Annotated in this window: 204 protein-coding genes, 1 pseudogene and 1 riboswitch (2 of these 206 cut by a window edge); of the genes and pseudogenes, 89 read left to right on the top strand and 116 right to left on the bottom strand. The window is 71.0% G+C overall.

Annotated features, from left to right (window positions below):
- The 3 genes from ACGFNV_RS20040 to ACGFNV_RS20050 all read right to left on the bottom strand — a co-directional run.
- Window positions 1-1,048 carry the 5' portion of a hypothetical protein gene (locus ACGFNV_RS20040; RefSeq protein WP_393624189.1) on the bottom strand. 389 nt of this gene lie to the left of the window's left edge, so 1,048 of the gene's 1,437 nt are visible here — the first part of the coding sequence; its start codon is at window positions 1,046-1,048; the stop codon falls past the left edge of the window.
- 207 nt (window positions 1,049-1,255) lie between these two features.
- Complete coding sequence (locus ACGFNV_RS20045; protein ID WP_393624191.1) at window positions 1,256-2,383, bottom strand: alpha/beta hydrolase; 1,128 nt, start codon at window positions 2,381-2,383, stop codon at window positions 1,256-1,258.
- Window positions 2,384-2,608: 225 nt separating this feature from the next.
- Complete coding sequence (locus tag ACGFNV_RS20050; protein ID WP_393624193.1) at window positions 2,609-3,310, bottom strand: class II aldolase/adducin family protein; 702 nt, start codon at window positions 3,308-3,310, stop codon at window positions 2,609-2,611.
- Between the two features lie 180 nt (window positions 3,311-3,490).
- Between ACGFNV_RS20050 and ACGFNV_RS20055 the strand changes: the two genes are divergently transcribed.
- From ACGFNV_RS20055 to cobI, 10 genes are all read left to right on the top strand, one after another.
- Entirely contained in the window at window positions 3,491-4,240 is a 750-nt protein-coding gene (locus tag ACGFNV_RS20055; RefSeq protein WP_393624195.1) for a lysozyme, read from the top strand.
- A gap of 143 nt (window positions 4,241-4,383) precedes the next feature.
- Window positions 4,384-5,619 (top strand): anion permease, encoded by a 1,236-nt coding sequence (locus ACGFNV_RS20060; RefSeq protein WP_393624197.1) that lies wholly within the window; start codon window positions 4,384-4,386, stop codon window positions 5,617-5,619.
- A 34-nt stretch (window positions 5,620-5,653) separates the two neighbouring features.
- Window positions 5,654-5,875, top strand: a complete 222-nt coding sequence (locus ACGFNV_RS20065; protein WP_393624199.1) for a hypothetical protein — start codon at window positions 5,654-5,656, stop codon at window positions 5,873-5,875.
- A 181-nt stretch (window positions 5,876-6,056) separates the two neighbouring features.
- Window positions 6,057-6,130: riboswitch (cobalamin riboswitch) on the top strand.
- A 129-nt stretch (window positions 6,131-6,259) separates the two neighbouring features.
- Window positions 6,260-7,201 (top strand): cobalamin biosynthesis protein, encoded by a 942-nt coding sequence (locus ACGFNV_RS20070; protein WP_393624200.1) that lies wholly within the window; start codon window positions 6,260-6,262, stop codon window positions 7,199-7,201.
- On the top strand, window positions 7,198-8,730 hold the full coding sequence (locus ACGFNV_RS20075) for a cobyric acid synthase (RefSeq protein ID WP_393624202.1): 1,533 nt from the start codon (window positions 7,198-7,200) through the stop codon (window positions 8,728-8,730). Before ACGFNV_RS20070 ends, ACGFNV_RS20075 begins: the two co-directional genes overlap by 4 nt.
- The gene (cobN, locus tag ACGFNV_RS20080) at window positions 8,727-12,380 is read left to right on the top strand and encodes a cobaltochelatase subunit CobN (protein ID WP_393624203.1); all 3,654 of its coding nucleotides are present in this window, start codon (window positions 8,727-8,729) and stop codon (window positions 12,378-12,380) included. Before ACGFNV_RS20075 ends, cobN begins: the two co-directional genes overlap by 4 nt.
- 169 nt (window positions 12,381-12,549) lie before the next feature.
- Complete coding sequence (locus ACGFNV_RS20085; RefSeq protein WP_393624205.1) at window positions 12,550-14,538, top strand: putative cobaltochelatase; 1,989 nt, start codon at window positions 12,550-12,552, stop codon at window positions 14,536-14,538.
- Complete coding sequence (cobO, locus tag ACGFNV_RS20090) at window positions 14,538-15,146, top strand: cob(I)yrinic acid a,c-diamide adenosyltransferase (RefSeq protein ID WP_393624207.1); 609 nt, start codon at window positions 14,538-14,540, stop codon at window positions 15,144-15,146. The genes ACGFNV_RS20085 and cobO overlap by 1 nt, the downstream gene beginning before the upstream one ends.
- Window positions 15,140-16,522 carry a cobyrinate a,c-diamide synthase gene (locus ACGFNV_RS20095; RefSeq protein WP_393624208.1) on the top strand — a complete coding sequence of 461 codons (1,383 nt, stop codon included), beginning with the start codon at window positions 15,140-15,142 and terminating at the stop codon, window positions 16,520-16,522. Before cobO ends, ACGFNV_RS20095 begins: the two co-directional genes overlap by 7 nt.
- Entirely contained in the window at window positions 16,519-17,250 is a 732-nt protein-coding gene (gene cobI / locus ACGFNV_RS20100) for a precorrin-2 C(20)-methyltransferase (RefSeq protein WP_393624209.1), read from the top strand. The genes ACGFNV_RS20095 and cobI overlap by 4 nt, the downstream gene beginning before the upstream one ends.
- A gap of 20 nt (window positions 17,251-17,270) precedes the next feature.
- Here cobI and ACGFNV_RS20105 read toward each other — a convergent pair whose 3' ends face one another.
- Window positions 17,271-17,999, bottom strand: coding sequence for a ZIP family metal transporter (locus ACGFNV_RS20105; protein ID WP_393624211.1), 729 nt, complete (start codon window positions 17,997-17,999; stop codon window positions 17,271-17,273).
- A gap of 102 nt (window positions 18,000-18,101) precedes the next feature.
- On the opposite strand from ACGFNV_RS20105, the gene cobM reads away from it, so the two are divergent.
- The 6 genes from cobM to cobC are packed head-to-tail and all read left to right on the top strand — an operon-like array spanning window position 18,102 to window position 24,449.
- Window positions 18,102-18,920 carry a precorrin-4 C(11)-methyltransferase gene (gene cobM / locus ACGFNV_RS20110; RefSeq protein WP_393624213.1) on the top strand — a complete coding sequence of 273 codons (819 nt, stop codon included), beginning with the start codon at window positions 18,102-18,104 and terminating at the stop codon, window positions 18,918-18,920.
- A complete protein-coding gene (cbiE, locus tag ACGFNV_RS20115) occupies window positions 18,917-20,167 on the top strand; it encodes a precorrin-6y C5,15-methyltransferase (decarboxylating) subunit CbiE (RefSeq protein ID WP_393624214.1) in 1,251 nt (416 codons plus the stop codon). The genes cobM and cbiE overlap by 4 nt, the downstream gene beginning before the upstream one ends.
- Window positions 20,164-21,855, top strand: a complete 1,692-nt coding sequence (gene cobJ / locus ACGFNV_RS20120) for a precorrin-3B C(17)-methyltransferase (RefSeq protein ID WP_393624216.1) — start codon at window positions 20,164-20,166, stop codon at window positions 21,853-21,855. The genes cbiE and cobJ overlap by 4 nt, the downstream gene beginning before the upstream one ends.
- Before the next feature lie 20 nt (window positions 21,856-21,875).
- The gene (locus ACGFNV_RS20125) at window positions 21,876-22,463 is read left to right on the top strand and encodes a precorrin-8X methylmutase (protein WP_393624714.1); all 588 of its coding nucleotides are present in this window, start codon (window positions 21,876-21,878) and stop codon (window positions 22,461-22,463) included.
- Window positions 22,460-23,398, top strand: a complete 939-nt coding sequence (locus ACGFNV_RS20130) for a sirohydrochlorin chelatase (protein WP_393624218.1) — start codon at window positions 22,460-22,462, stop codon at window positions 23,396-23,398. The genes ACGFNV_RS20125 and ACGFNV_RS20130 overlap by 4 nt, the downstream gene beginning before the upstream one ends.
- Window positions 23,388-24,449 carry an Rv2231c family pyridoxal phosphate-dependent protein CobC gene (gene cobC, locus ACGFNV_RS20135; protein WP_393624219.1) on the top strand — a complete coding sequence of 354 codons (1,062 nt, stop codon included), beginning with the start codon at window positions 23,388-23,390 and terminating at the stop codon, window positions 24,447-24,449. Before ACGFNV_RS20130 ends, cobC begins: the two co-directional genes overlap by 11 nt.
- A 12-nt stretch (window positions 24,450-24,461) precedes the next feature.
- Here the strand turns inward: cobC and ACGFNV_RS20140 are convergent, their stop codons facing one another.
- The 9 genes from ACGFNV_RS20140 to ACGFNV_RS20180 form a co-directional block, all read right to left on the bottom strand.
- A complete protein-coding gene (locus tag ACGFNV_RS20140) occupies window positions 24,462-26,351 on the bottom strand; it encodes a DUF2264 domain-containing protein (RefSeq protein WP_393624221.1) in 1,890 nt (629 codons plus the stop codon).
- A gap of 97 nt (window positions 26,352-26,448) precedes the next feature.
- Complete coding sequence (locus tag ACGFNV_RS20145; protein ID WP_393624223.1) at window positions 26,449-27,498, bottom strand: LacI family DNA-binding transcriptional regulator; 1,050 nt, start codon at window positions 27,496-27,498, stop codon at window positions 26,449-26,451.
- Between the two features lie 64 nt (window positions 27,499-27,562).
- Entirely contained in the window at window positions 27,563-29,212 is a 1,650-nt protein-coding gene (locus tag ACGFNV_RS20150) for an extracellular solute-binding protein (protein ID WP_393624225.1), read from the bottom strand.
- Window positions 29,213-29,250: 38 nt separating this feature from the next.
- Entirely contained in the window at window positions 29,251-30,138 is an 888-nt protein-coding gene (locus ACGFNV_RS20155) for a carbohydrate ABC transporter permease (RefSeq protein ID WP_393624227.1), read from the bottom strand.
- Window positions 30,135-30,989 carry an ABC transporter permease gene (locus tag ACGFNV_RS20160; RefSeq protein WP_393624715.1) on the bottom strand — a complete coding sequence of 285 codons (855 nt, stop codon included), beginning with the start codon at window positions 30,987-30,989 and terminating at the stop codon, window positions 30,135-30,137. The genes ACGFNV_RS20155 and ACGFNV_RS20160 overlap by 4 nt, the downstream gene beginning before the upstream one ends.
- Window positions 30,990-31,240: 251 nt before the next feature.
- Window positions 31,241-32,332, bottom strand: a complete 1,092-nt coding sequence (locus ACGFNV_RS20165; RefSeq protein ID WP_393624229.1) for an amidohydrolase family protein — start codon at window positions 32,330-32,332, stop codon at window positions 31,241-31,243.
- A 174-nt stretch (window positions 32,333-32,506) separates the two neighbouring features.
- On the bottom strand, window positions 32,507-33,301 hold the full coding sequence (locus ACGFNV_RS20170) for an amino acid ABC transporter ATP-binding protein (RefSeq protein WP_393624231.1): 795 nt from the start codon (window positions 33,299-33,301) through the stop codon (window positions 32,507-32,509).
- Window positions 33,298-34,131: an amino acid ABC transporter permease gene (locus tag ACGFNV_RS20175; RefSeq protein WP_393624233.1), complete on the bottom strand. Its 834-nt coding sequence runs from the start codon at window positions 34,129-34,131 to the stop codon at window positions 33,298-33,300. Before ACGFNV_RS20175 ends, ACGFNV_RS20170 begins: the two co-directional genes overlap by 4 nt.
- Window positions 34,132-34,134: 3 nt before the next feature.
- Window positions 34,135-34,998 (bottom strand): transporter substrate-binding domain-containing protein, encoded by an 864-nt coding sequence (locus tag ACGFNV_RS20180; RefSeq protein ID WP_393624235.1) that lies wholly within the window; start codon window positions 34,996-34,998, stop codon window positions 34,135-34,137.
- 173 nt (window positions 34,999-35,171) lie between these two features.
- On the opposite strand from ACGFNV_RS20180, the gene ACGFNV_RS20185 reads away from it, so the two are divergent.
- From ACGFNV_RS20185 to thpD, 6 genes are all read left to right on the top strand, one after another.
- Complete coding sequence (locus tag ACGFNV_RS20185; protein WP_393624236.1) at window positions 35,172-36,269, top strand: pyridoxal-phosphate-dependent aminotransferase family protein; 1,098 nt, start codon at window positions 35,172-35,174, stop codon at window positions 36,267-36,269.
- Window positions 36,270-36,326: 57 nt separating this feature from the next.
- Window positions 36,327-36,854 (top strand): DinB family protein, encoded by a 528-nt coding sequence (locus tag ACGFNV_RS20190; RefSeq protein WP_393624237.1) that lies wholly within the window; start codon window positions 36,327-36,329, stop codon window positions 36,852-36,854.
- Between the two features lie 305 nt (window positions 36,855-37,159).
- Window positions 37,160-37,672: a diaminobutyrate acetyltransferase gene (gene ectA / locus ACGFNV_RS20195; RefSeq protein WP_393624239.1), complete on the top strand. Its 513-nt coding sequence runs from the start codon at window positions 37,160-37,162 to the stop codon at window positions 37,670-37,672.
- A gap of 32 nt (window positions 37,673-37,704) precedes the next feature.
- Window positions 37,705-38,976 carry a diaminobutyrate--2-oxoglutarate transaminase gene (gene ectB, locus ACGFNV_RS20200; RefSeq protein WP_393624241.1) on the top strand — a complete coding sequence of 424 codons (1,272 nt, stop codon included), beginning with the start codon at window positions 37,705-37,707 and terminating at the stop codon, window positions 38,974-38,976.
- A gap of 19 nt (window positions 38,977-38,995) precedes the next feature.
- The gene (locus ACGFNV_RS20205; protein WP_393624243.1) at window positions 38,996-39,400 is read left to right on the top strand and encodes an ectoine synthase; all 405 of its coding nucleotides are present in this window, start codon (window positions 38,996-38,998) and stop codon (window positions 39,398-39,400) included.
- Between the two features lie 6 nt (window positions 39,401-39,406).
- Window positions 39,407-40,300: an ectoine hydroxylase gene (gene thpD / locus ACGFNV_RS20210; RefSeq protein WP_393624244.1), complete on the top strand. Its 894-nt coding sequence runs from the start codon at window positions 39,407-39,409 to the stop codon at window positions 40,298-40,300.
- Between the two features lie 150 nt (window positions 40,301-40,450).
- On the opposite strand, the gene ACGFNV_RS20215 is transcribed toward thpD, so the two are convergent.
- From ACGFNV_RS20215 to ACGFNV_RS20225, 3 genes are all read right to left on the bottom strand, one after another.
- Entirely contained in the window at window positions 40,451-41,503 is a 1,053-nt protein-coding gene (locus ACGFNV_RS20215) for an aminotransferase class V-fold PLP-dependent enzyme (RefSeq protein ID WP_393624246.1), read from the bottom strand.
- A 102-nt stretch (window positions 41,504-41,605) separates the two neighbouring features.
- Entirely contained in the window at window positions 41,606-42,325 is a 720-nt protein-coding gene (locus tag ACGFNV_RS20220; RefSeq protein WP_393624247.1) for a DsbA family oxidoreductase, read from the bottom strand.
- A 100-nt stretch (window positions 42,326-42,425) separates the two neighbouring features.
- Window positions 42,426-42,929, bottom strand: a complete 504-nt coding sequence (locus tag ACGFNV_RS20225) for a GNAT family N-acetyltransferase (protein WP_393624248.1) — start codon at window positions 42,927-42,929, stop codon at window positions 42,426-42,428.
- 116 nt (window positions 42,930-43,045) lie between these two features.
- Between ACGFNV_RS20225 and ACGFNV_RS20230 the strand changes: the two genes are divergently transcribed.
- Window positions 43,046-44,413, top strand: coding sequence for an MFS transporter (locus ACGFNV_RS20230; RefSeq protein ID WP_393624716.1), 1,368 nt, complete (start codon window positions 43,046-43,048; stop codon window positions 44,411-44,413).
- Here ACGFNV_RS20230 and ACGFNV_RS20235 read toward each other — a convergent pair.
- A complete protein-coding gene (locus tag ACGFNV_RS20235) occupies window positions 44,352-44,960 on the bottom strand; it encodes a DUF1349 domain-containing protein (protein ID WP_393624250.1) in 609 nt (202 codons plus the stop codon). The two genes, ACGFNV_RS20230 and ACGFNV_RS20235, sit on opposite strands and share 62 nt — an antisense overlap.
- 110 nt (window positions 44,961-45,070) lie before the next feature.
- A complete protein-coding gene (locus ACGFNV_RS20240; protein WP_393624251.1) occupies window positions 45,071-46,600 on the bottom strand; it encodes an aldehyde dehydrogenase (NADP(+)) in 1,530 nt (509 codons plus the stop codon).
- 135 nt (window positions 46,601-46,735) lie between these two features.
- Between ACGFNV_RS20240 and ACGFNV_RS20245 the strand changes: the two genes are divergently transcribed.
- From ACGFNV_RS20245 to ACGFNV_RS20255, 3 genes are all read left to right on the top strand, one after another.
- Complete coding sequence (locus ACGFNV_RS20245) at window positions 46,736-47,509, top strand: IclR family transcriptional regulator (protein WP_133930477.1); 774 nt, start codon at window positions 46,736-46,738, stop codon at window positions 47,507-47,509.
- Between the two features lie 3 nt (window positions 47,510-47,512).
- Window positions 47,513-47,983: a GNAT family N-acetyltransferase gene (locus ACGFNV_RS20250; protein ID WP_393624253.1), complete on the top strand. Its 471-nt coding sequence runs from the start codon at window positions 47,513-47,515 to the stop codon at window positions 47,981-47,983.
- Between the two features lie 112 nt (window positions 47,984-48,095).
- Entirely contained in the window at window positions 48,096-49,544 is a 1,449-nt protein-coding gene (locus ACGFNV_RS20255) for a peptidoglycan D,D-transpeptidase FtsI family protein (RefSeq protein ID WP_393624717.1), read from the top strand.
- Window positions 49,545-49,601: 57 nt separating this feature from the next.
- Here the strand turns inward: ACGFNV_RS20255 and ACGFNV_RS20260 are convergent, their stop codons facing one another.
- Complete coding sequence (locus tag ACGFNV_RS20260) at window positions 49,602-51,053, bottom strand: NCS2 family permease (protein WP_393624255.1); 1,452 nt, start codon at window positions 51,051-51,053, stop codon at window positions 49,602-49,604.
- Between the two features lie 269 nt (window positions 51,054-51,322).
- Between ACGFNV_RS20260 and ACGFNV_RS20265 the strand changes: the two genes are divergently transcribed.
- The 3 genes from ACGFNV_RS20265 to ACGFNV_RS20275 all read left to right on the top strand — a co-directional run bounded on the left by ACGFNV_RS20265 (window position 51,323) and on the right by ACGFNV_RS20275 (window position 53,662).
- Window positions 51,323-51,889, top strand: a complete 567-nt coding sequence (locus ACGFNV_RS20265) for a SigE family RNA polymerase sigma factor (protein WP_133930480.1) — start codon at window positions 51,323-51,325, stop codon at window positions 51,887-51,889.
- Entirely contained in the window at window positions 51,886-52,746 is an 861-nt protein-coding gene (locus ACGFNV_RS20270) for a hypothetical protein (RefSeq protein WP_393624257.1), read from the top strand. The genes ACGFNV_RS20265 and ACGFNV_RS20270 overlap by 4 nt, the downstream gene beginning before the upstream one ends.
- A gap of 85 nt (window positions 52,747-52,831) precedes the next feature.
- A complete protein-coding gene (locus ACGFNV_RS20275) occupies window positions 52,832-53,662 on the top strand; it encodes a pectate lyase (RefSeq protein WP_393624258.1) in 831 nt (276 codons plus the stop codon).
- A 26-nt stretch (window positions 53,663-53,688) separates the two neighbouring features.
- Here the strand turns inward: ACGFNV_RS20275 and ACGFNV_RS20280 are convergent, their stop codons facing one another.
- The 3 genes from ACGFNV_RS20280 to ACGFNV_RS20290 are packed head-to-tail and all read right to left on the bottom strand — an operon-like array spanning window position 53,689 to window position 56,556.
- Window positions 53,689-54,393, bottom strand: coding sequence for a DNA alkylation repair protein (locus ACGFNV_RS20280; protein ID WP_393624260.1), 705 nt, complete (start codon window positions 54,391-54,393; stop codon window positions 53,689-53,691).
- Window positions 54,394-54,430: 37 nt separating this feature from the next.
- Window positions 54,431-55,540 (bottom strand): FAD-dependent oxidoreductase, encoded by a 1,110-nt coding sequence (locus ACGFNV_RS20285; protein WP_393624718.1) that lies wholly within the window; start codon window positions 55,538-55,540, stop codon window positions 54,431-54,433.
- A gap of 44 nt (window positions 55,541-55,584) precedes the next feature.
- On the bottom strand, window positions 55,585-56,556 hold the full coding sequence (locus tag ACGFNV_RS20290; RefSeq protein WP_393624262.1) for a Clp protease N-terminal domain-containing protein: 972 nt from the start codon (window positions 56,554-56,556) through the stop codon (window positions 55,585-55,587).
- Between the two features lie 68 nt (window positions 56,557-56,624).
- On the opposite strand from ACGFNV_RS20290, the gene ACGFNV_RS20295 reads away from it, so the two are divergent.
- A complete protein-coding gene (locus ACGFNV_RS20295) occupies window positions 56,625-56,984 on the top strand; it encodes an excisionase (protein ID WP_393624263.1) in 360 nt (119 codons plus the stop codon).
- Between the two features lie 223 nt (window positions 56,985-57,207).
- Here ACGFNV_RS20295 and ACGFNV_RS20300 read toward each other — a convergent pair whose 3' ends face one another.
- The gene (locus ACGFNV_RS20300; protein WP_393624265.1) at window positions 57,208-58,362 is read right to left on the bottom strand and encodes a right-handed parallel beta-helix repeat-containing protein; all 1,155 of its coding nucleotides are present in this window, start codon (window positions 58,360-58,362) and stop codon (window positions 57,208-57,210) included.
- Between the two features lie 200 nt (window positions 58,363-58,562).
- Here ACGFNV_RS20300 and ACGFNV_RS20305 point away from each other — a divergent pair, with 200 nt between their 5' ends.
- Window positions 58,563-60,761 (top strand): family 43 glycosylhydrolase, encoded by a 2,199-nt coding sequence (locus ACGFNV_RS20305; RefSeq protein WP_393624267.1) that lies wholly within the window; start codon window positions 58,563-58,565, stop codon window positions 60,759-60,761.
- Here the strand turns inward: ACGFNV_RS20305 and ACGFNV_RS20310 are convergent.
- The 20 genes and pseudogenes from ACGFNV_RS20310 to ACGFNV_RS20405 form a co-directional block, all read right to left on the bottom strand.
- Window positions 60,758-61,555 (bottom strand): HAD family acid phosphatase, encoded by a 798-nt coding sequence (locus ACGFNV_RS20310; protein WP_393624269.1) that lies wholly within the window; start codon window positions 61,553-61,555, stop codon window positions 60,758-60,760. The two genes, ACGFNV_RS20305 and ACGFNV_RS20310, sit on opposite strands and share 4 nt — an antisense overlap.
- A gap of 79 nt (window positions 61,556-61,634) precedes the next feature.
- Window positions 61,635-62,750: a chondroitinase-B domain-containing protein gene (locus ACGFNV_RS20315; RefSeq protein ID WP_393624271.1), complete on the bottom strand. Its 1,116-nt coding sequence runs from the start codon at window positions 62,748-62,750 to the stop codon at window positions 61,635-61,637.
- Window positions 62,751-62,788: 38 nt separating this feature from the next.
- Window positions 62,789-63,946, bottom strand: a complete 1,158-nt coding sequence (locus ACGFNV_RS20320) for a dienelactone hydrolase family protein (RefSeq protein ID WP_393624272.1) — start codon at window positions 63,944-63,946, stop codon at window positions 62,789-62,791.
- Complete coding sequence (locus ACGFNV_RS20325) at window positions 63,933-64,970, bottom strand: pectinesterase family protein (RefSeq protein ID WP_393624719.1); 1,038 nt, start codon at window positions 64,968-64,970, stop codon at window positions 63,933-63,935. The genes ACGFNV_RS20320 and ACGFNV_RS20325 overlap by 14 nt, the downstream gene beginning before the upstream one ends.
- A 5-nt stretch (window positions 64,971-64,975) precedes the next feature.
- Entirely contained in the window at window positions 64,976-66,100 is a 1,125-nt protein-coding gene (locus ACGFNV_RS20330) for a pectinesterase family protein (protein ID WP_393624274.1), read from the bottom strand.
- A gap of 87 nt (window positions 66,101-66,187) precedes the next feature.
- Window positions 66,188-67,507 carry a polysaccharide lyase family 1 protein gene (locus tag ACGFNV_RS20335; protein WP_393624276.1) on the bottom strand — a complete coding sequence of 440 codons (1,320 nt, stop codon included), beginning with the start codon at window positions 67,505-67,507 and terminating at the stop codon, window positions 66,188-66,190.
- Between the two features lie 33 nt (window positions 67,508-67,540).
- Entirely contained in the window at window positions 67,541-68,338 is a 798-nt protein-coding gene (locus tag ACGFNV_RS20340) for a rhamnogalacturonan acetylesterase (protein WP_393624277.1), read from the bottom strand.
- A gap of 134 nt (window positions 68,339-68,472) precedes the next feature.
- The gene (locus tag ACGFNV_RS20345) at window positions 68,473-69,822 is read right to left on the bottom strand and encodes an ABC transporter substrate-binding protein (protein ID WP_393624278.1); all 1,350 of its coding nucleotides are present in this window, start codon (window positions 69,820-69,822) and stop codon (window positions 68,473-68,475) included.
- A gap of 49 nt (window positions 69,823-69,871) precedes the next feature.
- Window positions 69,872-71,869: a pectinesterase family protein gene (locus ACGFNV_RS20350; protein WP_393624280.1), complete on the bottom strand. Its 1,998-nt coding sequence runs from the start codon at window positions 71,867-71,869 to the stop codon at window positions 69,872-69,874.
- Window positions 71,870-71,910: 41 nt separating this feature from the next.
- Entirely contained in the window at window positions 71,911-73,419 is a 1,509-nt protein-coding gene (locus tag ACGFNV_RS20355; RefSeq protein ID WP_393624281.1) for a family 43 glycosylhydrolase, read from the bottom strand.
- On the bottom strand, window positions 73,416-74,261 hold the full coding sequence (locus ACGFNV_RS20360; RefSeq protein WP_393624283.1) for a PmoA family protein: 846 nt from the start codon (window positions 74,259-74,261) through the stop codon (window positions 73,416-73,418). Before ACGFNV_RS20360 ends, ACGFNV_RS20355 begins: the two co-directional genes overlap by 4 nt.
- Entirely contained in the window at window positions 74,261-75,424 is a 1,164-nt protein-coding gene (locus tag ACGFNV_RS20365) for a Gfo/Idh/MocA family protein (protein ID WP_393624285.1), read from the bottom strand. Before ACGFNV_RS20365 ends, ACGFNV_RS20360 begins: the two co-directional genes overlap by 1 nt.
- Window positions 75,421-76,713, bottom strand: coding sequence for a polysaccharide lyase family 1 protein (locus tag ACGFNV_RS20370; protein ID WP_393624287.1), 1,293 nt, complete (start codon window positions 76,711-76,713; stop codon window positions 75,421-75,423). Before ACGFNV_RS20370 ends, ACGFNV_RS20365 begins: the two co-directional genes overlap by 4 nt.
- Complete coding sequence (locus ACGFNV_RS20375) at window positions 76,710-77,606, bottom strand: carbohydrate ABC transporter permease (RefSeq protein ID WP_393624289.1); 897 nt, start codon at window positions 77,604-77,606, stop codon at window positions 76,710-76,712. The genes ACGFNV_RS20370 and ACGFNV_RS20375 overlap by 4 nt, the downstream gene beginning before the upstream one ends.
- Window positions 77,603-78,538 carry a carbohydrate ABC transporter permease gene (locus tag ACGFNV_RS20380; RefSeq protein WP_133930499.1) on the bottom strand — a complete coding sequence of 312 codons (936 nt, stop codon included), beginning with the start codon at window positions 78,536-78,538 and terminating at the stop codon, window positions 77,603-77,605. Before ACGFNV_RS20380 ends, ACGFNV_RS20375 begins: the two co-directional genes overlap by 4 nt.
- Window positions 78,539-78,642: 104 nt before the next feature.
- Window positions 78,643-80,382, bottom strand: a complete 1,740-nt coding sequence (araD, locus tag ACGFNV_RS20385; protein ID WP_393624291.1) for an L-arabinonate dehydratase — start codon at window positions 80,380-80,382, stop codon at window positions 78,643-78,645.
- A complete protein-coding gene (locus ACGFNV_RS20390) occupies window positions 80,379-81,290 on the bottom strand; it encodes a dihydrodipicolinate synthase family protein (RefSeq protein WP_393624293.1) in 912 nt (303 codons plus the stop codon). The genes araD and ACGFNV_RS20390 overlap by 4 nt, the downstream gene beginning before the upstream one ends.
- A complete protein-coding gene (locus ACGFNV_RS20395) occupies window positions 81,287-81,952 on the bottom strand; it encodes a GntR family transcriptional regulator (protein WP_133930502.1) in 666 nt (221 codons plus the stop codon). The genes ACGFNV_RS20390 and ACGFNV_RS20395 overlap by 4 nt, the downstream gene beginning before the upstream one ends.
- Before the next feature lie 160 nt (window positions 81,953-82,112).
- A pseudogene (locus ACGFNV_RS20400) lies at window positions 82,113-82,908 on the bottom strand (MBL fold metallo-hydrolase); the annotation flags it as partial.
- 160 nt (window positions 82,909-83,068) lie between these two features.
- Window positions 83,069-83,665, bottom strand: a complete 597-nt coding sequence (locus ACGFNV_RS20405; RefSeq protein WP_393624295.1) for a TIGR03086 family metal-binding protein — start codon at window positions 83,663-83,665, stop codon at window positions 83,069-83,071.
- 157 nt (window positions 83,666-83,822) lie between these two features.
- Between ACGFNV_RS20405 and ACGFNV_RS20410 the strand changes: the two genes are divergently transcribed.
- The gene (locus tag ACGFNV_RS20410) at window positions 83,823-85,046 is read left to right on the top strand and encodes an MFS transporter (protein ID WP_393624296.1); all 1,224 of its coding nucleotides are present in this window, start codon (window positions 83,823-83,825) and stop codon (window positions 85,044-85,046) included.
- Here ACGFNV_RS20410 and ACGFNV_RS20415 read toward each other — a convergent pair.
- Together ACGFNV_RS20415 and ACGFNV_RS20420 are read right to left on the bottom strand one after the other, a co-directional pair.
- Window positions 84,983-86,146, bottom strand: coding sequence for a hypothetical protein (locus tag ACGFNV_RS20415; RefSeq protein WP_393624298.1), 1,164 nt, complete (start codon window positions 86,144-86,146; stop codon window positions 84,983-84,985). The two genes, ACGFNV_RS20410 and ACGFNV_RS20415, sit on opposite strands and share 64 nt — an antisense overlap.
- A 19-nt stretch (window positions 86,147-86,165) precedes the next feature.
- Window positions 86,166-87,107, bottom strand: a complete 942-nt coding sequence (locus ACGFNV_RS20420) for a 5-dehydro-4-deoxyglucarate dehydratase (RefSeq protein WP_393624299.1) — start codon at window positions 87,105-87,107, stop codon at window positions 86,166-86,168.
- A 226-nt stretch (window positions 87,108-87,333) separates the two neighbouring features.
- Between ACGFNV_RS20420 and ACGFNV_RS20425 the strand changes: the two genes are divergently transcribed.
- The 8 genes from ACGFNV_RS20425 to ACGFNV_RS20460 all read left to right on the top strand — a co-directional run bounded on the left by ACGFNV_RS20425 (window position 87,334) and on the right by ACGFNV_RS20460 (window position 94,910).
- Window positions 87,334-88,143: an NAD-dependent epimerase/dehydratase family protein gene (locus ACGFNV_RS20425; protein WP_393624301.1), complete on the top strand. Its 810-nt coding sequence runs from the start codon at window positions 87,334-87,336 to the stop codon at window positions 88,141-88,143.
- 266 nt (window positions 88,144-88,409) lie between these two features.
- Window positions 88,410-89,180: a DeoR/GlpR family DNA-binding transcription regulator gene (locus tag ACGFNV_RS20430; protein WP_393624303.1), complete on the top strand. Its 771-nt coding sequence runs from the start codon at window positions 88,410-88,412 to the stop codon at window positions 89,178-89,180.
- A 77-nt stretch (window positions 89,181-89,257) separates the two neighbouring features.
- Window positions 89,258-90,631 carry an ABC transporter substrate-binding protein gene (locus ACGFNV_RS20435; protein ID WP_393624305.1) on the top strand — a complete coding sequence of 458 codons (1,374 nt, stop codon included), beginning with the start codon at window positions 89,258-89,260 and terminating at the stop codon, window positions 90,629-90,631.
- Entirely contained in the window at window positions 90,628-91,566 is a 939-nt protein-coding gene (locus ACGFNV_RS20440; RefSeq protein WP_393624307.1) for a carbohydrate ABC transporter permease, read from the top strand. Before ACGFNV_RS20435 ends, ACGFNV_RS20440 begins: the two co-directional genes overlap by 4 nt.
- Window positions 91,563-92,387, top strand: a complete 825-nt coding sequence (locus ACGFNV_RS20445; protein ID WP_393624308.1) for a carbohydrate ABC transporter permease — start codon at window positions 91,563-91,565, stop codon at window positions 92,385-92,387. Before ACGFNV_RS20440 ends, ACGFNV_RS20445 begins: the two co-directional genes overlap by 4 nt.
- On the top strand, window positions 92,384-93,373 hold the full coding sequence (locus tag ACGFNV_RS20450) for a zinc-dependent alcohol dehydrogenase family protein (RefSeq protein WP_393624310.1): 990 nt from the start codon (window positions 92,384-92,386) through the stop codon (window positions 93,371-93,373). Before ACGFNV_RS20445 ends, ACGFNV_RS20450 begins: the two co-directional genes overlap by 4 nt.
- A 55-nt stretch (window positions 93,374-93,428) precedes the next feature.
- On the top strand, window positions 93,429-93,656 hold the full coding sequence (locus ACGFNV_RS20455) for a hypothetical protein (protein WP_133930512.1): 228 nt from the start codon (window positions 93,429-93,431) through the stop codon (window positions 93,654-93,656).
- A gap of 63 nt (window positions 93,657-93,719) precedes the next feature.
- A complete protein-coding gene (locus ACGFNV_RS20460) occupies window positions 93,720-94,910 on the top strand; it encodes a TerD family protein (protein WP_393624720.1) in 1,191 nt (396 codons plus the stop codon).
- Between the two features lie 55 nt (window positions 94,911-94,965).
- On the opposite strand, the gene ACGFNV_RS20465 is transcribed toward ACGFNV_RS20460, so the two are convergent.
- A complete protein-coding gene (locus ACGFNV_RS20465) occupies window positions 94,966-95,550 on the bottom strand; it encodes a TetR/AcrR family transcriptional regulator (RefSeq protein WP_393624312.1) in 585 nt (194 codons plus the stop codon).
- A 47-nt stretch (window positions 95,551-95,597) separates the two neighbouring features.
- Here ACGFNV_RS20465 and ACGFNV_RS20470 point away from each other — a divergent pair, with 47 nt between their 5' ends.
- A complete protein-coding gene (locus tag ACGFNV_RS20470; RefSeq protein WP_393624314.1) occupies window positions 95,598-96,026 on the top strand; it encodes a nuclear transport factor 2 family protein in 429 nt (142 codons plus the stop codon).
- Here ACGFNV_RS20470 and ACGFNV_RS20475 read toward each other — a convergent pair.
- The 5 genes from ACGFNV_RS20475 to ACGFNV_RS20495 form a co-directional block, all read right to left on the bottom strand.
- Window positions 95,972-97,024: a 1-aminocyclopropane-1-carboxylate deaminase gene (locus ACGFNV_RS20475; RefSeq protein ID WP_393624316.1), complete on the bottom strand. Its 1,053-nt coding sequence runs from the start codon at window positions 97,022-97,024 to the stop codon at window positions 95,972-95,974. The two genes, ACGFNV_RS20470 and ACGFNV_RS20475, sit on opposite strands and share 55 nt — an antisense overlap.
- A gap of 17 nt (window positions 97,025-97,041) precedes the next feature.
- Window positions 97,042-97,689, bottom strand: a complete 648-nt coding sequence (locus ACGFNV_RS20480) for a GntR family transcriptional regulator (protein ID WP_393624317.1) — start codon at window positions 97,687-97,689, stop codon at window positions 97,042-97,044.
- Between the two features lie 82 nt (window positions 97,690-97,771).
- A complete protein-coding gene (locus ACGFNV_RS20485; protein ID WP_393624319.1) occupies window positions 97,772-99,355 on the bottom strand; it encodes a TROVE domain-containing protein in 1,584 nt (527 codons plus the stop codon).
- Window positions 99,356-99,706: 351 nt separating this feature from the next.
- The gene (locus tag ACGFNV_RS20490; protein WP_393624320.1) at window positions 99,707-101,152 is read right to left on the bottom strand and encodes an alkaline phosphatase PhoX; all 1,446 of its coding nucleotides are present in this window, start codon (window positions 101,150-101,152) and stop codon (window positions 99,707-99,709) included.
- Between the two features lie 362 nt (window positions 101,153-101,514).
- The gene (locus tag ACGFNV_RS20495; RefSeq protein WP_393624322.1) at window positions 101,515-102,990 is read right to left on the bottom strand and encodes a hypothetical protein; all 1,476 of its coding nucleotides are present in this window, start codon (window positions 102,988-102,990) and stop codon (window positions 101,515-101,517) included.
- Window positions 102,991-103,299: 309 nt separating this feature from the next.
- Between ACGFNV_RS20495 and ACGFNV_RS20500 the strand changes: the two genes are divergently transcribed.
- Complete coding sequence (locus ACGFNV_RS20500; protein WP_393624324.1) at window positions 103,300-105,126, top strand: endonuclease/exonuclease/phosphatase family protein; 1,827 nt, start codon at window positions 103,300-103,302, stop codon at window positions 105,124-105,126.
- A gap of 114 nt (window positions 105,127-105,240) precedes the next feature.
- Here the strand turns inward: ACGFNV_RS20500 and ACGFNV_RS20505 are convergent, their stop codons facing one another.
- Genes ACGFNV_RS20505 through ACGFNV_RS20520 form a run of 4 tightly spaced genes read right to left on the bottom strand, consistent with a single transcriptional unit; the run spans window position 105,241 to window position 107,089 of the window.
- A complete protein-coding gene (locus ACGFNV_RS20505) occupies window positions 105,241-105,789 on the bottom strand; it encodes a DUF3618 domain-containing protein (protein WP_393624325.1) in 549 nt (182 codons plus the stop codon).
- Window positions 105,786-106,205 (bottom strand): phage holin family protein, encoded by a 420-nt coding sequence (locus ACGFNV_RS20510; RefSeq protein ID WP_393624326.1) that lies wholly within the window; start codon window positions 106,203-106,205, stop codon window positions 105,786-105,788. Before ACGFNV_RS20510 ends, ACGFNV_RS20505 begins: the two co-directional genes overlap by 4 nt.
- 57 nt (window positions 106,206-106,262) lie before the next feature.
- Entirely contained in the window at window positions 106,263-106,958 is a 696-nt protein-coding gene (locus tag ACGFNV_RS20515) for a hypothetical protein (protein ID WP_393624327.1), read from the bottom strand.
- A complete protein-coding gene (locus ACGFNV_RS20520; protein ID WP_393624329.1) occupies window positions 106,955-107,089 on the bottom strand; it encodes a hypothetical protein in 135 nt (44 codons plus the stop codon). Before ACGFNV_RS20520 ends, ACGFNV_RS20515 begins: the two co-directional genes overlap by 4 nt.
- Before the next feature lie 169 nt (window positions 107,090-107,258).
- On the opposite strand from ACGFNV_RS20520, the gene dapA reads away from it, so the two are divergent.
- On the top strand, window positions 107,259-108,161 hold the full coding sequence (dapA, locus tag ACGFNV_RS20525; protein ID WP_393624331.1) for a 4-hydroxy-tetrahydrodipicolinate synthase: 903 nt from the start codon (window positions 107,259-107,261) through the stop codon (window positions 108,159-108,161).
- Window positions 108,162-108,230: 69 nt separating this feature from the next.
- Entirely contained in the window at window positions 108,231-108,731 is a 501-nt protein-coding gene (locus ACGFNV_RS20530; protein ID WP_393624332.1) for a hypothetical protein, read from the top strand.
- A gap of 64 nt (window positions 108,732-108,795) precedes the next feature.
- Here ACGFNV_RS20530 and dapD read toward each other — a convergent pair whose 3' ends face one another.
- Window positions 108,796-109,785: a 2,3,4,5-tetrahydropyridine-2,6-dicarboxylate N-succinyltransferase gene (gene dapD / locus ACGFNV_RS20535; protein WP_393624334.1), complete on the bottom strand. Its 990-nt coding sequence runs from the start codon at window positions 109,783-109,785 to the stop codon at window positions 108,796-108,798.
- A gap of 184 nt (window positions 109,786-109,969) precedes the next feature.
- Between dapD and ACGFNV_RS20540 the strand changes: the two genes are divergently transcribed.
- A complete protein-coding gene (locus tag ACGFNV_RS20540; RefSeq protein WP_393624336.1) occupies window positions 109,970-110,866 on the top strand; it encodes a winged helix-turn-helix transcriptional regulator in 897 nt (298 codons plus the stop codon).
- Window positions 110,867-111,032: 166 nt separating this feature from the next.
- Window positions 111,033-111,872, top strand: a complete 840-nt coding sequence (locus tag ACGFNV_RS20545) for an AbfB domain-containing protein (protein ID WP_393624338.1) — start codon at window positions 111,033-111,035, stop codon at window positions 111,870-111,872.
- 113 nt (window positions 111,873-111,985) lie between these two features.
- Here the strand turns inward: ACGFNV_RS20545 and ACGFNV_RS20550 are convergent, their stop codons facing one another.
- From ACGFNV_RS20550 to ACGFNV_RS20585, 8 genes are read right to left on the bottom strand one after another with little or no spacing between them, the layout of a single operon-like run.
- Window positions 111,986-112,318 carry a metal-sulfur cluster assembly factor gene (locus tag ACGFNV_RS20550; protein ID WP_009187969.1) on the bottom strand — a complete coding sequence of 111 codons (333 nt, stop codon included), beginning with the start codon at window positions 112,316-112,318 and terminating at the stop codon, window positions 111,986-111,988.
- Window positions 112,315-112,782, bottom strand: a complete 468-nt coding sequence (gene sufU, locus ACGFNV_RS20555; protein WP_393624339.1) for a Fe-S cluster assembly sulfur transfer protein SufU — start codon at window positions 112,780-112,782, stop codon at window positions 112,315-112,317. The genes ACGFNV_RS20550 and sufU overlap by 4 nt, the downstream gene beginning before the upstream one ends.
- A 21-nt stretch (window positions 112,783-112,803) precedes the next feature.
- The gene (locus tag ACGFNV_RS20560; protein ID WP_393624341.1) at window positions 112,804-114,075 is read right to left on the bottom strand and encodes a cysteine desulfurase; all 1,272 of its coding nucleotides are present in this window, start codon (window positions 114,073-114,075) and stop codon (window positions 112,804-112,806) included.
- Window positions 114,072-114,836: a Fe-S cluster assembly ATPase SufC gene (gene sufC / locus ACGFNV_RS20565; RefSeq protein ID WP_393624342.1), complete on the bottom strand. Its 765-nt coding sequence runs from the start codon at window positions 114,834-114,836 to the stop codon at window positions 114,072-114,074. Before sufC ends, ACGFNV_RS20560 begins: the two co-directional genes overlap by 4 nt.
- Before the next feature lie 7 nt (window positions 114,837-114,843).
- A complete protein-coding gene (locus tag ACGFNV_RS20570; RefSeq protein WP_133930531.1) occupies window positions 114,844-115,161 on the bottom strand; it encodes a bifunctional 3-phenylpropionate/cinnamic acid dioxygenase ferredoxin subunit in 318 nt (105 codons plus the stop codon).
- Complete coding sequence (gene sufD / locus ACGFNV_RS20575; protein ID WP_393624721.1) at window positions 115,158-116,342, bottom strand: Fe-S cluster assembly protein SufD; 1,185 nt, start codon at window positions 116,340-116,342, stop codon at window positions 115,158-115,160. The genes ACGFNV_RS20570 and sufD overlap by 4 nt, the downstream gene beginning before the upstream one ends.
- Window positions 116,343-116,402: 60 nt before the next feature.
- Complete coding sequence (gene sufB, locus ACGFNV_RS20580) at window positions 116,403-117,824, bottom strand: Fe-S cluster assembly protein SufB (RefSeq protein WP_133930532.1); 1,422 nt, start codon at window positions 117,822-117,824, stop codon at window positions 116,403-116,405.
- Window positions 117,821-118,564 (bottom strand): helix-turn-helix transcriptional regulator, encoded by a 744-nt coding sequence (locus ACGFNV_RS20585; protein WP_393624345.1) that lies wholly within the window; start codon window positions 118,562-118,564, stop codon window positions 117,821-117,823. Before ACGFNV_RS20585 ends, sufB begins: the two co-directional genes overlap by 4 nt.
- A 162-nt stretch (window positions 118,565-118,726) precedes the next feature.
- Here ACGFNV_RS20585 and ACGFNV_RS20590 point away from each other — a divergent pair, with 162 nt between their 5' ends.
- The 4 genes from ACGFNV_RS20590 to ACGFNV_RS20605 are packed head-to-tail and all read left to right on the top strand — an operon-like array spanning window position 118,727 to window position 122,333.
- The gene (locus ACGFNV_RS20590; protein WP_393624346.1) at window positions 118,727-119,542 is read left to right on the top strand and encodes an aminoglycoside N(3)-acetyltransferase; all 816 of its coding nucleotides are present in this window, start codon (window positions 118,727-118,729) and stop codon (window positions 119,540-119,542) included.
- 31 nt (window positions 119,543-119,573) lie between these two features.
- Window positions 119,574-120,497 (top strand): ABC transporter ATP-binding protein, encoded by a 924-nt coding sequence (locus ACGFNV_RS20595; RefSeq protein ID WP_393624348.1) that lies wholly within the window; start codon window positions 119,574-119,576, stop codon window positions 120,495-120,497.
- 50 nt (window positions 120,498-120,547) lie between these two features.
- Window positions 120,548-121,264 (top strand): ABC transporter permease, encoded by a 717-nt coding sequence (locus ACGFNV_RS20600; RefSeq protein WP_393624722.1) that lies wholly within the window; start codon window positions 120,548-120,550, stop codon window positions 121,262-121,264.
- A gap of 55 nt (window positions 121,265-121,319) precedes the next feature.
- On the top strand, window positions 121,320-122,333 hold the full coding sequence (locus tag ACGFNV_RS20605) for a heme A synthase (protein WP_393624350.1): 1,014 nt from the start codon (window positions 121,320-121,322) through the stop codon (window positions 122,331-122,333).
- A 1-nt stretch (window position 122,334) separates the two neighbouring features.
- Here ACGFNV_RS20605 and ACGFNV_RS20610 read toward each other — a convergent pair whose 3' ends face one another.
- The 4 genes from ACGFNV_RS20610 to ACGFNV_RS20625 all read right to left on the bottom strand — a co-directional run bounded on the left by ACGFNV_RS20610 (window position 122,335) and on the right by ACGFNV_RS20625 (window position 125,748).
- Entirely contained in the window at window positions 122,335-123,075 is a 741-nt protein-coding gene (locus ACGFNV_RS20610; RefSeq protein ID WP_393624352.1) for a nucleotidyltransferase domain-containing protein, read from the bottom strand.
- A gap of 18 nt (window positions 123,076-123,093) precedes the next feature.
- The gene (locus ACGFNV_RS20615) at window positions 123,094-124,200 is read right to left on the bottom strand and encodes an amidohydrolase family protein (RefSeq protein WP_393624353.1); all 1,107 of its coding nucleotides are present in this window, start codon (window positions 124,198-124,200) and stop codon (window positions 123,094-123,096) included.
- Window positions 124,201-124,373: 173 nt separating this feature from the next.
- Window positions 124,374-124,703 carry a hypothetical protein gene (locus ACGFNV_RS20620; RefSeq protein WP_393624354.1) on the bottom strand — a complete coding sequence of 110 codons (330 nt, stop codon included), beginning with the start codon at window positions 124,701-124,703 and terminating at the stop codon, window positions 124,374-124,376.
- 91 nt (window positions 124,704-124,794) lie between these two features.
- Entirely contained in the window at window positions 124,795-125,748 is a 954-nt protein-coding gene (locus ACGFNV_RS20625; RefSeq protein ID WP_393624356.1) for a heme o synthase, read from the bottom strand.
- Between the two features lie 387 nt (window positions 125,749-126,135).
- Between ACGFNV_RS20625 and tkt the strand changes: the two genes are divergently transcribed.
- Genes tkt through pgl form a run of 5 tightly spaced genes read left to right on the top strand, consistent with a single transcriptional unit; the run spans window position 126,136 to window position 132,795 of the window.
- Complete coding sequence (tkt, locus tag ACGFNV_RS20630; RefSeq protein ID WP_393624358.1) at window positions 126,136-128,223, top strand: transketolase; 2,088 nt, start codon at window positions 126,136-126,138, stop codon at window positions 128,221-128,223.
- Between the two features lie 34 nt (window positions 128,224-128,257).
- Window positions 128,258-129,376: a transaldolase gene (gene tal, locus ACGFNV_RS20635; protein ID WP_393624359.1), complete on the top strand. Its 1,119-nt coding sequence runs from the start codon at window positions 128,258-128,260 to the stop codon at window positions 129,374-129,376.
- 1 nt (window position 129,377) lies between these two features.
- Window positions 129,378-130,904 carry a glucose-6-phosphate dehydrogenase gene (zwf, locus tag ACGFNV_RS20640; protein WP_393624723.1) on the top strand — a complete coding sequence of 509 codons (1,527 nt, stop codon included), beginning with the start codon at window positions 129,378-129,380 and terminating at the stop codon, window positions 130,902-130,904.
- The gene (gene opcA, locus ACGFNV_RS20645) at window positions 130,901-132,016 is read left to right on the top strand and encodes a glucose-6-phosphate dehydrogenase assembly protein OpcA (protein ID WP_393624361.1); all 1,116 of its coding nucleotides are present in this window, start codon (window positions 130,901-130,903) and stop codon (window positions 132,014-132,016) included. The genes zwf and opcA overlap by 4 nt, the downstream gene beginning before the upstream one ends.
- The gene (gene pgl, locus ACGFNV_RS20650) at window positions 132,013-132,795 is read left to right on the top strand and encodes a 6-phosphogluconolactonase (RefSeq protein WP_393624363.1); all 783 of its coding nucleotides are present in this window, start codon (window positions 132,013-132,015) and stop codon (window positions 132,793-132,795) included. Before opcA ends, pgl begins: the two co-directional genes overlap by 4 nt.
- Before the next feature lie 52 nt (window positions 132,796-132,847).
- Here pgl and ACGFNV_RS20655 read toward each other — a convergent pair whose 3' ends face one another.
- The 5 genes from ACGFNV_RS20655 to ACGFNV_RS20675 all read right to left on the bottom strand — a co-directional run bounded on the left by ACGFNV_RS20655 (window position 132,848) and on the right by ACGFNV_RS20675 (window position 139,434).
- Window positions 132,848-133,687 carry a carbohydrate ABC transporter permease gene (locus ACGFNV_RS20655; protein WP_393624364.1) on the bottom strand — a complete coding sequence of 280 codons (840 nt, stop codon included), beginning with the start codon at window positions 133,685-133,687 and terminating at the stop codon, window positions 132,848-132,850.
- Window positions 133,688-133,698: 11 nt separating this feature from the next.
- Window positions 133,699-135,057, bottom strand: a complete 1,359-nt coding sequence (locus ACGFNV_RS20660; protein ID WP_393624365.1) for an ABC transporter permease subunit — start codon at window positions 135,055-135,057, stop codon at window positions 133,699-133,701.
- 2 nt (window positions 135,058-135,059) lie between these two features.
- Window positions 135,060-136,388 carry an ABC transporter substrate-binding protein gene (locus ACGFNV_RS20665; RefSeq protein ID WP_393624367.1) on the bottom strand — a complete coding sequence of 443 codons (1,329 nt, stop codon included), beginning with the start codon at window positions 136,386-136,388 and terminating at the stop codon, window positions 135,060-135,062.
- 39 nt (window positions 136,389-136,427) lie between these two features.
- The gene (locus tag ACGFNV_RS20670) at window positions 136,428-138,062 is read right to left on the bottom strand and encodes a glycoside hydrolase family 13 protein (RefSeq protein WP_393624369.1); all 1,635 of its coding nucleotides are present in this window, start codon (window positions 138,060-138,062) and stop codon (window positions 136,428-136,430) included.
- 100 nt (window positions 138,063-138,162) lie between these two features.
- Window positions 138,163-139,434: an ABC transporter substrate-binding protein gene (locus tag ACGFNV_RS20675; protein WP_393624371.1), complete on the bottom strand. Its 1,272-nt coding sequence runs from the start codon at window positions 139,432-139,434 to the stop codon at window positions 138,163-138,165.
- 297 nt (window positions 139,435-139,731) lie between these two features.
- Here ACGFNV_RS20675 and ACGFNV_RS20680 point away from each other — a divergent pair, with 297 nt between their 5' ends.
- From ACGFNV_RS20680 to ACGFNV_RS20690, 3 genes are read left to right on the top strand one after another with little or no spacing between them, the layout of a single operon-like run.
- Window positions 139,732-140,247 (top strand): PadR family transcriptional regulator, encoded by a 516-nt coding sequence (locus tag ACGFNV_RS20680; RefSeq protein WP_393624372.1) that lies wholly within the window; start codon window positions 139,732-139,734, stop codon window positions 140,245-140,247.
- A 19-nt stretch (window positions 140,248-140,266) separates the two neighbouring features.
- A complete protein-coding gene (locus ACGFNV_RS20685) occupies window positions 140,267-141,016 on the top strand; it encodes an ABC transporter ATP-binding protein (protein WP_393624374.1) in 750 nt (249 codons plus the stop codon).
- A 38-nt stretch (window positions 141,017-141,054) separates the two neighbouring features.
- Window positions 141,055-143,337, top strand: coding sequence for an FtsX-like permease family protein (locus tag ACGFNV_RS20690; RefSeq protein WP_393624376.1), 2,283 nt, complete (start codon window positions 141,055-141,057; stop codon window positions 143,335-143,337).
- A gap of 37 nt (window positions 143,338-143,374) precedes the next feature.
- Here the strand turns inward: ACGFNV_RS20690 and pgi are convergent, their stop codons facing one another.
- The 12 genes from pgi to uvrC all read right to left on the bottom strand — a co-directional run bounded on the left by pgi (window position 143,375) and on the right by uvrC (window position 158,973).
- Window positions 143,375-145,027, bottom strand: a complete 1,653-nt coding sequence (gene pgi / locus ACGFNV_RS20695) for a glucose-6-phosphate isomerase (protein WP_393624378.1) — start codon at window positions 145,025-145,027, stop codon at window positions 143,375-143,377.
- Window positions 145,028-145,099: 72 nt separating this feature from the next.
- Window positions 145,100-146,368 (bottom strand): MFS transporter, encoded by a 1,269-nt coding sequence (locus ACGFNV_RS20700; RefSeq protein ID WP_393624380.1) that lies wholly within the window; start codon window positions 146,366-146,368, stop codon window positions 145,100-145,102.
- 121 nt (window positions 146,369-146,489) lie between these two features.
- Window positions 146,490-146,825: an RNA polymerase-binding protein RbpA gene (locus ACGFNV_RS20705; protein WP_078947476.1), complete on the bottom strand. Its 336-nt coding sequence runs from the start codon at window positions 146,823-146,825 to the stop codon at window positions 146,490-146,492.
- A gap of 210 nt (window positions 146,826-147,035) precedes the next feature.
- Window positions 147,036-147,272: a preprotein translocase subunit SecG gene (secG, locus tag ACGFNV_RS20710; RefSeq protein ID WP_393624382.1), complete on the bottom strand. Its 237-nt coding sequence runs from the start codon at window positions 147,270-147,272 to the stop codon at window positions 147,036-147,038.
- A gap of 107 nt (window positions 147,273-147,379) precedes the next feature.
- Window positions 147,380-148,156 (bottom strand): triose-phosphate isomerase, encoded by a 777-nt coding sequence (tpiA, locus tag ACGFNV_RS20715; RefSeq protein WP_393624384.1) that lies wholly within the window; start codon window positions 148,154-148,156, stop codon window positions 147,380-147,382.
- Between the two features lie 2 nt (window positions 148,157-148,158).
- The gene (locus ACGFNV_RS20720) at window positions 148,159-149,370 is read right to left on the bottom strand and encodes a phosphoglycerate kinase (RefSeq protein WP_393624386.1); all 1,212 of its coding nucleotides are present in this window, start codon (window positions 149,368-149,370) and stop codon (window positions 148,159-148,161) included.
- A gap of 133 nt (window positions 149,371-149,503) precedes the next feature.
- Window positions 149,504-150,514 carry a type I glyceraldehyde-3-phosphate dehydrogenase gene (gene gap / locus ACGFNV_RS20725; RefSeq protein WP_057618359.1) on the bottom strand — a complete coding sequence of 337 codons (1,011 nt, stop codon included), beginning with the start codon at window positions 150,512-150,514 and terminating at the stop codon, window positions 149,504-149,506.
- A gap of 223 nt (window positions 150,515-150,737) precedes the next feature.
- Window positions 150,738-153,692 (bottom strand): M14 family zinc carboxypeptidase, encoded by a 2,955-nt coding sequence (locus ACGFNV_RS20730; protein WP_393624389.1) that lies wholly within the window; start codon window positions 153,690-153,692, stop codon window positions 150,738-150,740.
- Between the two features lie 151 nt (window positions 153,693-153,843).
- Window positions 153,844-154,833, bottom strand: coding sequence for a DNA-binding protein WhiA (gene whiA, locus ACGFNV_RS20735; RefSeq protein ID WP_133930559.1), 990 nt, complete (start codon window positions 154,831-154,833; stop codon window positions 153,844-153,846).
- Entirely contained in the window at window positions 154,824-155,891 is a 1,068-nt protein-coding gene (gene yvcK, locus ACGFNV_RS20740; RefSeq protein ID WP_393624391.1) for a uridine diphosphate-N-acetylglucosamine-binding protein YvcK, read from the bottom strand. The genes whiA and yvcK overlap by 10 nt, the downstream gene beginning before the upstream one ends.
- On the bottom strand, window positions 155,888-156,904 hold the full coding sequence (rapZ, locus tag ACGFNV_RS20745) for an RNase adapter RapZ (protein ID WP_393624393.1): 1,017 nt from the start codon (window positions 156,902-156,904) through the stop codon (window positions 155,888-155,890). Before rapZ ends, yvcK begins: the two co-directional genes overlap by 4 nt.
- Window positions 156,901-158,973 (bottom strand): excinuclease ABC subunit UvrC, encoded by a 2,073-nt coding sequence (gene uvrC / locus ACGFNV_RS20750; protein WP_393624395.1) that lies wholly within the window; start codon window positions 158,971-158,973, stop codon window positions 156,901-156,903. The genes rapZ and uvrC overlap by 4 nt, the downstream gene beginning before the upstream one ends.
- 242 nt (window positions 158,974-159,215) lie before the next feature.
- Here uvrC and ACGFNV_RS20755 point away from each other — a divergent pair, with 242 nt between their 5' ends.
- The 3 genes from ACGFNV_RS20755 (at window position 159,216) to ACGFNV_RS20765 (ending at window position 162,245) form a co-directional block, all read left to right on the top strand.
- Window positions 159,216-160,163: a hypothetical protein gene (locus tag ACGFNV_RS20755; protein ID WP_393624397.1), complete on the top strand. Its 948-nt coding sequence runs from the start codon at window positions 159,216-159,218 to the stop codon at window positions 160,161-160,163.
- A 106-nt stretch (window positions 160,164-160,269) separates the two neighbouring features.
- Complete coding sequence (locus tag ACGFNV_RS20760; protein WP_393624399.1) at window positions 160,270-161,337, top strand: LacI family DNA-binding transcriptional regulator; 1,068 nt, start codon at window positions 160,270-160,272, stop codon at window positions 161,335-161,337.
- Window positions 161,334-162,245 carry a carbohydrate kinase gene (locus ACGFNV_RS20765; RefSeq protein WP_393624401.1) on the top strand — a complete coding sequence of 304 codons (912 nt, stop codon included), beginning with the start codon at window positions 161,334-161,336 and terminating at the stop codon, window positions 162,243-162,245. The genes ACGFNV_RS20760 and ACGFNV_RS20765 overlap by 4 nt, the downstream gene beginning before the upstream one ends.
- Window positions 162,246-162,356: 111 nt before the next feature.
- Here ACGFNV_RS20765 and uvrA read toward each other — a convergent pair whose 3' ends face one another.
- The gene (uvrA, locus tag ACGFNV_RS20770) at window positions 162,357-165,392 is read right to left on the bottom strand and encodes an excinuclease ABC subunit UvrA (protein ID WP_393624403.1); all 3,036 of its coding nucleotides are present in this window, start codon (window positions 165,390-165,392) and stop codon (window positions 162,357-162,359) included.
- A gap of 223 nt (window positions 165,393-165,615) precedes the next feature.
- Between uvrA and ACGFNV_RS20775 the strand changes: the two genes are divergently transcribed.
- The 5 genes from ACGFNV_RS20775 (at window position 165,616) to ACGFNV_RS20795 (ending at window position 169,840) form a co-directional block, all read left to right on the top strand.
- Window positions 165,616-166,302 carry a maleylpyruvate isomerase family mycothiol-dependent enzyme gene (locus ACGFNV_RS20775; protein ID WP_393624405.1) on the top strand — a complete coding sequence of 229 codons (687 nt, stop codon included), beginning with the start codon at window positions 165,616-165,618 and terminating at the stop codon, window positions 166,300-166,302.
- Between the two features lie 10 nt (window positions 166,303-166,312).
- Window positions 166,313-166,969: an MBL fold metallo-hydrolase gene (locus ACGFNV_RS20780; protein WP_393624407.1), complete on the top strand. Its 657-nt coding sequence runs from the start codon at window positions 166,313-166,315 to the stop codon at window positions 166,967-166,969.
- A 302-nt stretch (window positions 166,970-167,271) separates the two neighbouring features.
- The gene (locus ACGFNV_RS20785; protein ID WP_393624409.1) at window positions 167,272-168,156 is read left to right on the top strand and encodes an ABC transporter substrate-binding protein; all 885 of its coding nucleotides are present in this window, start codon (window positions 167,272-167,274) and stop codon (window positions 168,154-168,156) included.
- On the top strand, window positions 168,153-169,091 hold the full coding sequence (locus tag ACGFNV_RS20790; protein ID WP_393624411.1) for an amino acid ABC transporter permease: 939 nt from the start codon (window positions 168,153-168,155) through the stop codon (window positions 169,089-169,091). Before ACGFNV_RS20785 ends, ACGFNV_RS20790 begins: the two co-directional genes overlap by 4 nt.
- On the top strand, window positions 169,088-169,840 hold the full coding sequence (locus tag ACGFNV_RS20795; protein ID WP_393624413.1) for an amino acid ABC transporter ATP-binding protein: 753 nt from the start codon (window positions 169,088-169,090) through the stop codon (window positions 169,838-169,840). The genes ACGFNV_RS20790 and ACGFNV_RS20795 overlap by 4 nt, the downstream gene beginning before the upstream one ends.
- A 25-nt stretch (window positions 169,841-169,865) precedes the next feature.
- Here the strand turns inward: ACGFNV_RS20795 and aroQ are convergent, their stop codons facing one another.
- The gene (gene aroQ / locus ACGFNV_RS20800) at window positions 169,866-170,339 is read right to left on the bottom strand and encodes a type II 3-dehydroquinate dehydratase (protein WP_393624415.1); all 474 of its coding nucleotides are present in this window, start codon (window positions 170,337-170,339) and stop codon (window positions 169,866-169,868) included.
- Window positions 170,340-170,424: 85 nt separating this feature from the next.
- On the opposite strand from aroQ, the gene ACGFNV_RS20805 reads away from it, so the two are divergent.
- Together ACGFNV_RS20805 and ACGFNV_RS20810 are read left to right on the top strand one after the other, a co-directional pair.
- On the top strand, window positions 170,425-171,471 hold the full coding sequence (locus ACGFNV_RS20805; RefSeq protein WP_393624417.1) for a S66 peptidase family protein: 1,047 nt from the start codon (window positions 170,425-170,427) through the stop codon (window positions 171,469-171,471).
- A gap of 111 nt (window positions 171,472-171,582) precedes the next feature.
- Complete coding sequence (locus ACGFNV_RS20810) at window positions 171,583-172,854, top strand: MFS transporter (RefSeq protein WP_393624419.1); 1,272 nt, start codon at window positions 171,583-171,585, stop codon at window positions 172,852-172,854.
- Between the two features lie 89 nt (window positions 172,855-172,943).
- On the opposite strand, the gene ACGFNV_RS20815 is transcribed toward ACGFNV_RS20810, so the two are convergent.
- The 5 genes from ACGFNV_RS20815 to ACGFNV_RS20835 all read right to left on the bottom strand — a co-directional run bounded on the left by ACGFNV_RS20815 (window position 172,944) and on the right by ACGFNV_RS20835 (window position 180,144).
- Window positions 172,944-173,945, bottom strand: coding sequence for a TerC/Alx family metal homeostasis membrane protein (locus tag ACGFNV_RS20815; RefSeq protein ID WP_393624421.1), 1,002 nt, complete (start codon window positions 173,943-173,945; stop codon window positions 172,944-172,946).
- Between the two features lie 289 nt (window positions 173,946-174,234).
- The gene (locus ACGFNV_RS20820) at window positions 174,235-176,304 is read right to left on the bottom strand and encodes a TerD family protein (protein ID WP_393624423.1); all 2,070 of its coding nucleotides are present in this window, start codon (window positions 176,302-176,304) and stop codon (window positions 174,235-174,237) included.
- Window positions 176,305-176,357: 53 nt separating this feature from the next.
- A complete protein-coding gene (locus ACGFNV_RS20825) occupies window positions 176,358-176,936 on the bottom strand; it encodes a TerD family protein (RefSeq protein WP_393624425.1) in 579 nt (192 codons plus the stop codon).
- A gap of 156 nt (window positions 176,937-177,092) precedes the next feature.
- The gene (uvrB, locus tag ACGFNV_RS20830) at window positions 177,093-179,237 is read right to left on the bottom strand and encodes an excinuclease ABC subunit UvrB (protein WP_393624427.1); all 2,145 of its coding nucleotides are present in this window, start codon (window positions 179,235-179,237) and stop codon (window positions 177,093-177,095) included.
- 40 nt (window positions 179,238-179,277) lie between these two features.
- Window positions 179,278-180,144 carry an MHYT domain-containing protein gene (locus tag ACGFNV_RS20835; protein WP_393624429.1) on the bottom strand — a complete coding sequence of 289 codons (867 nt, stop codon included), beginning with the start codon at window positions 180,142-180,144 and terminating at the stop codon, window positions 179,278-179,280.
- 280 nt (window positions 180,145-180,424) lie between these two features.
- On the opposite strand from ACGFNV_RS20835, the gene ACGFNV_RS20840 reads away from it, so the two are divergent.
- The 4 genes from ACGFNV_RS20840 (at window position 180,425) to ACGFNV_RS20855 (ending at window position 183,901) form a co-directional block, all read left to right on the top strand.
- Complete coding sequence (locus ACGFNV_RS20840; protein ID WP_393624431.1) at window positions 180,425-181,300, top strand: glycerophosphodiester phosphodiesterase; 876 nt, start codon at window positions 180,425-180,427, stop codon at window positions 181,298-181,300.
- Between the two features lie 101 nt (window positions 181,301-181,401).
- The gene (locus ACGFNV_RS20845) at window positions 181,402-181,956 is read left to right on the top strand and encodes a methylated-DNA--[protein]-cysteine S-methyltransferase (protein WP_393624433.1); all 555 of its coding nucleotides are present in this window, start codon (window positions 181,402-181,404) and stop codon (window positions 181,954-181,956) included.
- A gap of 128 nt (window positions 181,957-182,084) precedes the next feature.
- Complete coding sequence (locus ACGFNV_RS20850; RefSeq protein ID WP_393624724.1) at window positions 182,085-182,990, top strand: pseudouridine-5'-phosphate glycosidase; 906 nt, start codon at window positions 182,085-182,087, stop codon at window positions 182,988-182,990.
- Entirely contained in the window at window positions 182,987-183,901 is a 915-nt protein-coding gene (locus ACGFNV_RS20855) for a carbohydrate kinase family protein (protein WP_393624435.1), read from the top strand. The genes ACGFNV_RS20850 and ACGFNV_RS20855 overlap by 4 nt, the downstream gene beginning before the upstream one ends.
- A gap of 130 nt (window positions 183,902-184,031) precedes the next feature.
- Here the strand turns inward: ACGFNV_RS20855 and ACGFNV_RS20860 are convergent, their stop codons facing one another.
- Window positions 184,032-184,823, bottom strand: coding sequence for a methyltransferase (locus ACGFNV_RS20860; protein ID WP_393624436.1), 792 nt, complete (start codon window positions 184,821-184,823; stop codon window positions 184,032-184,034).
- A gap of 217 nt (window positions 184,824-185,040) precedes the next feature.
- Between ACGFNV_RS20860 and ACGFNV_RS20865 the strand changes: the two genes are divergently transcribed.
- On the top strand, window positions 185,041-186,168 hold the full coding sequence (locus ACGFNV_RS20865; protein WP_393624438.1) for a magnesium and cobalt transport protein CorA: 1,128 nt from the start codon (window positions 185,041-185,043) through the stop codon (window positions 186,166-186,168).
- 22 nt (window positions 186,169-186,190) lie between these two features.
- Here the strand turns inward: ACGFNV_RS20865 and ACGFNV_RS20870 are convergent, their stop codons facing one another.
- The gene (locus tag ACGFNV_RS20870) at window positions 186,191-186,619 is read right to left on the bottom strand and encodes a CBS domain-containing protein (protein WP_393624440.1); all 429 of its coding nucleotides are present in this window, start codon (window positions 186,617-186,619) and stop codon (window positions 186,191-186,193) included.
- Between the two features lie 352 nt (window positions 186,620-186,971).
- Window positions 186,972-187,631, bottom strand: coding sequence for a uridine kinase (locus tag ACGFNV_RS20875; RefSeq protein WP_393624442.1), 660 nt, complete (start codon window positions 187,629-187,631; stop codon window positions 186,972-186,974).
- 66 nt (window positions 187,632-187,697) lie between these two features.
- On the opposite strand from ACGFNV_RS20875, the gene ACGFNV_RS20880 reads away from it, so the two are divergent.
- The 3 genes from ACGFNV_RS20880 to ACGFNV_RS20890 all read left to right on the top strand — a co-directional run bounded on the left by ACGFNV_RS20880 (window position 187,698) and on the right by ACGFNV_RS20890 (window position 190,702).
- The gene (locus ACGFNV_RS20880) at window positions 187,698-188,399 is read left to right on the top strand and encodes a DUF2293 domain-containing protein (RefSeq protein WP_393624443.1); all 702 of its coding nucleotides are present in this window, start codon (window positions 187,698-187,700) and stop codon (window positions 188,397-188,399) included.
- A 172-nt stretch (window positions 188,400-188,571) separates the two neighbouring features.
- Window positions 188,572-189,051: a DUF1772 domain-containing protein gene (locus ACGFNV_RS20885; RefSeq protein ID WP_393624444.1), complete on the top strand. Its 480-nt coding sequence runs from the start codon at window positions 188,572-188,574 to the stop codon at window positions 189,049-189,051.
- A gap of 163 nt (window positions 189,052-189,214) precedes the next feature.
- Window positions 189,215-190,702: a glutamate synthase subunit beta gene (locus ACGFNV_RS20890; protein WP_393624445.1), complete on the top strand. Its 1,488-nt coding sequence runs from the start codon at window positions 189,215-189,217 to the stop codon at window positions 190,700-190,702.
- Between the two features lie 21 nt (window positions 190,703-190,723).
- Here the strand turns inward: ACGFNV_RS20890 and ACGFNV_RS20895 are convergent, their stop codons facing one another.
- Window positions 190,724-191,197, bottom strand: a complete 474-nt coding sequence (locus ACGFNV_RS20895; protein ID WP_393624446.1) for a carboxymuconolactone decarboxylase family protein — start codon at window positions 191,195-191,197, stop codon at window positions 190,724-190,726.
- 46 nt (window positions 191,198-191,243) lie between these two features.
- Here ACGFNV_RS20895 and ACGFNV_RS20900 point away from each other — a divergent pair, with 46 nt between their 5' ends.
- The gene (locus ACGFNV_RS20900; protein WP_393624447.1) at window positions 191,244-192,653 is read left to right on the top strand and encodes a PLP-dependent aminotransferase family protein; all 1,410 of its coding nucleotides are present in this window, start codon (window positions 191,244-191,246) and stop codon (window positions 192,651-192,653) included.
- A gap of 40 nt (window positions 192,654-192,693) precedes the next feature.
- Here ACGFNV_RS20900 and ACGFNV_RS20905 read toward each other — a convergent pair whose 3' ends face one another.
- From ACGFNV_RS20905 to ACGFNV_RS20915, 3 genes are all read right to left on the bottom strand, one after another.
- The gene (locus ACGFNV_RS20905; protein WP_393624448.1) at window positions 192,694-193,506 is read right to left on the bottom strand and encodes an SAM-dependent methyltransferase; all 813 of its coding nucleotides are present in this window, start codon (window positions 193,504-193,506) and stop codon (window positions 192,694-192,696) included.
- 78 nt (window positions 193,507-193,584) lie between these two features.
- A complete protein-coding gene (locus ACGFNV_RS20910) occupies window positions 193,585-193,839 on the bottom strand; it encodes a DUF397 domain-containing protein (RefSeq protein WP_133930593.1) in 255 nt (84 codons plus the stop codon).
- Window positions 193,840-194,700, bottom strand: coding sequence for a helix-turn-helix transcriptional regulator (locus ACGFNV_RS20915; protein WP_393624449.1), 861 nt, complete (start codon window positions 194,698-194,700; stop codon window positions 193,840-193,842).
- Between the two features lie 269 nt (window positions 194,701-194,969).
- On the opposite strand from ACGFNV_RS20915, the gene ACGFNV_RS20920 reads away from it, so the two are divergent.
- The 3 genes from ACGFNV_RS20920 (at window position 194,970) to ACGFNV_RS20930 (ending at window position 198,268) form a co-directional block, all read left to right on the top strand.
- Entirely contained in the window at window positions 194,970-195,698 is a 729-nt protein-coding gene (locus ACGFNV_RS20920) for an ATP-binding protein (RefSeq protein WP_393624450.1), read from the top strand.
- A 32-nt stretch (window positions 195,699-195,730) separates the two neighbouring features.
- Window positions 195,731-196,132, top strand: coding sequence for a hypothetical protein (locus tag ACGFNV_RS20925; protein ID WP_393624451.1), 402 nt, complete (start codon window positions 195,731-195,733; stop codon window positions 196,130-196,132).
- Window positions 196,133-196,384: 252 nt separating this feature from the next.
- A complete protein-coding gene (locus ACGFNV_RS20930) occupies window positions 196,385-198,268 on the top strand; it encodes an ABC transporter ATP-binding protein (protein ID WP_393624725.1) in 1,884 nt (627 codons plus the stop codon).
- A gap of 6 nt (window positions 198,269-198,274) precedes the next feature.
- On the opposite strand, the gene ACGFNV_RS20935 is transcribed toward ACGFNV_RS20930, so the two are convergent.
- The 3 genes from ACGFNV_RS20935 to ACGFNV_RS20945 form a co-directional block, all read right to left on the bottom strand.
- A complete protein-coding gene (locus tag ACGFNV_RS20935; RefSeq protein ID WP_393624452.1) occupies window positions 198,275-198,457 on the bottom strand; it encodes a hypothetical protein in 183 nt (60 codons plus the stop codon).
- A 216-nt stretch (window positions 198,458-198,673) separates the two neighbouring features.
- Window positions 198,674-200,554, bottom strand: coding sequence for an FUSC family protein (locus tag ACGFNV_RS20940; RefSeq protein WP_393624453.1), 1,881 nt, complete (start codon window positions 200,552-200,554; stop codon window positions 198,674-198,676).
- A 169-nt stretch (window positions 200,555-200,723) separates the two neighbouring features.
- On the bottom strand, window positions 200,724-201,101 hold the full coding sequence (locus tag ACGFNV_RS20945; protein ID WP_393624454.1) for a hypothetical protein: 378 nt from the start codon (window positions 201,099-201,101) through the stop codon (window positions 200,724-200,726).
- A 196-nt stretch (window positions 201,102-201,297) separates the two neighbouring features.
- Here ACGFNV_RS20945 and ACGFNV_RS20950 point away from each other — a divergent pair, with 196 nt between their 5' ends.
- Window positions 201,298-201,708 (top strand): RidA family protein, encoded by a 411-nt coding sequence (locus tag ACGFNV_RS20950; RefSeq protein ID WP_393624455.1) that lies wholly within the window; start codon window positions 201,298-201,300, stop codon window positions 201,706-201,708.
- Window positions 201,708-202,178, top strand: coding sequence for a GNAT family N-acetyltransferase (locus ACGFNV_RS20955; RefSeq protein WP_393624456.1), 471 nt, complete (start codon window positions 201,708-201,710; stop codon window positions 202,176-202,178). Before ACGFNV_RS20950 ends, ACGFNV_RS20955 begins: the two co-directional genes overlap by 1 nt.
- Before the next feature lie 93 nt (window positions 202,179-202,271).
- Here ACGFNV_RS20955 and ACGFNV_RS20960 read toward each other — a convergent pair whose 3' ends face one another.
- Both ACGFNV_RS20960 and ACGFNV_RS20965 read right to left on the bottom strand, forming a co-directional pair.
- On the bottom strand, window positions 202,272-202,982 hold the full coding sequence (locus ACGFNV_RS20960) for an aspartate/glutamate racemase family protein (protein WP_393624726.1): 711 nt from the start codon (window positions 202,980-202,982) through the stop codon (window positions 202,272-202,274).
- 5 nt (window positions 202,983-202,987) lie between these two features.
- The gene (locus ACGFNV_RS20965; protein ID WP_393624457.1) at window positions 202,988-204,469 is read right to left on the bottom strand and encodes an NCS1 family nucleobase:cation symporter-1; all 1,482 of its coding nucleotides are present in this window, start codon (window positions 204,467-204,469) and stop codon (window positions 202,988-202,990) included.
- Window positions 204,470-204,635: 166 nt separating this feature from the next.
- On the opposite strand from ACGFNV_RS20965, the gene ACGFNV_RS20970 reads away from it, so the two are divergent.
- Window positions 204,636-205,301: a GntR family transcriptional regulator gene (locus tag ACGFNV_RS20970; RefSeq protein WP_393624458.1), complete on the top strand. Its 666-nt coding sequence runs from the start codon at window positions 204,636-204,638 to the stop codon at window positions 205,299-205,301.
- A 70-nt stretch (window positions 205,302-205,371) separates the two neighbouring features.
- Here ACGFNV_RS20970 and ACGFNV_RS20975 read toward each other — a convergent pair whose 3' ends face one another.
- A complete protein-coding gene (locus ACGFNV_RS20975; protein WP_393624459.1) occupies window positions 205,372-206,124 on the bottom strand; it encodes a uracil-DNA glycosylase in 753 nt (250 codons plus the stop codon).
- 144 nt (window positions 206,125-206,268) lie between these two features.
- Here ACGFNV_RS20975 and ACGFNV_RS20980 point away from each other — a divergent pair, with 144 nt between their 5' ends.
- Window positions 206,269-206,829 carry an RNA-binding S4 domain-containing protein gene (locus ACGFNV_RS20980; protein WP_393624460.1) on the top strand — a complete coding sequence of 187 codons (561 nt, stop codon included), beginning with the start codon at window positions 206,269-206,271 and terminating at the stop codon, window positions 206,827-206,829.
- A 480-nt stretch (window positions 206,830-207,309) separates the two neighbouring features.
- Here ACGFNV_RS20980 and ACGFNV_RS20985 read toward each other — a convergent pair whose 3' ends face one another.
- Window positions 207,310-207,993, bottom strand: coding sequence for a class I SAM-dependent methyltransferase (locus ACGFNV_RS20985; RefSeq protein WP_393624461.1), 684 nt, complete (start codon window positions 207,991-207,993; stop codon window positions 207,310-207,312).
- An 86-nt stretch (window positions 207,994-208,079) separates the two neighbouring features.
- Window positions 208,080-208,976 carry an acyltransferase domain-containing protein gene (locus tag ACGFNV_RS20990; protein WP_393624462.1) on the bottom strand — a complete coding sequence of 299 codons (897 nt, stop codon included), beginning with the start codon at window positions 208,974-208,976 and terminating at the stop codon, window positions 208,080-208,082.
- 76 nt (window positions 208,977-209,052) lie between these two features.
- Here ACGFNV_RS20990 and ACGFNV_RS20995 point away from each other — a divergent pair, with 76 nt between their 5' ends.
- On the top strand, window positions 209,053-209,319 hold the full coding sequence (locus ACGFNV_RS20995; RefSeq protein WP_393624463.1) for a DUF6343 family protein: 267 nt from the start codon (window positions 209,053-209,055) through the stop codon (window positions 209,317-209,319).
- Window positions 209,320-209,530: 211 nt separating this feature from the next.
- Here ACGFNV_RS20995 and ACGFNV_RS21000 read toward each other — a convergent pair whose 3' ends face one another.
- From ACGFNV_RS21000 to rpsA, 4 genes are all read right to left on the bottom strand, one after another.
- On the bottom strand, window positions 209,531-209,911 hold the full coding sequence (locus ACGFNV_RS21000) for a tetratricopeptide repeat protein (RefSeq protein WP_393624464.1): 381 nt from the start codon (window positions 209,909-209,911) through the stop codon (window positions 209,531-209,533).
- A gap of 63 nt (window positions 209,912-209,974) precedes the next feature.
- Window positions 209,975-210,583: a dephospho-CoA kinase gene (coaE, locus tag ACGFNV_RS21005; protein ID WP_393624465.1), complete on the bottom strand. Its 609-nt coding sequence runs from the start codon at window positions 210,581-210,583 to the stop codon at window positions 209,975-209,977.
- Between the two features lie 54 nt (window positions 210,584-210,637).
- Complete coding sequence (locus tag ACGFNV_RS21010; RefSeq protein WP_133930611.1) at window positions 210,638-211,576, bottom strand: PAC2 family protein; 939 nt, start codon at window positions 211,574-211,576, stop codon at window positions 210,638-210,640.
- Window positions 211,577-211,837: 261 nt separating this feature from the next.
- Window positions 211,838-213,340 carry a 30S ribosomal protein S1 gene (gene rpsA, locus ACGFNV_RS21015; RefSeq protein WP_393624466.1) on the bottom strand — a complete coding sequence of 501 codons (1,503 nt, stop codon included), beginning with the start codon at window positions 213,338-213,340 and terminating at the stop codon, window positions 211,838-211,840.
- Window positions 213,341-213,703: 363 nt separating this feature from the next.
- On the opposite strand from rpsA, the gene ACGFNV_RS21020 reads away from it, so the two are divergent.
- Window positions 213,704-214,516: a class I SAM-dependent methyltransferase gene (locus tag ACGFNV_RS21020; RefSeq protein ID WP_393624727.1), complete on the top strand. Its 813-nt coding sequence runs from the start codon at window positions 213,704-213,706 to the stop codon at window positions 214,514-214,516.
- Between the two features lie 54 nt (window positions 214,517-214,570).
- Window positions 214,571-217,111 (top strand): ATP-dependent helicase HrpB, encoded by a 2,541-nt coding sequence (gene hrpB / locus ACGFNV_RS21025; protein WP_393624467.1) that lies wholly within the window; start codon window positions 214,571-214,573, stop codon window positions 217,109-217,111.
- On the opposite strand, the gene ACGFNV_RS21030 is transcribed toward hrpB, so the two are convergent.
- From ACGFNV_RS21030 to ACGFNV_RS21040, 3 genes are all read right to left on the bottom strand, one after another.
- Window positions 217,101-218,093, bottom strand: coding sequence for a DUF3068 domain-containing protein (locus ACGFNV_RS21030; protein ID WP_393624468.1), 993 nt, complete (start codon window positions 218,091-218,093; stop codon window positions 217,101-217,103). The genes hrpB and ACGFNV_RS21030 overlap by 11 nt on opposite strands.
- Window positions 218,094-218,118: 25 nt before the next feature.
- Window positions 218,119-218,253, bottom strand: a complete 135-nt coding sequence (locus ACGFNV_RS21035; protein ID WP_133930616.1) for an SPW_0924 family protein — start codon at window positions 218,251-218,253, stop codon at window positions 218,119-218,121.
- A 155-nt stretch (window positions 218,254-218,408) separates the two neighbouring features.
- On the bottom strand, window positions 218,409-220,211 hold the full coding sequence (locus ACGFNV_RS21040) for a lytic murein transglycosylase (RefSeq protein WP_393624469.1): 1,803 nt from the start codon (window positions 220,209-220,211) through the stop codon (window positions 218,409-218,411).
- A 341-nt stretch (window positions 220,212-220,552) separates the two neighbouring features.
- Here ACGFNV_RS21040 and ACGFNV_RS21045 point away from each other — a divergent pair, with 341 nt between their 5' ends.
- Complete coding sequence (locus tag ACGFNV_RS21045; RefSeq protein ID WP_393624470.1) at window positions 220,553-221,413, top strand: DUF4184 family protein; 861 nt, start codon at window positions 220,553-220,555, stop codon at window positions 221,411-221,413.
- Here ACGFNV_RS21045 and ACGFNV_RS21050 read toward each other — a convergent pair.
- Together ACGFNV_RS21050 and polA are read right to left on the bottom strand one after the other, a co-directional pair.
- A complete protein-coding gene (locus ACGFNV_RS21050) occupies window positions 221,379-221,720 on the bottom strand; it encodes a hypothetical protein (protein ID WP_393624471.1) in 342 nt (113 codons plus the stop codon). The genes ACGFNV_RS21045 and ACGFNV_RS21050 overlap by 35 nt on opposite strands.
- Before the next feature lie 349 nt (window positions 221,721-222,069).
- Window positions 222,070-224,796, bottom strand: a complete 2,727-nt coding sequence (gene polA / locus ACGFNV_RS21055) for a DNA polymerase I (protein ID WP_393624472.1) — start codon at window positions 224,794-224,796, stop codon at window positions 222,070-222,072.
- 229 nt (window positions 224,797-225,025) lie between these two features.
- On the opposite strand from polA, the gene ACGFNV_RS21060 reads away from it, so the two are divergent.
- Window positions 225,026-226,189, top strand: partial view of an FdhF/YdeP family oxidoreductase gene (locus ACGFNV_RS21060; RefSeq protein WP_393624473.1) — the 5' portion only. 1,116 nt of this gene lie beyond the right edge of the window; 1,164 of the gene's 2,280 nt are visible here — the first part of the coding sequence; its start codon is at window positions 225,026-225,028; its stop codon lies beyond the right edge, outside the window.

Raw genomic sequence — 226,189 nt, forward strand, 5'->3', positions numbered from 1 at the left:
CCTCGAAGGCGAGGCCGCGCAGCAGGGCGTCCTCGCCGCGGGCGGCGACCAGCAGCTCGGTGACGGCGTTGCCGACGGGGCGGGCGGCGAGCCAGGCGCGGTACTCGGCGCGGGCCGCGTTGGGGCGCAGTTGGGCGCAGCCGCGCAGCATGTCCTCGGCGGCCTGCTCGATGTTCCCGGCGGGGCTCTGCGCGGCCACGCAGATCTGCTCCAGTTTCACCCAGACCGCCCAGCTGCCGAGCGGCGTGAGGGTGGCCTGTCCGTCGCCGTAGGTGAGCGCGCCGACGGAACCGAGGGCCCGCAGGGCCCAGTCGAGGAGGGGGGCGAGCTCGGTGTCCTCGGCGGGGTGCGCGGGATGGGGCTGGGCCGCGGGCTCGGCCGCGGCGAGCGACACCGGCTGGCGCTGCGGGCCGTAGGGGATCTCGCAGCGTTCGGTGCGCAGTTCGGTGACGCGCTGCTGGAGGAGGTCCAGGAGTTGCGGCACCGGGACGGGACCGGCGGAGAGCTGGAGGAAGGAGAGCACCTGCGGCATCGCCGAGACGACCTCGGCGACGGCGGCGGGCTCCTCGTCCTCGGGCTCGGGACAGGCGAGCGACCAGGCGTCGAAGAGGGCGACCCAGCCGCGCAGTACGGCGCTGTCGTCGCGGTCCCAGGCGCGCAGCCGCCAGCCGGGGCGGGCGCTGTCGCCGTGCACCTCGACGAGGCCGGCCAGGCGGGCCGTGTCCCAGTCGGCGCGGACCTGATCGGCGGTCAGGCCGAGTTCGCGGGCCGCCTGTTCGGCGGTCGCGTCGGCGAGGGTGGCCTTGCCGTCGACGGTGGCGCCGTCGCGGCCGGGGCCGAGCGAGCCGTCGGCCCAGCGGGCGACGCGGGCCGCGGCGGCCAGTCCGGAGCGAGCCATTCTGGCCAGCTCCGCGGGGGCCGGTGTGCCCTCCGGAGGGCGGGGTGCGGGGCGGTGCGGGCGCCGCTGGTTCACGGCTCTGGGGGCGGCGGCCAGGGGTCGCGGGCGGACGAGTCGAAGCCTGGAGTCGCGCGGGATACGGGACGTCACGGGTGCAGTCTTCCGGTTGACGGTCCGAAAACCCAAACGGAATGTCACGGGGGGCGACGGGGATGGCCAACGCACGGGGTCCCGCGGGGGGCTCGGGGCCGAGATCAGGCCAGTCGTCCGGCCTTAAACGGAATGAGGACGACCGGTGTGGAACCGGGGCCCGGGGGACGGCGCCGCGATCAGAGGCAGGGAGTCACATCAAGGGAGTCACATCAACGGGGTGAGAAAGCGGCGCAGGGCCTCCTCGTAGCCCTGGGGGTCGGCGTTCCACATGGCGCTGTGGGGGGCCTGGGGGACCGTGTGGAGGGCCACCAGGCCGGGGCGGCGGGCGGCGAGGCGGCGGGAGGTGGTCCAGGGGGCGATCGTGTCGTCGGGGCCGTGGACGATCAGGGTCGGCACCCGGAGCCGGTCGGGGTCGGCGGCCTCGGCGACGCGACGGCCGTCGAGACCGGTGCGGCCCTGCGCGGCCCGAACGGCCAGCGGGAGCAGCGCGCCCGGTGTCCGGCGGGCGGCGGCGAGCGCCCGTACCGTGGTCTCCCAGTCGAGGACCGGGGAGTCCAGCACCAGCCCCGAGACCCGTTCGCGCAGTCCGGAGTGCGCGGCGGCGCGCAGCGCCATGGTGGCGCCGGTGGACCAGCCGTACAGGACGACGCGCTCGGCGCCGTATCGCACCGCGTACCGGATCGCCGCGTCCACGTCGCGCCACTCGGTCTCGCCGAAGTGGTGCAGGCCGTCCGGCGAGCGGGGCGCGCCGAGGTCGCCGCGGTAGGCAAGGGCGAGCACCGACAGGCGGTGGCGGTGCAGGAACTCCATGACGTTCATCGTCTGTTCCCGGGTGGTGCCCAGGCCGTGCACCGCGATCACCCACGTGTCGCGGGCGCCGGGCACGAACCAGGCCGGCAGTGCGCCGAGCTCGCCGGGGACGTCGATGTCGGCGTGGTCCAGGCCGAGTGCGGTGCTCGGGTTGCCGACGTGGACGTTGGGGGTGAACCACACCGCGTCGCCGGGGTGGAGGGTGCCGTGGGTGACGCGTTCCAGGCGGCGTACGACGGTGTCGGCGGTGTGCGGGGTGCTGTCCAGGACGGCGCCGACGACCGCGTGGGAGCCGTCGCCGGCGAGGCCGTAGGTGCCGGGGCGCTGGGAGGCCAGGGCGCGGGTGAGGGTGATGCGGCCCGCGGCCGTGCCGTGCACGGTGAGCCGGGGCTCCGTGGGCAGCGGCCTGCCCGGGGTCGGACGGAGCGCCGCGTCGCTCGCAAACCGGCCGACGGCGACGCTGGCCGCACCGGCTGCCAGGACTGCGGTGACGGCGGCGGCCGTCGCTTTGACAGTACGCACGGCTCCAGTGTCCCGGCGCGCCCCGTCACCGGCCAGCGGTACGGCGGTACGGAGTGACGCGAGGGCTGGCGCGAGAGGTGGCGCGGGGCGCGACAGCGGACGCGCTGCGGGGACTGCCCCGGAGAGGCGACGGCGCACGGCGACGAGAAGGCTCACCCCATTGCGGTACCCCGGCAGGCGCCGACCAGGCTCGCTCGGTCGCCCGTCACCCGTCACCCCTTCCCGTCACCCCCGCTGCCCGTACCCCCTGAGCCGCTCCCCCGCCGCCGCCAGCTGTTCCTCCGACAGCAGGCTCGGGCTCAGGCCGGGTACCGACGACGCCGTGAGCCACACGCGGCACATCCACTCGAGCTGGGCCGTGCGGTCGTAGGCCTGGTCGAGGGTGGCGCCGTAGGTGATCGTCCCGTGGTTCTGGAGGAGGCAGCCGGAGCGGTCGGCCAGGGCGACGCGTACGTTCTCGGCCAACTCGTCGGTGCCGTAGGTCGCGTAGGGGGCGACGCGGACGGGGCCGCCGAGGGCGCCGACCATGTAGTGGACGGACGGGAGTTCGGTCACGAGCGTGGAGACCGCGGTGGCGTGCACGGCGTGGGTGTGGACGACGGCGCGGGCGTCGGTCGTGCGGTACACCGCGAGGTGCATGGGCAGTTCGCTGGTCGGCACCAGCGTGCCGAGCACCTGCCGCCCGTCGAGGTCGACGCCGGTCATGTCGTCCGGAGTCAGCCGGTCGTACGGCACGCCCGAGGGTGTCACCAGGACGGTGTCGCCGACGCGGACCGACACGTTGCCGGAGGTTCCGACGACCAGGCCGTCGGCGACGGTCCGCCGGGCGGTGGCGACGAGCGCCTCCCAGGCCGTCGCCTCCTCCACGCGCCCTCGCGCATCGCGTACATCCCGTTCACCCCGTTGGTCCCTCGACTGCTCGGCCATGCGGCGATCTTGCCAGGGGCAGGCCCCGGCGCGCCTCGGAGCGGGCACTTCAGGCCGGAAGCCACACCTCCGGCAGAGCACATGTCGATATAAACCGCTTTCCCTATGACTTGGCCGGAAGTTGGCTGCTTTTCACTGACCCTCACATACTCTTCGGGGGATTTGTCTGGGGGGGAAACCATGACTCGTGACCGCACAGCGTCCCGCCGTCGCGTCCGCGTGTTCGCGGCGCACGTGACGGCCCTCGCCATCGGGTGCACCGCACTCGTCGAGATACCGGCATCGGCGGTGACCCTGCCGAAGGGGCACGACGTCTCCGCCCACCAGAGGAACGTGGACTGGCAGCGGGCGAAGGCCCAGGGCGCCCGGTTCGTCTACATCAAGGCGACCGAGTCCACGGGCTACCGCAACCCGCGCTTCGACCAGCAGTACAACGGCTCGCGCGAGGCGGGCCTGATGCGTGGCGCGTACCACTTCGCACTGCCGGACAAGTCGTCGGGCAGGGCGCAGGCGGCGCACTTCGTACACAACGGCGGCGGCTGGACCGCGGACGGCTGGACGCTGCCGCCCGCGCTCGACGTCGAGTACAACCCCTACGACAAGAGGCACAAGTGCTACGGCCTGAGCAAGGCGGGCATGGTCGGCTGGATCGCGTCGTTCAGCGCCGAGGTGAAGCGGCTCACCGGCCGGCGTCCGGTGATCTACACGACCACCCACTGGTGGAACACCTGCACCGGCGGCAGCAGCGCCTTCGCCGCCGACCACGCCCTGTGGATCGCCCGCTACGGCTCGGCCGACGCCGGGGCGCTGCCCGCCGGCTGGTCGTTCTGGACGTTCTGGCAGTACGACAACGGCGGCAGTCTCCCGGGCGACCAGAACGTCTTCAACGGCTCGGGGAGCGACCTGCGGGAGTTCGCCCGCGGCTCATGAGCGGAGGGCGCGCGGGCCGTCGTTCCGGAACGGAGCGGCGACCTTCCGTTTGCGACACTTCGACGCCCGCCCCAGTTCATCTTCCGTTCACTCAGGTTACTTACGGTCGTCCAGCCAATGACTTCGAACGATTGCCTGGGTAAATGGAAAGCTTCTCGCTGATCCTCGCGATTGTGGTGGTAACCGCACTCGCGTTCGATTTTACGAACGGTTTCCACGACACCGCCAACGCGATGGCCACAACCATCTCCACCGGTGCGCTCAAGCCCAAGGTCGCGGTGGCCATGTCCGCCGTGCTCAACCTTGTCGGCGCCTTTCTCTCAGTGGAGGTCGCGAACACGATCTCCAAGGGTCTCGTCGACGAGACCGGCATCCGTCCCGAGGTCATCTTCGCCGCCCTGGTCGGCGCGATCCTCTGGAACCTGCTGACCTGGCTGGTGGGCCTGCCCTCCAGCTCCTCGCACGCCCTGATGGGCGGTCTGATCGGCGCCACCATCGCCTCGGCGGGTGTGGGCGCGGTCCACGGTGACGCGCTCGTCACCAAGGTCCTGATCCCGGCGGTCGCGGCCCCGATCGTCGCGGGCGTCGCCGCGATGCTCGCCACCCGGCTGTCCTACACCCTCGGCAAGAAGGCCGACGGCAAGGCCGCCGAGAAGGGCTACCGCGCGGGCCAGATCGCCTCCGCCGGCCTGGTCTCCCTCGCGCACGGCACGAACGACGCCCAGAAGACGATGGGCATCATCACCCTCGCCCTGGTCGCCGGCGGCGCCGTCGCCCCCGACTCCGACCCGCCCCTGTGGGTCATCCTCTCCGCGGGCCTCGCCATCGCGCTCGGCACCTACCTCGGTGGCTGGCGCATCATCCGCACGATGGGCAAGGGCCTGACCGACCTTCAGCCGCAGCAGGGCTTCGCCGCCCAGACCAGCGCGGCGACGGTCATCCTGGCCTCCTCCCACCTCGGCTTCTCCCTCTCCACCACCCACTCGGTCTCCGGCTCGGTGATGGGCGCGGGCCTCGGCCGCAAGGGCGGAGTGGTCCGCTGGTCGACCGCCACCCGCATGTTCGTCGCCTGGGGCCTCACGCTCCCGGCCGCGGCCCTGGTCGGCGCGCTCGCTGAGTACGTGACCGGCTTCGGCGACTGGGGCACGGCCGTCGTCGCCGTCTTCCTCATCGCCTCCAGCGCCGCGATCTGGAAGATCTCGCGCCGCGAGGTCGTCGACCACAGCAACGTCAACGACTCCGAGGAGCCGCCCGGCGTGGTGACCACCGCGATCGCCGTGGTGAGCCCGCCGCCCGCGGGCACGGTCGCCGAGGACCTGTCGGCGACGATCCCGGCCCCCGCGGCCGAGTCCGCCCCGCCGGCCACCACCACCGTCTGAGCCGCACCGCGCCAGGCACGAAGGAAGAGACAGCATGAAGATCGACTGGGCGGCTCTCGGCTCCGTCTTCGGGGTCAGCCTCGTGGTCACCGTGGCCCTCGTGGCCCTGTTCACCCTCGGCATCACCGGCCTCTCCCGGCGCGAACGGGCCGCGGCCCAGGGCGGCTCCGCCGCTCTCGCGGTCACCGGCGCGTACGTGTGCTTCGCGGCGTGCGCGGCGGCGGTGGCGTACGGGATCTCCCTGATCGTCGCCTGACCGGCGGCACTTGGGCACCACGTGGGGTGCGGGACGGTTCGCCGTCCCGCACCCCACGCGTGTGTGACGCCCTCGACGGCTCGCGTGTGGGGTTCTGCACACTCTCCCGTCGCAGGTCAACAGCAAGTTGACGGCCGTTCCGGGGCCGTGGTGGACTGCCGGAGCCATGTACGGCGGCAGGAGAGGAAGCCGGTGAGAATCCGGCGCGGTCCCGCCACTGTCACCGGGGTAGGAACCCCCGGGAGCCAGGAACTCTCACCGCCGGTCTCGTCGAACCAGGGCGCGGACACCCTGAGTGAGGACATATCGCCATGCTCGGCTGCCGATCGAGGTCCAGCACCAGGTCATTGCCCGACCCCCACGACCCCACGGCCGGCTGAGCCGATGGGTGCCGATCGCGTCTTCGCGTACGGCGCCGCCGCCGGCCTCCTCGGCGACCTGCTCCTCGGCGATCCCCGTCGCGGACACCCGGTCGCCGCGTTCGGGCGGGCCGCGGGTGCCGTCGAGCGGGTGCTGTGGCGCGACCACCGCGGGTGGGGGGCGCTGCACACCGCGGTGTGCGTGGGCGGGGTGGCTGCTCTGGGGGCCATGGCCGAGAAGGCTGTACGGCGCTCCCCGGCCGGCTCCGTCGTCCTCACCGCCTGCGCCACCTGGGCCGTGGTCGGTGGGACCACCCTCGGCCGGGAGGCACGGGCCGTCGGGCGCGCCCTCGAAGCGGGGGACATCGAGGGGGCGAGGGCGCGGCTGCCGCATCTGTGCGGGCGGGATCCGCAGGCGCTCGACGCCGACGGGATCGCGCGGGCCGTCGTGGAGTCCGTCGCCGAGAACACCTCCGACGCCGTCGTGGGCGCCCTGGTGTGGGGTGCCGTGGGCGGGGTCCCGGGGCTGCTCGCGTTCCGGGCCGTCAACACGCTGGACGCGATGGTGGGTCACAAGTCCGCCCGGTACCGGCGGTTCGGGTGGGCCTCCGCCCGGCTCGACGACCTCGCCGGGTGGCCGGGGGCGCGGCTGACCGCCGTACTCGCCGCCGCGGCCGGGGACGACCCGCGGGGCGCCGTACGGGCCTGGCGGGAGGACGCGGACAAGCACCCGAGCCCCAACGCCGGGCCCGTCGAGGCCTCCTTCGCGGGGGCGCTCGGGGTGCGGCTGGGCGGAACACTGTCGTACGGGGGCAGGGTCGAACACCGGCCCGTGCTCAACGGAGAAGGACGCGCGGTCGCCACGGGCGACATCGAGCGGGCCGCACGGCTCTCCCGGCGCGTAGGTCTGCTCGCGCTCGGCGTGTGCGTCGCCGGACGGCTGATCGCAAAGGGGCACAGGTCATGAGCGGGGGTCTCCTCGTCGCCGGCACCACCTCCGACGCCGGTAAGAGTGTCGTCACCGCCGGGATCTGCCGGTGGCTGGTGCGCCAGGGCGTCAAGGTCGCGCCGTTCAAGGCGCAGAACATGTCGTTGAACTCGTTCGTGACACGGGAGGGTGCCGAGATCGGGCGGGCGCAGGCCATGCAGGCGCAGGCCTGTCGGGTCGAGCCGACCGCGCTCATGAACCCGGTGCTGCTCAAGCCCGGCGGGGAGCAGAGCAGTCAGGTCGTGCTGCTCGGGAAGCCCGTGGGCGAGCTGAGCGCGCGGGGCTACCACGGTGGGCGGCAGCAGAAGCTGCTCGGGACGGTGCTGGACTGTCTCGCCGAGTTGCGGGGCACGTATGACGCGGTGATCTGTGAGGGGGCCGGGAGTCCCGCCGAGATCAATCTGCGGCGGACGGACATCGTCAACATGGGGATCGCCCGCAACGCCGGGCTCCCCGTGCTCGTCGTCGGCGACATCGACCGCGGCGGTGTCTTCGCCTCCTTCTTCGGCACCGTCGCCCTGCTGTCGCCCGAGGACCAGGAGTGCGTCGCCGGGTTCCTGGTCAACAAGTTCCGCGGTGACGTCTCCCTGCTCGAACCCGGGCTCGACATGCTGCACGGGCTCACCGGGCGGCACACGTACGGGGTTCTCCCGTTCCGGCACGGGCTCGGCATCGACGAGGAGGACGGGCTGAGGGTCTCTTTGCGGGGGACGGTGCGGGAGTCGAACACCGCGCCGCCCGTCGGCGAGGACGTGCTGCGCGTCGCCGTCTGCGCGATCCCCCTGATGTCCAACTTCACCGACGTGGACGCCCTCGCCGCCGAGCCGGGTGTCGTCGTGCGGTTCGTGGACCGGCCGGAGGAGCTGGCCGACGCCGACCTCGTCGTGATTCCGGGGACCCGTGGGACCGTACGGGCGCTGGAGTGGCTGCGGGAGCGGGGGCTCGCGGAGGCCATCCGGCGCAGGGCCGCGGAACAGCGGCCCGTCCTCGGCGTCTGCGGCGGCTTCCAGATCCTCGGCGAGCACATCGAGGACGAGGTCGAGAGCCGGCGCGGGCACGTCGACGGGCTCGGAGTCCTGCCCGTGCGGGTGCGGTTCGCCCGCGAGAAGACCCTCACCCGGCCGGTGGGGGAAGCCCTCGGCGAGCGGGTCGAGGGGTACGAGATCCATCACGGGGTCGCCGAGATCGGCGCAGGAGAGGCGTTCATCCGTGATGACAGAGGACACAGCCTGGACGGCTGCCGGGTCGGTCAGACCTGGGGCACGCACTGGCACGGTTCGCTGGAGTCGGACGGGTTCCGGCGGGCCTTCCTGCGCGAGGTGGCGGCCGCCGCGGGCCGCCGTTTCGTGCCGGCCCCCGACACCTCGTTCGCCGCGCTGCGCGAGGAGCAGCTCGACCGGCTCGGCGACCTGATCGAACAGCACGCGGACACGGACGCGCTGTGGCGACTCATCGAGTCCGGCGCGCCGCAAGGACTGCCTTTCATTCCACCGGGAGCGCCCGCATGAGCACAGTGTTGTTGTTGTCGACCGCCGACACGGACCTCCTGGCGGCCCGGGCCGCCTCGGGGGCCTCGTACCGGATCGGCAATCCGACGCGGGTGGATGCCGCGGAGGAACTCCCGGGCCTCATCGAGGGTTCGGACATCGCCGTCGTGCGGCTGTTGGGCGGCAAGCGGGCCTGGGAGGACGGGCTCGCGGCCCTGAAGGCGTCCGGCATCCCGACCGTCCTCCTCGGCGGGGAGGCGGTTCCCGACGCGGAGTTGATGTCCGAGTCGTCGGTGCCCGCCGGTGTCGTGGCGGAGGCGCTCAGGTATCTCGTCGAGGGCGGGCCCGCCAACCTGACCGAGCTGGCGCGCTTCCTGTCCGACACCGTGCTGCTGACGGGCGAGGGGTTCGTCGAGCCGCAGAAGATGCCCGAGTACGGCGTCCACGGGGACCGCGTGTTCCAGGACGGCCGGCCGACCGTGGGCGTGCTGTTCTACCGGGCGCACGAACTCAGCGGCAACACCGCCTTCGTGGACACCCTCTGCGACGCGATCGAGGCACGGGGCGCCAACGCCCTTCCGGTGTACTGCGGTTCGCTGCGCGGCGCCGACGCCGGGCTGTACGAGATCCTCGGCCGGGCCGACGCCCTCGTCGCCACCGTCCTCGCGGCCGGCGGCACCCACGCCTCGCAGGCCTCGGCCGGCGGCGACGAGGAGTCCTGGGACATCGGGGCGCTCGCCGAACTGAACATCCCGGTGCTGCAAGGGCTCTGCCTCACCTCCTCGCACGCCACCTGGGACGAGTCCGACGCCGCCCTCTCCCCCATGGACGCGGCGATGCAGGTCGCGATCCCGGAGTTCGACGGGCGCCTGATCACCGTGCCGTTCTCCTTCAAGGAGCAGGGCCCCGACGACGTCCCCGTCTACGCCGCCGACCCCGAGCGGGCCGGGCGGGTCGCCGGGATCGCCGTACGGCACGCGCAGTTGAGGCACAAGGCGAACGCGGAGAAGAAGCTCGCGCTCGTGTTCACCGCCTACCCGACCAAGCACTCGCGCGTCGGCAACGCGGTCGGGCTCGACACCCCGGCATCGGCCGTGCGGGTGCTGGACGCGCTGCGGGACGCCGGGTACGTCGTCGAAGGGCACCCCGACAACGGTGACGAGCTGATCCACCGGCTCATCAACGCCGGTGGTCACGACGTGGAGTGGCTCACCGAGGAACAGCTCGCCGCCGCCCCCGCGCGGGTGCCGCTCGCCGACTACCGCGCCTGGTTCGACAAGCTCGACCCGGAGCTCAGGGACGGGATGCTGGAGGCCTGGGGCGAGCCGCCGGGCAACCTGTACGTCGACGGCGACGACATCGTGCTCGCCTCCCTCCAGTTCGGGAACGTCGTCGTGATGATCCAGCCGCCCCGCGGCTTCGGCGAGAACCCGATCGCGATCTACCACGACCCCGACATGCCGCCGTCGCACCACTACATGGCGGCCTACCGCTGGCTGGAGAACAGTTTCGGCGCCGACGCGATCGTCCACATGGGCAAGCACGGCACCATGGAGTGGCTGCCGGGCAAGGGGCTCGGACTGAGTGGCGGATGCGCGCCGGACGCGGTCCTCGGCGACCTCCCGCTGATCTACCCCTTCATCGTCAACGACCCCGGTGAGGGCACCCAGGCCAAGCGGCGCGGGCACGCCACGGTCGTCGACCACCTGGTGCCGCCGATGGCACGCGCCGACACCTACGGCGACCTGGCCAAGCTGGAGCAGCTGCTCGACGAGTACGCGCTCGTCTCCGACCTGGACCCGACCAAGGCACCGGCGGTACGGGCCCAGATCTGGACGCTGGTGAAGGCGGCCGAGCTCCACCACGACCTGCATGTGGACGAGCAGCCCGGCGACGACGACTTCGACGAGTTCGTCATGCACATCGACGGCTATCTGTGCGAGATCAAGGACGTGCAGATCCGCGACGGGCTGCACATCCTCGGCGGTGGTCCGGTCGGTGAGCCGCGCGTCAACCTGGTGCTGGCCGTGCTGCGGGCCTCGCAGGTGTGGGGCGGGCAGGCGAACGCGCTGCCGGGTCTGCGGGCGTCGCTGGCCGAGCACTTCGGGCTGGTCGAGAAGGAGCTGCTGGCCGAGCCGGGCGCGCCGGCGAAGGTGCCGGTGGAGCTGACGGACCTGGTGGAGGGCCCCTCCCGTACGGCGGCCGATGCGATCGACCTCCTTGAGCAGCTGTGCCGGCGGATCGCGGAGGGGATGGAGTCCCGGGCCTGGGACGTGGCGGCCGCTCCGGCCCTCGTCCGTGAGGTGCTCGGCACCGAACTCCGTGACGCGGTCGCGGTGGTGGAGTTCGCCTGCACCGAGGTCGTACCCCGGCTGGAGAGGACCACCGACGAGATCGGTCACATCCTGCGCGCCCTCGACGGCGGTTACGTCCCGGCGGGTCCGTCCGGTTCGCCGACGCGCGGACTGGTCAACGTGCTGCCGACCGGCCGGAACTTCTACTCGGTCGACCCCAAGGCCATCCCGTCGAGGCTGAGCTGGGAGGTCGGCCAGTCGCTCGCGGACTCGCTGGTGCAGCGCTACCTCCAGGACACGGGCGAGTACCCGAAGTCCGTCGGTCTGACGGTCTGGGGTACGTCCGCCATGCGCACCCAGGGCGACGACATCGCGGAGATCCTGGCGCTGCTGGGCTGCCGTCCGGTGTGGGACGACGCGTCGAGGCGGGTGACCGGCTTCGAGATCGTTCCGCCGGCCGAGCTGGGCCGGCCGCGCATCGACGTGACGGTCCGTATCTCCGGGTTCTTCCGGGACGCGTTCCCGCACGTCGTCGGACTGATCGACGACGCGGTGCGGGCGGTCGCCGAGCTGGACGAGCCCGCCGACCTCAACTTCGTGAAGGCCCACGCCGACGAGGACACCGCCGAGCACGGCGACCGGCGCCGGGCCACGGCCCGCGTGTTCGGCTCCAAGCCGGGCGCGTACGGCGCCGGTCTGCTGCCGCTGATCGACGCCCGCAACTGGCGCTCCGACGCGGACCTCGCCGAGGTGTACGCGGTGTGGGGCGGTTACGCCTACGGGCGCGGGCTCGACGGGCGGGCCGCGCGGGGCGACATGGAGACGGCGTTCAAGCGGATCGCCGTGGCCGCGAAGAACGTCGACACCCGTGAGCACGACCTCGTCGACGCCGACGACTACTTCCAGTACCACGGCGGCATGGTGGCCATGGTGCGCCATCTGACGGGCGCCAGCCCCGAGGCCTACGTGGGCGATTCGGCCACCCCGGACCAGGTCAAGACGCGGACACTGGGCGAGGAGACCCACCGCGTCTTCCGCGCCCGCGTGGTCAACCCGCGCTGGATGGCGGCGATGCGGCGGCACGGCTACAAGGGTGCCTTCGAGATGGCGGCGACCGTCGACTACCTCTTCGGCTACGACGCCACGGCGGGCGTGGTCGACGACTGGATGTACGAGAAGCTGGCCGGCGAATACGTCTTCGCCCCGGAGAACCGGGAGTTCATGCAGCGTTCGAACCCGTGGGCCCTTAGGGGCATCACCGAGCGCCTGCTGGAAGCGGCAGACCGCGGGCTGTGGGCGGAGCCGGACCAGGAGACCCTGGACCGACTCCGGGCGACCTACCTCGAACTTGAGGGAGACCTGGAGGGGAACGAATGATCCCCTCCGTCACCCCCGCGACGGCGGGGAGCACTGGATGTACGAGCGACTCAGCGCAGAGTACGTCGGACCACCCCCGCCTCGGCGGGGACCAGGCTTCGACCGTGACAGCTGAACGGTCGCAGCGCCTGCACCTGCGACAGGAAGAACCCGAAGGAGTGATCGCCGCGTGAGTACCCCCTTCCCGTTCACAGCCGTCGTAGGGCAGGACGACCTGCGGCTCGCGCTGCTGCTGAACGCCGTCTCTCCCGCCGTGGGCGGTGTGCTGGTCCGAGGGGAGAAGGGCACCGCGAAGAGCACGGCCGTGCGGGCGTTGTCCGCGCTGCTGCCCGAGGTTCCGGTCGTCCCCGGGTGCCGTTTCTCCTGTGACCCGGCCAAGCCGGACCCCGCGTGCCCGGACGGGCCGCACGAGGCCGGCGGCGGGATCGAGCGGCCGGCCCGGATGGTCGAGCTGCCCGTCGGTGCCTCCGAGGACCGGCTGGTCGGCGCGCTGGACATCGAGCGGGCGCTGGCGGAGGGCGTGAAGGCGTTCGAGCCGGGGCTCCTCGCCGACGCGCACCGCGGGATCCTGTACGTCGACGAGGTCAACCTGCTCCACGACCACCTCGTCGACCTGCTGCTGGACGCGGCCGCGATGGGCGCCTCGTACGTCGAACGTGAGGGTGTCTCCGTACGGCACGCCGCCCGTTTCCTGCTCGTCGGCACCATGAACCCCGAAGAGGGCGAACTGCGGCCGCAGTTGCTGGACCGGTTCGGGCTGACCGTGGAGGTGGCCGCCTCGCGGGAGCCCGACCAGCGGGTGGAGGTCGTGCGGCGGAGGCTCGCCTACGACGACGACCCCACCGGGTTCGCGGCGAAGTGGGCCGACGAGGAGGCCGCCGTACGGGCGCGGATCGTGGCCGCGCGGGAGCTGTTGCCGTCGGTGCGGCTGGGCGACGGGGCGCTGCGGCAGATCGCGGCGACCTGCGCGGCCTTCGAGGTGGACGGCATGCGTGCCGACATCGTGATGGCGCGTACGGCGACCGCGCTGGCCGCCTGGGCCGGGCGGACCGAGGTGCTCGCGGAGGACGTACGGCAGGCGGCGCTGCTCGCGCTGCCGCACCGCAGGCGGCGGAATCCCTTCGATGCTCCGGGGCTCGACGAGGACAAGCTGGACGAGACGCTGGAGGAGTTCGGGGAGCCGGAGGACGACGATCCCGGGCCCGACGGGCCCGGTGGGGGCGGCGGGCAGCCGCCGCAGGACGGCTCCGACAGCCCGCAGGGCGGTGACACGGGCGCGCGGCCCGAGGCCGGTGAGGGGGGCGAACCGCAGCCGTCGGGGGCTGCCGAGCAGTCCGCCGTACGCGCCTCCGAGCCCTTCCGTACGAAGGCGCTGAGCGTGCCCGGCATCGGTGAGGGTGCCGCCGGGCGGCGTTCGCGGGCGCGGACCGAGCACGGGCGGACGACCGGTGCGCGGCGGCCCCGGGGGACGCTCACCAAACTGCATCTGGCGGCGACCGTGCAGGCGGCCGCGCCGCACCAGCGGGCGCGGGGCCGGTCGGGGCCGGGGCTCGTCGTGCGCCGGGACGATCTGCGGCAGGCGACCCGGGAGGGGCGTGAGGGCAACCTCGTGCTGTTCGTGGTGGACGCCTCCGGCTCGATGGCGGCGCGGCAGCGGATGAGCGCCGTCAAGGGCGCCGTGCTGTCGCTGCTGCTCGACGCCTACCAGCGGCGGGACAAGGTGGGGCTGGTGACCTTCCGGGGGTCGGCCGCCGATGTGGCGTTGCCGCCGACGTCCTCCGTGGACGCGGCGGCGGCCCGGCTGGAGACGCTGCCGACCGGCGGGCGGACACCGCTCGCGGCCGGGCTGCTCAAGGCGCACGACGTGCTGCGCGTGGAGCGGCTGCGGGATCCCGCGCGGCGGCCGCTGGTCGTCGTCGTGACGGACGGGCGGGCCACGGGCGGGCCCGAGCCGGTCGCGCTGGCTTCACGGGCGGCTCGGCTGTTCGCCGCCGAGGGGGTCGCCTCCGTGGTCGTGGACTGCGAGTCCGGGCCCGTGCGGCTGGGGCTGGCCGGGCAGCTGGCCGGTGAGCTGGGCGGTACGGCGGTGACGCTGGACGAGTTGCGGGCGGACTCGATCGCCGGGTTGGTCAAGGACGTACAGAGGAGGGCCGCGTAATGCCGCAGGGGCAGCCGAGTGTGGTGCCGGACGACGGACTGACGACGCGGCAGCGGCGTAATCGGCCGCTGGTCGTCGTGCACACGGGCATCGGCAAGGGCAAGTCCACCGCCGCCTTCGGGCTCGCGCTGCGCGCCTGGAACCAGGGGTGGCCCATCGGGGTGTTCCAGTTCGTCAAGTCGGCGAAGTGGAAGGTCGGCGAGGAGAACGCGCTGCGGGTGCTGGGGGCGTCCGGGGAGGGCGGCTCCGTCGACTGGCACAAGATGGGCGAGGGCTGGTCCTGGGTGCAGCGGGATCTTCAGGGGGACAACCTCAGCAACGAGGAGAAGGCCCGCGAGGGCTGGGAGCAGGTCAAGCGGGACCTGGCCGCCGAGACGTACAAGCTCTACGTCCTCGACGAGTTCGCCTACCCCATGCACTGGGGGTGGGTCGACACCGATGAGGTGATCGACGTCCTGCGGAACCGGCCCGGCACCCAGCACGTGGTGATCACCGGGCGGAACGCGCCCGAGAAGCTCGTCGACTTCGCCGACCTCGTGACCGACATGTCCAAGGTCAAGCACCCCATGGACGTCGGGCAGAAGGGACAGAGGGGCATCGAGTGGTGACCTCTTCCGTCCCACGGCTGGTCATCGCCGCGCCCTCCTCGGGCAGCGGCAAGACCACCGTTGCCACGGGGCTGATGGCCGCGTTCGCCGCGCGGGGGCTCGCCGTGTCCCCGCACAAGGTCGGGCCGGACTACATCGACCCCGGGTATCACGCGCTCGCCACCGGGCGCGTGGGGCGGAACCTCGACGCGTATCTGTGCGGGCCGGAGTTGATCGCTCCGCTGTTCCTGCACGGGGCGCGGGGGTGCGACCTCGCGATCGTCGAGGGTGTCATGGGGATGTACGACGGGGCCGCCGGGGAGGGTGAACTGGCGTCCACCGCTCATGTCGCGAAGCTGCTGCGGGCGCCGGTGGTGCTGGTCGTCGACGCGTCGTCGCAGTCGCGGTCCGTCGCGGCGCTGGTGCACGGGTTCGCCTCGTGGGATCCGGAGGTGCGGGTCGGGGGCGTGATCCTGAACAAGGTCGCCTCGGACCGGCACGAGTCGTTGTTGCGGGAGGCGTTGGAGTCTTCCGGGGTGCCGGTGCTGGGTGCGTTGCGGCGGGCCGGGCAGGTGTCCACGCCCTCTCGGCATCTCGGGCTGGTTCCTGTTGCCGAACGGCAGGGTGCGGCGGTCGACTCCGTCGAGGCCATGGCTGCGCAGGTGGCCGAAGGGTGTGACCTGGGGGCGTTGGAAGCGCTGGCCCGTGCTGCCGGTGCCCTCCCAGGGGGCTCTGCCCCCTGGACCCCCGACTTGCCCACCCACGACCACCCGTCTCGGTCGGCCGAGAAGCACAGGCCCGTGGTGGCCCTCGCCGGCGGGGAGGCGTTCACCTTCTCCTATGCCGAGCACACAGAACTCCTGACCGCTGCCGGTGCCGAGGTGGTCACCTTTGATCCACTTCGGGACGAACAACTCCCGGAGCACACCGCCGGCCTGGTCATTGGCGGCGGTTTCCCCGAGGTGTACGCCGCTGAGCTGTCCGCCAACGAGCCGTTGCGGAAGGCCGTCGCCGCGCTCGCGGAGTCCGGGGCGCCGGTCGCGGCCGAATGTGCCGGGCTGTTGTATCTGTGCCGGGAGCTGGACGGGCGGCCGATGTGCGGGGTGCTGGACGCGACCGCGCGGATGTCGGAGCGGCTGACCCTGGGCTACCGGGACGCCGTCGCCGTGAGCGACAGTGTGCTGGCCGTCGCCGGGACGCGCCTGCGGGGGCACGAGTTTCACCGGACCGTCGTCGAGCCGGGGGCGGGGGCGGCGCCCGCGTGGGGTGTGCGTGCCCCCGAGCGGCGGGTCGAAGGCTTCGTACAACAAGGTGTGCACGCGAGTTATCTGCACACGCACTGGGCGTCCGAGCCCGGTGTGGCCCGTCGGTTCGTGGAGAGGTGCCGGACGTCATGAGCAGCAGGCTGATCGGAGTGGGGGTCGGGCCGGGCGATCCGGAGCTGGTGACCGTGAAGGGGGTCAACGCGCTGCGGGCCGCCGAGGTGGTCGTGGTACCCGTGATGGACACGGGCGAACGGGGGCGGGCCGAGGCGACGGTCCTGCACTACGTGCCCGAGGAGAAGGTCGTCCGGGTCGTGTTCGCGTTGAACGAGCGGACGGACCGGGGGCGTCGGGAGGCCGCCTGGGACGCGGCGGGCGAGCGGGTCGCGGGGCTGCTGCGGGAGCACCGGGCGGTCGCCTTCGCCACGATCGGCGACCCGAACGTGTACTCGACGTTCACGTATCTCGCGCAGACCATCGCGGAGCTGGTGCCCGGCGTGGTCGTCGAGACCGTGCCCGGGATCACCGCCATGCAGGATCTGGCGGCGCGGTCGGGTGCCGTCCTCACCGAGGGCACCGAGCCGTTGACGCTGGTGCCGGTGACCGCGGGGTCCGCGGTGCTGAAGGACGCGCTGGCGGGGCCCGGGACGGTCGTCGCGTACAAGTTCGGGCGGCAGGCGGGCGAGGTCGCGGAGGCGTTGCGGGAGACCGGGCGGCTCGGGGACGCCGTGTGGGGGTCGGCCCTCGGGCTCACCGACGAGTCGATCCGGCCTGCCGCCGACCTCGACGGGGCTCCCCTGCCGTATCTGTCGACGCTGATCGCGCCCGCGCGGCGCGACGGCGGGCGGGGCGGCAAGCTGTGAGTACCGCCCCGGCGGGCCGGTCACCCGGCCAGGCCCACCACCAGCCAGATGAAGGCGACGCCCGCGACCGTGCACAGCAGGGTCGAACGGGCGGGGTGTTCGTGGTGGGCCTCGGGAAGGATCTCGGCGGCGGCGAGGTAGAGGAGCGCGCCGCCGAAGAGGCCGAGGTAGCCGCCGAGCAGCGGCTCGGGGATGGTGAAGAACAGGGTGGAGGCCGCGCCCAGGATGGGGGCGGCGGCGTCCGCGGCGAGCATGCCGAGGGCCTTGCGGCGGGCGTTCCCGTACAGGCTGGTGATGGTGTACGTGTTGAAGCCGTCCGCGAAGTCGTGGGCGATCACCGCGAGCGCCACGGCGGCGCCCATGCCGCCGCCGACCTGGAACGCGGCTCCGATCGCCACCCCGTCCATCGCGCTGTGCCCGACCATCGCCGCGGCGGCCGTCAGGCCCACCTCGGGGGTGCGGTGGGTGTGCTCGGCGGCGCCGTGCGCGGCCGAGCGTGCGGCCAGCAGGCGTTCCACCAGGTGGGCCAGGAGGAAGCCGCCGACGAACAGCAGCAGCGCGGCCGGAACGCCGAACACCTCGTGCCCGGCCGCCTCCAGGGCCTCCGGCAGCAGGTCCAGGCCGACCACGCCCAGCATCAGGCCGCCGGCCAGGCCCAGCACGAGGTGACGGCGGTCCGTCACTCGCTGTGCCGTCCAGCCACCGGCCAACGTCATCAGGAACGCGCCGAGCGCGACGAGGACCGCCATGTGCTCTTGCTATCCGATCAACCCGCGCTGACGCACCCACGGTCGTAGCGGCCGTATTCGCAGGACTTTGCTCGTAGGACTTGTAGGAGAGGACAGATTCTCATGGCCGATGCCCCCACCGGCAAGGTGACCTTCGTCGGTGCCGGCCCCGGCGCCGCCGATCTGCTGACGTTCCGGGCCGCGCGTGCCATCGCCGACGCCGACGTGGTGATCTGGGCGGCGAGCCTGGTCCAGGCGGAGGTCCTCGAGCACGCGCGCGAGGGCGCGGAGATCCTCGACTCGGCGACCATGTCGTTGGAGGACGTCGTCGCCGTGTACGAGCGGGCGTTCGCCGAGGGGCTCAGGGTCGCCCGGATCCACTCCGGGGACCCCGCGCTGTGGGGCGGCACGCAGGAGCAGGTCGACCGGTGCGCGGAGATCGGCATCGAGACGGAGATCGTGCCGGGTGTCTCGTCGTTCTCGGCCGTCGCCGCGCTCGCGCAGCGCGAGCTGACCATCCCGGAGGTCGCCCAGTCCGTGGTCCTGACCCGGCTCGGCGGCGGCAAGACGCCGATGCCGCCGGGCGAGGAGGTGCGGGAGTTCGCCAAGCACGGCACGACCATGGCGATCTTCCTGTCGGCGGCCCGCAGCGGCCAGCTGGTGCGGGAGCTGCTGGAGGGCGGCTACCCGACGTCCACGCCGGTCGTGGTCGCCTACCAGGCGACCTGGCCGGAGGAGCTGGTCGCGCGGTGCACGATCGGCACGCTGGAGGAGACGGTCAAGGAGCACAAGCTCTGGAAGCACACGCTGTTCCTGGTCGGCCCGGCCCTGGACGCGCACGGCACCCGCTCGCACCTCTACCACCCCGGTCACTTCCACGGTTTCCGCAAGGCCGACCCGCAGGCCCGCAGGGCGCTGCGCGAGCGCGGGGCGAGCACGTGATCACGGTCGTCGGTACGGGCACCGGCGCGCCGGTGCCCGAGGACGCCGAGGACGTGCTGGCAGGGGCCGAGCTGGTCGTGGGCGGGCGACGGCACCTGGAGGCCGTACGGCTGCCGGAGGCCGCCGAGCGGATCGTCCTCGGGCCGCTCGCCCCCGCGCTCGACGCCATCGAGGAGTACGTCGTCAAGGAGCGGCCGGTCGTCGTGCTGGCCTCCGGGGACCCCGGGTTCTTCGGGATCGTGCGGGCGCTGGCCGAGCGGTTCGGGGCCCGGCGCCTGGCGGTGCGGCCGGGCGCGTCCTCGGTGGCCACAGCGTTCGCGCGACTCGGGCTGACCTGGGACGACGCCGTCGTGGTCAGCGCGCACGGGCGGGATCCGCGGACGGCCGTCAACGCCTGCCGGGCGCATCCGAAGGTCGCCGTGCTGACGGGGCCCGGCGCCGGGCCGGCCGAGCTGGGCGCCGCGCTCGCGCGCACCGCGCCCGGGCGGGTCCTCGTCGTCGCGTCCGCGTTGGGCGATCCCTCGGCCGAACGCGTGGAGCGGGTCTCCCCCGCCGAGGCCGCGGCGCGCGACTGGGGTACGGCGGTGAGTGTCGTGCTGTGCCTGGACGAGGCGCGGTCGGTCGGTCCCGTACGGACGCTCGCGGGACCGGGTGAACGGCCCGCCGGGTGGGCCCTGGACGAGTCCGCCTTCGCGCACCGCGACTCGATGATCACCAAGTTCGAGGTGCGGGCCCTGGCCCTGGCCCGGCTCGGACCGCGCCCCGGCGATCTGGTCTGGGACGTGGGCTCCGGCTCGGGTTCCGTGGCCGTGGAGTGCGCGCGGCTCGGCGCCGCCGTGAGCGCGGTGGAGAAGGCCGGGGACGGTGTCGAGCGGATCCGGGCGAACGCCGACGCGCACGGCGTCGACGTGCACGTGGTGCGGGGCGTGGCGCCGGACACGCTGAGCGAACTCGACGACCCGGACGCCGTGTTCGTCGGGGGCGGCGGGCGTGAGCTGCCCGACATCGTCGGCGCGTGCGCGCACCGGGCCCGGCGGACCGTCGTCGTCGCCCTGGCCGCGCTGGACCGGGTGCCGGCGGTGCGTTCGGCGCTCACCGGTGCCGGGTTCGACTGCGACGGGGTGCTGTTGCAGTCGTCGCGGCTCGCGCCGCTGCCGGGGGATGTGACCCGGCTGGCGGCCACCAATCCCGTCTTTCTGTTGTGGGGCGTCAGAAGCCCCGTCCTCGGAGAAGGAGTTGCACAGTGATCGGCCTGATTTCCGCCACCGCGGCGGGGGCGGCGGCACGCGACCGGCTGGCCGCTGCCTGGCCGGAGCGGACGCGCGTGTACGACGGGCCCGTGGGGGACGCCGTACGGGCCGCGTTCGCGGAGTGCGAGCAGGTGGTGTGCTTCCTCGCCACGGGGGCGGTCGTACGGCTGATCGCGCCGCTGTTGGGGGACAAGGCGTCCGACCCAGGTGTGGTGTGCGTCGACGAGGGCGGGCGGTACGCCGTGTCGCTGGTCGGCGGGCACGGGGGCGGGGCGAACGAGCTCGCGCGTGAGGTCGGGGAGGCGCTGGGTGCCGAGCCGGTGGTGACCACGGCCACGGATGCGGTGGGGATGTCGGGTCTGGACACCCTCGGCCTCCCCGCGGAGGGTGACGTGGCCGGCGTGACCCGAGCCCTGTTGGACGGGGAGCCGGTCGCGCTGGACGCCGAGGTGCCGTGGCCGCTGCCACCTGTGCCGTTCTCGGCGGAGGGGGCCGCCCGCGTGCGGCTGACCGATCGGGCCGTGGAGTCCCTTCCCGGCGAGGTGCTGCTGCGCCCGCCCTCCCTCGTCGTCGGTGTCGGCGCCTCCAAGGGCGCCCCGGTCGACGAAGTCCTCGAGTTGGTCCGCGGCGCCCTGCGGGACGCGGGGCTGTCTCCGCGTAGCGTCGGCGAACTCGCCACCGTGGACGCCAAGGCCGAGGAACCCGGCATCGTGGAAGCGGCCGCGCGGCTCGGGGTGCCCCTCGTGACCTACCCGGCCGAGGAGTTGGCCGCGATCGAGGTCCCCCATCCCTCCGACGCTCCGCTCGCCGCCGTCGGGACGGCGTCCGTCGCCGAGGCCGCCGCCCTCGTGCGCGGGGGCGAACTCCTCGTACCCAAGCGCAAGTCGACGCGGGAGGACGGGCGGCCCGCGATGGCGACCTGTGCCGTCGCACGGCGGCCCGCGCGGGGACGGCTCGCGGTCGTCGGGCTGGGGCCCGGCGCCCGGGACCTGCTGACGCCGCGCGCGAAGGCGGAGCTGCGGCGGGCGTCGGTGCTCGTCGGGCTCGACCAGTACGTGGACCAGATCCGCGATCTGCTGCGGCCCGGTACCCGGATCCTGGAGTCGGGGCTCGGGGCGGAGGAGGAGCGGGCGCGGACCGCTGTGGCCGAGGCGCGCAAGGGGCAGGCGGTCGCCCTCATCGGCAGCGGCGACGCCGGCGTGTACGCGATGGCCTCGCCCGCGCTCGCCGAGGCGTCCGACGACATCGACGTGGTCGGGGTGCCCGGTGTCACCGCCGCGCTCGCGGCGGCCGCGATCCTCGGTGCGCCGCTCGGGCACGACCATGTGTCGATCAGCCTGTCCGACCTGCACACCCCGTGGGAGGTCATCGAGCGGCGGGTGCGGGCGGCGGCCGAGGCGGACATCGTGGTCACGTTCTACAACCCCCGTTCCCGGGGCCGGGACTGGCAGCTGCCGAAGGCGCTCGCGATCCTCGCCGAGCACCGGGAGCCGACGACGCCGGTCGGTGTCGTACGCAACGCCTCACGCCCGGACGGGACCGCCCGGGTGACCACCCTCACGGACCTGGACCCGGCGACGGTCGACATGATGACCGTCGTGACCGTGGGCAACACGGCGACCCGGGACGTCGCGGGGCGCATGGTGACGCCGCGCGGCTACCGCTGGCAGGAGGCTGCATCATGAGCGACTCCGTCGCGGGGCGAGTGAACCGCGTCGTCCATCCGATCGAGGAGGAGTCCTACCGGCGGCTGCGCGCCCGCCTGGACACCTCGCACTTCCCGCCGCTGACCCGGGCGGTGGTGGAGCGGGTCATCCACTCGGCCGCCGACCTCGGCTACGCCACGGATCTCGTCATGGACGAGGGCGAGCTGGAGAAGGCACACGCGGCCCTGCACGGGGGCGCGCCCGTCGTCGTGGACGTGGAGATGGTCGGGGCCGGCATCACCCGGCGTGAGACCGTCTGCCGACTCGGGGACGCCGTGGCCGGGCCGGGGCTGACCCGGTCGGCGCACGCGATCCGGCTCGCGTACGAGCAGGTCGGCCCGGGGGCCCTCTGGGTGATCGGCAACGCCCCCACCGCGCTGGAGGAGTTGCTGACGCTGGACGCCTCCCCCGCGCTCGTCATCGGTCTGCCCGTCGGCTTCGTCGGAGCGACCGAGTCCAAGGCCGCGTTGCGCGAGAGCGGGCTGCCCGCCGTGAGCAACGTGTCCGAGAAGGGCGGTTCGGCCGTGGCCGCGGCCGCGCTGAACGCCCTGCTGTACCACCCCTTTTCCGCTGAGGAGCAACCGTGACCACCCCGCCGCCCGCCCTGCTCATCGCCGGCCACGGCACCCGGGACGACGCCGGAGCCGAGGCGTTCCGCGACTTCGTACGGGAGCTGGGTCGCCGCCACCCCGAACTGCCCGTCGCGGGCGGCTTCATCGAGCTGTCCCCGCCGCCGCTGGGCGAGGCGGTGACCGAGCTGGTGGAGCGGGGGGTACGCCGTTTCGCCGCCGTTCCGCTGATGCTGGTGGCCGCCGGGCACGCCAAGGGGGACATCCCGGCGGCGCTGGCCCGCGAGAAGGAGCGGCACCCCGGGATCACGTACACGTACGGGCGTCCGCTGGGCCCGCACCCGGCGCTGCTGAGCGTCCTCGAGCGGCGCCTGGACGAGGCCCTCGGGTCCTCCGGGCGCACGCCCGGCGACCGCTCGGACGTGACCGTGCTGCTCGTCGGCCGCGGCTCCACCGACCCGGACGCCAACGCCGAGGTGTTCAAGGCGGCGCGGCTGCTGTGGGAGGGGCGCGGGTACGCGGCTGTGGAGACGGCGTTCGTCTCGCTGGCGGCGCCGGACGTGCCGAGCGGACTCGACCGGTGCGTGCGCCTGGGCGCACGACGGATCGTCGTCCTGCCGTACTTCCTGTTCACGGGCATCCTGCCGGACCGGGTGCGGCACCAGACGGAGGGCTGGGCGGCCGCCCACCCGGAGGTCGAGGTGCGGTCGGCGGACGTCATCGGACCCGAGCCGGAGCTGCTGGACCTGGTGATGGAGCGGTACGAGGAGGCCGTGAAGGGCGATCTGCGGATGAACTGCGACTCGTGCGTCTACCGCATCGCGCTGCCGGGGTTCGAGGACAAGGTGGGGCTGCCGCAGCAGCCGCACTTCCACCCGGACGACGACGGACACGACCACGGTCACGGGCATCACCACCATCACGGAGGGCACGCGCACTCCCATGCACACTGACGGGCACGATCTGCGCCACCACGGGGACGCCGAGGTCCGTGACGACGGCTCGGCGCTGGTCGACCTCGCCGTGAACGTCCGCGCGGACACCCCACCGGAGTGGCTGCGCGCGCACATCGCCGGATCGCTGTCGGCTCTCGCGGCCTACCCGGACGGGCGGGCCGCGCGGGCCGCGGTGGCGGCGCGGCACGGGCTGCCGGTGGGGCACGTGCTGCTGACGGCGGGCGCGGCGGAGGCGTTCGTGCTGGTGGCGCGGGCGCTGAAGGTGCGCCGCCCCGTCGTGGTGCACCCGCAGTTCACGGAGCCGGAGGCGGCGCTGTGGGACGCGGGCCACTCCGTCGACCGGGTGGTGCTGCGCGAGGAGGACGGCTTCCGCCTCGACCCCTCGGCCGTGCCCGAGGACGCCGACCTGGTGGTGATCGGCAACCCGACGAACCCGACGTCGGTGCTGCACCCGGCCGCCGCCATCACCGAACTCGCCCGCCCCGGGCGGACGTTGGTCGTCGACGAGGCGTTCATGGACGCCGTACCGGGTGAGCGGGAGGCGCTGGCCGGGCGGACGGACGTACCCGGGCTGGTCGTCCTGCGCAGCCTCACGAAGACGTGGGGCCTGGCCGGGCTGCGCATCGGTTACGTCCTGGCTGCCCCGGAGACGATCGCGGAACTGGAGCGGGCCCAGCCGCTGTGGCCGGTGTCCACGCCGGCGCTGGCCGCGGCGGAGGCGTGCGTCTCCCCGCGGGCCCTGGCCGAGGCGGCCCACGCGGCCCATCGCATCGCCGCGGACCGGGCCCACCTCGTCGCCGGGCTCACCGAGTTCGCGTCGGACGGCGTCCGGGTGGCCGAGCCCGCCGAGGGCCCCTTCGTCCTCGTACGTCTCCCCCGGGCCCCCGCCGTCCGCCGTCACCTGCGCGACCTCGGCTACGCGGTCCGGCGCGGGGACACCTTCCCGGGCCTGGACGAGGAGTGGCTGCGGCTCGCGGTCCGGGACCGCCAGACGGTGAACGGCTTCCTGCAGGCACTGGACCGCGCGATCACGCTGGCGTCGGACTGAGCGGGCGCGGGGTCAGGACGGTGGCGGCACGGTCTCCGTCGAGGCGTCCGGGAAGCGGATCGTCACCGTTCCGTCGGGCGCGACCCGCGCGCTCGCACCCGTCCACCGGGCGTGCGGATCGGCGCTGAGCAGTACGAGAGTGACCAACAGGCTCGCCCCGTCAGATCGTTGGAGGACGGGGGTCGCCGAGCAGCGGCCGACGGCGTTGACGTCGACGTCCTGGACGACCGTGCCCTCGGTGTCCCCCCAGCCGTAGAGGCCGACGAGTGCGCTGGTCAGACCGTCCGCACGGCGGGCGACGGCCAGCGCGGGACCGGTCTCCCCCATCGGCGCCACCGTGTCGTCGGCGACGGCCCAGCCGCCCTCCCGCACGGGTGTGCCGAGCGGCGCGTCGAGGCGGTGGACCCGCACTTCCCACGGCCCGTGCACCACGCTCACGGTCTCGACGCGGTGCCCCTCACCGGTGTCGCCCGACACCCGTGCCCGGTGCCAGGAGGCGGCCTGGCGGCCCTGGGTGCCCAGGGGGTGGATACGGCCGCGTGGGGAAGGGGTGCCGTCGGGGGCGAGCAGCGCGATGTGGTTGTCGGGACCCGTGGCCGACGGCGGAGTCTCGGGAGCGGTGGCGCTGGAGTAGGCGAGGCGGGCGTAGTGGGGGCTGTCGTCGGCCGTGGCGGGCGCGGGCGGAAGCCGGTCGCTGCCGTGGTTGACGAGCCGTACGATCCCGTCGGCGGCGGTCGAGTGCAGCAGCCAGCCGGGGGCGGGCAGCGCGAGGGTGGTGTCGGCCGTGTCCACGGGTGCCGCCTCCTCCGGTGCCGTCCACACGGGGTGCTCGGCGGGCAGCAGCAGACCGAGGAACGCCTTGCTCGCCCAGTACGGGGAGGCGGGCCCGGAGTAGCGCTGGGTGACGGGCAGGAAGGGCCGGTACCAGCCGAGGCTGAGCAGTCCCCGCTCGTCGGGCGCACCACGCTCCGCGAAGTGCTTCAGCGCTCCCGAGGCGAGGCGCCGGGTACGGCCCGGGGGTAAGGGGGTGGCGTCGGCGAGGGCGCCGGCCCACAGCGGGGCGGTGGTCGCGAACCGGTACGTGAGGGAGCGGCCCTGATGGACCGGGGCACCGTCGGAGCCGAAGAAGAACTGGTGCGCGGTGAGGAACTCGCTCAGTCTCACCCGGTGCCGGGCCACCGTGCCGGCGTCCGCGCGCGGGCCCGCGATCCGCGCCCACAGCACCGGATACAGATGCAGCGCCCAGGCGTTGTAGTAGTCGAACTTCTTGCCGTCACCGTCGGTGTACCAGCCCCCGCCCCGATACCAGTCGTCGAGCCGGGCCAGCCCCGCGTCGATCTCGGCGCGGCTGTGCGGTGCGCCGACGGAGGCCAGGAACTCCTCCGCGATGACCTGGAACAGCCGCCAGTTGGAGTCGTTGACGTCGGCACCGACGAACCCGCCCAGCCAGTCGGCGACCCGCGCCCGGACGGTGTCGTCGAGGTGGTCCCACAGCCAGGGGCGCGACTCGTGCAGAGCGACGGCGACGGACGCCGCCTCGACCATCGGCTGGGCGCGGTCGGTGACCGGCGGCCAGTGTTCGGGATGATGCGGATCGGTACCGGCTGCGAGACCGGCTGCGTACCGCTCGATGAGGGCGGGTCCGAGGCGCCCGTTCGAACCGGCGATACGGAAAGCAGCGAGGAGAAAGGACCGCGCGAAGCCCTCCAGCCCGTCGGACCAGGGCCCGGAGTGGCTGGGCGGACCGGGAAGCCGGTACTGAGCGAAACCGGGCGTGGCGTACGGCAACAGTCCGTCGAGGAGACGATCTGCAACCGCTTCCCAGTGAGCGCGGGTCCACCCGGTGAGGGGCGAGAGAAGAAAGTCGGGCTCGGGGAGCTGCGTCAAGGGCGGCGCGGTCATACGGGGGTGAGACCTCCGTGAGTTGTAGTCAGAGGGAAGGGCAACGCAGTTCAGGGGCGCGGGGAACTGCGCGACCAGCCACGAACAACCCGCACTCTCACGACGGCAGCCTGGGGGCAGCCACACTTCTGCGTACAACGATGTGAGTGCCGAGCAGATGGCGTGTACCGGCTGCCCCCTCCGGATCCCGCAGAGCGATCCGTACAGCCGCACGCCCCAGTTCCTCCGCAGGCGTACGAACAGTGGTCAGCGGCGGATCGAAGTCCTCCGCGAGCGGAATATCGTTGTACCCAACAACAGAAATGTCCCGAGGAACCCGCAACCCCGCCTCCGCAATCGCGCGGAGCGCCCCCGCGGCGACCATGTCGTCCCCGGCGAACACCGCCGTGAACTCCCGTGTCTCCGTCAGGAGTTCACTCATAGCCCGCAGGCCCGCCGCACGGCCGAGGCCGCAGTCGATGACCCGCGCGGCCGCCGGAGGCAGCCCATGCTCGGCCAGCGCCCCCCGGTACCCGGCGACGCGCGCGTCCAGGGCGGTGTTGCCGGGCAGTCCGCCGAGGAAGACGATCCGGCGATGGCCCGCCGACAACAGATGGGCGGTGATGGCCCGGGCCCCGGCCTCATTGTCGAACTCGACGACCAGCGCGGGTATGTCGGGGCCCGGCGCCGGCCGCCCGCACAGCACCAGCCGCGCGCCCGAGGCGTCCAGGGCCTGCGCGTAGTGGGCCACGCGCGAGCGGTACGCGTCGTCCTCGACGACCCCGCCGACCAGGATGACGAGCCGTGCCCCCTCCTCCCGCATGAGCTGGACGAACTCCATCTCGCGCTGCGGATCCCCGCCCGTCGCGCCGACCACACACAGCCAGCCCCGGTCGGCGGCCTCCGCCTCCACGCCCTCGGCGACCTGCGCGTAGAAGGGGCTGGTGACCTGGCGGACGACGACGGCGGCCATCTTCCGGCCGCCCCCCACCAGTGCGCGCGCGTGCGCGTTGGCGACGTAGTCGAGGTCACGGGCGGCGCGCAGGACACGGGCCCGGGTCGCGGTGGGCACTGGATGGTTGCCGCTGAGCGCCCGCGACGCCGTGGCCATCGACACGCCCGCCCGCTCGGCGACCTCGCGGATCGTGACCCGTCCCTTGCCTGTCATGCCGTTCCCCATCCCCCGCGTGTCCTGCTCCACCAGCCGCGGATCCCGCTCCACCGGCGGAGCGTCACGTGTTGGCCGCGAAGTCCTTCGCGAACTCCGCCGCCATTCTGTCGCCGCCCCGCGCGCGCCACTTCTTCACCGCCCCGTCCCACTCCGACAGCGCCAGCCGCCCGGCCACGATCCCGGTGACGGTGTCGTCGAGCATCGCCTTGAGCGTGGTGCCCTGGGCGTTCTTCGTGCGGGACTGCAGGCCGTAGGAGGCGTTGCGGATGGCGCGCGGCACCACTTGCCGCTGCCAGGCGTGCAGGGCCCGTACGGCGTCGGGCATGCCCGGCACGAACAGCACCTGGGGGCCTTCGGCGAGGTACTTCAGCGGCAGGTTCGTGTTGTTCTCGACTTCGCCCAGTTCGGTGGGCTGCGGTGAGCCGTCCTTGGCGCGGGTGAAGTGGGTGCCCTCGACGCCGTAGTGGACGAGTTCCCACTCCTGGCTGCCGAAGGGGGCGGCGAGGTAGTCCAGGACGCGCAGCAGGAGCTGGATGCGTTCCTTCTTCGCCTTCTTCAGCACGGTGTAGCCGAAGGAGCGGCGGGCGGCGACGATACCGCCGGGCTCGCCGTCGACGCTGTACGGCAGTGCCGCCGCCGGGGTCAGTTTGCCGCGGGACTCCCGGTACTTGGGGAGGTAGGCGCCGAAGCCGTCCTGCATGGAGGCGACCGTGCCGTTGTAATAGAGCGTGGTCAGGTCGATCTGGGAGATGGACGTGGCGTCGGGGTGGTAGCAGCCGTTCTTGCGGAGTGCGGCCTGGAAGGCGATCGCCGCCTTGAAGCGTTCGTCGGCCCAGCCGGGCCGGAAGGTGCCGTCGTCGGTGACGGCCCACTCCTGGGGTGCGTTGTGGGCGGCGGAGTGCACGGCGTTGCCGAAGAGGGAGCCGTTGGCGGCGCCGAGCGCGTACCGCCTGCCTCCGGTGGCCCGCTGGGCGACGGCGGCGAAGTCGTCGGCGGTCCAGCCTTCCTTCATGCCGGCGTCGGTGAACATGCCCTGGTTGAGCCAGAGGGTGGAGCCGGGCAGCGGGCGCTCCAGCGGGATGCCGTAGATGCGGCCGCCGATGCGGCCCATGTCCTTCCAGGCGTGGGTGGGGATGTTGGCCAGGTTGGGGTGGTCGGCGATCGCCTCTCCGGAGAGGTACGGCGTGAGGTCCTCGGCCCGCCGCTGCACGAACTCGGCCTCGCGGGGCAGGACGAAGCCGGAGAAGAGGTTGATGATGTCGGGGAGGGCGTCGGGGTCGGCGGCCATGACGGTCGCCATCTTCTTCTGGTAGTCGGCCTGGGAGACGATCGTGTACTCGATCTTCACGCCGAGGGCCTTCTCGACGGCGGCCCAGAACCGGTTCGCGGAGGCGGGCTTGGGCGGGGTGCCGAAGGAGACCGTCATGACCTTGATGGTGGAGCCGTCGCCGGGCGTGCGGGAGACGGACTTCACCAGGTCGGCGGGGTAGGCGGTGTAGCCGGCCTGGACGCCGGCGTCGGTGGGGGCGAGGTCGGGCCGGGGGCCCTTGGCGGGCTTGTACGCGGGCCAGGGGGCGAGTTTCTTGCCCGCGTTGGAGACGTCGCTGTCGCCGGACCCGGTGGAGCAGGCGGTCAGCAGGGCGGGGACGGTCAGGACGGTGCCACCTGCGGCCACGGAGCGCAGCAGGGTGCGTCGGGACATACCGGTCATGAGCGAACGACCTTTCTGAGCACGGCTCTTGACGAAAGTCAGCTCTTGATGGCGCCGGTGAGCACGCCCTTGGTGAAGTACCTCTGCAGGAACGGGTAGACGAGCAGGATCGGCACGGTGGCGATGACCAGCACCGCCATCTGCACGGTCTGCGGGGCGGTGACGGTGCCCTCGCCGGTGGTGGCGTCGGTGAGGCCGGAGCCGGCCACGACGTAGGTGCGCAGGACCTGTTGGAGGGGCCAGTGGTCGCTCTCCAGGTAGAGCGAGGCGTAGAACCAGGAGTTCCAGTACGCCACCGCGTAGAACAGGCCGACGACGGCGAGCGCGGCCTTGGACAGGGGCAGGACGACCGAGACCAGCACCCGCCAGTCCCCCGCCCCGTCAAGGCGCGCGGCCTCATAGAGCTCTTCAGGGATGCCCTGGAAGAAGCCGCGCAGGACGACGAGGTTGAAGACGTTCACGAGGACGGGCAGGACGAGCGAGGCGTAGCTGTCCAGCAGGCCCAGCTCCTTGACCAGCAGGAAGCTGGGGATCATGCCGGGCGGGAACAGGAACGTGAACAGGACGAGCAGCAGCACGGGCCTGCCGCCGAGGACGCCGGGGCGGGAGAGGGCGTAGGCGAGGGTGACGGTGCAGGCGAGGCTGAGCAGGGTGCCGACGACGGTGACGCCCGCGCTGACGCCGAGGGCGTGGGTGACGATGCCGCCGTCGAGGATGTCGCGGTACGCCTTCAGCGACGGCTCGGTCGGCCACAGCACCCAGCCGCCGTTGTCGACGACCTCTTCGGTGGAGGCGAGCGAGGTCGAGACGATGACGAGGAACGGCACGCAGACCAGGAGGACGACGGCGGCGAGGGCGATCGCCTTGCCGGCCTGTGTGAGGGGCTTCGGCTTCTCCATCCAGCCCGGGCGGACCTGGGTGCTCACTTGTAGACCCCCTGTTCGCCGAGGCGGTGGGCGACCTTGTTGGCGGCGTAGACGAGGAGGGCGCCGACGACGCCCTTGAACAGGCCCGCGGCGGCCGCGAAGCCGTAGTCGCCGCCGACGATGCCCTGGTAGTAGACGAAGGTGTCGATGATCTCGGCGGCCTCGGGTCCGACGGCGTCGCGCTGGAGCAGCATCTGCTCGAAGCCGACGGAGAGGATGTCGCCGAGCCGCATGATCAGCAGCAGGACGATCACCGGGCGGATGGCGGGCAGGGTGACGTGCCAGAAGCGCCGCCAGGGGCCCGCTCCGTCGAGGGCGGCGGCCTCGTACTGCTGCTCGTCGACCTGGGACAGCGCGGCGAGGAAGATGATCGTGCCCCAGCCGGCGTCCTTCCAGATGACCTGGGCGACGACGAGCGGCCGGAAGGCGTCGGGGTTGCCGATGAGGTCGACGGTGTGCAGTCCCATGCCGTCGAGCGAGGAGTTGAGCAGCCCGGTGTCGCCGAGCACCTGCTGGAAGAGGGCGACGACGATCACCCACGAGATGAAGTGCGGCAGGTACGCCACCGACTGCACGAAGCGGCGCACCGAGCTCCAGGTGAGGCTGTGCAGCAGCAGGGCGAGGCCGAGCGGCACGGGGAAGTAGAAGACGAGCTGGAGGATCGCGATCCAGAGGGTGTTGAGGACCGCGGACCAGAACTCCCCGTCCTCGAACATGCGCTGGAAGTTGCCCAGGCCGACCCAGGGGCTGCCCCAGATGCCGTCGAAGGGCACGTACTCCTTGAACGCGATGACGTTGCCGACCAGTGCGCCGTAGTGGAACAGCAGGAAGTAGGCGAGGCCGGGCAGCATGAGCAGCAGAAGGGCGGGGCTTTGAAAGCGTTTTCGCGCCGGAGGCACGGCGTTCTTGCCGCGCCGGGCGCCGCCCACCCCTTTCTCACCTGTGTGTTCCCGTAAGTCAACGGCCACGGGTCCCCCTCACGCCTCGGAGTCGAGTGAGAGGAAGTTAAAACGCTTTCATTGGACGGTCAACAGCCCTGACACGGAACGGGCGTTGGTCGCTTCTCGAAAGTTTTCGGAGGCTGCTCGGTCGTCCGGTCGCTCTAGTCGACGACCCGTCCGTCGAGCACCACCCGGCGCGGCGACGCCAGCACCCGTACGTCCGTGCGGGGATCGGTCCCGTAGACGACGAGGTCCGCCGCCGCCCCCTCCTCCAGGCCAGGCCGGCCGAGCCATCCGCGGGCCGCCCAGGTGGTTGCCGCGAGGGCGTCGACCGGGGGGATGCCGGCCGTGACCAGTTCGGCGACCTCGGCGGCGACCAGGCCGTGGGGCAGGCTGCCGCCCGCGTCCGTGCCGACGTACACCGGGATGCCGGCGTCGTAGGCGTTGCGGACGGTGTCGTAGCGGCGTTCGTGCAGGCGCCGCATGTGGGCGGACCAGCGGGGGTACTTCGACTCGCCGCCGTCGGCGAGCGAGGGGAAGGTGGCGATGTTGACCAGGGTCGGCACGATCGCCACGCCATGCTCCGCGAAGAGCGGGATCAGGTCGTCCGTGAGTCCGGTGGCGTGCTCGACGCAGTCGATGCCCGACTCGACGAGGTCCCTCAGTGAGTTCTCGGCGAAGCAGTGGGCGGTGACGCGGGCGCCGAGGCGGTGGGCCTCCGCGATCGCCGCCTCGACCGCGGCCCGCGGCCAGCAGGGCGACAGGTCGCCCACCTCGCGGTCGATCCAGTCGCCGACCAGCTTGACCCAGCCGTCGCCCCGGCGGGCCTCCTGGGCGACGTACGCCACCAGGTCGTCCGGTTCGATCTCGTGGGCGTAGCCGCGGATGTAGCGGCGGGTGCGGGCGATGTGGCGGCCCGCCCGGATGATCTTCGGCAGGTCCTCGCGGTCGTCGATCCAGCGGGTGTCGGAGGGTGAGCCCGCGTCGCGGATCAGCAGGGTGCCGGCCTCGCGGTCGGTCAGCGCCTGCTTCTCCGCCACGTCCATGTCGACCGGTCCGTGCGCACCGAGCCCCACATGGCAGTGGGCGTCGACGAGGCCGGGCAGCGCCCAGCCCTCGACGGTCCGGACGTCACGGGCGCCGACGGGACGGTCGTAGGAGATCCGGCCGTCGACGACCCACAGCTCGTCCCGGACATCGTCGGGGCCGACCAGCACCCGGCCCTTCACGTGCAGCACCGCGCGATCGCTCATGTACCGCACCCTAAGGGCTGTCCCGTAATCCCTGGCGGGCGTGCGACGACAGCTACGGCACCTCGCCGCGTTGTCGGAACGTCCGCATACATCCAGTATGCGGACGTCCCTCCGCCTTGCGATGCACCGCATCTGACGCCGCACGCTGATCCACCAGAGATTACGGGACAGCCCTTAGTCAGTCGTCTTGCCCGCCTGCTGCGAGGTCTCCTCCTCCACGTCCGCCATCGCGGGGTCGAGGAGGCGGGAGAGGAAGTGGCGGGTGCGGTCGTGGGTGGGGGTGCCGATGACCTGAGCGGGGGTGCCGTCCTCGACGATCACGCCGTCGTCCATGAAGACGACCCGGTCGGCGACCTCGCGGGCGAAGGTCATCTCGTGGGTCACCACCATCATGGTCATGCCCTCGTTCGCCAGCATGCGCATGACCGCCAGTACGTCGCCCACGAGCTCCGGGTCGAGTGCGGAGGTCGGCTCGTCGAACAGCATCACCTCGGGGCCCATGGCGAGGGCGCGGGCGATCGCGACGCGCTGCTGCTGGCCGCCGGAGAGGGAGGAGGGGTAGGCGTTCGCCTTCTCGGACAGCCCCACCCGCTCCAGGTTCTCCGCCGCCACCTTCGCGGCCTGCGCCTTGTCCCGCCTGAGCACCCGGCGCTGCGGCAGGGTCAGGTTCTCGGTCACCGTGAGGTGCGGGAAGAGGTTGAACTGCTGGAAGACCATGCCGATACGGCGGCGGGCCGCGTCGATGTCGACGTCGGGGTCGGTCAGTTCGGTGCCGCCCACGAAGACCTGGCCCTTGGTGGGCTCCTCCAGGAGGTTCACGCAGCGCAGCAGCGTCGACTTGCCCGACCCGGAGGGGCCGATGACACAGACGACCTCGCCCTGGCCGATCTCCAGGTCGATGCCCCGCAGCACCTCGTTGTCGCCGAACGACTTGTGCAGTCCGCGTACGTCGATCTCGGGTCGGCTCATTTCACGGCCTCCTGGGCCTTGGCCTCCATACGGCGTACGACGAAGCCGAGGGGGATGGTCACCAGCAGGTAGCACAGGCCGGCGACGAGGATGGGCGTGGAGTTGGCGGTCGTGCTGGCCAGGTCACGGCCGAACTTGGACAGCTCTCGCTCCTCCAGGGTCACGCCGAGCAGCAGGACCAGGGAGGAGTCCTTGAAGAGCATGATGAGTTCGTTGGTGAGCGGCGGAAGGATGATCCGGAACGCCTGCGGGATGATGATCGAGAGCATCGCGCGGGCGGGCGAGAAGCCCAGCGAACGCGCCGCCTCCATCTGTCCCTTGGGCACCGCCTGGATGCCGGCCCGGAACGTCTCCGCCATGTAGGCGGCTCCGATCAGGCCTAGTCCGAGGGCGGCTTTGCCGTAGGTGCCGCCGACGATCTCCGTGCCGGGGAAGGCCAGCGGTACGGCCACGCCGATGAAGACGAAGATCAGCAGGGCGGGCAGACCGCGGAAGATCTCGATGTAGATCCCCGCGATCCAGCGGTACGGGCCGACCGACGACAGCCGCATCAGCGCGATGACCAGGCCGAGGACCAGACCGAGCAGGAAGCCGGTCACCGTGTACAGCACGGTGTTCTTCAGCGCCAGCGTGATGACGTCGGGGAACATCCGCCCGGCGATGTCGGCCTGCGCGAACTGGTTCTGCAGCCGTCCCCAGTCCGCCGATACCGCGAAGGCGATCACGGCGGCGACGAAGACGACGTACTGCACGCCGCGCGAGACGCTCCGCTTCTGCCGACGGGTCAGGCCCTTCTTGCGGGGCTCACGTCGTACGTCCGTGTCGGTCATGGGTCAGGACGCGGAGGGCGAGGCGGACGGGGAGGCGACGGAGGCGTCGTACGGGCCGATCCACTTCTCGTACAGCTTCTTGTAGGTGCCGTCGGCCTTGGCGTCGGCGAGCGCCTTGTTGATGGCGGCGACCAGCTTGGAGTTGCCCTTCTTCACCGTGAAGCCGTACTGCTCACCGGTGTTGAGGTTGTCGACGACCTTGTAGGCGTCCGCGTTGGCCTTGTCCTTGAGCCAGCCCTGGACGACCGGGTAGTCGATGATGACCGCCTTGACCTGGCCGGTGCGCAGGCCGTTGAGGACGGCGTCGGAGGACTCGAAGGAGACCGGGTCGAAGCCCTTGCTCTTGGCGTAGTCCTCGCCGGTGGTCTGCGCCTGGGCGCCGAGCTTGACCTTCTTGGACTTGACGTCGGCGAGGGAGTTCACGCCGCTCTTCTTGTCGACGAGGACGGCCTGCGTGGCGTCGAAGTACGGGTCGGAGAAGTCGACGTTCTTCTTGCGCTCCTCGGTGATGGTCATGCCGGCCGCGGCGAGGTCGCACTCGCCGGAGTTGAGGAAGGCGCCCGTCTTGAAGTTCTCGAAGGGGGTGTCGAGGATCGCCTGCTTCACGCCGAGGTCCTTGGCGACCAGGTCGATGAGGGAGACGTCGAAGCCCTGCACCTTGCCGTCGATCTCCGACTGGAACGGCGGGTACGGCAGGTGCGTGCAGGTGGTGAGCTTCCCGGCCTTGACCACCTCGACCCCGCCCGCGGCGGTCTTCGATCCGCTGCCGCCGTCGTCGGTGGACGTACAGGCGGCCACGAGCATGAGCCCCGCCGTCGCGGTGGTGGCGGCCAGGACACGGGTGCGACGGCCGAGGAGCGTGTTCACGACGGGCCTTCCTGTGGGTGACTGAGGGTTCCGATTATAAGGAGAAGTTTGAGTGTCTCAAACCAAACCGATGGTTGTGGAGTCGCCTGACCTACGAAGTCGCCGCTCCGGGGGTCAGGTGCATGCCGGTTACCCTCGTCACCTCTACCCCGTCAGTTGAAGAGAGCACCACCGTGACGCACCCGTTCCTGGACCTGACCCCGCTGAGCGCCGCCCGCTTCGCCTCGATCGAGGACCGGGTGGCGCGGCTGCTCGACACCCGGCAGGACGTCGTGATCATGCAGGGCGAGGCCCTGCTCCCGCTGGAGGGCGCGATCCGGGGCACGGCCGGCCCCGGCACGACGGCCCTGAACGTCATCACCGGCCCGTACGGGCAGACCTTCGGCGACTGGCTGCGGGACTGCGGTGCGACGGTGATCGACCTGGCGGTGCCGTTCCACACGGCCGTCACCGCCGAGCAGATCCGGGAGGCCTTCGCCGAGCACCCCGGCATCGACTTCGTGTCGCTGGTGCACGCGGAGGCGGCGACCGGCAACACCAACCCGGTCGCGGAGATCGGTGAGGTGGTGCGGGAGCACGGCGCGCTGTTCTACCTGGACGCGGTCGCCTCCGTCGGGGCCGAGCCGGTGCTGCCGGACGCGTGGGGCGTGGACCTGTGCGTGATAGGCGCGCAGAAGGCGATGGGCGGTCCGGCGGGTGTGTCGGCGGTGTCGGTGAGCGAGCGGGCCTGGGCGCGGATGGCGGCGAACCCGAAGGCGCCGCGCCGCTCGTACCTCTCCCTCCTGGACTGGAAGCAGCGCTGGATCGACGGCGGCCGCACGGCCCTGCCGCACGCGCCGGCCCAGCTGGAGATGCTGGGGCTGGAGGCGTGCGTCGAGCGGATCGAGGCGGCCGGCCTGGACGCGGTGATGGCCCGGCACGCGCGCGCCGCGGCGGGCACGCGAGCGGGGGCGGTGGCCCTGGGCGGACTCGAACCGTACGTGCACGAGGCGCGGGACGCGGCCCCCGTCGCCACCACGCTGCGCACCCCGTCGGGGGTCGTGGCCTCGGAGCTGGTGGCCCGGGCCCTGGAGGCCGACCCGGCACTGCCGCTGGCCGCGGGCGGGGGTGCCCTGGCCCAGGAGATGATCCGCGTCAACCACTACGGCCCGGACGCGACACCGGGTGCGGTACGCAGCTGCCTGGCGGCGCTGGGCGGGGCACTCGCCGGCAAGGGACTGGTGGTGGACCTGGGCGCGGCACTCGGGGCGGTCGAGGACGCGTGGCGGTGAGGTCCGCCCGCAGCTGAACCCGGCACCGCTGTCAGTGGGTCCTGGGATGCTCGCCCCATGCCCACCGAGACTCCCGGAACCCTCCCCGACGGCCGCCCCATCCCCCTGATGACCGGCGACGAGCGCCCCATGCTCGAGAGCTGGCTCGACTTCCATCGCGCCACGCTGGAGCTCAAGTGCCGTGGGCTGGACGACGCCCAGGTCCGGCTGGCGTCCGCCGAACCATCGGGGCTGACGCTGCTCGGGCTGGTGCAGCACCTCGCCGAGGTCGAGCGGAACTGGTTCCAGCGGGCGTTCGCCGGGCTGGACGTACCGCCGTTGTTCGAGGAGGAGACCGGGTACGCGCTCGCGCCCGGGCGGGGGCTCGACGAGGCGCTGGCGGTCTGGCGGCGGGAGGTCGCGCGGGGGCGGGAGCTGTGTGCCGGGCGGTCGCTGGAGGACTCCGGGCGGATCGCCGACGGCCCGATGGCCGGTCTCGAGGTCAGTCTGCGCTGGGTGCTCATTCATCTGATCGAGGAGTACGCCCGGCACAACGGTCACGCGGACATCCTTCGAGAACGCATCGACGGAGTTACCGGAGCCTAAATAGAAAGTAATTCTGGAATTCTTTACAGGGGTAGCTTCCCGTATTCTTCTGCCCGCTTTCCCTGTACCTAAACGCAAAGATTCTGCGAACGCCGAGTGGGGCGTTTCGGGCAGATTCCGTGAGGGTTGCACTCCTGTGACGCGTTCCACAGGTGAGGCATTTTGTGCCTTTTGGTGCGAACAAACTCGGGCATACTCCACATTCCCGTGCGCACGCTCCCGCACGCGCGATAACACATGAACCCTCCGCACGTAACCCCGAACGGCAATGCAATTTTGAATTTCCCTGGGTAAATTCAATTTGCATGACTGCCGCACCAGCAGACCTACTCATAGACCACCCGACGGTGGCCGACGGGGCCGCGCTCTGGCGGATTGCCAAGGAGTCCGGTTCTCTCGACCTGAACTCCTCCTACAGCTATCTGCTGTGGTGTCGCGACTTCGCCGGTACGTCGGTGGTGGCCCGCGGGGCCGACGGCGAGCCCGTCGGCTTCCTCACCGGCTACCTGCGTCCGGAGCGTCCCGGGACCCTCCTCGTGTGGCAGGTCGCCGTCGACGCCGCGCAGCGGGGGCGGGGGCTAGCCGCCCGACTGCTCGACGGGGTGACCGCGCGCGTCATGGCCGAACACGGTGTGACGTCCGTCGAAACGACGATCACGCCGGGCAACACCGCCTCCGAGCGCCTGTTCACGTCGTTCGCCGCCCGGCACGGCGCCGTCGTCGAGCGGACGGTCCTGTTCGACCGGGAGCAGTTCCCGGACGGCCCGCACGATCCCGAAGTCCTGTACCAGATCGGCCCGTTGGCCCCCACCAGTTGACAGCCGCCCGTCGCATTGAGGAGCGATTCGCCGTGACCATCACCCAGCCCGACCTCAGCGTCTTCGAAACCGTGGAGTCCGAGGTGCGCAGCTACTGCCGCGGCTGGCCCACCGTCTTCGACCGTGCCAGCGGCAGCCGCATGTACGACGAGGACGGCCACACCTACCTCGACTTCTTCGCCGGCGCCGGATCACTCAACTACGGCCACAACAACCCCGTGCTGAAACGGGCGTTGGTCGACTACCTGCTGCGGGACGGGGTCACCCACGGCCTGGACATGTCGACCGTGGCCAAGCGGTCGTTCCTGCAGACCTTCCAGGACCTCGTGCTGCGGCCGCGCGACCTGCCGTACAAGGTCATGTTCCCGGGTCCGACCGGCACCAACGCCGTGGAGGCCGCGCTGAAGCTGGCGCGGAAGGTGAAGGGCCGCGAGGCCATCGTGTCGTTCACCAACGCCTTCCACGGCATGTCGCTGGGCTCGCTGGCCGTCACCGGCAACGCCTTCAAGCGCGCCGGCGCGGGCATCCCGCTCGTGCACGGCACCCCGATGCCGTTCGACAACTACTTCGACGGCACGGTGGAGGACTTCCTCTGGTTCGAGCGGCTCCTGGAGGACCAGGGCTCGGGCCTGAACAAGCCCGCCGCCGTGATCGTCGAGACCGTGCAGGGCGAGGGCGGCATCAACGTCGCGCGCCCGGAGTGGCTGCGTGCGCTGTCCGAGCTGTGCGAGCGCCAGGACATGCTGCTGATCGTCGACGACATCCAGATGGGCTGCGGTCGTACGGGCGCCTTCTTCTCCTTCGAGGAGGCGGGGATCGTGCCCGACATCGTCACCGTGTCCAAGTCCATCAGCGGCTACGGACTGCCCATGTCGCTGTGCCTGTTCAAGCCCGAGCTGGACGTCTGGGAGCCGGGCGAGCACAACGGCACCTTCCGCGGCAACAACCCGGCGTTCGTCACCGCCACCGCCGCCCTGGAGACGTACTGGGCCGACGGCTCCGCCATGGAGAAGCAGACGCAGGCGCGCGGTGAGCAGGTCGAGCAGGGGCTCATCTCGATCACCGAGGAGAACCTGGCCGACGTCAAGGAGTACCGCGGCCGCGGCCTGGTCTGGGGCATGGAGTTCCACGACAAGGACCGCGCGGGGCGCGTCGCCAAGCGCGCCTTCGAGCTCGGGCTCCTGGTCGAGACCTCGGGTCCGGAGAGCGAGGTCCTCAAGCTGCTCCCGGCCCTGACCATCACGCCCGAGGAGCTGGACGAGGGCATGCGCGTCCTCGCCCGCGCCGTACGGGAAACCCACTAACGAGGAGGCATCGCACCCCGTGATCGTCCGTTCGTTCAAGGACATCGAAGGAACCGACCGGCATGTGAGGTCGGCGTCCGGCACCTGGGAGAGCAAACGCATCGTGCTCGCCAAGGAGAGGGTCGGCTTCTCGCTGCACGAGACGGTTCTGTACGCCGGGACCGAGACATCCATGTGGTACGCCAACCACATCGAGGCCGTCGTCTGTGTCGAGGGCGAGGCCGAGCTGACCGACCACGAGACCGGGCAGGCGCACACCATCACGCCCGGCACCATGTACCTCCTCGACGGGCACGAGCGGCACACGCTGCGCATCAAGGAGGACTTCCGCTGCATCTGCGTGTTCAACCCGCCCGTGACCGGACGGGAGGACCACGACGAGAACGGCGTCTACCCGCTGCTCACCGAACCCGAGGAGGTGTGAAGGATCATGACCACGACCATCGCCACTGATCTGTACCCCAGCCGCGGAGCCACCGAGGTGTCCGTGCCCCGGCAGGACCCGGTCGTCTGGGGCGCGCCGGGCACGCCCGGTCCGATCGCCGCCGGTGACCTGGAGGCGTACGAGCGGGACGGCTTCCTCGCCGTCGAGCAGCTCATCACGGACGACGAGGTCGCCGTCTACCGGGACGAGCTGAACCGGCTGGTCGCCGATCCGGAGATCCGCGCCGACGAGCGGTCGATCATCGAGCCGAAGTCCAAGGAGATCCGCTCGGTCTTCGAGGTCCACAAGATCAGCCAGCTGTTCGCCCAGCTGGTGCGCGACGAGCGGGTCGTCGGACGGGCCCGGCAGATCCTCGGCTCGGACGTGTACGTCCACCAGTCGCGGATCAACGTCAAGCCCGGCTTCGGCGCCTCCGGCTTCTACTGGCACTCGGACTTCGAGACCTGGCACGCCGAGGACGGCCTGCCGAACATGCGCACGGTGTCCGTCTCGATCGCGCTGACCGAGAACTACGACACCAACGGCGGGCTGATGATCATGCCCGGCTCGCACCGGACCTTCCTCGGGTGCGCGGGTGAGACGCCGAAGGACAACTACAAGAAGTCGCTGCAGATGCAGGACGCCGGTACGCCGTCGGACGAGGCGCTGACCAAGATGGCGTCCGAGTACGGCATCAGGCTCTTCACGGGCAGGGCCGGTTCGGCGACCTGGTTCGACTGCAACGCCATGCACGGGTCGGGCGACAACATCACCCCGTTCCCGCGCAGCAACGTCTTCATCGTGTTCAACAGCGTGGAGAACGAGGCCGTGGAGCCGTTCTCGGCTCCCGTACGGCGGCCGGAGTTCATCGGGGCGCGGGATTTCACTCCGGTGAAGTGAGCGAACTCGGCCGGGGGTCCGGGGGTTGCCCCCCCCCGGGAGACACAGTATCGGGGCGCGGGACTTCACTCCGGTGAAGTGACCCTGAGCTGACCCCGGGGTGCGGGCGGTGTCACCGGAAGGCCGGTGACACCGCCCGCTTCCGTGTGTTCAGCCCGCCAGCACGTCCAGCAGCCGGTCCACGTCCGCGGCCGTGTTGTACAGGTGGAAGGCCGCGCGCAGGTTGCCCGCGCGGTTGGAGACCTGGATGCCGGCCTCGCCCAACTCCGGCTGCCGCTGGCCGAGTCCGGGCACGGAGACGATCGCCGAACCGGGGGCGGGCACGGGCTCGTGGCCGAGCGTGGCGAGTCCCGCCCGGAAGCGGTCGGCGAGGGAGACGTCGTGGGCGCGCACGGCGTCCACGCCGAGCTCCTCGATCAGATCGAGGGAGCGACGCAGTCCCGAGAAGGTGAACAGGGCGTGGGTGAGGTCGAACCGCCGTGCGGAGTGGGCGAGTTCGGCCACGGGCCCGTAGCAGCTGTCCCAGGGCCGCTCGGCGGCGACCCACCCGGCGAGCACGGGCGTCAGCCCGCCGAAGTCCTCCGGGACCACCAGGAAGGCCGCGCCGTGCGGGCCCATCAGCCACTTGAAGGAGACGGACGCGGTGTAGTCGTAGGCGTCGGCGTCCATCGGCAGCCAGCCGGCGGCCTGGGAGAAGTCGACGTAGGTGCGCGCCCCGTGCGCCCGCGCCGCCTCGCGCAGGGCGGGCAGGTCGGCGATCCGGCCGTCCGCGGACTGGGCGGCACTGACCGCGACGAGTGCCGTGCCGGGGCGGACGGACTCGGCGATCCGCTCCAGCGGCACCGTGCGGACCTTGAGGTCGCCGCGGACGTGGAACGGGTTCAGTACGGAGGTGAAGTCGTCCTCCGCCGTGAGGACTTCGGCGCCCGCGGGCAGCGAGGTGGCGATGACGCCCGTGTGCGCGGCGACGGACGCGCCGACCGCCACCCGGGTGGCCGGGACGCCGGCGAGCCGGGCGTACGCGGCCCGGCAGGCCTCCACGTCCTCGAACAGCTCGGTCAGCGGCCTGCCCTCGGCCCGCAGCAGCGCCGCCTCGTGCAGGGCGGTGACGGTGCGGGCCGGGAGCAGGCCGTTGCTCGCGGTGTTGAGGTAGGTGTTCTTCGGGGCGAACTCGGCGCGGACGAGGGTCTCGAAGGTCTCCATGGGTCCACTGTGGGCCCCGGAGACCTGTTGGTCCATTGCAAATTTCTGCGCAATTCCCCCAACGAACGCTTATGGATCCGCCCCGACCTGCGCCTTTCCGGCTCAGCCCTGCTGCGGCACCGCGCATCCGTCCGGGCCGCACGCCTCGGCGCCGCCCTCGTCGAGCAGCTTCAGCGGCGAGCGTTCGCCCCAGGCCTGGGTGAGTGCCTGGGCGAAGACCTCGGCGGGCTGTGCGCCGGAGACGCCGTACTTGCGGTCGAGGACGAAGAACGGCACGCCGTTCGCGCCGAGCTCGGCCGCCTCGCGCTCGTCGGCGCGGACCTCGTCGGCGTAGGCGTCCGGGTCGGCGAGGACCTTGCGGACGGCCTCGGCGTCCAGACCGGCCTCGACCGCCAGCTCCACGAGCCGCTCGTCGCCCTCGGTGAACAGCGACCGCTCCTCGGCGAAGTTCGCGCGGTACAGGATCTGGATCAGTTCGTCCTGCCGCCCCTGTTCCTTGGCGAGGTGCAGCAGGCGGTGCATGTCGAAGGTGTTGCCGTGGTCGCGGTCCCGGGTGCGGTAGTCGAGGCCCTCGGCGGCGGCCTGCGCGCCCAGGTTGTCCTCACCGGCCTGGGCCTGCGCCTCGCTCATCCCGTACTTCCTGGTGAGCATGGTGATCACGGGCTGGACGTCACCCTTGGCGCGGCCCGGGTCCAGCTCGAAGGAGCGGTGCACCACCTCGACGTCGTCGCGGTGCGGGAAGGCCTCGAGCGCCTTCTCGAAGCGGGCCTTGCCCACGTAGCACCAGGGACAGGCGATGTCGCTCCAGATCTCGACGCGCATGGTGTCGGCTCTCTCCAGGGTCGTGCGGGGTGCGGAGACTCCCTCCGCCGGGTGCATGAACGTTCAAGCAGCCGCTTTCATTCCCGGTTCACTCCCCGGTTCATTCCCCGGTGACCCGGTAGCGCAGGTAGAGGTGGTGGTCTCCTTCCGCGGGCGGGTTCTCCGGGTCCGGCTCCCACCCCAGGCGGGTGTAGAACGCCTGGGCCCGCCGGTTGTCGACGTGCACGTCGAGGACGGCGTTCCGCCGGCCGTCGGCCTGCCACTGCTCCACGCAGGCCGCGTGCAGGGCCGTACCGATGCCGCCGCGCCAGTGGTCGGGGTCGACGTGGAACTGGAACAGTTTGACCGTGTCCGCGGGGGCGCCCTCGGGGGTGCGGAACGAGGCGAGCCCGACGATCCGGCTCCGCTCGACGACGCAGAGCACATGGCCGTCGGGCCGTGCCACGGCCGCGCGCCAGCCCGCGACCCAGTCGATGCCGTCGTCGGGGAGGCCGTCCGGGTAGTACGTCGCCCGGGCCCGCGCGTGCAGCGCGGCGACGGCCTCCGCCTCGGCGGGCAGGGCGCTGCGGATCACTCGGCTTCCGGTCACTCGCTCATTGATCATGCAACGGATGACGCGACCCGGGCCGCCCCCGGTTCCGGCGATACGGTGGAGGGAGGGCCGCCGATGTTCCCCGGCATGGAGGCACGACCACGGATCCCCTCACGCGGAACACACAACTGGCCGACGGGAGACGCCGGCCGGGATCCTCCCCCGCTCTCACCCTCACCGCCGCCCTCCTGGGCTTCGCCCTGATCACCCTTGACGCCTCCGTGGTGAACGTGGCACTGCCGTCGATCGGCTCGGCGCTGGGTGGCGGGATATCGGGCCTGCAGTGGGTGGTGGACGCGTACACCCTCGCCTTCGCGTCCCTGATGCTCTCCACCGGCGCCTTCTCGGACCGGGCCAGGGCCAGCCGCGCCTACGCGATCGGCATCGCGCTCTTCACGCTCGCCTCGGCGGCCTGCGGCCTCGCACCGAACCTGCCGGCCCTGATCGCGGCCCGCACCGTGCAGGGGCTCGCGGCGGCCGTCGTCCTCCCGGCGTCACTGGCGCTGGTGCGGCAGGCGTACCCGGATCCGGCCCGCCGGGCCCGGGCGACGGCCGTGTGGACGGCGGGCGGTTCGGTGGCGGTGGCCCTGGGGCCGGTGGCGGGCGGTGCGCTCACGACGGCCTGGGACTGGCGGGGCGTCTTCTTCATCAACCTGCCCCTGGGCGCCGTGGCCCTCGCCCTGCTGCTGCGCGCGCCCCGCTCCGAGCGCCGCCCGGCGCCCCTGGACCTGCCCGGCCAGGCGACGGCCGCGCTGGCTCTCACCGCGCTGGCCTTCGCGGTGATCGAGCGCGGCCCCGCGGGCTGGGCCACCGCCGTCGTGGCCGCTGTCGCGGGGGCCGCGTTCCTGCGTATCGAGGCGCGGCAGCCGAACCCGGTGGTCCCGCTGGAGTTGTTCCGCAGCCGGGAGGTGACCGCGTCGGTCGCGGCGGGCGCCGCGTGCAGCGTGGCCTTCTACGGCGTGGTGTTCGTCTTCTCGCTCTTCTTCCAGCAGGTACAGGGCCGCTCCGCCCTGCACACCGGGCTGGTCTTCCTGCCGATGACGGCGCTGATCGGAGTGACCAACGTGCTGTCGGGCAAGCTGGCCGGCCGCCACGGCCCGCGCCTGCCGATGCTCCTCGGTCAGGGCCTCGCCGCCGCGGGCCTGCTCGCCCTGCTCCACGTCGACGCCGACACGTCCCCCGCCGTGGTGGCCGCGCTGTTCGTCCCGCTGGCGCTGGGCTGCGGCCTGACCGTGCCGCCGCTGACCGCCTTGATGATGGACGCGGTGCCCGGTGAGCGCGCCGGCCTGGCGGCCGGCGTCCTCAACGCGGCGCGCCAAGTGGCCGGCGGCCTGGCCATCGCCGTCTTCGGGGCGCTGGTCTCCGGCACCTTCGTCACGGGCATGCGCGTGTGTCTGGCCACCGCCGCCACCCTGTTCGGGGTGACCTGGTTTCTCAGCTTCCGTCTCTCAGGTCGCGCGGCCAGTTCGGCCGGAACTCGATGTGGTCGTAGGTGACCACACACCCCGCCCCCATCGGCGACTGCGCCATGAAGCCCACCAGCGCCGCCCCCGTCTCCTTCTCGTCGCCCAGCGTGAACAGCCGGACGAAGGTCCACTTCTCCCCGTCCCGCGAGGCGTGGAACGCGAAGGCCCGCCCGGTCCGACTGACTCGCAGCCAGACCGAACTCCCCTCCACGGTGAAGGAGTTGGCGTCGTCGGAGTGCCCCCGGGTGACCACCGTGCACACCGTCGGCACATCCGGCGAGTACTCCAAGCAGAACTTCGCCCAGGCCCGCTCCCCGACATGCACGTACAGCACCCCGGCGTCGAACGCCGCACCGAACCCCACGGTCACCCGCGCGATCAGCTGGAAGTCCCCTTCGGGCGCCCCCAGCAGCCGCGGCGCGTCGGAGGCGGGATCCAGCCCCTCCCCGGTGGGCGGCACAAAACGATCCTGCCGGGCCCCTGCCCACCCGCTGAGCACCCCGTCCTCATAGGACCAGTTGCCGTCGGGCCCGTAAGTACGCAGAGGGAAAGGCAGTTCGGAAAGTTCGAAGTCCATTGCCTCATCGTCTCAGGTTCGGTGTACGGACTCAGGGGCGCGGGGAACTGCGCGATCAGCCACAGACAACCCGCAGCCCGCAGCCCGCAATCCACCGCACCCCTATGGCGCTACCGCTCCAGACGCCCGTTGAACCGACGAGGCAGCCCCAGCGGGTTCTCGTCCCGCAGCTCCTGCGGAAGCAGCGCCTCAGGCGCCCCCTGATAAGCAACCGGCCGCAGCCACCGCTCGATAGCCGTCCCACCCACGGACGTGGACGTGGACGTCGTCGCCGGGTACGGCCCCCCGTGGTGCTGGGCCGGCGCCACAGCAACACCTGTCGGCCACCCGTTCACGAGTACGCGCCCAGCGAGCGGCGTCAGCTCCGCGAGGATCTCGGCTCCACGCCCCTTCCCCGCCGCCTCGTCGGCGGACAGATGCACCGTCGCGGTGAGGTTGCCGGGAAGCCGGTCCAGCACGCTCTTGGCCTGGGCCTCGTCGTCGTAGCGAACGACGACGGTGACAGGACCGAAGCACTCCTCGAGCAGCAGATCGTGCTCACCCGCAGTCGCCAGCTTCTCCGCCGGAACCGTGAGGAACCCCGCGCTGACCGTGTGCTCGCCGCCCGAACCCGGCGTCACCGGCGTCTCGACGTCGGAGAGCTCCGCTCGCTCGGCGACCCCGGCGACGAAGTTGTCCCGCATCCGGTGATCGAGGAGGACCCCCGCGTCGGTGTCGCTGACGGCGTCCGTCAGCGACTTGACCAGTCCGTCACCGGCCTCGCCCGAGGGCACGAGCACGAGCCCGGGCTTCACGCAGAACTGGCCGACGCCCAGCGTCATCGAGCCGGCGAGCCCCTGGCCGATCGCCTCCGCACGCTCGGCCGCAGCCGCCTCGGTGACGACGACGGGGTTGAGGGAGCCGAGCTCACCGTGGAACGGGATCGGCACCGGACGCGCGGCCGCCGCGTCGAACAGCGCCCGGCCACCGCGTACCGAACCGGTGAAGCCCGCCGCGGCGATCAGCGGGTGCTTGATGAGCTCGATGCCCGCCTCGAAGCCGTGCACGAGGCCGACGACGCCCGCGGGGATGTCGTGTGCGGCGGCGGCGCGGCGCAGGACGCTGGCGACCAGCTCGGACAGGGCCGGGTGGTCGGGGTGGGCCTTGACGACGACCGGGTTGCCGGCCGCCAGAGCGCTCGCGGTGTCACCGCCGGCGACGGAGAAGGCGAAGGGGAAGTTGGACGCCGAGTAGACGGCGACGACACCCAGCGGCACCTTGTAGCGGCGCAGGTCCGGGATGGGCGGGGTGGCGGTGTCGTCGGGGTGGTTGATGACGACGTCGAGGAAGGCGCCCTCGTCGACGATGTCGGCGAAGGCCCGCAGCTGGAAGCAGGTGCGGGCGAGCTCGCCGTTCAGGCGGACCGGGCCGAGCGCGGTCTCGGCGTCGGCGACCTCGACGAGGTGCTCCTTGGAGGCCTCGAGCTCGGCCGCCGCGCCGCGCAGGAAGGCGGCGCGGACGGTGCGGTCGGCGAGCGCCCCGCGCGTGTCGTGCGCGGCGCGGACGGTGGCGTCCACCTCCTGGGCTGTGGCCTCCACCGCAACCTGTTCACGCTGCTTCCCGGTACGGGGGTCGACACTCCAGACTGGTGCTGCTGCCACCGCGGGTCCCTCCACATGTAATGCCGCAGTACTACTTACGTCACCACCAGGGTCGTTCGATATACTGAACGCCGTCTCTGATGATGAATGATGTGCTCGGAGACTATTTCCCGTCGAACGAAGGGGTCAAGGGCGATGTCGGCAGGCGAGACGGGGGGCGGAGCGCAGGTCAAGTCCGCGGTGCGGACGGTTGAGCTGCTCGAATACTTCGCCGGCCGCCCCGGTATGCACTCCCTCGCGGCGGTCCAGGAGGCCGTCGGGTATCCCAAGTCCAGCCTCTACATGCTACTGCGCACGCTCGTGGAGCTGGGCTGGGTGGAGACCGACGCGACGGGCACCCGGTACGGCATCGGCGTACGGGCCCTGCTCGTGGGCACCTCGTACATCGACGGGGACGAGGTGGTCGCGGCGGCCCGCCCGACGCTGGACCGGCTGTCGGACGACACGACGGAGACGATCCACCTGGCCCGGCTGGACGGCACGAACGTCGTCTACCTCGCCACCCGCCAGTCCCAGCACTACCTGCGCCCCTTCACCCGTGTGGGCCGCCGGCTGCCCGCGCACTCGACCTCGCTGGGCAAGGCGCTGCTGAGCACCTACTCCGACGAGCAGGTCCGCAAGATGCTGCCGGAGACGCTGCCGGCCCTCACCGAGCACACCATCACGGACCGGGAGAAGCTCATCGAGGAGCTGCGCCAGGTGCGGGACCAGGGTTTCGCCGTGGACCGCGAGGAGAACACGTTGGGCCTGCGCTGCTTCGGGGTGGCGATTCCGTACCGCACTCCGGCCCGTGACGCGATCAGCTGCTCGGTGCCGGTGGCGAGACTCACGCCCGCCCATGAGCAGATGGTGAAGGACGCGCTGTTCGACGCGCGTGACCGGCTGACGTTGGCGACCCGGAGGCTGTGAACGGTGCAGGTGGTACTGCGAGAGGTCCACGACAGCGACCTGCCGGTGTTCTTCCGGCAGTTGAACGACCCGGAGGCCGCCCGGATGGCGGCCTTCACCGTCGAGGATCCCACCGACTGGGACGCCTTCGACGCCCTCTGGAAACGCATCCGCTCCTCCGGCGACGTCGCGCGGACCGTCCTGGCGGACGGTGACGTGGTCGGCAGCGCGGCCGTGTACGGGGAGCCGGGCGAGCGCGAGGTCACGTACTGGGTCGACCGCGCCTACTGGGGCCGCGGTGTCGCGACAGCCGCCCTGCGCGGCCTCCTCGCCGAAGCCCCCGACCGTCCCCTCTACGCCCGCACCGCCGCCGACAACGAGGGCTCCCTGCGCGTCCTGCAGAAGTGCGGCTTCCGCGTCAGCGCGACCGCCCGGGGCTTCGCCAACGCCCGCGGCGAGGAGATCGACGAGGTCGTGCTGACGCTGGAGCGGTGAGGCGCTCGCCGCCAGTTCCCCACCGTCCCCCTGGCGGGTTTCATGAACGCAGGATGAGAAATCCGGCCGCATGGGAACGATCCACTCCACGTCGAACGTCTTTATGACCGGGATGAACAAGACGATCAGGCGGGCGTCCGTCTTCGCGCTGCTCCTCGTGTTCGCGCTGCTGGTCAGGGCCACATGGGTGCAGTTCTACGACGGCACGGCTCTCGCAGACGACAAGGACAACCGGCGCAACGCGATCGAGACGTACGCGGAGCCGCTCGGGAACATCATCGTGGCCGGCAAGGCCGTCACCGGCTCGACCCGGTCGGGGAGCAGCGACCTCGCGTACAAACGCACGTACACGAACGGCGCGTTGTACGCGGCGGTGACCGGCTACGCCTCCCAGGCCTACGCGCCGACCCAGTTGGAGGGCATCTACGCCGACCTCCTCAACGGCACGGACACGCGCCTGAAGACCGTGATGGACACGGTCACCAACAAGCGGGCCGACCCGGGCAACGTCATCACGACGATCGACCCGGACGTGCAGAAGGCGGCGTACAACGCGCTCGGTGACAAGAAGGGCGCGGCCGTCGCCGTCGACCCGAAGACCGGCAGGATCCTCGCGGTGGTGTCCACGCCGTCGTACGACCCGTCGTCGCTGACCGACGCCAACACCGCCGGCAAGGCGTGGACGAAGCTCACCAAGGACCCCGAGAAGCCGCTGACCAACCGGGCGTTGCGGCAGCCGCTGCCGCCGGGCTCGACGTTCAAGCTGGTCGTGGCGGCGGCCGCGCTGGAGGACGGGCTGTACTCGTCGGTGGACGAGAAGACGAAGAGCCCCGACCCGTACCCGCTGCCGGGCTCCACCAACGACCTGGGCAACGAGAACCCCAACGCCCCCTGCGCCAACGCCTCCATCCGCACCGCCCTGCAGTACTCGTGCAACAACGTCTTCGGCAAGATGGCCGTCGACCTGGGGCAGGACAAGGTGAGGGCGATGGCCGACAAGTTCGGCTTCAACGACGACGCCCAGGACGTACCGGTGCGCGCCTACACGAGCCTGTACCCCTCGGACATGGACGGCGCGCAGACGGCCCTCAGCGGCATCGGCCAGTTCGACGTCACGGCGACCCCGCTCCAGATGGCGATGGTGTCGGCGGCGATAGCCAACGGCGGCAAGCTGGTCTCGCCGCACATGGTGTCCCAGATCACCGACGGCGGTGGTGACGTCCTGAAGGACTACGACGACGACACCACCACGAAGGAGATCGTCAGCTCCTCGACCGCCGAGCAGCTGGAGTCGGCGATGCAGACGGTCGTCGAGAAGGGCACCGGCACCAACGCGAAGATCTCCGGGGCGACGGTCGGCGGCAAGACCGGTACGGCCCAGCACGGCGAGAACAACAGCCAGACGCCGTACGCGTGGTTCACGTCGTATGCGAAGGCCGGCGACAAGGAGGTCGCCGTGGCGGTGATCGTGGAGCAGTCCAACGCGGCGCGCTCCGAGGTCAGCGGCAACGGCCTCGCCGCCCCGGTCGCGAAGGCGACGATGGAGGCGGCGCTCAAGTAACGCGGCGCGCGAGCAGCCACGGGTGAGGGGACGGTCCGAACGGGCCGTCCCCTCATTTCACTTGACGCCGAGAATCTGCTCGATCGGGTCGATCGCGAAGTACACCAGGAACAGTGCCGACGCCCCCCACAGCAGCCAGTGGACCTCCTTCGCCCTGCCGAGGACCGTCTTGATCACGACGTAGGCGAGGAAGCCCGCGCCGATGCCGTTGGTGATCGAGTAGGTGAACGGCATCACGGCGATGGTGAGGAACGCCGGGATGGCGATCTCGTACTTGTCCCAGTCGATGCTCTTGACCTGGGTCATCATCAGGAAGCCGACGGCGACGAGCGCGGGGGCCGCGGCCTGGAGCGGGACGATGGTGAGCAGCGGGGTGAGGAACAGGGCGAGGGCGAAGAGGCCGCCGGTGACCAGGTTGGAGAAGCCGGTGCGTGAGCCCTCGCCGACACCGGCCGCGGACTCGATGTAGGAGGTCGCGGAGGAGGCGGAGGACGCCCCGCCGGCGACCGCGGCGGCGCCGTCGATGAGCAGCACACGGCCCAGGTTGGGCACCTGGCCCTTCTCGTCCAGCAGGCCCGCCTCCGCGCTGATGCCGACGACGGTGCCCATGGTGTCGAAGAAGTCGGACAGGATCAGCGTGAAGATCAGCAGCACGACGGTGATGGCGCTGGTCTCGCTGAAGGCGCCGAACAGGCTGAAGTGGCCGATGAGTCCGAAGTCGGGGGCGTCGACGACCTTGTCGGGCCAGGCCGGGGTGGTCAGGCCCCAGGTCTTGATGTCGGCGATGGAGTTGATGACGATCGCCACGACCGTCATCGTCACGATGCTGATGAGGATGGCGCCCTTCACCTTGCGGGCGAGCAGCCCGATGGTCAGCAGCACACCGAGGCAGAACACCAGGATCGGCCACCCGGCGAGGGTGCCGGTACCGCCGAGCTGCACCGGCACCGTGGTGTTGGCCGCGTCGGGGATACGGCTGACGAAACCGGCGTCGACGAAGCCGATGAAGGCGATGAACAGGCCGATGCCGACGCTGATCGCCTGCTTCAGCGGCTGCGGGATGGCGTGCATGACGGCCTCGCGCAGACCGGTCACCACCAGCACACAGATCAGCAGACCCTCGACGACGATGAGGCCCATCGCGTCGTCCCAGCTCATCAGGGGGGCGATCTGGAAGGCGACGACGGCGTTCAGTCCGAGGCCCGCCGCCAGCGCCAGGGGCAGGTTGCCGCCGACGCCCATGATGATCGTCATCACAGCGGCCACCAGAGCGGTCGCGGTGGTGAGTTGGACGGCGTCGAGCTGGTGGCCGAACTTGTCCTTGGCGCTGCCCAGGATGATGGGATTCAGGACAAGGATGTAGGCCATCGTGAAGAACGTGGCGAAGCCGCCGCGTATCTCCCGGCCGAAGGTGGACCCCCGCTCGGAGATCTTGAAGAACCGGTCGACGCTGTTCACCGCCGGTGGCGAAGCACTCGACCGGTCGGCCACCTTCTGCGTTTCGGACATGGACGGACGCTCCTCGCTGCCTGCTCTAACGGTGTGCGGATGCTGGCTGGATTGTTCCCTCGTTGAACCCGTTCCAGGTTTTCGCCGTGTTACGGAATCGGGTTCGGGCGACCATACGGCGTTCGAAGCCCCGTACGAACCCGGTGAACGATCACTGCTACGCTTCCCGATCTCGTCCCGGCCCCTCCCCGGGACGTCCTCATGTCATTCACATGACACGCACAGGCACCCCGCGAGGTGCCGGAAGTCGCACCGAGAAGAGGTCACCCGTGGGCACAGTCGTCGACGACGCCGCCTCCGTGGAATTCCATGCCTTCTTCGAACGCCACTACGCCGAACTGTCCCGTCTCGCCCACCTGTTGACCGGCGAGTCCGACGCCGCCGACGATCTGGCGGCGGACGCCCTGCTGGCCCTGTGGAACCGCTGGGACCGGGTGCGCGCGGCCGACCATCCGGTGGCGTACGCGCGTGGCGTCGTCGCCAACCTGGCCCGCACCCGCATCCGCAGCGCCGTGCGCGAGCGCCGCCGGATCGCCCTGTTCTGGTCGCAGCGCGAGGAGAAGACCGAGAACCCGGATGTCGCGGGCGTGGTGGACGTCCAGTCGGCGCTGCGTAGACTCCCGTTCCGCAAACGGGCCTGTGTGGTGCTGCGACATGCCTTCGACCTCTCGGAGAAGGACACCGCTCTCGCCCTGGGGATCTCGGTCGGTACGGTGAAGAGCCAGACCTCCAAGGGAATGGCCGAGCTGCAGAAGCTGCTCGGTACGGACAGAGCTCCGCAGAGAGTGCACGCGGCGATGGCGCGCACCGGTGAGGCCGGAGGAAGGGACCGATGACGATGCAGCGGGACGTGCACGACGAGCTGCGCGCCCGGCTGCACGAGGCGGCCGGGTCCCATGAGCCGGACCGCGCGCGCATCCTGGCCAGGATCGAGCGCGGCATGACCGGACAGGACCGGCGCGACCACCGGGCGACGCGGCCGGCGGCGCTGGGCTGGGCGCGCATCGTGGGCGCGACGGCCGCGGTGGCGGGCATGCTGGCCGTCGGCGGGTACGCGGTGGCGTCGGCGGTGAGGGGCGAGCCCCCGCAGCAGCAGACGGTGCAGGCCTCGCCGACACCGGTGCGCTCACCCGAGGCGACCAGCCGCCCGCCCGCCTCCCCGTCCCCGAAGCCGAGTTCCGGTGGCCGGCCGGACGCCGAGAAGCCGAGCCCGAAGCCGTCCCACACCCCCGAGTCCAGGCCTTCGGCCTCCGCGCCCGCCCTGCCGCCGTCGGACGGGGTCGAGGACGGCCCACTGTGGTCGGACGGCTCGGTGGACCCGCACAGCAACGACTTCTGGGCACAGAGCAACATCACCCTCAAAGCTTCCGAGGAACTCACCGCGCTCACCGTGCGGTTGAAGGTCGCCCAGACCGGCGGGGTTACGTCGGCGGGCGCCTGGCGCTCCCTGCCGGAGGACGACTTCACGCTGACGGTGGGCGAGAAGGACGGCTTCCTCGTCTACACCTGGGTGCTCAAGGGGGGCCGTACGGTCCAGAAGGGCGAGTGGGTGTTCGCGGGGCAGTACAGCCACGACCGGGGCGGCCGGGACGCGCGCAAGGACAGCTACGGGATCACCGCCACCGCGAACGGCGAACAGCGCGCGGTGGGCGGCGACTTCGCGGCGCAGGGCGACGACGACGGCGACTCCTGAAGAAGTTCCGGAGACGGGGCAACCCTTTCCTCACCGGCGGCGACCAGAAGGCGCAAGAGTCACCCCGCACTTGAGGAAATGGTTCATGACTGCTCCTGCACCACGCCGCGTCCGGCACCGTCGCAATGTCACCAAGCGGCGTGCGCTGATCGCGGGCTCCGCCGCTCTCGGCATCACCGGCGCGGCGATCGTCACCACGACGATGCTCACGTCGGCCGGCGCCGCGTCCGCCTGGCCGACAGCCTCCGGCAGCAAGTCCGTCTCCTCGACGATCAAGGTCTCCGGCACCTACGACGGCAAGCTCAAGAAGTTCTCCGGCGCGGGCGAACTGGGCGGCAGCGGCCAGGAGGAGGGCCAGGACCCGATCTTCGAGCTGGCCGACGGCGCGGTCCTGAAGAACGTGATCATCGGCACGCCCGGCGCGGACGGCGTCCACTGCAAGGGCTCCTGCACCCTCCAGAACGTGTGGTGGCTGGACGTCGGCGAGGACGCCGCCACCTTCAAGGGCAAGTCCTCCTCCGCCGTCTACAAGGTCGTCGGGGGCGGCGCCAAGAACGGTGCCGACAAGGTCCTCCAGTTCAACGGCGCCGGCAAACTCGTCGTCACCGGCTTCCGCGTGGAGAACTCCGGCAAGCTGGTCCGCTCCTGCGGCAACTGCAAGACCCAGCACCAGCGCACCATCGTCCTGAGCGACATCGACGTCGTCGCCCCTCTCAAGGCCATCGCCGGCGTCAACTCCAACTTCGGCGACACCGCCACCCTGTCCAAGATCCGCATCCAGGGCGACCCCAAGAAGAAGACCAAGACCTGCGTCCGCTTCAAGGGCAACAACACCGGCAAGGAGCCGACGGAGCTGGGCGTGGGCGCGGACGGGAAGACCTGCAAGTTCTCGTCGTCCGACATCACGTACAAGTAGGCGAGTCGCGGTCGCTGTTGCGGCCGCTACCGCCCCTTCACGAAGCGCGCGCGATCGCCCGGCGCCAGCCGCTCGGTCGCGTGGCGGACCGTGATCCGCGGCAGCTCGGCGAGATGCTGGTCGAGGAAGCGCACCAGCAGTGGCCCGTCCCTGCGGCCGATCTCCCGCAGCATCCAGCCGAGCGCCTTGTGGATCAGCGGCTCCGGATCCTGACGCAGGGTCAGGACGAGGCGAAGCGTCGGCTGGAACCGGCCCTCGCGGATCAGGGCCAGCGTGGAGACCACCGCGATCCTGCGGTCCCACAGCCACGTCGAAGCAGCCAGCCCGTCCAGTACGTCCAGGAGGCGCGGGGGATCGTCCAGAAGCCACGGCCCGAGAACGACATACGCCGAGCCGTCCACCAGATCCCAGTTGTCGACACATTCCGTGCGCGCCAGATAGAAGTCGACCAGCGCCTCGCGGTCCGCGCCGCGCGTCGCGCGTACCTGTTCGGCCAGGACCAGGAGTCCGGCGAACCGCTCCTCATGAACCCGGCTGTGCAGCAGCACGTCCACGTCGTCCAACGTCAGCGTCCGGTGCACCCGTGCGAGCTTGCGCAGCACCGGCACACGCACGCCGAGCAGGTGGTCGTCGGCGGCGGGAGTGAGCACCCGAACCTGCTGGACCCGGACATCCGGCTCCGCAAGCTCGCGTATCCGGGACCGTAATGCGTCGAGTGGAACGATCGCCATGCCTGCGGACGCTAGCGCAGCCGCGACGACGTGGTGTTCAGCCGGGTCGGAAGAACGCGAGCATTTTCTGGGCGGCGTCGGGCGACTCCAGGACGTCCTGGACGTACGCTGACTGCCGAGCGGCAGCGCTGGTGCGTTCGAACATCTCGCGTTCGTACTCTTTGACGGCGGCAGGGAAGTCGTCCGGGTGCGTGGCCAGCGCGAGGCCGAGCAGGGCGCCGTCGAGCAGCGCCATGTTGGCGCCCTGCCCCACCGGCGGCATCAGGTGCGCGGCATCGCCGAGCAGCGTGACGCCCGGCCTCGACGGCCAGTTCAGGCCGACCGGGAGCGTGGTGATCGACCGGGGCAGGACCGTGTCGTCGCAGGCCGCGATCAGTGCGGTGAACCGTGAGTCCCAGCCGGTGAACAGCTCGATCAGCCGCGACCGGGCGGCGGCCGGGTCGCCGAACGGGATCCCACTCGTCGCGAACCAGTCCTCCGCGGTGTTGTAGAAGCTGAGGTAGACGCGTACGCGGCCGTCGCCGTTGCGCTGCGCCGACAGGGACTGCCCGTCGCCGAGCACCCAGTAGTTGCCGCGCCCGACCATCGCCGCGAGGTCCGGGCGGGTGCGGTCGATGTCGGGAATGCCGAGCTCGACGACGTTCTGGCCGGTGTGCGCCGGTCGGGCGTCGGTGAGCAGCGCGCGGACCCGGGAGTCCGCGCCGTCGGCGCCGACCAGCAGGTCGTACGGCGCACTGCTGCCGTCGGCGAAGTGCAGCAGGCCGTCGCGGGCGGACTGGAACGTGTGCCCCCAGCGCACCGTGTGTTCGGGGAGGGAGTCCAGCAGCAGGGTGCGCAGATCGGCACGGTCGGCCTCGGGTCGCTCCATCGGGGCGTCGTCGGGCGTGTCCTCCTGGAGCAGCAGGGTGCCGTCCGGCTGGAGAAGGCGCAGGTCCTGTCCTGCGCGACGGGCGATCGCATGGAACTGGTCGAGCAGGCCGGCCTCGCGCATCGCCCGCTGTCCGGTCGTGGAGTGCAGATCAAGCATGCCGCCCTGACCGCGTGCGTCGCGCGACGATTCACGTTCGTACACGACGGCGTCGATGCCGTTCCTGTGCAGCACACGGGCGAGGAGCAGGCCGCCCAAGCCGGCTCCCACGATGGCGATGCCACCGTCGGCGGGGCCCCGAACGCGATCGGGGGTCGACGGGTTCACCGGCGGAGCCGGGGCGCGAGGACCGTGCGCACGGTCTTGGCCACCTTGCTCGCGGCGGATCCGTCCTCTTCTTCGGGTTCCGGTTCCAGGAGGCGCTGGATCTGCAGCAGCAGTTGGTGGGTCGACCGCCAGAGCGGCAGGAACATGCCGGCGACCGGCCCGACGCCCTGGATCGGGCCGCCGGACAGCTCGGTGACCTTCTTGGCGATCGTGACCGTTGCCGGGTCCCGCAGGATCAGGTGCACCTCGTCGTCGACCAGCCGGATCTCCATCTTGCGCGCGGCGGCTTCCTCCGGGTTCGCGTCCGTGGTCGTCTCCGGATCCAGTTCGTCGATCTTGGCGGCGACCGCGTCCGGGTCGACCCCGAGTTCGCGCAGCACCCTGGCCGCCATGCTGTTCTCCGCCCGCAGCATCGCCTCGAGCAGGTGATGGCTGCCGACCGGTGCGCCACCGGCCAGCGCGCCTGCCGCGGCCACGGTGTCCTCGGTGGCGGGTGTACCCGCTGGCCAAGGGCCGGCCGTGACGTCCTGCGATCCCTCCACCGACGCCAACACCGCGGCACGGATCTTGCTGATCGGGCGGATCCGCTCGGCGAGCACCTTCGCTCCGGTGCCCTCGCCTTCCCTGACCAGGGCGAGCAGGATGTGTTCCGTGCCGATGTAGGTGTGGTGCAGCTGCTGGGCCTCGCGCAGGGCAAGGTCCAGTGTCTTCTTCGCGCGCGGCGCGAACGGGATGTGGCCGCTCAGCTCCTCCGTGCCGGGCGGGACCACCGCGGCGACATCGGCCTGCGCCGCCTCCTTGTCGTACCCGAGCTGGTGCAGAACCTTCGCCGCCTCGCTGTCCGGCACGTCGAGCAACCCCAACAGGATGTGCTCCGTGCCGATGTGGCCGTGCTTGAGCAACCTCGCCTGCTCCTGGGCCGCGACGACCACCCGGCGGGCTTTCCCTGTGAACCTCTCAAACGTCATGGTTCTATGGTCCCAACCCTGTCAATACACTGTTACTGACAGGGTCACCATGCTGATGGGAGGGTGCGATGGAGACACCGTCGAACTGGGAGGACCGGCTCGCGCGCTGGCAGAACGAGCTGGAGTTGTTCGAGCGACTGGACGACAGCCCCTGGGTCACGCTGGCCAAGGCGGAAGCCGAGACCGGCGTTTCCCGCTCGGCCCTGCGCTCCTGGTACCGCAACGGCGAGATCCAGTCCCGGCTGGTGGACGGCCCGAACGGGCCGCAGCGCCTGGTCCAGCTGGAAGCGGTGGTCCAGCGCGCCGCCGTGTCACCGCGCATTCAGCGCCGGGCGGAACGAGAAGTCAGCCTGGAAGCCCAGGTCACCCTGCTACGACACCGGGTGGACCAGCTCGAGTTGCGGCTCGCCGCGCTGGAACGGAAGTGACCGGCGCGAGGTCCCACCACACGCGACACCGTCGACGAGTTCGCGCCTCGGGAACAACCATCCCTTCACTTTTGGCGTCTCTTCCCGTACATGGAAGACACACCTTCTCCACAGACCTGCCGGCCTGAGCCCCCCTCGGCCGGCAGCAGCCGACCTGAGCCCCCCTCGGTCGGCGCCAGAACGCCCCGCCGGTGACGACCGGCGGGGCGTTCCATCCGCACCGTCACTTCATCGGCGACCCGGTGCTCGTGGACCCCGTCGTCAAGAACACGGTGGCCGGCAAGGAGCCGTCGGCCTTGCGCGCCCCGTACGCGCTCGTCGCGTCCGTCGAGGTGAAGGGGGGCGTGCTCACTCCGGCGTCCCAGTTGTTCGCGGCGGACACCGTCGAGCGGCCCAGCTTCGACAGTCCCCCCTTGTTGCTCACCGCGAGGTTGCGAGCCAGTCGGGCCTTCCCCGTGGCGAAGTAGAAGCCCGCCCGGGCGTTGGCGTACGCGGTGTTCCGGTTCAGGGCGACCGCACCGGTGTTGGAGTTCTCGGTGAAGCCGTTCAGCGTGTTGTCCCAGGCCGCGTTGTTGTTGACGATGTGAGCGACGGCCACCCCTCCCCCGCCCAGCTTGAACCCGTTGCCGTTGCCCTCGAACGCGGAGTCGCCCCAGCGGTTCCTGCCGTTGCCGAAGGCCCAGGTGTGCTCGATGGTGACCGGGGAGGAGAACTGCCAGAGGTCGAGGCCGTCGTCGGAGTTGTTGTACAGCCTGGCCCCGGTCACCTTGTTGCCGGTCCCCGAGCCGAACTTGACGGCGATCCCGTCCGCGTTCTGACCGTGCCCGGCGGGGTCGTAGTTGCCGTGGCTGTCGAGGTTCTGGACGAGGTTGTCGACCGTGTTGTCGCCGCGCAGGGTGAAGCCGGAGTCGCCGTTGTTCGCCGTGACCAGGTTCTTGAAGATCCCGCCGGTGGAGGAGGTGACGACGAAACCCTGGGCCGGTGAGTTCTGGAAGGTGAGGTTCTGGACGGTCCAGAAACTGCCGTAGATACCGGTGAGCCAGGAGCCGGCGGCCAGCTTGGAGCCGTCGATCCTCACCTTCTCGCCGCCGTGCGCCTGGAGGGTGATGCGCTGGGAACTGGTGCCGCTGGCGGTCGACTTGAGGGTGGCCGTCGGATAGTACGTACCGCCGCGCACCTGGATGACGGTGCCCGCGGTGGCGTTGCGCACGGCCGCCTCCAGCTGTGCGGTGCTGGACACGGTGACCGTCGTCGTGGCGGCCTGGGCACCGCTGTTCGACAGGCCGAGGTAGACGCCGCCCGCCCCGGAGGAGAGGGCCACCGCCGCGGCGATGGAGAGCGTGCGCGTCCTGCGGTGGCGTCCGGTGCTCTGACGCACAGGGCGATCCTTTCCTAGGGGGAAGCTACGCGCTCCAGTCGCCGCCGTGGCCGGATGAGTTGCCGTCCCGCCCGAAAACCCTCGAAACTTTCGCCGCCCGTCGCCCCACCCCTACCTGTTGACGTGCTGTTTCCCGCTCGTAAAACTCCGAAGGCGCCCCACCGTCCAACAGAATCCCCCACACTCCGACAGGATTGCCCATGCGCCCGAGAGTCGTGCTCGTCGCCTGCCTCGCCCTCCTGCTCACCCTGTTCACCGCCCCACCCGGCACCGCGCACTCAGGAGCCCCACCCGTGAACCACCCCAAGTACGCCGGCTACCTCTTCGCCTACTTCACCGGCGAGGGCACGGCCGACGGCGAGCAGATCCGCTATGCGCTGAGCCGCGGCAACGACCCCCTGCACTGGCGTGAGCTGAACGCCGGCAAGCCGGTCCTGACCTCGACCATCGGGGAGAAGGGGCTGCGCGACCCCTTCGTGATCCGCTCACCCGAGGGCGACAAGTTCTACCTGATCGCCACCGACCTGAGGATGTACCAGAACAGCAGCGGCAGCTGGGACCAGGTGCAGCGGCACGGCAGCAAGTCGATCATGGTGTGGGAGTCCACCGACCTGGTCCACTGGACCGACCAGCGCCTGGTGAAGGTCTCCCCCGACAGCGCGGGCAACACCTGGGCGCCGGAGGCCTACTGGGACGACTCCCTCGGCCAGTACGTCGTCTTCTGGGCGTCGAAGCTGTACGCCGACGACGACCCCGACCACACCGGCTCGACGTACAACAAGATGCTGTACGCGACCACGAAGGACTTCCGCACCTTCAGCGCGCCGAAGGTCTGGGACGACCCGGGCTACTCGGTGATCGACTCCACGGTCGTGAAGTACAAGAACACCTACTACCGCTACACCAAGGACGAGCGCGACCCCACCTCCAGCTCGCCCTGCTCGAAGTTCATCACGGCGGAGAAGTCGACGTCCCTGACCTCCACGAAGTACGACTTCGTCGCGGACTGCGTCGGCAAGGGCGCGATGGACCGCGGTGAGGGTCCGACGGTCTTCAAGTCGAACACCGAGAAGAAGTGGTACCTGTTCATCGACGAGTACGGCGGCCGGGGCTACGTCCCCTTCGAGACCACCGACCTCGACGCGGGCAAGTGGACCCCGTCGACGAACTACCAGCTTCCGGCCAGCCCCCGGCACGGCACCGTTCTCCCGGTGACGCAGGAGGAGTACGACAGGCTGCTGGCCGCGTACCCCGCCGCCTCCACGTCGGTCATGGACGCGACGGTGAAGGACCAGAAGGGGTACGCGATCGTCACCGAGAGCGCCTCGAAGGTCGTGCTGCCCATGCGGCCCGACGCAGACCTCCGGCACCTCGCCCCGAAGCTCTGGCTCGGTGAGGGCGCGAAGGTGAGCCCCGAGTCGGGTACGCGCCGCGACTTCCGCAAGCCGCAGACGTACACCGTGACGGCCTCGGACGGCACCAAGCGTGCCTGGACGGTCGAGGCGGTGCACACCCGCAGCCCGATCCTGCCCGGCCTCAACGCCGACCCCGACGTGCACTACCTGAACGGCGAGTACTGGATCTACCCGACGACGGACGGCTTCCAGGGCTGGAGCGGCACACGGTTCAAGGCGTACTCGTCGAAGGACCTGGTCCACTGGAAGGACCACGGCGTCATCCTCGACCTGGGCCCCGACGTGGGCTGGGCCGACAAGAACGCCTGGGCCCCGGCGATCGCCGAGCGCGACGGCAAGTACTACTTCTACTTCTGCGCCGAGCAGCAGATCGGCGTGGCGGTGGCGGACTCTCCCGCCGGCCCGTTCAAGGACGCGCTGGGCAAGCCCTTGGTCGCGAAGGGCGGTTCACTCCAGGGGCAGATGATCGACCCGGCCGTCTTCACGGACGACGACGGCCAGGCGTACCTCTACTGGGGCAACGGGCACGGTTACGTGGTCCCGCTGAACGACGACATGGTGTCGTACGACGCGTCGAAGGTGAAGGACATCACCCCGGACAACTTCCGCGAGGGCTCCTTCGTGATCAAGCGAAACGGCACGTACTACTTCATGTGGTCCGAGGACGACACCCGCAGCGAGAACTACCACGTGGCCTATGCGACGGGACCGTCCCCGCTCGGCCCGTGGACCAAGCGGGGGACGATCCTGTCGAAGCGCCCCGAGTACGGCATCCTCGCCACCGGCCACCACTCCGTGGTGAACACGCCCGGCACGGACGACTGGTACATCGTCTACCACCGGTTCGCCCTGAACGGCCCCGGCCTGCCGGGCGGCGACGGCATGCACCGGGAGACGACGATCGACCGCATGGAGTTCGCGGCCGACGGCACGATCAAGCCGGTCGTACCCACACTGGAAGGCATCAGGCCCGTCAGGAACTAGCTGACGAAGTACGTCGGGTTCGGCAGCTTGTACGTCCGGTCGGCGTGGCCGCCGTCCAGGTCGGAGTACTGGTCGCCGAAGTTGGCGATGATCTCGTACCCGAGGTCGTCCTCGATGTGCGCCCGGGTGCCGGACTTGTACTGCACCGTCGTGCAGGTCCAGGCACCCGGCGTGGCGCACGCGCTCAGGTAGGACGGCGGGTTCGCCTTGTCCTTCAGGAACACGTGGTCGGCGTCGAGGTTCACATCGGCGCCGACCTTCTTCAGGTTCGCGACGGCGGCGGAGCGCTGCGCCTCACTGAGGCCCGAGTTGTAGAAGACCTCGACGCCCTTCTTCTCGGCGTACCGCACCAGCTCGGGGCTGCCGAAGACGGCCGGGCGGTCGGCCCGGTTCACGTAGGCCGCCCAGCTGTCGGCGTTGTAGGTGTAGTTGTAGCGCTTCTCGTAGTCGAGGCTGAGCAGCAGTGTGTCGTCGATGTCGAAGACGACCGCGGGCTTCTCGTGCCGGTGGCGGGCCTTGCGGGCCGCCTGGTCGATGTACTTGCGGGCGCCGGCGTCGAGGCGCGCCAGGTCCTTGGCGTACGGGCTGTCCGGGGACGCCTGGTAGACGCCGTTCGCGTCGGCCGTGGTGCCGTAGTAGGTGTCGATGTCCTTCACCAGGAGCCCGACGTTGTACGGCTCGTGGGTGGAGTTGGCCGTGGACTGGCCGGCCGTGGCGGCGCCGGCACCGTAGAGGCCGGCACCGGCGACGGCACACGCTGCGGCGATCGCCGCGATACGCAGTGACTTATGCATGACAGTTTTCTACGCGCGTCACCCTCGCAGGCGCGAGACCCGTCGGGCAAAAAACGGGTCAAGCGCCCCGGGAGACGTCTCAGTTCATCGTCGCACCGATGGTCGTGCTGCCCGTGGTCAGGAACGTGGTGGCGGGCAGCGCACCACTCGACTGGCGGTTGTTGTACGTGCTGGAGGCGTCCGTCGACCGGAAGGCGGGCGTGCTGACGCCGGAGTCCCAGTTGTTGCCGGACGAGACCACCGAGGACCCCTTGTTGACCTGGCCGCCGCTGTTGCTCACGGCGAGGTTCTTGCCGAGGCGGGCGGCGCCGGTGGCGAAGTAGTAACCCCACTTGGCGTTGGCGTAGGCGGTGGTGCGGTTGATGACGATGGCGCCCTTGTTGGAGTTCTCGGTGAAGCCGTTGCCCGCGTTGTCCCAGGCGGCCGAGTTGTTGATGACGTGCGCGACGACCTCGCCGTCACCGCCCAGCTTGTAGCCGTTGCCGTCGCCCGCGAACGCGGAGTCGCCCCAGCGGTTCTTGCCGTTGCCCATGGACCAGGTGTGCTCGATGGTCACCGGCGACGAGAAGGACCAGAAGTCGAGGCCGTCGTCGGAGTTGTTGTAGAGGCGGGCGCCGGTGACCAGGTTGCCGGTGCCCGACCCGAACTTGATGGCGAGGCCGTCGGCGTTCTCGCCGTGGTTGGCGGGGTCGTAGTGGCCGTAGGAGTCGAGGTTGCGGACGGTGTTGTTGACCGTCCCGTCCCCGGTGAGGGTGAAGCCGGAGTCGCCGCCGTTGATGGTCTTGATGTTGTTCCAGTTGGTGCCGGTGCAGGACTGGCAGACGACGGCGCTGTCCGGGGAGTTCTGGAAGGTGATGTTGGAGACGTTCCAGTAGTCGGCGGTCAGCTTGAAGATCCAGTCGCCGTCGGGGAGGCTCCCGCCGTCGATCTTCACGGTCTCCGAGCCGTACGCGGCGAGCGTGATCGGGCTGGACGAGGTGCCGTTCTTCGTCGACTGGAGGGTGGCCGTCGGGTAGTAGGTGCCGCCGCGCACCTGGATGACCGTGCCCGCTGTGGCGTTCTTGATGGCGTTGGACAGGTCGGTGGTGTTGCTGACGACCACGGTCGCGGCCTGCGCCTGGGTGGGGAGCACGGCGAGGCCGGCGCCGGCGGTGACGACGGCGAGAGCGGTGAGGGAACTCCTGATGCGGCTCATGAGGTGGGGATCCTCTCGTCATTCTGGTGGGGGACGGTTCACAGGACCGAGTCGAGCCAGGCGAAGACCTCGTCCTGCATGCGGTCCGTGAAGACATGGCCGAGCCCCGGCCAGATCTCGGTACGGAGCCGCTCCTCGGCGTGGCGGGAGCGCCAGACGGCGCGCATCTTGGCGTAGGCCGCCCGGACGCCCTCGGCGGGGAACAGCGGATCCTGCTCGCCGTCGAGGAACAGCATCGGCCTGGGTGCGGCGATGCTCGCCACGTCGGGGAAGTCGAGGAACCGGGGAAGCCCCGGGTGGAGCATGTAGTACGACGACTGCCCGCGCAGGGTGTTGTTGCCGGGAACCATCATTTCCTTCAGGCCGGTCATCCAGCAGACGGCGGCCGCGGCGGCGAGGTCGTCGCTGAGCGCGGCGGTCTGCCAGGCGCGGAAGGCGCCCATGGAGAACCCGAGGGCCGCGACCCGCCGCCGGTCGACGCGGTCGAGCCGGGCCAGGAACCCGGCGGCCCGGACGTCCTCGCGGGCCATCAGCCCGGCCAGGGAGGACCCGAGGTTGAAGAAGTTGCTCGCGAGAGCCTGCTGCTGGTCGTAGGAGAGCGGCCCCCGGTCGCCCCAGCCCAGGGCGTCCACGGCGAGGACCACATACCCGCGCCTGGCCAGCTCGTCGCCGACGAACCGCCCGCTGAAGTACTTCTCCGCCCAGCCCTGCGCGGAGGCGAGCCGGACGTCGTCGTACCAGGGCCGGACCAGCTTCTCCTTGCCGATGTCGAACCGGGCGCCGTGGTCGTGCAGGAGCAGCACGGCCGGGAAGGGGCCGGTGCCGTGCGGGGTGAGCAGAGCGGCACGGACGCGTTCGTACCGGGTGAGGGAGAGGGTGACCAACTCCCGCGTGCAGCCGTCCCCTTCGGAACGCGCGCCGAACTCGGGGGCGTACGGGGGGCGGTCGTCCCGCTCGACGACGAGCAGTTCCTCGACCTTGGCGCGGGCGGCCCGGCGCCAGGCACGGAAGTCGCGGATCGGGGAGCGTCCCCAGGCGAGCGGGAAGTCCAGCTCGGCCTTCAGGGCGGGGTGGAAGTCGGGCAGCGGCCCGTCGACGACCCCCGCCTCCGCCCCGCTCACCGCTCCCCCGGTGAACAGCGCGGCCCCGGCTCCGACGACGAACGCCCGCCGCCCCACCGGGTCACGGGCACTCATACGGCCTCCAGTCCCGCAGGTACGTCCGCCGGGTGTGCGTGGCGGCCTCCCGGGCCGTCAGCTGCGGCCGGTTCTCCGGCACGGAGACCACCGCGCCGGGCCCGGAGTTGGCGTACTCCCGGAAGCGCATGGTCTGCCACGGATAGGCGTCCCGCATGTTGGTGTACGGGGTCACCGCGTCGATGCCCGGGCCGAGCCAGGTGTCCCGCACGACCAGCGAGGGCCAGGCGGTGGTCTCGTACGACGGCACCCAGGGCCGGGCGATCTTGTACGCGGCGTCCTCGGCGCCCGAGGTCACGCGTCCGCGCAGGGCCAGGAAGCCGTATGGGTTGGCGCGGGCCGTGGCGGGGGCGAAGACCATGCCCTTGGGCGTGAAGGTCACGTCCCGTTGCAGGGTGTGGAAGTGGCAGGCGTCGAACACGGCCGTCGCCCGGCCGAAGACGAAGTCGACGTCGCCCTCGATGTAACAGTGGCGGTAGTACTGCCGGTCGAAGGCGTCCAGCGCGGTCGTGTCCGCGAACAGGGTGTCCTGGTGGGCCAGCAGCCGCACGTTCTCGAACCGCGACCGGTCCCCCGTCACGTACGCGGCGACCGCCTGCGTCCCCGTGATGTCGGGGTGGTCGGCGCGCAGCCAGTCGTTGGCCAGCGTCAGATCGCGGACGGTCAGCCCGGGCGCCGCCGAGGTGAAGGTGGCGGAGCCGGCCGTGCCGTAGGTGCCGGAGCCGTCGGGCTTCGGGGTGCCGTTGGCGTTGTCGAAGACGATGACGGCGGCGCGCGGGTCGCGACTGGCACCGCGCACCGTCAGCTCGCCCGCCTCCGCGGGGACTTTGACGACCTCGCGGTACGTCCCCGGGTGCACGACGATCGTCCGGCCCGGGCCGGTCACCGCGTCCACCGCCGCCTGGACGGAGTCGCCAGGGCGGACGTGCAGGACACGGCGTCCGTGCGCGAGGGCCGGCGAGGCCCCGACAGCCGTCAGACCGCCGGCGGCGGCGAGGCCGGTCAGGAGGGTGCGTCTGCTCAGCACGGTCAGCACTCCTTCCACGGGGCCCAGTCACCGAGGTAGGCCGTGCGTGTCGCCGACTCGGCCTGCTCCCGGGTGAGTTGGGGCCTGTTCTCGGGGACGGTGATCTCCGCGCCCGGACCGGAGTTGCGGTACTCGGCGAACCGCATCGACTGCCAGGGGAAGGAGTTCGACATGTTGGTGTAGGGCGCGACCGCGTCGATGCCGGGGCCCAGGTGCGTGTCGCGGACGGTGAGCGAGGGACGGGCGGTGGTGTCGGAGCTGGGCACCCAGGGGCGGGCCAGCTTGTAGAAGGCGTCGGGGGCTTCGCTGGACACACGGCTCCTGGTCACGAGGTGGCCGAGCGGGTTGGCGCCCGCCGTGGAGGGCGCGAAGACGAAGCCGTACGGGGCGGATGCGAGGTCGGCGCGGTTCAGGGTGCGGAAGTGGCACTGCTCGAAGACCGCGGTGGCCCGCCCGAACACGAAGTCGACGTCGCCCTCGACGTAGCAGTGGGAGAAGTACTGCCGGGCGAACACGGCCAGGGACATGGAGTCGGCGTACAGGGTGTCCTGGTGACCGAGGAAGCGGCAGTGGTGGAAGGCGGAGCGGTCGCCCTGGGCCTTGATGGCGACGGCCTGGGTGCCGGTGATGTCGGGGTGGTCGGCGCGCAGCCAGTCGTTGGCGAAGGTGATCCAGCGGGCGGTGAAGCCGTCGGCCTGCACGGTGGTGGTGGCCGACCCGGTGGTGCCGTAGGTGCCACCGCCGGGCTTGGGGGTGCCGGCCGCGTTGTCGTACACGATCACGACGTCACGGGGGTTCTCGGAGGCGCCGATCCAGGTCGCCTCGGTGCGGGTGGCGTCGACGGCGACGGTCTCCCGGTAGGTGCCGGGGGCGATGACCAGCGTCCAGCCGCTGCCGCTGGTGGCGGCCACGGCGTCGCGGACGGAGGTGTGGTCGCCCCGGCCGTGCGGATCGGCGTACAGCGTCTTGGCGCTCAGGCGGGCGGCCGGTGAACCGTACCGGCCGAACGGGCGCCGCCGGCCGGCGGCTCGCGCGGGGGCCGACGCGAGGGCGAGCGCGGCGCCCGCCCCGGCGCTCGCGGCGAGGAATCCCCTGCGGGAGAGGGGACGGGGAAGGTGCGAGGACATGCGGCTGTTCCTTCGCGGTGCGGCTCGGGTGATGACAGGGGCCGGGGCGGTGCGGATCGGCAGCGCCCCGGCCTGGTGGGCGGAGCGTCAGCGCAGTCGGCCGGCGCCCGCGTTGCAGTCGACGATGCCGGGGACGGCCTTGACCGGGTCGACCTTGGTGCGCAGGGTCGGTGTCCAGCCCGCGCCGGACTCGAGGGTCTCGGCGGGGATCTCGGCGTTGTGCACGGCGATCAGGTCGACGGGCTTGCCGTTGACCTGGTTGTCGGCGGCGGTGACCGGCGAGACGTTCCACCGCTTGAGCACCTTGGCCGCGCTGACCCCGGCCGGCAGCGTGAACGCGTTGTGCTCGGCGACCAGCTGGGACTCCTTGCCGATGCCGAAGCTGTAGGCGTAGGAGGAGTCGGCGACGAAGTGGTTGTTGTAGGAGTCGACCTGCCCGAACCGCACGCGTGGGGCGCGCTCCACCAGCTTGGAGAACAGGTTGTGGTGGAAGGTCACCTTGAGCTTGCCCCGGTCGCCCGCCGCGGTGGACTCGCTGTCGCTGTTGCCGATGAGGATCGTCTTGTCGTGCTCGGTGAAGACGTTCCAGGAGGCGGTGACGTAGTTCGAGCCGCGGACGACGTCCAGCTCGCCGTCGTGCTGCTGGTAGAGCATGCCGAAGTAGGTGGGGGCCGCGCCGTCGGGGTGGCTGCCGTCGGTGAACGTGTTGTGGTCCAGCCACACATGGGTGGAGCCGTAGACGACGGCCGTGTCGTACTCGGAGTTCCAGTTGCCCTTGCTGCCGTCGGTGGGGTCCCACTGGGGGAAGCAGTCGACGGGGCTCTCGAAGGCGAGGTTGCGGACGATGACGTTGTCCACGGCCCTGATCTGGAGGCTGGCGCCCTTGAAGCCGGCGCTCTTGCCGACCCCGATGATCGTGGTGTTGGCGGGGATGTTCGCCTTGATCTGCTTGTCCTGGTTGGCGGCGGAGACGCGGCGCAGCCCCTCCGGACTGTCGTCGGGTTCGGCGCTCAGGTCGGTGTCGAGGCCCCACGTCTCCGGCGCGTACTTCGCCAGGTAGGCGTCGAAGTCGTACCCGGGCGCGGCGAGGGCGTCACACCCCTCCGACACCGCGTCGATGGTGCCCTTCACCTTGATGATCTTCGGCGTGCTGCCCCCGGCGGCGAGCGCGGCCTTGAACTCGGCCCAGGTGGTGACGGTGTAGACGTGTGCGGCGTCGGCGGCGGAACCACCGGTGGTGCCGGTGCCGTACGAGGCCCATCCGTCATTGGCCGGAAGGGCCTGGCGGGCCGGGTCACTCGAACCGGCCTGGGCGGTGGTAGCGGTCAGGGACAGCGCGAGCGCGGTGCAGCCGACGATCGCGGCCGCTCTAACTGTGACATGCCCATGCCATTTCTGTGCGTTCATGATGCGGCTCTCCTTTTTCCAGGTCAGGGGGTGTTACTCGGTGGCCTCCGGCCAGGTGATCCACGACTCGGGAATCTCCTCGTCCACGCGACACACGTCACGCGGCCCGAGCACCCGCGTCCGCAGCAACTCCCGCACCACGAGCCGCGCCACGGCGATCGCCCCCGGCGGGTTGAAGTGCGTGTTGTCCTGCTCGGTCGCCGTCCAGTTGAAGTACGTCTTCGTCGCCTCGACACCCAGCTCCTGCCAGAGCGCGAGCGACAACGCCTGCACATCCAGCAGCGCCACGCCCTCCTCCGCGGCGAGCGCCCGCATCGCCGCGGGATACTCCCCGTGACTGGGCAGCGCCTTCCCGTCGGCGTCGAACCTCCGGCGCTCGACGGGGGTGGCGAGCACCGGCCGCGCACCGCGAGCCCGGGCCCCGTCGACGTACATCCGCAGATAGTCCTGGTACGTCGTCCACGGCTCGGTGTACCGGGCGGGATCGGTGGTCTTCTCGTCGTTGTGCGCGAACTGGATGAGGAGGAGGTCCCCCGGCTTGATCTCGCCGAGGATGGCATCGAGCCGCCCCTCATCCACGAAACTCTTCGAACTCCGCCCGTTCACCGCATGATTGGCCACGGGCCGATCCCTGTGCAGAAAGAACGGGAGCGCCATTCCCCACCCGGTCTCGGGCGCGGCGTCGGCGTATTTCTGGGCGGCGGTGGAATCACCGGCGATGTAGATGGTTCTCTCCCGGCGGGGCTTGGCGTGTGCGGTACCGCCGGCCGCAACACCGAGAGGAACAGCGGCAAGGGCAGCGGCGGCAACCTGCCTACGGGTAAGGGACACGCGGGTGCACCTTTCAAGCAGAGGGCAAGAATGCAGGGGCGCGGGGCTGTATCGATTTGCGGCTCCGCCGCGTGTGCGCGACAAGCCAGGGACGGCCCGCAGCCCGAAAACCACAGGCCGCCCCACGCAGGGAATCAGCCCTTCTTCTGCTGCTTCCACTCCTCCTGCGCCTTGTTCAACTGCTCAGCCATCGTGTCCAGAAAATCCTTCGCACTCATCTTCCCGAGCAGCACCTTCTGGAAGTTCGGCTCGTTGTCCGCCTTGGAAATCGTGTTCCAGTCAGGCAGGTAGTACGGCAGCTGAACGATGGTCGTCGACCCATCGGTCAGCGCCGCCGCAGCCAGCTTCGTCGGCTCCGCCTTGCTCACCCACGCGTCCTTCGCCGCCTCGTTGTTCGACGGCACCTGCCCCGCCGACTCGTTGAACTTCGAGTTCTCCGCCTTGGAGGTCGCGAACTCGATGAACTTCCACGCGGCTTCCTTGTTCTTGGAGCTCTTGAACAGCCCGAGCCCATCGACAGGGTTGGACACCTGAACCCGCTTACCGGCGGAGCCGACCGGCTGCGGAATTCCGCGGAACTTGTCGACGCCCAGCGCCTTCACATGGTCCTGGTACGACCCCAGGTTGTGGTTCAGCATTCCGATCTTGCCGGAGTCCCACTGCGCGACCATCTTGGTGAAGTCGTTGTTGAGGTCGGCGGCCGGGGTGACCTTCTTGTACAGGGCGGCGTACTTCTCCAGCGCCGCCACGTTCTTCGGGTCGTTCACGGTGGTCTTCTCACCGCTCGCGTCCCAGAAGGAGGTGATCCCCGACTGCCCGTACATGGCGTCCAGCGCCTGGGCGATGGAGCCGGCACCGCCACGGATGGTGTAGCCGAACTCGTTCTTCTTGGCGTTGGTGAGCTTCTCAGCCGCGGCGTAGAACTTGTCCCACGTCGTCGGCTCGTCCAGCTTCGCCGCCTTGAACAGGTCCGTGCGGTAGTAGAGGACGCCGTTGTTGGCGGAGGTGGGGATGGAGTACAGCGCGTCGCCGCCGCCCGCGGACTTCAGCGACTCGACCATCGCCTCGTTGAGCTTGCCCTTGAGCGAGGACTTGCCGAGGCGGTCGTCCAGGGGCTCCAACGCGTTCTGGGCGGCGAACCCGGCGGCCATCGCCGCGCCGACACCACCGACGTCCGGCAGACCGCCGCCCTGGATGGCGGTGTCGACCTTGGACTGGTACTCGGTGGAGGCGATCCCGGTGTATTCGACCTTGATGTCCGGGTTCGCCTTCTCGAAGTCGGCGATGACCTGCTTCCAGATGTCGGTGCGGACACCGCCGTTGTTGTCCCAGAAGACGATCTTGCCCTTGCCGCTGCCCTCGGACCCCTTGTCGCCGCCGGAGCCGCTGCCGTCGTCACCGCAGGCGGTGGCGGTCAGGGCGAGGACGGAGCCCAGGGCGACGGCCGTGGCCGCGCGCCTGCTTCTGCGGATGCTGCTCTTCATTGGTCGGCTCTTTCTTCTGGATCAAACGGAGATATGAAGTTGTGGGGGGTCAGTGGCGGGCGTAGGGCGCCCAGTTGTCGTTGCCCTTGAGGTACGCGGCGACGGTGTGCGTCCTCGCGTCCCCGTCGCTCATCTGCGGCCGGTCCGGGGTGATGTCCGCCCCCGGCCCGTGGTTCCGGTACTCCGTGAACCGCGCGTCCTTCCACGAGAACCCGCTCATGTCGGTCCACGGCGAGGACTTGACCGCGGCGGGCAGCTCGGTGTCCCGGATCAACACCTGGGCCACGGCCGCCGGTTCCCCGCCCGGGTGCCAGGGCCGCCCCAGATGGAAGGTCCCGGCCGGCGCGTCGCTCACGATCTTCGAGCGGGTGATCAGGAACCCGTACGGGTTGCCCGTCCAGGTCGAAGCGGCCGTGATGTAGCCGTTGTTGGTGGTGGATCCCCGGCTGAGCGCCCTGATCACGGACCGCTCGATCACGGTCGTCGCCCGCCCGTAGACGAAGTCGACGTCACCCTCGATGTACGAGTCCCGGACGTAGACCCGGCTGATCACGTCCAGCTTGGGGCTGTCGGTCATCAGGGTGTCCTGGTTGCCCAGGAACGCGGTGTCCTCGAAGACGATCCGGTCGCCGGTCGTCTTCATCGCCAGCGCCTGCTCGCCGTTCAGCTCGACCGCGGCCTCGTCGAAGTCGTTGCTGAAGGTGAGGTTGCGGGCGGTGACGTCGTTCGCGGCGATCCGCACCGTGGCGCTCCCGGTCGAACCACCCTGGGCCGCCGGTGTGTCGTAGACGATGACGGTGTCGGAGCGGTCGTGTCCAGTCCCCTGAAGCAGGATCTTCGGCTTGGTCGCCGGGACGAACACCTTCTCCCGGTAGGTGCCCGGCGCGACCGCGATCGTCACCGGCACGTCGTTGCCGACCGGCACGGCGTCGACGGCCGCCTGTACGGTCGGGTAGGCGCCCGGAACGTCGAGGGTCACGCCGATCCGGCGCTGCGGCCCGGAGAACTTCTTCACCAGTGCGGGGACGGCGGCCGCGGGATCCAGCCGGTAGGCGTAGAACTCCCGCGGATCGAAGGCCGTACCCCATGCGTCGGTCCGACCGCTGGTGTTCCGCAGGATCGACCCGCGCTGCACCAACTCCGCGGTGGCGTCGGCCTGGTAGGGGTGCTGGACCCCGTCGTAGTAGCTGTTCTCGATGACCATCCTGGTGCGGCCCCGCGACCAGTTCCCGTACGTCCACACCGGATCGCCGTCGGCCACCTGTGCCGAGAGGTAGTTGTTGTAGAGGTGGGCATAGGCGCAGTTGTCCGCCGAGGGGTTGCGCTGCTTGGTGCCGGTGAACCAGTTGTGGTCGATGGTGATCTGCGTCTGGACATTGGTGGTCCAGCCGATCCCGAACGCCTTGTTGTGGTCGCTGAACTGGTTGTAGGAGACGGTGATGTACTGGCTGTCCTTGCGGATGTCGAGCAGGCCGTCGCCCATGTGCGTGAAGCGGTTGTGGTCGATCCAGACGTGGTCGACGGTGTCCATCTGGATGGCGTCGAAGTCGGTGGTCTTGCCGTCCCAGTCGCCCTCGACGTAGGAGTCGCGGATCGTCAGGTTGCGGATGATGACGTTGTGCGTGCCGGGGTTGAGGTGCAGTTCGCCGTGGACGATCTCACCCGTGTCGCCGACGCCGATGATCGTCTTGTTGGAGGCGACGACGATGTCCGAGCCGAAGGGCTCGACGGCGACCGACCCCGCCACCCGGATGACGTACGGCTCCTCGGCGGCCGCGTACCTCGCCAGCGCGGCCTGGTCGGTGACCGTGACGACCTTGCCGCCGGCCCCGCCCGTGGTGCCCCCGGCGAGCGAGGCGAAGCCGTGGGCCCGGTCGGTCCAGCGGGAGGCCGTGGGGGCGGACGCCGCGGCGGATGCGGGGGCGGGGGAGGCTGCGGCGGCCCTCGCCTCTCCGATCGCGCCCAGTCCCAGGGCGGCGACCAGGCCCGCGATCGCGGCCAGGGCGAAGCCCGGTCTGGGTAAGCGCTTGCTATGGAAGTGCGTCATTGCGGCTCCCAACAGGCGTGACAGGGGTACGGAAGAGGTGGTTACAAGTCGGTGATCCGGAACTGCGTGAACGAGGCGGCGCCCGCGTGCCCCGCCCCGACGGGCGCGAGGGCGAAGAGGCCGAGCAGGGCACCGACCCAGCGCCAGGGGGTGGCGGCGAAGACGGGACCCGACGGGCTCGGGCCGTCGCCCAGGTCGTAGAAGAAGCGGCAGCGTGCTCCGGCGCCGATCTCGATGCGCAGCCGGACCCGTCCCCCGGGCGCGAGTCGTGGATGGGCGGCGTCGCGTTCCTTGTCGGCGACCGACTCGGCGAACCGGTGCACGAGGTGGACCGTGCCGTCGGTTCCGCGCTGGAGCCCGATCCAGCCGAACGCGTCCCCGAGGACCGCGAGCCCGGCCCGCGCCCCGGGCTCCTCGCTGTGCAGGCGCAGGTCCACCTCGACGGCGGACGGGGTGCCGGGCAAGCGCTGGGTCAGGACGTTCGGCAGTTTGCGCAGGTCGTGGGCGTCCACCGAGCGGACGCAGGTGAGCCGCAGGCCGTCGCCGGAGTGCTGGGTGGCCCAGCCGTCCTGCGGGTTGGCCGTCCACTGCCACTGCCGTCCGAACCGTCCGCCGGGGAAGTCGTCGTCGGTGGCGGGCGCCGCGTACGGCTGCGGCGGGAGATCGGGCCGCCTGTGCACGGCCACGGGGGCGCCGTCGTCCCCGATCACCGGCCAGCCGTCGCTCCCCCAGCGCATCGGCTGGAGGTGGACGACCCTGCCGTAGGGGCCGCGCTGCTGGAAGTGCAGGAACCAGTCCTCGCCGGACGGGGTACGCACCCAGCCGCCCTGATGGGGGCCGTTGACGTCGGTGTCCTTCTGTTCGAGGACGATCCGTTCCTCGTACGGCCCGAAGAAGTCCCGTGCGCGTAAGGCGCCCTGCCAGCCGGTCTCCACTCCGCCGGCGGGCGCCAGGATCCAGAACCAGCCGTCGTGCCGGTAGAGCTTGGGGCCCTCCAGGGTGAACCAGCCGGGGATGCGGTCCGCGTCCACGATCAGCTTGCCCTCGTCGAGGAGGGAGGTGGCGTCGGGGTGCATACGGTGGCCGGTGAGGCGGTTCTTGACGCCGGAGCGGGACTTGGCCCAGGCGTGCACGAGGTAGGCCTCGCCGGTCTCGTCGTCCCACAGGGGGCAGGGGTCGATGAGGCCCTTGCCCTCCTTGACGAGGTGCGGACGGGTCCAAGGGCCCCTGATCTCAGGGGCGTTGACCTGGAAGATGCCCTGGTCGGGGTCGCCCCAGAAGATCCAGAACCGGTCGTCGTGGTGGCGCAGGGACGGGGCCCAGACCCCGCAGTCGTGACGCGGGGAGGTGAACTCGCTCCCCGGCTCCAGGCGTTCCAGGGCGTGGCCGACCAGGGTCCAGTGGACCAGGTCGCGGGAGTGCAGCAGCGGCAGGCCGGGGGCGCGGCCGAAGCTGGAGGCGGTGAGGTAGAAGTCGTCGCCGACGCGGACGACGTCCGGGTCGGACCAGTCGGCGTTCAGGACCGGGTTGCGGTAGGTCTCCTCGGTCATGCGCTCACCGCCTTGCGCGCCAGGCTCGCGGCCCCGTCCCGGTCGAGGCGGCCGTCGGCGACGACGGTGACGATCCGGCGGACGACGGTCTCCCCCGGCGGGACCGGCAGCCGCTCGTCGTAGGCCAGGGACGACCCCACGCCCGGGTACTCCTCGACGCGCACGAACCACGGGTCCCTGCGGGTCTGTTCGGTGGCTCCGGCGAAGACCAGCGTCCAGGTGCCGCCGACGAGGGCGAGCCAGTCGGCGCGGCCGCCGTGGATCTCTTCCTCGCCCTCGGTGTCGGCGGTGAAGACGTCCGGGGCCTGCGCCTCCTTGCGGGCCCGCCAGAAGAAGCCGCCGTAGGCGGCGCCGGGGCGGCCGTTGGTGGCGGGGCTGCCGATGGACAGCGGGCCCTGGGTGACGTTGGTCAGGGAGAAGGTGAAGTCCAGCGCCCAGGCCGTGTCGGTGAGCTCGGTGGCCGCGACCGTGCGGCGCTCGCGCAGCAGCTCGGCTCCGGCGGCGACCCAACGCAGCTCCTCCACGAAGCCGTCGGGGTCGCGCAGCTGGAACGCGGTGTGCCGCTGCGCGCCGTGGTTGTCCAGCTCGGTCGGGCCCTGGTCGCGGACGTAGGTGCGTCCGCCCCAGAAGTTGAACCCCTCGACGTCGGGAACGGCGACACCGACGCCGAGGTGGTGTGTGTGGTCGGCGGGGCTCAGTTCGGTGACCGCCGTGCCGGCCAGAGTGGTGACGGGGTGCAGATACGGGCGCGGGGAGAGCCGGGCGGGCAGCTCGGGCCGGGTGACGTACCGGCCGACCGGGCGGCCCGCGACGCGCAGGACCGGAGCGTCGTTGGTCGTCATCAGGTGCTCACCTCTTTCGGCTCTTTGGGGACCTTGGCGGTGAGCGCCCAGGAGGCGCCCAGTTCGGAGTAGAGGGCGAGGGTGTCGGCGGCGGCCGCGACGAGCCCGTCGATGCCGGGCACGACCCTGCGGTCCTCGTCGGGCAGCAGTTCCCAGGCGCCGTCGGGCAGTGGGGCCGGGTCGGGGGCCGTCCGGATCGCCTCGACGACCTTCATGAAGGCGCCGGTCCCGTCCGGGGTGACCAGCAGGTCGGCGCCGTCGGTGAGGTGGTCGACGAGGTTCTCGAGGAGGTCGGTACGGCCGTACTCGTACTCCTCGGGGCCGTGGTCGGCGCGCTGGAGCAGGACGCGGTCCTGCTTGTACCAGAAGGTGATCCGGCCGCGGCTGCCGTGGACGAGGACGTACGGCTCGTCGGGCTGCTCGGCGCACAGGGTCGCGGCGACGGTGACCTGGCGGCCCCGGGCGGTGGTGACGCGCACGCACGAGGTGTCGTCGGACTCGATGTCGTTGGCGCGCAGCAGCTCGGTCTCGATGCCGGTGACGTCCCCGGCGTGGGTCGCGCCGGCCAGCGCGAGGGCGGTGGCGACGGCGTGGGCGAGCGGGTTGGTGAGCGCCCCGTCGATCACGTCGACGCCGTTCAGCCGCCGCTTGCCGGCCCAGGGGGCTCGCCGGTAGTAGGCCTGCGCGCGGGCCCAGGCGCCGGCGCCGCCGATGCCGGTGACCTCGCCGACGGCACCCTCGGCGATCAGTTCGCGGATCGCCGGCACGGCGTGCGAGCCCAGCGACTGGAAGCCGATCTGGCAGGCCACGCCCGCCTCGGCGACCCCGTCGGCCATGCGGCGGAACTCGGCGTAGGAGGGGGCGGGCGGCTTCTCCAGGAGGAGGTGGACGCCCCGCTGCGCGGCCGTCAGCGCCAGGTCCGTGTGGGTCGGGATCGGCGTGCAGATCACGGCGATGCGGGCACCGGTGGAGTCCAGCAGCGCGCCGAAGTCGCTCGACTGCTCGGGCGAACCGAGACCCTCGGGGATCTCGTCCCGGCTGAGCGGGGTCAGTTCGCAGATGCCCGCCAGGCGGACGATGCCCTTGTCCTGGAGTCGGCGGATGTTCTCCAGGTGCCAGCGGCCGTGGCCGCGCGCACCCGCGAGGACGATGGGTACGGTCATGGGAGCCTCCCTGCGCCCGCGCCGCGCGCCACCTCTCGGTCGGCCGCCTCGGCGCTGTCGATCTTTGTGTGCAGGGTAGGCGTCCAGCCGACGTCCGCCGTGAGATCACGCTCGCTGCCGGAGTTGTAGGCGTTGTAGATGGCGAGCAGGTCGACCGGGAAGCCGTTGAAGAGGGTGCCGCTCTGGTGCAGGGCGGTGCCGTTCCAGCTCTTGACCAGGTCGGCGACCTCGACATGGCCGGGGGCGGTGAAGGCGTTGTTCTCGGCGTGGATCGCGGACTCGGTCGACACACCGATGGAGTAGCGGTAGTCGGCGGCGTCCTCGGGGATCACGTACCGGTTGTTGTAGAGGTGCACCTGGCCGAAGCGGACCCGCGGGGCGCGCTGGACGACGGACTCGAACTCGTTGTGGTGCAGGGTGACCCGCAGCTTGCCGCGGTCGCCGGTGACCGAGTCGCCGTTGCCGATGAGCATCGCCTTGTCGTGGTCGGCGAAGCGGCTCCAGGAGACGGTGACCAGGTCGGAACCGTTGGTGATGTCCAGCAGGCCGTCGTGGCGCAGGTAGTTGCGGGCGAAGTAGGTGGGCTCCTTCGCGTCCGGGTGGCCCTTGTCCGAGGCGGTGACGTGGTCGACCCAGACATGAGTGGCGCCGGACAGCCAGATCGTGTCGTACGCCGTCTTCCAGTCGCCGAGGCCGCCGGTGTTGGGCTGCCACACGGGGAAGCAGTCGTAGGCGTCGCGGACGTCGAGGTTGCGCAGGATGACGTTGTCCGCGTTCCTGACCTGGAGGCTCGCGCCCTTGAGGACGGCGCCCTTGCCCAGGCCGACGATCGTGGTGTTCGAGCCGACGGTGAGCACGACCCGCTCCGCCTGCCTGGCCGCCGAGGCCTGGCGGGCCTCCTCCTGCGGGCCGCTGGGCTTGGCGGAGCCCCAGGTGCGGGGGTCGTAGGCCGCGAGGTACTTCTTCGTGGCGTAGCCGTCGGTGGCGTAGTCGGCGCAGTCCAGGTGGTCGCCGTCGTCGTCGGTGTTGGCGTCGATGGTCCCGGCGATCTTGATGATCTTCGGGGTGGCGCTGCCGCCGTCGAGAGCGCGGACGAGTCCGGCGCGGTCGGTGACCGTGTACACGTGGGCGTCGTCGGCGGCCGCGCCTCCGGTGGTGCCGGTGCCGTACGCCGCCCAGCCGTCGTTCGCCGGGAGGGTGTCGCGGCTGATGTCGCGGGCCTCGGCGTGGGCGGGGACGCACAGCAGGCCCAGGACGCCTGCCAGTACGGCGATGTGACGGGCCCTCATCCCTTCACCGCCCCCGCGCTGAAGCCGGTGATCAGCCACTTCTGGATGAAGGCGAACACGATCACCACCGGTACGGCGGCGATGATGCCGCCCGCCGCGAGGGCGCCGAGGTCGACGCTGTCGGCGCTCATCAGGGTGTTCAGGCCGACCGGGATGGTCTGCTTCTCCTGGTTGTTGAGGAACATCAGCGCGAACAGGAAGTGGTTCCAGGAGTGCACGAAGGCGAAGGAGCCGACGGCGATCAGACCGGGCCGCAGCAGCGGCAGGACGACGATCCTGAAGGCGGTCATCCGGTTGCAGCCGTCGACCCAGGCGGCCTCCTCCAGGGAGTACGGCACGTTCTTGATGAAGTTGCTGATCAGGATCATCGACAGCGGCAGCTGGAAGACGGTCTCCGCGAGGATGACACTGCCCAGCGAGTTGATCATCTTCAGCTCGGCGAAGATCTCGAACAGCGGCACGAGGAGCAGCGCGCCCGGTACGAACTGGGAGCACAGCAGGGCGAGCATGAAGGCCCGTTTGACCTTGAAGTTGAACCGGGCGAGGGCGTAGCCGCCGGCCAGCGCGACGAGCGTCGTCACCAGCAGGGTCGCGACGCCGACGAGGACGCTGTTCTGGAAGTAGGTGCCGAAGGACCGCTCCGTCCACACCTTCTCGAAGTGGTCGAAGGTGATCGGCCAAGGCACGAGCGAGGTGGAGCCTGCCGGGCGCAGCGCGAAGAGCAGGATCCAGTAGAACGGGATCAGGGTGAAGATCAGGTAGATCCCCAGCGGCAGGTAGATCTGCCAGCGGGGGGCCTCGTCCCAGGCGCGGTTGCGCTTGGCGGGACGGGGCGGCTCAGGGGCCTCGTGCCGGGGAGCCGGCGCGACCTCGGTGGCCTCCTTGGTGATCACTTCTCCTCACCTCCGAACTTGCTCAGCCGCAGATAGACCATCGAGCAGAAGAGCAGGATCACGAACGCGACCGTGGTCAGGGCGGACGCGTAGCCGAAGTTGTGTGCGTCGACGGAGGTGTTGGCGATGTACAGCGGGAGGGTCGTGGTCTCTCCCGCCGGGCCGCCACCGGTCAGGGTGTAGAGCAGGTCGACGTTGTTGAACTCCCACACCGCGCGCAGCAGCGTGGACAGGACGATGGCGTCCTTCAGGTGGGGCAGCGTGATGTGCCAGAACTGCTTGAGCCGGCTGGCGCCGTCGACCTCGGCGGCCTCGTACAGGTCCTTCGAGACGGACTGGAGGTCGGCGAGGATGAGGATCGCGAAGAACGGGACACCGCGCCACAGGTCGGCGACGACCGCCGCCGGGAAGACGGTGGAGGTGTCCGACAGCCAGCTGGTGCCGTAGGAGCCGATGCCCATGTCGGCGAGGTAACGGGTGATGCCGGTCTGGGAGTTGTAGAGCAGCACCCAGATCGCGGAGGTCAGCACGCCGGAGACGGCCCACGGGGAGAAGACCAGCGCGCGGCCCAGCGCGCGGCCCACGAAGGTCTGGTTGACGATCAGTGCCAGCGCCAGACCGAACAGCAGTTGCAGTCCGACCTCGACGACGACCCACTTGCCGCTGAAGATCAGCGTGTCCCAGAACTGCGGGTCGTCGGTGAAGGCGTGGACGAAGTTGTCGAAGCCCGCGTAGCCGTTGCGCCACGGCTTGGTGGGGTTGTAGTTCTGCAGGCTGTAGTAGAAGACGCTGATCACCGGGTAGGCGATGAAGCCCAGCATGAGCAGGGCCGCCGGGGCGATCAGCAGGTACGGCAGCCTACGGGGCGTGGCGGAGGCACGGCGCCGCCGGGGTGGCGCGGGCGGTTTCGCCACGGCTGCGGCTTGGGCCATGACTGTTCTCCGTTCTCGTACGTCGTGCGTGCGTGGTGCGTGAGCGTGCGGGTGAAGCGCTTTCTCTCCGGGCAGACGGGTGCGAGGTCGTACCACTGGGGGGGTCAGCCGGCGTACGGGTCCTGCACCTTGCCGGGGCGGGCCAGGAACTCGAAGTCGCAGCCGGTGTCGGCCTGGGTGATCTGGTCGTTGTAGAGCGCGCCGTAACCTCGCTCGTACCGGGTGGGCGGCGGCGTCCACTCCGCACGGCGCCTCTCCAACTCCTCGTCGGGGACGTCGAGGTGGAGCGTGCGCGCCTCGACGTCCAGGGTGATCGAGTCACCCGTGCGCACGAGCGCCAGCGGTCCGCCGACGTACGACTCCGGCGCCACGTGCAGCACGCACGCGCCGTAACTCGTCCCGCTCATCCGGGCGTCGGAGATCCGCACCATGTCCCGCACGCCCTGCTTGAGCAGGTGGTCGGGGATGGGCAGCATGCCGTACTCGGGCATGCCGGGGCCGCCCTTGGGTCCGGCGTTGCGCAGCACCAGCACGCTGTCGGCGGTGATGCCCAGCTCGGGGTCGTTGATGGTCCGCTGCATCGTCTTGTAGTCGTCGAAGACGACCGCGGGACCGGTGTGCTTGAGCAGGTGCCGTTCGGCGGCGATGTGCTTGATGACGGCGCCGTCGGGGCAGAGGTTGCCGCGCAGTACGGCGACCCCGCCCTCGCTCGCGACCGGGTTCTCGCGCGGGCGGATGACGTCGTCGTTGTGGACCTGGGCGCCGGCGATCTGCTCGCGCAGGGTGTCGTGCGAGACGGTGGGCCGGTCCAGGTGGAGCAGGTCCGGGATCCGGGAGAGGAAACCGGGCAGGCCGCCGGCGAAGTGGAAGTCCTCCATCAGGTACGTCCGGCCGCCCGGGCGGACGTTGGCCAGGACGGGGACCGTGCGGGCGATGCGGTCGAAGTCGTCCAGGGTGAGCTTCACACCGGCGCGGCCGGCCATGGCGATCAGGTGGATCACGGCGTTGGTGGAGCCGCCGAGGCCGAGGACGGTCGTCACGGCGTCCTCGAAGGCGTCGCGGGTGAGGATCTCGGAGAGGACGCGCCCCTTGTGGACTTGTTCAACGATCCTCATGCCCGCCGCGGCGGCCATCCGATCGTGCCCCGAGTCCACGGCCGGAATGCTCGACGCTCCCGGAACCGTCACCCCCAGCGCCTCCGCCGCCGCCGTCAGCGTCGACGCCGTCCCCATCGTCATGCAGTGGCCCGGCGAGCGGGCGAGGCCGTTCTCCAGCTCGGCCATCTCGCAGTCCCCGATGAGGCCGGCCCGCTTGTCGTCCCAGTACTTCCACATGTCGGTGCCGGAGCCCAGGACCTCGTTGCGCCAGTGCCCGGGCAGCATCGGCCCGGCCGGCACGAACACGGTCGGCAGGTCGACGCTCGCGGCCCCCATGAGCAGGGCGGGCGTGGTCTTGTCGCAGCCGCCCATCAGCACGGCGCCGTCCACCGGATAGGAGCGCAGCAGCTCCTCGGTCTCCATCGCGAGCATGTTGCGGTAGAGCATCGGGGTCGGCTTCTGGAAGGTCTCGCTGAGGGTGGAGACCGGGAACTCCAGCGGGAAACCGCCCGCCTGCCACACGCCCCGCTTGACCGCCTGCGCCCGGTCACGGAGGTGCACATGACAGGGGTTGATGTCCGACCAGGTGTTGAGGATCGCGATGACGGGCTTGCCCAGGTGCTCCTCGGGCAGGTAGCCGAGCTGACGGGTGCGGGCGCGGTGACTGAAGGAACGCAGGCCCTCGGTGCCGTACCACTGGTGACTGCGCAGCTCTTCCGGGCGCTTCTTGTCGACCGGTGCGTTCATATGGACCACCTGGCGGCGATGGCGGCGACCTCCGCGCGCTCGTCCTCGGGCAGCGGCCTGCTCGGGGGGCGTACGTCGCGGCGGCACTGTCCGAGGGAGGCGAGGGCCTCCTTGACGACGGTGACGTTGTTGGCGGAGCCGTTGGCCGCGCGCAGCTCCTCGAAGCGGCGGATCTGCTCCCAGACCTTCATCGCGGCCGGGAAGTCACCGGATCGAAGCGCTTCGATCATGTTCAGCGAAACGGCCGGGTTGACGTTCACGAGCCCCGAGGTGAAGCCGGTGGCTCCGGCGGAGAAGTACGAGGGGGCGTACGGCTCGGCGAGACCGGCGACCCAGACGAAGCGTTCCAGTCCCGCGTCCCGGGCGAAGGCGGCGAAGCGGGCCGCGTCCGGGACGGCGTACTTGACACCGATCACGTTCGGGCAGACGTCGGCGAGTTCGGCGAGCCGGACACCGGCCAGCTGCGCGTTGCGGATGTACGGGACCACGCCCAGCTCGGGCACGGCCTCGGCGATCGCGCGGTGGTAGTCGACCCAGCCGCTCTGCGAGACGTACGGGTGGACGGGCTGGTGGACCATCACCATGGCCGCGCCCAGTTCGCGGGCGTGGCGGGCGGAGGCGATGGCGGTGGGAATGTCGTGCCCGACCCCCACGAGGATCGTTGAACGATCCCCCGCCTCATCGATCGTCATCTCCGTGACGAGCCGGCGCTCCTCGGGGGTCAGGGCGTAGAACTCGCCGGTGTTGCCGTTGGGGGTGAGCGTGGTGATCCCGCCGTCGAGCAGTCGGCGCAGCAGGGCCCGGTGGGTCTCCTGGTCGACGGAGCCGTCCTCGGCGAACGGGGTCACCGGGATCGCCACCACGTCGGCCAGGGCCGCCCGCTGGGTCTCGAACGCCACGCTGCTCATGCCTGACCTTCCTCTGCCTGGGCCTCTTCGGCCTCGGGGAACGCGCGCCGCACGAAGGACGCGATATGGGCGTGCAGGGCCCGGGCAGCGCCGTCCGCGTCGCCGTCGAGGGCGAGCCGCAGGATGTCGCGGTGCTCGGCGGCCTCCCGCTCCCAGGAGGGGTCGGCGGCCCAGGCGACGGCGGAGACCAGGGCGGCCTGGTCGCGGACCTCGTCGAGCATCCGGCCGAGCAGCGGGTTGCCGCACGGCACGTACAGCGCGCGGTGGAACTCCCGGTTGGCCAGGGAGCGTTCGGCGGTGTCGGTGGCGTCGTCGGCCCGGGTCAGCGCGTCCCGCGCGGCGTCGAGCGAGGCTCCGCGCCGCACCGACCGGCGCAGTGCCTCCGGCTCCAGCAGCAGCCGCACGTCGTAGACCTCGCGCGCCATGTCCGCGTCCACCATGCGCACCGTGACGCCCTTGTACTGGTTCATCACGACCAGCCCGGTGCCGGCCAGGGTCTTCAGCGCCTCGCGCACCGGGGTCTTGGACACCCCGAACTGTGCGGCGAGCTCCGTCTCGACCAGGGCCTGTCCCGGGGTCAACTGCCCGGTCAGGATGCGGTGTTTGATCCCTTCCAGCACATATTGCGTGCGGGACGGGATCGGCGTGGGCACAGAGGTCATGCGCGCCTCTCGGATCTCACGGATCACAGGATCTCGGATCGGATCTCACATATCGCGTCTCATATATGACGTACGAAGTACGACGCGATGAACCTAGGGAGGGCTCCCGTGTTTCGTCAATGCTTCCGGCAAAGGAAGTTGGCGTTGCGTCAGATCGCCCGGTCTCGCCCACTCGGGCGGTGGCGGTGGGCCCGCCGAACACCGAGGCCGCCCGGGCGGTCGCCGATTCGGGGGTGAGGGTGGGGCCGACGTGGGTGATGAGCAGCTGCCCCACGCCCGCCTCCCGCGCCGTGCGGCCGACGTCCTCGGGGGTCAGGTGGACCTGTTCGCCTTCGCGATGCCGATCGATGTCGGCCTCGCACAGGAACAGGTCGGCGTCATGGGCGAGCCCGGTCAGGGCGGCGCAGGGGCCGCTGTCCCCGGAGTAGGCGAGCCTCCTGCCCTCACCGTCGCCCTCGCACGTGGCCCGCAGGCCGTACGCCTCGACGTCGTGCACGACGGCACGCGAGGTGAGCAACAGCCCGCCGTGCCGGACGGTGTGGCCGTCGTCCAGGGGCTGGAAGTCGAACGTGTCCGCCAGAAAGCCCGCGTCCGGGCGGCCGAAGAAGCCGGCCAACCGCTGAGCGCACTCGCGCGGGGCGTGGACGGGAACGGGCGCGGCAGGGGTGAGCCCTCCGTACGCGAGACCGTGGAACGCGGAGAGCAGATCGGCGATGGGGGCACCGCCCGGTCGAGCGAAGTCGAGACTGGGGGAGATCGGCATGGAGATGCGAGATCCAGATCGCGCTGAGCCGCGCCGGATCCGTGTGCCGCTGCAACTCGGCGAAGCTCCCGGGCCCCGCGTCCACCCACACCTCGGCGCCACCCCCGCGCAGGAGATACCCGGAGCAGGGCCGGTCGGGCTGCGGGTGGGGGGAGGCGGTGCCGAGGACGGTGAGGCTGAGGTCGGAAGACATGCGCGGAGCGTACGGTCGGCCCGGATCGCCGCGCCTCCGGAATACACCCCTGGGGCCGGGTCTCCTCGCCTCGCGGCCAGCTCACCCGACCCGCACACTCCGTCCCGGCCGCCAGGCCCCCCACCGCTCCCCTACGACCCCAGCAACACGCCTCCCCCTCTCACCGCCCGCTCCTCCACCCCGGGTCCCGTCCGCTCAAGCCCACCGCGCGGTCCAGCAGGGGTGCGTCGGAGGGTACCGGGACGACGGGGCCGAAGATCTCGCCGCGGGAGGGGTCGTCGACGGAGGCGAGGAGGAAGGCGTACGACGCCTCCAGCGCGGCCGGGTCCGGCTCGTACGGCCGGCCGGTGGCGCGGGCCAGGTCCCAGGCGTGGATGACCAGCTCGTCGACCGCCACGGCACCGGCGACCGCGCCCGGCATGTCGAAGCCGCCCGCGCGGGTCATGCCGGTCCAGGCGGCGGGGTCGCGCCAGGCGTCGGCGAGCTCGTCGAGGACCTTGGGCAGCTCCTCGCGCCAGCCGGGGCCGATGTCGGGCACGGCGGCGGTGGGGCTGGTGTCGGTCGTGACGCCCAGGTCCTTGCGCCCGGCGTCACGGAAGGCGGCGGCCAGCCCGAGCAGATGCCCGAGCATGTTGCGCACCGCGGTGCCCGGGCACGGGGTGACGTCCGTCAGCTGCTCGTCCCGCACGCCCGCCGCGAGACGGGCCACGATCCGGGTCTGCGGTCCGAGGTCGAGGGTGATGGTGTCTGTGTCCATACCCCTGCAGACCCCCGCGCACCGCGGAACTCATCGGTCGCCGGTCCGAGAGCGGGCGAGCCCTACGACCCCGGTCGCGACGGGCTCTGCGGCCGACGGCCGTATAAGGCACCTGCCTGATCCGGGCACCCCCGCCTTAGGACCACGATGACCGGGCATGACGACGACTTGGACGGTGTCGCGCGTGCTGCGCGACCGCGATGCGGCGCTGTATCTCGGCGCGGTGGTGGTGTCCGGCCTCGGTACGTCGGCCCTGTGGCTGGCGTCCGGTGTGTGGGTGAAGGACCTGACGGGGTCGGACGGGCTGGCCGCGCTGTGCACGTTCGCGCTGTGGGTGCCGTCCCTGGCGGGACCGCCCCTGGGGACGCTCGCCGACCGCGCCCGCCGCAAACCCCTGCTCATCACGGTCAACCTGCTGCTGGCCGCCCTGCTCCTGACCCTGCTCACCGTCGACTCCGCGGCCGGCCTGTGGCTGCTGTTCACGGTGCTGCTGGTGTACGGCACGGCGTCCGTCGTCCACGACGCGGCCGAGTCGGCGCTGGTCGCCGCGGCCGTCGCCCCGGAGTTGCTCGGTGACTTCAACGGGCTGCGGACGACGGCCGTCGAGGGCATGAAGCTGGTCGCCCCGCTGGCGGGCGCGGGCCTCTACGCGGTGTACGGCGGCCCGGGCGTCGCCGTCCTGGACGCGGTGACCTTCGTGGGCGCGGCCCTGCTGTACCTGTGTGTCCGGGTCCGCGAGAGCGCCCCGGTGCCGGCCACGAGCGGCTGGTGGGAGCAGACCGCCGAGGGCGCCCGGCACCTCTGGCGGGACGCCGGGCTGCGGCACCTGGTCCTGGCCGGCGGTACGACGATGCTGTTCGCGGGCGTCAACGGCGCGCTGGTCTACGCGGTCGTCGAGGGCCTCGGCCACTCCCCCGCGTTCGCCGGTGTGCTGTACGCCGTACAGGGTGCAGGGTCGGTCGTGGTCGGGCTGGCCTCGGGTGTCGCCCTGCGCCGCCTGGGCGAGCGCCGGTTCGCGGTGGGCGGGATGGCCCTCACGGGTGTCGCGGTGGCCCTGCGGGCGGTGCCGTCGGACGCGGTGGCCCTGGTGTGCAGCGCGGCGATCGGCGTGGGGCTGCCCTGTGTGCTGATCGCCGCGCTCACCGCCGTGCAGTCCCGGGTGCCGCAGCGGATGCTGGGCCGTGTCGGCGCCACGGCCCACACCCTGATGTTCGCGCCGAACGCGGTCGGTCTCGCCGCGGGGGCGCTGCTGGTGGAACTGGTCGACCACCGTCTGTTGTTGGTGGTCCTGGGCCTGGCGCAGCTGGCCGTGCTGGCTCAGAGTCCGCTGAGCCCCTTGCGTACGGCTTCCAGGTCCGCGTCCGACGCCAACCCGGCGTGATACAGCCGCAGTTCCGTGGCCCCGAGGTCACGGGCCCGCGCCGCGTCCGCCGCCAGTGTGTCCGGGCTGCCGCCCATGCCTGAGACGACACCGAGGTTGGCGGCGACGACGGCGTCCGCGCGGCCCTGCTCGGTGAACGGCGTCAGCAGGCCGGGCCCGCCCGCGCAGGGCACGACCACACCGTCCGCGACGGACAGGATGTGCGCCGGGTCGACGCCGGGGTTGGCGCCGACGTGGTACGTCACGGGGTCCGCGTGCAGCAGGATCTGGAACCCCTCGGGGGCGGCCGCTCGGACGGCGGCTACGGCCGCCTCCTGGAGCGTGCGGGCGGTGTCGTCGCGCCACGCGCGCGTGGCCGCCGCCGTCGCCTCGCCGAGCAGCTTCTCCACACCCGCCCAGCTCCCGTCGTCGGGCGCGCCCTGCCAGAGCGGCTCCAGCGCGGTGCGTACGGCGGCGGCCAGCTCGTCGGCGTCGAGGCCCTGGGCGCCGTACCCGTCCCGGCAGGTGGAGCAGAAGCAGAGCGCCATCAGGTACTGCCCGGCGTCCCCGAGGCCGACTCCGGCGGTCTTGTCGTGGGCGTGCAGGTGTTGCAGGCCGTACCAGCCGAGCGACTCCAGCTCGGTGCCGCCCGCGCCGGGCCGTACGGCGGCCTCGGCGGCCAGGTCGACGAGGTACGCGCGTGTGGCGGGCTGGGCGATGCACGGGGCCCACGGGTAGCGGTCGCCGTAGGCGTTGACGACCGAGGTGCCCGGGTGTTCGGCGCCCAGACGGGAGTTGTGCGCGAGGACCACCCAGGTGTGCACGTCCAGACCGGCGTCGGCGAGGGCGGTGGCGGCCTCGCCGTACGCGTCGCCGGGAGCCCAGTCACCGGCCGGGTAGGGGCGCAGGGGGCGGCCCTCCCAGCGCTCGTCCGTCGGGTAGAGGACGGCGGCGTGCTCGGCGGTGACGATGCGGTGGCGCGGGTGGCGGGGGGTGAGCGCGCGGGTGGAGTGATAGGCGGCGGCGAGCGTCACCTGCTGTACGCCGAGCCCGGCGATGCGGGCCGGGGCTTCGGGGTCGCCGTTGACGTCCCAGGGGTAGACGAATGTCGACGCCTTCACGTGTCCTCCTGCGGCAGCATTACTTGTTGTCGTCCAGCAGCGCGTACCCACGCTCGATCACCTGCGCGAGCTGCTTCACATGATCCTCGCTCGGCTCGTGCAGCGGGGGCCGGACCTCCCCCACGTCGAGGCCGCGCAGCCGTACGCCGGCCTTGACGAGGGCGACGGCGTAGCCGCGACCCTGGGCGCGCAGTTCGACGAACGGCCGGTAGAAGCCGTCGAGCAGCCGATGCGCGGTGGTGTCGTCGCCGGAGCCGAGGGCGTCGTAGAAGGCGCGGGCGATCTCCGGGGCGAAGCAGAACACGGCGGACGAGTAGAGCGTGATGCCGAGGGCGCGGTAGGCGAGCTGGGTCTGTTCGGCGGTCGGGAGGCCGTTGAAGTAGAGGAAGTCGCCGGGGACCTCGGAGCGGACCGCGCTGACGATGCGCTGCATCAGGTCCAGGTCGCCGAGCCCGTCCTTGAGCCCGATGATCCCCTCGGTACGCGCGAGTTCGACGACGGTCTCGGGGGTGAACACGGCATTGTCGCGCTGGTAGACGATGACGGGCAGGTCGGTCGCCGAGGCCACCTCGCGGTAGTGGCGCAGCAGTCCTTCCTGCCCGGCGATCACGAGGTAGGGCGGCATGGCGAGCAGCCCGTCCGCCCCGGCCGCCCGCGCCAGTCGCCCGTACCGCACCGCGAGCGCGGTGCCGTAGCCCGCGCCCGCGATGACCGGCACGCGCCCGTCGGTCTCCGCCACGGCGGCCCGCACGCACGTCTCGAACTCCTCGGGCGTGAGCGCGTGGAACTCCCCGGTGCCGCAGCACGCGAAGACGGCGGCGGCCCCGGCCTCCACGCCGCGGCGGACGTGCGCGCGGTAGGTGTCCAGGTCGACGGAGCCGTCGGGGCCGTAGGCGGTGACAGGGAAGAACAGCGGGCCGCTGGGGACACGCAGGCGTGCGGCGAGCGGGGCTGGCGTCACGGGCTCTCCCTAGAACAGGCGCTCACTCTTATGATCCTTGTTTACATTTCTGAACGACGACCACCCTAAGGAGCCGTGCGAGGGGCGGTCAAGCGCGCATGCCTCGTCACGGCGGCGAAGGTCCAGCTCCGCGCCCTACTTGACGCAACGCGGCCGCGATCCCTAGCGTGTCCATGAATGTGAACCCTGTACAAGAATGCGGCTGTCGACGCAAGGAGACCCGAGGATGCCAGCTCCCCGCACCGTTCTGCTCACCGGCGCCGCCGGCGGGCTCGGCACCCTGATGCGGGACCTGCTCCCGGACTACGGCTACGAGCTGCGCCTGCTCGACGTACGGCCCATCGAGGGCGAGCCGGACGCGATCGTGGCGGACCTGGCCGACAAGGACGCCCTGCGCGAGGCCGTGCGGGGCGTCGACGCGATCATCCACCTCGCGGGCATCTCCCTGGAAGCCCCCTTCGAAAAGATCCTGCGCTCGAACATCGAGGGCACCTACAACCTGTACGAGGCGGCCCGCGAGGAGGGCGTCGGGCGGATCGTCTTCGCCTCCTCCAACCACGCGGTCGGCTTCACCCCGCGCCCCCAGGGCGACGACCCCCTCATCCCGATCGACACCCCCCGCCGCCCGGACACCTTCTACGGCCTGTCCAAGTCCTTCGGCGAGGACCTCGCGCAGCTCTACTGGGACAAGTACGGCCTGGAGACGGTGTCCGTGCGCATCGGCTCCTGCTTCCCGGAGCCGACCAGCGTGCGGATGCTCTCCATCTGGATGAGCCCGGCCGACGCCGCGCGCCTGCTGCACGCCGCCCTGACCGCGGAGAACGTCGGCCACACCGTCGTCTACGGCTCCTCCGCCAACACCCGCCTGTGGTGGGACCTGAGCACCGCGCGGGCGCTCGGTTACGAGCCGCAGGACGACTCCGAGCCGTACGCGGAGAAACTGATCGCCGAGCAGGGCGACCTCGACCCGGAGAAAATCGCCCACGCCTACCTGGGCGGCCACTTCGTCAGCGAGCCGCCGATCTGGCCGTACTAGCCGATCTGGTCGTAGTGGAAGGGCCGAAACTCAGCGGGCGGGCACCGAACGGGCCCGCCCGCCGCCGCATTCGGGCACCGGCGGCGCCCGATCCCACGCCGCCCGGCACGACCACGCAGGTCCGAGCCGGTCACTCCGCTCGCCAAACGGGCCGATACGGGCAGCATCGGGCGCGCAACAAGCCTGGTCACCACCGCGCCTCGGCTGTAGAACTTCCCCCATGGCCCGCACCGGGCCCGAACGGGCAGGAAGCGAGGTGGGTACGGATGACCCCCAGAACGGCGGAGGAGCGCCAGCGGGAGATCGTGCGGGTCGCGCGCGCCACCGGCTCGGTCGACGTCACCGCCCTCGCGGCCGATCTGGGCGTCGCCAAGGAGACCGTACGACGGGATCTGCGCGCCCTGGAGGACCACGGACTGGTGCGCCGCACGCACGGCGGCGCCTACCCCGTGGAGAGCGCCGGCTTCGAGACGACCCTCGCCTTCCGCGCCACCAGTCACGTCCCCGAGAAGCGCCGGATCGCGGCCGCCGCGGCCGAGCTGCTCGGCGACGCCGAGACGGTCTTCGTCGACGAGGGCTTCACCCCGCAGCTCATCGCCGAGGCACTGCCCCGGGACCGGCCGCTGACCGTGGTCACCGCGTCCCTGCCGGTCGCGGGGGCGCTCGCCGAGGCGGACCACATCTCCGTCCTGCTCCTCGGCGGCCGGGTACGCCCCGGCACGCTCGCCACCGTCGACCACTGGACGACGAAGATGCTCGCCGGCTTCGTCGTCGACCTCGCCTACATCGGCGCCAACGGCATCACCCGCGAACACGGCCTCACCACCCCCGACCCGGCCGTCAGCGAGGTCAAGACGCAGGCCGTCCGGGCCGCGCGGCGCACGGTCTTCGCGGGCGTGCACACCAAGTTCGGCGCGGTCAGCTTCTGCCGGTTCGCCGAGGTCGGCGCGCTGGAGGCGATCGTGACGAGCACCCTGCTCCCGGCGTCGGAGGCGCACCGCTACGCGCTGCTGGGGCCGCAGGTCATCCGGGTCTGAAAATCCAACTCACTCATCCACAGGGCACCTCCATGCCGCGAGGCGCCCGTTACATCCCCTATGTCCAGGAGCGATCCATGCGCACCCAGAGCCGACGACGGCCACCGCGAGCCACGCTCGCCGCGGCCGCCGCAGGGACGCTGCTCGCCCCGCTGCTGTCCGGCTGCTGGGTCGGGGCCGGCGGGGCGGGGTCGGGCAGCGACTCCCTCAACGTCCTGATGGTCAACAACCCGCAGATGGTGGAGCTGCAGAAACTCACCGCCGCCCACTTCACCGAGGAGACCGGCATCAAGGTGAGCTTCACCGTCCTGCCGGAGAACGACGTCCGCGACAAGATCAGCCAGGACTTCGCCAACCAGGCCGGCCAGTACGACGTCGCCACCCTCTCCAACTACGAGATCCCGATCTACGCCCGCAACGGCTGGCTGCACGAGATGAACACGTACGTCGCGAAGGACCCGGCGTACGACGAACAGGACGTCCTCAAGCCCATGCGCCAGTCCCTGACCGGCGACGACGGCAAGCTCTACGGCCAGCCCTTCTACGGCGAGTCGTCCTTCCTGATGTACCGCAAGGACGTGTTCGCGAAGAAGGGCCTGACGATGCCCGCCCACCCCACCTGGGACCAGGTCGCCGACCTCGCGGCGAAGGCGGACGGGGCCGAACCCGGCATGAAGGGCATCTGTCTGCGCGGACTGCCCGGCTGGGGCGAGGTCATGGCACCGCTGACCACCGTCGTGAACACCTTCGGCGGCACCTGGTTCGACAAGGACTGGAAGGCCCGACTGGACTCACCGGAGTTCGAGAAGGCGACGAAGTTCTACGTCGACCTCGTCCGCGCGCACGGCGAGTCCGGAGCCGCCCAGTCCGGCTTCGCCGAGTGCCTCAACAACATGACCCAGGGCAAGGTCGCCATGTGGTACGACGCCACCTCGGCGGCGGGCTCACTGGAGGCGTCCGACTCCCCCGTCAAGGGCAAGATGGGCTACGCCCCCGCCCCCGTCGAGAAGACCGACTCCTCCGGCTGGCTCTACACCTGGGCCTGGGGCATCCAGCACGCGTCCCGCAACCCCGACAACGCCTGGAAGTTCGTCTCCTGGGCGTCCGGCAAGCAGTACGAGCAGCTGGTCGGCGACAAGATCGGCTGGTCGAACGTCCCCGCCGGCAAGCGCGCGTCGACGTACACCAACCCCGCCTACGTCAAAGAGGCGGCCGCCTTCCAGGAGATGACCAAGGAGGCCATCGAGGGCGCCCGCCCCGACGAGCCCGGGGTGCAGCCGCGCCCGGCGCCCGGCATCCAGTTCGTCGGCATCCCCGAGTTCACCGACCTCGGCACCAAGGTCTCCCAGGAGATCAGCGCGGCCATCGCCGGACGCCAGTCCGTCGAGAAGGCCCTGAAGAAGTCCCAGCAGCTCGCCGAGCAGATCTCCGAGGAGTACGAGGGACGATGACCGCCACGACGACAGCCCCACCGGCCGCCCTGCCCGTACAGGCCCCGACGCAGCCCTCCGCGCGGCTGCGCGCCTGGGCCACCCGGGCGCCGCTGCTCCCCGCCCTCATCTTCATGATCGTGGTCACCCAACTCCCGTTCGTGGCCACCCTGGTGATCTCGTTCTTCGACTGGAACGCCCTCTACCCCAAGGCCCGCCACTTCACCGGTCTCGACAACTACCGCCAGGTGCTGACCGACGCGGACCTGCGCCACTCGGTGTGGACGACGGTCCTGCTGACGGTCACGGTGGTCCTGGCGAGCCTGGTCCTGGGCCTGCTGCTCGCCCTGCTCCTCGACCGCAGGTTCGCGGGCCGGGGCGTGGTCCGCACCCTCCTCATCGCCCCCTTCCTGGTGGTCCCCGTGGCGGCGGCGCTGCTGTGGAAGCACGTCCTGTACAACCCCGAATACGGCCTGTTCAACGGCCTGTTGCACTACGTCGGCGGCCCACAGCCGGACTGGATCTCCCACACCCCGCTGCTCGCCGTCGAGGCGTCCCTCGTCTGGCAGTGGACGCCGTTCATGATGCTGATCCTGCTGGCCGGCCTCCAGAGCCGCGACCAGCAGCAGCTGGAGGCGGCGAGGGTCGACGGCGCCAACGACTGGCAGATCTTCCGTCATCTGACGCTCCCGCACCTGCGCCGCTACCTGGAGCTGGGCGCCCTGCTCGGCTCGATCTACATCGTCCAGAACTTCGACGCGGTCTTCACGATCACGTCCGGCGGCCTGGGCACGGCGAACCTCCCCTACACCGTCTACCAGAGCTTCTACCAGGCCCACGAGAACGGCCTCGCCTCGGCCGCCGGCGTCCTGGTGGTCATCGGCTCGATCGTCATCGCGACCTTCGCCCTGCGCGTGGTGTCGTCCCTGTTCCGCGAGGAGGTGTCACGCGCATGAGCGTCGTACGCCGAAACGGCCTGGGCCTGCTCGCCTGGCTGCTGGGAATCCTGTTCTTCCTCCCCATCGCCTGGATGGCCCTGACGTCCTTCCACTCGGAGGCGGACGCGGCGACCAACCCGCCGTCCTTCACCGCCGCCCTGACGCTGGACGGCTACCGCGAGTTCTTCGGCACGGGCGGCGGGGCGAGCCCCTGGCCGGCCCTGATCAACTCGACCGTGGCGTCGGTGGCGTCGACGCTGCTGGTCCTGCTGCTCGCGCTCCCGGCGGCGTACGCGCTGTCGATCCGCCGGGTCCGCAAGTGGACGGACGTCCTGTTCTTCTTCCTGTCGACGAAGATGCTGCCGGCGGTGGCGGGCCTGCTGCCCATCTACCTCTTCGCCAAGAACGCGGGGATGCTCGACAACATCTGGCTGCTGGTCGTCCTCTACACCTCCATGAACCTGCCGATCGCGGTGTGGATGATGCAGTCCTTCCTGGCCGAGGTCCCGGTGGCGGTGATCGAGGCGGCGCGGGTGGACGGGGCCCGCCTGCCGACGGTCCTCGCGCGCGTGGTCGCCCCGATCTCGCTGCCGGGCATCGCGGCGACGGCACTGATCTGCTTCATCTTCAGCTGGAACGAACTCCTCTTCGCACGGGTGCTGACCGGCGTGGTCGCCGAGACGGCCCCCGTCTTCCTGACCGGTTTCATCACCAGCCAGGGCCTGTTCCTGGCGAAGGTGTGCGCCGCGTCGCTCGTCATCTCCCTGCCGGTGCTCGCCGCGGGGTTCGCCGCCCAGGACAAGCTGGTCCAGGGCCTGTCGTTGGGAGCCGTGAAATGAAGGCCGCCGTCATCGAGTCCGTGGGCCGTGCCGTCGTCACCGAGGTCCCCGACCCGACGCCGGGCCCCCGCGAGGTCGTCGTCGAGGTCGCCGCGTGCGGCCTGTGCGGCACCGACCTGCACATCCTCCAGGGCGAGTTCGCGCCGAAACTGCCGATCGTGCCCGGGCACGAGTTCGCCGGCGAGGTGGTCGGGGTGGGCACCCAGGTCACGGAGGTCTCGGTCGGCGACCGGGTCGCGGTGGACCCCTCCCTGTACTGCCACGAGTGCCGCTACTGCCGCACCGGCCACAACAACCTCTGCGAACGCTGGGCCGCGATCGGCGTGACGACCGCCGGCGGCGCGGCACGGTACGCGGTGGCACCGGTGGCGAACTGCGTACGGCTGCCCGAGCACGTCCGCACCCAGGACGCGGCCCTGGTGGAGCCGCTGTCGTGCGCGGTGCGCGGCTACGACGTCCTTCGGTCCCGCCTCGGCGCCCACGTGCTGGTCTACGGCTCCGGAACCATGGGCCTGATGATGCTGGAACTGGCGAAACGGACGGGCGCGGCGAGCGTCGACGTCGTCGACGTCAACCCGACCCGCCTGGAGACCGCCCGCCGGCTCGGCGTCTCGGGCTCCGCCGCGAGCCCGGACGAACTGGACCGCCCCCAGGGCTGGGACGTCGTCGTCGACGCGACGGGGAACGCGGCGGCGATCCAGGACGGCCTGGAGCGGGTGGCCAAGGCCGGCACGTTCCTGCAGTTCGGCGTCGCCGACTACGCGACCCGGGTGACGATCGACCCGTACCGCATCTACAACCAGGAGATCACGATCACCGGCTCGATGGCGGTCCTGCACAGCTTCGAACGAGCGGCGGAGCTCTTCGCGAACGGCGTCCTCGACCCCGAGATCCTCATCAGCGACCGGATCCCGCTGGACCGCTACCCCGAGGCGCTGGACCAGTTCGCGGCGGGCGTGGGCCGCAAGATCGTCGTGGTCCCGTAGGGCGCGGCGGAAAACCCGTGGGGGCCGTCCACCGGCAGGCCCTACCATCGCCCCCATGCCCCGCCCCCACGGTTTCCGCTACGAGCAACGCGGCCCCGACACCGTCCACATCACCCACCACAACCGTCCCGCCACGACCCTGCACGGCGCCAGGGCCGCGCAGTTCCTCGCCGAGGTCGAGGCCGGCGGGGCGGACCCCCAGCTCGTCATGGCCCGCTGGACCGGGAACTACAAGCGGGGCAACGAGCGCACGGCCCGCGACCACCCCCGGAACCGCCGCTGACCCGATCGGTCGCTGGTAAGGGAACGGTAAAGCGACCTGGCTCGTTCACCCGGCATGACAGCTATGACCCCCGGCTCGAACATCCCTCTCTCCGCCCCGCGCGTGACGGTGGACGTCGCCGCTCCGGTGCGGCTCGACGTATCGGGCCTGCTGCTCACCGCCGACGGCAAAGTGCGCTCCGACGACGACTTCATCTTCTACAACCAGCCCGCCGGCCCGGGCGTGACCTACCGCTCGGGCGGTGGCGCCGCGCCGGACGCGATCACCGTCGACACCACCGCCCTCCCCCCGGGCATCGAGAAGATCGTGGTCACCGCCAGCCCGGACGCCCCCGGCCAGAGCTTCCAGGGCATCGAACCGACCGCCACCCTCCGCAACGGCGACGACAACAGCGTCCTGGCCACGTTCACGCCGCCGCAGCTCGGCACCGAGACCGCACTCGTCGTCATGGAGATCTACCTGCGCGGCGGCGTCTGGAAGGCCCGCGCGGTCGGCCAGGGCTACGCCAACGGCCTGGCCGGCATCGCCACCGACTTCGGCGTGTCGGTGGAGGAGCCCGCCGCGCCCGCCCAGCCGGCGGCTCCCCCGACGCCCACGACGCAGGCACCGGTCACCCCGCCGGCCCCGCCCATGCCCCAGGCCCCGCCCCCGTCCGCTCCCGCCGCCCCCGGCACCGGGAAGATCAACCTCGACAAGGGCCGCGTCAGCCTCCAGAAGAACCAGACCGTCTCCCTCGTCAAGGGCGGCCGCCCGCTGCTCTCGCAGGTCAAGATGGGCCTCGGCTGGGAACCGGCGTACCGCGGCAAGGACATCGACCTGGATGCCTCGGTCATCGCCTACGGTCCGCAGCGCAACCACATCGACAGCTGCTACTTCGGCAAGCTGTCCATCGTGGGCGGTGCGATCAAGCACTCCGGCGACAACCTCACCGGCGAGGGCGGCGGCGACGACGAGGTCATCGTCGTCGACCTGGGCCGGATCCCGCAGGAGGTCTCCGGCCTGGTCTTCACCGTGAACTCCTTCTCCGGCCAGAAGTTCACCGAGGTCGCCAAGGCCTACTGCCGCCTCCTCGACGCCGCCACCGGCGAGGAACTGGTCCGCTTCGACCTGACCAACGCCGAACCGCAGACGGGCGTGATGATGGCGAAACTGATCCGCCAGTTCTCCGGCGAGTGGGAGATGACGGCAATGGGCGACTTCGTGAAGGCCCGCACGGTACGGAACATGGTGAAGCCGGCGGCGCAGGCGTTGTAACGACCGGTACGCATCCAGGGTGCCCCCGTTCCAGGGGGCACCAGGTGTCCGGCGTTCAGTCCGTGGCCCTCGGCCGCAACCCCTCCGTGAGCAGCGACAAGTACCGGCGTATGTACTTCCCGTCCCCGCTCGCCAGCTCCGACGCCGTGGCAACCCCGTGCGCCAGCCGCAGCACCTCCACCGGCTCCACATCCCCCCGCAGCGTCCCCTCCCGCTGCGCCGCCTCCACCAGCACGGCCGACGCCTGCTTCAACACGGTCCCGCACTCCGTCACCGCCACCGGTCCGGTGTCCGTGTCCGTGACGGCCGACCCCATCAGCGCCTTCAGCCCCCGCACCTGGAGCGTCGTCACGCAGACCTCGTTCAGCCACGCCACCAGCGCCTCGCCGGGCGGCAGTTCCTCGGCGAGTTCACCGGCCCGTGCCGCGAGTTCCTCGATCCGGCCGACGTAGGCGGCCTCCAACAGCGCGTACCGGTTGGGGAAATGCCGGTAGAGCGTGCCGGAACCGACTCCGGCGCGCTTGGCGATGTCGTCGAGCGAGGCGTTCTCCCCGTGCTCGGCGAACGCCTCCACCGCCGCGCGCAGCAACCGCTCGTAGTTGCGCCGGGCGTCCGCACGCATGGGCCTGACCTGCGCCATCCAGATACTCCTTGCGAGCCGGGGACACCCTCCGTATGGTACCGAGCATGAACCGGAGACAGTCCCCGCTTAGAGGGGTCCTGGACCGCTACCGGCGCGCACTGCTCGCCTCCTCGGCCGACGACCTGGCCGACCTGTACGCACCTGATGCCGTGCACGAGGTGCCGTTCCCGTTTCCCGGGCTGCCCGAGCGGTGCGACGGGCGTGAAGAGGTGCGTGCCGCGTACCGGGCCGCCTGGGGAGCCAGTCCGGCGCGGCCCGAGCGCGTCATCGAGGTGGCGGTATACGAGACCACCGACCCCGAGGTGATCGTCGTGGAGCAGATCGTCACCGGGACCCTCGCCACCACCGGCGATCCGTTCCGCGTACCGGGGCTGCTGGTGATGCGGGTGCGTGACGGCGCGATCGTGCACGTACGCGACTACATGGACGGCCTGGCGGCGGTCCGCGCCGCGGGCTGGAACAGCGCGCTGTAGGCGTTCAGGGCGGGCTGGCCACCCAGGTGGGCGTAGAGAACGGTGGAGTCCCGCCCGATCTCCCCGCGCGCGACCAGGTCGACCATTCCGGCCATCGACTTCCCCTCGTACACCGGGTCGGTGACCATGCCCTCGGTCCGCGCGGCGAGCCGCATCGCCTCCAGCGTGGCCTCGTCGGGGACACCGTAGACGCCCGCGTGGTACCGCTCGTCCAGCTCGACGTCCGCCTCGGTCAGCTCCCGCTCGACGCCGATGAGCTGTCCCGTGCGGTGGGCGATGCGGGCGATCTGCGTACGGGTGGCGGTGGGCTCGGCGGAGGCGTCGACGCCGATCACTCGGCGCGGCCGCGCGCCCGCCTCCTCCAGCGCGGCGAACCCGGCGACCATGCCGGCCTGGGTGGAGCCGGTCACCGAACAGACCACGACCGTGTCGAAGAAGACCCCCAACTCCCGCTCCTGCTCGGCGACTTCATAAGCCCACCCGGCGAAGCCGAGGCCGCCCAGCGGGTGGTCGGAGGCGCCGGCCGGAATGGCGTACGGCTTGCCGCCCGCCTCCTCGACCTCCCGCAGCGCCTGCTCCCAGCTCTCCTTGAACCCGATCCCGAACCCGGCCTTCACCAGCCGCACGTCGGCCCCGGCCAGCCGGCTGACGAGGATGTTGCCGACCTTGTCGTACACGGCGTCGGGCCAGTCCACCCAGCTTTCCTGCACGAGAACACACTTGAGCCCCGTTCGAGCAGCGACCGCGGCCACCTGACGGGTGTGGTTGGACTGCACGCCGCCGATCGACACGAGCGTGTCGCAGCCCTGAGCGAGGGCGTCGGCGACCAGGTACTCCAGCTTGCGGGTCTTGTTGCCGCCGTACGCGATACCGGAGTTGCAGTCCTCGCGCTTGGCCCACAGGGAGGCGCCGCCGAGGTGGGCGGTCAGGCGCTCCAACGGATGCACGGGGGACGGGCCGAAGAGCAGCGGACAACGCTCGTACGAGGAAAGGGACATGAAGTGGTCCTCCGGAGTCAGTCGGGGTCGGCGAGCTCTTCGAGGTCTCGCCAGATCTCGGCGGTGACGCGGACCGCCTCGTCCATGTCGCGGTCCGCGCAGGCCTCGATGAGGCGCTCGTGCAGCCCGGCCGAACGACAGTTGCCGCCCTCGCCGAAGCGCCGTCGCTCCAGCCGGCGGATGAGGGGGGTGTAGCGGGCGACGGTCGCGGCGGCCGCGCGGTTGCCGCTCACCCGGACGAGGACGTCGTGCAGTTCGTCGTCGGCGCGCAGCGCGCCGTCCACGTCCCCGGCGCCGACCGCGGCCGCGAACCGCTCGTTGGCCGCGCGCATGACGTCGATGTCGGCGTCCCGCAGCCGGGGTACGGCGACCCGGGTGACCAGCTCGTGCATGGCACCGACCACGGCGGCCGCGTCCCGCACGTCCGAGGCCACGACCGGGGTGACCCTGGTGTAGCTCTGCGGCTTGCTCTCCAGCAGCCCCTCGTCGACGAGCCGCGCGAACGCCTCCCGCACCGGGGCCCGGGACAGCCCGAGCCGCTCCGCGAGTTCGGCGTCCCGCACCACCGCGCCGGGCTCGAGCTCACCGGCGACGATGGCGTCCCGGATGGACGTGTAGGCGCGCTCCCTGAGGAGGGTGCGCGGCACGGGTCGAAGGGCCTCCACAACTGAAATGTTAGATATCAATCCCCCGGGCACACAAGAGGGCCCGTACCGAAGTACGGGCCCTCAAGGCCATACGGACAGGTCAGGCAGCCCAGGGCCAGTCGGCGTCACGCGCCCTTTCCAGCAGCGGCACCATTCGGAACGCCGCGTCCGAGAGGCCGCCGAAGGTGTGCCGGTCGCCCTTCCCGCTCGGGCCGTGGCCCGCCCGGTACCCGGCGAGGTTCCAGGTGTAGACCGGCACGTGCGCGGGGATCTGCTCGGTCGGCTCGCCGTACTGGCTGTACGCGTACTGCTCGTCGGTGACGATCAGCACCCGGTCGTGCTTCCGGTAGTGGCGCCGCACCGCCCCCGTCGTGTCGGTGCCGCCGAGGTCGCCGAAGCGCTCCAGGATTTTCAGCACGGACTCACCCTTCCGGAAGCCGATCCTGTTGCTGCTCGTGCCGAACTCGACGAGATCCGCGTCCGCCGCCCGCAGTGCGAGCGCCGTGCCGAAGATCGCCGCCGCGTCGGCCCGGTTGAGCTCGGAGCGGTCGGACAGCCGCGAGTAGAACATCGACCCCGACCGGTCGACGAGCACCAGCGTCCGCCCGGGCAGCGCGGGCACGTTGGCCAGTGAGTGACCGAGCGCCTGCTCCAGCGGGTACGCCCAGCGCAGCGACGGAGCGTGCCGGTACGCGGCGAGATACCGGAACGGGAACTGCCGCGAGCGCGCGACCTCCGCCGGGTCACTGATCCGAGCCGCCACCTGAGCGGCGACCTCGTCGGAGACTCCGGCGGCGTCGAAGTTCCTCAGGTTACGAACCAGTGCCATCGGCCCCATGGACGGAATCACGGCCTCCCAGGCCTCCTTGTCCATCGGCCCCTGCAGCCAGCCCGCCAGCGCCTCCCACGTCATCCCGGCCGCCGCGAGCCGCTCGGCACCGCCCTCCGAGGTGACGACCGCACGCCGCTGAGCCACCGGCAGCGCCATGAGCTCGCTGTGCGCGGCGAGGACGCGGCTCGAGACGGGCGGCACGGCCGTGTCCGGGTTGTGCCGCCGATCGAGCGCGTACTGGAACAGCTCGCCCTGCCACGGCTTGTCCGGGTCCGGCGCCGCGTGCACCAGGTTGAGGATGTCGCCGAAGCGGTAGCCCTTCGACGCGGTGTCGTACTTCAGCAGCGACTTGCCGCTGTACAGACGACGTACGGCGTCGGCGATACCGCGCTTCACGGGCTTGGGGACGTTACGGCCGTACTGCGCCGTCCAGTAGGCGAGCAGCTCACCGGGCTCGTCGGGCCGCTGCAGCACGGATGCCACGACCTGGCGGTTCGACGGACCGTGGCTCACGCCGGCGTCGAGGCGCGCCTTCACGTACTCGGCGGCACCCACCACCGCGGCGGTACGGAGATTGCCCTCGCCGCGCAGCCAGCCGAGCAGGCCGGCCGTCCATTCCGCGTCCGACACGGCGAGCTCACGCACGAGCCGCTGGAACCGGTCGTCGCGGTCGGCGCCGGCCTCGTAGAAGGTCTGCTGCGAGACGAGGTTCGAAACGGCGAGCAGGAAAAGCTCGGAGCGGGCGTCGCGCTCACGCCCGCGGCCACCCTCGTACGTACGGAGCACCCGGCCCGTCGAGGTGACACGCGAGACGGGCTGGGCCTTGGCGGCCTTGTTGTTGAATCGCGCCATGGTGAATCCCCCCGAATTCATTCGTGTTCCGGAGAGAGACGCAGCAAAAGGAGGGTGCCCGAGATCAGGGGTCGGCGACGGACTTAGCCAGATGCTCTACCGATTGAGCTACACCGACCCGAAGTCGATGACGGGACTCGAACCCGCAACCGTCCGATCCAATGAAGTAACCGTTGCCTGCGCACCGGGCACCCACCATGAGCTGCGCCTCCCGAGATCAAGTCGGCGGCGGCGTTGGATTCTTTGGAAGAAGTAGCCGCTGCCATCGCACCGGGAGGTGCGTGACGTTGTGATCTCACTCTAGGAGGCGCAACTCGGCACAGGCGAGCGAATTAATTCCCGCTTCCGGGATTACCGCTTCTGCCGCTTCCAGGGGCCGGTGATGGCGAGCATGATGCCCGGCGTCTGGATGTTGGCATACAGGGTCCGGCCGTCGGGCGAGAAGGTGACGCCGGTGAACTCGCTGAACTCGGGCTCCTCCGCGGTGCCGATGTTCAGGTCGTTGCGGGCGATCGGGTAGGTGCGGCCGCTGTCGGTGGCGCCGAACAGGTGCTGGACGCCCTCGCCGTCCTCGGCGATGACGAGGCCGCCGTAGGGCGAGACGGTGATGTTGTCGGGGCCGTCGAAGGCACCGTCGACGGACGGGTCCGGGTTCACACCCAGCAGGACCTTCAGGGTCAGGGTGCGGCGCTTGGGGTCGTAGAACCAGACCTGGCCGTCGTGCTGGACGGGGCTCTCCTCACGGGCGTACGAGGAGACGATGTACGTGCCGCCGTCGCCCCACCACATGCCCTCCAGCTTGCGGGCGCGGGTGACCTGACCACTGGTGAACTGCTTGCGCACGGACGTGGTCTTCGCGTCACGGTCGGGGACGTCCACCCAGTCGACGCCGTACACGGTGCCGATCTTCGTCGCGCGCGAGAGGTCGTCGACGAACTTGCCGCCGGAGTCGAAGCACTTGAAGGCCTGCAGGACACCGGCATCGTCGGCGAGGGCGCGCAGCTTGCCCCGGCCGTGGCAGAAGTCCTCCGGCGGGGTCCAGCGGTACAGCAGCCCGTTCGGGCCGGAGGCGTCCTCGGTGAGGTAGGCGTGCCCACGCTTGGGGTCGATGACGACGGCCTCGTGGGCGTAGCGCCCCAGGGCCTTGATCGGCTTGGGGCTGCGGTTCGCACGCCGGTCGGCGGGGTCGACCTCGAACACGTAGCCGTGGTCCTTGGTCATGCCGTTGGAGCCGGCCTTGTCCTCGGTCTCCTCACAGGTCAGCCAGGTGCCCCAGGGAGTGCTGCCGCCCGCACAGTTCGTGGAGGTGCCGGCGATACCGACCCACTCCGCGACATGCCCGCCGGGACGCACCTCGACGACCGTGCAGCCACCCGAAGCGGCAGGGTCGTAGACCAGGCCCTCGGTGAGCGGCACCGGGTACGGCCAGTTCGCGCGCGGACCCTTCAGTTCGTGGTTGTTGACCAGGAGAGTCGCACCGCGCGGACCGGCGAAGGTGGCGGTGCCGTCGTGGTTGGACGGCGTGAACTCGCCGGACTCCAGCTTGGTCCTGCCGCTGTAGGTGATGATCCGGTACTTGAAGCCGGCGGGCAGCGCGAGGATGCCGTCGGGGTCGGGGACCAACGGCCCGTAACCGACCCCGCCACCGGCGGCCGCGGACTCGTCGCCCGCGTTCTCGACGTCCGTGGACGCGAGGGCGTTCGGAGCGGTGGCGAGGGCGCCGACACTTCCCGCCAGTGCGACACCGGCACCGGTGATCGCGGATTTCCTGGCGAAGTCCCTGCGGCTGAGCGACATGGTGTCTCCTGTGACGGTGGGGCCGTGGAGGGTGGCGGTCCTCGGATCGGCGCAACCGTCCCGCCCAAGCCTGAACGGCAGTTGAACACAGGGCAACGCAAGCAGCCCAGCTTCCGTGAATCCGCACCTACCGACGCCCCCGCGGCAGGCCGATCCAGCCCGCAGCCGCAAGACGACGGGAGCGGGCCGTGGCGGTGCGTCGCAGCCCGTCGCTTAGCCGATCCCAACGCCGCTCAACTGTGGCAACACCAGAGGGGCGCGACCCGCGACGGGCTCGACGCACCGCCACGGCCCCGACCCACGACAGGCGCACCCGACCCACGACGCGCGGCAGGCGCAACCGCAGAAACCCAGAGCCGCGCTCACTCCCCCCGCTGCGACCGAGCCTTGAACGCGGCCTTCCGAGCCTCCTTGGCCACCCTCTTGTCGGGGTGCAACCGCCCCATCTCCTCCAACACCTCCGCCGTGGCGGGATGATCCACACGCCACGCGGCCGCGAAGAACCCACTGTGCTGCTCGGCAAGCCCCGCCACCAGCTCACGCAACTCCTCGGAGTTGCCCTCAGCCGCCAACTGCGCCGCCACCGTGTCGATGGTGAGCCAGAAGACCATCGCCTCGGACGGCGCCGGAACATCAGCGGCCCCGCGCTCGCTCAGCCACACCCGAGCCAGCCCACCCAACTCCGCATCGTCGAGCACTTCCCGCAGCGCGGGCTCGGCCTCCACACCGACCAGCGACAGCGCCTGCTGGCACCGCAGCCGCCGCAGCGGCGCCCCCGCATCGGTCCCACGAGCCGCACCCAGCAACTCCCGCGCCGCCTCCACCACTTCGCGCCGCGCCAACCACTGCTCGGTCTCGGCCAGAGCGGCCCGCGCCCCGAAGGACGCCGTACCGTCGAGCAGCGCGTCGGCGCCCTTGTCCGCGAGCTCACCCACAGCAGGCGCCATGAACCCGGCCTCCAGCATCCGCGACCGCAGCCCGTACAGCCCGAGCGGCGTGAGCCGCACCATGCCGTACCGCGAGACATCGGTGTCGTCCACCGCCGCCGAGAGCTCCTCGTCCGCGTCCGCCATCAACGCCTCGTCGACCGGCTGGTAGTCCACCAGCCCCACCGGCGCCAGCACCCGGAACTGGTCGTCCAGCCGCATCATCGCGTCGGACACCTGCTCCAGTATGTCGTTGCTGGGCTCCCCCATGTCCCCGGGCACGATCATCGAAGCGGCCAGCGCGGGCAACGGCACCGGCCCCTCTCCGGGCCCGTCCTCATTGACCGTCAGGAGGTACAGGTTTCGCAGCACCCCGTCGAGGAACTCCCCCTCCGCCTCGGGGTCCCAGTCCAGCCGCGAGAAGTCGATCGCGCCGCCCTCGTCCATCGCCTCGACCAGATCATCGAGATCGGGCACGCTCGCGTCGGCGATCACGGTCTCCAGCGCGGCCAGCCACACCCCGAGCACGTCGTGCGGCGCCCCCCCGGCCAGCAGGGCGAGGTCCGCACCGGCCGTCACGGTGCCGGTCTCCTCGTCGACGACCTCGACCAGCCCGGCGTCCACGGCGACCCGCCACGCCTCACTGGCAAGAGCCGCAGCTTCACTCACCTCAGGGGCCTCAGTCGCCTCAGTCGCCTCAGGGGCCTCATCACCGCCACCGAGCCCCAACACCTCCGCAGCCGCGGCCAACTGCTCCTCGACCAGCCCACCCCCCGCATCGACACGCGTCTCGGGCCCGGCCCAGCGAGCAAGTCGTACGGCCCGTGCGAGCAATGGCGTGGACAGCGCGTCCCGCGCCAGCTCCGCTTCGGAACGCAGGCGCACCGGCGGCAAGGGGGAGCTGTCTGACATCGGTTGGTTCTCCTCGGGCGCGTCGTACCACTCAGTCGCTCAGCCTAGACGGATTTCGCCCCATGCCACCCGGTTCATCTCGCGGTCAGGAGCCGTACATGGCTGAAACCTTGACAACTGACGTGACCAGGCAGGAGATTGACGCGCGTAGAAATCAGTGAACACCTGTGTTCCCGATCTCCACGCACCTCCACGCACCTCCTGCACCTCCACGAGCTCTACGCGCGTCGCCATCGCCCCACCGGTCGCGGCCCACCGTCCACGTTCCACCCTCGTCCCGGCGCCCACGCACGTCCCCGGAGGGAACCCTTGCCGAGCAGGTCTTCCGCGCGCCTCGCCGCGCTCACCGTCGCCGCCGTCTGTTCCGCGGCGTCCATCGTCGTCCTCACCTCGCCCGCGCACGCCGACTCCGTGCGCATCCACGACATTCAGGGCAACACCCGGATGTCCCCGTACGCCGGCAAGCAGGTCACGGACGTGGCCGGAATCGTCACCGGCGTGCGCGGCTACGGCTCCTCCAAGGGCTTCTGGATCCAGGACCCGACGCCGGACGCCGACCCGGCCACGAGCGAGGCCGTCTTCGTCTTCACCAGCTCCGCCCCCAAGGTCGCCGTCGGCGACGCCGTGACCGTCAGCGGCACGGTCTCGGAGTTCGTCCCGGGCGGCGCCGCGTCCGGCAACCAGTCGGTGACCGAGATCACGAAGCCGACGGTCACCGTCGTCTCCAGCGGCAACGCCGTCCCGGCCGCCACCGTCGTCGACGCCCGCTCCGTACCGGACGCCTACGCCCCGGCCGGCGACGCCGCCGCGAGCAACTCGATCAACGGTCTGACGCTCAAGCCGTCGAAGTACGCCCTGGACTACTACGAGTCCCTGGAGGGCATGAACGTCCGGGTCGCCGACGCGCGCGTGGTCGGCGCCAGCGACCCGTACACCGAGCTGTGGGTCACGGTGAAGCCGCGCGAGCACGCCAACCGCCACGGCGGCACGGTCTACGGCTCCTACGACTCCCAGAACACCGGCCGGCTCCAGATCCAGTCCCTGGGCGCGGTGGCCGACTTCCCCTCCGCGAACGTCGGCGACACCCTCACCGGCAGCACGGCGGGCCCGCTGGACTACAACCAGTTCGGCGGTTACACACTGGTCGCCAATGAGATCGGGACCCTGAAGAGCGCGGGCCTGCAGCGGGAGACCACCCAGAAGCAGAAGAAGGGCGAGCTGGCGGTCGCGACGTACAACGTCGAGAACCTCGACCCGGCCGACGCCACCTTCGAGGAGCACGCCTCCGCGATCGTGAACAATTTGAAGTCTCCCGACATCGTGTCCCTGGAGGAGATCCAGGACAACAACGGCGCGAAGAACGACGGCACGGTGGCCGCCGACCAGACGGTGACCAAGCTGATCGACGCGATCGCCCTGGCGGGCGGCCCGAAGTATGACTGGCGCTCGATCGACCCGGTGAACAACGCGGACGGCGGCGAGCCCGGCGGCAACATCCGCCAGGTGTTCCTGTTCAACCCGGAGCGGGTCTCCTTCACGGACCGCGCGGGCGGCGACGCGACCACCGCCACCGGCGTGACGAGGGTCCACGGCAAGGCACAGCTGACCGCCTCCCCCGGCCGTATCGACCCCACCGACGCGGCATGGGCGAACAGCCGCAAGCCGCTGGCCGGCGAGTTCGTCTTCCGCGGCCGCACGGTCTTCGTGATCGCCAACCACTTCAACTCCAAGGGCGGCGACCAGGGCCTGACCTCGCAGTACCAGCCCCCGGCGCGCAGCTCGGAGACCCAGCGCCACCAGCAGGCGACGCTGGTGAACGCGTTCGTCAAGAAGATCCTCGACGTCCAGAAGAACGCGGACGTCATCGCGCTGGGCGACATCAACGACTTCGAGTTCTCCGACACCGCCAAGCTTCTCGAGGGTGACGGCGAGCTGTGGTCGGCGATCAAGTCGCTGCCGAAGAGCGAGCGTTACACGTACGACTACCAGGGCAACAGCCAGGTCCTCGACCAGATCCTGGTCAGCCCGTCGATCCGGCGCGGCTGCGGCCTCGAGTACGACAGCGTGCACATCAACGCGGAGTTCCACGACCAGATCAGCGACCACGACCCGCAGGTCCTGCGGTTCCAGCCGTAACTGAAGGTTCCAGCCGCAACTGACGGTTCCAGCCGTAGCTGAGGGCGAGGGGGCCGACCGGACGGAACACCGTCCGGTCGGCCCCCTCGGCATGACCGCCGGAGGCGGCTCGCCTCAGTGGTGGCGTCGCCGCAGCACACTCGCCGCGATCACGGCGCCCGTGGCCCCGGCGATCAGCACGACGCCGGGGTGCCGCAGACCGGCCTGGACGACGGTCCGTACCGGGCTCGGCAGTCCGTCCACGACGTGGCCCGCCTGCTCCGCCCTGCCCTGTACGACCTGCCCGGCCCGGCCCGCCTGGCCCTGGACCACGTGTCCGGCCTGGCTCGCCCTGCCTTGCAGGGTGTGGCCCGCCTGGGCCGCCTTGCCCTGGACCGCGTGTCCGGCCCGGCCTGCCTTGCCCTGCACGACGTGCCCCGCCTGGGTGGCCTTGCCCTGCACGACCTGCCCGGCCTGCGCCGCGGTGCTGCGCAGTTGGACGGTCATGGCGCCGGCCTTGTCCCTGAGGTCGGCGGCACGGGCCATGGCGCGGCCCTTCACGTCCGCCTTCGCGGCCAACTCCTCGATGGTGTCGCCGAGTTGGCTCCTGGTCTGCGCTATCTGCCGGCGCAGCTCGTCGGGCCCCTTGGCGCCGCCCGTCCCCTTCGGTGTCCTGTCCGTCATCGATGCGCCCTTTCCCTGATCTCCTCGACATCGGCCTTGACGCTGCCGAGGGTCTCCTCGGGGGTGGGGGGCGCGGCACGGCGCAGCTGCGAACGACCGAGCGCGGCCAGCAGGCCCGCGATCGCGAACAGCACCGCCGTGACGATGAGCGCCGCGGCCCACACGGGCAGCGTCAGCGAGAGCGCGGCGGTGGCCGTACCGGCCAGGGCGAGCAGACCGGCGTAGGCGAAGGCGCCCGCGGCACCGATCATTCCGCCGCCGCGGCCCGCACGCCGGCCCTTCTCGGCCAGCTCCTCCTTCGCGAGGCCGATCTCCTGCCGTACCAGCCGGGAAAGTTGTTCGGTGGCCTGTCCGACGAGGTCACCCACGGAGTGGTGCTCGTCGAGGGCAGGTCGGGAGTGCATGGTCCCGGTCACGGTGTTCCGCCTCCTCTCGTCTTTCCGGAAACACCCGGGTACCCGGACCGGCCTCCGTTACCCCTGCTCGTCGCCCCCGCTCCCGCGCTGCCCGAGCCGCGCCAGCTGAGCCTGGAACCAGTCGAGCCGCGCCTGCAACAGGGCTGCCTCCGCGACGAGTTCGGGCACACCGAGCCCGTCGGCCCCGGTGAGCCCGGGCGCACCGAGGCCACCGCCCGCACCCCCGGCCACAACCCGCAGCCCCTCCCCGCCGAGCCGGGCGAACCCGGCGAGCGAGACGGACGTACGGCCGCGCAGGCAGCCCGCGCAGCGTGGCGCCAGTGCCAGCCAGCCGGGGCGCCCCCAGCCGGCGTCGGCGAGCGCGGAGGCGACCGCGCCGCACGCGCAGGGGCCGACGGTGGCCGTGCGGACGCGCTGGCGGGCGTAGCGGTAGCCGCGCTCGAAGCGGATGTAGGCGCCCAGGACCGTGACCTCGAGCAGGGCGGCCGTCCGGTGTTCGGCCGTGCACAGCATCGCCTCGGCGGTCGTGCGGTCGTGCACGCAGTGGAAGCCGCAGTCGCAGCGGCGGTGCGGTGCCCTGTGCCGCAGGCCGTAGACGCAGGACGCGTCGGCCAGGACTCCGTACGGCAGCGCGCCGCCCAGCGACACACCGGTGAACCCGGCCCGGGTGCCGTCCTGCGACAGCACCGGGTGGGCGATCTTGTATCCGGTCGGCGGCTCCGTAGGGCGTTCCTCCGGAAGCCGCAGTCTCATCGGGCGGCCGGTACCTCTTCGGGCGCGGACGCCTGGAGGTCGTCGATCTCCTCGGGGAGTACGACGTCCTCGTCGTGGTCCTGCGGCTGCTCTTCCGCGACTCCGGTGGCGAGTGCCTTGCCGAGCTTCATGACGCCTCCCATGTCCAGGGACAAATGACCGTCATGACCATGGTGACCCATCAGGGGCGCATTGGACACCGGGCCTGGCGACTCGACCCCCCACTTCTCATTGATGCTTACACATATCCTGTAGCAAATTTAAGTGGAGCTTCACGATGGTGCGGCCGAGACTACCCCCATGACGACCGCATCCTCCCCGCCCCCTCCCTTCGGCCGCGCCCTGTGCGCGATGATCACGCCCTTCACCGAGGCCGGCACGCTCGACCTCGACGGCGCGCAGCGGCTCGCCGACCGGCTGGTGGCGGAGGGCTGCGACGGCCTCGTCCTCTCCGGCACCACGGGCGAGAGCCCGACCACGACGGACGCCGAGAAGTCCGCGCTGGTCTGCGCGGTGCGCGAGGCGGTCGGCGACCGCGCGTCCCTGGTCGCGGGCGTGGGCAGCGCCGACACCCGGCACACCGTCGAGCTCGCCCTGGCCGCGGAGAAGGCCGGCGCGGACGGCGTGCTGGTGGTCACCCCGTACTACAGCAGACCCCCGCAGGACGCCCTCGAGGCGCACTTCCGGGACGTCGCCGACGCCTCCGGGCTGCCGGTGGTGCTGTACGACATCCCGGGCCGCACCGGCACCCGTATCGAGGCCGAGACGATGATCCGCCTCGCCGAGCACCCCCGGATCGTCGCGGTGAAGGACTGCTCCTACGACTTCCTCGGCACCCAGAAGGTGCTGTCCCGCACCGAGTTGGCGTACTACGCGGGCTGCGACGAGCACATCCTCGCCCTGTACGCGGTCGGCGCGGCCGGTTACATCAGCACGGTCGCGAACGTCGTGCCGCGCGCGTTGCGCGCCGTCCTGGACGCGTTCGACGCGGGCGCCACGGCCGAGGCGGCCCGTCTCCAGCAGCGGGCCACGCCCCTCATCGAGGCGATGATGGCGGCCGGCCTGCCCGGAACCGTCACCGCCAAGGCGCTCCTCGACGCACTGGCCCTGCCGGCCGGCCCGGTCCGCCCACCACTGCGAAGCGCCGACCGCGCGACGACCGACGCACTGCTGGCCACGTACGAGCGGCTCGTGGCCGCCTGACCTCGGGCGCAGGATCTCCGCGCGCGAAATTCCGGCGCCGCCGCGCCGCCCCTGCCGTACGGTGGCCGCGTGAGCCGCCCCCTGCTGTTCCTCGACGTCGACGGCCCCCTCAACCCGTACGCGGCGAAGCCCGCGCGGAGGCCGGAGGGATACACGACGATCCGAGCCGCCGTGGGGCGGACGCGGCCGCTGCGGGTGTGGCTGAACCCGGAGCACGGCCCCGCGCTGCTCGCCCTCGACTACGACCTGTGCTGGGCGACGACGTGGATGGACGCGGCCAACCACTGGATAGCCCCGGTCGTCGGTCTGCCCGTGCTGCCGTACGTCGACTTCGGCGAGGGCCTGTTCGCCGAGCGGCCCGACGGGGTTCACTGGAAGACGGAGGCGATCGTCGCGTACGCCGGGGGCCGCGCCTTCGCCTGGGTGGACGACGAACAGAGCCCCGCCGACGACACGTACGTGGCCGCCCACCATCCCGGCCCGGCCCTCCTGCACCACGTCGACCCGCGGATCGGCCTGCGCGACGACGACTTCACGGCCCTGGCCCGCTTCGCGTCCGGACTGCAATGAGACACAAACGCCCTCCCGCCTCCCGGTGAAGGCCGACGAAAGGGCGCTGAGCTGGGCGTACGCCTCAGTTGTGGCTGTGCAGGATCTCGTTCAGGCCGCCCCACTCGGCGTTGTTCGGGACGGCCTGGACCGCGCCGGTCACCGAGTTGCGGCGGAAGAGGATGTTGTTCGCGCCGGACAGCTCACGCGCCTTGACGATCTGGCCGTCGGGCAGCGCGACCTTGGTGCCGGCGGTGAGGTACAGGCCCGCCTCGACCACGCAGTCGTCGCCGAGCGCGATGCCGACACCGGCCTCCGCGCCGACGAGGGACCGCTCGCCGATGGCCACGCGCTCCTTGCCGCCGCCGGACAGGGTGCCCATGGTGGAGGCACCGCCGCCGATGTCGGAGCCGTCGCCGACGACGACGCCCTGGGAGATGCGGCCCTCGACCATGGAGGTGCCGAGGGTGCCGGCGTTGAAGTTGACGAAGCCCTCGTGCATGACGGTGGTGCCGGACGAGAGGTGGGCGCCGAGGCGGACGCGGTCGGCGTCGGCGATACGGACCCCGGCCGGGGCGACGTAGTCCGTCATCCGCGGGAACTTGTCGACACCGAACACGCTCAGGTGCTGCCCACGGGCGCGGGCGGCGAGCCGCACCGTCTCCAGGGTGTCCACGGCGACCGGGCCGAGGGACGTCCAGGCCACGTTGGCGAGGAGGCCGAAGATGCCGTCCAGGCTCTGCTCGTTCGGCTTGACCAGCCGGTGCGAGAGCAGGTGGAGGCGCAGGTAGGCGTCGTGGGTGTCGAGCGGCTTGTCGTCGAGCGAGGAGATGACCGTACGGACCGCGACGACCTCCACGCCACGTACCTCGTCCTTGCCGACGGCGGCGACGGCGTGCTCGCCCAGCAGCTCACGCATGCGGTCGGCGTCGAGCCGCTCACTGCCGGCGGGGCCGGGCTCGACGGCGAGCTCGGGGGCGGGGAACCAGGTGTCGAGAACGGTGCCGTCGGCGGCGATGGTGGCGAGCCCGGCGGCAACGGCGCCGGTGGTACGAGGAGCAGTCGTGTCGGTCATGGGGGAAACCTAACCGCCCGGGGCACACGGAGGCCAACCCGCGGGCGGTCGTCTCAGGTGCCGGGCGGGGTGGAGCCGCGGCCCCCTCGACCCTGGTGGGTTTCTTGTAGGAACCCACTATGCTCGACGCGACGACGTCGCACGGCAGGGAGGCGACTCTCACGGGAGGGAGGCCGGCAGCCCCATGGCCCGCAGGACCAGCCTGGAGGACTCCACCTGTGCCATCGCCCAGGCCCTCGACGTCGTCGGCGACTGGTGGACCCTCCTCATCGTGCGCGACACCGCGCGGGGCGTGCACCGCTTCGACGAGCTCCAGCGCGAGCTCGGCCTCTCGCGCAAGGTGCTGGCCGAGCGGCTGCGCCTCCTCGTGGAGGCGGACGTGCTCACGCGGGTGCCGTACCAGGAGCGCCCGGTACGGCACGAGTACCGCCTCACCCCGCGCGGCCGCGCCCTGCTGCCGGTCCTGATCGCCCTTCAGGACTGGGGTGACGCCTGGGTCCTGGGCGACGGCAGGACGACGGCCACGGCACCGGACACCTCGACGGAGGCCCGCCGGGTGCACGAGCTGGTCGGCACCGGGCTCCCCCGCCTGCGGCTCCCCGACCAGGCGGGCGTGTTGCGCGACCCGGTCGCGGCCGACACCCCGTTCACCGTCCTGTACTGCTTCCCCGGCGCCTACGCCCGCGCGGACGCCTATCCCCCGGGCTGGTCGGACATCCCCGGCGCCCCCGGCTGCACCCTGGAGTCCTGCACCTACCGCGACCGCCTCGCGGAGTTCCGCGCGGCCGGCGCCACCGTGCACGGGATCTCGACGCAACGCCCCGACGAGCTGTCGGCGTTCGCCGAGAAGGAGGGCCTCGGCTTCCCGCTCCTGTCGGACGCGGAGCCGGTGCTGATGGCCGCCCTGCGACTGCCGACGTTCCGCGCGGCGGGCATGGGGCGCCTCAAGCGGCTCACCCTCGTCGTGGACCGGCAGCGGGTCGTACGGGACGTGCAGTACCCGGTCACGGACATCGTGGGGAGCGTGGAGGCGGCCCTGGCGACGGTGCGGCGCCTGACTCCGGGTCAGGCCGCGAACTGACCATCGGTCACACCGCGGATCAAGCTCCGATCACACTCTGGAAACCGCTCACTTCAAACGGCTGCTCGAAGGTCATCTGTTCCACTACTCTTCCATCTGCTTCACCATTCACACACCGGGTCATCGCAGCCGCGGCAGCCGTGGAGCGCCGCGAGAGGAACAGCGCATGCCAGAAAACAAGTCCCGGCCCCCGCAGGAGCAACCGTGGGAGAACGGCTGGGCCCCGGACACCTCCCGGACGCCGGGCACCCGTCGGCTGTGGCTGGCGGGTGGCCTCGCCGTGGCCACCATCACGGCCTGCGTGGTGGCCATCACCGCCACGGAGAGGGACGGTGACGGGATGTCGGGGAAGGCATCGGCCTCCGGCACCGCGCCGGGCCTGATCTCCTTCGGCACGCCGTCCCCGGCCGGCACCACGACACCCAAGGGCAAGACCGCCATGCCGTACGCGGCCGCCGCCTCGCCCACCCCCCTCAAGGAGAGCCCCACACCGACACCCACCCCCACACCCACCCCCACCAAGCCCCCGGCCGCCGACAAGCCCGCCAAGCCGGCCCCGGCCGAGGAGAAGGCGCCCAAGCCCGCGACGAACTGGCGCTCCGTCCGCTCGGCCAACTACCCGGACCGGTACTGGTACGTGACGGGCAGCTATGTGAAGCTCGCCCAGGTCAGCTCTGCGGGCGCCCGCCAGGACGCCACCTTCGCGCTGGTCAAGGGCCTGTCCAACGGGGCCTGTTACTCGTTCGCCACGGCGGACGGCGGCTATCTGCGGCACCGCAACTTCGTGCTGCGCGCCGAGCACGACGACGGCTCGTCCCTCTTCGAGCAGGACGCCACCTTCTGCCCGCGCGTCTCCCCCTACTCCGGCGCGACCATGCTGGAGTCGGTCAACTACCCGGGCCGTTTCCTGCGCCACAAGGACTTCCAGATCCGTCTGGACCCGTACCAGTACAACGGTCTGTACGCCGCGGACTCGGCGTTCAGGCTCGTGGGCGGCCTGGCCTGAGCGATCGGGCCTGAGGAAACGACACTGAGGAAACGACAAACGGCGACGTTCTGACGAACGTCGCCGTTTCGCATGTGTCCTGAGTACGCCTCAGGCCCCCATGTCAGTACGCCTCAGACGTTGAACCCGAGCGCCCGCAGCTGCTCGCGGCCGTCGTCGGTGATCTTGTCGGGGCCCCACGGCGGCATCCAGACCCAGTTGATGCGCAGCTCGTTGACCAGGCCGTCCGTGGCGGACTTCGCCTGGTCCTCGATGACGTCCGTCAGCGGGCAGGCCGCGGAGGTCAGGGTCATGTCCACGGTCGCGATGTTCGCGTCGTCGACGTGGATGCCGTAGATCAGACCCAGGTTGACGACGTCGATGCCCAGCTCGGGGTCGACGACGTCCATCAGGGCCTCGCGGAGCTCCTCCTCCGAGGCCGGCTTCATCTCCACGGTCTCACTCATGCCGTCTTCCTTTCGGCGTCGGATCCGCCCAGGGCCTGGGCCGTCGCGTCCTTCCACGCCATCCAGCTCAGGAGGGCGCACTTCACCCGCGCCGGGTACTTGGAGACGCCGGCGAACGCGACCGCGTCCTCCAGCACCTCCTCCATCGCGTCGTCGGGCTCGAGCCTGCCCTTGGACTGCATCAGCTCCAGGAACGTCTCCTGGATCTTCTGCGCCTCGGCCAGCTCCTTGCCGACGAGCAGCTCGTTGAGCACGGAGGCGGAGGCCTGGCTGATCGAGCAGCCCTGGCCCTCGTACGAGACGTCCTCGATCTTCGTGCCGTCGTACTTCACGCGCAGGGTGATCTCGTCGCCGCACGTCGGGTTCACATGGTGCACCTCGGCGTCGCCATCCCTCAGACCACGCCCGTGCGGGTTCTTGTAGTGGTCCAGGATGACTTCCTGGTACATCGAGTCCAGCTTCATGCGATCGCTCGTCCCATCCCATCAGCCGAAGAAGTTCCGAACGTGCTCCAGGCCGTCGACCAGTGCGTCGATCTCGGCCGGCGTGGAGTACAGATAGAACGACGCTCGCGTGGTCGCGGGAATTCCGTAGCGGAGGCAGACCGGCCGCGCGCAGTGGTGACCGACACGGACCGCGATGCCCTGCTCGTCGAGGACCTGGCCCACGTCGTGCGGGTGGATGTCGCCGAGCGTGAAGGAGATCGCCGCCCCGCGGTCCTCGGCCGTGGTCGGGCCGATGATGCGCAGGTCCGGCACCTCGGCCAGCCGCTTCACCGCGTACTCGGTGAGGGCGTGCTCATGGGCGAGGATCTTGTCCATGCCGATCGAGCTCAGGTAGTCGATCGCCGCGCCCAGGCCGACCGCCTGCGCGATCGGCGGCGTGCCCGCCTCGAACTTGTGCGGCGCCGGGGCGTACGTCGACGAGTGCATCGACACCGTCTCGATCATCTCGCCGCCACCCAGGAACGGGGGCAGGTCCTCCAGGAGTTCCTGGCGGCCCCACAGCACGCCGATGCCCGTCGGGCCGCACATCTTGTGGCCGGTGAAGGCCACGAAGTCGGCCTGGAGGGCCTGGACGTCCAGCGGCATGTGCGGCGCGGCCTGGGAGGCGTCGACGCAGACGAGCGCACCGACCTCCTGCGCGCGGCGCACTATCGCCTCGACGGGGTTCACCGTGCCGAGGATGTTGGACACCAGCACGAAGGAGACGATCTTCGTCTTCTCGGTGATGATCTCGTCGATGTTGGAGAGGTCGAGGCGGCCGTCGTCGGTCAGCCCGAACCACTTCAGCTTCGCGCCCGTACGCTGCGCGAGCAGCTGCCACGGCACGATGTTGGAGTGGTGCTCCATCTCCGTGATGACGATCTCGGTCTCGGAGTCCACGCGGTAGGGCTCGTCGGCCCAGCCCAGCATGTTCGCCACGAGGTTGAGCGACTCCGAGGCGTTCTTGGTGAAGATCACCTCGTCGCGGCTGGGCGCGTTGATGAACTCCGCGACCTTGTCGCGCGCGCCCTCGTACAGCGCCGTGGCCTCCTCGGCGAGCACATGCACACCGCGGTGGACGTTGGCGTTGTAGCGCTCGTAGTACTCGCTCAGGGCGTCCAGCACCTGGCGCGGCTTCTGCGAGGTCGCCGCGTTGTCCAGGTACACGAGCTTCCGGTCGTCGTGGACCAGACGGTCCAGGATCGGGAAGTCCTTGCGGATCGCCTCGCCAAGAAGATTGGACTCAGTGAGGAGGCCCGGCAGCTGTGTCACGCGGATACGCCACCCTTCGTGTATGCCTCGTAGCCCTCGTTCTCCAGCTTGTCGGCGAGCTCGGCACCGCCGGACTCGACGATCCGACCGCCGGAGAAGACGTGGACGAAGTCGGGCTTGATGTAGCGCAGGATGCGCGTGTAGTGCGTGATCAGCAGGGTGCCGACCTCGCCGGTCTCGCGGACGCGGTTGACGCCCTCGGAGACGATCCGCAGGGCGTCGACGTCCAGACCGGAGTCCGTCTCGTCGAGGATCGCGACCTTCGGCTTGAGCAGCTCCAGCTGGAGGATCTCGTGGCGCTTCTTCTCACCGCCGGAGAAGCCCTCGTTGACGTTGCGCTCGGCGAAGGAGGGGTCCATGTTGAGGTGCTGCATGGCCTCCTTGACCTCCTTCACCCAGGTGCGCAGCTTGGGGGCCTCGCCGCGGATGGCGGTGGCGGAGGTGCGCAGGAAGTTGGAGACCGAGACGCCGGGGACCTCGACCGGGTACTGCATTGCCAGGAACAGGCCCGCGCGGGCGCGCTCGTCGACGGACATCTCCAGGACGTCCTCGCCGTCGAGCAGCACGGTGCCGCTGGTGATCGTGTACTTCGGGTGACCCGCGAGCGAGTAGGCGAGGGTCGACTTGCCCGAGCCGTTGGGGCCCATGATGGCGTGCGTCTCGCCCTGCTTCACGGTGAGGTCGACGCCCTTGAGGATCTCCTTCGTGGCGTTGTCGGCCTCGACGGTGACGTGCAGGTCTCGGATTTCAAGCGTTGCCATGGGTGCCTCAGGACTCCTGGGTGAGGGAGACGAGTACGTCGTCCCCTTCGATGTGTACGGGGTATACGGGGACGGGGCGCGTGGCGGGAAGGCCGGACGGCTTGCCGGTGCGGAGGTCGAACGCGGAGCCGTGCAGCCAGCACTCGATCTGGCAGTCCTCCACCTCGCCCTCGGAGAGCGAGACGTTCGCGTGCGAGCAGATGTCGTGGATGGCGAACACCTCCCCCTCGGTCTTCACGACCGAGACCGGCGTGCCGTCGAGTTCGACCCGCTTCGGGGTGTCCTCCTCCAGCTCGCTCAGTCCGCAGGCGCGTACGAAGGTCATGCGACCGAGGCCTCCAGCTCCTCTTCGATCTTCGCGAGCAGGCGCTCCTCGATGTCGTCGACACCGATCTGCTGGACCAGCTCGGCGAAGAAGCCGCGGACCACCAGGCGGCGGGCCTCGTGCTCCGGGATGCCGCGGGCCATCAGGTAGAAGAGCTGCTCGTCGTCGAAGCGGCCGGTGGCGGAGGCGTGCCCCGCGCCGACGATCTCGCCCGTCTCGATCTCGAGGTTCGGTACGGAGTCGACCCGGGCGCCGTCCGTGAGGACCAGGTTGCGGTTCATCTCGTACGTGTCCGTGCCCTCGGCCTTGGCCTCGATGAGCACGTCACCGATCCACACGGCGTGCGCGTCGTCGCCCTGGAGCGCGCCCTTGTAGGCGACGTTCGACTTGCAGTGCGGGGTGTTGTGGTCGACCAGGAGGCGGTGCTCCTGGTGCTGGCCGGCGTCCGTGAAGTACAGGCCGTACAGCTCGGCCTCGCCGCCGGTGCCGGCGTACTGGACGCGCGGGTGCAGGCGGACGACGTCGCCGCCGAAGGTCACGACGATCGACTTGAAGGTCGCGTCCCGGCCGACGAGGGCGTTGTGCTGGGCCACGTGGACGGCCTTGTCGTCCCAGTCCTGGACGGAGACGACGGTGAGCTTGGCGCCGTCGCCCAGGAGGTAGTCGACGTTGGCGGCGAGCACGGCGTCACCGGTGTGGTCGATGACGACGACGGCCTCGGCGAAGGCGCCCAGTTCGACGATCTGGTGGCCGTAGGCGACGCCGCCCTCGCCGTGCACGGCGATGCGGATCGGCTCGGTGAGCACCGTCTCCTTGGGGACGCTGACCACGCCGGCCTTCTCGAACGCGGAGTACGCCTGGGCGGCCACGCGGTCCACGGGGGTGCCGGCCTTGCCGAGCCGCGCGTCGTCACGGCCGACGGCCTCGACGATGACGCCCTCGGGGGCCTGAACGTCCACCTTCACGCCGTTGCCGGTGGCGACCGCGGTGCCGTCGTGCAGGCCGCGCAGCCGCTCCAGCGGGGTGAACCGCCACTCCTCCTCACGGCCGTGGGGGACGGGGAAGTCCGCCACGTCGAAGGAGGGCGGCGCGCTCATGCGCGTGGCGACGGTCGACTCGGCGGCGACCGCGATCGAGCCCGCGGTGGTGGACCCCACGGGGATGTTCTGGGCCTCAGCCATGGCTGTCGTCATGCTCGCTTTCTTACGGGTTGGGCTGGATGGGGGGACGGCGGTGGGTGCTCAGCCGACCGCGCCTTCCATCTGGAGCTCGATCAGCCGGTTGAGTTCGAGTGCGTACTCCATGGGCAGCTCCTTGGCGATCGGCTCGACGAAGCCGCGCACGATCATCGCCATCGCCTCGTCCTCGGAGAGACCGCGGCTCATCAGGTAGAAGAGCTGGTCCTCGGAGACCTTGGAGACGGTCGCCTCGTGGCCCATGGACACGTCGTCTTCGCGGACGTCGACGTAGGGGTAGGTGTCCGAGCGGGAGATGGTGTCGACGAGGAGAGCGTCACACAGGACGTTCGACTTGGCGCCCGGAGCGCCCTCGCCGATCTCGATCAGACCACGGTAGGAGGTACGGCCACCGCCACGCGCCACCGACTTGGAGACGATGTTGGAGGAGGTGTTCGGGGCCATGTGGACCATCTTGGCGCCGGCGTCCTGGTGCTGGCCCTCGCCCGCGAAGGCGATGGAGAGGGTCTCGCCCTTGGCGTGCTCGCCCATCAGGTAGACGGCCGGGTACTTCATCGTCACCTTGGAGCCGATGTTGCCGTCGATCCACTCCATGGTCGCGCCCTCGTACGCCACGGCGCGCTTGGTCACCAGGTTGTAGACGTTGTTCGACCAGTTCTGGATGGTCGTGTAGCGGCAGCGGGCGTTCTTCTTGACGATGATCTCGACCACGGCGCTGTGCAGCGAGTCCGACTTGTAGATCGGGGCCGTACAACCCTCGACGTAGTGCACGTAGGCACCCTCGTCGACGATGATCAGGGTCCGCTCGAACTGGCCCATGTTCTCCGTGTTGATACGGAAGTAGGCCTGGAGCGGGATCTCGACGTGCACGCCCTTCGGCACGTAGATGAAGGAGCCGCCCGACCACACGGCGGTGTTCAGGGCCGCGAACTTGTTGTCACCCGCGGGGATGACGGTCCCGAAGTACTCCTTGAAGAGCTCCGGGTGCTCCTTCAGCGCGGTGTCGGTGTCGAGGAAGATGACACCCTGCTCCTCCAGGTCCTCGCGGATCTGGTGGTAGACGACCTCCGACTCGTACTGCGCGGCGACACCCGCGACGAGGCGCTGCTTCTCCGCCTCCGGGATGCCGAGCTTGTCGTAGGTGTTCTTGATGTCCTCGGGCAGCTCTTCCCAGGACGCCGCCTGCTTCTCCGTGGAGCGCACGAAGTACTTGATGTTGTCGAAGTCGATGCCCGACAGGTCCGAGCCCCAGTTCGGCATGGGCTTCTTCTCGAAGAGCTTGAGGCCCTTCAGGCGGAGCTTGGTCATCCACTCGGGCTCGGACTTCTTCGAGGAGATGTCCTTGACGACGTCCTCGTTGATGCCGCGCTTGGCAGAGGCACCCGCCGTGTCGGAGTCGGCCCAGCCGTATTCGTACTTGCCCAGGCCCTCGAGCTCGGGGTGGGCAGTCTCCGTGGGGAGAGTCATGCGGGGTTCCTCCCGGCCGTGCTTGCAGATGCGTTGTGGGAAATCTTGGGGATGAACGTCGTGCAGACGCCGTCGCCGTGGGCGATGGTCGCCAGTCGCTGGACGTGCGTTCCGAGCAGCTCGGCGAAGATCTCCGTCTCCGCCTCGCACAGCTGGGGGAACTGCTCCGCCACATGGGCGACCGGGCAGTGGTGCTGGCAGAGCTGCTCACCCTGTTGCGGGAGGGGCGCGCTGCGCGCCGTAGCAGCGTACCCGTCGACGCTGAGGGCTTTGGCCAGGGCTTCGGCCCGCTTGTCCGGGGTGACGGCCTCGACCGCCTTGCGGTACGCGCTCGCCTGGGCGGCGATCCTGGCGCGGGCGAAGGCGGCGATCGCGTCGCTGCCGCCCTCCTGGTCGGCGATCCAGCGCAGGGCGTCCGCGGCGAGCTTGTCGTACGACTGGTCGAAGGCGTCGCGGCCGCAGTCCGTCAGGGCGAAGACCTTGGCGGGCCGGCCGCGGGTGCGCGCTCCGTAGACACGCTGCTCCCGGGCTTCCACGACGTCGTCGGCGACCAGTGCGTCGAGGTGCCGACGTACGGCGGCCTGGGTGAGGCCCAGCCGCGCGGCGAGCTCGGCGACGGTCGACGGCCCGTGGTCCAGGATGGACCGCGCGACCCGGTTGCGTGTGGAACGCTCCCCGGTCGCGAGCTCCTCCTGCGGGGTCCCCGTGGGGGTCTCCCGAGCCGCTCCGACGTTTTTCACAACGCCATTGTTGCGTAATTCCTCAGGGACGGGCAAGCCGCGCCCCGGCCACCTGGCGGTGCCCTACGTCACTTAGGTGAACCTAATCCGACCTGCGGGAACGATCACCGATCGATCAAATCGGTTGGCGCGCCCCACCGGAGTCCAAGACACTGCCGAACCATGCCGACACCCCCTCCGACCGGTCCTCTTGTCACCCGCGACACACTCCGCGCCGAGCTGCGGGCGCTGGGCGTGAAGCCCGGCGAGATCCTCCTCGTGCACTCCTCGCTCAGCTCGCTCGGCTGGGTGTGCGGCGGCGCCGTGGCCGTGGTCCAGGGGCTGCTCGACGCCCTCGGGCCGGACGGCACGCTCGTCGTCCCCACCCACTCCACACACCTGACCGACCCGGCCACGTGGCGCAATCCGCCGGTACCCGAGGAGTGGTGGGAGCGGATCCGTGCCGCCATGCCTGCCTACGACCCGCTGATCACCCGCTCGCTCGGGGTCGGTGTGGTCCCGGAGACCGTACGGACCTGGCCGGGCGCTCTGCGCAGCGCGCACCCGCACACCTCCTTCGCCGCCCTCGGCCCGCGCGCGGCGGACATCGTGGACGCCCATGCCCAGGACTGCCGGCTCGGCGAGCGCAGCCCGCTGGCCCGGCTGGAGGAACGGGGCGCCCGAGTACTGCTGCTGGGGACGGGATACGACACGTGCACGAGCTTCCACCTCGCCGAGTACCGGACCCCCGCACCGCTCGTCGGGGTCGGCCGGCCGGCACCCGGCGGAGGCTGGGAGACAGTGACCGAGGTGTCGGTCAGCTCGGACCGGTTCGACGAACTGGGCCACGACTTCGAGCGGGACCGGCCCGTCGTCCGCGGCGAGGTGGGCGCGGCCGACGTACGACTGTTTCCGGTCAGGGACGCGGTGGCCTACGCGGAGCGGTGGCTCGCGCTGCACCGTCCCCGTGCGGAGGAGATCCTGCACCCGCCCGCCTGAGACGCCCGGCACCTACCTAGACTCTGGACCCATGCGAACTGAGCCCGTCGTCCAGGTCCATGCCCTGGTGAAGCGGTACGGCACGAAGACCGCGGTGGACGGCCTCGATCTGGTGGCCCGGCCGGGCGTGACCGCCGTGCTCGGCCCCAACGGCGCCGGCAAGACGACCACGGTCGAGACCTGCGAGGGGTACCGCAGGCCGGACTCCGGCACGGTACGCGTCCTGGGCCTCGACCCGGTGAGACAGGCCGGCGCGCTGCGTCCCCGGATCGGCGTGATGCTGCAGTCTGGCGGCGTCTACTCCGGTGCCCGGGCCGACGAGATGCTGCGCCACGTCGCCAAGCTGCACGCCCACCCGCTCGACGTGGACGCCCTCGTCGAACGCCTCGGGCTCGGCTCCTGCGGACGTACGACGTACCGGCGCCTCTCCGGCGGCCAGCAGCAGCGGCTGGCGCTGGCGATGGCCGTGGTGGGGCGCCCTGAGCTGGTGTTCCTCGACGAACCCACCGCCGGCCTGGACCCGCAGGCCCGCCGCGCCACCTGGGACCTCGTCCGGGACCTGCGCACCGATGGCGTCTCCGTGATCCTCACCACCCACTACATGGACGAGGCCGAACAGCTCGCCGACGACGTGGCGATCATCGACGCGGGCCGGGTCGTGGTGCAGGGCTCCCCCGAGGAGCTGTGCCGCGGCGGCGCCGAGAACACCCTGCGGTTCACGGGCCGGCCGGGCCTGGACGTGGGCTCCCTCCTCAAGGCCCTCCCCGCCGACTGCTCGGCCGCCGAGCTGACCCCGGGCTCCTACCGGGTCGTCGGCAAGGTGGACCCGCAACTGCTGGCCACGGTCACCTCGTGGTGCGCGCAGCACGGCGTGATGCCGGACCGGATATCGGTGGAACGGCACACGCTCGAAGACGTCTTTCTGGAATTGACCGGCAAGGAGCTGCGCTCGTGACCGCCACCGGTACCTACACCCCCGAGCCGGGCGCCGCCCCCCTCCCCCGGATGATCGCCGCGCAGGCGGCGCTCGAGACGAGGATGCTGCTGCGCAACGGCGAGCAGTTGCTTCTGACGGTCGTGATCCCGACGCTGCTGCTGGTGCTGTTCAGCTCGGTGGACATCGTGGACACCGGGTCGGGCGAGGCCGTCGACTTCCTGACGCCGGGCATCCTCGCCCTCGCCGTGATGTCGACCGCGTTCACGGGCCAGGCCATCGCGACGGGCTTCGAGCGCCGGTACGGCGTCCTGAAGCGGCTGGCGTCGTCACCACTGCCCCGCTGGGGCCTGATGACGGCGAAGACGGCGTCCGTGCTGGTCACGGAGGTCCTCCAGATCGTGCTGCTGACGGCGATCGCGTTCGCGCTGGGCTGGTCGCCGCACGGCAACCCGGCGGCCGTCCTGCTTCTGCTGGTCCTGGGCACGGCCGCCTTCTCGGGGCTCGGGCTGCTGATGGCGGGCACCCTGAAGGCGGAGGCCACGCTGGCCGCCGCGAACCTGGTCTTCCTGCTGCTGCTCGTCGGCGGCGGTGTGATCATCCCGCTGGACAAGTTCCCGTCCGGGGTTCAGGACGCGCTGGGCCTGTTGCCCGTCTCGGCCCTGTCGGACGGGCTGCGGGACGTGCTCCAGCACGGCGCCGGCATGCCGTGGGGCGACCTCGGGATCCTCGCCGTGTGGGCGGTCGTGGGGCTCGCCGCCGCGGGAAAGTTCTTCCGCTGGGAGTAGATCCGCCATGGACGAACCCGACCCTCGTGAAAGAGTGCACAAGCGTCGGCCTACGATGGGCGGCGTGCCAAAGCTGACCCGCGCCGACGCCACCGCCGCCGTGCGCAACCCCCTCGCCTTCATCGCCGCACGCTGGACCCCGGAACCCCGGACGGTTCGCCGGGCGGCCCTCGCCGCGCTCGTCATGTCGGTGGTCATCGTCGTCACCGGCGGCGCCGTCCGGCTGACCGGCTCGGGCCTGGGCTGCCCGACCTGGCCCAAGTGCACGGACGACTCGCTGACCGCCACCAGCGCGATGGGCTTCCACGGCGCCATCGAGTTCGGCAACCGCATGCTGACGTACGTGCTGTGCGCCGCCGTCGGCTGGGCGATCATCGCCGCGCGCTCCGAGAAGCCGTACAGGCGCGGTCTGACCCGGCTCGGCTGGGCGCAGTTCTGGATCGTGATGAGCAACGCCGTCCTCGGCGGCATCGTGGTGCTCGTGGGCCTCAACCCGTACACGGTCGCGGCGCACTTCATCGCGACGTCGGCGCTGATCGCGGTCGCCACGGTGATGTGGCAGCGCACCCGCGAGGGCGACGCGGAGCCCCGGGCGCTGGTCGGCACATCCGTGCGGCAGCTGGTCTGGTTCCTGGTCGCGGCCGCCGTCCTGCTGATCCTGGTCGGCACGGTCGTCACCGGCGCGGGACCGCACGCGGGCGACTCCAGCGAGGTCGACCGCATGCCGCTGGACTGGGAGACCGTCAGCAAGCTGCACGCCGTGCTGGCCTGGATCGTGGTGACGCTGACCTTCGCCCTGTGGTTCGTCCTCAAGGCGGTCGACGCGCCGAAGGCCCCGCTGGCCCGGACCAGGGAGCTGTTCCTGGTGCTGCTCGCCCAGGGTGTCATCGGCTACGTCCAGTACTTCACCGACCTGCCCGAGGCCCTGGTGGGCCTGCACATGCTGGGCTCCGCGCTGATGTGGATCTGGGTGCTGCGGGTGGTGCTGTCGCTGCGCGAACGCACGCAGACGACACCGACCGACCTGCCGGGGGCGCCGGAGGAACCCGCGGTGGCCACGCGCGCGTGAGTCATCCGTACGTCCTCACGAGCCCGTCGATGGCCGGCCCCAGGTAGGCCCGGGTCAGCTCGCCCCTGCGTTTCGTCCACTCCTTCGTGGGCGGCGCCGGGTCCGCGTACCGTCGGCTTCGTATGTCGTCGACCACCTCGACGGGCGCGCCGAGCCCGGGCAGCAGTTCCAGTGCCTCCCGCTTGGAGATCAGGTCGGTGTCGCGCAGCGTGGCGGTGGCGCGGGCGTAGGTCAGCAGCCCCAGGTCGACCCAGATGTCCTGTCGCCACAGCCGTGCCTGGTCCACCGCGGGCCGCCAGAAGTCCCGTTGATCGCGCACGACGAAGCGGTCGAGCTCGCGGTCCGGCACACCCGGGAGCAGCCGGGTGGGGTGCTCACCGTGCAGCACCCGTCCGAAGGCGTGGAGTTCGCGCCGGGTGACGGGAGTGACGGGTCGGCGCATCACATGGTGGTGCGCCCAGGTCAGGTGTGAGCGGTCCGCGTCCCGCCAGGTGTCCGGCGTGAGATAACTGCAGTGCAACTTGTCGGCGAGCGGCTCGGCGCGTTGTGCGCGGTGCAGTTTGATCACGCGTCGCACGGTCCTCAGGTTCACGGGGTCGGGCAGTACCGCGATCAGGTCCAGGTCGCTGCGGCCCTCCTGGTAGTCGCCCCCGGCGAGCGAGCCGTGCGCCCAGACGGCGACGGGGTTCAGAGCGGTCAGCCCATCGAGGAAACGGGACAGTAAGGCGTCGGTCTTCTGCATCCGGCCAGTCTGTACACATCACTCCAGCCCGTACACCCTGCGCGCGTTCCCCGCCGCGATCAGTCCCGCCACCCGCCGCGCGTCCGCCGACGACCACGCCCCCTCGGCGACCCAGGCGCCCAGCACCCTCGCGAGGGCCTCGCGGAACAGGCGCGCGCCCACCACGTGCAGCTCGGGCAGCGCCTGGCCCCCGCTGGAGAAGAGGATCTTGCCGAAGGGGGCCAGTTCCAGGATCTCGGCGAGGACGGTGGCCGCGCGGGCACCGGTGCGCACGAGTGCGGCGCCGCAGTCGGTGTACACGTGCGGGAAGACGCCGGCGAGGTGGGCGGCGTGGCGGTGGTACGGGTAGCCGTGCAGCAGGACCAGGTCCGTGCCGAGGCCCGCCGTCGCGCGGACGAAGTCCGTCAGCAGCACCGGGTCCGTACGGTCGATGCGCAGGCCCGGCGCCCCCAGCCCCGCGTGCAGTTGCAGGGGCAGCCCCGAGGCCACCGCGATCCACAGCAGGTGCCGTAGCAGCACCGGATCGTTCAGCTCCCCGCCGACACCGCGCCCGGCCAGCCACCGGCCGACGGCACCGCGCACCTCCCCGGGGCCCGGCGGTTCGGGCGCGAGCGCCAGGCCGTGCCGCACGCCCGCGACGGAGGTGAAGGCGACGGCGCTCGCGGCGGCGCCGTGCACCGACTCGGCGAGGTTGGCGAGGAACGACTCGACGGTGCCGGAGGTGTCGGCGACCTGCTCCGCGAGGAGTTCCAGCCGCACGATCTCGTGGGCGTCGGCTCCGCCCGTGGAGGCCATCTCGGAGGGTCCTGCGAGGTCGCCGGGCAGCCCTGTGTCCACCAGATAGGTGGTGATGCCGCTGCCGCGCAGCAGCCTGCGGCCCGTTTCCAGCACGCCCAGCTCACGACGGCGGGCGAGATAGCGGGCGGGGGGACAGTGCGGTTCCAGGCCGAGCAACGGGGGGCACCAACGCCGTACGGCGAATCCCGTCTGGGTGTCGAAGAGGGTGGTGCCGGGTGCGGGTGGGCCCTCGGTGCGGGCCAGCTGGGCCTCGAAGGTGCCGAGGCCCAGCTCTGTTCTCAGTACGCCGTGGCAGTACTGGTCCACGAGGGACGGCGTTTCGATCATCCGGACACCCCCGCGTGCGCTGGCTTTCACGGCCTAACGGGTGAACCGGTGAGTAGGTGTTGGTGGATGCGGTGGTTCTGTGACGCGCGGGCCGAATGTGGTCGCTCGCGCGGTTCCCCGCGGCCCCTGGGGTCTGTCGCGACGCCGGAATGATCCAAACGACAGGCCCTGGGTCAGTTGCTGGGGCCGCCGACCTGGATTCCGGCCATCCTCGTCCACTCGTACGGCCCCGTCTTCACCTTCGCCGCGAACTCGCCGTCGAAGGACTCGTGGACGGTGATGCCGGACTTCTCGACGGCCTTCTCGGCGATGGCGTAGGTGGGGGCCACCAGGTCGCCCCAGCCGCCGTCCTCACCGACGAGGACGATGCGGGCGCCGCGCTCCCCGATGTAGGCGACCTGGCCCTCGGCCCCGCCGTGTTCCTTGGCGAAGGACTTGATCTGCTTGGTGAGCCGGGCCACCTTGCGCTCGGCCTTCGCGTCGACCTGCTGCGTGTCTGCCATGGCCAGGATGCTACTCACGGGTAGAACGGGTGGCGAGAGCAGGGCCCTGTGACGTACGTCCGACGCACGCCGAGACGTGTTCCGACGTACGTCAGCGCAGGAAGGGGTCCACAGCCACCGCGACGAACAGCAGCGAGACGTAGGTGATGGACCAGTGGAACAGGCGCATCTCCTTGAGCTTCGCGCCCGTGACCTCGGCCTTCGCGCGGGTCATCAGCCCGTGCGCCTCCCACAGCCACCAGCCGCCCGCCGCCAGGGCGACCAGCGTGTAGAACCAGCCGGTGTAGCCGAGCGGGGTCAGCAGCAGGGAGACCGCGACCATGACCCAGCTGTAGATCACGATCTGCTTGGCGACCGTCTTGTTGGAGGCGATCACCGGCAGCATCGGCACGCCCACGCGCGCGTAGTCGTCCTTCACCTTCATCGACAGCGGCCAGTAGTGCGGCGGCGTCCAGAAGAAGATGACCATGAAGAGGATCAGCGGGGCCCAGGACAGCGAGTTCGTCACCGCCGTCCAGCCGATCAGCACCGGCATGCAGCCCGCGATGCCGCCCCACACGATGTTCTGCGAGGTACGGCGCTTGAGGATCATCGTGTAGACGACGACGTAGAAGAGGAGCGCGCCGAGGGCCAGCCAGGCCGACAGCCAGTTGACGGTGAGACCGAACAACAGCGTCGACGCCACCGCGAGCGTGATGCCGAAGGCGAGGCACTCGCGCGGGCTGACCATGCCGGTGACCAACGGGCGCTGCGAGGTGCGGTCCATCAGCGCGTCGATGTCACGGTCGATGTACATGTTCAGCGCGTTGGCGCCGCCGGCGGAGAGGTAACCGCCCACACAGGTCAGCAGCACCAGACCGAGGTCCGGCACGCCCTGCTGGGCGAGGAACATCACCGGAACCGTGGTGATGAGCAGCAGCTCGATGATCCGCGGCTTGGTCAGCGCCACGAACGCCTTGACACGGGCCCCGAACGGCCGGTGGATCCGGTTCTGGCTCGCACCGAGCACCCCCGCTGGACGGGATTCGACGGCCGTCACGCACACCCCTGACAGAGACTCCCAGCGAGCCTCCCCTGTGAAGTCCCGGTAAAGGCTCGCGCGTACCACGCCACTGTAGACGTTGCCCAGACCCGGACATTCGCGGGGGTCGGGTCGTGTTGAAGGGGGCGCTCCGGGGGGTCGTCCGACGTGCGTTCGGTGGCTCGATTGAGCAGTCGGATGAGCGGCTCCGTATTCAGATGCCGAATGCGGTCCGACCCAGTCGGGAGGCGGATCGCGCGCACCCCCGTCAGTCTGGAATGGCTCGAAAAAACGCACGTACTCGCGGGGGTAGGCTCGACAGCGGCCGGTGGGCATCCAGTGCACCGGCAGCCGGTGGGCGCGCGCCCAGAAGACCGGTACCCGACATGTGGAGAGGAGCCCTGACCCAGGGTGAGCACCAAGCCGACCACCACAGACCTCGAGTGGACCGAGCTGGACCAGCGGGCCGTGGACACCGCCCGCGTCCTGGCCGCCGACGCCGTACAGAAGGTAGGTAACGGCCATCCGGGTACGGCGATGAGCCTGGCGCCTGCCGCCTACACCCTCTTCCAGAAGGTGATGCGGCACGACCCGGCGGACGCCGACTGGGTCGGACGCGACCGTTTCGTGCTGTCCGCGGGCCACTCGTCCCTGACCCTCTACACCCAGCTGTACCTGGCCGGCTTCGGCCTTCAGCTGGACGATCTGAAGGCCTTCCGCACGTGGGGTTCGAAGACCCCCGGTCACCCGGAGTACGGGCACACGGTGGGCGTGGAGACGACGACCGGCCCGCTGGGCCAGGGTGTCGCCAACGCCGTCGGCATGGCGATGGCCGCCCGTTACGAGCGCGGCCTGTTCGACCCGGAGGCCCCGGCCGGCGAGTCGCCCTTCGACCACTTCGTGTACTGCATCGCCGGTGACGGCTGTCTGCAGGAGGGCATCTCCGCGGAGGCGTCCTCGCTGGCGGGTCACCAGAAGCTGGGCAACCTGGTCCTGTTGTGGGACGACAACCACATCTCCATCGAGGGTGACACCGAGACGGCCGTCTCCGAGGACACCGTCAAGCGCTACGAGGCCTACGGCTGGCACGTGCAGCGCGTGGCGCCCAAGCCGGACGGCGACCTCGACCCGCACGCCATCTACAACGCGATCGAGGAGGCGAAGAAGGTCACCGACCGGCCGTCCTTCATCGCGATGCGCTCGATCATCGCCTGGCCCGCCCCCAACGCCCAGAACACCGAGGCCGCGCACGGCTCGGCGCTGGGTGACGACGAGGTCGCGGCCACCAAGCGCGTTCTCGGCTTCGACCCGGAGCAGTCCTTCGAGGTCGCCGACGAGGTCATCGCCCACACCCGCGGGGCACTTCAGCGGGGCGCGGACGCCAAGGCGGAGTGGGAGAAGTCCTTCCAGCTGTGGCGCCAGAACAACCCCGAGCGCGCCGCCGACTTCGACCGTGTCGCCGCGGGTGAACTGCCCGCGGGCTGGGAGGAGAAGCTCCCGGTCTTCGAGCCCGGCAAGGGCCTGGCCACGCGTGCCGCGTCCGGCAAGGTGCTCCAGGCGCTCGGCGAGGTGATCCCGGAACTGTGGGGCGGCTCCGCCGACCTGGCCGGCTCGAACAACACCACGATCGACAAGACGTCGTCGTTCCTGCCGGCGGACAACCCGCTGCCGGAGGCGAACCCTTACGGGCGCACCCTTCACTTCGGTATCCGTGAGCACTCCATGGCCGCGGAGATGAACGGCATCGCGCTGCACGGCAACACCCGTGTCTACGGCGGCACGTTCCTGGTGTTCTCCGACTACATGCGCAACGCGGTGCGGCTGTCGGCCCTGATGCACCTGCCGGTGACGTACGTGTGGACGCACGACTCCATCGGTCTGGGTGAGGACGGCCCCACCCACCAGCCCGTCGAGCACATCGCCTCGCTGCGCGCGATCCCGGGTCTGAACGTGGTGCGTCCGGCGGACGCCAACGAGACCGCGATCGCCTGGCGCGAGATTCTCACGCGCTACACCAAGGAGTTCGGCAAGGGCGCCCCGCACGGTCTGGTGCTGACCCGTCAGGGCGTACCGACCTACGAGCCCAACGACGATGCCGCCAAGGGCGGTTACGTGCTGCTGGAGGCCGAGGGCGGCGAGGCGCAGGTCGTTCTCATCGCGACCGGTTCCGAGGTGCACGTGGCCGTCGAGGCGCGTGAGCAGCTCCAGGCGGACGGTGTGCCCACGCGCGTGGTGTCGATGCCGTCGGTGGAGTGGTTCGAGGAGCAGGACCAGGGGTACCGGGACAGCGTCCTGCCGCCTTCGGTGAAGGCCCGTGTCGCGGTCGAGGCCGGGGTCGGACTGACCTGGCACAAGTACGTGGGGGACGCCGGTCGCATCGTTTCCCTGGAGCACTTCGGTGCTTCGGCCGACGGCAAGGTGCTCTTCCGTGAATTCGGCTTCACTGCCGAGAATGTGGCCGCCAAGGCCCGGGAATCCATCGCCGCCGCCCAGCGCTGACGCTCATATACGACACGTAGGAGATGCATTTTCCATGACAGACGCACTCAAGCGCCTCTCCGATGAAGGCGTCGCGATCTGGCTGGACGACCTGTCGCGCAAGCGGATCACGTCCGGCAACCTCGCCGAGCTGATCGACCAGCAGCACGTCGTGGGCGTCACCACCAACCCGACGATCTTCCAGAAGGCCATCAGCAGCGGCGACGGCTACGAGCAGCAGCTCACCGACCTCGCCGCCCGCAAGGTGACCGTGGAAGAGGCCGTCCGCATGATCACCACGGCGGACGTCCGTGACGCCGCCGACATCCTGCGCCCGGTCTTCGACACCACCGACGGCCAGGACGGCCGGGTCTCCATCGAGGTCGACCCCCGCCTGGCCCACAACACCCGCGCCACCGTCGCCGAGGCCAGGCAGCTCGCCTGGCTCGTCGACCGCCCCAACACCCTCATCAAGATCCCCGCCACCCGGGCCGGCCTGCCGGCGATCACCGAGGTCATCGGCAACGGCATCAGCGTCAACGTCACCCTGATCTTCTCGCTGGAGCGCTACCGCGAGGTCATGGACGCCTACCTCAGCGGCCTGGAGAAGGCCCACGAGAAGGGCCTGGACCTCTCCCTGATCCGCTCGGTGGCGTCGTTCTTCGTCTCCCGCGTGGACACCGAGATCGACAAGCGCCTCGACGACCTCGGCACCGACGAGGCCAAGGCCGCCCGCGGCAAGGCCGCCGTCGCCAACGCCCGCCTCGCCTACCAGGCCTACGAGGAAGTCTTCTCCTCGGACCGCTGGCAGGCACTGGAGAAGGCAGGCGCCAAGAAGCAGCGCCCGCTGTGGGCGTCGACCGGTGTCAAGGACCCGGCGTACAAGGACACCATGTACGTCGACGACCTGGTCGCCCCCAACACCGTCAACACCATGCCGGAGGCCACCCTGCTGGCCACCGAGGACCACGGTGACATCACCGGCAACACCGTCGCCGGCACCTACGAACAGGCCCGCGCCGACCTCGACGCGCTCGAGAAGCTCGGGATCTCGTACGACGACGTGGTCCAGGTCCTGGAGGACGAGGGCGTCGAGAAGTTCGAGGCGTCCTGGAACGACCTGCTCAAGTCGACCGAGGCCGTTCTCCAGCGCCTCGCCCCCTCGGAGGGCTGAAATCTTGTCAAGCAGCAACCCGCTGCGTGACCCCGCAGACCGACGGCTCCCGCGTATCGCGGGGCCGTCGGGCCTGGTCATCTTCGGCGTCACGGGCGATTTGTCACGTAAAAAGCTGATGCCCGCGGTGTACGACCTCGCCAACCGGGGACTGCTGCCGCCGGGCTTCTCGCTGGTCGGCTTCGCCCGCCGTGAGTGGGCGCACGAGGACTTCGCCCAGGAGGTGCACGACGCCGTCAAGGCGCACGCCCGCACGCCCTTCCGCGAGGAGGTCTGGCAGCAGCTCATCCAGGGCATGCGCTTCGTGCAGGGCACCTTCGACGACGACGACGCGTTCGAGCGGCTCCGCTCGACGATCGAGGAGCTGGACAAGGCGCAGGGCACGGGCGGCAACTTCGCCTTCTACCTGTCGGTCCCGCCGTCCGCCTTCCCGGTCGTCATCCAGCAGCTGAAGAAGCACGATCTCGCCGACCAGACGGGCGGCTCCTGGCGGCGCGCGGTCATCGAGAAGCCGTTCGGGCACAACCTCGCCTCGGCCGAGGAACTCAACGCGATCGTGCACGAGGTCTTCGCCCCGGACCAGGTCTTCCGTATCGACCACTACCTGGGCAAGGAGACCGTCCAGAACATCCTGGCGCTCCGCTTCGCCAACACGATGTTCGAGCCGATCTGGAACCGGTCCTTCGTCGACCATGTGCAGATCACCATGGCCGAGGACATCGGCATCGGCGGGCGGGCGGGCTACTACGACGGCATCGGCGCCGCCCGTGACGTCATCCAGAACCACCTGCTCCAGCTGATGGCCCTGACGGCCATGGAGGAGCCGGCCTCCTTCGACGCCGACGCGCTCGCCGCGGAGAAGACCAAGGTGCTCGGCGCGGTCCGGCTGCCGAAGGACCTGGGCCGCGACACCGTGCGCGCCCAGTACGCGGAGGGCTGGCAGGGCGGCGAGAAGGCCGTCGGCTACCTCCAGGAAGACGGCATCAACCAGCAGTCCAAGACCGACACGTACGCCGCGATCAAGCTGGAGGTCGACAACCGCCGCTGGGCGGGCGTCCCCTTCTACCTGCGCACCGGCAAGCGTCTCGGCCGCCGGGTCACCGAGATCGCGGTGGTCTTCCAGCGGGCCCCGCACTCCCCCTTCGACCACACGGCGACGGAGGAGCTCGGCAAGAACGCCATCGTGATCCGCGTCCAGCCCGACGAGGGCGTCACGGTCCGCTTCGGCTCCAAGGTGCCGGGCACCTCCATGGAGATCCGGGACGTGTCGATGGACTTCGCCTACGGCGAGTCCTTCACCGAGTCCAGCCCCGAGGCGTACGAACGCCTGATCCTCGACGTGCTGCTGGGCGACTCGAACCTCTTCCCGCGCACCGAGGAGGTCGAGCTGTCCTGGAAGATCCTCGACCCGATCGAGGAGTACTGGGACAAGAACGGCAGGCCCGCGCAGTACCCGGCCGGTACGTGGGGGCCCGTCGAGGCCGACGAGATGCTCGAGCGAGACGGACGGAGCTGGCGCCGGCCATGAAGATAGACCTCACGGACACCACCGCCAGCAAGATCAACAAGGCGTTGGTCCAGGGGCGGCGCGCCATTGGCACGCCCGCCGTCGGCATGGTGCTGACCCTCGTCGTCGTGACGGACGAGGAGAACGCCTACGACGCTCTGAAGGCCGCGGACGACGCGTCCCACGAGCACCCCTCGCGCACGCTGGTGGTCATCAAGCGCGTCTCGCGCTCACCGAGGGGCCGCACCCAGTCCCGCCTCGACGCCGAGGTGCGGTTGGGCGCGGACGCGGGCACCGGCGAGACGGTCATCCTGCGGCTGTACGGCGAGGTCGCCGACCACGCCCAGTCGGTCGTCCTGCCGCTGCTGCTGCCGGACGCGCCGGTGGTGGTCTGGTGGTCGGTGGACGCCCCGCGCGACCCGGCGGGCGACCCGCTGGGCGCCCTGGGCCAGCGCCGGGTCACCGACAGCTACGCCGCGGAGAAGCCCGTCGAGGAACTGCGGGCCCGCGTCGAGAGCTACGAGCCGGGCGACACCGACCTGGCGTGGGCCCGCATCACGCCGTGGCGTTCGATGCTGGCCGCCGCCCTCGACCAGGTCAGCTGCGAGATCGTCTCCGCCGAAGTGGCGGGCGAGGAGTCCAACCCGAGCGTCGAGCTGCTCGCGATGTGGCTCGCGGACCGGCTCCATGTGCACGTGCGGCGCGCGATCTCCGCGGGTCCCGGCCTGACCCAGGTCCGGATGGAGACGACCGGCGGTCCCATCACCCTGCACCGGTCGGACGGGGCGATGGCCACGCTGGCGCTGCCGGGTCAGCCGGACCGCGCGGTGGCGCTCAAGCGCCGCGAGACGTCCGAGTTGCTCGCGGAGGAGCTGCGCAGGCTCGACCCCGACGACACGTACGCGTCCGCCCTGCGGTTCGGCGTGGACCGGCTGGGCGGCATCCAGTCGGCGGCGGAGCGGGCGGCCGAGGCAGCCGCGGCGGCCTCTCAGCCCGTGCCGTCCCTCCCGGTCCGCTCGGTGCCGGAACCGGCGGCCGCGGCCAAACCGGCCGCCGCCGGCTCGGGCCAGGGCGACGCCGAGCGGCCCTCTCCGGCGCAGATGCCCCCGGTCAAGAAGGCGGATCCGCAGTGAGCGCCCCGCAGCTGGTCGTGCACCACGACAAGGAGCTGATGGCGCAGGCCGCGGCGGCCCGGCTGATCACCAGGATCGTGGACGCCCAGGCCTCCCGGGGCCAGGCGTCCGTGGTGCTGACCGGCGGCCGCAACGGCAACGGCCTGCTGGCCGCGCTGGCCGCGGCGCCCGCCCGGGACGCCGTCGACTGGTCCCGCCTGGACCTCTGGTGGGGCGACGAGCGCTTCCTGCCCGAGGGTGACCCCGAGCGCAATGTCACCCAGGCCCGCGAGGCGCTGCTGGACGCGGTGCCGCTGGACCCGAAGCGCGTGCACGCCATGCCCGCGTCGGACGGCCCGTACGGCACCGACGTGGACGCGGCGGCGGCCGCCTACGCCGAGGAGCTGGCCCGGGCGGCCGACCCCGAGAACCACGGCGCCGTGCCCACCTTCGACGTCCTGATGCTGGGCGTCGGCCCGGACACGCACGTGGCGTCGCTCTTCCCCGAGCTGCCCGCCGTGCGGGAGACCGAGCGCACGGTGGTCGGCGTCCACGGCGCCCCCAAGCCGCCGCCGACCCGCGTCACCCTCACCCTCCCGGCCATCCGGGCGGCCCGTGAGGTGTGGCTGCTGGCCGCCGGCGAGGACAAGGCCCAGGCCGCGGCGATCGCCCTCTCCGGCGCGGGCGAGATCCAGGCCCCGGCCGCGGGCGCCCGCGGCCGCGCCCGCACCCTGTGGCTCCTGGACACGGCGGCGGCGTCACAGCTGCCGAGGGCGCTGTACCCACCGGCGTCGGCGTGACGGTGCGGGGCCCGGGGCCAATTGAAGCCCCGGGCCCCGTCTCACGTCCGTCTCACTTCACCGACCCGGCCATCACGCCCTGCACGAAGTGCCGCTGGAAGGCGAAGAACACCGCCACCGGCACGATCAGCGACAGGAACGCCCCCGGCGCCAGTACGTCGATGTTGCTGCCGAACTGCCTGATCTGGGACTGCAGTTCCACGGTCAGCGGCTGTGAGGAGCTGTCGGCGAAGAGGAGGGCCACCAGCATGTCGTTCCAGACCCACAGGAACTGGAAGATGGCCAGGCTGGCGATCGCGGGGCGTCCGACCGGCAGGACGAGCCGCGTGAAGATGCGCCACTCGCTGCCGCCGTCCATGCGGGCCGCCTCCAGCATCTCCTTCGGCATCTCGGCGAAGTAGTTGCGCAGCAGGAACACCGCGAACGGCAGCCCGTAGGCCACGTGGAAGAGCACCACACCGGGGATCGTGCCGAACAGGCCGAGCTGTCCGAAGAGTTTGGCGACCGGGAGCAGCCCGATCTGTACGGGCACCACCAGCAGCGCCACCACGACGAGGAAGATCGTCTCGCGGCCGGGGAAGTCGAGCCACGCGAAGGCGTACCCGGCGAGTGCCGCGACGACGACCACGAGCACCGTCGTCGGTACGGAGATCAGCACCGTGTTCCAGAACGCCTGGGTGATGCCCGCGTTCTTCAGCAGGGCCGTGTAGTTGTCGAAGGACAACTGCCCCGGGCCGGTGAACACCGTCCACCAGCCGCCCTTGGCGGTGTCCTCGGCGGACCGCAGGGAGGACAGGAACAGCCCGGCCAGCGGGGTCATCCACACCAGCCCGACCACCACGAGGAAGGCCTGGACGAGCCCGTTGCCCAGCCCGCGCCTGACGCCGTTCATCGCTGACTCCTTCATCGCTGGCTCCTGCGGAAACGACGGACGTTGAAGACCATGGCGGGGATCACCAGCAGCAGGAGCAGCACACCCAGCGCGCTGCCGAGGCCCTGGTTGTTGCCGCCGCCGAAGGACACCAGCCACATCTGCGTGGCGAGCACGGTCGCCTCCTCCTGCACGGGCCCGGGCGCGATGATGTAGACGAGGTCGAAGACCTTCATCACGTTGATCACCAGGGTCACGAACACGACGGTCAGCACCGGCGCGAGCAGCGGCACCGTGATCCGCCGGAAGATCTGCCACTCGTTGGCGCCGTCCATCCGCGCCGCCTCCAGCGCGTCCCGCGGCAGCGCCGCGAGGCCCGCCCCGATCAGCACCATCGAGAAACCGGTCCAGATCCACAGGTACGCCCCGATGATCGCCGGCGTGACGAGCGCGGGCCCGAGCCAGGAGATCCCCTCGTACGGCGGGGCGAAGTTCGAGGCGGGGAGCCGCACCGCGTACGAGCCGTCGGCGAGCCCCTCGAAGCGGAAGGTGCCGTCGGAGGCGGTGGTCGTCGTGGCGACCGTCTTCCCGTCGCGCACCGCCTCGACCGTCATCTCCGGCAGCCCGCTCTCCCGCTGGTCGACCTTGCCCTGCTCCCCTCCCCCGCCCGGTGTGAAGTCGAGGTAGACGACCCCGCGGAGTTCGTCCGGCGCCGCCTTGCGCCCGGCGGCCCCGTACGCGGGCCGGGCGTCGCCCGGCAGGTCCTGGGGCAGCACCCCGACCAGGCCGAGCGCCACCGCCTCGCCCGGCGCCACCCGTGTGTTCGTCCGGTACGAGCCGTCCGTCTCCTTGGTCAGGCCGTGGCCGTCACGTGCCCGGGCGGTCGGGTAGGACGACGTGCCCTGGAAGGCGTCGTGCACGGAGACCACGGCCGCGTTCAGGACGCCCTTGTCGGGGTCCTCGTCGTAGGCGAGCCGGAAGATGATGCCCGCGGCGAGGAAGGACACCGCCATCGGCATGAACAGCAGCAGCTTGAAGGCCGTGGCCCAGCGGACCTTCTCCACCAGCACGGCGAGGATCAGGCCGAGGCCGGTCAGCAGGGCGGGCGCCACGACCACCCAGATCGCGGTGTTGCGGACGGCCTTGATCGTCGCCGGGTCGCGGAACATCTCGGTGTAGTTCTCGCCGCCCACGAAGCGGGTGCCGGAGGCGTCGAAGAAGCTGCGGCCGACGGAGAACAGCACGGGGTAGACGACGAGCGCGCCCAGCAGGAGCAGCGCGGGAAACACGAACAGCAGGGCCACGGTCCGGCCCCGCCGCCGGGCGCGCCGGGCGGGCGCGGGGCCGGCGGCGGCCGGGGGGCTCGTCTCTTTCACCAGGGTCGAGGTCATGGTCAGCCCTGGTACGCCTTGGCCGCCGCGGCCTCCAGCTTCGCCGCGGTGCCCTTCGGGTCGGACGGGTCGCGCAGGAAGTCCTGGAGCAGCTTCCACTCGCCCGCGCCCTTGGTGCCGCCGAAGGCCGCCGGGGCCTGGTCGGACATGTCGAAGCGGACCGAGTCCCCGGCCTGCACGAGGGACTTGGCGGTGGCGCGGGTGACGTCGTCGCCGTACGAGGCGAGGTCGAGCTTCTTGTTCGGGGACAGGAAGCCGCCCGCCTCCGCCCACACGGCCGCGGCCTCCGGGGTCGCCAGGTACTCCAGGAGCGCCTGGGCGGCCTTCTGGTTCTTGCCGTCCTTCAGGACGGCGGCCGCGTCACCGCCGCTGACCACCGGTGCCTTGCCGGTGCCGACGGCCGGGAAGGGGAAGAAGTTCGCGTCCTCGCCGATCTTCTTGGCGAACTGGTCCTTGGCGACCCCGGCCACGAAGTCGCCCTCGTACACCATGCCGGCCTGGGGCTTCGGGCCGAACACCTTCTCCACCGAGCCCGGGAAGTCGGTGTTCAGGGCGCCCTTCTGGCCGCCGGCGATCAGCTGCTTGTCCTTGAAGAGCTTGCCGAGCGTGGTGAGCGCGTCGACCACGCTCGCGTCGGTCCACTTCAGCTTGTGGGCGGCGAGAGCGTCGTACTTCTCCGGTCCGGCCTGGGAGAGGTAGACGTTCTCGAACCAGTCGGTGAGGGTCCAGCCGTCCTGCCCGGCGACGGAGAAGGCGGCGAGCCCGGAGTCGGACACGGTGTGCCCGGCCTTCAGCATCTCGTCGTACGACTTCGGCGGCTCGACCCCGGCCTGGGTGAGGGCGTCGGGGCTGTACCAGACGGTCGACTTGTGGGCGGCCTTGAAGTACAGGCCGTACAGGGTGCCGTCGACGCTGCCGTAGTCCTTCCAGACGGGCGCGTAGTTGGCGTCCACGGCTTGCTGAGTCTTGGTCGACAGCGGCTTGAGCCAGCCCTTCTGCGCGAACTGCTTCAGCACGCCGACCTGCGGGACCATCACCACGTCGGGGGCGTTGCCGCCCTCGATCTTGCTGCCGACCACGGTGGAGACGTTGTCCCCGGTGGACACGAACTGGGTCTTGGCGCCGGTCTTCTCGCTGAACGCGTCCAGCACCTTCTGGAAGTTCTTCTGCTCGCTGCCGGACCAGACGCCGGCCACGGTGACCGTCTGGCCGCCGAGCGCCTTGTCGCCACCGCCTGCGGCGACCGGACCGCCGCCTCCGCAGGCGGTCGCGCCGAGCGCCAGGGCGAGGGCGGTGCAGCTGGTGAGCAGGGTGGTACGTCGTCGCATCATCGTTGATGTCCCTTCAAGGGGTCGGGAGGTGACGGGGATTCAGCGGTCGTTGATCCACCAGGCCGCCGTCGAGCCGGGGAGCACCCCGGCCGGGCAGGGGCCGCTGGACAGCAGGGCGGTGCCGGAGACCGGCGCGGGCGTGGGAGCCGTACCGAAGTTGACGGCGCAGACGAAGCCGTCACCGTCGCCGCCGCGGGCGAAGGCGAGGACCCCGGGCGGGGCATCCAGCCAGCGCATCGGCCCCTCGCCCAATGGGGGCAGTGCGGAGCGCAGTTGGAGACCGTCGCGGTACAGGTGCCAGAACGATCGGGTGTCGGCGAGGGCCCGGTCGGTGGCGTGTTCGGCGAACCACTCCGGCTGCGGCAGCCACGGCTTGACGCCCTCCGTGCCGGAGGTGAAGCCGAACGGGGACGCCTGACCGGACCACGGCAGCGGCACCCGGCAGCCGTCGCGGATCCGGGCGCGGCTTCCGGTGCGGCGGAAGATCGGGTCGGTGAGCACGTCGTCGGGCAGGTCGACGACCTCGGGCAGACCCAGTTCCTCGCCCTGGTAGATGTACGCGGCCCCGGGCAGCGCCAGCATCAGCAGCGCGGCGGCGCGGGCGCGGGCGGTACCGAGGCCGCTCCCACCAGGGGCGGGTTCGCCGTAGCGGGTGACGGTGCGGACCTGGTCGTGGTTGTTGAGGACCCAGGTGACCGAGGAGCCGGTGCCGGCGATGTCCTGCATCGCCTCGGAGATGACCTTGCGGAAGGCGTCGGCGTCCCAGGGGGCGCTGAGCAGGTCGAAGAAGAACGCCTGGTGGAGTTCGTCCGGGCGGACGTACAGGGCGTGTTCGCAGGCGGTGGGGACGGACACCTCGCCGACCAGGAGCCGTTCGCGGCCGTCACGTGCCGTGTACTCCTCGCACACCGAGCGCCAGTGCCGCCACACGTCGTGCACCTCGGGCTGGTTCCAGGCGAGCGGGTTGACGGAGTCGCGGGTGCGGGCGTCGGCCTCGGGGTCCGGGGAGTCGGGCAGGTCCGGGTGCTTGAAGAGGCCGGCGGCGACATCGATCCGGAAGCCGTCGACGCCCCGGTCCAGCCAGAAGCGCAAGGTCCGGTCGAACTCCGCGGCCACCTCGGGGTCACGCCAGTTCCAGTCGGGCTGCTCGGGCGTGAACATGTGCAGGTACCACTGGCCGGGGCTGCCGTCCGCCTCGGTGACCCGGGTCCAGGCCGGGCCGCCGAACATGGCGTGCCAGTTGTTGGGTGGCTCCGAGCCGTCCGGGCCCCGGCCGTCGGCGAAGTGGAAGCGGGCGCGGGCCGCGCTGCCGGGAGCCGCGTCGAGCGCCTGACGGAACCACGGGTGCTCGCTGGAGCAGTGGTTGGGGACGATGTCGAGCAGCACCCTGATGCCGAGTCGCCGGGCGGCCGTCATCAGCAGGTCGAACTCGGCGAGGTCGCCGAAGAGCGGGTCCACGTCGCAGTAGTCGGCCACGTCGTAGCCGTGGTCGTGCTGCGGTGAGGGGTAGAAGGGGCTCAGCCAGATCCCGTCGACGCCCAGCTTCCTCAGGTAGGGCAGTCCGGCCCTGACCCCGGCGAGATCTCCGACGCCGTCTCCGGTGCTGTCCAGGAAGCTGCGGACGTACACCTGGTAGATCACTGCGTCGCGCCACCAGTCGTACTTACTCAACATGTATACATGTTAGGTAGGTGTGTCGCGAGGGTGTCAACGAAAAGACAGCGCAGCAAAGCAAGATGAGACCTACGCGTTACCTAACAAGTAACTAGGAGGGCTATCGGTGAGAGATGGCGGCGAGCTCACGCGCCAGCCGCCGCACCGCGCTCTCGGGCGTCTCGCGCCCGGACATCGCGTCGTGCACGACCGCCTGCACCACCAGGCTGACCTGGTCGTAGCGCGGGCTCTTCGGGCGCGGGGCGGCCGCGAGCACACTGGCGCGCAGGGTCGGCAGGTACGGGAACGCCCGCACCAGCTCGGGATCCTCGTACAGGGCCGCGCGTACGGGCGGCAGCGCGCCCCGCGTGAGGACCTGCCGCTGGACGGGCTCACTGGTGAGGTACGCGATCAGGCGCGCGGCCGAGTCCGGGTGCCGCGCGTGAGTGTTGACGGCCAGGTTGGAGCCACCGAGGACGCTCGTCCCGGGCCCGTCGGGGCCGGGCAGCGGCACGGCGCCGACCTTGCCGGCGACCGGCGAGCCCTGGGCGGATGCGCCGACGTACGCGTAGGGCCAGTTGCGCAGGAAGAGGAGTCCGCCGTCCTGGAACGCCCGCTTGGACTCCTCCTCCTTGTAGGTCAGCGCCGCCTTCGGGATCCAGCCCTCCCGCACTCCGCGCGCGAGGAATCCGATGCCCTCGCGGGCGGCGGCCGAGTTCACGGTGACGCGCGCGCCCTCGTCGCCGAGGATCGTGCCGCCCGCCGAGTAGACGGCCTCGGCCGCGTTGACGGTGAGCCCCTCGTACGGCAGGAACTGGCCCGCGTAGCCGTCGAGCCCGTACTTCGGCGCGATGGTTCTCGCGTCCTGCTCCAGCTCGGCCCAGGTGCGCGGCGGTGGGACGCCCTCCTTCGCGAGGATGTCCTTGCGGTAGAGGAGCAGGCCGGCGTTGGTGACGTACGGGACGGCGTACAGCCGGTTGTCGTAGGTCGCCGTGTCCACGACCGGCGGCAGGAAGGTGTCGAGCGGGAAGCGGTCGGGGGGCAGCGGCCTGATCCAGCCGGCGGCCGCGAACTCCGAGGTCCAGTTGACGTCGATGTTGAGGACGTCGAAGCGGCTCCGGTCGCCGTCGCGCAGATCGGTGGTCATCTGCGCGTGGGTCTCGTCGGCGGAGTCCGGGAGTTCGACGAGGGTGACCCGCTCACCGGGGTGCGTGCGGTTCCAGCCCTCCAGGAGGGGGCCGAGATAGCCGGTGAGGTCACCGGCGGTGGCCAGCGTGAGCGGGCCCCGGCCGCCGGACGCGCTCTCGTCGGCCCGGACGCCCGAGGTGACGTAGCCGGTCATGACCACGACCAGGACGAGAAGGCCCCTACCGGCGGCGCGCATCCACCGCATAGGTTCCTCCCTGTACGCCTGGCACCGAGCGCCTTCGCTCGAGTCAGAGGCCATGTATACCTGTTAGGTATGGGCGATACTAGGGCCTGGCGTCAAACTCCCGCCGTCCGCCCGAAGGGCGGGCCCGGCGGCGTCTGGTGCGTGTGATCGCAAGGCGCCGGAGCGTCCTCGTGGCGGAGCCACGTGGGCGGTTCGGCAACGCGGCGAGCGCGCGTGCCAGACGCCGCCGGGCAGGTGGGAGTTTGACGGCAGGCCCTGTGGCCTGGAGCACATTACCGAGACAGGAGGACTGCACACGTGCGCCTGCCCCTCCTGGCTCTCCTCGCGCGTGGCCCCGCCCACGGTTACGAGCTCAAGCAGGACCTTGAGCAACTGCTGGGCTCCGCGTACCCTCAGCCGAACATCGGCCAGGTCTACGTGACCCTCGGCCGGCTCGAGAAGCAAGGACTGATCGAGGGCAAGGACGTCGAGCAGTCCAGCCGGCCCAACAAGAAGGTCTACCACCTGACCGACACCGGGCGGGAGGCGCTGCGCGCCTGGTTCGAGGAGCCCGAGGACGAGCCGCGGGTGCGCGACGAGTTCTTCATGAAACTGGCCCTCGCCCCACAGACCGGTCTCGCCGAGCAGATCGCCCTCATCAACAAACAGCGGCGCCAGTACCTCAACACCATGCGGCACCTGTCGAAGCTGGCCGCCGCCGAAGACCGCGACAACCGCATCGCCCACCTGCTGATCGAGGGCGCGATGCTGCACCTGCAAGCCGACCTCGACTGGCTGGAACGGTGCCAGGAAGAGCTGGAGGAGCTGGAGTGAGCGATCCTGTGAGCAATCTGTGATCGACCGTCCCACTCCTGTGCTGCGCGCCGAGGGCCTGGTCAAGACGCACTACGGCGAGGGCGCCCCGGCGCACGCCGTGCGCGGGGTCGACCTGTGCGTGCGCCCGGGCGAGTTCGTGGCCGTCACCGGCCCGTCCGGCGCCGGAAAGTCGACACTGCTGCATCTGCTGGGCGGGTTGCAGCGGCCGGACGGCGGCAGCATCTGGCTGGACGGCGCGTGCACGGACGCCTACAGCGAGGCCCGCTGGGCGGTGGAGCGCCGCAAGCGGATCGGGATCGTCTTCCAGTTCTTCAACCTGGTGTCGAACCTGTCGGTCGCCGACAACGTGGAGCTGCCCGCCCTCCTCGCCGGGGTCTCCCCCCGGCAGGCGCGCACCGAGCGGGAGGAACTGCTGGCGGAGCTGGGCCTGGCCGGCAAGGAGCGCAGCATGCCCGGCGAGCTGTCCGGCGGTGAACAGCAGCGGGTCGCGCTGGCCCGGGCCCTGGTCAACCACCCGCCGCTGCTGCTGGCCGACGAGCCCGCGGGCAGCCTGGACAGCAAGGGCACCCGCGAGGTGATGCGGCTGCTGTCCCGCTTCCACCAGCGCGGGCAGAGCATCGTACTGGTCACGCATGACGCGCGGCTGGCGAGCGCGGCGGACCGGGTGATCAGCTTCTTCGACGGGCGGATCGCCGACGACGCCGAACTCGACGGCACACCGACGCGCGGGTCCGGGATCTCCGGGGTGCTGGAGCTCAGGGACTGACATGCGGGTGTACGACGTCCCCGGGGAGGGGTGACACGGTGCGGGCCACCTTGCGCTGGGCGCACTCCGATCTGCGCACGCACCGCGGCGAGGCGCTGTTCCTGGTGCTCGCCACCGCGGGCATCGTCGTCTCGCTGCTGCTGGCCACCGCGCTCTTCGGGTACGCCACCAACCCCTGGCAGCGTGTCTTCACGCAGGCGCGCGGCGCCCACGTGTGGATCCACACGGACCGCTCCGCCGAGGTGGGGAAACTGGCGGGGCTGGACGGTGTCGACTCCGTCGCGGGCCCCTACCCCACCGCCTCCGCCACCCTCGCCGCCCGCGGCACCCGCGCCTCCGTCGAACTGCGGGGCACACCCGAGCGCCCCGTCGTCGGCCGCCCGCTGCTCAGCTCCGGGCACTGGCTGGACCCGGCGACCCCCGACGGCGTGGTCCTGGAGAGCCGCCTCGCCCGCGCCCTGCTGACCGAGCCCGGCGACACCCTCACCCTGCCCGGCACCACCCGGAAACTGACCGTCCTCGGCATCGCCGACAGCGCCGAGCCCCGCTACCACGCGGGCGAGCAGCCGGGCCTCGTCTGGGCCCTGCCGTCCGCCGTGCGCGACCCCGGCGGCCAGGTCATCGGCCTGCGCCTGACCGACCCCGACGACACGGACTACGCCGTCCAGCGCGCCGTCACCGTGCTGGGCGCCGGCGCCATCGGCGAGGTGTCCACCTGGCAGCAGGCGCGCGCCGAGGCCCAGGGCGACAACCGGCTGCTGGGACAGGTGCTGACCCTGTTCGGGCTCGGTGCGCTGGTCGCCGCCGGGCTCGCCGTGCATGGGGCGATCGCCACCCGCATCCGGGGCCACCTGCGGGACATCTCGGTGCTGAAGGCGATCGGCTTCACCCCGGGCCAGGTCGTGCGCGTGTTCCTGCTCCAGCACCTCGCCTACGCGCTGCTGGGCGCCTTGGCGGCGGCCGGGCTCACCCAGGCCGTGGGCAGCCGGATCCCGGGGCGCCTCGGGGACGCCCTCGGCGTCTGGCAGGGGCTGCCCGGGCACACGGTCGCACTGGTCGCGGTGCCGGTGGGCGCGGTGCTGTTCATCGGCGCGACCACCGGGCTCGCGGCCTGGCGGGCGGGGCGGGTGCCCCCGGTCCCGGTGCCGCGGCCCGCGGCGGCGCCCGGGGGACGGCTGCCGGGTGTGGCGCGCCGGGCGCTGGGGCTGAGGGTGCCGCCCGGCCTGGTGCTGGGCTGTCACAAGGTCCTCACCGGCCGACTGCGGTCGCTGTCGACGGTGGCCCGGCTCGCGCTGCCGCTGCTGCTGATCGTGGTCGCGATGAGCGCCTGGACCACCATGGACCGCTTCCACAGCAGGCCCGAGCAGGTCGGCATGCCGACCGCCCTCACCGTCCACGCGGACGCGGGCCTGAGCACCCGGGAGGTACGGACCCTGCTGGAGCGGGACCCGCAGGTCGCCGCCGCCTATCCGGGCGTCGAGGTGGCCGCCCTGGTCCCGGGCCAGACGGCCACGATCGCGCTGCGCGGCCTCGGCACCCGCCAGGAGCCGTACCCCTACGCCCTGGCCGAGGGCCGCCTCCCCCGTGACCGGGACGAGGCGGTCGCCGGACAGGGACTGCTGGACCTGCTGGACGTACGCGTCGGCGACTGGGTGCGGATGACCGTGGGCGACCAGCCGCAGATCCTGCACATCGTGGGCCGCAGCATCGAGCCCGAGAACGCCGGGCGGGTCATCTCCACCTCCCTCGACACCCTCGTCGAGAACGATCCGCGCCTCGCGCCCGGCCTCTATCAGCTGCGGCTGCGCCCCGGCGCCGACCCGCACGAGGTCGCCGGCCGACTGGCCGACACCGGGCACGGACACCTGGACGTCCACGCCGTGACCAACCCGGCCGACGGGCTCTCGCCGCTGCGCGGGGTCGTCGTCGGGCTGATCGCGGTGCTGGCCCTCATCGGGCTGATCGAGCTGCTGACGGCGATCGGGGGCACCGTCCGTGAGGGTGAGCGGGACCTGCTGGCGCTCAAGGCCATCGGCCTGTCCCCGCGCCAGATCACGGCCGTCACCGTCACGGCCACCGGCTGCACCGCCCTGGCCGCGGTCCTCGCCGGTACGGCACTGGGCCTGCCCCTCGCACGCTGGCTGATCGACGCCCAGGGCAGGTCCAGCGGCATCGGCCCGGGCATCGCCCAGGGGCCGTCGCCGACCCTTCTGATGCTGCTGGGCGTGGCCGCGGTACTGGGCGCGGCCGCCCTCGCCGCCCTCCCCGCTGCCCGCGCGGCCCGGCGCCGCCTGGCGGACACACTGAGCGCGGTGACCTGACGGGGCCGGGGGCAACGGGAGGCTTCGAGGGCCCGGGTCACTGCCTTCCGCGCAGCTCCCGGTACGTCGCGACCAGAGACTTCGTGGACGCGTCCAGGCCGGGGACGTCCGCGCCCTCGGTCAGGGCGGGCTCGACGCGCTTGGCGAGGACCTTGCCGAGCTCGACGCCCCACTGGTCGAAGGAGTCGATGTTCCAGACGGCGCCCTGGACGAACACCTTGTGCTCGTAGAGCGCGATGAGCTGGCCGAGGACCGACGGGGTCAGCTCGCGCGCCAGGATCGTGGTCGTCGGGTGGTTGCCCTTGAACGTCTTGTGCGCGACCAGTTCCTCCGCCACCCCCTCCGCGCGGACCTCGTCGGGCGTCTTGCCGAAGGCCAGCGCCTGGGTCTGGGCGAAGAAGTTGGCCATCAAGAGGTCGTGCTGTGCCCTGAGTTCTTCGCTCAGCTCGGCGACCGGCTCGGCGAAGCCGATGAAGTCCGCCGGGATCAGCTTCGTGCCCTGGTGGATGAGCTGGTAGTAGGCGTGCTGGCCATTGGTGCCCGGGGTGCCCCACACCACGGGCCCGGTCTGCCACTCGACCTCGCGCCCGTCCCGGCCGACGTACTTGCCGTTGGACTCCATGTCCAACTGCTGGAGGTACGCGGCGAACTTGGACAGGTAGTGCGAGTACGGCAGCACGGCGTGCGACTGCGCGTCGTGGAAGTTGCCGTACCAGATGCCCAACAGGCCCAGCAGGAGCGGGGCGTTGGACTCCGCGGGCGCGGTCCTGAAGTGCTCGTCGACGAGCCGGAAGCCGTCGAGCATCTCGCGGAAGCGGTCGGCGCCGATGGCGATCATCAGGGAGAGCCCGATGGCGGAGTCGTAGGAGTAGCGGCCACCGACCCAGTCCCAGAACTCGAACATGTTCGCCGTGTCGATGCCGAACTCGGCGACCTTCTCGGCGTTCGTCGACAGCGCCACGAAGTGCCGGGCGACGGCGGCCTCGTCGCCGAGCGCGTCCACCAGCCAGGTGCGGGCCGAGGTGGCGTTGGTGATCGTCTCGATCGTGGTGAACGTCTTGGAGGCGATGATGAACAGCGTCTCGGCCGGGTCCAGGTCACGGGTGGCCTCGTGCAGGTCGGCGCCGTCCACGTTGGACACGAAGCGGACCGACAGATCGCGGTCGGTGTAGCTGCGCAGCACCTCGTACGCCATCGCCGGGCCGAGGTCGGAGCCACCGATGCCGATGTTGACCACGTTCCGGATGCGCCTGCCGGTGTGGCCGGTCCAGGCGCCGGAGCGGACGCGGCCCGCGAAGTCGGCCATCCTGTCCAGGACGGCGTGCACCGCGGGGACGACGTTCTCCCCGTCGACCTCGATCACGGCGTCGCGCGGGGCGCGCAGCGCGGTGTGCAGGACGGCGCGGTCCTCGGTGGTGTTGATCTTCTCGCCGCGGAACATGGCGTCCCTGAGGCCGAAGACGTCGGTGGCGGCGGCCAGCTCGCGCAGCAGCCGCAGCGTCTCGTCGGTGACGAGGTGCTTGGAGTAGTCGATGTGCAGGTCCCCGACCTGCAGCGTGTACCCGCCGCCGCGTGCGGGGTCGGCGGCGAACAGCTCACGCAGCCGCACCTCCCCCAGTTCCTCGCGGTGCTTGGCCAGAGCGGTCCACTCGGGCGTCTGGTTGAGCCTGGCACGGCCGTCTGCGTTCATCTCGGGCTTCAGCCTTCTTTCCTGCGCCTGTCCTGCTGCTTCCTGCCCCGCTGCCGGTCCCAACCTAGTTGATCAGCGCGTGGCGTGAGCTGCCGTGGCGTCGTCGTGCGGTGCGACTACAGGTACGTCCGGGCCGCGCACGGGTATCAGTGCGGCGACGGACAGGACGAAGAAGGCCGCCGTGAGCAGCGGCGGGGTGTTGAGGCCCCAGGCCGTGGCGACGGCACCGCCGAGCAGGGCACCCAGGGGTACTCCGGCGTAGGACAGGGTCCGGAAGGCGGAGCTGACCCGGCCGAGGAGTTCGGCGGGGCTGCGCTGCTGCATCAGGGTCGTGGTGTTGACGTTCCACACCATGCCCATGAGTCCGAAGACGGCGAGGGCCGCGACCAGCACGGCCAGGCTGCGCACGGTGCCCATGACGACGAGGGCCGCGGTCTGCGCCGTACCGGCGAGGAGCACGGCGCGGATCGGGCCGACGCGGCGCACGAGCCGACCGTTCACCAGTCCTCCGGCCAGGCTGCCGACGGTGACCGCGGTGGCCGCCGCCGCGTAACCCGTGGGGCCCGCGTCCAGCCAACCGGTCACCAGGACGACCAGCGTGGCGAGCTGGGCGCCCATGCCGATGTTGCACAGGGCCGTGGCGGCGCACAGGCCCCGCAGGGGGCCGTCCCGCCACAGGTGGCGGAGGCCGTCGGCGATCTCCCGGCGCAGGGTGCTGCCCGCCGCTCTCGGTTCCCCCTCGGGCGCGGCGGTCCGCAGCGAGGCGACCAGCGCGGCCGCCACCAGGAACGTCGCCGCGTCGACGGCGAAGGGAACGGCCGCCCCGGCGGCGACCAGCAGCGGCACGGCCGGCGCGCCCACCAGACCGCCCGCGATCCGCTGGCCGGTCATCAGGCGGACGTTGGCGCTGCCCAGCGCCGCGCGGTCCACGAGGGCGGGCAGCAGGGCCGTGGAGGCGTTGTCGAACAGCGTCTGGAGGACGGTCAGGGCGAAGGCCAACGCGATCAGCAGGGAGATCGAGGCATGACCGAGCGCGACGGCCCCCGCGAAACCGGCGACCAGCAGTCCTCGTAACGCGTCCACCGTCCACATGGCGCGCCGCTGGTCCACACGGTCGGCGACCGCCCCGCCGAGCAGGCCGAAGACGATCCACGGCAGATAGCCGCAGGCGGTGACCGAGGCGATGAGGAGCGGCTCGTCGGTCAGCGTGGTGGCCAGCAGGGGCAGCGCCGCCGCGCGCAGGGCGTCCCCGAAGCTGGACAGCACCGCGGCGCCCCACAACCGCCCGAACCCACCGCGCCACGCGGGCGCACGCACGCTCCTCGCCTCGACCGCCGTCACAAGTCCCCCTCACGGTTCGCTCCTTCACAAACCGTAGGGGGAGGCACTGACAACGGGGCCGGGACAGGCGTCCGGACGCCTCCGGCCAGGCACCCTCGGGCACCCGGCCGGTTCTCAAGTTCTAGATCTCGCCCCGCAGTTTGGCGAGCGCCTCGGCGAGGATCGCCTCGCCGTCCGCGTCGCTGCGTCGCTCCCTGACGTACGCGAGGTGCGTCTTGTAGGGCTCGGTACGCGGCGGGTCCGGCGGGTTGTCCCGGTCCTGTCCGGCCGGGAAGCCGCAGCGCGGGCAGTCCCAGTTGTCGGGCACCTGTGCGTCGCTGGCGAAGCTGGGCTGCGTCTCGTGCCCGTTGGAGCACCAGAAGGAGATGCGCAGACGCGGCGCGGACTCGCCACGCTCGGCCTCGCCCATCGGCCCCGCCCCGACCCGGCTTCCTCGGATCGCGTTGCCACTTGCCACGGTCGTAACTCCCTGCGTGATGGTGCCGCGAAGCGAGTCGGCGTTTCGCTTCGCCGCGAGCGCCTCAGTCTACGTAAGGCCCAACGCGCGTCCAGTGTTTGGAGTTACAGACCCCACATCTAGACGCAAGCCCCATGATAGGCCGCGCTCAGCTGCGCGTACCGAACATGGGGCGTTACGTACGGAATGTGCGTATGTGCGAGCCGTGGACTAGCTGTTCGACTTCATCAGGAGGCCGAGGACGACGATGCTCGCGAACCACAGCAGACCGATGACCACGGTGATGCGGTCGAGGTTGCGCTCGGCGACCGAGGAGCCGCCGACGGAGGACTGCATGCCGCCACCGAACATGTCGGAGAGGCCGCCGCCCTTCCCCTTGTGCATCAGCACCAGCAGCATCAGCAGCAGGCTGAAGACGATCAGGGCGATCGAGAACCCCAAAACCACGGCTGGACCAACTTCCTCGGATCTGGATGGACGACGGGGCCCAGCGGACAGCGCTGGACCCCGCAAGGGTACGACGGATCGCCGCTACCGCATACTCACAGCTCGGATCACTGGTCGCGGAAGCGCACGATCTTGACGAACTCGTCGGCGTCCAGGGATGCGCCGCCGACCAGGGCGCCGTCGATGTCGGCCTGGGCCATGATCTCGGCGACGTTGCCGGCCTTGACGGAGCCGCCGTACTGGATGCGGACCTTGTCGGCCAGCTCCTGCGAGTACAGCTCGGCGATCTTGCCGCGGATGGCGGCGCAGACCTCCTGGGCGTCCTCGGCGCCGCAGACCTTGCCGGTGCCGATGGCCCACACGGGCTCGTAGGCGATCACGACGGTCTCGGCCTGCTCGGCCGGGAGGTCCTTCAGACCGCCCTCGACCTGGGTGAGGGTGTGGGAGACGTGGTTGCCCGCCTCGCGGACCTCCAGCTCCTCGCCGACGCACAGGATCGGGGTCAGGCCGTGCTTGTAGGCGGCCTTGACCTTGGCGTTGACCAGCTCGTCGCTCTCGGCGTGGTACTGCCTGCGCTCGGAGTGGCCGACCGCCACGTACGTGCACTTCAGCTTGGCCAGCATCGAGCCGGAGATCTCGCCCGTGTACGCGCCGGAGTCGTGCGCCGACAGGTCCTGCGCACCGTACTTGATCTTGAGCTTGTCGCCGTCGACCAGGGTCTGCACGGAGCGCAGGTCGGTGAAGGGCGGCAGGACGGCGACCTCGACGGCGTCGTAGTCCTTGTCCGACAGGGCGAAGGCGAGCTTCTGGACGTGCGCGATGGCCTCGAGGTGGTTGAGGTTCATCTTCCAGTTGCCCGCCATCAGCGGCGTGCGCGTACTCATGGTCAGTCCTCCAGTGCGGCGAGGCCGGGGAGCGTCTTGCCCTCGAGGTATTCGAGGGAGGCGCCGCCACCGGTCGAGATGTGGCCGAATGCGTTCTCGTCGAAGCCCAGGAGGCGCACGGCGGCGGCGGAGTCGCCGCCGCCGACGACCGTGAAGGCCGGGGAGTCGAGGAGGGCTTGGGCGACCGCCTTGGTGCCCTCGGCGAAATCAGGGTGCTCGAAGACGCCCATCGGGCCGTTCCAGAAGACGGTGGCGGCGTCGGCGATCTTCGAGGCGTACAGCTTGCGGGTCTCCGGACCGACGTCCAGGCCCATCTGGTCGGCGGGCACGGCGGCCGCGGCGACGGTGGTGGGGTGCGTCGGGGCCTTGGTCTTCAGGTCCGGGAACTCGGGGCCGACGACCACGTCGACGGGGAGGACCAGCTCGACGCCGGTCTTCTCCGCGCGCTCGATGTACTCCAGGACGGCCGGGATCTGGTCCTCCTGGAGCAGGGACTTGCCGATCTCGTAGCCCTTGGCCTTGAGGAACGTGTACGCCATGCCGCCGCCGATGAGGATGCGGTCGGCCTTGCCGAGGAGCTCGTCGATGACGGCGAGCTTGTCGGAGACCTTGGCGCCGCCGAGGGCGACGACGTAGGGACGCTTGACGTCCTCGGTGAGCTTCTGCAGGACGGCGACCTCGCCCGCGATGAGGTGGCCGGCGGCGTGCGGCAGGCGGGCCGGGAGGTCGAAGACCGAGGCGTGCTTGCGGTGCACGGCACCGAAGCCGTCGCTCACGTACAGATCGGCGAGCTCGGCGAGCTGGTCGGCGAAGGCGCCGCGCTCGGCGTCGTCCTTGCTGGTCTCGCCCGGGTTGAAGCGCAGGTTCTCGATGACGGCGACCTGACCGTCGGCGAGGCCGGCGACCGTGGACGCGGCGGACTCGCCGACCGTGTCGGTCGCGAAGGCCACGTCGGCGCCGAGGAGCTCACCGAGGCGGGTGGCGGCGGGCGCGAGGGAGAAGACCGGGTCCGGGGCGCCCTTGGGGCGGCCGAGGTGCGAGGCGACGACGACACGCGCGCCGGCCTCCGCCAGGGTCTTCACGGTGGGCAGCACGGCGCGGATGCGGCCGTCGTCGGTGATGGTGGTGCCGTCCAGCGGCACGTTGAGGTCGGCGCGGACGAAGACCCGCTTGCCGGCCACGCCTTCGGCGACGAGTTCGTCGATCGTCTTCATTGAGAGGGCTCCCGAGGAGGACTGGTGATGCTCGTGATCGTAAGAGACTGATCTGTACGTGAGTCAGGGCTCGGGCAGCGCGTCCCTGCGCTGCCCGAGCCCTGCATTCACATCGACGTGCCTGCTCTGTTGATCAGAGCTGGTTGCCGACGAAGACCGTCAGGTCGACGAGGCGGTTGGAGTAGCCCCACTCGTTGTCGTACCAGCCGAGGATCTTCACCGAGTTGCCCTCCTGGACCATGGTCAGGGAGGAGTCGAAGGTGCAGGAGGCCGGGTCGCTGACGATGTCCGAGGAGACGATCGGGTCCTCGGTGTACGACAGGTAGCCCTTGAGGTCGCCGTCCTCGGAGGCCTTCTTGAACGCGGCGTTGACCTCGTCCTTGGTGACCTCGCGCTGCAGCGTCACGACCAGGTCGGTGGCCGAACCGGTCGGGACCGGGACGCGCATGGCGATGCCGTCCAGCTTGCCCTTGAGCTGCGGGAGGACCAGCGCGGTGGCCTTGGCGGCACCCGTGGTGGTCGGGATGATGTTCTCGGCGGCGGCGCGGGCGCGGCGCAGGTCCGAGTGCGGGAAGTCCAGGATGCGCTGGTCGTTGGTGTACGCGTGGACCGTCGTCATCAGGCCCTTGACGATGCCGAAGTTCTCGTCGAGGACCTTGGCCATCGGCGCCACACAGTTGGTGGTGCAGGAGGCGTTGGAGATGACGTGGTGGTTCGCCGCGTCGTACTTGTCCTGGTTGACGCCCATCACGATGGTGATGTCCTCATCCTTGGCCGGAGCCGAGATGAGGACCTTCTTGGCGCCGCCCGCGATGTGCTTCTCGGCGTCGGCCTTCTTCGTGAAGATGCCGGTCGACTCGACGACGATGTCGACGCCCAGCTCCCCCCACGGGATGTCGGCCGGGTTGCGCTCGGACAGGACCTTGATGGTGTGGCCGTCGACGGTGATCGTGTCGGCGGTGTGCGACACCTCGGCCTTGAGGCGGCCCAGGATGGTGTCGTACTTCAGCAGGTGAGCGGTGGTCGCGGTGTCACCCAGGTCGTTGACAGCCACGATCTCGATGTCTGCACCCTGCTCCAGCAGCGCGCGGAAGTAGTTACGACCGATGCGGCCAAAGCCGTTGATGCCTACGCGGATCGTCACGAACCGATCTCCTCGTTGGTACGCCGGCTGTGAGACCGGCGAGCTGTATTGGGATGTCCCCGACCGCCTACGACCCTACCTCCCTGAGGCCTGCGGGGTGACATTGAGATGCCCCATACACGGCGAGGCGGTCCGTACCCGCCAGTAGGGGTACGGACCGCCCGGGCCGGAGGGCCCTCTCACTCGATTCGGTTACGGTACGTCAGTTGCCGTTGACCGCGTGTCATCGGTGGAGCGCGGCGAGCGCCTTCCGGACGAGAGCGGCGCGTTCGGCCGGCGTGGCGAGGTGCTCCAGGCCGAAGCCCAGCAGCACGGTGTCGTCGGTCGTGACGGCGCCGTACGTCTGGAACAGCGCTCCGGAGCGCGCCCAGTCCTTGACGACCGCGGGGCTGCCCGCGGGCGGGCCGGGTGTGCTCCACGCGCCGAGCGACGTCTCGAAGCCCTCGGTGTCGACGGCGTTGCCGCCGATGACGACGGACGCGTTGTCGGCGAGGACGCCGCGGCCGCCGGAACCGGGGTCGGTGATGTAGCTGAGGGAGACCTCGACCTTCTTCCCCGCGTACGCGGAGAGGTCGAAGGAGACCTCCCGCCAGCCGGCCGACGCCCCGGTGAAGCTGTTCCAGGCGCCGCTGGTGCCGGTCGCCGTGCAGCCGGTGCCGGAGTGCGTGAGGTACCGCGTGAGGGCGGGGTGCGCCTGGATGAAGAACCCGGCCCCGCAGTCGGCCGGCACGGCCGCGCTGGTGGCGCCGTTCCTGTCCGGGAGCGTGGTCCAGTCGTCGGCACCGGCGGTGTGCGCCTCCAGGACCGCGTGGTCGTAGCCCTCCTCGGTGTCCCACAGGAGCCGGGTGCGCAGCGTGGGCGTGTCGGCGGCGGTCACCGAGGTGAGGTCGACGGTGCGGGTGAGGCGGTTCCAGGCGAAGTCGCTGTGCGTGACCGCCGCCATGAAGGAGCCCTGGTACGGGCCGTAGGGGTTGGCGGTGCCGGGGTAGCGGCCCGCTCCCGCGCCGGCGAACTGCGGGTACTTCTGTGGGGACAGGGTGTCGGAGGTGACGCTGTAGGACCCGGCCGCGTCCAGCGGGTTGCCGGGCGCGGCGCCGAGCGCGCCGGTGGCTCCGGCGAGAGCGCCCGTGCCCTCGAAGGCGGTGGCGCCGGGCAGGGACGTACGGCTGTAGGCGCCCAGGTAGTACTGGCTGAAGTCGTTCGACGGGGTGCCGTCGCCGAGGTCGACGCTGCCGCCGGCCCGTTCGCCCGCCTCGATGAGCTTGCCGCCCTCGTTGAGGTAGGCGCGCAGCTGGAGCTGGGTGGGGTTGCCGGGGACGTTCACGCCCGTGTAGTGGACGACCGTGCCGAAGTGCTTGAGCACGCCGAGCGCGTCGGGGGCGCCCTGGGTGGCGACGTCCCAGACGACCGCCTTGCTGCCGCCCGCCTTCAGCGCGTCCACGTACGTCTGGGCCTGGGTGGCTTTCACGCCCTCCTCGGCGACCACGAGGGTGTTCGCGCGGGGGCGCTGGGCGACGGTGTACCTGAAGTGTTCGCTGGAGACCTTCTTGCCGCTTCGGGTCCTGCCGGTGAACCACACCTCGACCTTGTCGCCCGGGTCGCCGCCTCTGACCTTGGCCCGGTACTCGTCGAAGTGGATGTTGTCGTCACCGCCGTACGTCTCGCCGCCCTTCCACGGCCTGAGCGCCGTGTCCTTGGTCCGGCCGCCGTTGACGCGGTAGTTGAGTTCCTTGTCGCGCACCGACCTGCGGGCGACGACGGAGACCTCCTGGTCGGCGCCGCGGGCGTACGAGGTGGTGAAGGGCGCCGGGGTGAAGTCGGCGGCCTTCAGGCCGAGTGAGGACTTCGGCTGGTCGGGGTGGGCGGCGGACTCGGCGACGGAGAGCGCGAACGGGATGTTCTTGGCGAACTCCTGCTGGATCAGCTTCTCGTCGTCGGGGAAGTTGAAGACCGACTGGCAGTCGGCCGCGTTCCAGGCGTCGTTCGGGTCGAGGTTCGACGCGGTCTCGCAGGTCGACATCTCGGGGGTGAACATCGCCATGCCGTTGACGTTGGCCGCGTGGCCGTCCGCTTCGCCGTTGGTGGTGTACAGCTCCGAGGAGACCTGCGGGTGGTAGCCCGGGATCGCCGAGTTCTCGGGCGTGCCGGCGAGGGCCTTGTAGAGGACGTCGTCCGGCGTGTCGGTGGCGACCTGCCAGCCGACGCCGTAGAGGAGGAGTTCGGCGGCGGAGTGGTAGTTGATGCCGTAGTCGAATCGGATACGCCGCTCGAAGGCGTCGAGCGCCCGGGTCTCGGGCTCGGAGTTCGGGGCCGTGCCGCGGTAGGTCTCGCTGGTGGGGTTGGGGGACGAACCCTCGTCGTCGTATCCCCACTTGTAGGCGAAGTTGCGGTTGAGGTCGACGCCGTCGCCGATCCCGATGGCGCCGTCGCCGTTGGCGTCGCGCAGGTTCTTGCGCCACAGGCGGGAGCCGGAGTCGCGGAAGGTGTAGTCGTAGCCGTCCGGGTTGGCCGAGACGACGAACCACAGCTCGGTCGAGTCGACGATCTTCCTGACGCGCCGGTCGGTCTTGTAGTTGTCGAGGTAGTAGTGGAGCAGACGCCTCGTCATCTCCGGCGTGATCCACTCGCGCGCGTGCTGGTTGGACATGTACAGCACGGCGGGCTTGCTGCCGTCCTTGGACCGCTTCGCGCCCTTGGTCAGTTTGAGCGCGAGGATGTCCTGGCCGTTGACGGTCTTTCCGATGGAGACGACCTTGGTGAGGCCCGGGTGCTGCTGCCCGGTCCTGACGATCTCCTCCTTGATGCCACCGCTTCCGCTGTACGGGCGGTACACCCCGGCCGCGGCGGCCTCGACGCGGTTCTCCGCCCTGGCCGAGAGGGTGTGCTCGGTGAGGTCGACGCCCTGCTTCTCGAGCGTGGCGGCCTGCTCGTCGGTGAGGTAGACCTCGACGGTCGCGGTGCCCTTCTGGGGCACCTGCTCGCCGAGTTCGTGGCCGTCCTGTCCGGCCGCCAGAAGCAGGGGTACCTGTTTCTTGGTGACCTCGGCGCGGTAGACCTTGACCTGGTCGGGGTCCGGGTCCGCCGGACGGCCGGGTTGTGCCTGGGCGATGGGTGCGATGCTCGCTCCGCCGATCAGGAGCGCGCCGACAGCGAGGATCGATCTCGCTCTGGGTCTCATGTACCCCCCTAGCAGTGGTCCGCCACAGCAGCGAACAGATGCCAGGCTCATGACACTTCATGATCGAGTCAAGGGGGCCTCATGGACCGTCAAACGCCGGTGCCCCTCACCCCAAAGGGGTAAAGAACACCGGCGTTTGACGTAGCGTCCGTCAGCCCACGAGGTTGTCGGCCAGCTCCTCGGAGAGGTTGGCCTCCGTGCCCGGGATGCCCAGATCGGAGGCCCGCTTGTCGGCCATCGCCAGCAGTCGGCGGATACGGCCGGCCACGGCGTCCTTGGTCAGCGGCGGGTCGGCGAGCGCGCCCAGCTCCTCCAGGGAGGCCTGCTTGTGCTCCATCCGCAGCCGGCCCGCGGCAGCGAGGTGCTCGGGGACCTCGTCGCCGAGGATCTCCAGGGCGCGCTGGACGCGGGCTCCGGCGGCCACGGCCGCGCGCGCGGAGCGGCGCAGGTTGGCGTCGTCGAAGTTGGCGAGACGGTTCGCCGTGGCACGCACCTCGCGGCGCATCCGGCGCTCCTCCCAGGCCAGCACCGACTCGTGCGCGCCGAGACGGGTGAGGAGGGCCCCGATCGCGTCGCCGTCACGGACGACGACCCGGTCGATCCCGCGGACCTCACGGGCCTTCGCCGCGATCGACAGCCGGCGGGCGGCACCGACCAGGGCGAGCGCCGCCTCGGGGCCCGGGCACGTGACCTCCAGGGAGGAGGAACGGCCGGGCTCGGTGAGCGAGCCGTGCGCCAGGAAGGCTCCGCGCCAGGCGGCCTCGGCGTCGCAGGTGGCCCCCGAGACCACCTGCGGGGGCAGGCCGCGGATCGGACGGCCGCGGCCGTCCACCAGGCCGGTCTGCCGGGCCAGCTGGTCACCGCCCGCGACGACGCGCACCACGTAGCGCGAACCCCGGCGCAGCCCGCCGGGCGCCATCACGATCAGCTCGGAGCTGTGGCCGAAGATCTCCAGAATGTCCCGCTTGAGGCGGCGGGCCGCCATCGCGGTGTCCAGCTCCGCCTCGATCACGATGCGCCCGCTCACCAGGTGGAGGCCGCCGGCGAACCGCAGAAGGGCGGAGACCTCCGCCTTCCTGCAGCAGGTCCGGGTGACGGGGAGCCGGGAGATCTCGTCCTTCACCGCTGGCGTCATCGCCATGGGCCGATCCTTCCATGCATCCGAAAAATACGGTCGTACGCGGCGGCCAGGAGCTCCGGGTCGTGCCTTGGGCTCCCGTCGATCCGGGCCACCGGCGCCAGCTCGACCGCGGCGCCGAACCGCTTGGCGGCGTCGGTGAGGAGATCGCGGTCGGGCACGGCGGCCTCGTCGGCCAGCACCACGTCCAGGGCGAGTTTAGGGGCGTGTCGCCCCAAAACCTCCAAATGACGCTGCGGGGAGAACCCCTCGGTTTCTCCGGGCTGCGGGGCGAGGTTCAGGGAGAGTACCCGGCGCGCCTTCGTCGCGGTGAGCGCGTCCAGGAGTTCCGGCACCAGCAGGTGCGGAATGACCGACGAGAACCAGGAGCCGGGACCCAGCACCACCCAGTCGGCGTCCAGGACCGCGGCGACGGCCTCGGGGACGGCGGGCGGGTCGTGCGGCACGAGGTGCACCGACTGCACCTCTCCGGGAGTCAGGGCGACGGTCGCCTGGCCGCGGACGGTGTCGACGGCCTCGGGCCGCTCCGGGTCGTGCCCCTTGACCAGCGCCTGGAGCTCCAGCGGTACGGCCGACATGGGCAGCACCCGGCCCTGGGCGCCCAGCAGCTTGCCGACCAGGTCGAGAGCCTGGACATGGTCGCCGAGCTGCTCCCACAGGGCGACGATCAGCAGGTTGCCGACCGCGTGCTCGTGCAGCTCGCCCTGCGACTGGAAGCGGTGCTGGATGACACGGGCCCAGGTCTGGCCCCAGTCGTCGTCGCCGCACAGCGCGGCCAGCGCCTTGCGCAGGTCGCCGGGCGGCAGGACGCCCAGCTCGTCGCGCAGGCGCCCGCTGGAACCGCCGTCGTCGGCCACGGTGACGACGGCGGTGAGGTCGCCGGTGATCCGGCGCAGTGCGGCGAGCGAGGCGGACAGCCCCATCCCGCCGCCGAGGGCGACCACCTTGGGCTGGGTGCCCCGGCGGCGCGGCCTGGCCCCGCGCGCCTCCGCGGGCCTGACCGTGCGGCCCTCGGGGGTGACCCGGCGCAGCCGGCTCACCCGCGGTGTACGTCCGGTCACTCGCGCCCCATGTCCCGGTGCACGACCACGGTCTCGACGCCCTGGGAGGCGAGGCGGGCGGCCAGCTTCTCGGAGGTGGCGACCGAGCGGTGCTTGCCTCCGGTGCAGCCGACCGCGATGGTCACGTACCGCTTGCCCTCGCGGCGGTATCCGGCGGCGATGAGCTGGAGCAGCTCGGCGTAGCGGTCGAGGAACTCCTTGGCGCCGGGCTGGTTGAAGACGTACGCCGCGACCTCCTCGTTGAGGCCGGTGAAGGGGCGCAGCTCCGGGACCCAGTGCGGGTTGGGCAGGAAGCGCATGTCGACGACCAGGTCGGCGTCGACGGGGAGGCCGTACTTGAAGCCGAAGGACATCACGGTGGCCCGCAGCTCGGGCTCCTCCTCGCCCGCGAACTGGGCGTCCATCTTCGCGCGCAGCTCGTGCACGTTGAGGCTGGAGGTGTCGATCACCAGGTCGGCGTCGCCGCGCAGCTCACGCAGCAGCTCGCGCTCGGCGGCGATGCCGTCGACGATACGGCCGTCGCCCTGGAGGGGGTGCGGGCGGCGCACGGACTCGAAGCGGCGCACCAGGGCGTCGTCCGAGGACTCCAGGAAGACGATGCGCCGGGTGACGCTCTTCGCCTCCAGGTCGGCGAGGGACTCGCGGAGGTTGTCGAAGAAGCGGCGGCCGCGGACGTCGACGACGACCGCGATCCGCGCCACGTTGCCCTGGGAGCGGGCGCCGAGCTCCACCATGGTGGGGATCAGCGCGGGTGGGAGGTTGTCGACGACGAACCAGCCGAGGTCCTCCAGACACTTGGCGGCCGTCGAGCGCCCGGCGCCGGACATGCCGGAGATGATCACCAGCTCGGGGATGGCCGCGTCGGGGATCCCGGGCGGTGTGCTGTCCGTACTCACCTGTGCTCCGTGTTCATGGCCCTGCTCTTGGCCCTGGTCATGGCCCTCGGTGCCCGGTGGGGCCGCCGTGGGTGCCTGATCTCGCTGTGCTGTGTGTTCTGCGTCGTGCTCGCTCATGTCTCCTGCCCCCGTCGTTCTTCCGGGGCGTCCGCTGTCGAGGACTCCTCCCGGGTACCCGCCGTCGTCCCGGGTGCCCCGTCTTCCACGTCATCCATGATCTCTCCAGTCGCCGTGTTGACGGCGGGTGCGGCCGGGGCGGCCTGGGCGAAGGCCACGGCGATCGTCTCGGCCGTCTTGCGACCTATGCCCGGAACCTCGCAGATCTGGTCGATGGTCGCGGACCGCAGCCTCTTCACCGAGCCGAAGTGTTTGATCAGCGCCTGCTTGCGGGTCTCCCCGAGGCCCGGCACGTCGTCCAGGGGGCTCGCGCGGAACCGCTTGCCGCGCTTGGTGCGCTGGTAGGTGATCGCGAAGCGGTGCGCCTCGTCACGGACGCGTTGCAGCAGGTAGAGGCCCTCGCTGGTACGGGGCAGCACCACGGGGTCGCCCTCGTCCGGCAGCCACACCTCCTCCAGGCGCTTGGCGAGACCGCACACGGCGATGTCGTCGATGCCGAGCTCGTCCAGGGCCTTCTTGGCGGCGGCGACCTGCGGCTGCCCGCCGTCGACGACGACGAGCTGGGGCGGGTAGGCGAACTTCTTGGGGCGGCCGTCCTCCTCGGTCAGCTCGTTCTCCCCGTCGGTCCACTCCCCCGTCTTCTCCTTCTCGGCGAGGTAGCGCCGGAAGCGGCGGGTGATCACCTCGTGCATGGAGCGGACGTCGTCCTGCCCCTCGCCGTGCCAGAGTTGCGTGTCACCGGCACGACCCTTGATCTCGAAGCGGCGGTACTCGCTCTTGCGCTGCAGGCCGTCCTCGAAGACGACCATGGAGGCGACCACGTCGTCGCCCTGGAGGTGGGAGATGTCGTAGCACTCGATGCGCAGCGGGGCGCTGTCCAGGTCGAGGGCGTCGGCGATCTCCTCCAGGGCACGCGAGCGCGTGGTCAGGTCGGAGGCGCGCTTGGTCTTGTGCAGCACGAGCGCCTGCTGGGCGTTGCGCTGCACGGTCTCCATGAGGGCCTTCTTGTCGCCGCGCTGCGGTATGCGCAGCGAGACGTTGGAGCCGCGCCGCCCGGTCAGCCACTGCTGCACGGGCTCCAGCGGGTCGGGCAGGGCCGGGACGAGGACCTCCTTGGGGACGGCGTCGCCGGTCTCCTCGCCGTAGAGCTGCTGGAGGGCGTGCTCGACGAGGGCGCCGGTGGTGATCTCCTCGACCTTGTCGGTGACCCAGCCGCGCTGGCCGCGCACACGTCCGCCGCGGACGTGGAAGATCTGGACTGCCGCCTCCAGCTCGTCCTCGGCGACCGCGATCAGGTCGGCGTCGGTCGCGTCCGCGAGCACGACCGCGTTCTTCTCCATGGCCTTCTTCAGGGCCTCGATGTCGTCGCGCAGGCGGGCCGCCCGCTCGTACTCCATCTCGTCGGCCGCCTCCATCATCTGCCTCTCCAACCGGCGCAGATAGGTGCCGGTGCGGCCGGCCATGAAGTCGCAGAACTCCTCGGCGAGTTCGCCGTGCTCCTCGGCGGAGACACGGCCCACACAGGGCGCGGAGCACTTGCCGATGTAACCGAGCAGACAGGGGCGGCCGGTGCGGGCGGCGTTCTTGAACACGCCCGTCGAGCAGGTGCGCACCGGAAAGACGCGCAGGAGCAGGTCGACGGTGTCCCGGATGGCCCACGCGTGCGCGTACGGCCCGAAGTACCTGACGCCCTTCTTCTTGTGGCCGCGCATCACCTGCACGCGCGGGAACTCCTCGTTCAGCGTCACCGCGAGGTAGGGGTAGCTCTTGTCGTCGCGGTACTTGACGTTGAACCGGGGGTCGTACTCCTTGATCCAGGAGTACTCCAGCTGCAGGGCCTCGACCTCCGTGGACACCACGGTCCACTCCACCGACGCTGCCGTGGTGACCATGGAGCGGGTGCGCGGGTGGAGGCCCGCCAGGTCCTGGAAGTAGTTCGCCAGGCGTTGGCGCAGGCTCTTCGCCTTTCCGACGTAGATCACCCGGCGGTGCTCGTCGCGGAACCTGTACACCCCGGGAGAGTCCGGGATCTGTCCCGGACTGGGGCGGTAGCTGGAGGGGTCGGCCATGTCTCACACCCTACTGGCGAGGACCGACACTCCGACGGGTGTCGGGTCCCGGCCAGGAGTGCGCGCCCTATTGGGCGGCAGGTGTTGTCGGGACTTGGTCAACACGCTTCAATGCGGGGGAACTCGGGGCCCTGAAAAGACGGCGTACGGATGTGCGGACGCCCTGGCGCCGACGGGGCGGCCCCGACCACCACGTGAACGGTCTGACCAGCCGTTGTGCTCCTTCACAGAAAGGCCCCTGCATGCCGCACGCCACACAGCACGCGGACATCGCCGCCGCGGAACTGGACACGGCCCTGCGCGGAGGCCCCTTCCACGTCGCACTGCGCGCCGCGATCGCCGCTCGTGGACTGCCGCTCCAGCGCGTGCAGCACCATCTCTCGCGCTACGGCGTGAAAGTGGGCGTGACCAGCCTGAGTTACTGGCAGCAGGGCGCCCGCCGCCCGCAGCGCCCCGAGTCGCTGCGGGCCGTGCGGGCGCTGGAGGAGATCCTCCAGCTGCCGGAGGAGTCACTGATCCGGCTGCTCGCCGACGCCGACGGGGTCGCCACCACCGGACGTCCGGCGGGCCGCTCCTACCGTTCCTTCGTGGCGGCCTCGGGCGTCCTGGAACGGCTCCTGGCCGAACTGGAGGCCCCTCTCGACGGCGGGCTGCACACCCTCGGCCACCACGAGCGGGTACGCGTCGGTGCGCGCCGTGAGCTGCTGGGGCGCGAGTCGCACCACATCGTGCGCGCCCACCGCGACGGCGTCGACCGCTTCGTCGCCGTCCACCACGGCGACCCGGGGTGCACACCGGAACGCATGACGGTGCGCGCCCTGGAGAACTGCCGGACCGGCCGCGTCCGTTGGCACCACGACACCGGCGTGCTCGTGGCCGAGCTGCTCTTCGACGTCCGGCTGCGCGCCGGCGACACGTTCCTCTTCCGTTACGACATCGAGGACGGCACGGCCGGCGTCTCCCACGAGTACGTGCGCGGCTTCGGCCTGGCGGGCGGCCAGTACGCCCTTCAGGTCCGGTTCGACGAGGGCGCGCTGCCGGTGCGCTGCCACCGGTTCACCCAGCACTCCGCGGCGGCGCCGCGCAGCGGCCGGCAGGAGCTCGCGCTCAGCGACCGGCACCACTCGGTGCACCTCGTCGAGCCCCGGGTGCGGTCGGGCATGGTGGGGATCGGCTGGGACTGGGAGTGAGTCCCCCGGAGGGGATTGCGCGTAAACGCTTGCGCAAGCGTTTACGCGGGCTCTGAAATGGGATACCTTCCCGGCCAGAACCAGGTGCCCCGGGGAAGGAAGCGCGATGCCCACCATGGCCGACGTCGCACGGTGCGCCGGTGTCTCCGTGGCGACCGTGTCACACGTCCTGAACGACACCCGCCCGGTGCTCCCCCACACCCGCCAGGCCGTACTCGACGCCATCGACGAGCTCGGCTACACGCCCAACACCCTCGCCCGCTCCCTGGTGACCTCCCGGACGCGTTCCATCGGGCTCGCGGTCTCGGCGATCAGCAATCCGTACTTCACGGAGATCCTCCAGGGCGTCGAGGCCGACGCCGTGGAACGCGGCTACAGCCTGCTCATCGCCGACCCGCACGACGACCCGGAGCACGAGCGCAAGGTGGTCCAGCTGCTGCACGAGCGGCGCGTGGACGGCATGATCGTCGCGCCCTCCGCCGCCCCGCGCGACCTCCTCGCCTACCTCACCCGCCACGACGTACCGGCCGTGTTCCTGGACCGCGTCATCGACGACCGGGCGGACGGCAGCCCCCGCTTCGACCAGGTCTGCGCGGAGAACGCCGAGCCCATGGCCCGGCTGGTCGCCCACCTCGCCGAGCTCGGCCATCGCCGGATCGGGCTGGTCGCGGGCCTGCCGGGGCTCAGCACCACCGGCGAGCGGATCTCCGGTTACCGCCACGGTCTCGCGGCCGCCGGGCTCCCCCACGACGAACGGCTCCTGGTCCACGGCGACTCCGGGGAGGCCGGCGCCGAACGGGCCACCGCGGCTCTGCTCGCCCTCGCCGCCCCGCCCACCGCGCTCGTCACCGGCAACAACGCGATGACCATCGGCGCCCTGCGCGCCCTGCGTGAGCGCGGCATGTCGGTGCCCGACGACATCGCCCTGTGCTGTTTCGACGACTTCGCCTGGGCGGACCTGTTCGCACCCCGGCTCACCGCGATCGCCCAGCCCAGCAGGGACATCGGCGCCCGGGCGGTCCAGGTCCTGCTGGACCGCCTCGCCGCACCGGACCGGCCCACCCGGACCGTGCGGCTTCCCTGCGCCTTCGTCCACCGCACGTCGTGCGGCTGCCCCGAGCAGCCCGCGCGGCCACACACGTTCCAGTCGCCCGAGGAAGGAACCACTCCGTGATCGTCGTCGCCGGTGAGGCCCTGATCGACCTGGTGCCGCAGGGTGCGGGTGCTCTCGCGACCCTGCGCCCGGCGCTCGGCGGCGGCCCGTACAACACCGCCGTGGCCCTCGGCCGCCTCGGCTCCCCCACCGCGTTCTGCTCCCGCACGTCCCACGACGCCTTCGGCGAGGCCCTGCTCGACGGACTGCGGCAGGCGGGCGTGGACGTGTCGGCGGTGCAGCGCGGCCCGGAACCGACCACCCTCGCCGTCGCCACGATCGACGAGAACGGCTCCGCCGCCTACTCGTTCTACGTCGACGGCACCGCCGACCGCCTGTTCACGGCCCCCGAGCGGCTCCCCGCAGGAACCCGCGCGGTGTCCTTCGGCACGTGCTCGCTCGTCCTGGAGCCGGGCGCGAGCGCGTACGAGGAGCTGATGCGGGCGGCGAGCGCCCAGGGCCTGTTCACCGCGCTCGACCCCAACATCCGGCCGGGGTTGATCCCCGACGCGGACGCCTACCGGGCCCGGTTCAAGAGCTGGCTGCCGTCCGTGTCGCTGCTCAAGCTGTCGGCGGAGGACGCTCAGTGGCTGGGCGGCACCCCGCGGGAGTGGCTGGCCTCCGGTCCCGCGGCCGTCGTGGTGACGCGGGGCGGCGACGGGCTGACCGTCTTCACCCGGGACGGCGCCGAGCACTCGGTGCCGGGCGAGAAGGTCGACGTCGTGGACACGATCGGCGCCGGTGACACCGTGAACGCGGCGCTCCTGCACGGCCTGTCCACCCGTGACGCGCTGTCCCCTTCCGCACTCGCCGCCCTGGACGCCGACGACTGGACCCGCCTCCTGCGCTACGCGGCCCGCGCCGCGGCGATCACCTGCTCCCGCGCGGGGGCGGAGCCGCCGTACGCGGCCGAGGTGGGCGAAGTCTGATCGAGCCGTAGGGCAAGGCGGGCAGCGCGTACGACGGACGGCGCCCCGCGGGGGAGTTCCCGCGGGGCGCCGTACCGTTCCAGACGGCTCGGGCCTTGCTGCCCGTGAGCCTCAGGCCTTGCGGGCCCGCGTCGTCTTCTTCGCGGGTGCGGCCTTCTTCGTGGTCCCGGCCGCCTTCTTCGTGGCGGTGTTGTTGGCGGCCGTCGTCTTGGCGGTGGCCGTCCTGTTCGCCGTGGACTTGGCTGCGACCGTCTTCGCGGCCGACCTGCTGCGCGGCACCTTGACCGGTTCCGCGTCGCTGATCCGGTCCGCGCCGAGAATCTCGCGCAGGAACTTGCCGGTGTGGCTGGTCGAGACTCCCGCGACCTCCTCGGGGGTGCCCTCGGCGATGACGAGGCCGCCGCCGGCGCCGCCCTCGGGGCCCATGTCGACGACCCAGTCGGCGGTCTTGATCACGTCGAGGTTGTGCTCGATGACGATGACCGTGTTGCCCTTGTCGACCAGGCCGCCCAGGACCGTCAGCAGCTTGCTGATGTCCTCGAAGTGCAGGCCGGTGGTCGGCTCGTCCAGGACGTAGACCGTGCGGCCGGTGGAGCGGCGCTGGAGCTCGCTGGCGAGCTTCACACGCTGTGCCTCACCGCCGGACAGGGTGGTCGCGGACTGACCGAGCCGGACGTAGCCGAGACCGACGTCGTTCAGCGTCTTCAGGTGGCGGGCGATCGCCGGGACGGCCTCGAAGAAGTCCATGGCTTCCTCGATCGGCATGTTCAGGACGTCGGCGATGGACTTGCCCTTGTAGTGGACCTCCAGGGTCTCCCGGTTGTAGCGGGCACCGTGGCACACCTCGCACGGGACGTACACGTCCGGGAGGAAGTTCATCTCGATCTTGATCGTGCCGTCGCCCGCGCAGTTCTCGCAGCGGCCGCCCTTGACGTTGAAGGAGAACCGGCCGGGCAGGTAGCCGCGGACCTTCGCCTCGGTGGTCTCGGCGAACAGCTTGCGGATGTGGTCGAAGACGCCGGTGTACGTCGCCGGGTTCGAGCGCGGGGTGCGGCCGATGGGCGACTGGTCGACGTGCACGACCTTGTCGACGAGGTCGTCGCCGTCCACGCGGGTGTGCCGCCCGGGCACGTTCCTCGCGCCGTTCAGCTCGCGGGCCAGATGCGTGTACAGGATGTCGTTGACCAGCGTCGACTTGCCCGAGCCGGACACACCCGTGACCGCGGTGAACACACCCAGCGGAAAGGACACGTCGATGTCCTGGAGGTTGTTCTCGCGGGCGCCGTGCACCGTGAGCTGCCGGGACCGGTCGCGCGGGCGCCGGATGTCGGGCAGCGGGATGGACTTCCTGCCGGACAGGTACTGCCCGGTCTGCGACTCGGCGTTGGCCAGCAGCTCCTTCAGGGAGCCGCTGTGCACGACCTTGCCGCCGTGCTCACCCGCGCCGGGACCGATGTCGACGATCCAGTCGGCGACCTTGATGGTGTCCTCGTCGTGCTCGACGACGATGAGCGTGTTGCCCATGTCCCGCAGTCGGACGAGGGTCTCGATCAGCCGGTGGTTGTCACGCTGGTGCAGGCCGATGGACGGCTCGTCGAGGACGTACAGGACGCCCACGAGTCCGGAGCCGATCTGGGTGGCCAGGCGGATGCGCTGGGCCTCGCCGCCGGAGAGTGTGCCGGCCGCGCGGTTGAGCGAGAGGTAGTCCAGGCCGACGTCGACCAGGAACCGCAGCCGCTCGTTGACCTCCTTCAGCACCCGCTCGGCGATCTTCTTGTCGCGGGCGTTGAGCTTCAGCTCGCCCAGGAAGTCCGCGCAGTCGCTGATGGACATGCCGGCGACCTCGGCGATGGACTTGTCCATGATCGTGACCGCGAGGACGATCGGCTTCAGGCGCGTGCCGTCACAGGTGGGGCAGGGCACCTCGCGCATGTAGCCCTCGAAGCGCTCGCGGCTGGCGTCGCTCTCGGCCTCGCTGTGCCGGCGCTTGACGAAGGGGACGGCGCCTTCGAAGGGCGTGGTGTAGACGCGCTCGCGTCCGTACCGGTTGCGGTAGCGGACCTCGATCTGCGTCTTGTGGCCGTGGAGCAGGGCCTTCCTGGCGCGCTGCGGGAGGCCCGCGAAGGGGATGTCCGTCCGGAACCCCAACGCGTCCGCGAGGGCGCCGATCAGGCGGCCGAAGTAGTCCTTGGTGTGGCCGTGCGACCAGGGGTGGATGGCGCCCTCGTCGAGGGACTTGTCCTCGTCGGGGACGATCAGCTCGGGGTCGACCTCCATGCGCGTGCCGATGCCGGTGCAGTCGGGGCAGGCTCCGAAGGGCGAGTTGAAGGAGAAGGAGCGGGGCTCCAGCTCCTCGAAGGAGAGGTCGTCGTACGCGCAGTACAGGTGCTCCGAGTACATGCGCTCACGCTCGGGGTCGTCCTCGGGGAGGTCGACGAAGTCGAGCACGACCATGCCGCCGGACAGTCCGAGGGCGGTCTCGACGGAGTCGGTGAGGCGGCGCTTGGCGGAGTCCTTCACCGTGAGGCGGTCGATGACCACCTCGATGGTGTGCTTCTCCTGCTTCTTGAGCGTGGGCGGGTTGGAGAGCTGGATCGTCTCGCCGTCGACCCGCGCGCGGCTGTAGCCCTTGGTCTGGAGGTCGGCGAAGAGGTCGACGAACTCTCCCTTGCGCTCGCGCACCAGGGGCGACAACACCTGGAAACGGCTCCCCTCCGGCAGCTCCAGAACGCGGTCGACGATGGCCTGCGGCGACTGGCGCGAGATCGGCCGACCGCACTCGGGACAGTGCGGCTTGCCGATACGGGCGAACAGCAGGCGGAGGTAGTCGTAGACCTCGGTGATGGTGCCGACCGTGGAGCGCGGGTTGCGCGAGGTCGACTTCTGGTCGATGGAGACCGCCGGGGAGAGGCCTTCGATGAAGTCGACGTCCGGCTTGTCCATCTGACCGAGGAACTGGCGGGCGTACGAGGAGAGCGACTCCACGTAGCGACGCTGGCCCTCGGCGAAGATGGTGTCGAAGGCCAGCGAGGACTTGCCCGACCCCGACAGGCCCGTGAAGACGATGAGCGAGTCGCGCGGCAGGTCGAGCGAGACATTCTTGAGGTTGTGCTCGCGCGCGCCACGGACGATGAGACGGTCGGCCACGCCGGTCCGCACCTTTCTTGAGAGAAGTGACAGGGGCGGGGCCCCCGTGCTTTCTCAGACTAGGGGGAGCCACTGACAACGCCGGTCGGATTCACCGAGTGACAACAATCCCCGACCATCCAGCATGCCCGACGCCGCCACCGACCATATAGCACGCGCATTCGAATTGCGGGCCCGGTCCGCCACCTTCACCCGAAGAGGTGGCGGAGCTAGGGTCAGCACCATGATTGATCACGCGCATGACCTGGCGTCTGTACGTGACGCGACCGAGCGGCTGCTCACCGCAGTCGCCAAGTTGGACAACGCGTCCGTGGCCGAACCGTCACTCCTTCCGGGATGGAGCCGCGGCCACGTGCTCGCCCATCTGGCCCGCAACGCGGACGCCCTCGTGAACGTCCTCGGCGGCCGCCCCATGTACGCCTCCGCCGAGGCCCGGGAGGCCGACATCGAGCGCGACGCGCCCCGTTCTCTGGAGGTCCACCTCGCGGACGTGCGCGCAAGCGGGGCCCGCTTCCAGGAGGCGGGGGCCGCGCCCGCGGACTGGTCGCGCACGGTGACCCTGCGCAACGGCGTCACCGACCCCGCCTCCGCGGTGCCCTTCCGCCGCTGGGCCGAGGTCGAGCTGCACCACGTGGACCTCGGCATCGGCTACGAGCTGGAGGACCTGCCGGCGGAGTTCATCCAGCGGGAGATCGACTTCCTCGCCCGGCGCTTCGCCGGGCACCCCGACGTGCCGCCCACCCGCCTCACGGACGGCACACGCGTGTGGAGCACCGGCCGGGAGGCGGGCGCGCCCGAGGTCACCGTCACGGGGACGCCGGCCGAGCTGCTCGGCTGGCTCGCGGGCCGCCGCGACGGGTCCGGACCGACCGTCGCCGGTGGACCGCTTCCGGCCCTCCCCCCGCTATAGGCTGACGGCCATGACGTACAGCGGAGAGGTGACGGTCGGCGGCCCGGCCGACGTGCATGAGCTGAAGGACCTGATGATCAGCAAGATCGCGGTCGGTCCGATGAACAACAACGCCTACCTGCTGCGCTGCCGGGCCACGGACGAGCAACTGCTGATCGACGCGGCCAACGAGGCCGAGACCCTGATCGGCATGATCGGCGGCGACGGCATCGCGTCCGTCGTGACGACCCACCAGCACGGCGACCACTGGCAGGCGCTCGCCGAGGTCGTGGCGGCCACGGGCGCCCGGACGTACGCCGGCCGGGAGGACGCCGACGGCATTCCCGTCCCGACCGACGTCCTCGTGGACGACGGCGACGTCATCCGGGTGGGGCACGTGGAACTCACCGCGCGCCATCTGGTCGGCCACACGCCGGGCTCGATCGCCCTCGTCTACGACGACCCGCACGGGCACCCCCATGTGTTCACGGGGGACTGTCTCTTCCCGGGAGGCGTGGGCAACACCCGTAAGGATCCGAAGGCGTTCGCCAGCCTGATCCACGACGTCGAAACCAAGATCTTCGACGCGCTTCCGGACGAGACCTGGGTCTACCCGGGGCACGGCAACGACACCACCCTGGGCGCCGAACGGCCGCACCTGCCGGAGTGGCACGCGCGCGGGTGGTGAAAGTTCCGCACACGCGGGGCGCGCGGCACTGAACGCGCGCCCCGTGTGAATCGCGCACACATACCCGTGCCCTGTGCGCGCTCCCGGCGCAGGTGGTTGCGCGGTCAACTGGTCTTAGCCCCGCGAAGGATGACGGCTCCTGAGCGGTATGGGTCGCCGGTCCACCGATCCCCGCCCTCGACCGGCGACCCAGGCGACGCTCTTGTCGAGCGTGTTCACGAGAATGCAACACCCGTTCCCAGTATGCGGACAACTGCCGGTGTGACCTCGACAAACGCCGCTTTCGCTGCCACTCTCCCGCCATGCACCCTGCCCCGCGCGTACTGCGCCGCGCCCTCGCCGCGGCCACCGTAGCCCTTCTCGCCACCGCCGTCGGCTGCGCTCCGCAGCCGGAGGAGAAGGCGGCCGACATGCCGTCCGCCTCGGACGGGAAGACCTGCGCCCAGGGCAAGTTGGCCACCAAGACCTCCGGCAAGCTGACGATCGCCACCGACGAGCCGGCGTACGAGCCGTGGTTCAAGGACGACAAGCCGGCGAACGGCGAGGGCTACGAGTCGGCGGTCGCGTACGCCGTGGCGAAGCAGCTCGGCTACGACAAGAGCGCCGTCGTATGGCAGAGCGTCCCCTTCAACAAGGCCTTCGCGCCCGGTGAGAAGACCTTCGACTTCGACATCAACCAGGTGTCCATCAGCGACGAGCGCAAGAAGGCCGTGGACTTCTCCTCCGGCTACTACGACGTACGCCAGGCCGTCATCGCGCTGAAGGACTCCAAGGCGGCGAAGGCGACGAGCGTCGCGGACCTCAAGGATCTCAAGCTGGGCGCCCAGGTCGGCACCACCAGCCTCGACTACATCGACGACGTGGTGAAGCCGAAGCAGGCAGCGGCCGTGTACGCCAAGAACGACCAGGCCAAGTCGGCGCTGAAGAACGGTCAGGTCGACGCCATCGTCACCGACCTGCCGACCGCGTTCTACATCACCGCCGCCGAGGTGACCGACGCGAAGATCGTCGGCCAGTTCGAGAACCAGGGCGGTGCCCCTGAGCAGTTCGGGCTCGTGCTCGACAAGGGCAGCGCGCTCACCGCCTGCGTCACCAAGGCCGTGGACGCCCTCCGTGAGGACGGCACGCTCGCGGACCTGGAGAAGCGGTGGCTCTCCGACGCGGTCGACGCCCCGGTGCTCAAGTGACGGTCACGAAGGACGAGTCCGGCCGGGAGGGCGCGGACGACAAGGGTGAGATGTCCAGCGACGAGGCAGCGGACCCGGGAGCCGGAGACGGGTACGTCCCTTCGCAGCGGCGCCTGGAGCGCGAGCGGTACAAGCGCGTCCGCGCCCGCCGCGCCACGGGGATCGCCGCGCTCTCGACCCTCGTCACGGGCGTCGTCCTGTACCTGGTCGTCGTCAACGCGCCCGGCTGGCCGCGCACCAAGGAGACCTTCTTCAGCGGGCAGTACGCGCGCGAGGCGTTCCCCAAGGTCCTCGAAGGGCTGTGGCTGAACGTCCGGCTGCTGCTGATCTGCGGCGCCGCGGTGCTGGTCCTCGGCATGCTGATCGCGATCGCCCGTACGCTGCGCGGCCCGGTGTTCTTCCCGCTGCGCGTGCTGGCCGCCGCGTACACCGACTTCTTCCGCGGCCTTCCGCTGATCATCAACCTGATGATCGTGGTCCTGGGCGTCCCGGCGCTGCGGCTCCAGGGCGTCACCGTCGACCCGGTGCTGCTGGGCGGGACGGCCCTGACGCTGACGTACTCGGCGTACGTCGCCGAGGTGTTCCGCGCCGGCATCGAGTCCGTCCACCCCTCGCAGCGCGCCGCGGCCCGCTCGCTCGGCCTCACCAACCGGCAGGCGCTGCGGTACGTCGTGCTGCCCCAGGCGGTGCGCCGTCAGGTGCCGCCGCTGCTCAACGACCTGGTGTCGCTGCAGAAGGACACCGGGCTCGTGTCGATCGGCGGCGCGATCGACGCCGTGCGCGCCGCGGACATCATCGTGGGCCGCAGCCTCAACTACACGCCGTACGTCGTCGCGGGCCTGGTCTTCGTCGCGTTGACCATCCCGATGACCCGCTTCACCGACTGGGTGACGGCCAGAATGGACCGTCAGCGGGCCCAGGGAGGATCCCTATGAGTGACGCGCCCGTGCTGCGCATGGAGTCCGTCCGCAAGACCTTCGGCGACTCGGTCGTGCTGCGCGACGTCGGTCTGGAGGTGGCCCCGCACACGGTGACCGCCCTGATCGGCGCCTCCGGCTCCGGCAAGTCGACACTGCTCCGGTGCGCGAACCTCCTCGAGGACATCGACGACGGCGCGATCTGGCTGGACGGCGAGGAGATCACCGACCCTCGTGCGGACCAGGACGCGGTACGACGCCGTATCGGCGTGGTCTTCCAGGCGTACAACCTCTTTCCGCACATGACCGTCCTGGAGAACATCACGCTCGCCCCGCGCCGTGTGCACGGCGTCGCCCGCACGGAGGCCGAGGAGCGTGCGCGGGAGCTCCTGGAGCGGCTCGGGCTGGCCGCGAAGGCGGGCGAGTACCCGGACCGGCTGAGCGGCGGCCAGCAGCAGCGGGTCGCGATCGCGCGCGCCCTGGCCGTACGTCCCCGGCTGCTGCTCCTCGACGAGATCACCGCCGCCCTCGACCCCGAACTCGTGGGAGAGGTGCTGAACGTCGTCCGGGATCTGAAGGGCGACGGCATGACCATGGTGCTGGCCACGCACGAGATGGGCTTCGCCCGCGAGGTCGCCGACCAGGTTTGTTTTCTGGACGGAGGCGTGGTGCTGGAACACGGCACCGCCGAGCAGATCTTCGGCGACCCGCGGCAGGAGCGCACGCAGCGCTTCCTGCGGCGGATCGTGGAGGCGGGTCGCTTGTAAGGACCGCGCGCCTGGTCGACGGGGCTTACGCGTCGGCCTGAGCCGGTCCCGCCAGCGCAACGACGCGCTCCACGCCGAAGACGTACCCCTGCACACCGCAGCCCGCGATCACACCGTCGGCCCGCAGTGAGACGTATGAGTGGTGCCGGAACGACTCGCGCTTGTGGATGTTGGAGATGTGCACCTCGATCACCGGCAGGCCGTCACAGGTGTTGAGCGCGTCCAGAATCGCGACCGACGTGTGCGAGTAGGCACCGGGGTTGATCACGATCCCGCAGTGGTTCAGCCGTGCCTCGTGGATCCAGTCCACCAACTCGCCCTCGTGGTTGGACTGCCGGAAGTCGACCGTGCCGCCGTGCGCGGCCGCTGCCTTGGCGCACATCGCCTCCACGTCCGCGAGGGTGTCCGAGCCGTAGATCTCCGGCTGGCGCTGCCCGAGGAGGTTCAGGTTGGGGCCGTTGAGGATCATGATGGGGGCGTTGGCCAGGGTGCGGGGCACGGTTCCTCCGGTCCGGTGCGGGCGGGCTGCTCAGACCCGGTTTATCACGATGCGACGCGCGCGGTACGGGCCTTACCCTCCCGGCATGACCATGATCGCGTATCCACCCAAGCCCTCCCCCGGCGACCGCATAGCCGTGATTTCGCCGGGCGCGGGTCTGCCCGGCCTCTTCCCTCGCCCCTTCGAACTGGGCCTGGGGCGGTTGCGCGAGAACTACGAGCTCGAGCCGGTCGAATACCCGGCCACCCGCAAGATGGGATCGACACCCCAGGAACGGGCCGACGACATCCACGCCGCGTTCGCGGACCCGGACATCAAAGCGGTCATCGCGTCGATCGGCGGCGACGACCAGATCACCGTGCTGCCGTACCTGGACCGGGAATTGATCCGGGCGAACCCGAAGCCGTTCTTCGGGATGAGCGACAACACGAACCTGCTCGCGTTCCTGCACCGCTCCGGGATCGTCAGCTATCACGGCGCGACCGTGATGACCGCGCTGGGCCGCCCGGGCGGCATGTCCGCGCTGACGGCGGAGTCGTTGCGCGCGGCGCTGTTCACATCGGGCGCGTACGAGTTGCGGCCCGCCGAGCGCTGGAACGACGTCGACCGCGACTGGGCCGACCCGGCCACCTTCGACGCGGAGCCGGAGAGCCGACCCGGCCACGGATGGATCTGGGAGAACGCCGACCGGGTCGTGGAGGGCCGCAGCTGGGGCGGCTGCCTGGAAATCCTCGGCTGGCTGCTCATGGCCGACCGCGAGATCGCGCGCGACCTCTCCGAGTACGACGGCGGAGTGCTGCTCCTGGAGACATCCGAGGAGATGCCGAGCGCCGAGGAGGTCTTCCGCACCATGCGGAACATGGGCGAGCGCGGGCTGCTCCAGCGCTTCTCCGCGCTGTTGATGGGCCGGGCGAAGACCTGGTCCTTCGAGCGTCCCCACACCCCGGAGGAGGCCGATCGTTACGCTGCCGAGCAGCGCGAGGCCGTCCTTCGCGCCATGCGCGCCTACGCTCCCGACACCACGATCGTCTTCGACGTGGACTACGGGCACACCGATCCGCAGCTCGTGATTCCCCACGGGGGCATCGTGCGCGTCGACGGGCCCGCCCGGCGCATCACCGTCACGTACTGACGAGGGCACCTACCGACGAGGGCCGAGCACCTCCGTACGCCCCCGTAACCCTCGATCACCGTGGGTAGTTGACGCGGCATGCACGACGTACGCACTGTAAGGGCACCTTCCATGCTGCGGCTCGCGGCCGCCTCGCTCGCCGGGACGGCCATCGAGTTCTACGACTTCTTCGTCTACGGAACCGCGGCCGCCCTGATCCTCGGGCCGTTGTTCTTTCCCACCTTCTCTCCTGTCGCTGGGACGCTGGCCGCCTTCGGGACGTTCGGCGTCGGCTTTGTGGCACGCCCGTTGGGGTCGGTGCTGTTCGGGCACATCGGTGACCGGCACGGGCGGCGACCGGTCCTCGTCGGCTCACTGCTGCTGACCGGCGGCTCGACGGTCGCGGTCGGTTGCGTACCGACCTACGACACGATCGGAGTGGCCGCCCCGGTGCTGCTCCTCGCCCTGCGGTTCCTGCAGGGGCTGGGCCTCGGTGGGGAGTGGGGCGGGGCGGTGCTGCTGACCGCCGAGCACGCTCCTCCCGAGCGGCGTGGACTGTGGTCCAGCTTCCCGCAGGTGGGCCCGGCCGTCGGCTTCGTGCTCGCCAACGGTGTGGTGCTGGCCCTGACCGCGACGCTGTCCGACGCGCAGTTCGCGCAGTGGGGGTGGCGGGTGCCGTTCTGGGCGGCGGGAGTGTTGGCCGTGCTGGGCCTGTGGCTGCGTTCGTCGCTGGTCGAGAGCCCCCGGTTCCTGGAGATCGAGGACCCCGCGCGCGTGCCGCTCGCCGAGGTGGTGCGGGACCACGGGCGACTCGTCCTGCTGACCGCGGGGGCGCTCACGGTCGGGTACGCGCTGTTCTACGCCGTGACGACGTGGTCCCTCGCCTATGGGACCGAGCGGCTCGGGGTCAGCCGTACAGTCATGCTGACCTGCATCATGGCCGCGGTGGTGGTGAAGGGCGCGCTCACGCCCTTGGTGGCGATGCTCGGCGACCGCGTCGGACGTCGGCCGCTGTGTCTGGTGGGGTGTGCCTGTGCGGCTGTGTGGATGCTGCCGATGGTGGCACTCCTGTCGACGGCGGAGCCGTTGTTGATGTTCCTCGGTTTCCTGGGAGCGATGGTCTCGTTCGTCATCATGTTCGCGGTGATCGCCGCGTATCTGCCGGAGTTGTACGAGGCCCGGGTGCGGTGCACGGGTGCCGCGGTGGGCTACAACCTCGGAGGGGTCCTCGGCGGCGCGCTCACTCCGATCGTGGCCACGGCGTTGGCGGAACAGGGCGGGCGGGTGCCGTGGGGCGTCGGCGCGTATCTGACGGTCGTCGCGCTGTTCAGCCTGGGGTGCTTCGCGCTGCTGCCGGAGACACGGCCGGTACCGGTGGCGGCGGAGGCGACGGCTACGGGCTGACGCCCGGAGCACTCCGGACACATCGGGTACAGCGGGCCCGGCAGTCGAACTGCCGGGCCCGCTCCTCCTTGTGCGGCGGAGGCCGCTGCTCAGACGTCGATGCTGTCCTTCGGAGCGCCTTCGCTCCCCGACTGCGCCGCCTCGGCCTCCGCCTGCTTCTTGGAGGCCCTGAGGCTGGTGATCGTGGTGACGACGAGGACACCGCAGATCACGCCGAGCGAGACGGGGATGCTGATCTCCGGGACGTGGACCCCGGACTCGTGCAGCGCGTGCAGCACCAGCTTGACGCCGATGAAGCCCAGGATGATCGACAGGCCGTACGACAGGTGGACCAGCTTCCTCAGCAGGCCACCTATGAGGAAGTACAGCTGCCTGAGGCCCATGAGCGCGAAGGCGTTGGCGGTGAACACGATGTACGGGTCCTGGGTGAGACCGAAGATCGCGGGGATGGAGTCGAGCGCGAACAGGACGTCGGTGGTGCCGATCGCCAGCATCACGACCAGCATCGGGGTCATGACCCGCTTGCCGTTCTCCTGGATCCACAGCTTGGTGCCGTGGTAGCGGTCGGCGACACCGAAGCGGCGCTCGGCGGCCTTGAGCAGCTTGTTCTCGTCCCAGTCCTCATCCTCCTCGTCGGCCCGGGCCTCCTGGATGAGCTTCCAGGCGGTCCAGATCAGGAAGGCGCCGAAGAGGTAGAACACCCACGAGAAGCTGGCGAGGATCGCGGCGCCCGCGGCGATGAAGATCGCTCGCAGGACCAGGGCTATGAGGACACCGACGAGCAGGACTCGCTGCTGGTACTGCGACGGGACCGCGAACTTCGCCATGATCAGGACGAAGACGAAGAGGTTGTCGACGCTCAGCGACTTCTCGGTGATGAAGCCCGCGAAGAACTCGCCGGCGGGCTGGCCGCCGCCGAAGACGAGCAGGCCGAGTCCGAAGAGTCCGGCGAGAGCGATCCAGACGACCGTCCAGATGCCGGCTTCCTTGATCGACACGTCGTGCGGTTTGCGGCCGATGAAGAAGTCGACCGCGATGAGGGCGGCAAGGCCCACGATGGTCAGGACCCACAGGGTCAGGGAAACATCCACTGCGCCTCCGGCAGTACGTAACGGCAGGTAATCAGCGTCGTCGCGCTGCCGGAGGTCTCTTCCACCCCGGACTCCCGGGCGCTGGAAGCGCCGGGACTCCACGGGCCGACGCCCCGGGATCTGGCCTGATCCGTATTGACGGGTACGCCGCAGCAGATAGGGAGTACTCCCCTCCGTACGGAAAACAGTACCCCAATCACCAAAGAAAGGTAAAGGGGTGAGTAAAAGAAACACCAAACATCGAGGTCAGAGCCGCTTTACGAGTGCTTGGTGAAGGTGGGGGAAGCCGTCACTGGTTCCATGGGCGGCGGGCTGCGGCGACCTGGTTGAGCACGTGCTGGAGGACCTGGCTGCCCGGCGGCACGAGCGAGGGTTCGTACGTCCAGGTGTGACCCACCCAGGGGTCGGCGAGGTGGTCGTCGGCGACCGGGGTGAGCCGTAGCAGCGAGCGCCACAGCGGATCCAGCAACGGACCGTAACCGGAAGCGTCCTCTCGGTCGGCGACCATCATCAGGTGGACACCGACGGCCGGGCCCTCGTCCGCGAGGTAGCGCAGCTGGGTCACGGCACGGTCGTCGAAGCCGTGCGGGAAGTCGTTGACGACCAGCAGCTGCTGCGAGGTGTCGAACCCGGGCGGGAGCGAGTCGGCGGCACCGCCGCGGACCGCCATCTGCACCAGGTCGACGCGCTGTGTGAGCCGAGCGAGGACATCCACCACCCCTGCGGCCCCGACGGCGGGCGGGCCCGCGAGGACGCCGGACTGCACCAGCGGCACCAGTGTCTGCGCCCCGGAACCGGCCGGGTCGGCGACATGCACCGTGAACTCGCCGGCGGGGTGCGCCGCGAGCAGCCGGGCGACGTGCGCCACCGCCGTCTCCATGGCCAGGCGGCGCAGGTCGTGGGAGTCGGTGAACGAGCCGTCGGACGATCCGGTCCGTCCGCTGTCTATCCACAGACCACGTTCCAACGGCAGCCGGACCAGCATCGGGATGCGCAGCCGTTCGGCCTCGGGCAGATGGAGCTCGCCGAGGCGCAGGGCCATGGGCATCTCCATCGGGACGCGGTAACCGTGCCAGACGGGGTTGTCCCAGCCGGCGTACGCGGGCGGCAGCGCGGGTTCGACGACCTCGGCCTCCGCGGTGAGCTGGGCGATGTCCCGGTCCAGGACCTGCTGGGCCTGGTCGACGAGCTGGGCGTGCTTGGCGTGGGCCGCCTCGCGGGCGGCGTCGCCCTGTCCTCCGATCCGGCTGCGCGGGTCGGACAGGACCTGGTCGAGCTCCTTCTCCATGCGGGAGTCGGCGAAGTCGACGGCGCTGCGGTAGGCGGCCGTGGTGCGGGCCAGGTCCTCGAACATGCCCCACACCTGGTTGTAGAGCCGCTCCTCCATGGTCCAGCCGGTCGCGTCACCGGCGACGGGCCGCGCGGGCTGTCCTGGCGGGGTGGGAGGTGCCGTGGGCGGAGGCGGCGGAGGCGTGTTCTGGCGGCGCGGGTGACTGTAGTCGATCGAGCCGCCGGCGGTGGGCGTGGGCGCCTGGCCGCTCGTCGCGGGGTCCGTGGGGGAAGCGCCTGTGGGGTAATCCGCCGGGGTTCCCGGGGTGTCCTGTCCCGGGGCACCGTAGGGCGAGCCGCCCTGTCCCGGAGCCGTGTAGGGAGAGCCGCCCTGATCCGGAGACGTGTAGGGCGAGCCCCCTTGGTCCTGGGTCGCGTAGGGCGAGCCGTTCTGGTCGGGGCCGAGTGCCGGTGCGGCAGCCTGCCGGGAGCGGTCGCCGTCGGCCGTACGCGGCGGGGGTGCCGCGACCGAGCGGGCCGCGCCCCGGGCGACCGCCTCGTTGATGCCGCTCGCGAGCTGTTGGGCCTGCGGAACACCCTGGTCCGCGAAGAGCTCGGCGAGGCCACCGGCGTAGCCCTGGCCCACGGCGCGCACCTTCCACGCGCCCTGCCGACGGTAGAGCTCCAGCGCGACGACCGCCGACTCGGCGTCGAGGCCGGTGATGGTGTAGTTGGCGACCTCGGTGCCGTCCGGTGCGGTGACGGCGAGGAAGGGGGCGGCCACCGATGCGAAGGTGGCAGGCCCGCCGACACCGGTGGGCAGGGCGAGCAGCACGGTGACACGGTGGACGGCTTCCGGCACGGCGTCCAGGTCCACCGCGAGCCGGTGGTCGGCTGCCGCCTGCCGGGAGACCTCGATCCCGGGCAGGGTGGGTGCGCCGGGGTGCGCCACCCACTCGACGCCGTGGACCTTGCCCTGCTCGTCGCCGAGCGTGGCGCCGGCCACGATCGGCTTGCCGGCCGAGACCCGGATCTCGAGGCGGGCCTGGGAGAGCGGGTGATTCTGCCCCCGCACCAGCTCGGCCGTCATCGCCTTTCGTCCCCCTGTGTCGTTGTGAAGTCGTGTACTGCTCGCCGGGCGTCCTACAGGTGCGGCAGGATCGCCGGCATCAGGTCCTGGAAGGTGCGGCCGTTGGCCGGGGTGCCGAGGGCCGTCATCGTCCAGCCCGGGCCCGTCCGGTGCACCTTCGCCATGATCTGGGCCGTGTAGGCGCCGCCGCCCGCGAGCGTGTACCGGGCGAGCTCCTGGCCGTTGGTCTCGTCGACCAGGCGGCAGAACGCGTTCTGCACCTCCTGGAAGGTCTGGCCCGTGAAGGAGTTCACGGTGAAGACGATCTGGTCGATGTGGACCGGGACGCGCTGCAGGTCGACGAGGATCGCCTCGTCGTCGCCGCCCTGGCCGACACCGCCGACGAGGTTGTCGCCCGTGTGGCGCACGGAGCCGTCGTCGCTCACGAGGTGGCGGAAGAACACGACGTCGACCGGCTGCTTGTCCGCGAACAGGACGGCCGAGGCGTCGAGGTCGATCTCCCGCGTGCGCGAGCCGAACAGACCGCGCCGCGGAGCCGCCTGCCAGCCGAGACCCATGCGCACCGCGGTCAGGCTGCCCCCGTCGTTCTTCTGCAGACTGATGGCCTGACCCTTGGTCATGTTGACGGTCACGCGCTGATTCCCCTCTCGAGCTGTCCCCTGTTGCCGCGAAGAGCCGCGGTTGACCAGAACACTACGCAGGGGCACTGACAGTGCCGTACCCAGGCCCGCACTTTGTGTCGGGTTTGCAACACAGCGCGCTACGCCTGGGTCCGGCGGGACGGAAGGTCAGGCCAGGCCCGCCTCCTTCATCTGGCGCAGCTCCTTCTTCATTTCGGAGACCTCGTCGCGCAACCGGGCGGCGATCTCGAACTGGAGGTCGGCGGCCGCTGCGCGCATGCGCTCCGTCAGCTCCTCGATCTGCTCGGCGAGTTCGGCCGCGGGGCGGTCGGTCGGCACGGTCTCCTTGGCCTTGCCCTTGGCGGCCTTCGCCTTCGTGCCCTTGGCCGCCTTGTCGCCCAGGGCGGGCACCGGGGCCTTGGTGCCGCGGCCGTCCTTCTTCGCGCGGTAGCCCGTGCCGAGCAGCTGCTCGGTGTCGACGTCCTCGCGGGCGATCTGCGAGACGATGTCGTTGATCTTCTTGCGGAGGGGCTGTGGGTCGATGCCCTTCGCCTTGTTGTAGGCGACCTGCTTCTCGCGGCGGCGGTTGGTCTCCTCGATGGCCCGCTCCATGCCAGGGGTGATCTTGTCGGCGTACATGTGGACCTGACCGGAGACGTTGCGCGCCGCGCGGCCGATGGTCTGGATCAGCGAGGTGCCGGAGCGCAGGAAGCCCTCCTTGTCGGCGTCGAGGATCGCGACCAGAGACACCTCGGGCAGGTCGAGGCCCTCCCGCAGGAGGTTGATGCCGACCAGGACGTCGAACTCGCCGGCGCGCAGTTCGCGCAGCAGCTCGACGCGGCGCAGCGTGTCGACGTCGCTGTGCAGGTAGCGCACCTGGATGCCGAGTTCGAGGAAGTAGTCCGTGAGGTCCTCGGCCATCTTCTTGGTGAGCGTGGTGACCAGGACGCGTTCGTCCTTCTCGACCCGCGTGCGGATCTCGTGCACCAGGTCGTCGATCTGGCCCTCGGTGGGCTTGACGACGACCTCCGGGTCGACGAGGCCGGTGGGGCGGATGATCTGCTCGACGACGCCGTCCCCGCGCGAGAGCTCGTACTTTCCGGGCGTCGCCGACAGATACACGGTCTGCCCGATGCGCTCCTGGAACTCCTCCCACTTCAGCGGACGGTTGTCGAGGGCGGAGGGCAGACGGAAGCCGTGATCGACGAGGGTGCGCTTGCGGGAGGCGTCACCTTCGTACATGGCGCCGATCTGCGGAACGGTGACGTGGGACTCGTCGATGACGAGCAGGAAGTCGTCCGGGAAGTAGTCGAGCAGGGTGTTCGGCGGAGAGCCGGGCGAGCGGCCGTCGAAGTGCATCGAGTAGTTCTCGACGCCGGAGCAGGATCCGATCTGGCGGAGCATCTCGATGTCGTACGTCGTGCGCATCCGCAGGCGCTGGGCCTCCAGGAGCTTGCCCTGCTTCTCCAGCTCGGCAAGGCGCTCGCCGAGTTCCTTCTCGATGTCATTGACGGCCCGCTCCAGACGCTCGGGGCCGGCGACGTAGTGGGAGGCCGGGAACACGTACAGGTGCTCGTCGTCGCTGATGATCTCGCCGGTGAGCGGGTGGAGCGTCGACAGGGCCTCGATCTCGTCGCCGAACATCTCGATGCGGACGGCGAGCTCCTCGTAGACCGGGAAGATCTCGATGGTGTCGCCGCGGACGCGGAAGGTGCCGCGGGTGAACGCCATGTCGTTGCGCGTGTACTGGATGTCGACGAAGCGGCGCAGCAGATCGTCCCGGTCGATCTCGTCGCCGACCCGCAGGGGGACCATGCGGTCCACGTACTCCTGCGGGGTACCGAGGCCGTAGATGCAGGAGACGGAGGCGACCACGACGACGTCACGGCGGGTGAGCAGGGAGTTCGTCGCGGAGTGGCGCAGGCGTTCGACCTCCTCGTTGATCGAGGAGTCCTTCTCGATGTAGGTGTCCGACTGCGGGACGTACGCCTCGGGCTGGTAGTAGTCGTAGTACGAGACGAAGTACTCGACGGCGTTGTTCGGCAGCAGCTCGCGGAACTCGTTCGCCAGCTGGGCGGCCAGCGTCTTGTTCGGCGCCATCACGAGGGTGGGGCGCTGGAGCTTCTCGATCATCCACGCGGTGGTGGCGGACTTGCCGGTGCCGGTCGCGCCGAGGAGGACGACGTCCTTTTCACCGGCCTCGATGCGCCGGGCCAGATCGGCGATCGCCGTCGGCTGGTCGCCGCTGGGCTGGTAGGGGCTGACGACCTCGAAGGGCGCCACCGTGCGTTCGATGTGGGAAACGGGCCGCATGGGATCCACCGTACGACCCGGCACTGACAACCGGGTCCGGTCAGCGGTTCTGCGGGGTGCGGGACTCCCGGTGGCCGACCTTGTTGCGGGGACGCAGGGGGACACGTCGGGCGGTGTGGTGGAAGGGGGTGTGCGCCGGTACGCCCGGCTTGTGCTCGACAGGGGTCCAGTTCGGCTTGCCCACGACCATCAGCGGGTCGCGCAGCACCACCACGCCCGCGAGACAGAGGAAGGCGAGCGGACCGACCAGCATCGGCGCGAGCAGACCGGCGGGCGAGTCCGCCGCGCCCGGTCCGCCCGTGGCATGGACGTGGACGCTCAGGGCGGCCATGCCCGTGTAGTGCATACCGCTGACGGCCAGCCCCATGACGAGGCTCGCCCCCACGCTCCACAGGAACCCTCTGACCTGCCCGGCCGCCCACAGGGCGGCGGTGGCCGCCACCATCGCGATGACGACGGAGGCGGCGACGGTGAGGGTGTTGTACTGCAGCGTTCCGTTCAGGCGCATGCCGGCCATGCCGAGGTAGTGCATCGAGGCGATGCCCAGACCGGTGATGGTGCCCCCGGTGAACAGGGCCGTTCCCGACGCGCCCTTGTAGCCGACGATGAAGATCCCCACGCCCACCATCACGATGGCGACGCCGAGGCTGGCGTAGGTCAACGGCTTGTCGTAGTGGATCGGCGCCCCTTCGACGGTGAAGCCCATCATCGCGACGAAGTGCATGGTCCAGATGCCCGAGCCGATCGCGGCGGAGGCGAGAGCCAGCCACGCGGGGCGCCAGGAGTGGGTGACCAGCAGGGCCCGTGTGGTGCAGCGCAGGCCGAGCGCACCGCCGAGGCAGGCCATGAGATAGGCCACCAGCGGTGTGACGAGGCCATAGCTGAATCCGTCGACCGTGCCCTGCATACGCGGTTGCCCTTCCGCCCTGTTGTGTTCCGGAAATCCCTGGAATGCGTCCCCTGCCAGGACCGCACGAGCGGCCAGGGTTGACGAGAGAGAGTATGACCCCCACCGGAATGGTCGAACGATTTTCCGGCAAAGAAACACGTCCTTGCCGCACATGTGCGGCACCAGTGTGCGGGCTTGGGAAACTCCGTTCCTTCTGTGGCCATCCCGTACCCCTCCGCCGTTGACTCTCTGCTGTCACAGTTGAGCTGTCCGTGATCATCAGACGCGAGGAGTACGCATGCACGCGCGCGCAGTTGCGGCCACGACCACCGCGCTCCTGGGTACCGCCGCCCTCCTGCTCCCCGCCCCCCACGCCCGGGCGGGCATCGCCACACGGCCCACCGTCATCGCACACCGGGGCGCTTCCGCGCTCGCCCCCGAGAACACGCTGGCCGCCGTCGACAAGGCGGCCGAGCTGGGCATCGGGTGGGTGGAGAACGACGTCCAGCGCACCAGGGACGGCGCACTCGTGGTGATCCACGACGACAGCCTGCGGCGCACCACAAATGTGGAGGAGATGTTCCCGAACCGTGCCCCCTGGAAGGTGAAGGACTTCACGACCGCCGAGATCGCGCGCCTCGACGCGGGCAGCTGGTTCGGCCCCGCGTACGCGGGCACGCGCGTGCCGACGCTCGAGCAGTACGTGGACCGTGTCGAGCGGCACCACCAGAGGCTGCTCCTGGAGATCAAGAACCCCGAGCTGTATCCGGGCATCGAGCTACAGACCCTCAAGCTGCTCGGTAACGAGGGCTGGCTCGACCGGCGGCACCTCGCCGAGCGGCTGATCGTCCAGAGCTTCAGCGCGGACAGTGTGCGCACCGTCCACGCGCTGAAGCCCGGCGTCAAGACCGGCTTCCTCGGTACGCCGGCGATGGCCGACCTGCCGGGCTACGCCGAGTTCGCCGATCAGGTCAATCCCTCGTACAGTTCCATCTCCCGGGGGTACGTCTCCGCCGTCCACGCGTTCACGGGACCGCACGGCCGGCCGGTGGAGGTCTTCACCTGGACCGTCAACGACGCGGACACCGCCCGGGCCGTCGCCGGGTACGGTGTCGACGGCATCATCACCAACAAGCCCGACGTGGTGCGGGAGGCGCTGACACCCGGGTTCTGACCCGCTCCGGCCGCGAGGCGGTGACCGCTCGGGTCCTCGGCGCCGGGGCACCCCTGTCCGGGTGTCCGGGCGTTGTCAGTGGCGGGTCGTACGGTGGGCGCATGGACAGCCATGGGCAGTACGAGCAGCAGGTCGTGTGGACCGTCGTCGGCACCGACATCGGCCCGCTGTTGCTGGCCGCGACCCGCGAGGGTCTGGTCAACGTCGTCTTCCACGCGACGGACGCCGTGCGCGACAAGGCGCTGGAACGGCTCGCGTCCCGGCTGGGCACCGAGCCCGTCGAGGCGCCCGGCTCCCCGTTGCTGGCCGAGGCGATACGTCAGGTCGAGGCGTACTTCGCCGGGCGGCGGCGTGACTTCGAGCTGCCGCTGGACTGGTCGCTGATCTCCGGCTTCAACCGGGAGGTGCTGCGCGAGCTGGCCTCCGGCGTCCCGTGCGGGGCGGTCGTCGGCTACGGCGAGCTGGCCGCCCGGGTGGGCCAGCCGGGCGCCGCCCAGGCCGTGGGCGTGGCCATGGGCTCCAACCCGCTGCCGGTCGTCGTGCCCTGCCATCGGGTCGTGGAGAGCGACGGCGGCATCGGCGGTTTCGGTGGGGGGCTGGAGACCAAGCGGAAGCTGCTCGCCCTCGAGGGGGTCCTGCCCGAGCCGCTGTTCTGAGGAAGCTGCGCCGATGCGCCGGTCATGCATGGCGCACTGGTGTCCTCCCCCACAGGTCGCACGTGTTTGACCGGGTGTGCCGCTCGCCAGAGATGAGGGTGGACCGACGGACAGGAGGCAGGCGCGTGGTGCTGGTGGTGTCGGAAGAGGTGCGGGAGGCGCTTGACGCGCGTCGCCCCGTGGTGGCCCTGGAGTCCACGATCATCGCGCACGGGCTGCCGCGCCCGCGCAACCTGCAGGTGGCAAAGGAGCTGGAGGCGGCCGTACGGCAGGAGGGCGCCGTGCCGGCGACCATCGCCGTGTTGGACGGGCGTCCCCATGTCGGCCTGGACAAGGAGCAGTTGGAGCGGGTCGCCAACGAGGACGGCATCCGCAAGCTGGGCCATCGCGACCTGCCGCTCGCGGTGGCCTCCGGGGCGAGCGGGGCGACCACGGTGTCGGCGACCGCGCTGCTGGCGGCGCTGGCGGGAGTCCGGGTGTTCGCGACCGGCGGGCTCGGCGGGGTGCACCGGGAGTGGACGGTGACGCAGGACGAGTCGGCCGACCTGGGCCTCCTCGCGCGGACGCGGATCACGGTGGTGTGCGCGGGCGTGAAGTCGATCCTGGACGTGCCGGCGACCCTGCAGCGGCTGGAGACGCTGGGCGTCGCGGTGGCCGGCTACGGCACGGACCGCTTCCCCGGCTTCTATCTGTCCGACTCCGGGCATCCCGTGGAGTGGACGCTGGACACGCCGCGGCAGGTGGCGGAGGTGATGCGGGCACAGGACACGTTGAGAGTCCCGGAGTCGGCGTTGATCGTCGCCAACCCGGTTCCCGAGGAGGAGCAGCTGGATCCCGAGCTGCACGCGCGTGTGCTCGCCGACGCGCTGCACGCGTGCGAGGCGGAGGGGGTCACCGGCCAGGCGGTCACACCGTTCCTGCTGGACTACCTGGTGCGGCACACCGACGGTGCCTCACTGAGCGCCAACCTGGCGGCGGTACGGGGCAACGTTCGGCTGGCGGGTCGGATCGCGGCGGCCTGGGCCGGGGCATGACCGTGCCGCGGGACGGTGCGCTGCTGGTCGTCGGGGACGTGGTCACGGATGTCGTCGCCCGGCACCGGGGGCCACTCGCCCCCGGCACCGACACCGCCGCCGCCGTGCGGATACTGCCGGGTGGCGCGGGCGCCAATGTGGCGTGCTGGGCGGCGCACCGGGGGTGTGCGGACGTGCGCCTGCTCGGCCGGGTGGGCGGTGACAGCGCGGCGTGGCACGAGCGGGAGCTGGCCGCCTGCGGGGTGCGTCCCCTTCTGGTCGTCGACGCGGAGGCGCCGACCGGGACGGTGGTCTGCCTCGTCGACACGGACGCCTCGGCCGAGCGGACGTTCCTCACGGACAGCGGCGCGTCCTTGCGGCTCGAGCCCCGCGACTGGTCGGAGGCCTTGCTCGACGGGGTCGTCCGGCTGCACCTGTCGGGTTACCTGCTGTTCTCCGCCACGGGCCGGGCGGTGGTGGCGGAGGCGCTGGCGTCGGCCCGCGCGCGTGGGGTGCCGGTGAGTCTGGATCCGGCCTCGGCGGGTTTTCTGGTGGGGCTGGGCGTCGATCGTTTCCTGGCGCTCGTCGACGGGGTGGACGTCCTGCTGCCCAGCCGCGACGAGGCGTGTCTGCTGACGGGGTTGCCGGACGCGGCGGACGCCGCGGCCAAGCTCAGTCGCCACATTCCGCTGGTCGTCGCCAAACAGGGCGCGGACGGTGCGCTGGTGGCCCGCGACGGCGCCGTACTCGCCCGAGTCCCTGCCCGGCCGGCGACTCCCCGGGACACCACGGGAGCCGGCGACGCCTTCACAGGGGCGTTCCTCGCCGCGCTCCTCGCGGGGGCCGAGCCACAGGACGCGGCGGCGGAGGGGTGCCGAGCGGGGGCACGCGCGGTGGAGCGGGTCGGCGGCCGACCGCCCTCGGCGAGGTAGCGCCGCACGTCCTCACCGGGTGGCGACGACACCACTCACCGGCGTCACAGCACACTCACCGCCGCTCACGGCGCACACTCACCGGCGTCGCGCAGCCCCCACCGCCACAGTCACCGCCACTGCAACACACTCACTTCCGCCCCCACGCGGAGATCATCGGTGCCGTGGCCAGGTCCATGGTGCCGGACGCCACGTTCGCGAGATGGCGGTTGATGTCCTCGTCGGTGGCGAGTCCGGCGGCGACGAGGTCGTCGCGGATCTGACGGATCGTGGCGGACTCCAGGGCGGCGCAGGCGGGCGAGGCGACGGGGAAGTACGCCTCGCCCGTGACGTCGCGCAGCCCGGCCTCGCGCAGCAGACGCGGAAGCCTGCGGCCGTACGCCAGGTCGGCGCCGCGGTCGGCGAGCAGTCGGCGGAAGCCCTGCCGCAGCCGGTTGGCCAGCTGCTGCTCGGGGCCGTACTCGTCGGGGCAGGTCAGGGGCTGCAGGGCGGGGTCGGCGTCCTCGATCAGGAGCCGTCCGCCTGGGCGGAGGGCCTCGACCATGGACCGCAACGCCCGGTCCCGGTCGGGTACATGGACCAGGACGAGCCGGGCGTGCACCAGGTCGAAGCCCTCCCCCGGCGGCTCCTGCGCGCCGACGTCGTGGACGCGCACCTCGACCGGCGGCCGGGCGGCGGGGGTCAGCCGGGAGGTGTCGATGTCGGTCGCGACGACCTTGCCGGTCGGCCCGACCTTCTTGGCGAGCCAGGACACCACCGAGGTGCCGCCGGCGCCGACCTCCCAGCAACGCCAGCCGGAGCCGATACCGAATCCCTCGATGTGCCGGAACGTCGTGGGGTCGAAGAGGGAGGCGAAGGCGTCGAAGCGCTCCGCCGCCTCGGCCTGCCCGTTGTCGAGGAGGTACCCGTCGGTTCGCGTCATGCCGCGATCATCCCAGTTGCTCGGCTTGTCCGGCACGGCCGACGCTCCGGCACGACTGGGCGGTCGCACCGGATGACCGAAAGCCCGTCGTCCACAGCCGGGAACAAAGCGGAACATTCCGTTTCCACAGCCTTACCCGGCACCTACGTCGACCTGGCAAACTGGCGCGTCAAGGCGCAGGAATGCGGTGCGGGGAGATCCACGCAAGGAGATCCAGATGTCCATGGCAGGGAATCTGCGGAAGGTCACCGGCCTCGACAGGGTCGGTGGCCTCCGCAAGGTGGCACGGCTGGCCCGGCGGCGCCCGCGTGTCGACCTGAGCCACCCGGCCCGGTCCCCGCTGGGCTCCTCGGTCGTGAACTGTGTGGCCTACCGGGACGGAGTCCGGGCCCCGGCGGTCGGCGATCTGGTCGACACCGTCGAACGGGTGCGCAAGGGCGGTGACGGTTTCGTGTGGCTCGGTCTTCACGAACCCACGAACGCCGAGTTCGCGGGCATCGCCGAGCTCTTCGAGCTGCATCCGCTGGCTGTCGAGGACGCCGTCGAGGCCCATCAGCGCCCGAAGGTGGAGCGGTACGGCGAAACGCTGTTCGCGGTGTTCAAGACGGTCTGCTACGTGGAGCACGAGGAGCTCACCGCGACCAGCGAGGTGGTGAACACCGGCGAGATCATGGTGTTCGTGGGCCGCGACTTCGCGATCACGGTGCGCCACGGCCGGCACGGCTCGCTGGGTCCGCTGCGCGAGGAACTGGAGTCGGATCCGGCGCAGCTCGCCAAGGGCCCGGCGGCGGTGCTGCACGCGATCGCGGACCATGTGGTCGACGACTATCTCGATGTCATCGACGCGGTGCAGGCGGACATCGACCAGGTCGAGACGGATGTCTTCGCGGAGAACGGCGCCCGGGCCGACCCTGGCCGTATCTACCAGCTCAAGCGCGAACTGCTGGAGCTGAAGCGGGCCGTGGTGCCGCTCGGTCGTCCGCTGCGGGAGCTGGCGGAGCGGCCGACCCGGGTGGTCGAGCCGGAGATACAGGCGTACTTCCGTGACGTCTCCGACCACCTGCTGCGGGCCACGGAGCAGATCGCCTCCTTCGACGAGTTGCTGAACTCGATCCTTCAGGCGCATCTGGCCCAGGTCACGGTCGCGCAGAACGAGGACATGCGGAAGATCACGGCGTGGGCCGCGATCGTCGCCGTGCCGACGATGGTGTGCGGGGTGTACGGCATGAACTTCGACCACATGCCGGAGCTCCACTGGCGGTACGGCTACGGCATGGTCCTCGCCCTCATATCCGTCGCGTGCCTGGTGCTGTATCGCGGCTTCCGTCGCAACGGCTGGCTCTGACCCGTCCCGCCCGGGTCCGGGGTCAGTGCGGGGCAGTCCTCGCGTAGACGCTCTCGGCCCAGGCGCCGATCTGGTCCTCCGTCAGGTGCTGGGCCAGGTCGGACTCGCTGATCATGCCGACCAGCCGTTTGTCCTCGATGACGGGGAGCCGACGGATCTGGTGCTCCTGCATCTCGTGGAGCACCTCGCTGACGTCGGCGCCGGCGTCGATCCAGCGGGGCGTGCCCTGCGCCAGTTCACCGGCGGTCGTCTTGGCGGGGTCGTGCCCCAGCGCGACGCAGCCGACGACGATGTCGCGGTCGGTGAGGATGCCGCAGAGCCGTTCGTTCTGGTCGCTGATCGGCAGGGCTCCCACGTTCAGGTCACGCATGAGCTGGGCGGCACGGTCCAGGGTTTCGTGGGCGGGGATCCACTGGGCGCCGCGGTGCATGATGTCTCGGGCGGTGGTCATGGGATACCTCCGGTGCCGGACGGCCGGCGCGGCGCGGACGCACCGCTGGTCCCGTTGCCCTTCATTCTTGCCGCCCCCGCGGTCCGACGCACCCCGGGCCCGGCGGGGTCGGGGGCGTCGCGCGGCCACCGCCGTCAGGCCGCGAAACCCACGATCCTCCGCGGCACGACACGGATGATCACGGGGACCTCGTCGTCCTTCTCGAGGATCTCGGCGGTGCCGCGGATCTCGACGGAGGTGTAGGGGTTGACGAGGTCGAGACAGAGAGGCTGATGCGGGGGTCGCGGCGGAGGTTGCGCACCTTCTGGCGTCCGTCGACGGAGGAGATGAGCACGGTAGTGGTTTCCGGGATTCAGCCCGACGCCCCGGGCAGGCCGCTCCACGCCGGATGGCGGGGATCGTCGGCGCGCACCAGGACGTCGGCCGTGTCGGCGGGGTCGGTCTCCTGTTCGTAGCGCTCAAAGGCGGGGAGGGTCCAGTGGTCGTTCTCGGGGGTACGGCGGCGCAGGGCGCCCGGGGAGAGGAGGACGTGCACGGTGAGGTCGAAGGGGAACCAGTGGCGCAGCAGGAGGGGGCCGTGCAGGAGCAGGAAGCCGCCGGGCGGGAGGGGGACGTAGGGGCTGCGGGTGGCGCGGTCGGAGTCGGGGTCCCAGAAGTCGGGCAGGATCCGCCCGTCGCCGCCGGGTTCGAGGGGGCCGAACACCTCGCGCCACAGGGCGCCGGTGTCGAACCAGCCGTTGTAGTAGGCCTCCACGTCCTGGTGGCCGTACTCCAGGCGGAGCGAGGCGGGACGCAGGAAGCCGTGTGTGTCGACGGTCTGCGAGGGGCGTCCGCGCAGGCGCAGGGCGTCGGCGACCCGTGCGGCCAGGTCTCCGGGGCGGGCCGTCGGAGCGCCGTCGAAGGCGACGCGCGGCCAGGGGCTGCCGTCGTCCGGCTTCAGGTCGAGCAGCCGCTCGGCGAGGAGGTCGCCGAGCCGGTCCCAGGTGATCGCTTCGAGTCGCACACGGCCCATGATGCGTCAGCCGCTGGCCGCACCGTTCGGGGGTTCGCTTCCGGGCCCGCCGAGAATGAACCCCTCATGGCAGCCGTCGCTCCTCCCCCGCCCCGCACCGGACTTCTCGCCATCCAGCCGATCAGGAGGAAACACTGCGCCGAGTGCCGCCGGGGTCCGCTGCGGCTGCTTCTGCTGGAGGACGGTGCGCCCCGGTGCCTCGACTGCGCCGATCTCGGCCACCTGGTGTTCCTGCCGCGCGGGGACACGGCGCTGACGCGCAGATCGCGGGAGGAGAGCACGCTGTCGGCGGTGGTCGTCCGGTTCAACCGGCGCAAGGGGCGCTACGAGCGGCAGGGCGTCCTCGTCGAGGAGGCGGGGCTGGCGCGGGCCGAGGAGCGGTGCCTGGAGGACGCGGAGGCCCGTCGCCGGCGACGGGCGAGAGACGCGCGGCGGCGGGCGGCGCAGGACGCGCGGTTCGCGGAGGTGTTCGCGGCGGAGATACGGCGGCTGCTTCCCGGTTGCCCGGAGGACCGGGCCCGGGCGATCGCCGCGCACGCCTCGGTGCGGGGCAGCGGGCGGGTCGGCCGTAGCGCGGCCGGGCGGGCGCTGACCGAGATGGCGGTGGTGTCGGCGGTCGTGGCTTCCGTACGGCACCTGGACACGCCGTACGACCAGCTCCTGATGAGCGGGCTGCCGCGGCACGAGGCGCGGCGGCGGATCGCGGCGGGAGTGGAGGCCGTGCTGCGGGGATGGGGATGGGAGAAGGAGATCGGCGGCGCCGGGTGAGACCCACCGGAGGCCGCCGGCGGGGTAAGTACGACAATCCTGGACGCGCGCGTGTGCCCGCGCGGTCCTCGGCCATGGTCGCCGCGCCCGTGCCGGGATGCACTGGTCGTACGGGTGGCGGTGAGAGGTGTTGCGGAATGGATCTCGGCTCGACGTGGGAGTTGACGCTGACATGAGCGATGAACCGTATGGCGTGCTGGCGCTGCTGGGCGTGCTCGGGACCGGGCTGGTGGCCGGGGTCTTCTGCGCCTTCTCCACCTTCGTGATGAGAGGGCTCGCGGCACTGCCGACCGCGCAGGGCGTCGCCGCGATGAACGCGATCAACCGGGCCGCCCTGAAACCGGCGTTCATGATCGTCTTCATCGGCTCGGCGGGGCTGTGCGCGGTGACCGCGGTGGTGACCTTCGTGCTGTGGCCGGACGGCAGAGCGGTGGAGCTGCTGCTGGGCAGCGCGTTGTACCTGGTCGGCGCGTTCGGGGTGACCATCGTCGGCAACGTGCCGCGCAACGACATGCTCATGAAGCTGGACCCGGGCACCGCCGAGGCGGCCGCCTACTGGCCCTCGTACGTCCGCCAGTGGACGGTGTGGAACCACGTCCGTACGGTCGCCTCGGCGGCCGCCGCCCTGTCGTACGCGCTGGCGCTCAGCTGAGGCCGGAACCCGACGGGGAGCCGTGGCCCGCCAAGGGGGGAAAGCGCTGTCCCGGAAGGTGACCGGCCTCCTGCGCCCAGGGCCAATGGGACGTATCGTGGCCGAAGAGTGCCGCCCGACGACGCTCGGCAGTCCGTCGTACCCGTACGCAAGGAAGACGGCCATGGCCGATCCCAAGGGATTCATGACGACACCGCGCCAGGACTGGCCCCGTCGGCCGGTCGAGGAGCGGGTCCGGGACTGGGACGAGGTCTACGTCCCGGGGGCGCTGTTGCCCATCATCAGCAAACAGGCCGACCGGTGCATGGACTGCGGCGTCCCGTTCTGCCACGAGGCCTGCCCACTCGGCAATCTGATCCCCGAGTGGAACGACCTGGTGTCCCGGGAGGACTGGCGCGCGGCGAGCGACCGGCTGCACGCCACGAACAACTTCCCCGAGTTCACCGGGAGGTTGTGTCCGGCGCCGTGCGAGGCGGGGTGTGTCCTCGCGATCAACCAGCCCGCCGTCACCATCAAGAACGTCGAGTGCGCGATCGCCGACCGTGCCTGGGAGGACGGGTTCGTGCCGCCGCGGCCGCCGGACCGCCTCTCGGGGCGGACCGTCGCGGTCGTCGGGTCGGGGCCGACGGGGCTCGCGGCGGCGCAGCAGCTGACCCGCGCGGGCCACACCGTCGCCGTGTACGAGAAGGACGACCGGCTCGGCGGGCTGATGCGGTACGGCATCCCCGAGTTCAAGATGGAGAAGCGGCATCTCGAACGGCGGATCGAGCAGATGCGCGCGGAGGGGACCAAGTTCCGCACGTCGACGGCGGTCGGGCGGGATGTCGGGGCCGCCGAGCTGCGGGCACGGTACGACGCCGTGGTGATCGCCACCGGGGCGACGGCGTGGCGGGAACTTCCCGTGCCGGGCCGGGAGTTGTCCGGGATACACCAGGCGATGGAGTATCTGCCGCTGTCCAACCGGGTCCGCGAGGGAGACCTGGCGGTCTCGCCGATGTCGGCCGCCGGGAAGCACGTCGTCATCGTGGGCGGCGGCGACACCGGGGCGGACTGCCTGGGGACGGCGGTGCGGGAGGGCGCCGCGTCCGTGACCCAGCTGGACATCTACGCCCAGCCGGGCGCGGAGCGCGACGAGGACGCGGAGCCCTGGCCGACGTATCCGAAGATCTACCGGCTGTCGGCCGCTCACGAGGAGGCCGGGGATCTGCGGACCGCCCCGGCGGCGGACGCGGACGCGCGGTTGTTCGCGGCGTCCACGCTCCGCTTCACCGGCGACGGGGACGGGCATGTGCGGTCGCTGCACCTGGTCGAGGTGGACGCGGGTCGGCGGCCGAAGCCGGGTACGGCGCGTGCGCTCCCCGTCGATCTCGTGCTGCTCGCCCTGGGCTTCTCGGGGCCCGACCGCGCGGACGGGCTCATCGATCAGCTGGGGCTCGAAATGGAACCGCGCGGCACGATCACGCGGGACGCCGACTTCGCGACGAACGTGCCGGGGGTGTTCGTCGCCGGGGACGCCGGGCGCGGTCAGTCGCTGATCGTGTGGGCGATCGCGGAGGGGCGTGCCGTGGCGGCGGCGGTCGACCGTCATCTGACGGGGAGTTCGCGACTGCCGGCGCCGATATCGCCGTACGACCGGCCGATGGCTGTATGAGAAGAGGGTGCCGCCTGGCGGTCAGTGGCGGTCGTCCGTGCCCGCCACCTTCGCCGTGGCCAGGGCCACACGGTTCCAGGTGTTGATCGCGAAGATCACGGCCAGCACCTGGGCCAGCTCTTCCTCGTCGAACTGCGCCGCCGCCCGGGCGTAGACGTCGTCCGGGACGCCGTCGTCCGCCACGAGGGTGACCGCCTCCGTCAGGGCGAGGGCGGCCTGCTCCCTCTCGGTGAAGAAGTGCCGGGCCTCGCGCCAGACGGCGACCATGTGCAGCCGGTCCTCGCTCTCGCCCGCCTTGCGCGCGTCGTTGGTGTGCATGTGCAGGCAGTACGCGCAGTGGTTGAGGTGCGAGGCACGGATCTGGATCAGTTCGACGAGGGCCGGGTCGAGGCCCTGGCGGGCGGCGGCGTCGAATCCGATCAGGGCGCGGAAGGCCTTGGGGGCGCTTCTCGCGAAGTCGAAACGGGTCTGTACCGGCATCTGTGTGGTCGTCATGTGTTCACCCTAGGGGCGCGAAAGACCACCTGTAGGGTGCTTTCCAATGACGGATTCATGGGTCAATTCGGCGGAGCGCATCGGCACCGACCTGCATCTGGAGCTGGACGGGCCGGGAGGCCGACGGGCCGCGCTCATCCGGGCGTTGCGCGACGCCGTGCGCAATGGACGGCTCGCTCCCGGCACCCGGCTGCCGCCCTACCGCTCGCTCGCCGCCGACCTGGGCGTCGCCCGCAACACGGTGGCGGACGCCTACGCGGAACTCGTGGCCGAGGGCTGGCTCACCGCCCGTCAGGGCTCGGGCACCCGGGTCGCCGAGCGCGCCGAGCCGCTGCGCCCGCCCGCGCGCGTTCCCAAGACACCTCCCCACGCGCGTGCGCCACGGCACGACCTGCGCCAGGGCACCCCGGACGCGTCGTCGTTCCCGCGCTCTGCCTGGGCCACCTCCTACCGGCGGGCCCTCCAGCAGGCGCCCAACCAGGCGTTCGGGCCCGGCGACCCCGCCGGCCGCGTCGAGCTGCGCGAGGCCCTCACGGAGTACCTGGCACGCGCGCGTGGCGTACGCACGGAGCCGGGCCGGATCATCATCTGCTCCGGCTTCGCGCACGCGCTGCGCCTGCTGTTCGGGGGCCGGGTGCTGCGCGGCCCGCTGGCTGTGGAGGCGTACGGGCTGGACTTCCACCGGGAACTGCTCACGGAGGCGGGCGCACGGACCGTACCCCTCCCCCTGGACGAGCACGGGGCGCGGGTCGAACGGTTGGAGCGCGAGCGGGCCGTCCTGCTCACGCCGGCACACCAGTTCCCCACCGGCGGCCCGCTGCACGCCACCCGCAGGTCCGCCGTGATCGACTGGGCACGCGCGCGTGACGGGGTGATCCTCGAGGACGACTACGACGGCGAGTTCCGCTACGACCGCAAGCCCGTCGGCGCGCTCCAGGGCCTCGACCCCGAGCGGGTGATCCACATCGGCTCCGTCAGCAAGAGCCTGTCACCGGCGCTGCGCCTCGGTTGGATGGTCCTGCCGGAGCGGTACGTCGCCGGCGTCCTCGCGGCCAAGGGCGACCGGGAGGCCTGGGCGAGCGCCCTGGACCAGTTGAGCCTCGCGGACTTCGTCGTCTCCGGCTCGTACGACCGTCATGTGCGGCGCATGCGCCAGCGGTACCGGGGCCGCCGGGACCGGCTCGTCGCGGCGCTCGCCGAGCGGGCGCCGCACATCGAGGTCACCGGGGTCGCCGCCGGCCTGCACGCGGTGCTCCGGCTGCCGCCGGGCACCGAGCGGTCCGCCGTCAAGGCGGCCACTTGGCAGGGCATCGCCCTGGACGGCCTCGCCGCGTTCCGCCACCCGGAGACGGACATGGCGGTGCGCGACGGGCTGGTGGTGGGGTACGCCACGCCGTCGGAACACGCGTACGCGGCGGCACTCGACGCGCTGTGCGCGGTGCTGCCGCCGCGATAGCCGTACAGGGACGACAGGAGGGCTGGGGAGGCCCTACGGCCTACGCCTTGCGCGCCACCGCCCCGTACCCCGGAATCACCCCGTCGTCCTGCCCCGGAACCGGCTCGCCGAGCTCCGGATGCCACGCGTGGACCACGGCGACGCCGGGCTCGACCAGTTCGAGCCCGTCGAAGAAGCGGCCGAACTCCTCGCGGGAGCGCAGCGCCAGGGTGACGCCCGCGGCCTTCAGCTTCTGAGTCGCCGCGGCCGACTCCTCCGGCGTGAAGTCGGCGGTCGCGTGGGTCATCATCAGATAGCTGCCGGACGGGAGTTCGGACAGCAGCCGGTCGACGAGTTCGTGCGCTCCGTCCTCGTCGGAGACGAAGTGCAGCAGCGCGACCAGGGAGAGGGCCACGGGCTGGGAGAAGTCCAGGATTTTCCGGGCCCCCTCCATGACGCCGGCCGGCTCCCGCACATCGGCCTGGAGGTACTCGGTGACACCTTCGGGCGTGCTGCGCAGCAGGGCAGCCGCGTGGGCCAGCACGATCGGGTCGTTGTCGCAGTAGACGACGCGGGCGTCGGGCGCGACCTGCTGGGCGACCTGGTGGAGGTTCGGCTCGGTCGGGATGCCCGTGCCGACGTCCAGGAACTGCCGTACGCCGTTCTGGGCCAGCCAGCGTGTGGCCCGGTGCATGAAGGCGCGGTTGACTCGTGCCATGACGGGCACGCGCGGGTCGAGGGCGAGCATCTGCCGGCCCATCGCCTCGTCGACGGGGTAGTTGTCCTTGCCGCCGAGATACCAGTCGTACATCCGTGCGGGATGCGGTCTCGTCGTGTCGATCTCGACGGCCGCGTTCGGGTCCAGCCCGGTCATGAAGCACTCCGTAAGACACAAAGGGTGATCAATTCAGCACCACGATAAGGAAGTTAAGAAAAAAGAGCGTCAACCAGGTCAGGACAACAGGAAGTCCGCCTTTCCCGCCTTCGCTCCTTCGATGAAGGCGATCATCTCGTCGGTGGTGTAGATCAGCGCCGGACCGTCCGGGTCGGTGGACTGCCGGACGGCGATCCTGCCGTCGGCGAGCTTCATCGCCTCCAGGCAGTTGCCGCCGTTGCCGCCGCTCCACGGCTTGTGCCAGCCTTCGCTGCCCAAGTCACGCGCGGGCATGCCGTTGTAGACCTGTTTGCGCGGCTTGATGCGATCCATTCACAGCTCCTTGCGGAGATCCCGAAGGATCTCCTTCGTGCGATGTGCAGTAGCGGCCTGCGCCGCCATGCGGTCCATGACCTCGAGGTGGGTCGCCACCTCGGTACGCCCGTCCAGGTAGACGGCGCCGGTCAGGTACTCGCTGTAGACCATGTCCGGAAGTTCGGGCATGGCGAATCGGAACAGCACGAAGGGCCCGTACGTGCCGGGGTGCGGCCCGTTGGCGAACGGGGCGACCTGCACGGTCACGTTGGGCAGCTTCGTGGCGTCGAGCAGTTTGTCGATCTGGCTACGCATCACCTCCGGGCCGCCGACGGGGCGGCGCAGCACGGTTTCGTCCATCACGACCCAGAGCCGGGGCGCGTCCTGACGGGTGAGCAGTTCCTGGCGTTGCATGCGCAGCGCGACGAGGCCCTCGATGTCCTCCGGACGGGTCTGGCCGATGGCCCCGGAGGCCAGCACCCCGCGGGCGTAGCCCTCGGTCTGCAACAGGCCCGGTACGAAGTGGGGTTCGTACTGGCGGATGAGGGCGGCCGCCCCTTCGAGGCTGACGTGCATCGAGAACCAGCCGGGCAGGACGTCGTGGAACCGCTGCCACCAGCCGGGCTGGTTGGCCTCCTCGGCGAGCTGGACGAAGGCGTCGGCCTCCTGGTCGGAGACGCCGTACGACTTCAGCAGCAGCTGGAGGTAGGGGATTTTGAGCGCGACCTCGGCCATCTCCATGCGTCGGACCGTCGCGGGCGCGACGCGGAGGATGCGGGCGGCCTCCTCGCGCTTGAGCCCTGCGCGCTCCCGCAGATCCAACAGGCGTCGACCGAGGACGACCTGTCCGACCGTCGGCGCGGACCGCGGTTCGCTCACGCTCCACCTCCACGAAGAGCCCTGACAGCCCGGCTGCACCGGGGCGTTGGGGCCCGGTCGGTCCGGCGGCGAAGAATCGACAAAGACTGCCTGACAGCCATACGGCGCCATTCGAAGATCCGTTCGAAGATCCCTGCGGATCTCCGGTGATCCCAACTGGCGCCGCGTCACATGCTGTTGCGAGCAGTGTGCCACGGCCGTCCACAGCGTCACACAGCACTCTGCATTTTTCAGAGTGACACTTGCCAAGTGTTCACGGCGGGGCGATAGTGGCAAGCGTGATTCCGTCCGCGCCCTTAGGAACAGACGCCGCCGCAGGCCGCCCCCTCGGTCTCGGTGCCGCCCCGGCGATGAGCCCCGAAAGGGCTGCCGCCGAGCGCCGGTTCCGTTTCGAGCTGGCCGCACACCCGGGTTCTCCCGCGCAGGCCAGACGCCTGACGAGGGCCCGGCTGACGGGCTGGTCGGTGTGCGAGGACACCTGCGACACGGCCGCCCTGGTCGTCACCGAACTGGTCACCAACGCGATCGTGCACACCGCGAGCAACGTCGTCGTCTGTGAGCTTCACGACGGTGACGACGTGGTGCGCATAGCCGTGCGTGACGAGGGCTGCGCTCCGGGTGAGCCCCACCCGTCCCCGCAGCGGCCCGAGGAGGAGCACGGGAGGGGACTGCTCCTCGTCGACGCCCTCTGTCACGCCTGGGGCGCCCAGGAGCACGGACCGGGACTGCTGGTCTGGGCGGAGCTGCCGCGCACGGCCGACACCGCCGAGGACGCCACCCTCGGCCACTGCGCCGACGTCATGCTCGATGCCTGTGCCGACGTCATGTCCGACACGGACCGTGATCACGAGGAACCCCGCGACGACCTGGGCTGGGGCACCCGCCCGAAGCCCGGCGGCCCCACGGACGGCTCGGGCGAGGAGACCGACCCGGCCCGGCAGGCGCACCACGGGACGGGGACGGCCGTGGTCCCCCAGCGGCAGCGGGGCCGCGTGTGAGCGTCGCATCCGGTCGGGGTCTCGTCCTCAGCATGGACACGCTGATACGGACGACACGCGTGCTGCGCCCCGCCGAGAGCGTCCGCAGACTCGCCCTCCCCGACGACATGACGGCCCCGCTGGGCTGCGACGCGGTCGCGGTACCGGCCCACTTCGGCCCACTGGTGATGCCCCGGCTGCCCCGCGTGGGATGTGTGTACGCCGACGAGGCGCACTGGTGGTGGATCGTTCCCTCGGATTCCGACCACGCCCTGGAGTGGCCGGCCCCCGCCCGGTACGCGACCGGCGCGGTCGTCCCCGACTCCCCGCACCCTCCTGGTCTCATCCACCGACCGGACGGCACGGTTCCGTACACCCCGCCGATCCCCCTCTATCTGACGGTGTGCCGCCTGACGGGGACGACACCGGCCTGGTCGCGCCCGGTCAGCGCGTAGGTCTTCCGCCGGAGTCCCCGGTCAGCGCGTAGGCCCTCTCGCGCAGTCCCGCAGTGAGCCCCGACGCCGGGCGCACGCCCGCGCGCTCGCCGGGAACCGACTCGCGCTCTGCCCCGACCCGGCACGCCCCCGCGATAGTGGCCGTTCGTCCACGATCGGGGGAGGCCGACGGTGCGCAAGAAAGGCCAGGCGGACAAGCCGGAGGTGTCCGAGTCGGAACGGCTCCTCTTCGGAGGGCCGCTGCGCTACGACATGGGCTGGAACCAGCACGCGGAAGCGTTCCTGGAGCTGAACTTCCGCGCCATGATCACCAGCCTGCCCGCGCTGCTCACGTCCAGCTTCCGGCTCGCCTGGCAGGCGGACCGCCGGGCCGCGCGGGTCGTCCTGGCGGCCGAGGCGGGCCGGGGGGCGGCGCAGGCGGTGAGCCTGCTCGCGGTGAACAGCGTCCTCGGCCGGCTGATGACCGGCGGCTCGATCGAGGCCCGGCTGCGCGAGGCCGTCCCCGCGCTGGTCACGGTGGCCGCCGTGACGCTGGTCGAGACGCTGCTGCGCGCCGCGTCGACGTACGCCACTGGACGCCTGGAGCCCAAGGTGGAGCGCGTGGCCACGGAGCGGTACCTGGAGCGGGCGGCGGCGGTGGAGCTGTCGGCGATCGAGGACCACGCCTTCCACAAGCTGCTGGACACCGCGCAGTACGGCGCCTCCTCCGCCCGGCGCATGATCGCGCACGGGACCCGGTTGGTGAACGCGATGATCTCGCTGGTCGCGGCCGCGAGCGTGCTGACCGTGCTGCACCCGGCGCTGCTACCGCTGCTCGTGACGATGACGCTGCCGAGCGCGTGGAGCGCTCTGACGAACGCCCGGCGCCGTTACGAGTCCTTCCACACCTGGGTGCAGCACGCCCGCGCCGGCTATCTCCTCAGCGGTCTGCTCACCGAACCGGCGGCCGCCCCGGAGATCCGGCTGCACGGGGTCGGCCCGTTCCTGTTGCGCCACTTCCGTGCCATGTCGGAGACGGCGGAGGCGGAGCAGGCCCGGCTGTCCCGGCTCGCGGCCCGTACGGGACTGATCGCGGCGGCCTGGACGGGCCTCGCGACCGTGGCGACGTACGCCACGCTCGGCGGGCTGCTGCTGGCGGGCGCGATGGCGCTGTCGGTGGCGGGCACGGCCGTGATCGCGATCCGTACCGGTTCCGGCAGCCTGGACAGCCTCGTCCTGGAGGTGAACCAGTTGCACGAGGAGGCCCTGTTCGTGGGTGACCTGCAGCGGCTGTGCGAGGAGGCGGCCGAGCGGGCCATCCCCGTCGGAGGGGACGCGCTGCCCGAGGAGCCGCAGGAGATCCGCTTCGAGAAAGTCTCCTTCAGCTATCCGGGGGACGCCGCCCGTCCCGCGCTCGACGACGTGTCCCTCACCCTTCCCCTGGGCCGGATCATCGCGCTCGTCGGCGAGAACGGCTCGGGCAAGACGACCCTGGTGAAGCTGCTCGCCGGGCTGTACACGCCGGACCGGGGGCGGATCCTGTGGGACGACGTGGACGCGGCGACCGCGGACCGGCAGCAGCTGGCCGAGCGCATCGCGATGGTGGCGCAGGACTTCAAGCGCTGGCCGTTCACGGCCCGGGTGAACATCGCGGTGGGCCGCTCCTCGGCGCCGCTGACGGAGGAACGCCTGGCCGTCGCCGTCGAGGAGGCGGGGGCGCAGGAGGTGGTCGCGGATCTGCCGCGCGGCCTCGACACCCTGCTCGCCCGCCACTTCAGCGGCGGGCACGAGCTGTCCGGCGGCCAGTGGCAGCGGCTCGGCATCGCCCGCGCCGCCTACCGGCGCGGGCGCATCCTGATCGTTGACGAGCCGACGGCGGCCCTGGACGCGCGGGCCGAGCTGGAGGTGTTCGAGAAGATCCGCGCCCTGGCCGGCACCGGCCAGACGGTCGTGCTGATCACGCACCGGCTGGCGTCCGTGCGCCACGCCGACCTGGTGCACGTCCTCGACCAGGGCCGGCTCGTGGAGTCGGGGACACCCGACGAGCTGCTCGCCACGGGGGGTGTCTACGCGGAGCTGTACTCGCTCCAGGCCGAGCAGTTCTCCACGAAGCTGCCCGCCGCTCGGAACGCCTCGGACACGGCGAAGGCGGGCTGACGCGCGTCAGGCCACGACATCGCCCACTCCGTCGCCGCGGACGATCACCAGGAACGTGTCCGTCGCGAGGTCCATGACGACCTCGGCGGCCAGTCCCTCCAGTCGCCGTGCCTGCGCGAACTCCTCCGCCGGCCACGATCCCCGCGGCCCTCCTGCGGGAAAGCGTTCGATCACTGTTCGCCCGTTCACCACCCTGCACCTCCAGACGCGTCGTACTTGTAGGAGTTAACGCCTTGGGAGGGGGAAACGGCTCGCTCGGTGACGCTACTGAGACGTAGTTGACACCCGTTCACCGCAGTGTGTGAGGATCTGATCACTTACCGATCACCATGCACACCGCGCGTGTCGATCTTCGTACTGATCGTGAAATCAGGTGTCGTAGTCCTGAAACATGAGGACGTCGCGTCACCCGGCGAGCGGCAGCTCGGGCATGTGGGGTGAGTGCAGGCCCACCCGTTCTTGCCGTGCGGCCAGTTCGCTCAGCAGTTCGGCGAGCCGGTCGGTGTACCGGGGCGTGAGCCGTCCGGCGTCGTCGAGGTGGACGGCGCACGCCGTGGTGGTGTCGACCAGCCGTTCGAGCAGGTCGGCGATTTCGTCGGTGCCCTCCGTGTGCCGCGCGAGGGCGGGCAGTTCGGCGGCGGCGAGGGCGATGGCGCCGCGGGCCTCGGCGAGCGCGCGGTAGGCCTCGCGCCGCAGGGTCCAGCGGGCGGCCCTGTCGTCGGACGCGCCGAGCACATGGACGAGGTAGGCGTGCGCGGCGCCGTCGGCCGCGACGAGCCGGGCCCGGATTCCGCCGCCGCCCTTGCCCGGCATCGGCAGGTGTCCGACGACGAGCACGATCGCACAGGCCAGGAGCGTCTCCCCGATCCGGCTCACGGAAGCCTGCGGCTCCCCTCCGACCATGACGAGCGCGAGGACGAGGACGGTGACCACGGCGGTCTGCGCGGCGAAGTGACGGGTGGCCACGGGGATGAGGGCACCGCAGACCGCGACCAGCGCCACGAGCCCCTCCGGCCGCGGCAGCACGGCGGCGAACCCGGCGAAGAGCAGCGCCCCGAGCACGGTGCCCGCGGCACGGCACAGGACACGGGAGACCAGCGGCCCGAGGTCGGGCTTGACGAGGAAGACGGCGGTGGCGGGCAGCCAGTACCAGTGCGCGTGTTCCCCGTACCAGTGGCTGTGGTGCAGGGCCTGCGCGATGGCGGCGCCGGCCCCGAAGCAGAGGGCGACCCGCAGTCCGTACTCCCGCCCGCCGGCCCCGAACGCGGTGCGCAGCAGTTCCCTGGCCGTACGCCCACGGGTGTGCAGGTCGCGCCCCTCGCCCCGGTCGAAGGCCTCGGCGGCGTGCAGCAGCGCGTCGTCGAGGGCGCGCAGCGCGGGCGCGTGGCGTTGCGGCGCGGGCAGCGGTCCGGTGTGGGTGCCGGTGCGTACGGCGGTGGCGAGGCGGCGGGGGCCTTCGGAGGCGCGCTCGGAGACGGGCTCCCCGGCCCAGGCGAGCGCGGTCGCGGCCTCGGCGAGGGGCAGCGCGGCGGCGTACTGGGCGTGCAGCCGCCGCTCGGCCGCGGAACTGGCGCAGCGCCGCAGCCGGGGGCCGGTGAGGGCGTCCTGCGCCTGGTCGAGGGCGGCGGTGAGGGCGACCCGGCGGGCGGTGGCGCGCTCGGTGCCGACGGCGTCGAGCAGTTCGGCGACGGCGTCGTACACGCGGGCCACCGCGGTCCGTTCCCCGTCGAAGCGGAAGTCACCGGTGAGCGAGCCGGGCGTGGGCAGCACGAGTCGCAGCGCCAGCAGCCAGCCGGCGCCGACGAGGAAGGCGAGCGCCCGCTGCCACGCGGGCTCCGGGAGGGGCATCCCGGCGCCGATGGCGGCGGCGACGAGCAGTTGCGTGCCCGCCCCGGAGGCGACGGGACCGACGGCGCTCATGCCTCCGGCGACGAGCCCGAGGCCGGTGAGGAGCAGGGTCAGCGGGACGGCCGAGGTGTGCTCCCCCGCGTACGTCCCCGCGAACAGCCCCACCGCACCGGCCAGCGCCGGCCCGCCGATCCGCCGCACGGAGGCCCGCCGGCTGCCGGGCCGGTCGTTGATCCCGGCGAGCATGGCGGCGATGGCCGCCACGACTCCGAGCGAGGTCCGCCCGACCGCCAGGGCCACGACCAGCACCGGTCCACCGGCCAGCGCGCCCCTGAGGACCGCGTTCCACGGCACCGGGCCGCGCTGGGCGCGCAGCGCGTGGGCGAGCCAAGGCGGCAGAGCGAATACGCGAACGGGAACGGGCGGGCGCGGGGACACGGAGCTCCTGTCGTGACGAGGGCGGGGGTGTGCCTTCGGGCGACGTCGGCCGGGCTGGTGGGTCCTACCCTAGGAAGGGTTCTTGGAGCGGGAGCATCCCTCAGGTTTCGCCGATGTGACACTTCACGCGAAGCCCATGTTCTTTATGAACGCAACTCGGTGCCAGGCCTCACCACAGGTCGGCATGTCGGTGGCGGGTCGGCGGGTGGTCCAGTTCCTCCGCCGTCACGAGGAGCTCGCCGGGCGCGGCGGCGCGCAGGCGGGCGCGAGCGGTCGTACGGAAGACCTGAAGGGCCGCGCGCGCCCGTGACTCGTCCGGGCCGCTCACATCGGCGTTCAGGCTGCGGGGGAAGGTGTAGGCGACGAAGCTCCGTACGACGGCGGTCGGCACAGGACGGCGTCCCTCACGTCGAGAACGGGCCAACTCCTGCTCGCTGTAGCGGAGTTCCGTGAGGATGTGACCGGTGTCCAGGCATGCACGGCCGTACGACACGTTCGCGGGATGCCTGCGGTATCGGGGGCGGACATGGTGAACGGTGCGGGACATGGCAGACCTCCTGGGGCCCGCCGGTACTTCCGGCGTGGCCCGCTAGAAGTCCGCCGCCGTGAAACGCCCCAGGAGTCTTCTGCGCATGCGGGCAGCCTCCCTTCTGAAAGGCGCTGTTGTCGAACGAAATTCGGATGCGGTGGAGTCCGGAGCCCCGGATGATCGGCAGGTCCCGTCCGCACTCTCAGGAGTTGATGTGGTCCAGCGCGTCACCGCCCCCGCCCTCTTCCCACCGCCGACCTACTCCCACGCCTCCGTCGTCGAGGCCGGCACGAAGCTCGCGTTCCTCGCCGGTGCCGTCCCCCTCGACGGGGAGGGGACGCTGGTGGGGCCGGGGGATCCCGTACGGCAGGCCGAGCAGGTGATCGCCAACCTGGAGGAGCAACTGCGGGCGGTCGGCACCGATCTGGCGCATGTCGTGGCGACGGACGTGTACGTGGTGAGCGGTGACACGGCGGTGCTCTCGGCCGTCTGGGACGTCGTCGAGGCGTCCGGGCTGAGCGTCGGTCCGCACTCGTCGACGCTCCTCGGCGTCGCCTGCCTCGGCTACTCGGGGCAGCTCGTGGAGATCACCGCGACCGCCGTCGTCCCGGAGGACACGCGCTGATGAGCGCCGAGGACACCGTCGCGCTGCGCCGCGCCGCCACCACGGACGCGGCCGCCGCGGCCGACCTGTGGCTGCGTTCCTTCGCCGCCGCGCTGCCCACGGTCGTCAGGCCGCGCTCCGACGACGAGGTGCGCGCGTACTTCCGGGACGTGGTCGTGCCGCTGCACGAGACATGGGTGGCGGAGGCCGCCGGCGCGGTCGTGGGACTGATGGTGCTCGACGGCGAACAGCTGTCCCAGCTCTACCTCGACCCGGTGTGGCGTGGGCGCGGCCTCGGCGACCGGTTCATGGCGCTGGCCAAGGAACGCAGGCCCGGCGGGCTGGCGCTGTGGACCTTCCAGGTCAACAAGCCCGCGCACCGCTTCTACGAGCGGCACGGTTTCTCCGCCGTGGAGTACACGGACGGCAGGGACAACGAGGAGCAGGAGCCGGATGTGCGGTATGTCTGGCAGCCGGGGACTCGGGGCTGAGCCGTCCCCTTTGATCGAGAAGGAACAGGCCGCCGGGGCCAGGCCGATCTCGACCGGCGCCCCGGCGCCGGACCAGCCGCCACGGAAGGCGGGTCAAGCTCCCCACTTCCGCCGCTTCTCCAGCGGCCGCGCGTAGCTCCCCGCCCGGCTCGTGCTCAGTCCCAGTGCGACGAGCGACTCCGCGAGCTTCACCGCCGCTCCGACGCCGTCGACGACCGGAAGGCCCAGCTTCTCCCCCACCACCTGTTGCAGGCCGGTCATCCCCGCGCACCCCAGCACCAGCACCTCGGCACCCGCGTCCCGGGCCCGTCCGGCGGCCGTCAGGAACGCCGCCTCGGTGCGTTCGTCGTCGCCGAGATCCAGAACACCGAGGCCCGTACCGACCACGGCGGCGCAGTTGCGGCCCACCCCGGCCAGCGCCAGGCTGTCCTCGATCTGCCCGCAGGTCCGCTCCAGCGTGGTGACGACCCCGTACCGCCGCCCGAGCAGACACGCCAGATGCGCCGCCGCCTCGGTGATGTCCACCACCGGTACGTCGACCAGTTCCCGTACCCCCTCGCGCCCGTGCTCCCCGAAGCCGGCCATCACGACGGCGTCGTACGGCGGTCCGTCGTACGCGCGCAGCATGTCGAGGACGGCGGCGGCCGAGAGGTAGCTGTCGAGCCAGCCCTCGGCCGACTCGGGTCCCCAGGCCGGGGTCAGCCCGGTCACGGTGGTGCCCGGGCCTGCGGCGGCCCGGGCACCTCGTACGATCTCCTCGGTCATCTCCTGCGTGGTGTTGCAGTTGGTGACGACGATCCGCACGCTTCTCATGCCTCCGCGGGTTCGGTGTTGCCGGAAACGATCTCGGGGGCGGTCCGCTGAGCCCGGCACAGCACCGCGTACAGAGCAGCGGCCAGCGCCGTGCCGATGAACCAGGAGTACGGCGCCACGTCGCTGAACGTCTTCACCAGCGCCAGCACCGCCGCGACCGCCGCCGACGGCAGGAACGCCCACAGCGCCCTGGGGTTGACGCCCTTGCGGTAGTAGTAGCGCGAGCCGGGACGGGCGTCGAAGAGTTGGTTCACGTCGACGCGACCGCGCTTGACCCAGTAGTAGTCGACCATGATCACGCCGAACAGCGGACCGAGGAAGGCACCGAGGCCGCCGAGGAAGTAGTTGACGACCGTGGGGTTGGAGAAGAGGTTCCACGGGGTGACCACGAGCGCCGCGACGGTGCTGATCATGCCGCCGACCCTGAAGGTGATCTTCTGCGGCCAGACGTTGGCCAGGTCGTACGCCGGTGAGACGAAGTTGGCGACGATGTTGACGCCCATGGTGGCGATGGCGAAGGTGAGCGCGCCCAGCACCATCACCCAGGTGTTGCCGACCTTGGCGACCAGCTCCGCCGGGTCGGTGATGGCCTGGCCCCAGACCTCCAGCGAGCCCGCCGTGACGATCACCGAGACGACCACGAAGGCCGTGGAGTTGATGGGGAGGCCCCAGAAGTTGCCGCGGCGGACGGTCTTGTAGTCCGGCGCGAAGCGGGAGAAGTCGCAGAAGTTGAGCATCAGCGTGCCGTACGTGGCGAGGATCAGGCCGATGGCGCCGAACCACTGCCGCCACTGCTCGCCGACGGAGACCGGGTGCGGGGTGTTGGTGAGCGAGATGCTCCAGTCGGCCTTGGCCAGGACCCAGACCGCCAGCGCGATCATGACCAGCCAGATCGCCGGGCCGCAGAAGTCCTGGAACTTGCGCACCGACTCCATGCCCTGGCTGATGATCAACGCCTGGATCAGCCACAGCGAGAGGAAGGAGACCCAGCCGAGCGCGTCGAGGCCCAGGAAGGAGCTGTGCGTCCACGACTCCAGGCCCGGCCAGGCGGCCAGCAGCATCACGTTGACCGCGACGGAGGCGAGGTAGGTCTGGATGCCGTACCACATGATGGCGATCACGGCCCGGATCAGGGCGGGGATGTTGGCGCCCCACACACCGAAGCTGATGCGGCTGACGACGGGGAACGGGACGCCGTGCCGCTGGCCGATCTTCCCCATCCAGTTCATGCCGATGTAGATGAGCACGAAACCGACGAGCAGGGACGTGAAGACCTGCCACACGTTCATGCCGAGGACCAGCAGTCCGGCGGCGAAGGTGTAATTGCCGAGGTTGTGGACGTCCGACATCCACATGGCGAAGAGGTCGAAGACCTTCCAGTTGCGCTTGCCCGCGGGGGCGAGGTCCTCGTTGGTGAGCCGGGGATCGGGGACGAAGACTGGTGCGCCGGTGGCTTCGGCGGGATCGGCGAGTGACACGGGGCCTCCAAAAGCGAGGGGACGGCGGAGGGCATCATTCCGGTTCATGCGGCAACCGTGTTTGGTATACCAAACTGGGGTCATGGTCCTGCCGTCAACCCTCGTGACCGATGTCCGTGCGGTTACGGCCGCGTAAAAGAGTCCTCGCGTCGGCGAAGATGGCCCCATGGCGAAGATCGAACCGCTCGGCGCGGTACGCGAGCGGGTCCTGGCGACCCTGCGGCAGGACATCATCGCGGGCCGCCTGGGCCCCGGCGACCGGCTCGTCGAACGCGAGCTGGCGGAACGGTTCGGGGTGTCCCGGGTGCCGGTCAGAGAGGCGATCCGGGCCCTGGTCGCCGAGGGCTTCGTCCTGTTCGAGACCCCGCGCCGCACGGTGGTGCGCCGGCTCACCCCGACCGACGTCAAGGAACTCTTCGAGCTGCGCGAGGCGCTGGAGGTGTACGCGGCGGGACTGGCCGCCTCACGGGCGACGCCTCAGGCTCTGGCCGAGCTGCGGGAGCTGCTGGAGAGCGCGGCGCGCGCCACCGAGGCCGGGGATGCCGAGACGATCACCGACGTCAACACCCGCTTCCACGATCGCATTCTCGCGCTCGCCGGCAACAACCTGCTGATCTCCGTCATGGAACCGGTCGACGGCCGCCTGCGCTGGCTCACCCGGCAGAACGAGGAGTGGCCCCAGCTCCTCACCGAGCACCGCGACCTGTACGAGGCCATCGTCTCCGGAGACCCCGAGCGGGCCCGGGCCCACGCACTCGCCCACGTGCGGGCCAACTACCGCTCGACGGTGCGTCACTTGTTCGGGGAACATGTCGAACACCCGCCTGCCTGAACTCTGTGCCGACCCCTCTCGGGTCAGCGGGGGCGGGCGCACTTGTCCGTAGCCGCGATCAGGATCGCGGTCAGTCCCGCGTCGGCAGACGGGCCGCGACCGCCGCCGTGCGCAGCACCTCCCTCAGCATCTCGGGGGTGAGCCGACCGGTGAAGGTGTTGCGCTGACTGACGTGGAAGCAGCCGAAGATCTCGAGCGGGGCGGGACGGTGGGGGCTGCCGGGCTCGACCTGGTCGAGTCCGTCGAGGGACACCCGTGCGCCATGGGCGAAGGCCGGGCGCGGCCGGGGCACCGCCCAGCCCGCCTCCGCGAACGCGGGCAGCGCAGCCTGCCAGCCGAACGCACCGAGCACGACCACGGCCCGCAGCGTCGGCCGCAGCAACCGCAGCTCCTGCACGAGCCACGACCGGCAGGTGTCCCGCTCCCGCGGGGTGGGCTTGTTCTCGGGCGGCGCGCAGTGCACGGGCGCGGTGACCCGCACGCCGTACAGCTCCAGGCCGTCGTCGGCACTGACCGAGCTCGGCTGGTTCGCCAGCCCCACGTCGTACAGCGCCTGGTACAGCACGTCCCCGGACCGGTCCCCGGTGAACATCCGGCCCGTCCGGTTCCCGCCGTGCGCGGCGGGAGCGAGCCCCACGATCAGCAGCCGGGCGTCCGCCGGGCCGAATCCCGGAACCGGCCTCCCCCAGTACGTCCACTCGGCGAAGGCGGCCCGCTTGGTCCGCGCCACCTCCTCCCGCCACTCCACCAGCCTCGGGCACGCCCGACATCCTGAGACGCGCCGATCAAGGCCGGGGATGCCTGTTGCGGGGCTGCTGTCCATGCCCCCACCGTAGGACCCTCCCTCTCCAGCGGCCGAGGGCGCCCGTTCCTCCCCCTCTCCCCCCTTCCCTCCCCCGCACGCGGAACCTCCCCCCACGCGGAAATCCCGTCCGCTCCGACCGGCACCGGGAGCTAAGGTCGAGACATGGTTGCTGATGGTGCGAACCACGACACGCCGGACGCGGCGGGCGAGCCCCCGCGGGAGGCCACGCGCCCCGCGGCCGGCACGGATCACGGGGACCCGAGTGTCGCCGCCGCGGTGTCCGCCGCCGAGGCCGCCGGGCCCGCCGGCGGTGAGAGCGTGCGCATCGACAGCTGGATCTGGGCCGTACGTCTGATCAAGACCCGCTCCCAGGGCGCCGCCGCCTGCAAGGGCGGTCACGTGCGGGTGAACGGCGAGCGTGTGAAGCCCGCGTACTCCGTACGCGTGGGCGACGAGGTCCGCCTCCGGCACGAGGGCCGTGAGCGGATCGTCGTGGTCAAGCGCCTCATCCGCAAGCGGGTCGGCGCCCCGGTCGCGGTGCAGTGCTACATCGACAACAGTCCCCCGCCCCCGCCCCGCGAGGCCCTCGCCCCCGCCGGCATCCGCGACCGCGGTACCGGCCGCCCCACCAAGCGGGACCGCCGCGAGCTGGAAAGGCTCCGCAGCCTCGGCGGCTTTGGAGGTCACCCGGGCACCCCGGGCGGCGGCCCGGGCGGGCGCTGAACGCGATCCACCGGACTGTGGACGCGGCGCAGCAGCTCGGCGTTCTGCTCACGCCGGGCCCAGGCGATCAGGACGAGCGGCGCCATCAGGATGACCGGTGTCGCCGCGTACTGACCGTCGAATTGACGCCCTCTCCTGCCCGAGGGCAGGAGATTCCGGTCCGTACCTCCCCCAACTCTCGGCTTCGCTCGAGCAGGGGGCCCATCGCGGTACCACCATGGGTTCCTGTTTCACAGGCCACCGCCGACCGGTGAGGGTCGGTCTTACACGGCCTCCGCAGGCCTGACTTCCCGCCCGTCCGGCGGTAGGTCCCACAACTCCGTTGTCGGACAAGGCGATCTTAGCCATGCCGCTGCGCCCCTCCGGGCCACTACCGGCAGGATGCCCTACACCTCCACCCTGAGGAGTGGAGCGCTGGGCAAGTGTTCGGTAGCTCAGGTGTGCAGCGGGCTGGTTGTACACAGGTAGACCGGCGCCCGCTCAGGAACTCATCGGCATCGCCCTCACCCAGATCCGATCCTCCGTCAGGTATCTGTCCACCCTCAGCCCCTCCTCCGCCAGTGCCGCCTCGAACTCCTCCCGGGCCATCGGCCGGGCCTGGAACGTCTGAGTCCACGTCGCGTCCGGGAACTCGTACTCCGCATGGACCGAGTTGACCCCGTCGCCGACCGGTACCGACGACACGATCCGTAAGGTGAAGCCGGTCGGGTCGACGCGTTCGCGGGGCAGGTCGGTGTGGTAATCGTCGCCCTCGCGTTGGATCAGCACGCAGCCGCCGTCCGCGAGGTGCCGTAGACAGGTGCGCAGCAGCCCTCGCCTGACCTCGACGTCACCGGTGTTGACGAGGAACGACGCGAGCAGCACCACATCGAACGTCTCGCCCAGGTCGAGGCCCTCGATCGGGCTGTGTATCGTGCGGGCCCCACGGACGCGCTCCAGCATCTCCGCGGACTCGTCGACCGCCGTGACCGTGAACCCGCGCTCCACGAGCGGGTGGGTCATCCGACCCACGCCGCTGCCCAGTTCCAGGATGCGCGCGCCCGCGGGCACGGCCGCCGCGATGATGTCCGGCTCGGATCCGACGGGCAGTCGTGAGTAGAGATCGACCGCGCAGCCGTCCGGGGTGATCGCCCCGGGCCCCGTCCCCTGATGTCCCGTACGCATTTTCAGTTCCATGCCCGTCCAACGGCCCGCCTCCGCAAGGCGGTTCCCGTCCGCCCCACGTTCACCCGTTCGAGTGGCGCAAGCTTTTACAACGGAAACCAGCCGTGCCCCACGTACCAGTGCCCGCCCTTCCGCAGATGGTCCACGACCGCCCGCTCCAGGACGGTCCTGCGGGGCAACCGGTCGAGGGGCTCACCCGTGCCGAAGACGAAGCGGACCGGCGTGTCGTCCTCCGGCTCCGACCCCATGTGGCTGATGCGGAACCGCTTCTGGAAGCGGACGATGTTGGAGTCCTCGGGCAGGTACTCCCTGAGCTGCGGATCGAGCAGCCATGACGCACACGTCGCCACCCGGTAGGGCTCCTCGGGGTAGTGGCGGGCGAAGAACTCCCGGCCCAGCGCCAGGGACCGGTCGCAGGCCTCCGAGGTCAACGGGCCGAGGAAGTCGGGTATGTGCAGGCCCAGCCCCAGGTCCCCGGGGCCATGACCGAACCCCTCCGCCGCGATGGCGGCACCGGCCCGTCGGCCGACCCGGTCGCGCTGGAACTGCAGCCGCCCCAGCTGGTACAGCTCACCGTGGAAGTGCAGCGACAGCCAGTGCGGCACCAGCATCCCGCCCGTGCCGTACGTCCTGCGGTGCGCGGCGACGTTGCGGCCGGCGTCGGCCAGGGTGCGCCGGGCGACCTCAACCGGCACGCCCCGGTCACGATGATGGGCCCGCACATACGGCAGGGCCGCGACGAGGACGTACAGCGGGAAGAACCGCTGGAGGGGGCCCGACGGCCAGTCGAGGTCGGGCAGGTCGATCACGCCGCGGATCTCCCCCATGTCCCGGACCAGCTCCTCGACCGCCTGTGTCAGGGCGTGCAGCAGTTCGGGGTCGTCCCTCACCCGTCGGCCCATGCGGACGACGTCGTTGATGTCCTCGTGCGGTACGGCGAGGTCGACGAGCACCTCGGCCAGTTCGTCGGCATCCGGAAGCACGCGATGATCCCCCTCGTGGGACGGCTTGGAGAACGTCCGAACCGAAGAGTACGTTGCTGGGAGGAGCGTGATCCCGATGCGTACGGGCAGTGAGCCGAGGACGGCGCGCAGTGCACTGCGGGTCCGCTTCTGGCTGGCCGTGTGGGGGCTGCTCTGGGCGATCTTCGGAACGGTCGCGTTCGCGCTCGCCGGGCGTCCCGGGTGGGCAGCCGCCTGCGGGGTGCTCTGGGTGGTGATCACCGTCGACATGACGATGATCCTCAGGCACATCCGCCAGGGCCCGCACTATCAGCCGGGCCGCGACGTCCCTCCGTACGATCCGCCGCGGCACCGTTATCCCTAGGGCCTGTCGTTTGAATCACGTCGCAGACGCGGGGTCTGGCACGCCCATCTGCGGCGTTGTCGTCGGTTGCCGATGCTCCGCATCGACGCCCTCCTCCGCCTTGCAGCTGCACGCACCAAACCCCGCTCACCGGCGCTGACCAGCCCGCGTCGATTTCCTGCGACCTGATCCAAACGACAGGCCCTAGGTGTGCTGCCCGGGCAGGCGGTCCTCACGAGTCGAAGCGGGCAGCCTTCAGGTACTGCGGGTTCGGGTCCAGTGCGGCCGCCAGGCGGAAGTGGCGCTTGGCCTGGTCCTCGCGCCCCTGGCGCTCATAGGTGCGGGCGAGCGCGAAGTGCGCGAACGCGTTGTCCGGCTCGCGCTCCAGGACGACATTGAACTCCAGCTCGGCGGGCCGTAGTTGCGCGGCGGCGAAGAAGGCTCGCGCGCGCAGCAGCCGTGCGGCGGTGTTCTCGGGGTGCGCGGCGATGACTCCGTCGAGCAGCTTCACCGCGCCCCGCGGGTCCCGTGCGGCGAGCAGCTGCTCGGCGGCACGGTAGTCGATGACGTGAGTCTCCGGAGAACGTCCGGTCGAACCGCTGGTATCGGGCACGGAAAAGTCCTTCCCTCACTCAAGCTGTTCAACGCCGCGACCGTGGCTGATATTCCCCATCCGTTACGGCGTGGGCGTCCCGGCCCGCTCCACGAGCTCCGTCCACACCTCGCGCACCCGCCGCCGCAGATCCTGGAGCGGTACGTCGTTGTCGATGACGATGTCCGCGATCTCCCTGCGCTTCTCGCGGGTCGCCTGGGCGGCCATACGCGCGCGTGCGTCCTCCTCGGTCATCCCGCGCAGCCGCACCAGCCGGTCGAGCTGGGTCTCGGTGCTCGCGTCGACGACGATCACGACGTCGTAGAGCGGTGCGAGGCCGTTCTCCGTGAGGAGCGGGACGTCGTGGACGACGACGGCGTCCTCGGGGGCGGCGGCCTCCAGCTCACGGGAGCGGGCGCCCACCAAGGGGTGCACGATCGCGTTCAGGGCGGCGCGCCGGTCCGGGTCCGCGAAGACGATGGAGCCCAGCTTGGGGCGGTCCAGGCTGCCGTCCGCCGCCAGCACGTCCGGGCCGAAGGCGTCGACGACCGCCGCGAGCCCGGGTGTTCCCGGCGCCACGACCTCGCGCGAGATGCGGTCCGCGTCGATCAGCACGGCACCGCACTCGACGAGCAGCCGCGACACCTCGCTCTTGCCGGCGCCGATACCGCCGGTCAGGCCCACCTTCAACATGAGCGGAAGCTTAGAGCCTGCCGTCGGCCACCGACCCGGTGGGAGTCGGCCGTGTCAGCCCTCGCCCTCCCGCTCCGCCAGGAACCGCTCGAACTCGCGGCCGATCTCGTCCGCGGACGGGATGTCGGCGGCCTCGGCGAGCATGTTGCCCCGGGTCTCCGCACCGGCGGCGGCGTCGTACTGGTGCTCGAGGCCCTGGACGAGGGCGGTGAGTTCCTCGTCGCCCTCCTGGATCTGCCGGTCGATCTCCGTCTGGGTGCGGTGGGCGTCCGTGCGCAGGGAGTGCGCGATGCCGGGCAGGACCAGTCCGGTCGCCGCCGTGACGGCCTCCAGGACGGTCAGTGCCGCGTCCGGATACGGGGAGCGGGCGATGTAGTGCGGCACGTGCGCGGCGACGCCCAGGACGTCGTGCCCGGCCTCCATGAGGCGGTACTCGACGAGCGCTTCGGCGCTGCCGGGGACCTGCGCCTCGTCGAAGGGGCTGCGGTGGCCCGGTACGAGGTCGGTGCGGCTGCCGTGCGGGGTGAGACCGACCGGCCGGGTGTGCGGGACACCCATGGGGATGCCGTGGAAGTTCACGGACAGGCGGACCCCGAGTCGCTCCACGATCTGCTGGACGGCCGCGGCGAAGCGCTCCCACTCCACGTCCGGTTCCGGCCCGGACAGGAGCAGGAAGGGCGCCCCCGTGGCGTCCTGCACGAGCCGCACTTCGATGGCCGGCTCCTCGTACCCGCTCCAACGGTCACGCTTGAAGGTCAGCAGCGGGCGGCGCGCGCGGTAGTCCACGAGCCGGTCGTGGTCGAAGCGCGCGACGACCTGGTGGGGCAGCGAGTCGAGGAGCCGGTCGACGATCTGGTCACCGGTTTCGCCCGCGTCGATGTATCCGTCGAAGTGGTAGAGCATGACAAGACCGGCCGACTCCTGAGCCAGCGCCATGTCGACGACGCCCAGCCCCTTCGGCTCCCATGCGTACAAACCCTGCGGATCAAGCACTTGGACCGCTCCTCCTCGTGTTCATATCTCTCAACGCACGTGGAGGCGCGGGCATTCCCGCTCAGGACCCATGATCAGCCGAGTCGGGCGACACCCCCAAGGGGCGTGGGGCTGTTGTCGATGTGCGGCTCCGCCGCGTGGGCGCGATCAGTCCCCACCGGCCGGCGGCCGAACGACAGACCACTCCCCGGCACCACTGAGGGCCCGCACCTCAAAGGTGCGGGCCCTCAGTTGCTATCGGCTAAGCCTCAGCGGCAGCGATCAGCTCTGGCCACCGGCCAGCTTCTCACGGAGAGCGGCAAGCGCCTCGTCCGAGGCCAGCGCACCGGAGTTGTCCGGGCCCTCGGAGGAGTACGAACCGCCGCCACCACCGGCGGCCGGAGCCGCACCCGCGGTGTCGCCACCCTCGGCAGCGGCCTTCTCGTCCGCCTCGCGGGACTTGATGACCTGCTGCTGGTGCTGCTCGAAGCGCTGCTGCGCCTCGGCGTACTGGGTCTCCCACGCCTCGCGCTGGGTCTCGTAGCCCTCGAGCCAGTCGTTGGTCTCGGGGTCGAAGCCCTCGGGGTAGATGTAGTTGCCCTGGTCGTCGTACGACGCGGCCATGCCGTACAGCGTCGGGTCGAACTCGACCGAGGCCGGGTCGGAACCGAAGGACTCGTTGGCCTGCTTCAGCGAGAGGCTGATGCGACGACGCTCGAGGTCGATGTCGATGACCTTGACGAAGATCTCGTCGTTGACCTGGACGACCTGCTCCGGGATCTCCACGTGGCGCTCGGCCAGCTCGGAGATGTGGACCAGACCCTCGATGCCCTCGTCCACGCGGACGAACGCACCGAACGGAACCAGCTTCGTGACCTTGCCGGGCACGACCTGGCCGATCTGGTGGGTGCGGGCGAACTGCTGCCACGGGTCTTCCTGGGTCGCCTTCAGCGACAGGGAGACGCGCTCGCGGTCCATGTCGACGTCGAGGACCTCGACCGTGACCTCCTGGCCGACCTCGACCACCTCGGAGGGGTGGTCGATGTGCTTCCAGGACAGCTCGGAGACGTGGACCAGACCGTCGACGCCACCCAGGTCCACGAAGGCACCGAAGTTGACGATCGAGGAGACCACACCGGAACGGACCTGACCCTTCTGGAGGGTCGTGAGGAACGTCTGGCGGACCTCGGACTGGGTCTGCTCCAGCCAGGCACGGCGGGACAGGACCACGTTGTTGCGGTTCTTGTCCAGCTCGATGATCTTGGCCTCGAGCTCCTTGCCCACATAGGGCTGGAGGTCGCGAACGCGGCGCATCTCGACCAGGGAGGCCGGGAGGAAGCCACGGAGGCCGATGTCGAGGATGAGACCACCCTTGACGACCTCGATGACGGTACCGGTGACGATCCCGTCCTCTTCCTTGATCTTCTCGATGGTGCCCCAGGCACGCTCGTACTGGGCGCGCTTCTTCGAGAGGATCAGGCGGCCTTCCTTGTCCTCCTTCTGGAGGACCAGGGCCTCGATCTCGTCACCGACGGCGACGACCTCGTTGGGGTCGACGTCGTGCTTGATCGAGAGCTCGCGGCTCGGGATAACGCCTTCGGTCTTGTAACCGATGTCGAGCAGGACCTCGTCCCGGTCGACCTTCACGATGACGCCGTCGACGATGTCGCCGTCGTTGAAGTACTTGATCGTCTCGTCGATCGCGGCGAGGAAGGCTTCCTCGTTACCGATGTCGTTGACCGCTACCTGCGGGGTGGTGGCGGTGGTCTCGGTGCTGCTCGTCATGTGGGAAAGGGCTCCGGTACGGACATTGAAGTCGTAGGTACTGCTTACGCCGGGAGCCCGTTTCGCTCTGAAGAAGCCGGACAGCCAAGGAAGCGCCACACAAAACCACAGGTGGCGCCTCGACAACCGAGGGGACTACAACAGATGCGAGCGCAGCCTGCTACGTCTGAGGTGCGCAGGCCCGCAGCGCAACTTGTAGCATACGGGGGCAGCCAGGCAGGGTCAATGCGCGAAGGCGCACACCCGGGGCGGATCGCCGCATAACCGGCACAAGAAACGTTCCACGAGGCCACACAGGCCGGAAACACCTCTCCCGCGACACGCCCAGGACGGGATGAACGGAAGAGTACGACGAGGGAGCCGATCATCCAAGAGCCCGATGCGTTCGAACCGGAAGCCACCCGGCGTGACGCCGACGTCACGGAGAGCTCCCGAGCCAGTCGGGGCTGGTGGGACCGCAACGCGGACGAGTACCAGGTCGAGCACGGCACGTTCCTGGGCGACGACCGCTTCGTGTGGTGCCCCGAGGGCCTCGACGAGGTCGAGGCGGAGCTGCTCGGCCCGCCGGAGGACCTGAAGGGCAAGGACGTCCTGGAGATCGGCGCCGGCGCGGCCCAGTGCTCGCGCTGGCTGGCCGCCCAGGGGGCCCGGCCCGTCGCCCTGGACCTCTCCCACCGTCAGCTCCAGCACGCGCTGCGCATCGGCGGATCGTTTCCTCTCGTGTGCGCGGACGCGGGCGCGCTGCCCTTCGCGGACGCCTCCTTCGACCTGGCGTGCTCGGCGTACGGGGCGCTGCCGTTCGTGGCGGACCCGCGCCTGGTGTTGCGCGAGGTGCGCCGGGTGCTGCGTCCGGGCGGCCGCTTCGTCTTCTCGGTCACCCATCCCGTCCGCTGGGCGTTCCCGGACGAGCCCGGCCCCGAGGGGCTGTCGGTGTCCGCCTCGTACTTCGACCGCACGCCGTACGTCGAGCAGGGCGAGGACGGCCGCGCGGTGTACGTCGAACACCACAGGACGCTCGGCGACCGCGTCCGCGACATCGTGGCGTCCGGCTTCCGCCTCGTCGACCTCGTCGAGCCGGAGTGGCCGGCCTGGAACTCGTCGGAGTGGGGCGGCTGGTCGCCGCTGCGCGGAAACCTGATCCCGGGGACGGCCATCTTCGTGTGCGAGCGGAGCTGAGGTCGGCCCACACGCGCGTGGGGGGCGTTTCCGGGGCCGTACGACACTGGGGGCGTGATCCGTTACGACGCTCTCGACGCGCTGCCCGTACGCGGGGCCCTGCCGACGCTGAACGACGCGCTGGAAGGGCAGGGCACCGCCGTGCTGGTGGCGCCGCCCGGCACCGGCAAGACGACGCTGGTGCCCCTGGCGCTGGCGGGACTGCTGGGCGAGGGCCCGGCGCGGCGCGTGGTCGTGGCCGAGCCGCGGCGGATCGCGGCGCGGGCGGCGGCCCGGCGGATGGCGTGGCTGCTGGGCGAGAAGGTCGGCGAGAGCGTCGGCTACACCGTGCGCGGTGAGCGGGTGGTCGGCCGGCACGCGCGCGTGGAGGTCGTGACGACCGGCGTGCTGCTCCAGCGGCTGCAACGGGACCAGGAGCTGTCAGGCGTCGACGTGGTGGTGCTCGACGAGTGCCACGAGCGGCACCTGGACGCCGACACGGCGGCGGCCTTCCTGTGGGACGTGCGGGAGACGTTGCGGCCGGAGCTGCGTCTGGTGGCCGCGTCGGCGACGACCGACGCCGACGGGTGGGCGCGGCTGCTGGGCGGGGCGCCGGTGGTGGTGGCGGAGGGTGCCGCGCATTCGGTGGAGGTGGTCTGGGCGCCGCCGGCACGGCCGGTACGGCCGCCGCACGGCATGCGGGTCGATCCCGCGTTGCTGACCCATGTGGCGTCGGTGGTGCGGCGGGCGCTGGCCGAGCGGTCGGGGGACGTCCTGTGCTTCCTGCCGGGCGTCGGTGAGATCGCGCGGGTCGCCGGGCAGCTCGGGGAGTCGTGCGAGGCCGGGGACGTGGAGGTGCTCCAGGTGCACGGGCGGGCGCCGGCGGCCGTGCAGGACGCGGTGCTGTCTCCGGGAGTCCGGCGCCGGGTCGTGCTCGCCACGTCGGTGGCCGAGTCGTCGCTGACGGTTCCGGGTGTACGGGTGGTCGTCGATTCGGGGCTGGCGCGCGAGCCCCGCGTGGATCACGCGCGCGGGTTGAGCGCGTTGACGACGGTACGGGCCTCGCAGGCGGCGGGGCGGCAGCGGGCGGGGCGTGCCGGACGTGAGGCGCCGGGGGCGGTGTACCGCTGCTGGGCGGAGGCCGAGGACGCGCGTCTGCCGCGTTTCCCGTCCCCCGAGATCAAGGTGGCCGACCTGACCGCGTTCGCCCTCCAGGCGGCGTGCTGGGGCGATCCGGACGCCTCCGGTCTCGCCTTGCTGGACCCACCGCCGGGCGGTGCGATGGCGGCGGCGCGCGAAGTGCTGACCGCGGTCGGCGCGATCGACTCCGTCGGCCGGGCCACGGACCGCGGCGTGCGTCTCGCACGGGTGGGCCTGCATCCCCGCCTGGGGCGCGCGCTGCTCGACTCGGCGCCGGTGGTGGGTGCGGAGCGGGCCGCGGAGATCGTGGCGCTGCTGAGCGAGGAGGCGCCCCGGGAGTACGGGGACGACCTCGCGTCCGCTGTGCGGGCCGCCCGGCGCGGGGGTGACGCCTACGCGGGGCGGTGGCGCGCGGAGGTACGGCGTCTACGGGCCGTCGCCACGGAGTTCGCCCGTCCGCCCACCCGTGACGCCCGTCCCGTGAGGGTGGACGGGAAGATCGGGGACGACTCGGTCGCCGGGCTCGTCGGTGCCCTCGCCTTTCCCGAGCGGGTGGCGAAGACCGACGGGGAGTCCTGTCTCATGGTGTCCGGCACCCGCGCCGAGCTCCGCGACGGCAGCGAGTTGCGGGGCGCCCCCTGGATCGCTGTCGCGGTCGCGGACCGGCCCGTCGGCAGGGGGCACGCGCGGGTGCAGCTCGGGGCTGCTGTGGACGAGGGGATCGCGCGGATGGCGGCGGCGGCGCTGCTCTCCGAGGGGGACGAGGTGCACTGGGCCGGCGGGGACGTCGTCGCGCGGCGGGTGGAGCGGCTGGGGGCGGTGGAGTTGGCGGTGCGGCCGTTGGCGGACGCCGATCCAGGGCTCGTACGGAACGCGCTGGTCGAGGGGCTGCGGCAGGAGGGGTTCGGGGTGTTGCGGTGGTCGCCGGAGGCGGGCGTGCTGCGGCAGCGGCTGGCCTTTCTGCGGCTGCATCTCGGGGAGCCCTGGCCGGACGTGTCCGACGAAGCGCTCCACGCGCGCGTGGAGGACTGGTTGGAGCCCGAGTTGAGCAGGGCCCGGCGGCGCGCGGACCTTGCGAGGATCGACGCGGGGGACGCTCTCTCCCGGCTGCTTCCGTGGGCCTCGGGGCAGGCCGGGCGGCTGGACGAGCTCGCGCCGGAGCGGATCTCCGTACCGAGTGGGTCCAGGATCCGGATCGACTACGGCGATCCCGAGCGGCCCGTCCTCGCCGTGAAGTTGCAGGAGATGTTCGGGCTGGAGCGGTCGCCCGAGGTGGCCGGTGTGCCGCTGCTGGTGCACCTCCTCTCCCCCGCCGGGCGGCCCGCGGCCGTGACAGCCGACCTCGCCTCCTTCTGGAAGGACGGCTACAGGGGCGTACGGGCGGAACTGCGCGGCCGGTATCCGAAGCACCCGTGGCCCGAGGATCCCGCCACCGCGGAGCCGACCCGGCACACCAACGCACGTCTCAGGCGGTGACCGGTTCCGGCTCGGTGGCGCGCGTGGGCACCGGATCGGCCGGGCGGCGTCCGCGCGCCTCCAGGTAGAGGGAGAGGGCCAGCAGCAGCACGCCCAGGGTGAGGAAGCCCCACGGCAGGTACGACGTCATCAGCAGCACCAGCGTGCGGTTGGACTTGACGAGGTCGACCGTGTGCTCGATGTAGTCCTCGCGCATCTTCACGTGCCCGGCGAAGGCCGTCACCTTCTCGCGGCCGCCGAGCAGCGTTCCGCCGCGCAGTTCCTCCTTGTGGATCTCCTCGCCGTTGACGGGTGCGCCGGTGAGGGGCTCGACCCAGAATTTGCGGACGGTGGTGTACCAGCGGGTCGTGCCGGTCTTGGCGACCGTCTCGGGCGTGATGCCCTGGACGGGCATGGTCCTGGGCATCCTGACCTTCGTCCAGGGGATGGTCTGCTCGAAGTAGTAGACCTCCACACCGCGGAAGTTCTGGGTGCCCTTGTAGTGGATGGGGGCCGTCACGCGTGCCTGGGCGTCGAAGTAGGCGTAGTCCCGTTTCTCCGTCAGGAACGGGAACTTGAACTCGATGCCCTCCCGTCTGACGGGGTCGCCGTCGACCATCTCGCCGGTGGCGTGGACGGGTTCCTGGGTGTGGGCGTCGAAGATGTAGCGCTCGGGGACCTTGGAGACCATCTTGCCGTCGGGGCCCTGGATGTAGGAGAGGCCGTCCCAGACGACGACGTCCCGACCGGCCGTCTTCTCGATCTTCTCGGCGGCCTCCACGTTGCCCTTGAGGGTCTGCACGATGGTGACCTTGGGGACGGTGCGGGCCCGCATGCTGCCGTAGTCGAGGAGGGTGGCGTTCTTCGCCTCCAGGACCATGTCCTGGTACTGCCCGGCCGGGATCTTGGCCAGGCGCGGGAAGGCGTACCAGCGCGTCAGTGGTGAGAGTGCCGCGAAGAACACGGCGAGGGCGAGCAGGACCAGACTGGCCTTGCGGTGCATCTCGGCCTCCTTCCCGAGTGGACGGTCACGGGTGTGCGGGCACCGTGGTCAGCAGCGGCTTGGGGGACGTGTGGCCGGTGGGTGTGCCGATCGCGGTGAGGGTGAACATCAGGGCGAGCGCGACGGCGAGGCCGGTCGCGGCGGCGATCAGGGCGCGCATGCGGGCCTCCCGGTGAAGCGACCACGGAAGCTGATGGTTCGTCAGGTCGGGCACCGTAGCAACGGCCGCGTGAGATGAGAACACGTCGCACACGACGGCGGCGCCCCTCCCGGTGGGGAGGGACGCCGCCGTCGTCGTACGGGAACTGGCCGGTGCTACGCCGTGGGGCTCGGCGACGTGCTCGAGGACTCGCTCGGGGACGTGCTCTCCGAGGGGGTCGCCGACGTGCTGTCCGTCGGGCTCGGGGACACCTCGGGTGCCGTCACGGTCAGTTCGACCGTGAGGGTCGCGCCACCGGTGGTGGTGATGCGCAGCAGGTACGTGCCGGCGGTGTCGTCGGCGTACAGCTTCGGCAGCGTGAGCAGGCCGTTCGCGTCGGTCTGCAGCCCCGTCAGGGTGCGGACGGTCTTGCCGTCGGCGTCCTTGAAGTAGGGGCCCTTGTCGTTCACGGTCGCGTCGTCCGCGGACTTGACGAGGGTGGCGGTGGCGGCGACCTTGTCCGCCACGGCGCCCTTGTAGGTGGCCTTCACCTGGACCTGGTCGGCGAACTCGCCGCCCGCGACACAGGTCAGCACGGTGGCGCTGGTGCGGGCGAGGGCGTCGGCGGCGCGGGCGGTGACGGTCGCCCGGTAGTCGAGACCGGGCAGCGCACGGCCGACGACGACGGCGCGGACCGTGAAGTTCCCGGTCTTCTCGCCCGCCTGGAGCAGGGGCGTCACGGCGACACCGGAGCCGTCGGTGACGGTCGTGGCGACGCTCTCGCCGCCGGTGAAGGTGGCGTCGGTGTCGCCGACGATGGTGAAGCGGACCCTGACCTTGGCGACGGCCGCGCCGGACTTGGTCTCGGCGCGGGTGCTGATCCTCTTGGTGAACCGGTCGCCGGCGGTCGCCGTGAGCGTGGCGGTGCCCGCGTCCTCGAGGTGATCCACCGTGTCGGTGGGCGTCGGGACGGGGGTGCCGGGCGGGGTCGGCTCACTGGGCGTGGTCGGGTCGGTGCCCGGGTTCGTCGAGCCGCCGCCGGGTTTTGTCGAGCCGCCGCCGGGCTTGTTCGGCTCGGGGCTGGGCTTCGGCTTCTTCGGCGGGGTCGTGGACGGCGAGGAGCCGGTGGACCCACCCGTGCCCTCGTCGCTGCGGTTCGAGGGGACGCTGCCGGTGCCGTCCGGGATCTCGTGGGTGCCCTTGCGGTAGTACTCCAGCCACGACAGGACGAGGTTCAGGTAGTCCTGCGAGTTGTTGTAGCTGAGGATCGCGCGGTTGAGGTCGGACTGGGTGGACAGGTCCCAGCCGTTGCGGCACAGGTAGTGGCCCGCCGCGAGCGCGGCGTCGTAGACGTTGTTGGGGTCCTTCTTGCCGTCGTCGTTGCCGTCGCGGCCCGCCCAGGCCCAGGTGGACGGAATGAACTGCATGGGACCGATGGCCTGGTCGTACGCGCTGTTGCCGTCGTACGCGCCGTTGTCGGTGTCCTTGATGAGCGCGAAACCGTTGCCGTCGAGCTGCGGGCCCAGGATCGGCGAGATGGTGGTGCCGCTCGCGTCCACGCGACCGCCGCGGGCCTGACCCGACTCGACGTTGCCGATGGCGGCGAGGAGCTGCCAGGGCAGGTTGCAGCCCGGCTTGGACGCGGCCAGTTCGGCCTCGGCCTTCTTGTAGGCGTCGAGGACGGTCGCGGGGATGCCGGCCTCGGACGCGCCCGGGTCGGCCGGGGTGGTGGCGCTCGGAGTCGGCAACGGCGTCGGGCTGTTCAGCGGCGGCAGGTCCGTGTAGTACGGCGAGTTGCCGGTCGCACTGCCGTCGGGGTTCGCAGTGGGCGTGGACTGGGCGTCGGCGGTGGACTGTCTGCCGGGTTCCTCGGTCGTCACTCCCGGCGCCTGGGAGGCGGACAGAGCCGCGACCGCCGCCGCGGCCACGGCGGTGGTGAACGCCGTCTTGCGGAGCCTCACGCCGAATTGCGCCGCCATAGAGTGAACCCCTCCCGTGGACGCCTGAGCGCCCGTGTCCTGTATGCCCTGCTCGGCCGGTACTTCGCCCTGTGCTCGACTCCGTGCCTCGACCTGTTCTGACGATCGACCCGCCCTCGGGGTTGCACGCGTGGAGCGTTCGATTCGCCGGTCGGCCGGGGTGCGGCCATGTTGTCCCACTTGTACTGCCCCCGACACGGGGGCCCAGGCGACCCTACGACAACTCGCTTTACATGGACACCTGTTCGCACCCGATTTTCACCCACTGGCCATCCCGCATACTGGACGGCGTCGATCAGTGGGTCGGGGGGACCGGCCGACGTCCGTCCCGGGGGGCCCAGTTGCCGTTCACTCTGAGCCATGCGGCCGCCGTGCTGCCCGTCGTGCGCACCGACGGAACAGGCCGGGGGCGACTGGTACCGGCCGTGCTCGTCGCGGGCTCCTTCTCTCCCGACATGACCTATTACGCAGCGAGTGTCCTGTCCGGGGCGATGGAGTTCGGTGACGTCACCCACTCCTTCCCGGGCGTGTTCACGGTCGACGTTCTCATCACCTGGGCGCTGGTGGGCCTGTGGCTGCTGGTGCGCGAGCCGCTGGTCGCGCTGCTGCCGCGGCCCAGGCAGGCGCGGACGGCCGCCCTGCTGCGCTGCGGGACACCACGCGCGCGCGTACGTGCGTCCCTGCTGCTGTGGTGGTACGTCTCCGCGGTGCTCGGCGCGCTGACCCATGTCGTGTGGGACGCGTTCACGCACCTCGACCGGTGGGGCATGCGGCTGTTTCCCGTCCTCGGGCAGGAGGTGGCGGGCTCGCCGCTGTACTGGTACCTGCAGTACGGCGGTTCGGCCGTGGCCGCGGTCGTCATCGCCGTGTTCCTGCTGCGCGCGCTGCGTCGGGCGCCCTCGGGCGAACCGGCGGGCGTTCCCGCGTTGTCGCTGCGGGACCGGTGGTGGGCCGGCGCGGTGATCGGCGGGTGCGCGGTGGTGGCGGCGGTGCAGCGGGCGACGCGGTGGTGGGAGTACTGGGGGGCGCGGGCCGAGCCGTGGGAACTCATCCCGACGGTGTGCTTCGGGGCGGGCGCCGGGCTGGTCCTGGGGCTGCTGCTGTACGCCGTGGGAGTCCGGGTGTGGCGGCCGGCCGCCCGGGGTGTGATCGGCCGGCCTGAGGGCGTCAGCGTGGAGCGGAGCCGTCCGGGCGCTCGGTGAGGGGCGCGACGAACACGGTGAGGGTGCGGCGGGGCGGGCGGGGCCCGGGGAGCCGTGCGAGGAGCAGTGCCACGTAGCCGGCCAGGTGACCGCGGGCCAGGTCGGCCCACAGCCGCCAGGTCCCTCGCGACTCGGAATCCCGCGACAGCCGGACGGTCATCCCGCGCCGGAATGCCGCGAGGGACCGGCGCGCGGCTGCGGCCCGGGTGGTGGGGATGCGGGCGCTGCTCGCACGCGGCGCGAGAGCCGGGACCGCGGGGAGCGGCGCGGAGTGGGCCGTCTTGGCGTTGGCCTGCGTGTGTGCCATCGCCGGGGAGTGGGCGCGTGCGGGTGCCGTCCGGCGGTGAAGCATGTGTATACCCATGGGCGCATCTTGGCGGGCCGGGGCGCCGGGGGGCCTTCTGGCGGGGGCCACGCGGGTGAGTGGGCCTGCGGCGGCCGGCCGGGGGTGGGCTGGTGTGGCGGTCCGGCTGGTCGTGCGGGTGGGTCGGTCGTCCGTACGGCGGTCGTCGGGCACCGCCGGACCGCGCCGTCCTGGTGACGCGCCGTCCTGGTGACGCGCCGTTGTGGCGGAGCAACGAGGGGCGGTGCCGAGCCCGCCTCACCCGCGCGTGCTCGGCACCCCCTCGAAAGCTTCTGAGGCTCCTGCCGTGGGACTAGTGAGCCGCCGATTCCCAGTCCGGGCCCACGCCGACCGACACGTCCAAGGGGGCGCGGAGGTGGACGGCGTTGGCCATTTCGTGGCGGACGAGCTGTTCTGTGGCCTCGCGTTCACCGGGGGCGATTTCGAGGACGATTTCGTCGTGGACCTGGAGGAGCATGCGGGAGCTGAGGTTCGCCTCGCGCAGGGCACGGTCCACGTTGAGCATGGCGATCTTGACGATGTCGGCCGCGGTGCCCTGGATGGGCGCGTTGAGGGCCATGCGCTCGGCTGCCTCACGGCGCTGACGGTTGTCGCTGTTGAGGTCGGGCAGGTAGCGGCGGCGCCCGAACAGGGTGGCCGTGTAGCCGGTCGCCCGGGCCTCGTCGACCGCCCGGCGGAGATAGTCGCGTACGCCGCCGAAGCGCTCGAAGTACGCGTCCATCAGGGCGCGGGCCTCGGCCGCCTCGATGTTGAGCTGCTGGGACAGGCCGAAGGCGGACAGTCCGTACGCCAGGCCGTAGGACATCGCCTTGATCTTGCGGCGCATCTCGGCGTCCACCGCGGCGGGCTCGACCGCGAAGACCTGGGAGGCCGCCGTGGTGTGCAGGTCCTCGCCGGAGGTGAACGCCTCGATGAGGCCCGCGTCCTCGGAGAGGTGCGCCATCACGCGCAGTTCGATCTGGCTGTAGTCGGCGGTCATCAGGGATTCGAAGCCCTCTCCGACCACGAAGCCGCGCCGGATCGCCCTGCCCTCGTCCGTGCGGACCGGGATGTTCTGCAGGTTCGGGTCGGTCGACGACAGGCGGCCGGTCGCGGCGACCGTCTGGTTGAAGCTGGTGTGGATGCGGCCGTCCGCGGCGACCGTCTTGATCAGGCCCTCGACGGTGACGCGGAGCTTGGCCTGTTCGCGGTGGCGGAGCATGATGACCGGCAGCTCGTTGTCGGTCTGGGTCGCGAGCCAGGCGAGGGCGTCGGCGTCCGTGGTGTAGCCCGTCTTGGTCTTCTTCGTCTTCGGCAGGCCCAGTTCACCGAAGAGGACTTCCTGGAGCTGCTTGGGCGAGCCGAGGTTGAACTCGTGCCCGGCGGCCGCGTGGGCCTCCTTCACGGCCTGCTGCACGGCACCCGCGAACATCTGCTCCATGGCCTCCAGGTGGGCCCGGTCGGCCGCGATGCCGTGCCGCTCCATGCGGGCCAGCAGCGCCGAGGTGGGGAGCTCCATGTCGCCCAGGAGGTCCGCGGCGCCGACCTCCTCGAGGCGGCCCGTGAACGCCTCGCCCAGGTCGAGGACCGCGCGGGCCTGCACCATCAGGGCCTCGGCCTCGGCTCCGTCGTCCGCGCCGAAGGCCAGCTGGCCGTCGGCCGTGGCGGCGGGGGCCAGCTCCCGGTGGAGGTACTCCAGGGACAGCGCGTCCAGGTCGAAGGAGCGGCGGCCCGGCTTGACCAGGTAGGCGGCGAGCGCGGTGTCCATGGAGACGCCTGCGACGCTCCAGCCGTGCTCGGCGAAGACCCGCATCGCGCCCTTGGCGTTGTGCAGGACCTTGGGGCGGTCCTGGGCGGCCAGCCAGGCCGCGAACGCGTTCTCGTCGGCCTCGTCGAGCTGGGACGGGTCGAACCAGGCGGCCGCTCCGCCGCCCGCGGCGAGCGCGACCTCGGCGACGGAGCCGGTGCCCAGCGCCCAGGTGTCGACGGTGGCGACACCGAGCGGCGCGCCGGCGTGCTCGGCGAGCCAGCCGGCCAGCTCGCCGGTACCGAGGACCTTGCCCTCCAGCTCCACACCGGCGTCGATGACCGGGGTCGCCTCGGCCTCCTCGGCGCCCGGGTCCACGGCGAGCAGCCGCTCCCGCAGTGAGGGGTTGCGGATCTCCAGGGTGTCCAGGACCATCGCGACCGTCTTGCGGTCGTAGGCCGTGCGCTCGAGGTCGGCGACCGTCTTGGGCAGCTCGACGGTGCGCACCATCTCCGTCAGGCGGCGGTTGAGCTTGACCGACTCCAGGTGGTCGCGCAGGTTCTGCCCGGCCTTGCCCTTGACCTCGTCGACGCGCTCGACCAGTTCCGCGAACGAACCGAACTGGTTGATCCACTTCGCGGCCGTCTTCTCACCGACGCCAGGGATGCCGGGGAGGTTGTCGGACGGGTCGCCGCGCAGCGCCGCGAAGTCCGGGTACTGGGCGGGCGTCAATCCGTACTTCTCGAAAACCTTCTCCGGGGTGAAGCGGGTCAGCTCGGAGACACCCTTGGTCGGGTACAGCACGGTCGTGTGCTCGCTGACCAGCTGGAAGGAGTCACGGTCGCCGGTGACGATCAGCACCTCGAAGCCGTCGGCCTCGGCCTGGGTGGCGAGGGTGGCGATGACGTCGTCGGCCTCGAAGCCGTCCACGGCGAACCGGGAGACATGCATCGCGTCGAGCAGCTCGCCGATCAGCTCGACCTGGCCCTTGAACTCGTCGGGCGTCTTGGAGCGGTTCGCCTTGTACTCCGTGAACTCCTCGGAGCGCCACGTCTTGCGGGAGACGTCGAAGGCCACCGCGAAGTGCGTGGGCGCCTCGTCGCGCAGCGTGTTCGCCAGCATCGACGCGAAGCCGTAGATCGCGTTCGTCGGCTGGCCCGTCGCGGTGGTGAAGTTCTCCGCGGGCAGCGCGAAGAACGCGCGGTACGCCAGCGAGTGCCCGTCCATGAGCATCAGGCGCGGGCGGCTGTCGCCGGAACTGTTGTCGGTCTTCTTCGATGCTGTCTCTGCCACGCCCCCGATCCTGCCACGGCCCACTGACAGTCGACCGCCCCCGGTGCACGGTCGGGCCCGAGGACGCGGTCGACGGGCCGACGCCCCCGCTCGCCCCGCAGGAATCCGTCCAGGCGCGCACCCCCGCCGCCGGCCCACATCCGCCGGCCCCGCCCGCCCACCCACATCTCCACCGGCACATGGGAGGATCCATGCCGTCCCCCCCTGTGTACGCGAAGGAGAGTGCGCGATGGCGACGAAGCCCCCCAAGAGCGATCCGGTGCAGGACGCGCCTCAGGTCGCCGAGCCGAAGCACGCGGCGGCGGGGCTGCCGGCCATCGGACACACCCTGCGCATCGCCCAGCAGCAGATGGGTGTGAAGCGCACGGCGCTGACCCTGCTGCGGGTCAACCAGAAGGACGGCTTCGACTGCCCCGGCTGCGCCTGGCCGGAGCCGGACCACCGGCACAAGGCCGAGTTCTGCGAGAACGGCGCGAAGGCGGTCGCCGAGGAGGCCACCCTGCGCCGGGTCACCCCGGAGTTCTTCGCCGCGCACTCCGTCGCCGACCTCGCCGGCCGCAGCGGCTACTGGCTGGGCCAGCAGGGCCGCCTCACGCATCCCGTGTACCTCCCCGAAGGGGGCGAACACTACGAGCCGGTGACCTGGGAGCGCGCCTTCGACATCATCGCCGAGGAGATCACCGCCCTCGGCTCCCCCGACGAGGCCGTCTTCTACACCTCCGGGCGCACCAGCAACGAGGCCGCGTTCCTCTACCAGCTCTTCGCGCGCGAGCTCGGCACCAACAACCTGCCCGACTGCTCCAACATGTGCCACGAGTCGTCCGGCTCCGCCCTGTCGGAGACCATCGGCATCGGCAAGGGCAGCGTCCTGCTGGAGGACCTCTACAAGGCGGACCTGATCATCGTCGCCGGCCAGAACCCGGGGACGAACCACCCGCGCATGCTCTCCGCACTGGAGAAGGCCAAGGCCAACGGCGCGAAGATCATCAGCGTCAATCCGCTGCCCGAGGCCGGCCTGGAGCGCTTCAAGAACCCGCAGACCCCGCAGGGCATGCTCAAGGGCGCCGCGCTCACCGATCTGTTCCTGCAGATCCGCATCGGCGGCGACCAGGCCCTCTTCCGTCTCCTCAACAAGCTGATACTCGACACACCCGGCGCCGTCGACGAGGACTTCGTCCACGAACACACCCACGGCTACGAGGACTTCGTCGACGCCGCCCGCGCCGCCGACTGGGACGAGACACTCGCGGCGACCGGCCTGACCCGGCCAGAGATCGAGGAAGCCCTGCGCATGGTCCTCGCCTCGCAGCGCACCATCGTGTGCTGGGCGATGGGCCTCACCCAGCACAAGCACTCCGTGCCGACCATTCGCGAAGTGGTCAACTTCCTGCTG

Origin of the sequence: Streptomyces sp. NPDC048751 (assembly GCF_043198595.1) — a bacterium.
Classification (GTDB): domain Bacteria; phylum Actinomycetota; class Actinomycetes; order Streptomycetales; family Streptomycetaceae; genus Streptomyces.

What these genes read in the sequence shown, in the direction of transcription:
- sufD (WP_393624721.1), bottom strand. Translation starts at nt 116,342, where the DNA reads ATGGCTGAGGCCCAGAACATCCCCGTGGGGTCCACCACCGCGGGCTCG.
- ACGFNV_RS20220 (WP_393624247.1), bottom strand. Translation starts at nt 42,325, where the DNA reads ATGCGCGTCGAGATCTGGAGCGACATCGCCTGTCCCTGGTGCTACGTG.
- ACGFNV_RS20545 (WP_393624338.1), top strand. Translation starts at nt 111,033, where the DNA reads ATGCCAGAAAACAAGTCCCGGCCCCCGCAGGAGCAACCGTGGGAGAAC.
- ACGFNV_RS20215 (WP_393624246.1), bottom strand. Translation starts at nt 41,503, where the DNA reads ATGGAGACCTTCGAGACCCTCGTCCGCGCCGAGTTCGCCCCGAAGAAC.
- tpiA (WP_393624384.1), bottom strand. Translation starts at nt 148,156, where the DNA reads ATGAGTACGCGCACGCCGCTGATGGCGGGCAACTGGAAGATGAACCTC.
- ACGFNV_RS20435 (WP_393624305.1), top strand. Translation starts at nt 89,258, where the DNA reads ATGCGCACCCAGAGCCGACGACGGCCACCGCGAGCCACGCTCGCCGCG.
- ACGFNV_RS20845 (WP_393624433.1), top strand. Translation starts at nt 181,402, where the DNA reads ATGGACAGCCATGGGCAGTACGAGCAGCAGGTCGTGTGGACCGTCGTC.
- sufC (WP_393624342.1), bottom strand. Translation starts at nt 114,836, where the DNA reads ATGGCAACGCTTGAAATCCGAGACCTGCACGTCACCGTCGAGGCCGAC.
- ACGFNV_RS20885 (WP_393624444.1), top strand. Translation starts at nt 188,572, where the DNA reads ATGAGCGATGAACCGTATGGCGTGCTGGCGCTGCTGGGCGTGCTCGGG.
- ACGFNV_RS20795 (WP_393624413.1), top strand. Translation starts at nt 169,088, where the DNA reads ATGAGTGACGCGCCCGTGCTGCGCATGGAGTCCGTCCGCAAGACCTTC.
- ACGFNV_RS20365 (WP_393624285.1), bottom strand. Translation starts at nt 75,424, where the DNA reads ATGACCGTACCCATCGTCCTCGCGGGTGCGCGCGGCCACGGCCGCTGG.
- ACGFNV_RS20280 (WP_393624260.1), bottom strand. Translation starts at nt 54,393, where the DNA reads ATGGCGATCGTTCCACTCGACGCATTACGGTCCCGGATACGCGAGCTT.
- ACGFNV_RS20345 (WP_393624278.1), bottom strand. Translation starts at nt 69,822, where the DNA reads ATGAAGAGCAGCATCCGCAGAAGCAGGCGCGCGGCCACGGCCGTCGCC.
- ACGFNV_RS20995 (WP_393624463.1), top strand. Translation starts at nt 209,053, where the DNA reads ATGCGTACGGGCAGTGAGCCGAGGACGGCGCGCAGTGCACTGCGGGTC.
- ACGFNV_RS20975 (WP_393624459.1), bottom strand. Translation starts at nt 206,124, where the DNA reads ATGGACAGCAGCCCCGCAACAGGCATCCCCGGCCTTGATCGGCGCGTC.
- ACGFNV_RS20190 (WP_393624237.1), top strand. Translation starts at nt 36,327, where the DNA reads ATGCCCACCGAGACTCCCGGAACCCTCCCCGACGGCCGCCCCATCCCC.
- ACGFNV_RS20455 (WP_133930512.1), top strand. Translation starts at nt 93,429, where the DNA reads ATGCCCCGCCCCCACGGTTTCCGCTACGAGCAACGCGGCCCCGACACC.
- ACGFNV_RS20335 (WP_393624276.1), bottom strand. Translation starts at nt 67,507, where the DNA reads ATGAACGCACAGAAATGGCATGGGCATGTCACAGTTAGAGCGGCCGCG.
- ACGFNV_RS20295 (WP_393624263.1), top strand. Translation starts at nt 56,625, where the DNA reads ATGGAGACACCGTCGAACTGGGAGGACCGGCTCGCGCGCTGGCAGAAC.
- dapA (WP_393624331.1), top strand. Translation starts at nt 107,259, where the DNA reads ATGACGACCGCATCCTCCCCGCCCCCTCCCTTCGGCCGCGCCCTGTGC.
- ACGFNV_RS20860 (WP_393624436.1), bottom strand. Translation starts at nt 184,823, where the DNA reads ATGACGCGAACCGACGGGTACCTCCTCGACAACGGGCAGGCCGAGGCG.
- ACGFNV_RS20330 (WP_393624274.1), bottom strand. Translation starts at nt 66,100, where the DNA reads ATGTCCTCGCACCTTCCCCGTCCCCTCTCCCGCAGGGGATTCCTCGCC.
- ACGFNV_RS20315 (WP_393624271.1), bottom strand. Translation starts at nt 62,750, where the DNA reads ATGAGCCGCATCAGGAGTTCCCTCACCGCTCTCGCCGTCGTCACCGCC.
- ACGFNV_RS20290 (WP_393624262.1), bottom strand. Translation starts at nt 56,556, where the DNA reads ATGACGTTTGAGAGGTTCACAGGGAAAGCCCGCCGGGTGGTCGTCGCG.
- ACGFNV_RS20160 (WP_393624715.1), bottom strand. Translation starts at nt 30,989, where the DNA reads ATGCTGCCCGGCCTCGCCTACTTCCTGCTGTTCCACTACGGCGCACTG.
- ACGFNV_RS21040 (WP_393624469.1), bottom strand. Translation starts at nt 220,211, where the DNA reads ATGGCGGCGCAATTCGGCGTGAGGCTCCGCAAGACGGCGTTCACCACC.
- ACGFNV_RS20855 (WP_393624435.1), top strand. Translation starts at nt 182,987, where the DNA reads ATGACCGTGCCGCGGGACGGTGCGCTGCTGGTCGTCGGGGACGTGGTC.
- cobM (WP_393624213.1), top strand. Translation starts at nt 18,102, where the DNA reads ATGGCCGATGCCCCCACCGGCAAGGTGACCTTCGTCGGTGCCGGCCCC.
- ACGFNV_RS20075 (WP_393624202.1), top strand. Translation starts at nt 7,198, where the DNA reads ATGAGCGGGGGTCTCCTCGTCGCCGGCACCACCTCCGACGCCGGTAAG.
- ACGFNV_RS20495 (WP_393624322.1), bottom strand. Translation starts at nt 102,990, where the DNA reads ATGTCAGACAGCTCCCCCTTGCCGCCGGTGCGCCTGCGTTCCGAAGCG.
- ACGFNV_RS20780 (WP_393624407.1), top strand. Translation starts at nt 166,313, where the DNA reads ATGACGTACAGCGGAGAGGTGACGGTCGGCGGCCCGGCCGACGTGCAT.
- ACGFNV_RS20235 (WP_393624250.1), bottom strand. Translation starts at nt 44,960, where the DNA reads ATGGACTTCGAACTTTCCGAACTGCCTTTCCCTCTGCGTACTTACGGG.
- ACGFNV_RS20655 (WP_393624364.1), bottom strand. Translation starts at nt 133,687, where the DNA reads ATGAACGGCGTCAGGCGCGGGCTGGGCAACGGGCTCGTCCAGGCCTTC.
- ACGFNV_RS20595 (WP_393624348.1), top strand. Translation starts at nt 119,574, where the DNA reads ATGCGAACTGAGCCCGTCGTCCAGGTCCATGCCCTGGTGAAGCGGTAC.
- ACGFNV_RS20620 (WP_393624354.1), bottom strand. Translation starts at nt 124,703, where the DNA reads ATGGCAGACACGCAGCAGGTCGACGCGAAGGCCGAGCGCAAGGTGGCC.
- ACGFNV_RS20820 (WP_393624423.1), bottom strand. Translation starts at nt 176,304, where the DNA reads ATGACGGCCGAGCTGGTGCGGGGGCAGAATCACCCGCTCTCCCAGGCC.
- ACGFNV_RS20590 (WP_393624346.1), top strand. Translation starts at nt 118,727, where the DNA reads ATGCCGACACCCCCTCCGACCGGTCCTCTTGTCACCCGCGACACACTC.
- ACGFNV_RS20410 (WP_393624296.1), top strand. Translation starts at nt 83,823, where the DNA reads ATGACGACGACTTGGACGGTGTCGCGCGTGCTGCGCGACCGCGATGCG.
- rpsA (WP_393624466.1), bottom strand. Translation starts at nt 213,340, where the DNA reads ATGACGAGCAGCACCGAGACCACCGCCACCACCCCGCAGGTAGCGGTC.
- ACGFNV_RS20485 (WP_393624319.1), bottom strand. Translation starts at nt 99,355, where the DNA reads ATGGCGCGATTCAACAACAAGGCCGCCAAGGCCCAGCCCGTCTCGCGT.
- uvrB (WP_393624427.1), bottom strand. Translation starts at nt 179,237, where the DNA reads ATGCGGCCCGTTTCCCACATCGAACGCACGGTGGCGCCCTTCGAGGTC.
- ACGFNV_RS20380 (WP_133930499.1), bottom strand. Translation starts at nt 78,538, where the DNA reads ATGGCCCAAGCCGCAGCCGTGGCGAAACCGCCCGCGCCACCCCGGCGG.
- coaE (WP_393624465.1), bottom strand. Translation starts at nt 210,583, where the DNA reads ATGTTGAAGGTGGGCCTGACCGGCGGTATCGGCGCCGGCAAGAGCGAG.
- ACGFNV_RS20865 (WP_393624438.1), top strand. Translation starts at nt 185,041, where the DNA reads ATGTCCATGGCAGGGAATCTGCGGAAGGTCACCGGCCTCGACAGGGTC.
- rapZ (WP_393624393.1), bottom strand. Translation starts at nt 156,904, where the DNA reads ATGAGCGAGCACGACGCAGAACACACAGCACAGCGAGATCAGGCACCC.
- ACGFNV_RS20840 (WP_393624431.1), top strand. Translation starts at nt 180,425, where the DNA reads ATGCACGCGCGCGCAGTTGCGGCCACGACCACCGCGCTCCTGGGTACC.
- ectA (WP_393624239.1), top strand. Translation starts at nt 37,160, where the DNA reads ATGACTGCCGCACCAGCAGACCTACTCATAGACCACCCGACGGTGGCC.
- ACGFNV_RS20900 (WP_393624447.1), top strand. Translation starts at nt 191,244, where the DNA reads ATGACGGATTCATGGGTCAATTCGGCGGAGCGCATCGGCACCGACCTG.
- ACGFNV_RS20785 (WP_393624409.1), top strand. Translation starts at nt 167,272, where the DNA reads ATGCACCCTGCCCCGCGCGTACTGCGCCGCGCCCTCGCCGCGGCCACC.
- cobC (WP_393624219.1), top strand. Translation starts at nt 23,388, where the DNA reads ATGCACACTGACGGGCACGATCTGCGCCACCACGGGGACGCCGAGGTC.
- ACGFNV_RS20310 (WP_393624269.1), bottom strand. Translation starts at nt 61,555, where the DNA reads ATGCATAAGTCACTGCGTATCGCGGCGATCGCCGCAGCGTGTGCCGTC.
- ACGFNV_RS21030 (WP_393624468.1), bottom strand. Translation starts at nt 218,093, where the DNA reads ATGCACCGCAAGGCCAGTCTGGTCCTGCTCGCCCTCGCCGTGTTCTTC.
- ACGFNV_RS20775 (WP_393624405.1), top strand. Translation starts at nt 165,616, where the DNA reads ATGATTGATCACGCGCATGACCTGGCGTCTGTACGTGACGCGACCGAG.
- ACGFNV_RS20470 (WP_393624314.1), top strand. Translation starts at nt 95,598, where the DNA reads ATGAACCGGAGACAGTCCCCGCTTAGAGGGGTCCTGGACCGCTACCGG.
- cobO (WP_393624207.1), top strand. Translation starts at nt 14,538, where the DNA reads ATGCCGCAGGGGCAGCCGAGTGTGGTGCCGGACGACGGACTGACGACG.
- ACGFNV_RS20970 (WP_393624458.1), top strand. Translation starts at nt 204,636, where the DNA reads ATGGCGAAGATCGAACCGCTCGGCGCGGTACGCGAGCGGGTCCTGGCG.
- ACGFNV_RS20275 (WP_393624258.1), top strand. Translation starts at nt 52,832, where the DNA reads ATGACTGCTCCTGCACCACGCCGCGTCCGGCACCGTCGCAATGTCACC.
- ACGFNV_RS20150 (WP_393624225.1), bottom strand. Translation starts at nt 29,212, where the DNA reads ATGACCGGTATGTCCCGACGCACCCTGCTGCGCTCCGTGGCCGCAGGT.
- ACGFNV_RS20755 (WP_393624397.1), top strand. Translation starts at nt 159,216, where the DNA reads ATGCCGCACGCCACACAGCACGCGGACATCGCCGCCGCGGAACTGGAC.
- ACGFNV_RS20720 (WP_393624386.1), bottom strand. Translation starts at nt 149,370, where the DNA reads ATGAAGACGATCGACGAACTCGTCGCCGAAGGCGTGGCCGGCAAGCGG.
- ACGFNV_RS20175 (WP_393624233.1), bottom strand. Translation starts at nt 34,131, where the DNA reads ATGACCGACACGGACGTACGACGTGAGCCCCGCAAGAAGGGCCTGACC.
- ACGFNV_RS20350 (WP_393624280.1), bottom strand. Translation starts at nt 71,869, where the DNA reads ATGACGCACTTCCATAGCAAGCGCTTACCCAGACCGGGCTTCGCCCTG.
- ACGFNV_RS20870 (WP_393624440.1), bottom strand. Translation starts at nt 186,619, where the DNA reads ATGACCACCGCCCGAGACATCATGCACCGCGGCGCCCAGTGGATCCCC.
- ACGFNV_RS20600 (WP_393624722.1), top strand. Translation starts at nt 120,548, where the DNA reads ATGATCGCCGCGCAGGCGGCGCTCGAGACGAGGATGCTGCTGCGCAAC.
- ACGFNV_RS20670 (WP_393624369.1), bottom strand. Translation starts at nt 138,062, where the DNA reads ATGTTGAGTAAGTACGACTGGTGGCGCGACGCAGTGATCTACCAGGTG.
- ACGFNV_RS20875 (WP_393624442.1), bottom strand. Translation starts at nt 187,631, where the DNA reads ATGGGCCGTGTGCGACTCGAAGCGATCACCTGGGACCGGCTCGGCGAC.
- ACGFNV_RS20505 (WP_393624325.1), bottom strand. Translation starts at nt 105,789, where the DNA reads ATGACGGACAGGACACCGAAGGGGACGGGCGGCGCCAAGGGGCCCGAC.
- ACGFNV_RS20390 (WP_393624293.1), bottom strand. Translation starts at nt 81,290, where the DNA reads ATGAGCAGCGTGGCGTTCGAGACCCAGCGGGCGGCCCTGGCCGACGTG.
- ACGFNV_RS20245 (WP_133930477.1), top strand. Translation starts at nt 46,736, where the DNA reads ATGTCGGCAGGCGAGACGGGGGGCGGAGCGCAGGTCAAGTCCGCGGTG.
- ACGFNV_RS20170 (WP_393624231.1), bottom strand. Translation starts at nt 33,301, where the DNA reads ATGAGCCGACCCGAGATCGACGTACGCGGACTGCACAAGTCGTTCGGC.
- ACGFNV_RS20605 (WP_393624350.1), top strand. Translation starts at nt 121,320, where the DNA reads ATGGGCGGCGTGCCAAAGCTGACCCGCGCCGACGCCACCGCCGCCGTG.
- ACGFNV_RS21050 (WP_393624471.1), bottom strand. Translation starts at nt 221,720, where the DNA reads ATGGCACACACGCAGGCCAACGCCAAGACGGCCCACTCCGCGCCGCTC.
- ACGFNV_RS20305 (WP_393624267.1), top strand. Translation starts at nt 58,563, where the DNA reads ATGCGCCCGAGAGTCGTGCTCGTCGCCTGCCTCGCCCTCCTGCTCACC.
- ACGFNV_RS20225 (WP_393624248.1), bottom strand. Translation starts at nt 42,929, where the DNA reads ATGATCAATGAGCGAGTGACCGGAAGCCGAGTGATCCGCAGCGCCCTG.
- ACGFNV_RS20490 (WP_393624320.1), bottom strand. Translation starts at nt 101,152, where the DNA reads ATGTCGCTCAGCCGCAGGGACTTCGCCAGGAAATCCGCGATCACCGGT.
- ACGFNV_RS20270 (WP_393624257.1), top strand. Translation starts at nt 51,886, where the DNA reads ATGACGATGCAGCGGGACGTGCACGACGAGCTGCGCGCCCGGCTGCAC.
- ACGFNV_RS20665 (WP_393624367.1), bottom strand. Translation starts at nt 136,388, where the DNA reads ATGATGCGACGACGTACCACCCTGCTCACCAGCTGCACCGCCCTCGCC.
- uvrC (WP_393624395.1), bottom strand. Translation starts at nt 158,973, where the DNA reads ATGGCCGACCCCTCCAGCTACCGCCCCAGTCCGGGACAGATCCCGGAC.
- ACGFNV_RS20550 (WP_009187969.1), bottom strand. Translation starts at nt 112,318, where the DNA reads ATGAGTGAGACCGTGGAGATGAAGCCGGCCTCGGAGGAGGAGCTCCGC.
- ACGFNV_RS20675 (WP_393624371.1), bottom strand. Translation starts at nt 139,434, where the DNA reads ATGCGGTGGATGCGCGCCGCCGGTAGGGGCCTTCTCGTCCTGGTCGTG.
- sufB (WP_133930532.1), bottom strand. Translation starts at nt 117,824, where the DNA reads ATGACTCTCCCCACGGAGACTGCCCACCCCGAGCTCGAGGGCCTGGGC.
- ACGFNV_RS20880 (WP_393624443.1), top strand. Translation starts at nt 187,698, where the DNA reads ATGGCAGCCGTCGCTCCTCCCCCGCCCCGCACCGGACTTCTCGCCATC.
- ACGFNV_RS20890 (WP_393624445.1), top strand. Translation starts at nt 189,215, where the DNA reads ATGGCCGATCCCAAGGGATTCATGACGACACCGCGCCAGGACTGGCCC.
- ACGFNV_RS20445 (WP_393624308.1), top strand. Translation starts at nt 91,563, where the DNA reads ATGAGCGTCGTACGCCGAAACGGCCTGGGCCTGCTCGCCTGGCTGCTG.
- ACGFNV_RS20955 (WP_393624456.1), top strand. Translation starts at nt 201,708, where the DNA reads ATGAGCGCCGAGGACACCGTCGCGCTGCGCCGCGCCGCCACCACGGAC.
- ACGFNV_RS20905 (WP_393624448.1), bottom strand. Translation starts at nt 193,506, where the DNA reads ATGACCGGGCTGGACCCGAACGCGGCCGTCGAGATCGACACGACGAGA.
- ACGFNV_RS20980 (WP_393624460.1), top strand. Translation starts at nt 206,269, where the DNA reads ATGGTTGCTGATGGTGCGAACCACGACACGCCGGACGCGGCGGGCGAG.
- ACGFNV_RS20050 (WP_393624193.1), bottom strand. Translation starts at nt 3,310, where the DNA reads ATGGCCGAGCAGTCGAGGGACCAACGGGGTGAACGGGATGTACGCGAT.
- tal (WP_393624359.1), top strand. Translation starts at nt 128,258, where the DNA reads ATGACAGACGCACTCAAGCGCCTCTCCGATGAAGGCGTCGCGATCTGG.
- ACGFNV_RS20985 (WP_393624461.1), bottom strand. Translation starts at nt 207,993, where the DNA reads ATGCGTACGGGACATCAGGGGACGGGGCCCGGGGCGATCACCCCGGAC.
- ACGFNV_RS20540 (WP_393624336.1), top strand. Translation starts at nt 109,970, where the DNA reads ATGGCCCGCAGGACCAGCCTGGAGGACTCCACCTGTGCCATCGCCCAG.
- whiA (WP_133930559.1), bottom strand. Translation starts at nt 154,833, where the DNA reads ATGGCGATGACGCCAGCGGTGAAGGACGAGATCTCCCGGCTCCCCGTC.
- ACGFNV_RS20805 (WP_393624417.1), top strand. Translation starts at nt 170,425, where the DNA reads ATGACCATGATCGCGTATCCACCCAAGCCCTCCCCCGGCGACCGCATA.
- opcA (WP_393624361.1), top strand. Translation starts at nt 130,901, where the DNA reads ATGAAGATAGACCTCACGGACACCACCGCCAGCAAGATCAACAAGGCG.
- ACGFNV_RS20910 (WP_133930593.1), bottom strand. Translation starts at nt 193,839, where the DNA reads ATGGATCGCATCAAGCCGCGCAAACAGGTCTACAACGGCATGCCCGCG.
- ACGFNV_RS20760 (WP_393624399.1), top strand. Translation starts at nt 160,270, where the DNA reads ATGCCCACCATGGCCGACGTCGCACGGTGCGCCGGTGTCTCCGTGGCG.
- ACGFNV_RS20945 (WP_393624454.1), bottom strand. Translation starts at nt 201,101, where the DNA reads ATGTCCCGCACCGTTCACCATGTCCGCCCCCGATACCGCAGGCATCCC.
- cobN (WP_393624203.1), top strand. Translation starts at nt 8,727, where the DNA reads ATGAGCACAGTGTTGTTGTTGTCGACCGCCGACACGGACCTCCTGGCG.
- ACGFNV_RS20060 (WP_393624197.1), top strand. Translation starts at nt 4,384, where the DNA reads ATGGAAAGCTTCTCGCTGATCCTCGCGATTGTGGTGGTAACCGCACTC.
- ACGFNV_RS20370 (WP_393624287.1), bottom strand. Translation starts at nt 76,713, where the DNA reads ATGAGGGCCCGTCACATCGCCGTACTGGCAGGCGTCCTGGGCCTGCTG.
- ACGFNV_RS20430 (WP_393624303.1), top strand. Translation starts at nt 88,410, where the DNA reads ATGACCCCCAGAACGGCGGAGGAGCGCCAGCGGGAGATCGTGCGGGTC.
- ACGFNV_RS20355 (WP_393624281.1), bottom strand. Translation starts at nt 73,419, where the DNA reads ATGACCGAGGAGACCTACCGCAACCCGGTCCTGAACGCCGACTGGTCC.
- dapD (WP_393624334.1), bottom strand. Translation starts at nt 109,785, where the DNA reads ATGACCGACACGACTGCTCCTCGTACCACCGGCGCCGTTGCCGCCGGG.
- ACGFNV_RS20660 (WP_393624365.1), bottom strand. Translation starts at nt 135,057, where the DNA reads ATGACCTCGACCCTGGTGAAAGAGACGAGCCCCCCGGCCGCCGCCGGC.
- ACGFNV_RS20835 (WP_393624429.1), bottom strand. Translation starts at nt 180,144, where the DNA reads ATGCAGGGCACGGTCGACGGATTCAGCTATGGCCTCGTCACACCGCTG.
- ACGFNV_RS20070 (WP_393624200.1), top strand. Translation starts at nt 6,260, where the DNA reads ATGGGTGCCGATCGCGTCTTCGCGTACGGCGCCGCCGCCGGCCTCCTC.
- ACGFNV_RS20065 (WP_393624199.1), top strand. Translation starts at nt 5,654, where the DNA reads ATGAAGATCGACTGGGCGGCTCTCGGCTCCGTCTTCGGGGTCAGCCTC.
- sufU (WP_393624339.1), bottom strand. Translation starts at nt 112,782, where the DNA reads ATGAAGCTGGACTCGATGTACCAGGAAGTCATCCTGGACCACTACAAG.
- ACGFNV_RS20730 (WP_393624389.1), bottom strand. Translation starts at nt 153,692, where the DNA reads ATGAGACCCAGAGCGAGATCGATCCTCGCTGTCGGCGCGCTCCTGATC.
- araD (WP_393624291.1), bottom strand. Translation starts at nt 80,382, where the DNA reads ATGAACGCACCGGTCGACAAGAAGCGCCCGGAAGAGCTGCGCAGTCAC.
- ACGFNV_RS20475 (WP_393624316.1), bottom strand. Translation starts at nt 97,024, where the DNA reads ATGTCCCTTTCCTCGTACGAGCGTTGTCCGCTGCTCTTCGGCCCGTCC.
- pgi (WP_393624378.1), bottom strand. Translation starts at nt 145,027, where the DNA reads ATGAACGCAGACGGCCGTGCCAGGCTCAACCAGACGCCCGAGTGGACC.
- ACGFNV_RS20405 (WP_393624295.1), bottom strand. Translation starts at nt 83,665, where the DNA reads ATGGACACAGACACCATCACCCTCGACCTCGGACCGCAGACCCGGATC.
- ACGFNV_RS20360 (WP_393624283.1), bottom strand. Translation starts at nt 74,261, where the DNA reads ATGACGACCAACGACGCTCCGGTCCTGCGCGTCGCGGGCCGCCCGGTC.
- ACGFNV_RS20515 (WP_393624327.1), bottom strand. Translation starts at nt 106,958, where the DNA reads ATGAGACTGCGGCTTCCGGAGGAACGCCCTACGGAGCCGCCGACCGGA.
- ACGFNV_RS20450 (WP_393624310.1), top strand. Translation starts at nt 92,384, where the DNA reads ATGAAGGCCGCCGTCATCGAGTCCGTGGGCCGTGCCGTCGTCACCGAG.
- ACGFNV_RS20395 (WP_133930502.1), bottom strand. Translation starts at nt 81,952, where the DNA reads ATGACCTCTGTGCCCACGCCGATCCCGTCCCGCACGCAATATGTGCTG.
- ACGFNV_RS20520 (WP_393624329.1), bottom strand. Translation starts at nt 107,089, where the DNA reads ATGAAGCTCGGCAAGGCACTCGCCACCGGAGTCGCGGAAGAGCAGCCG.
- ACGFNV_RS20615 (WP_393624353.1), bottom strand. Translation starts at nt 124,200, where the DNA reads ATGATCGAAACGCCGTCCCTCGTGGACCAGTACTGCCACGGCGTACTG.
- ACGFNV_RS20895 (WP_393624446.1), bottom strand. Translation starts at nt 191,197, where the DNA reads ATGACGACCACACAGATGCCGGTACAGACCCGTTTCGACTTCGCGAGA.
- ACGFNV_RS20570 (WP_133930531.1), bottom strand. Translation starts at nt 115,161, where the DNA reads ATGACCTTCGTACGCGCCTGCGGACTGAGCGAGCTGGAGGAGGACACC.
- ACGFNV_RS20255 (WP_393624717.1), top strand. Translation starts at nt 48,096, where the DNA reads ATGAACAAGACGATCAGGCGGGCGTCCGTCTTCGCGCTGCTCCTCGTG.
- ACGFNV_RS20810 (WP_393624419.1), top strand. Translation starts at nt 171,583, where the DNA reads ATGCTGCGGCTCGCGGCCGCCTCGCTCGCCGGGACGGCCATCGAGTTC.
- cobI (WP_393624209.1), top strand. Translation starts at nt 16,519, where the DNA reads ATGAGCAGCAGGCTGATCGGAGTGGGGGTCGGGCCGGGCGATCCGGAG.
- ACGFNV_RS20165 (WP_393624229.1), bottom strand. Translation starts at nt 32,332, where the DNA reads ATGAGCGATCGCGCGGTGCTGCACGTGAAGGGCCGGGTGCTGGTCGGC.
- ACGFNV_RS20105 (WP_393624211.1), bottom strand. Translation starts at nt 17,999, where the DNA reads ATGGCGGTCCTCGTCGCGCTCGGCGCGTTCCTGATGACGTTGGCCGGT.
- ACGFNV_RS20260 (WP_393624255.1), bottom strand. Translation starts at nt 51,053, where the DNA reads ATGTCCGAAACGCAGAAGGTGGCCGACCGGTCGAGTGCTTCGCCACCG.
- ACGFNV_RS20440 (WP_393624307.1), top strand. Translation starts at nt 90,628, where the DNA reads ATGACCGCCACGACGACAGCCCCACCGGCCGCCCTGCCCGTACAGGCC.
- ACGFNV_RS21035 (WP_133930616.1), bottom strand. Translation starts at nt 218,253, where the DNA reads ATGCGCGCCCTGATCGCCGCCGCGACCGGCCTCGCCGTCGCGCTCGCC.
- ACGFNV_RS20320 (WP_393624272.1), bottom strand. Translation starts at nt 63,946, where the DNA reads ATGAGTGCCCGTGACCCGGTGGGGCGGCGGGCGTTCGTCGTCGGAGCC.
- ACGFNV_RS20460 (WP_393624720.1), top strand. Translation starts at nt 93,720, where the DNA reads ATGACCCCCGGCTCGAACATCCCTCTCTCCGCCCCGCGCGTGACGGTG.
- ACGFNV_RS20055 (WP_393624195.1), top strand. Translation starts at nt 3,491, where the DNA reads ATGACTCGTGACCGCACAGCGTCCCGCCGTCGCGTCCGCGTGTTCGCG.
- ACGFNV_RS20145 (WP_393624223.1), bottom strand. Translation starts at nt 27,498, where the DNA reads ATGACAGGCAAGGGACGGGTCACGATCCGCGAGGTCGCCGAGCGGGCG.
- ACGFNV_RS20925 (WP_393624451.1), top strand. Translation starts at nt 195,731, where the DNA reads ATGGACACGCTGATACGGACGACACGCGTGCTGCGCCCCGCCGAGAGC.
- ACGFNV_RS20465 (WP_393624312.1), bottom strand. Translation starts at nt 95,550, where the DNA reads ATGGCGCAGGTCAGGCCCATGCGTGCGGACGCCCGGCGCAACTACGAG.
- thpD (WP_393624244.1), top strand. Translation starts at nt 39,407, where the DNA reads ATGACCACGACCATCGCCACTGATCTGTACCCCAGCCGCGGAGCCACC.
- ACGFNV_RS20425 (WP_393624301.1), top strand. Translation starts at nt 87,334, where the DNA reads ATGCCAGCTCCCCGCACCGTTCTGCTCACCGGCGCCGCCGGCGGGCTC.
- ACGFNV_RS20140 (WP_393624221.1), bottom strand. Translation starts at nt 26,351, where the DNA reads ATGACCGCGCCGCCCTTGACGCAGCTCCCCGAGCCCGACTTTCTTCTC.
- ACGFNV_RS20610 (WP_393624352.1), bottom strand. Translation starts at nt 123,075, where the DNA reads ATGCAGAAGACCGACGCCTTACTGTCCCGTTTCCTCGATGGGCTGACC.
- ACGFNV_RS20930 (WP_393624725.1), top strand. Translation starts at nt 196,385, where the DNA reads ATGGGCTGGAACCAGCACGCGGAAGCGTTCCTGGAGCTGAACTTCCGC.